Origin of the sequence: Lysinibacillus sphaericus, assembly GCF_001629735.1 — a bacterium.
GTDB classification, from domain to species: domain Bacteria; phylum Bacillota; class Bacilli; order Bacillales_A; family Planococcaceae; genus Lysinibacillus; species Lysinibacillus pinottii.
Genome location: NZ_CP015224.1, coordinates 922743 through 1153428, shown reverse-complemented (window position 1 = coordinate 1153428; position 230686 = coordinate 922743). Strand labels below are relative to the sequence as shown.

Sequence of the window (230686 nt, the reverse complement as noted above, 5' to 3'; positions counted from 1 at the left end):
TGCTTTGGTACCGATGCATAATACTTCTCTTTACTACAAGTGTTGCCATTTACACACTCCTCAGCCTAAAAATGATCGTACCCTATTTATATACCGAACAGGCTTGTAGTTATTCAATTTTGTGTAAAATTACTGGAATATACGTGGATTCACTTATGATGATTGAAGATTGTATGACGGTTTATGCTAGGGAATGGCACATCAGCACGCTTCCATACCTGAAATGAAATCGAAAAAACCAACAAAGAATGGGCATCCTTGTTGGTTCTTATTACTTTCCATTATTTTCTTCTTTTCACAAAAACAAAGGCGAAGATAGCTGCCAGCACTACTAGGATGGCAATGACCCACACAGTGCTTGAGTTAGAGGATGTTGTCTCATCAGTTTGCTGCTTTTCTCTTGGTGTGGCATTGGATGTTTGTACTTCTTTTGTATCATCTTCAGCTACCTGAGCAGAGCTGATTTGCACATATTGAAGTGTGGCTACATTCGAAGTTTGGGCATCATGACTATCTCCATGACCTTCTTCATGATTACCCTGTCCTTCTTGATCGCCGCCATGTCCATGATGGTGATCGCCAGCTGTTGTAAAAATAGAACGTTCTAGCTGTTGACCTACCCAGCTTTTAGCATCAGTTGATTCCGCAAAAATGCGAGGGTGGCCTGACAGCATATACGTTTTACCATTGATAATAATGCCCGTTTCATCTCTTGTCACGACATCTTCAATGGTACCAGTTGGACCTTCAGCATAACCGCCCATTTGAAGAAGCGTGTGGCCGCCCATATCATAGTCCAGATGTTCCATTAAGAAGGCAATATACTCCTCCTTCGTCATCGTTGCATCGGGGTTCTCTAATTCTAGTTTATGATGAAAAAGTGCTGTATTTATTTCCTTGTATGTAAGGTCGCCCTCCAAGGAAGAAATGTATTCTTCTTTTTGTGCTGCTTGTGCTAATTCATCCACTGTTGCTCCTTCAAGTCCAAAGAAGCCACCTACCCAGCTTGCAAAATCTTTGCGTGATAAGTTGTCAGTTGGGTTTAAGGCCATATCTTTGCCATTATACCCAAGGAGCCCAATACTATGTAACACCATAATGTCCTGAATAGTTGAGGTTGTTTCAGGGACATCCGTAAATAGTGTACTTTTATCCATCGTATGGGCGTAGGCAGCAGGTGCCATGAATAAAGTACTCATTAGTAATAAAAGTAAATATTTTCTCAAAATGATTCCACCTTCCAATACATTAGTATACAGCGTAAATGTGATGGAAGTTTGAAATTAAGGGACATATCGTTACAGTTTAAATCGTCGTATTAGACTATTTAATTGCTCGGCCATCTCTGCTAAATACTCGGAACTATGTTTAATTTCCTCCATAGAGCTAGCGGCCTGTTCGATGGTGGCTGATGTTTCCTGTATGCCTGCCGCTGACTGTTCAGAAATAGCAGCCATTTCGTCTACGGATTTATTAATCGTGTCAGTATTGTGAACGACATCATCTAGCTCGGAGGACGTTTGTTCAATATTTGTAGCAATGGCCTCTATTGCGTCAGCAATATGATGAAACGTTGCATTAGTAGTCGTAATTTGCCTTGTCCCTTTCTCTACTTCGCCATAGCCTTGTTCAAGAGAAGCGGTCACTCTATTGGAATCATCCTGAATGTTTCGCACAATATTCGTTATATCTCCTACAGAAAATGACACTTGCTCAGCCAACTTTCGTACCTCATCGGCAACTACAGCAAACCCTTTTCCTTGTTCTCCCGCTCGGGCTGCTTCAATCGCTGCATTCAATGCTAGTAAATTCGTTTGTGAGGCAATGGATTGAATGACAGTGACAAGCTTAGAAATTTCTTGTGTTTGCTTGCTTAATCCATCAACCTGGTCTACCGCATCCTTCACAATACGTTGAATTGCTCCCATCTGCTTCGTAGAGGAGGACATTAAGTCACGTCCTTCTTTTGCTAAAGCTTTGACATCCTGAGAATAGTGCTGGACGTCTTTATTGCTTTGATGAACGGCAGTTACTTTTCCAGCAAAATCGTTCATGGAGGTAGCAATAGCTGTCGTATGACTGGCCAGCTCTTCCGTTCCACCTGCAATTTCTGTCATCGTATTGACGATTTGCTCGGTGCCTGTCTTTACTTCAGTTGTAGATTGCAATAGCTCCTCACTCTGGGTAGCTACATCATTTGATACCGTTTGAATATGCTGTAATAAGCGATTTAATATATCCGCCATCGTATTGGTTGCCGCCATGAGTTGGCCCACTTCATCTTTTGATTGAATCTTTAATGGGGGACCGCTTAAATCGCCATTCGTCATTTGTTGCAGCCGCTCCGTCAATGTAATAATGGGTCTTGATATACCACGAGCACTCAGTAACTCAACAATAATTGCAATGACAAAGATGAGTATACCTACGACGATGCCAATTAGCTGCTTATTTTGGCCGGCAACCATCACGTCGGCTCCTACCTCATTAATAGCTTGCTTGCGTTGTTTGGCTAGATCTTCATAGCCTTCACGAATGGTCGTTGCTGTTACATCCATTTTCGTCATGTTTTGGATAGCGAGCTTTGCGTTGCCCTGGTCATAAATAGCAAATACTTGTTGTTCAATATAGCGATTCCATTCCTTCGCCATTTCTGCAAGTTTGCTGAAATCTTCAGAGCTTGTTAAGGCTAATCGCTGTTTTTCATTACTCGCCGCGCGCGCTACATTATCTTGAAAAATAGTTTTATACTTTTCATTGCCAGACAATATATAGCCTCTAGCCGCAGCTATTCTTAAATCAATGGTTTGCGCTTGCTCGTAATCTATAGTCAATAATTGTAATTCTTGCGAAACCATTTGTTCTGTCGCATTGTTACTTTGCTGAATGGCAAAATAATTGTACACGATATATAACGCCATTATTGTAATGACAATGCTAAAGGAAAAAACAATTCTTCTACTAATTGTTTTGAATGACATGTGCAAAAACTCCTTATTTTCCGAATCTATTCCATAAAAAGTAATCTACCATTTTAACAGAAAGATTGGTGACTTTAGGAATTTTTGCTATATTTCCAGAAATAACTTAGTCTTTTTTGTGTATTTGATAGCATCTTTCGACATGAGTAATTTGTCCTAATCAATCCCAAGCATGAAACATTACATCTCCAATAGTTTGACTTTTGAAGTAGGCAATGTTCTTCCATTCCATAGGAGATAAACTATGCAAGGCTCGGTCCTTTTCCAGTAAAGTATTCAGCGTTACCGCTTCCAAACATTTTCGCATAGGAAAATATTTGTGAAGCTGAGGCCTCGATAAAAAGGTAAAGCTAAGTTCTTTATCCGAATTTGCAAAAGCAATATATGGCATCCACCGATGGTGAAGAATGGTCAGCGTCTTTCCATCTAATTCCACTACTGCTTGCATATAGACAAAATGCGGTTGATCGATAAAATGTCGTACTTTCGCTCGCTGTTCACTTGTTGCTAAATGATATACCATCGATTGAAACATGCGCATATCCTGTTCGATTAAATGGTCGGCATCAAAGCCGGTAATTCCTTTCGTTAATCGCATCCAATCACTCCTTCATGTTTGTCACTCTATAGACCTTCTATTTCGAATAGTCATACTCCTCCCAGCATACTTACTTTGTTTCGTGAGAAGAAAAGAGTATTTTTAGCAGTCCTACTATTAATTAGTAAAATAATTATCGAAAACTAAATTGGTTTCTTGTTTTTGTATTACTCATCATTTAGCGTAACAGGAAATTATTGCATTTATTGTGTATAATTGAAATAAAAGTGAGGTGAGGATTTGTCAAATCTTCAATTTTTAATGCTGATGTTTATTTTATTAATGGGGATTGTTAGTTTAATTAAGGTTTATCAGATTAAGCAAGAGTCCATCATCAAGCTAAAGGAGCTCGAAGTGGAACTTGAAAAAATTAAGTTGGAAAGAGAAAAATAAAAACGCACCCCTAAGTTTTGGGGTGCGACGATTTGATTTAGCCTACTAGTTCTTGATATTCTGGATGCTTTTCGAACTCTGCTTTTGCGAACGGACATAATGGGATAACTTGTAGTTTTTCTTTTTTCGCATATTCAACAGCTGCTTTGACCAATTGCTGTCCAACATTTTGGCCCCTTAGATGTTCGGCTACATGTGTATGGTCGAGAATGATTCGACTATCTCCTACACGTACAAAATGCACCTCTGCTTCACTATTATCCTCGTTTCCGATATAAAATGATTGGTGACCTTGTTTAATTTCCATGGTATGATGCTCCTTTTATCTTTTATATTTTAATGCGCCACTTGGACATCGATTGATAACTTCTACTACATTTTTGACAGCTGCTTGATCCGGTGCGATCCAAGGCTTTGCTTTAACATTAAACACCTCTGGCAAGCCCTTTACACATTCAGCTGCATGCTGACACATGTCTTTATCGAAAAAAACTGTTATCTCTTCTCCTCTATACTCACGGTAACCCATACCTAACACACCCCTCATTTTTCTTTTTTCATTACCCCAAATGATGGTCTAATAATCCATCAAATAGTATATTTTTCTTTAGCGATATATACAGCTAGACCTACATCTAAAATGTTTATTATTCAATTGGTGTTAATCTTTCTTCAATTTTTAAATTAGGGCTTGTCAAATCGCGAAAACATTCTTGTGTTTGTCTTGAGATATGTTACGAATTTATATATCTCGAATTAATTTATCTCTAATTCGAGATAATGATAACATAATTTACTATTGGTCGTCAATCTCCCTACCAGTAAGCTCTTCACTATAAAAAACTCATGATTTCCTGAAGGATTTTATCCTGCTCACGACCTAAAGTCATTAAATGCTTGGAGTTTTCAAAGCCCCTTTTGTGTTTCCTAGCAGAATGAACACGCTGATAGATTGTGTCAGCACTATACGCGTATAAGTCCTCGTCTCTTTTGCCGTAGAAAATAGCAATTGGAATCGTGATTTTCTCAAGCTGCTGCATCGTTTCTATAATAAAATGCTGAAATGCAATCATCGCGTCCAATGGCATATCACTAAACGGCTTCATCTCATCTGTAACTTGAGACGCTGATTTACCCTCGATATGTTTATAATTATAAGCATAGTCAATGATTCTTTGTTTTAGTTGTGCTGGCTCCTTATTAATCGGTACCGATAAGACAATGATTTGCTGTAGCTTTTTTAATTGTGCAAGTTTCAATGTAAATACACCACCGATGGATAAGCCGATAACGGAAATTGTTTGATAGCCTTCATCCAGCAAAAATTGGTGCGCTTTCAACACATCCTGCCACCAGTCCTCAACTTCGTACTGTACTAACAGTTCTGGCTTCTGGCCGTGTCCTCTGTATAGAGGTACATAACATGTATAGCCCTTTTCGTGTAGCTTCGTCGCCACTTTCTTCATATCTCTTGTATGGCTTGTGAAGGAATGTAAAAGTAATACCGCGTGTTCATTTCCTTTCAAGTATATTTCTTTAGCCGGTAAAATAGTAAGCACAACATCAGAACCTTTCTTCACGTTCATCATAATAGAAGGTAGCCTCTTTAAGGCTACCTTCTTGTTGTATTTATAGCATAATGGAATGACATATGCCACTAATCTTGGCGTGCCCTATTTTATCATGCCGAATAAGCATAATGTTAGGCTCCCACAAATAATACAGCCTGTCCAATGGCAATAAAAAAGGCTTCATGCTGAATAGGACTGTTATCTTCAATTTGAAGTGTAATGTCAAAATGGGTTTCGCAGAAAGTCGCTTGCCAACGTGCGATCGGCTCCTCATTCCATGTAAAGATCGACCAGTCTTCCATTTCTTTACTGAGCTTAATTTGCTGCTCTCCATCTGTAATAACTAAATCAGGAATCATTATTTGCCAACCGTCATAGGCAATCATATAGTCCTTCCCCGTCACAAAATCCTTGCCTCGGAAATGTACACGACCACGTCGAGATACCTTTTTACAACTAAATAGTGGCTGACCAGTATGATCTTGGACGTCAAAACGTACAAAATAACGGAAGTCCATCGTCTTATCAAATGCTTTTTTTAGAGCATTAGAATAAACACGTTGAACCGTTGATGATGTCTCTCCTGATTCATTTAAAATCGATACCACCTCTGTAGAATCAATTTCCATTGGCTGTTTATATGTATAGGTTTTCAATCGACTCGCTCCTTCAAAACAATTGCTTCCTTAAAACTAACATAAAACAAGCACCCAATTCAAAGAATGTAAGCGTCAGATTGTGCAGTATCATACATTTACCTTTCTCAAGTTCAAATGCTTCCTGTTCAATGCTTAGCATCATCTTATAACATACAAAAGTAGACTACCGCTTTACTAGTAGTCTACTGCATTTTCTTTATTTATCTAATTTAAACGTAATATCTCCTAAGCCTATTTCTGATTTGATTTCCAGTACAACATCCGCCTTATCATATGCTTCATTGACATAGACACCTTTGCCCTTCGAAATGAGACCCTCAATATTGGATGAACCTATGCCCTTTTCTGTTGTTAATTTGACACCAACCTTTGAAGGGACAATGACTGTCGTTTGACCTACCCCAGTTTCAATACTTGCATTAAAGCTTTTTTTCCAATCGCCACCTAAATTGACAGTGAGATCACCGACACCCGCTTCAATATCTAGTTTTTCTAGCTGCAGTCCCTGTAAATCAAGATTGGCTAAGGAAGCCCCAGTTTCTACCGTCAAATCCATCGGGATATCGTCATTTAATTGGATGTCCCAAGTATTTTTAATATTGGAGATGCCTAGCTTCGTCGAGCCTTTATGTTTTATTTCTACTTCCCCTGTATCGCCACTTACATCATAATTAACTTGAGGGGCTAGCTTCTTAATATTATAGTCCGCTTTGCCCTCAACCCACTCCTTGGCGCCACCAGTTAGATTCATTTCGCCGACACCTAAATCAATAGCTACCTCTAATGTCTTGGCTTTATCCTTTTCTACTAAAATGGTTTCTTCTTGCATTTTGCTCGGCAAAAACGAAAAGCACCCTGATAAGACGAAAACTGATGTGCCCAATACGACACCTAACCCAACTAATTTCTTCAATTTAATTTCCTCCCGCTATATATTCTACCAATAATTTCATTATATAGGAGTGGAACATATAAAATACGACCTTGCGCTTGAAATTCATCTAAGACCTGAGACGTAGTCGTTACGATAAGTGCGGAAAATCACCACCCTCTAGCAATGCTTTTAGATTAGCAAGAGGCGCATCATAGCCCTGCATATTGAAGCTAACTGTTGTGCCATTGTCCTTTACTGCTAACGATATCGCGATGACCGTTTCTGGAACTTCCAAGTAAAATGAAAAAATCTCCTGTTTTTTGACCTGCTGAATCGTTAACTGCATTGGCAATGGATCGGCTAGCTGATTATGGTCATTAGGCATTAAAGTAAAGATCATCTTTTCTCCTGCAGCTAGTTTAGGGATGTTCCAAGTAGAGCCTGGCGCATACCATTGAGAGAGGTATTGCTCCTCGGTTACTGCTTGCCATACATTTTCTACTGCTGCATGAATCCAAATTGAGCTACCCATCCGCAACACATCCATTTCCTATTTTTCCATTATTTTACCGAACCTTGTGATGAGAGGCTACTATTGGTTGTTCTCGATAAATAAAACGCTCCCACAATAACCATCATAGCTACTATATCCAATGCCATCTGATGACTTGAAAATATGGAAACGAGTAAACCGTAGATAGACGGAGCCAAAACAATAAAGAATTGATTGATCGTTAAAGCGGCACTCACAGTAAGCCCCACAGATTGAGGATCGGACTGCTCCGTTACACTCGCTATATATAAGGAATACCAGCCAAGGGCGAAAAAGCCCATTACACAGCAAAATAAAATCATTAAGCTCTTAGCATGTAAAACAACAGGCATACAAGCGACCATTACAAATGTGGAAAGCATAACGATGATTAGTAAGTGCTCGCGCTTCTGAGCAAAGTATCGGTCACTCAGCCATGCAAGAGCAATTCTTCCTACCATCCCTCCAAGCAAGACCAAACTCAAATACTTCCCTGCTGCTGTTAATGAATAGCCACCCTCCTGATGTAAATAACTCATCAAATGGGCGATGAGGATCATCTGTAAGGACATCATCACAATGCCCACAAAAAAAATGGGATAGAGTGCTCGATTGTCTTTGATAGCCTTCATCTTTTCTTTAAACGGTATCGGTGTTGCTACAGAAGATTTATGCTGTTTTGGCTCCTGATACATCAATAAAAATAATAAACCGCCACCGATTGCTACGAAACCTTGTGCCCCATGCACAGCTGTCAGATGGATGTGATGATATAAATAGGTAAGTATGAAGGAAGCGAGAGCCCCTCCGATGGGAATTCCCGTTTGGCGAATTCCAATCGCTAAACCTCGATGCTCGTTAGGAAACCATTTTACGATGGCTGTACTACCTCCTGTTTGGGCACTACCGTACCAAAAACCAACAACTATTAATACGACTAGCAATGTCGTATAATGATTCACAGGAATTAAGAGGAACGTACAGAGGCCCAGTAAAATAGAGCCCCATCCAATCAGCCGTTTTTCTCCTTTTTTATCCATGAGATAGCCAAAGAAAAGCATCGAGAAAATCGGTCCAATATTCACGGCAGAAACAATTAATCCTGTTTGGAATGACCATGTAAATCCTCCATAGCTATATACCGCTTTATTTGTGCAGTATCATTTAGATATCTTGAGTTTACGTTGACAGCTAGCATTCGTAAAATGGAGGAAAATGATAGCGGCTATCAAAAAATTTAATAGGTGTGTGACAAATAACATGAACATTGACGACATTGCCATCAAAATTGAGCTATTAGAAAGGCAAAATTTAAGTAAATCTGCCGAAATCACCAACTATACACAATCGGCTCTAACCTCGAAGGTAAAGAAGATGGAAAGTGAAATTGGACAGGAAATCTTTAAACGAACACCTCAAGGCTTAAAGCTAACAGACGTCGGTGACCACTATTTACACTTTTTAAAGCAGGTGGCCCAACAATATGATGAATTTTTACAAACGGTTGGATTTACGCAAGCACATATTCAATTTGGAACCTCCCATACGACGATTAAATTATATGGTGCGTCCATCATGAATGCGCTACAAACCGGTCATAGTCCTATCGACGTGGATTTCACGGTCGAATCGAGTACATCCTTAAATCACAAAGTACATCAGGCGGAGCTAGACTGTGCATTAACGAGTAATCCATTGAAGCATTATGCTGATTTACACTATGATTTAATGACAACAGAAACCTTCGAAGTCATTTCGAGTCCTTCACATGTCATCGATTTTGACCAGCAAACGCCTGTGACACTCCTAGTCTTAAGTAAAGGCTGTATGTATTCGAAGGCATTAGCTGAATGGCTTACTCACAAAGAAGTCCCTTTTACGATGAAGGAAATTAAATCCGTAAGTAGTATTCTTGATTTTCTAGAAATCGAGCATACATTGGCCGTGTTAAATACGAGGTTACTAGCACTCTATCCATGTCCGGACCTGCACTTTTATGAAATGGAGACACTTAACAAGGTCATTGAGACTGTCTTCATTTATAAAAAGGAAAACCATAAGCATTCTTCTATACTGCAATTAAAGCAGGTCGTAGAATCCTTGCTTGAAAAGAAGTAACTAAGTAATCGATAGCTCAAATTGCTGTTTATGCGAATATTTTAAAAAGCCTATATTATTCAAGCAGACTGCACTATAATAGGTTTGATATTATTAATCTTGTAAATACATAGGAGTACATCATGTTTTATTACATCTCATTATTTTTAGCAGTATTTGCTTTATCTACATCAGCTATTTTTGTGAAGCTTGCTGATGCCCCGCCGGCTATTACGGCTTTTTATCGACTATTTTTTGCGATGCTTGTACTCCTTCCCTTTTTAGTAGCTCAAAAGGGGCTACGACAAGAACTAGTTAACCTGTCTAAAAAACAGTGGGGACTGGGCATTCTATCAGGTCTATTTTTGTCCTGTCATTATGTTTTATGGTTCGAATCCTTAAACTACACATCAGTGGCCAGTTCCACAGTTATTGTCACGTTACAGCCATTATTCTCTTTAATAGGTAGCTATTTTTTATTTAAAGAGCGTTTTTCAAAAGGCGCTATTGTTGGCTGTTTGGTAGCGATCATTGGCTGTTTCATTATCGGCTGGCAGGATTTTCAAATTAGTGGACAAGCTCTTTATGGCGATATTCTAGCTTTTATTGCGGCTGGCATTATTACAGCCTACTTTTTCATCGGGCAATCTGTACGGAAGGATTTATCACTTATCACCTATTCGATTATCGGATATGGCAGTAGCTCAATCTTTTTAGCCATTTATGCGCTCTTTATGCAGGAACCGTTTTTCGACTACCCCGCATCCACATGGTGGTCCCTATTAGGACTGGCTGTAATTGCAACGATTTTTGGGCAAACGGTATTTAATTGGCTATTGAAATGGCTAAGTACAACAGTCATCTCTATGAGTATTTTAGGAGAAACAATTGGCACATGTATTTTAGCTTATTTTATTTTAGATGAAATGATTTCCGTGCAACAAGGGATTGGCATATTCGTCATTTTACTAGGACTTGCCCTCTTTTTACTCCAACAACGAAAGTCGGCATAATAGAAAAACAACGGCACATGATGTCCGTTGTTTTTTTATGACGGAGTAAAGCGAAAGGTCGTACCCTCCTCGGTGGATTGTAAAGAGACTACAATGTTCAAGGTTCTAGCAATATCTTGGATAATTTTCAGTCCAAGTCCGCTCTGTTCGACGTCAGAATGGAAGCCGATGCCATCATCAGACATCCATACTTCGCCTCCTTTAATCGTCACCACAAGTTTGGTTGCTTGGGCATGCTTTAACGTATTTTGGAAGACATTATCAAATAAACGTTGTAACCATAGTTCATTACTTGTCCAGATTGCCTCTGCATCCTTTGGATAAAAATGAAGAGCAATATTTTGCATGCTGTATAAATAACTCCATTTCCTAATCATAATCTCCAATAGTAAAGCTGGCCGAACTTCTTCCTGAACGACAAAGGAATTTTCGCTCGTATCAAAAGACTGGTATGGCAATTCATTCGTTAAATTCGCGATATACTGAATTTGTTCATTTAACGATTCCACCAGTTTTGGCTGCTCTTGTAGTTGATCTTCTAAATAAAACAATTGCAAACGAATCGCTGTCAAAGGGGTATGGATGTCATGTCTCAATTTTTGGAGTAGCTCTTTTTGGAGCTCCTGCTGTTGTGCTAACTCTAATTCCCGATAAGTCGTGCGCTCAATTAAAAGATTGACAGAATGAATTAACTGCCCTAATTCATCCTCACTGCTTACCGTTAACGTATCGGGTATCCGTTCATTACTCGCGAGTTCCCGGATTGTTTGATTGAGCATGGTAATTCTAGCTAATAATGAATGAATGGATGTGGAAAATAGTAAGGCAAGAATCCCTAAAGACAGTACAAATGCAAGAAGCATAACAGGATATGCAAAGGATTCATGGAATGGGATGCCATTATTTTTCGTTTTAAAAGCCTTGTTATAAAGTATGGACATAAACACACTAATAACTAATAAAACGACGGGCACACTCCCAATTGCTACAAATAAAAGGGTTCTATATTTAGTTTTTAACGTCATTTCTTAAATGGGTATTTAGACGATACCCTTCTCCATATATATTTTGTACAATCATGCCTGTTGAATCATCCAACTTTGTCCGAATCTTTTTTATGTAGACATTAAGAATATTATGATTACGATCATCCAACGGCCATAAATAATCAAAAAAGTGTTCCTTTGTTAAAACTCTGTCACGGTTATCAAATAAATAAAAGAAAATTTTTCGTTCTATTGCCGTTAATGAAATTTCGTTTTGAAGATGTTGATGAAATACTTTTCGATGCTCTCCGTCAATGAGTAAATGCTGTATTTGTGTAAACGTTCCATATTGTTGCACTAGCATTTTTTGGATTCTCAATAATAGCTCCCTTGGATCAAACGGCTTTGTCAAATAATCTTCACCAACGGTTAAACCTTCTAGTTTGCTTTCAATATCACTACGTGCCGATAGAAAAATGATAGGAATATTTAAGCCTAGTTGTTTAATATTTCTGCTTAATTGGTAGCCATCCTCTCCTGGTAGCATAATGTCCATAATGACTAAATCTACATCATGAATGAGCCTCATTACATCTCTGCCATCTGTTTTCCACACGGCCTCATAGCCTTCACGTTGCATTATTTTTTGAAGTAAATCACCAATCATGTGATCATCTTCTACAATTAAAATTCGAAATCCTTTCATGTTAACGACCTCTCTCATCAGCATTCGTTTTCATAAAATCCATCGCTAGTTGATAGATTGCATCTGGTTGATACAGGTATATACTATGGGTGCCACTTACCTCTTTCACTACGGCATGAGTGAATTGCTTCGCAAAGTCTGCGTAATCCTGCCGGTTTTGCTCTGTATATTTTGAATGTACATTTTCCTTGGAAATAGCATCCACGATTAACATTGGGGTTTCTTGCGGCAATGGAAGCTGTTCTGATTGTAAACTATTTTCATAGACGTGTAACAGCTCATTTTTCATATCTTCATTAAAAAATTGCTTAAAGGACAACGCCTGATAGATTTCCTTTTCCTCAGTCGTTAAAAAGGACATGTTCAGAACTTGTGGATTATATACCTGTGATGGCACTAGGCGGTGTAAACCAACGCTAGTAGCTAGACTTACCCCCTTCACCATCCATCTATCGAAGGTGCTCATTTTATGCTTTACATATTGACTAGGTAAGCCAATATCCAGAGCGATAATCCCCTTCACTTCTTCTGGGTATTTTTGTGCCCAGTAAATCGCTTCAAGTCCTGAAATAGAGTGAGGAACAAGAATATAGGGCGGCTGGAGCCCGCTTGCCAGAAGAGCCTCCCTTGTTTGCATAAGAATGGTATCAATAGCTCTTTCATCATGGGCAATTTCACTAAAGCCATAGCCTGCTCGGTCCACTACAGCAATTTGATGGTGCTGCGAAAACTTACTATAAAGCCCCTTTAACTCATAAACAGGGGCTGCAATGCCTGACCCTGCCATAAAAACATACGTATCCTCCCCAGCCCCCTCCCGATAGACATTCATGCTCTGACCATCAATATTTACCATCATGCCTTTATTACGTAAAATGGCCTCCTCCTTTTGGGTCAAACTATAGTGGTACATACTGACGGCTACGATACCGATCGATACGATGAACACCAAATAAATAAACATTTTCTTTATGATATTTTTCATACGCCTCTCCTCTCCGTTGATACTTGTAAGGATACATGCGAAAAATAAATATCTCATTAAATTTTATTAACCTATTTGCTAGGTAAGTTGAAATTCTTGTCTATGAACACAAAAAAGCTGCCTACATCATGTGGCAGCTTTCTTTGAGTCATTCATTTGGATAGGTTTTCTGTAAAAAGGCGATAGACTGTTGAATAAGAGCCTTTAAAATAGTTTCTTCAACATCAGCGAGTTTATTAATATAAACGCAAGCTTTCCCTGTTGTGTGTTTACCAAACTGCTGTAATAGCTGCTCTCGCTCACGATCACCTGGTGCAAAGTATAAACTAATTTTTGCCTTGCGAGGGGAGAATCCGACAAGTGGTGCATCGCCTTCATGGCCTGTTTGGTATTTGTAATGATAATGACCAAACCCAATAATACTTGGTCCCCACATTTTAGCCTCGTAGCCAGAGACCTCCGTAAAAATATCCAGTAGTCGATAGGCATCTTCCCGTTTTTTTGGATGATCGACACTTTCAATAAATTCAATGACACTTGCATCGGTTTCTTTCGTCTTTAATTCATACATGTGTATCCCTCGCCTTCACAAAATTGCATTGTTCATCCCTATTATTCCCTATTCTGCCTGCTCTAACAATAGCTTTTGTTGGAGTTGACGATACATCCCTTGTTGTTCCATCAACGCTTGATGATTGCCTTGTTCAATAATTACGCCCTGCTGTATAACGAGAATTTTATCCGCATTCTCAATGGTTTTCAAACGATGGGCGATGACAAAGCTGGTGCGACCCTGCATTAAATGCTGTAAGCCCTTTTGAATATCGACTTCCGTTTGCGTATCCACACTGGATGTCGCTTCATCTAAAATTAAAATATCCGCGTTCTCCAAAATAGCACGGGCAATAGCAATGAGCTGGCGTTGTCCCTGACTTAAATTAGCGCCACCCGCTTGAACAGGCGTATCGTATTGTATAGGTAAATATTTTATAAAATGATGGGCATTCGCAATTTTTGCTGCTTCCACAACCTCAGCATCCGTCGCATCCAACTTTCCAAAGCGAATGTTATCACGAATTGTGCCAGAGAACAAATAGGTATCCTGTAAAACCACACCTACCCTTTGGCGAATCGTAGACATTTTATAGTGTTCAATATTGTGCCCATCAATTAAAATTTCACCCTGATCCACGTCATAAAAACGTGTTAGTAAATTAATAATGGTTGTTTTCCCTGAGCCAGTAGGCCCAACAAGAGCTATCGTTTCTCCTGCCCTTACGTGGGAGTTAATGTTTTGGAGAATGGGCTTCCCTTGCTCATAGCTAAACGATACTTGCTTGAAATCGACATCTCCTTTTAAGGACGGAGCCTCAATAGCCTCAGGTCGATCAGCTACCTCTGATGGTTCATCTACTATTTCAAATACACGCTCTGCTCCAGCAATAGCCGACTGAAAGGTGTTTAAAAGGTTTGATAATTGATTGAGCGGGCGAAAAAATTGCCTTGTATAGGTGACAAATGCAGCGATAATACCAACTGTTACATACCCTTTCACCGCTAAAAGAGCTCCTGTCCCGATCACTATCGCAAGGCCAAGGTTATTCATAAAGTTATTAATAGGTCCTAATAAGCCTGATGTAATCTCTGCGCGTAGTGCGGATTTTCGCAAGTTTTCATTTTGCTGATGGAACGTGTCAATGGATTGCTGTTCCTTGCCAAATAGCGTGAGTACCTCTGCACCTGTCATCATTTCCTCAATATAACCATTCAGCTTACCAAGATCTCGTTGACGCGCCGCATAATTTTTACTGCTGCGCTTGATAATTTGCTTAGTAGTGAAAACGATAAGCGGAATAATGATTAAGGTAACAATCGCTAATGGCCAGCTTAATGTGAACATGGCAATACTAACACCCACGACCGTTAAGATGGATGATACAATTTGCGTCACACTCTGAGCAAGCGCTGTATTTAAATTATCGATATCATTTGTGACACGACTCATTAAATCACCGAGCGCACGCTGGTCAAAAAATCTTAATGTGAGCGTTTGTAGCTTTTGAAACAGCTCTAGACGCAATGTCCGAATCGTTTTCATCGCCACATGAATCATGACATAGGTTTGCAGCCATGTCAGAATCGATGCTACCGTAAAAATCACAGCTAATACGATTCCTAGTCCGATGGTCCCGTCTATATCTTTTTTCATAATGTAATCATCAATGATATGGCCTATCAAATAGGGTCCCGCCAAGCTTAAAAAAGTGGAAGCGATCACCAAGAAGATCGAAAAATACAGTCCTATTTTTTGCTGTTTGACATAGTGCCAAACTCTTGTCAGTGTTGCCTTTTGATTTTTCGCTCTTTCAGCTGGCCCACCTATACGAGGCCCTCGCCCAAAATTCATTTGCTTTGCTTGATGTTGACTCATTCTTCTTCACCAGCCTTTTGCTGTGACGCGTAAATTGCTTGGTAATGTACATTGTTTTGAAGTAGCTGTTGATGCGTCCCTTGCCCAACCATCTCGCCATCCTCTAAGACAACTATGATATCTGCCTGCTGTATCGAGGCAATTTTTGATGCTACAATCAATGTCGTCGTGTCTTGAAAATGCGCAGCAATGGCCTGCTGCACATGTTTTTCTGAAGCACTATCAAGGGCTGAGGTTGTATCATCCAGCACGAGAATAGCTGGCTTTCGAACGAATGCTCGGCTTAAAGCTAAGCGTTGCTTTTGCCCACCTGAGAGATTCGTTGCTCCCTGTGACAACTCATGTGCTAAGCCCTTATCAAGGCGCTCCACAAATTCGCTGGCACAGGCAGCATCTAATGCCTGTTGTATTTCCTCTGCCGTTGCCCGTTCGTTACCAAGGCGTATATTTTTTTCAATCGTCCCAGAAAACAATAAGGCCTTTTGTGAGGTAAATCCTATATGGTCCCGTAACGTGGATAAAGAATATGCTAAAAGGGGTTTACCATCTATGTAAATAGCTCCTCCTGTTGGATCGAATAAGCGCGGTAAAAGCTTTACAAGTGTTGATTTACCGCTACCTGTTTTCCCAATAATACCAACTGTTTGCCCTGGTTTCACAGAAAACGAAATGTTTTTAAGAACATCCTCTGCTGTATCATAGTAACGATAACTCACATGGTCAAATTCAATGGCCCCTTTTATCGAATCTGTCCTTGCAAGTTCTGCCTCTTTCACGGCAATATCCATATTTAAGACATCCACAATTCGTTCTCCTGAAGGCAATGCACGCGCAATTTGCATCAGCACCATACTGGAAGACATTAAGCCATTTAAGATAATGGTTAAGTAGTTGATAAATGCGAGAATAACCCCAACCTTTAATGTACCTGCCTCAACCTTAACGGCACCAAGCCAAAGTGCCGCGACAATCCCAATGTTAACGACGAACATGGTAAATGGCACAAGCACCCCTACAATTTGTTCTGCAGTGATGAAACGTTTTGTCAGCCCATCATTTAGCTCACTAAATTGGGATACCTGTTGGGTTTCCCGACGAAAGGCTTTAACGACACGGATACCCGCTAAATTTTCCTGTAGCTTCGTATTCACCGCATCAATAGCCTCTTGTACGCGACGATACAGCAGACCCGAATACTTCGTGAAAAAATACATAGCCACAATCAAAATCGGCACAATAATAAGAAGTATGGAAAAAAGTTCCCGTGCTGTTACAAACACGATAATGACTGCCCCGATAAAGAGTAGCGGCCCACGCACAAAAATACGCAGCGTCATCATAAACGCGCGTTGAAGGCTTTCAACATCGCTCGTTAAAATGGTAATTAGCTTGCCAGTCGTAAAGGCATCCCGTTCTTTAGCTGAATACGTCATCATTTTCTGATAGAGAGCTTGCCGAACATCCGAAGCAAAATGAATCGCCGCCTTCGAGCTATAATACGAGCAACCAACCCCACCAACAAGCCCAAGTACTGCACTTGCTAGCATCCACACAAACATACTCAGCACATAAGCATGATCACCATTGACAATCCCTGTATCAATCATATGCTGCATAATGGTCGGCTGAATTAAATCCATTGTCACCTCCAGCACCATTAAAAGAGGAGCTATAAAGGTGAAAAATTTATAGGGCTCCAAATACTGCCCTAGCTGTTTTATTGCCTGCATACATTCGTCTCCGTTCTATTTAAATCCCACTCGTTCCTCATTATAACTGAAAACCATTCCCATTTGACAATATTTTTTCGAGACTCGTAATATTCGAGATTTAACTAAATGAGGAGATATCGTCGAGCATATGGCTGATATCCATCCAAATAAAAAGCCCCCATGCCTATACAAAGGGCACTGAAAAAGTCCATATCTTTTTTTCATTTGGCACTGTGACTCTACTGTTGTTTTCCGAAGCATTCCGCTCGCTTTCCGCGGGCGAGCGCCGAGTCTCCTCCTACGCTTCGCTTCGTGCGGGGTCTCGTCTGTCTCGCTTTCCCGCAGGAGTCGAGCGATGCTTCTGCAAACAACGCAATGTATCATACTATTATTTTAGTCACACTTTCCTTTATAATAAAAGAATGAATATGTAGGTGGAGCCCCAATGATTTCAAATTAGGAAACCCTTAATTTAAGTCCATACATGGCAATCTATGATATTGTTGTGCCAAAAGATAACATGCTTCGCCAGGTCAATGAACTTGTTGAATTTTCATTTTTTTTAGAAGAGCTAAAAACAAAATATTGTTTAGATAATGGACGTAATACCATTCCTCCAATTCGCATGTTTAAGTACTTATTATTAAAAGCGATTAATGATGTATCAGACGTCGACCTAGTAGAGCGCTCAAAGTATGATATGTCATTTGGATATGGCAACAGAAGATCCAGTGAGACAGAAATAAGGCACTTCCTGTTCAAAATTGAACAAGAAGTGCCTTATTTTTATCTGAAAAAGGTTCGCTTTTATGAAAACATAAATTTTTCAGTGCCCTCGTCTATTCATGAAGGTCGCTTTAAATAATTCTTGTACCGCTCGTTGGATTATTTTCAAAGCAGTCGTTTTACTCAGCACTTATCCGCAGTTTCTCAAAATTTCTTTGGAAAAATTGATGTGCCAACTGCTCTTTTTCTGGATCCATACCAAGTAAAATCACTGTACTTGGTCCTGCTGATTTGGTCATATCATGTGAACATTCAACTAATTGCTGGCCAAAAAGACGCGCACACTCACCCTGAAGTCCCTTAGATCCGACAGGCCACACTTGCTGAACGATTTCTGCCAGCCATGCCTGATAAATAGGTTGCAACTGCGCCACATCATCAGGCTGTGCTAATAGTTCCTCGCCAACAAGTGGTAAGCCGTATGTGTACCAACTAAGCTGTTCAAGGTCCCATGCTTTTCGCTGTTGTATTTCCCCAAGCATAGTAATTGCTAGACCAGACTGTAAAGTTGGCATATTGGATTCCGAACTGCCTGCAATGACTGGACAGGGAAGGCCTGTTTCCTCGAACACTTGCTGAATGCCTCTTTCATAGCGTGACCATGCAGCATCCCCTGAAAAATTAGCGAGTAAAATTTGAATAGGAAGTGCCTGTGCAGCCAGCTGCTCTAAAAATGTCACACGGGCTGTCATATAGGCTGTCAATTGATCGGAAGCTGGCACAATATCTTGTGGCTTCTCCCCAATGGCCGCCGCATTATCCATTGTCGCAATAAACGCGCCCACTTTCATAGCATTTCTCACTAAACGCGACCTGCCTTACGCACAAAAACCTTCGAAAGAATGGGCATGACCACAGCTACAATGATTAAATTTATAGCCGTTGCGATGAAAATACTCCCTAGAGCACCCCAGAAAAAGGCAGGACTAATAATAAAATAAAATGGAAGTGGTGCCACGATGCCGTTCAATACAAGGGCAACTGGCCATTTCCAAAAATGCATACCTTTTTTATGCATGATTCCAAAAATCCAAACAACAATAAACATCTCTACTGCAATAATTACATGGAGTGGACCAAGTGGGAAGCCAGCCGTTAATGCGCTAATAAAATGACCAATGAATCCACCTATCCCAGCTAATAATGGCGATAAAAAGACAACACCTAAAAAGGCAGGTGCCGAATCCAGTGCTGCAGTCGAAATAAATGCGGGTACTTTAATGGCGGCTCCTACTGCACAAATGGCTGCTACCATAGCCGTTAGTATCCATGTCATTAATGTTTGTCGATCCATTGCATTTCCTCTTTTCCGTTAGTATGTTGATCTCATTTGAGTTGCTCGCCAATCCCGTACCAAATACGTACGACTTGCTCTGCTTCAGCAAATAATGCCTGGTATAAGCGACCACACGTATCACGTAATAAACGAGCTTGTTTTTCCATCGGTACAACACCGCGGCCCATATCTGTCACAATAAGTACCAGCGAACAATGTTGGGCAAGGGCTGTTAATTTAGTGAGGACGGATTGTACCACGACCTCATCTTCCTCAAGGTTTTGTGTCATAAGCCATTTTTCCACATGTTTAATGACAAGGATTTCACAGGCTGGTGCAACATCCGGTAGATCGCCTTCGACAAGTACCACATCGTGCTGTTCATATAAACGCATCACATAATCGGTTTTTCCGTTATAGGCGCCTCCGATAAAAACATGCATCTAGCTCCCTCCTCCCAAGCCTTTCTAGTAAAAGTTAAATGAAATTGGTGATCATGTGGCACTTGGTATGACCAAAAAGGCTGCTCTGTTGGCGCATAAGCAACGAGTAAGGCACGAATCACTCCGCCATGAACGACTAAGAAATAATGATCCTCCATCTTCGGCAAATCATTGAAGCCTTCCACAACTCGTGCTACAAAATCATCAAAAGCCTCTCCCTGTGGCGGTGGGAAGTGAATAGGATCATCCAACCATGCACAGTAACGAGCATCCTTTTTTAAATCCTCATAGGTTTTCCCTTCAAATTCACCAAAATTTGATTCTCGTAAGCGAGCATCTGCATAATAGCTAGCATTTGGGAAATAATGGGCAGCCGTGGTGCGACAGCGTTGTAAATCACTGCCATATACCGTTTCGATAGATGCATCCACGACAGAGAGCTTGGAGGTATCAGCTAATGGTGCATCCGTCCATCCCAGATAACGCTTTTCTAAATTGGCCTTTGTCGGCGCATGCCGCATTAAGCACACAGTAACAATGTCACCCATAATACAACCTCCATCCCTTCAATAGATGCACCTAGTAAATCTCCCGAGACACCACCAAAATTACGCAATGTAAATTGGCGAAAAATAACAAGCGCAAGCGCTAAAACGAGGACTAATATAATTGGGAGCATCGAGAACTTTGTGATGATCAGCACAACCGGCATGGCCAATAAAAGGAACAGCAGCATCATTATTTTTAATAGTTTCGCGTGTAGATGAGACTGAAAGAAAAAGGCAAGCCCTTTTTCCTTTGAACAGTTAAGTGACATAAAATAAAAGCTCATGCCAACCCTTGTTAAAAAAGGAATGAATACGACCATCCATAATGCAAATTTATGTTGCACAAAAAGCTCATGTAGAACAACAAATTTTCCAAATAACAAAAATAGTATGGATAGCACTCCGAAAGCACCTACCCGAGGATCATCTAAAATCTCAAGTCGTTTGTCCCGATCTCGATAAGAAAAATACGCATCCCCCATGTCAATAAAGCCATCCAAATGTAAACCGCCTGTCCATAAAGCAAACAGCCCGATGACGATAAAGGCGAGCATGACCTCGCTACTGGCTGTCCATTGTGTAAGACTGTAAAGGACTCCAGCTACAGTTGTCCCCATCAAGGCACCTATCCATGGCAAGCAAGCAAACATACCTGTAATCGTTGACCTTTTTAGAGGTAATTCCTTATGTACTGGCAAAACCGTAAAAAATTGAAATGCCAACAGTAGGCTATACCAAACATTTTTCATTGTCTTGCCTTCCTTTTCCCTTATTTCCATCTCTTTAAGATACCATAATTCATTTCAAACGCTTCTTGAGCCATCACAACAAACCATTGATGAAATTGTCCTAAAGTTCTTCGATACAGCTCCACCTCTTCACTTTGATAAGGAGGTTCATCAAACAGCTCATTTGACACCACTAATAATGTCACGTTCTTCGTTAGCAGAGAAAGGATGGCCTGTTTAACAGTGTGTAGCTTGGATGCTAAACAGCCAGGCTTCGTTAAACATGGCGCTCCACTTTCATAGCCTTCATAAAACGCATTAGTGAGCCAAGTAGTGACGCAATCCCATAGCACCACATCCCCATCCTTGAGTGTCTCAAATACGGGCGCGATGTTATAAGGGGCCTCTACTGTTATCCATTGCATGGGCTGAGCTAGTCGATCAGCTTGATGGCGATCAATTCGCTTCTTCATTTCATCATCTAAAGCAATACCAGAGGCAATATACATTAACCGTTTTTCTGTACTAGGCTGCGTTTGGTAATACTGTATGGCGGCTTGTTCTGCAAAATGAGATTTGCCACTACGCACACCACCTGTAATAAAAACGAGGGGCATTTGTAAAACCTCCTATTGTAAATGATGTAGCGTACCAATCTCTTGGATTACCCATTGCTGTCCCTGACCTTCAATCACAGTGACGCTTGTCCCATGAATATATGGAGCTGACCAAAGCTCACCAATATTGCGCTGTAAAATGGCATTAATCATACATTTAATCGTCACTGCATGGGAAACGATCAAAATATGCTCATCTCGGTGCTGCTCCGCTATCTTTTTCAATGTATACATTGCTCTTTCTGTGACAGCACCAAAGCTTTCCGTATGGGTTGCCATAAATTGAGCTGGGTACTTCGTATAGAGCTCATAATCTAGCCCATCTGTCAGCAAAATATCCTCAATTTTCTTACCTTGCCAATTCCCTAAACAGATTTCCCGCAAATTATCCTCATAGTAAACTGGTAATTGGCGTTGAGCCGTCAAAATATCCATCGTTTCCTTCGCACGACCACTTGAACTACTGTAAGCTGCCGCAAATGGGATTGACTGTAGTTGCTGCTGTAATCTCGCAGCCGCTTCTCTGCCATTGTCGGTTAGCGGAGAGTCCAACCACCCTTGTAGTCTCTGCTCCTGATTCCATTGTGTTTCCCCATGTCTTACTAGATAAAAAGTTGTCACTTTTCTCTCCCCTTATTTGCGTTAAACCACGCCTGCAGACAATTATGTAAATATGTCATGGCCGCAATATCTTTAATCCCAATACGGAACCATTCGCCCTGTAATCCTTTAAAGTTTTTCGTATGACGCAGGACAACTCCCTGTGCTAAACAATACGTAAAAAAGGCGTCCGCCTGCTGCTCCTTTGGCAATGAAAAACACACATAATTTGTCACACTATTAGTGACACGACAGCCGTTTTCTTGTAAAAAACGATGCAACTGCTCCCTTTGCGTTGTCGCATAGGCAATTGCCTGCTGACTATAATGCTGCTCATCCAAACAGCCTGCACCAATAACGAGTGCAAAGGCATTTAAATTCCAATGTGGGAGCATGTCCTTTAGCTCGTTTACGATGGAGGTATGAGCAACTAAATAGCCTAGGCGCAAGCCAGGTATTGCATACATTTTAGTCATCGAACGCACCACAAGGACATGTGAATTTTCCACACTTTCGTGAATGAGGGAATTCGCCTCATCAACCCAATCCATAAAAGCTTCATCGATGACAAGCTCACATTTGACAGCTCGACCATGCTCCAATAAGTCTAGTATAGCTTCCTTCTTTGGCAATACACCTGTTGGATTATTCGGTGTACAAATATAGAGTGCGTCTGCCTCCACCATTTCTTGTTTAAGCCGTTCCATTGGCAACGTATATTGGATAAAGTCCGTCACCAAAATCGGAATAATAATAGCCCCTGCAGCTCGCAATGTTCGCTCATATTCTGAAAAAGTAGGATGTACAACGATGACGCGCTTTTGAGCATAACGCCTCGCAATAATACTAAAGAGCTCTGACGCCCCGTTGCCTAGTAAAACCATGTCCTTCTTCACTTGATGAAAAGCAGCGACCTTTGTTAGAAAAGGCTCTCCATCCGGATCTGGATAGCGTTGAATGAGCGGGTAAAATGTACGCCAACGTGCTTCGACAAAGGATGGTGGTCCTGCCGCATTGACATTTTCACTAAAATCATATACCTCTTCAGGCATCGTTAAACCTAATTGCTGATAAACATTTTGCGGATTTGCTCCGTGATTAGGTAATAGCATAAATGAACACCTCCACTGCTAACATGACAAGCGTAAAGAGCACCATGGCAATACGCATTTGAATAATAGATGCCATTATATGTTCCTTTGTTAGAGGAACTAATTTTTCTCCCATAATCGCACGTTGAGAAACAACGCCTTGATAGGTATTTTTTCCGCCTAGTTGTACGCCAAGCTGTACTGCCGTTGCGGCCTCTAAATAACCACTATTAGGACTTGGATGCTTTTTAGCGTCTTGCGCCCACCGCTTTAATCGTTGTCCAAATGAGTAACTCGTTTCATTTTTTGTACCTAGCACCATAAGAAAGCCAGTGATACGACTTGGAATAAAATTCAGGACATCATCAAGTTTGGCCGAAAACATGCCAAAATCTTTGAATGTTTCGTTTTTATAGCCGACCATGGAATCTAACGTATTGACAGCCTTATAGCCCCATAAACCGATAGCCCCAAATAAAAAGGCATAAAATAGTGGGGCGGTCACCCCATCACTTGTATTTTCCGAAACGGTCTCTACAACACCACGTACAATTTCATCTTCTCCCAGCTTTTCGGTATCACGCCCAACAATCCAAGATAATTTGACCCGTGCTTCCGCAAAATCACCTTTTACAAGGGGCTCATAAACTGCCAGTGCTGCCTCCTTCAAGCTACGCTGCGCCAGCCCAATGCCAATTAAAAGTCCTTCCACCAAAATGCCAAAAATTAAGCTTACCTGATAGCTGAGTAGTAAAATAAGTGTGACCACAAACATCGTTGTCCCTACAACTGCCAGTGCCATCACCATACCACGCAGTTTCCGCCACTTGCCTCGATTCCACAAAGCTGTTTGTGATTGAATCAGCTTGCCAATCCATCGCACGGGATGCGGAAGCTTCGGAGGGTCTCCTACTAAAACATCGAAAATTATCCCTATGATACAGGCAATCACTATGGCAATCATAACGCCTTCTCCTCTTTATCTTTTTTGTATTTCCGAATAGCCGCACGCATCGTTTCATAGACACCATAGCCAATAACCTTACCTAGCATTGTGATAGGTCCAGCATATTGATGGTAGTCTCCTTCTTCAGTAGAAGCAATGAGTAAGCTATCAGTGGATGTACCCGTTGCTTGCGTGCCAGTGGTAGGATCAGTTATGCCTTCATCCGTTAACGCTTTCACCTTCGCCTCCGTTGTAGAAATCATAGCCTGAAATAACGCTTCATCAGATAATTTTCCGTTAATAAGCACCCATGTATTAATTGTTCCTGCATGGTACTGCTCCTCACGATGGAAAGCACGTGTAATATCCACGGCATTGCCCAGACCAGCAGTAATCATAATGACTAGATGAATGCCTTCATATGTAAAATCACGAATGGTCGCAAATTTAGCTTGGACAGCCGTCATCATCGCCACCGTGTTATCGATTGGAAAACCATGTGCTTGCAAAAAATGTTGTAAATCACGATGGGGCTGTCGATCATCATAAGTAATGGGCACAGTTCGATTCATCAGATGAGTAAAATAACCAAAGCCTGGATTATGCATGGCCGAGGATACAACCTTCATAGGTGAAACAGCTTGAAGTGCTACATATTGGTCTAAAATTTGAATATGATCCTTTGAAAGTATGGGCATTCCCTTGCCTCCTGACGATAAATAAATGACGAACATAAAAAAACAAATTCTTACAAAGAAGAATTTGTACTGTCGATTCTTTATTAAAATTTGAACCTTCTGAACGTTTGTACAGACTAACAACTTCATAATACTCAAATTATTTATTTTCTTTGAAATTGTATCATAAGTTTGCCTATTGCTACAATTCCATTTTGACGTGTTGTTACTGCTTTTGCTTGAGATTTTTAAAGCGAATCACAGAACCAATAATAATAAAGACCCAACCAATCGCTATGTAAACCACTTTCATTGTTTTTGTCGATGACGGTAAAATATCCATAATCGTTAAACAGACAAAAAGTATCCCAACAATCGAAAAAAGCATACCAATCGTTAAATTCTTCACGAAAAACCCTCCCAACTATGTACGCCCTCGATTTTACCGTATTCTTAGCAAAAAGAAAACACTAATCCAAGTAAGAATCCTTGGATTAGTGATAATTGTGTCATTAAGCTTTCGCATGGGCAAAAAATTCTTCGTATAACGCCTGTAAAATGCGGTTTTCATATTCCTGAAGTACACCAAAAACGAGACTTACTTCAGAAGAGCCTTGATTGATCATTTCAATGTTTGCACCAGTTCTTGAAATCGCAGTAGCTGCACGGGCAGCTAACCCTGTATTATGGCGCATGCCTTCGCCAACAATCACAATCATCGAAAAACCATGACGCATTTCTACATACTCAGCATGTAGCTCTTCTTTCACTCGACTAATAATACGCTCTTCATTATCCGGTGATATCTGATTCGAACGCATAATGACTGAAATATCGTCTAAGCCAGAAGGTGTGTGTTCATAAGAAATATTCTCATCTTCTAAAATTTGTAGTAGCTTTCGTCCAAAGCCTACTTCACGATTCATCAAATATTTAGAAACATATAAAGTTGAAAAACCACTGTCTGCCGAGATACCTGTAACGGGACGACCTGTTGCAGGACGACTTGGTACGATACGAGTACCTGGGGCTGATGGATTATTTGTATTTTTTATGTTAACGGGCACCCCAATCTTGTAGACAGGCATTAATGCTTCATCATGGAACACTGAAAAGCCTGCATATGATAATTCGCGCATTTCGCGATACGTAATTTCTTTAATTTCCACTGGATCATTGACAACCTTCGGATTCGCAGAGAACACACAATCCACATCCGTAAAGTTTTCATATAACTCCGCTTCAACAGCTGCTGCTAAAATGGAGCCAGTAATATCAGAGCCTCCGCGGTCAAATGTTCGCAATACGCCCGCTTTAGTGTAACCGAAGAACCCTGGGAACACAATAATTTCTTTTGTGTCTTTTAAAGGCGCTAAATTAGCATACGCTTCGGGTAAAGCAAATGTTCTTTCTGGCAAATCATTGACCACTAAACCATCCTTAGGACTTACATAGCGTGCGGGCATTCCAATGGCATTAAAATAAGCGGCAATAAGCTTAGCGTTATTATCTTCACCAGCTGCTTTAATGCTATCGATGAATAATTCCACGTTCGTTTTGTCACCTTGTACACGTTCACGTAAATCTTCCGCAATCACGTCACAAATGGCATCATCTAGCCCTAAGCCATCTGCAATTGCTCGAAAACGATCGACTACAATTTGCAATTTGTCTTCGGTATCTTCATGTTGTAACGCGGCAGTTGCTAATTGTATTAATAGATCGGTTACTTTTATATCGTCACCAGATCGTTTGCCTGGTGCTGAAACGGCAACGATTTTACGTGCCGAATTAGATTTCACAATGTTTGCCACTTTTTGAATTTGTTCTGCGTTTGCTACAGATGTTCCACCAAATTTACACACGATCATATCTATCAAATCCTAACTTTTTCAAATTAATTGTATTCCTCCAAAAAACAATTGACTGTACACAGTGTACAAATTATCAATTCCTACGTCAATACAATTTAAAAAATTCGCGCAATTTACTGAGAAATATGGACAATTTTCGTACTGTTTGATTTATTATACGGATTTCGTATGAAATAGTTAAGGTTTTTATGAATTTTTTTTCGTGACGTTCACAGATTCGTGAAATTTACCGTTTTGACTTTCTTCTATATAATGAGGAAAACGCTTACTCCCCACTATGATATGCACAAGTATCCTCGTTGTTTGTGCTAATTTGCAGGCGAAAGGAGGGTTTTGAGTAGGAGGTTATAAGTGGTTTATCATCTTCCTATTGACCTAGAAGATGGCTTGTTCACTTTTTTGCGGATATGTAAAATTCCTTCATGACCAAGCTTGAACAAGGGAATATCTTTTATATCTCCCCCATCCATACAAAAAAACTAGGATCACATATTTTTAGTGAAACCTAGTTTTTCCTAGCTATTCATTTAAATCGCAGTCCAGCCACCATCAATGACTAGTTCTGCACCTGTCATAAAGCGCGATTCGTCAGAGGCAAGGAAGACCACACCGTAGGCTACATCCTCAGGTGCACCAAAGTATGGCAGTTGTGTATAGGTTTTATAGAAAGGCAATGCGCCACCTTCCTCCATCGTTGGCGCTGTCATAGGCGTAACGATAATGCCAGGATGAACAGAATTTACACGAATATGATCTTTCCCATACTCGACTGCAGCTGATTTAGATAACACTCGAAGTGCTCCTTTTGCTGCAGTATAAGGGCTTGTCCCTGCCATTCCGACGATTCCACCAATGGAAGAAATATTGACGATAGAACCGCCACCAGCCTTTTGCATTTCTGGAATCACATATTTCATACCAATGACACAGCCATTCAAATTAATGTCCATCACTTTATTCCATTCGTCCATTTCCATGTTGGCGATCGTTTTTGGTGATGAAATTCCTCCATTGTTGACTAGTACATCGACTTTACCATATACCTTCACCGCCTCTGCAATAACAGCCTTCCATTCGTCCTCAGAAGTTACATTATGTGAAAGAGCAATAATATCTCCACCATTTTCTTTAATTTCTTTGACCAAGTTATTCAACGGCTCGATTTGCACATCTGTCGCAATAACCTTTGCTCCTTCTTGTGCAAATAGTTTTGCTTCAGAAGCTCCCATACCCATCGCTGCTCCTGTAATAATAGCTACTTTCCCATTTAAACGTCCCATCTATAAAACTTCCTTTCCTTTATCAATCCATTCCCACTGTGAAAATGCCCCAAGATTTTTCCAATCCTTGACATAAGCAAGAAGTCTTCATTTCGATTCAGCAGGTGTTTGGACACCCTTAAAAAAGTGCAACAAGCATATCTTTTCCGTGCGTTTGCTACTAAATGGCTGAATCAGATAAATGTATAATTCATGAACATGTTAACAACTAGTTGTATTATCGACACGGTGTCGTTAATATAATTATAACTGTCTGTTCAAAAAGGGCAAACTACACAAGAGCGATAATTGATGCATTAACAACATGGAAGTCTTTCGTGTTGTATAAACGATAAATTTAATACAAGGAGCTTGAAAATGTCGAAAAAAATGGACCCTCGCGTGATTAGAACACGCCAGCTATTAAGAGATGCGCTAGTGGAATTAATTGATGAACAAGGCTATGAGAAGATTACTGTGCAAGATATTACCCAACGGGCCACCTTGAACCGGGCCACCTTTTATTTACATTATCGTGACAAATTAGACTTACTGTATCAAAGCTCTGAGGAAATCCTACATGAATTAGTAGGTAGTATTCACCCAACGGTTGAAGAGAAGAAAGATTTCGATTTATTGCCTCATTATGATCAGCCGCATGAGACCTTTATGCATTTGTTTGAACAAATTGCGCTGAATAGTAAGCTTTACAAAGTCTACCTCACAGAAAAAGATATCCCTTATTTTTCGGCAGGCTTAAAAAAGATAATTATCGATTTTGTATCAAGTGGCATTCAATTGATGGAGCCTGATGATCAAAAATTAACCGTACCGCGTGAGATGGCTATCCGTTTTTATGCTGCCGCCTTCCTTGAAGTAATCGTCTGGTGGTTAGAAAATGATATGCCCTATACGCCAAAATTTATGGCCACTCAGTTAATGCGTATTACCATTAAGGGACCCTACTTGGATAACCCCTTTCAGCAACCTTAAAAGCTGGCATTTATGATATGCCAGCTTTTAAGGTTAATTGATATGTACAATAACTGACCAATTATACTGGATGGTCACGGTTGCACCACAGCCGTAGTAACAGCCATCCCTTAACTTTCCCACCCGATCATTCCCTCCACTTTTTTAGAAAATAGATGTAAAAGTTCTGACAAAACTGCTATTCCTTTCGATGTAGTTTGTATACAAATATTCATTGAAACAGGAATGATAGCAACCCCTTTAGTTCTATTTCTAAAGGGGGTATTTTAGCTGTACCTCAGCGTATAGGATTGTCAAAATTCCAGTTCGTATAAATGACAGCCGCGTTTACTGGGTCTGTCGTCGTATCTTCCGTGAAACCGCCTATTAGATTCCCTACTCTAAATGTTGGCTCAAAAAATTGTTCTTCCTTTGGGGGTGCGGTGGGACCATCTATCCCCAATTTCGTCTCATCTGTGACCACAACTTCCATGCCGTTATCCAACGTAAAGCTCAGTCCATCCTTTCCGACTTCTGTGATTTTTCCTTCAATATTGACGACTGCTTTTGCCGCAGGAGCTGCATGATCCACTACAATTCTTTCCGTTAAATCAAGTGCAGTATCATTGTTTACATTTACTAAAGGAGCAGCTACAGCAATTACTGCACAGGCAACTAAACTTCCCACACTAATTCGTACTTTTTTCATAAATGCCCTCTTTTCTTTTTGCTCAAATTCCATCATCTCGTTTTGCATCTTTATCTTAAATTCATCGGAAGCATGAATTTGCTTCAGCACATTTTTATAAGCATTCATCAGACCTTAGTCCCTTCTTCTAGTATTGTTTTCAATTTCATTCGTGCCCTTCGTAGCTTGGAGCCAATCGTGTTGCCATTCATTCCTAATAGATTAGCGATTTCTACAGTTGTATAGCCTTCATAATAATGTAAATAAACAATGACTCTCTCTTCTGGACTAAGCTCAAAAATCTCCGTAAGAACCATCTGCTCCTCTTTGGCGATAAAGGACATTTCTTCAGTAATCGGCACTGTCTTCGTCACACGGGAAGACTTAAAGTAATCCTTACATTTATTAAAAGTTACTTTGATGAGCCAAGCTTTTAAATGATCTTCATGATCAAAGGGCTTTCTCTGTTTCATAAGAGTCATAAAAACGTCTTGAACAATGTCCTCTGCCTCAGACATATTTTTTGTCTGATGCACAGCAATTCGGATTAAGGTGTCACTATATGTTTGAACAATCTCTTGAACACATAAGCCCGCAAACTTTTTCATATTTCCTATCGAGCCCCCTTCTTTTCATAATACGATTCATCTTTTAAAATTCGTGCAGTGGATTATACTTTTATTATCATGGATGATTGGAGGCTGTCCTAAATGAAAAAGAAGAGTAAACTAATTCCCTCCTTAAGATCACATGTATTTTTTATGAAGTTGTAACCACTGACTTCATAAGAATTGTATGATAACTATCAAAAAGACCGACAAAATGCTTGTTCTAACAGTTATACTGAATATTAATTTATAATGATATGACAAGAGTTGGAATGATTATTAACAGGAGAATGATAGATGAAAATAGTAATTGCAGAAAAACCAGACCAAGCTGCCAAGTTAGCTGCTCCCTTTTCTTTTACTAAAAAGACAGGATATTTTGAAGTCAAAGCCAACTCATATTTCCCAAATGGAGCAATTATCACATGGGCAATTGGGCATCTATGTGAATTAAAAACACCCGAAGAATATGATTCTACATGGAAAAAGTGGAAGTTGGAAACATTACCCATTATCCCCGATCGATTTGAATATAAAGTCTCTAAATCTAAGTATAAACAATTTACTATCATCAAAAATCTAGTTAAAAGAGCAGACATTCAGGAAATTATTATCGGTGGAGATGCGGGTCGTGAAGGGGAATTAATTATTCGTACCATTTTAAGGGTATGCGGTGTAAACAAACCGATGAAGCGATTATGGATATCATCCTTAACCGAAAACTCGGTAAAAAATGGCTTCTCTAATTTACTACCTGAAGCACAAACGAAGGATATTTATTACGAAGCTTTAAGTCGTTCCTGTGCAGATTGGCTAATTGGTATTAATACGTCGAGATTATATACGGTTCTACTTAAGAAAAACGGTGTCAAAGATGTCTTTTCCATTGGCAGAGTACAAACCCCAACCCTTGCATTAATTGTTCATAGAGAACATGAAATCGCGAATTTTAAATCAGAGCCTTTTTGGGAAGTCGAAGCAGTCTTTCATTTTGCAGGTAAGATGCTAAAAGCAAAATGGCACAAAAATAATATGTCAAGAGTATTGGAAGAAAAACAAGCGATAGCCATCGCTAATTTCTGTCTACATAAAAATGTAGACATCACAAAAATAATTAAAGAGACAAAGGAATACGCACCGCCTCTTTTATTTAATTTGTCAGGGTTACAGGCTACAGCAAATAAGGCTTATAAGTTTTCACCACAAAAAACTCTTGATATTTTACAAAAGCTTTATGTAAAAGGTTTAGTTTCATACCCAAGATCTGATTCACAGTTTTTAACAAGCGAAGAAGCCAAAACACTACCAACTATATTAAACAATTTGAGCAAAATGGATAAATATAAAAACCTTCTGCCTCCCCCAATAAACTCCATTATGCATAACAAAAGATATGTAAATGAGAAAAAGGTTACGGACCACCATGCAATCATTGTGACAGAACAGATGCCTAATCTTAGTAAGCTAAGCATGGAAGAAGAGAAGATTTACGATTTAGTAGCTAGACAAGTCATTGCAGCACATTATAACCATGCCATTTTTGCTTACACCACCATTCATTCGCTTGTCGATAAACGAGCAGAGTTCATATCGAAGGGGAAGGAGCAAATCGAGGAGGGCTGGCGTAAAGTCATTTATCCAACTAAAGATAGTTCATCTCAAGAAGAGGAAGAAATGCTTCCCCTGCTTCATGAAAATGAGCTAGGAACTGTGGCTCAAGCTAGCGTTAAACAAGGGGCAACACAGCCACCTAATAGATATTCAGAAGGTCATTTAATTACATTGATGAAAACAGCTGGTAAACATCTTGATGATGCGGAATTAGAAAAGGTTTTGTCTAAAACAGAAGGTTTAGGGACTGAAGCAACACGAGCGGGTATTATTGGTACACTCAAAGATCGACAGTACATTGAAATAAAGAAAAATCAAGTATTTGCTACGTCTAAAGGTATGCTATTAATTGAAGCGCTCGGTGAAAACAGCCTATTAACATCACCCTCCATGACGGCAAAATGGGAGCAGCGACTAGCTGAAATTGGTGAAGGACATGCTTCTCCTCAAGCATTTATGGAGCAAGTAAAAAAGCTTACCTACAAATTGATTACCGATGCACATGAACGCGAAAAAGCATGGACATTCGATCAAAAGGAAGTCGAAAAAATCAGTGCCAATAACCCTTATCAAAAGAAATATAAAAAAGAAAAAACCGTTGTCGGAAAATGTATTCTTTGTAATGGCTCTATTATAGATCATGGAACTTTTTACGGTTGTTCAAACTATAAAGCTGCAAACTGTAAATTTTCTGTGTCCAAGAAAATTCTTAGTAAAACCATTTCACAGACGAATGTAAGAAAGCTACTAGCCACTGGTGAAACAGACATGATAAAAGGGTTTAAGAAGGGACAAAAAACCTTCAATGCGCATCTTATTTGGGATAAACAAGAACATAGGGTACATTTTAAATTCCCTCAATAATAGAGCATTTAGGCGGGAAGGCACTTCAAAGGGCGATACATATATATCGCCCTTTCTTTCCCACTACCTCATAAGAAATATGTTAAAGCATTGCTTCCAGAGGTTATTAATGCTAATAAACCTGCAAGCATCATCCATAGCGCATATCGGTTTTCTTCCTGTTTTCTCTTGCCTATCCAAAATAAAATGAAGCTGATGATTAATAAAACACCCCCTATTATTGCACCTGTAATAATCCCAATCATCATGCCCATTTCCTATTGCCTCCTTATCTTCTCATCAAACTATTTGTTTTAATCTAGGTTCATTGTATCTATCAGTCATCACTTTTTTCTTACTCATTCCTTACATATTCATTAAGTTATAAACACTTCTATCCGCCACCAAACTAAAAACACCTTAATAGTTACACTATCAAGGTGTGGTTCGTCAATTGACTAGCTAATGTAAATACCTGATCCATGCGCTCATCCTCTTCTACCCTTCAAAAAAAGAACATACATATCGATATGTATGTCCCTTTCCCTCTTATTTCAAATACGTATTTAATACTTGGACCATATGTGCATTGAGCTTATTAAGATCAACTGCTGATACTGGCTGATTCACAAGCTGATATTTTTCTTTCAGCTGAATGATTCTACGGACACTGTCATTAATTTGCTGCTCTGTGATTTCCCCGTTCTTTACGGCTGCCTTCAATGCATCTATGGCCGCTGTGACATTGGCGAATTCATGGGCAATTAAAATAATATCATTACCCGCCTTCACAGAATCTACAGCAGCTTGCCCAATATTAAAATGATTCGTAATGGCCTTCATCGTCATATCGTCCGTCATTACAACCCCATCAAAGCCAAGCTGATTTCTTAAAATCCCAGTAATAATTTCCTTTGACATCGATGAAGGGTATTGTTGATCGATTTTAGGTAATAAAATATGACCGACCATAACCACATCAACGCCTTTATCAATCGCCGCTTTAAATGGAATAAGCTCTAGCTTAGTTAAATCGTCTAGACTTTTCGACACTTTGGGTAGCTCTAAGTGAGAATCTACTGATGTATCACCATGACCAGGGAAATGCTTAATGACTGGAATTACCTGCTGACTTTCTAACCCCTGCATAGTCTGAATTCCTAATTGACTAACGATATCAGGCTTATTAGAGAACGAACGATCACCAATAATCGGGTTGTTCGGATTGCTGTTCACATCCATTACAGGGGCGAAGTCTAGATTGAAGCCAAATGCCTTTAATTGTTCCCCTAATAATTGACCAATCTCATAGGAGAATTGTGCTTGATTGATTTGCCCAATCTTTTGGTTCGTTGGGAAATTTTTTAACGGCCCTGGTAATCTGACTACTTTGCCCCCTTCTTGGTCAGTTCCCAAAAATAATGGTAGTCGATTAGTCCCGTTCGCTGCCATTAGATCATTCATCAGTGAGACTGTTTGCTGTGGCGTTTCAAGATTATTGGCATAAAGAATCAATCCTCCAACCTTGTAATCACGAATTAAACTCGTTGTCTCTTGCTGAAGTGATGTGCCCGAAACACCGGCAAACATCATTTGACCCAGCTTTTCATCCAATGTCATCTGGTTGATTGTCTCTGCTATATCATCCGTTATTGCTGTATAGACAGAGATGTGATGAACAGCAGGATTGGCATCACCGTCAGTCGGCTTTGGCAAAATCCACTTTAGTTGATAGTGGTCGTTAACCTGATACACTAAAATAATTTGATTGGTCTTTGTGTCCTGATAATAGCGGACCTCATCAGGCTCGCCCAATTTATTTTTAATATCTGCTAAATGAATATTCCTTATATCTGCTTTAAATGAACGGATATCGAAAGCTTTTGTACTTTGAAAGCCAATCGTTATCTCTTGTTGAAGAAAATCCTCGTATTGTCCATTAGCGGACTCCGTTACTTGCTGAGGGTCCCCCCATTGCTGATGAACCGTACGGCTATCTGACTCCCCTGCGACAAATGGCACATCAGGTACTTTTCCTTCTCCTGCTAGGTTGACAATATCCTGAATGACTACGTCAAGATTTCCGGTATCGCCGCCCTCAGTTGCATGATCGCTATGCTCCTGGACTGGGGGTGACTCCGAATTTCTAGTCGTTTGTGTGGCTGGTCGCATCTTCATACCGATAAAAAAGAGCAAACCCATTAAAATCAGCACAAGAAATAGGAGCAAGCCACGTCTTCTTTTATGCATGAAAAAACCTCCTCAATCCAACCCTAAGAATCATAAATCATTCTACCAGCTAACGTTATCATATCTAATGAATGAATACAAAGCATGTGAAATCAACAGAAACGATTCACTCTTTAGAAAATATTATCGTAAGCTAGCAAAAATACGAAGGAAAATGTTAAAATATTCTCATAAAGGGGGAGGCAAGGTATGGGGAAATTGAGTAAAAGGAATATATTGTGGATTGTACCAATCGGCATTTTAGGGGTATTTTGGTACTTCTATGGTCCACAAAAGGATATTACTGACAATGAATATATTACATATGTAAAAAACTATACTTATGAAAATAGTACAAAAACTTTAGAAAATGGCTTTGCTGCTGCCTGCGAAAATCCCTATTGGGTTTATTTTGAAACACAAAAAAGACAGGATGTAGTCGAGTTCAAAGGAGATTGCTCCGTTAATAATAAGGTTGCAAAGGTCAATGTGCAATTCCTTGTGGACAATGATAGGACAAATGTTCAATCAGGTGCAATGTTAGTGGATAGTAAAATGCAGGATGAATCGGATCGCGATCAGTTTTTGCTAGCATTAGTTAAATAATTAACATCCCCCCTCATCATTAAAAAAACAGTGAGGGGGATTTCTGTTATTTCCTCATCTTGATTTTTAATTGCCAACATTGAATTATTCTGAATGATTACGAAAGATAAATAGATCATCAGGATTCCAAACATGCAAGTCGTCAGCAAGATATCCACGTAGCCAAAGTCCTCCATCTATTTTTCTAATGTAAAATCCTTTAGGAAAATCCTCCTCATCACTTACGATTTCTGAGGCAATTGTGATGGACCCAGAAGGCGCTCGATTTTGTTGTTGAGGATTCCCTGATTTACTTTCAGGTTGGTCTAAATATGCAAGTCTTACGTAAGGTCCGACCTCAAGAGGACATAAATCCAAGCCAAGTTTGTTTGCTTGTTCAATAAGCTGAGGCATCGTGGCTCCATCAGGAAAACCAAGATTTCTAACAGCAAGTTCAACAATTTTTAGGCTATACTTTCTTTCAGAAGTAATAAATTTATCATCAGATAATAATTTCTCTCCGTAATGATTCATCGAGATAGAATGCTCTTGTAACTTTTGAATTAGCTGCCATTTCGTTAGTCCACCAACCTCTATTGACTTAGCAATAACAGGGCAATCAGGATAAATTTTCAATTGTATCACTCCTTATTAATAAGCACCACATTATACATTTAATGAAAATAACGACATTCAAATCTTTTTCCTCTGCCGTTCGCTTACGTACATTTGTTCACGGTATCTTTCATATATAGTCTAAGAATACGGCTCTTGTCATGATTAAAAGCACAATTCTTGTTGCAGAATTGCGCCTAATTGTTAATAATTGTTATTCAATTTATGGAAACAAATCAATCTACCTAGTGGCTACTTCTTTTTTTAATAAAGAATAGATAAACGTATCATATGCTTTTTCATTTTGCACCATATAGTCTCTTAGAATTCCCTCTTGCTGAAAACCTAGCTTCAGCAGTAACTGATTGGATGCTTCATTTTCTAAATACACAACAGCCCCAATCCGCTGTAAATTCATGTGTTCAAAGCCATAGGCGATTACTTGCTGAATGGCTTCTTTTATATATCCCTGTCGCCAGTAATCTGGATGGATTTCATAGCCGATTTCCGCTCGTTTGTGTGGAGCAGACCATAAATGATAACCAATCGTACCCATGACTTCGCCAGTTTCTTTACGCTCAATACCCCACCGTATGCCTCTCTTTTCCTCATAGTTTTTGTCAAAAAGCTTGATTAACTGTTCAGCCTGCTGTTTTTCAATAAAAGGTTCCTGCCCATAATAGCGTGTTACCTCCACATTGGAAAGGCAATGAAAAATGGCAGGTACATCAGCCTGCGTCAGTTTTCTTAATTTTAGTCGATCTGTTTCTAACTTTGGAAACATCCTTCTTCCCCCTTCCCACTTCTATATCCTTAAATCTCAAGCATAAAGGCGACTTCTCATACACCATGATCGATACATACTATCACCTATTACAAAAAAATATATTTATTCCATCTTATGAAATTCCCATTTTTTGCACAAGTCATTTCTCTTAAATTTTAATAGAAATAACAAATATTACTATATAAAATTTATAAAATAGCTTATAATAGAAAGCTGACTATGCACTCCTACATTAAGCATATAAAGGTGATTTCAACATGCTATCTTATGAACGTATTCTAATAATGGTCCCGCCGGTTCCCTAGCTACGCTTTCTACTTGTCACTAACAGAGTAGAATTTGCTTGTAGGAGGGCAATATGTTGAAAAAACAGGCTGTACCATCTTTATTGTTAATGATTGTTCTTGTGGCGTTCCCACAAATTAGTGAAACCATTTATACACCATCTCTACCGGACATTGCAGATGCACTTGGTGTATCCAATAGTTCTGTCCAATTAACCTTAAGCATCTATTTTATTGGATTTGCATTCGGTGTTTTTAGCTGGGGATGGATTTCTGATTTTATTGGCCGAAGACCTGCCATGTTAGGCGGTTTAGTTTTTTATGGAATCGGGAGCGCATTATGTTTTTTTGCGGACACAATCTCCTTTCTCATTGTAAGTCGTTTTATTCAAGCATTCGGTGCTGCTACTGGCTCTATTATTACGCAAACCATTTTGCGAGAAAGTGTAGCCGGTCATAAACGACATGCAATGTTTGCACAAATTTCCGCAGTCATTGCGTTTACTCCTGCGGTAGGACCATTGATTGGGGGCTGGGTGGATCAAGCACTTGGCTTCCGGGCAGTATTTTTTGTCCTAGTGGTCATGAGTATATGGTTGTTCATCTATGCCTTTGTTAGGTTACCTGAAACGACGCAACCAACTGCTAGGCAAAGAATAGCGATTTGGCCTGTCGTCAAACGCATTTTCGCTTCCCCGACCGTTCTTGTCTACGGTTTGGTCATTGGGGGCATTAACGGTGTGCTATTTAGCTATTATGCGGAGGCACCTTTTATTTTCATTGATTACTTTCAGATGACGCCGGGTCTCTATGGTTTTCTTGGCATCATCGTAGCATTTGCCTCGATTATAGGGGCTATGATTTCTAAGCGACTTATCACCACACGTTTACCTCAACAAATTATTCATATAGGTTGTTCGGTGATGTTGATAGGGGCTTTCCTCTTAATAATTGTCTGTACTTTGCCATTGCCTACAAGTATGCTAGCCATAGGCATTATGGGTACAGTTTTTATCTTGCTGTTAGGCTCGGGCATTGCTCTTCCTAACTGTTTAAGTCTAGCATTAGTAAACTTTCAGGACGTCATTGGAACAGCAGGCGCCATCTTTAGTCTCGGCTATTACTTGCTTGTCAGTGTGATCACATATGGTATGAGTTTGCTTCACAATGAATCCTTGCTGACGATGCCACTTTATTTCTTGGGATTAACGACCATGATGTGGTTAAGTGCAAAAAAATATATTCGATAATGGATGTTAGCGGGCATCTTATCTACTAAAACAAAAATGCCACCCTGTTTTACAGGGTGGCTTCTTTTTTATTGAAAATAGTGATCCACAACTTCTTGTGCGGATTGAAACACCTTATTGCTTTGAGTCTTATAAAGGAATTTTGGATTCATACAGGCTTTCTCAAGACTTTTGGCTTGCTTTAACTTATCCGTCATTTGCTCAATAATATCCGTATAGCCGTCAAGCTGATTCGAGATTTTAGGTAGCATAATAGGTGAGATATCTAACACAATTGATACCTGATCCTCTGCGTAGCTATTTAAATTAATAAAAAAGCATTGTTCCAGATGCTTTGAATGTTTATCGATATTAATGACCGCCTTTTGAAAATGGGCGATGAGGCCTGTAGAAGTTTTCGTAATGTTAAAGCCTTGCTCTGTTAAATGTTGTTCAACGAGCTGTAAAAACTGATCAACCTCAGCATCTAGTTTTGGCGTGACCGTTGATTGGATTAAATCATCACAATTTTGATAAATTGTATCAATCTCAGTCTGTTTTTCAACAAGTATTTTAAAATTGGACATTGAATACACGCTTCATCTCCCCTTTTTATTAAGGTAGACATTCATGGAACGTTTTAGTCATAGACATAAAAAATTAACCAAGCTAGGGAGGTTCCTATGATAAGAAATTCTGTCAAAGCCATCATCCTCGTTGATGGTGAAATCTTGCTGATCAAAAATAAAATTTCGGAGGAACATTTTTATCTTTGTCCTGGAGGTGGACAAGAGCATGGTGAAACATTTCATGCGACTCTCCAACGAGAATGCCTTGAAGAAATAGGCGCATCTGTGCATATTGGAGAGCTTCTTTTTATCCGCGAATATATAGGGAAAAATCATGAGCATGCTGCCTTTGACGCGGATGTTCATCAAGTAGAATATTATTTTCTATGTCAGCTCCATGAGCAATTGCCCCAACCCACTAATCCAGATAGTCACCAAATTGGGACAGAATGGGTCTCAGTGGCAAGGCTCCACGAGTTCCCACTATATCCCAAATTATTAATTCCACAGCTTCAGCGATATGAGCAAGGGCTACAAACCACTATTTATTTAGGTGACATCAATTAGAAAAGGCTGCCTATTTTTAGAGACAGCCTTCTTTAGCATTAAATGTTTTGACCATTGTATAGTAGCTACTGCCAGGCGGATAATCTTTTATTTCCCCCACTACTTGATAGCCTCTTTCCTCATAAAACGTACGAGCTTGGAACGAATAGGTTGTAAGCAAAGCCTTCTTAGCACCCATTTCCTGTGCGGCTATTTCTACCTGTGCTAGCAGCTTACTGCCCAAGCCTTTTCCCCGATACGCTTCTTGAAACCAACATTTATGTATTTCCAGCCATCCCCAATAAACTTCAGCGGTCAAACCACCGACCCATTGCTGTTGTTGATCCGTTACGATCAAATGGAGAGGACGAACCGCTCCCTTCTGTCTACTTTCCCGATGATATGGAGAATGCTCATTATTAAAGCTACGAATTTTATCATGTGAAAAATTCGTAAAATCATCGTACGGTTCTTATAAAATAGAAATATGCGTATCGATATGAAGTTTCTCCTAATCCTGATAACGTTTCAATAGTTTATCCTGATGCGCGACAAAAATTTCCTCAAGTGGTATATCATATTGATTGGCAATGACAATAATATTCCCTATTACATCGCCTAGCTCCTCAATGAGCTCTTGCTTATTTTCCTCATAGGTTGGTGTAATTTCATCTGGTCGATCTCGGCCAATTTCTAATGCTCGTATTGCTCTAGCTACCTCACCAGTTTCTTCAGCTAAAAAGCCAATTCGTGTAAATATGTTAAGCTCTGACCACCCGCGGCTTTCATAGTAGTCCTTTACCCAATGTTGAAACTCATTTAACTCCATTTTCGTTCCCCCTCCATTTCTTTCCTATTCAAATTAAATTATACTATAAAAGAATCTCATCAGATATGGAGGAGTCAACAATGAAAAGTATCGCAGTATTTTGCGGATCTAGTATCGGCGCTTTAGACGCCTATCGTGAAGGTGCAATTCAGCTAGGGAAAGAGTTAGCCAAACGTCAAATTACCCTTATTTATGGTGGGGCAAGCGTCGGCATTATGGCAACAGTGGCCAATACCGTGCTACAGGAAGGTGGAAAGGTTATTGGTGTGATTCCTACCTTGTTAGAGGAGCGTGAAATTGCTCATCAGCAGTTAACAGAGCTGATTGTTGTCAACACCATGCATGAACGCAAAAGTAAAATGATGGAACTAGCAGATGGCTTTATCGCCCTGCCTGGTGGTCCTGGTACACTAGAGGAATTTTTTGAAGTGTTTACTTGGAATCAAATCGGCCTCATTCAAAAACCTTGCGCCATTTTCAATATTGAACAGTATTTCGATTTATTAATCTCATTTTTTGATCATATGCAACAGGAACAATTTTTAAAGGCCCAATATCGGGAAGCCTTAATTGTTGAGGCAGAAGCTACAGCGCTTTTAGATCAATGTCAAAATTTTGTTCCTCCCGCTATAAAAACCTACGAGCTAAGCAAATAATCAGGTGGTAAGGGTAGTCATCCTTTTATTCGACTATGCTTACCACCCTTTTTTTATCTCGTCGCATCTCGCTTTTTCACCACGAATACAGCTACCAATACCATAATGAGCTTCACCACCATGATGATTACATATACACTAAATGATAGTATGGTCGGTAATAAAACAAGCCACCATGACCAAGTAATAATATCCGTTACCTTTAATAGGACAAAAACAATGGTCAATACTTCTGCAATGCCCATCTGTTCACCACCTTTGTATGTATGTTCACTATGTAGTAACTATATTCCTCAGTATAGGGGGATGATAAAGATATTTCATGTAACAGGAGGAAGTACCATGTATCCTTTAGTTTGTACTTTTAAAAAAAGTTGTGTAGGCTCAATCAGAATTTGCATTTCCAGCCAAGCATAATCTGAAAGATAATGAATTTTTAACAGACAAACCATTAGCAACCATGATGAAGAGAAGATTTCTCATCATCATAGTTTGTCACTTTCACAGTCATGATCCACGTTCAAAAAAATAATATGAATAATGCGCTACATGTAATGGCACATTACTTATAGGAGGTGGACAAATTATGTCTAGAATCATTGGTGTTGAAGAGTCTTTATCCAATATTGAAGATGCTTTAAAAGCGAAAGGCTATGAAGTCATCCAGCTTCGAAATGAAGAGGATGCTAAAAAATGTGATGCCTGCATCATTACTGGTCAGGACCGAGACGTCATGGGGATTAGTGATCCAATTATAAAGGGTCCTGTCATTGATGCGAATGGGCTTTCAGCTAACGATGTCGTTCAGCGTGTCGAAAAATATTTCCATTAATGATGAAGTGCTGTCGCGTAAACATTGCGAGCAGCACTTTCTTATTTGGTTTTTTCCTTACATACTTATAATCTCTACTTATAATACACCTATTTGTTGTACAAAATAAATAATAGGAACTTTAAAAAGTAGGGAGACATATGAGCCAAAAAAATATATTGCTTGTTATTTTAATGCTTACGACCACACTACTCATGTCAGGCTGTTGGGATGTAACAGAACCCCAACGGATGTATTATGTGCAAGGTGTTGGTGTTGATTATAAGGATAATGAATATATAGCGTACATCCAACTTATGAACTTCGCCAACGTAGCAAAAACTGAACAATCGAACCCACAAGCGGCACCAACTGAAGTTGGTAAGGCTACAGGAAAAACTATCGAAGAAGCCATTTATAAATTGTATCGTTCAATGGACCAAGAAGTTTTTTGGGGACATATGACCTTTCTCCTTTTCTCGGAAAAAGCAATGGAAAGTGAACATGCCATTCCCATTATCGACACTTTTTTACGCTTTCGAGAAACAAGATATCATATTTGGGTCTATTGTACACAAGACCCTATCGAGGAAGTATTATTAGCAGCTCCTATTCTTGAAAAATCGCCCACTGCTACTAAATTGAGTAATCCCAAAAATAGTTCGAAACAAGAATCGTTTATTGAGCCTGTTAACTTGAGACAGCTAGTTATTGGCTTGAATGAGCCGAATCATGAAATGAAAGTCCCATTCATTTCTATCAATCAAAACTGGGAAACGGCAAAGGAATCCCGAACTGAAACCGCTTTTGCCGGTGTCGGCATTCTTTCAAAGAACGGTTTCAAAGGCTTTATTAAAGGCAATACAGCTCGAGGAATTGAATGGATGAATAATGCAACGAAGCAAGGGGAAATTACGATAAAATTAGACAATAGCGAGGAGCGGGACTACTTAACTGTTGATATTAAAAAATTAGATGTCAGTGTCAAACCGATTGTGCGAAACAATCAAGTGAAATTTGAAGTGTATTTAAAATTTAATACTATTTTGAATGGCTTTAAAGGGAAAGTGACACCGAGTCAGGTCAGGAAAAAGGTGGAGAAAGAAGTCAAAAAGGAAATTATAGCTACTTTTGAGGAAGGCTTAAAATTGGATACAGACGTCTTTCGTTTGTCAGAATATCTCTATCGTGACAATGTGAAGGTATGGAAAAAAATACAGAAGGATGGCAAAATCCCTTTAACCAAGGAATCCATCAGTAAAATCGATATTCATATCAACAAAGTAAGCCCTGGGCGAAAATCGTTTGAAGAAACTCTTACCGAATAACAATAAGAGACCACCCAATAATTGGAGTGGTCTCTTGTTTATGATAGCACTTGATGAAGCTGATCAAGGACCGCTCCTCTACTTATGCCCCCGTGATAGCAAACAACCGTCTCAATTTCGAGGTCTAGGTATTTTTTTAAAGACTCCTGAGCTTCCGCCAAATCTAATACGGATGGCTCATGGATACCCACAATATTGCCATCAACACTGTATAGCGAGTCACCGGCAATTAACGTTTTGCTTTGTGTCAAATAAAGGCTAATATGTCCCGGCGTATGCCCAGGTGTATGGATGATTTGAATACCTCCACAAAACGGCAGTTCCTCACCATCACTTAAAGTCTTATCCACTCGCCCCTTAGGAGGATTCTCTAAATGTGCATCTTTTAATAAGGGTAGTTTCCCTTGAATATAAGGTTGCTCTAGTGCATGCGCGTATATTCGTATTTCCTGTGCACATGTATCTATTAAATCCGGCAGGCAACCAATATGATCCACATCCTGATGCGTGAGAATGACCGCCCTTAGCTGGTTCAATGAAACACCAACCTGTGCCATAGCCTCTCGCAATTCTTCCATTTGTCCAGGAAAACCTGCGTCTATTAAAACAGCCATATCTTGATCCCACAAAAGCGTAGGATGAATCATGAATCCTTGATAATTCAGTTCCAGTACCTTTACGCCTTTCGATATTTCTATAGCATTCGCCCCCTTTGCCAAACATGAAGAGATAATGTGATCCTCTATTTAGTTTCTGCTTTCAGACTAAAATTTCCTGCCAACCCCGTCATGGACTTTAAAATTTTGTAGTCTGTATGTGATTATTTTTTCTCGTTCTCTTAGCATCTATATAAACGAACAGAGCAACAAGTAGAAAGCTTAGACTAACAAGACGGAAAATCATCTCTACACTCATCCATTCAGCTAAAAGCCCTAATAGAAAGGCACTAATGCCAACTCCACTATCAAAACTAGAAAGAAATGTTGCATTAGCCGCACCACTTTTTGCCTCACTGACTTTTTGAACAGTCCATGTTTGTAAACAAGGCATAACTGTTCCATAGCCTGCTCCGAACAGGATGGCTGCGATAATAAGCAACCAACTATTAGTCGCGTAAGACAACACCATCAATGATAAAAACCCTACTACTGCTGACACAATGATAATAGACCATGGCCCCGTTTTATCAAACCATTTTCCTGTAAAGGGACGTAGTAAGGTGGAAACAATTGCATTGATAAGGAAAAATAAAAAAATATGATCTAATCCTCTTTGTTCGCCGTATAGCACTAGGAAGGTAATAATTGCACCAAAGCCAAGCGTCGTCATAACAGTCAATAATGCTTGAAACCATACTTCTTTCTCAAAAATTGCTTCCATAAATTGAAATGGCTGTTTCTCATGCTTAACCGGTTCAGCCGAATAAACAAATTGAAGTGCTATCACTGCCAAAAGGCAAAGCATGCAAGAAGAATAGATTAATATACTGAAAGAAAAAGAATGATAGATTAGAATGCCTAAGCTAGGGGCAATAATAGCTCCTACGGTTGTCGAAATAGAAAAATAGCCTATCCCTTCACCTAATCTAGTTTTAGGAATTAAATCCACCGCCATTGTACTATTTGCAGTAGTCGACACTCCCCATGTGGCTCCATGGAAAAACCGTAACAGTAGAATGAGCCAAATCGTGTTCATAAAGGGATAAATGATTGTAATAATCATTAGCGTTATGCCTGCCCCCATAGCTAAACCTTTTCTATTGTTATCGACTAAATAATAGCCTACAAAAGGTCGAATGATAATAGCGCCTATTGTAAATACTGTAGTCACTAACCCTACCTGAAAGGGAGAAGCATGTAAGCTCATCAAATAGGCAGGTAGAATAGGTAGTAACATTTCAAATCCTATAAAAGTTAAAAAGTTACTCATAAATAATAAAAGAAATGCTGAAGTAAAAATAGTTTGTTTTTTCATTTTAAAATTCCTCGCTTCTAATTAATCTTTTAAATTAGAAGCGCTTGGCACACTGAAACATTCCTAAATTGCCTTAACTTTTTCAGCAATAGTCTCACCCTTTCAAAAATTTTTTGGTCAATTATTTTTTTAAAAAACGCAAAAAGACGCCAGAAAACCGGCGTCAGGAAATGCATAGAGTATTTTAAAAAAACTTTATCTATTAAATACAAGGGCAAAAAGCTTCCGGTTGCTGAATTCTATATGAAGTTTCGCTAAAAAAAGACAGACTGGTCCCGTTGAATTGACATCAGCTAATTGTAAAAATGTCTTTACTTCCATTGCAGCCATTCTAAAAATAGTATCCATCACTTTTTGCCTCCTTTCGAAATATCAATACATTATAATCTAATACAAAATAATTAAAAATGCAAATTCAGTTTTCCACCATCACAATCATTTAGCGCCACTTCGTACAACCTAGGAACTTATCTGTGCACAATATACCCCACCTTACGTGGAGCCACTACGTTTTGCTTTTCAACACTTTTCATACGATCATCTGGATTTTTTTTCATAGGAGTTATCAAAAGTTCAAACATGGTTAGTTGTTGAGCCATATTCATCCCCCCTTATGATTTTAAAAAATGTACATACTATTGCCTACTTTTCTTATATATGATTAATAACTCGTTTTTATACTAGCCATTTCCTTTCAAAAGAGAGTCATACTCAAAAAAATATAGACAACTTTATCCCTAGTTCTTTCATTTAAATAAAAAAGGGCAGCCTGATTTACACAAGTTACTAATCAATCTACTAGGAAGTAAAAGGTATCCTACTAGTAAAAGGACTGGCATCAAGGAAACAATTAAAGCCACTATTTTCAACTTCCCTTTTTGGCTAAAAAGAGCGGCTAGAAATGACGCTAATATTAAGGAGATGACCACAATGTCCCCAATTTCAGAGGTTCCATTCACTACAATGGGGGTAATAAAAGCAAAAAGAATGAACAAAGAAAATAATAACAATGAAAACATACTCAAATATTTTCTAAACACCATTACCTCACCCCCTTATGGTTTTTTCTTCCATTATTTTAACATAAATCATTTCATTTCTTATTCAACTAAACCGCTCAGAAGTTAAATAAAAAAGAGCTGCACATGCAACTCCTAAGCTACTACCTACACTTCAACTGTTTTAACAACACTTTTTTATAAAATTCGTGCAGTCTTCCCGTCGATAATTTTAACATGTATATACGACGAACCTCCACCTTGAATAAAATGGTTTGGCACTTCAGATACATCAAGGAATTCCTTTATATGAATGGACTTTTTACGGTTAGGCTCAATCGTCATAAAGTAAGGACCAGCTACATTCATGAGCGACTCCATACGCTGTCCTTTTTCCGTTAAATGATCATCTAAAAACTCTAGCTCAAATGACACCGCTTCATTACTTCGATTTTGTAATTCAAGATAACATTCCCCCTGTAATATATGTTGGCTAACTACATCAAATTGGCATTCGCCATTCTCAGTATAGGAAATCGCCATGATGCCGCTAGCGAAAGTCTCTTGATAGATGGTTATCAGAAGTAAAGGGAAAAAGGTAAAGGTGATTAGCACTACACCAATCGAAAGCAGATGGAATTTTTTTATACCTTTGACCAATAAAATCACAGCAAGGATAAAGAGAACTGAACCAAGTATACCAAGCAACACATAGCCATCATCTTTGAGGATAGGGAACGACATAAAAGAAATTCGAGCATTCAGCATTTGATAATTAGGAAATGGGAAAAATAAACACATACAAATTCCTAAAAGGATAATGGAAGTAACAAGCGCCTTTTTATTTCTTATCATTTTCCCCCTCCTCTTGTACAAATGAACATAGGCGATGCTCCATTTCTACTTTTGCGCACATAATTCTCTAAAATTGCATCCACGACAATGCCATTTTTCTTGTGTTTGTTCAAAATCCACAAGGTCTACAGGCTCGTTGGAAAAAATATCGGCTTGATACTTTTTCATTTCTAACACACTATACTGAAATGTATGTAAAATATTTTCCATATCAATATCGGTGAAGCTATATTTTTTCCGTTTTCCCGTTAGTAAATATTCATTATAGACCTCGATTTGCTCAAGCGGCACCCGATATTTTTGCTGCACATAATAGGCATAGAGGGCTAATTGCTGACGATCATCATCTGACTCTCCCCCCGTCTTCCAGTCCACGATAACCCATTTATCTGTTAGTTCATTAAAGTAATGAAAATCCATTACCACAAACACTTGGATATCGTTGATTTTCATCGAGCGAAATTGTTCTGGTTCTCCAATTCGTAAGGAGCCTCTTTGTGATGTAATTTGTTGAAATGTTTCACTTATCAAAAAATGCTCAAAGACAAGCTGGATTCGTTCTTTATAATCCTGTACTAGGTCAGAAGAAAGTTTGCCAGAATAGTATATTTCCTGCATCATATAATATTTATTTGGCTTGTGCCTCCAAGATTCAAGATGGCGAGTAGAATCTATAAATGCCGCATTCAGCTGTCCTCTAGCCCCATGAATCAGCTCCTCTAATGTGGGGGGCTGTCCGGTTTGTAAATAATCATTAATAGCCTGCTCAATAAAACGGTGAACAATTTGCCCAAATAAAATAGGCATGGGCTGCAGCTTTTTCAAACGATAAACAAGTTGATGATAAGGCTCCACATTGTAGCTCAGCCACCCGTTATGAGAAAAATAATATTCATAGCCATATTTACGGGCACAGCTTGTTAGCGTTTTATGGCGTGACAGTGACCACGAAAAGGTAGGATATGGTGTAATTTCAAACAGGACAATCACCTCCTATAACTGCTGGATAAAATCATAAACAAGCTGTACGATCAACACAATGGTTACAATACGAAGTAGGAGTTTTACTTGATTTGCTTTCACCTTTCTTGCTAAAACAATGCCAATTTGCGCACCAATCGTAGAGCCTACCATTAAAATCAATGTAAGTGGCCATTCAATTTTTCCCGTAGCAATATAAGTAATTGCTGCTCCTGAGCACATGGCGAATACACCTACCCTTGAGAGTCCAACTGCTTTAATATAAGAAATTTTCTCATGAGCATATGTATAAAGGGCTAGTGTACTACTGCCAGGCCCAAACATGCCATCATAAAAACCAACTCCAAGAAGGATTGGACCATTCTTTCGATTCATCATAAAGAGTTCTTTATGGCCAAAATCAGCCCCACCCATAAAGGACATCATTAACGCAAAGCCTAGTAAAAAGATGGCAATAAATGTCAATGTTTGGCTACTCATAAACGAAGCAAAAAGTCCACCCAATGTTCCACCGATTAACGATACTAATAAGACTGGCTGCATTTCTGACCATGCTAATTCTTTTCGTTTATAGATCGTATAAAAGCTCGAAAAAGCACTTACCATATTGGACACTTTATTGGCGCCAATGGCAGAATGAACTGGCACCCCCATTAACATCATCGTTGGTAAGGTGATTAAACCACCGCCACCCACTAATGTACCAATGACATTCCCAATGATTCCAATGAATAAAAATAACAAGTATTCCATCATATCCTTCTTTCTCTCTCACAAAAGCAATCATTCTATGATACAGTATAACAGATTGTAATTTTGAATGAGGATGGAAATGAGGGCAAGGATGCAAACACAACAAAAAACACCAACACCACGCTTTTGTCACCAGCTAACGGTCGTCGTGGCCATCATTTTTTTAGCTGGCTTCACAGCTACACTGATTCAATATCAAAAGCTTCCTGCAACGATTCCAGTTTTACAAAGCTTTACGAGTGACCACGCACAATTCGGACCAAAAATCGCCATATTTTATTTACCTTTTATTGCACTTATGCTATTTTTACTTTTGCACTATTTAGAGATGAAAGCAGCCTATCCTGTGATGCGTAAAAATAAACCGCCGCTGTCCCATAGTCAGCGTCAAAATGGCATCATGACATTTTGTCTCATAAAAAATAGTATTTTATTGTACTTTACGTACTCCCTTTTCAATGACCTTACGATCGCACTTGGGCACGATCGTATTTTACAGCAATGGCATGCGTATCTCTTTCTTTTCTTGCTCTGTGGTATTTTCAGTATGGGAATCGTACGAGGCATTTTATTGAATAAAAAGCATTAAAAAAGACGTATTAAAGAGTTGCTCTTTAATACGTCTTCCAAACATGAAACTACTCTATGGATTGCATAAATAAAATAAGCTGATCCTCTTGTATGCAATCGATGGCAACTTTATTACGTGACAGGTGACCACATTTTTTACATTGATGTACAATTTGATAACCTTTTTTAGATGAATAATCAATAGTAATCGGCTGCATTAACCCTTTACATGGATTGGCTCTATCACCAGGTATAATATCTAGGTGCTTAGAATATAAACAATGTGGGCAATGATTGCGGAAACTACCATTGTTTAATGGGATCACGTCCAGACCACACTGCTCACAATGAAATGCTGTATTTTCAGTTTTTCTACTCAATTGTTCTTCCTCCAAGACGATTTTTTCATCTTTGGAGAAAGGGTTCCGTTTTGTTTTTCTAAATTAATAGTATTAGGCTTTGATCATGATTTAACCCATTCACCATTTCGCTCTACAAAACGATTACTTCTAGTTCCACCTTCAAAAGAACATTTTTCATCTCTTTATCCGAACCACGATTGACTTTAGACTATTGTATCAACCACTGTAAGACGGACCTCTCCACCTTCCACTAGTCGGTGCTCATTGATCATCACTAACTTAGGCATTCGTCCCCTTATGAACAATTGTAGGAAATCTATTTACCTTCAAATGATCGACTCCTCATACGTTTCATGTTTTATTTAGTATACCAAATAGTTATTCACCATCCAATTCTCTTTCCATTTGTCTAAAATTATGTATTAAACCATACTTTTGTACACCACGCGCTTGTTCGATGCTAGCATCAGCCCATTGGCGGAACAATTCTTTATTGTTTTGGCTATGGGCGTAAACTGCCTCTACAGCAGGTTGCATCCAAGGCTGTGTCAGCTTGTCACTTCTCATAGCTGCCGTTCGACCTTCCATGGCTGCAATATAGCATAGGGCGTAGCTTGACAATGGCTCCTTGTTAATTTGCTGGGCAGCAGCCTTTGCCGCTCCAAGATTTTTTTCCATAATCGCTTTCGTAAATAGATAATTGTTTTTGATGGCTGGCTGCTTATAATGGTGGATGATGACATCCATAGCACGAATCTGTTCGTCTACCGTTTCATAAGCGGATGCATAGAGAGCCGCAAATATTGGTTCTTTCTGACGGCGCTTCACCCATTTATCTACAAGCTCCATATTGTTTGTTCGATATAAAATATGTACATGACGATAAATAATAGCTACCACGAACAAAGCAATTATACCGAGGGAAAAGGATAGCCGCACCCCTGATAAAGATAGCCCCATTGCCAGCAAAATAATGGCTAAATAAATGACTGTTAATTGAACAATTTTCATAATGCCTCCTACTGCAGCTTCCTGCGCATCTTACGTGAAAAGATGAAACCCGCTCCTATAAAGAAGACAAGTGCCATTACTTTCATGATAGGAATGATAAAAAGCTTACTGATGAGGAAAACAACGACTATATAATAGACCACCATTGCCAGTAAAAATAATGTTAGCTTATTCACGCGGCTCCCTACTTTCCTCTAATGCCGCCTCAATCGCGGCAAGCGCTTTTGGACCCATTCCATGTAAATGAGCTAAAGTGGAAAGATCAACGTTTTCCAGCTGTTTCAATTGTGTATAGCCTGCTGCTTGTAATGCACGAATTGCAGGCTTGGCTACTCCCTTTGGCCATTCTGTCATGTTTGCACTTCCCTTCACGAAAAATCTTCTCTGCCCTATTATGCAAGTGACGTCAAAGAAATGCAAATAAGTCAAAAAGATAGAATTTGAAACAATGATAGGCAAGCAGTCATTAAATTAGTCAAACTATGAATACTCCAGCTTGTCACAATGGAACCTCCGCCAACTCGCTCATTCATCCATCCCATTACATAGCCTGCTAGCCCTGTAGATAGTACAACTAACAAGATGATTGGAAATGGTAATACCGTCCACAACAGAGCCCCATGAATACACCCAAAAACGAGGCTTTGTAGCAAATTTCCGACTTGGAAACCAAAGGATTTTGCCAGCCTTTTCAATAAAAAACCACGGAACAATAGCTCCTCTGATAAGCCGGTTTGAATCATAGCATATAGAAGAGCGGGTATGAGCCCCGCTAAGCCAAGGCCAGCAAATTGATTGGACGCTAATATGGAACCATCCATATAAAAAAAGACGAGAGCGAAATTAGGCATCACTACTATTACAATAGAAAGTATATAAAATATGGCATATTTCCCCTTATCGACAATAATAGGCCTATGCAACCCTAACCATTCAAGAAAGGGTTGTTCCTTTTTTGCTGAAAAACTCCACCAAACAAACGGTATGACTGAAAATAACAACACTTGCACAATAGCATTAATCATATTTTCTCCCCCTATTCATTACGTTAAGTGTAGAAGAAAGAGCTATTAAATTCAATAATAATTTAATGATAATCATTAAATTATTAATCTTAAATATTAATTATTCATCGTTTCACTTTAATTATAATCGGGTGAGATTTCTTTGTTGTGCTTTGGTAAAATTTCATATATACTCAATTACAGACTATTAAGGTCTTTAATGTATGTAATAGTATTGGAGGTAATAACTATGAATATACATCTATTAGAGAAGGCTCGCATCTATGAACAAAGTACTCGTATCTCTGTACCAGCTTATGACACTTTATTCGCCATGACACAAGCCTATTTCCGAGCTCATTTAGGTGAGCAAGACTCATCCCTGCTAGTTGTAGGAGCTGGGGGCGGTAATGAGCTATCCGCATGGGGACCCTCTAATCCAAACTGGACTTTTACAGGTATTGACCCGTCTGAAGAGATGCTACAAATTGCTCAGTATAAGGCACAGCAATTATCTATAGAAAGCCGAGTTCAGCTTCTTCAAGGAACCATCGATACCTTGCCCCCCTCTCCATTAACCTATGATGCTGCTAGCTGCATCCTTGTGCTGCATTTTATCGAAAATCGACAGCAAAAACTTAACTTATTACACAACATTCATGCGCAATTAAAGCCCGGGAAACCTTTTATCCTCGCATGTGCCTATGGAGATCGAAATAGTGACGAACTGCAAGATCGCATTAAAATCTGGCAAAGCTTCTTTTTAGACGCAGGATACAAAAAAGCTAAGGTCGAAGATATGGGGAAAGTCATTATGAATATCTCTTTCCTATCCGATCAAGACATGCAGGAATTACTGAAAGAGGCTGGATTTAAGCAGGTTACTCGCTTTTTCACTTCTGGTCTTTTTGCAGGCTGGATGAGTCATGCCTAACCGAAAGCCCCCGCCATTTAGCTCAATTGGCGGGGGCTTTCACCAGGTGATTAGTAGATTTCATACAAACAATGACTTTTAAAAACTATAGCGCCGCTTTTCACCAATACATACTGTAGTAATACACATGATCATCTGTGGTCATCCCTACTTTTTCATAGAGCTTTTGGGCATTAACATTGTCCTTTGCTGTTTCGAGCATCATGTAACGAGCGTTCTCCTGCTGGCAATAGATGTAGCATTGTTCGATTAATGCTTTGGCCACCCCTTTTTTTCTAGCATGCACTGCCACAAATAAATCATTTAAAATAAATGCCCTTTTCATAGCTACGGATGAAAAGGTAGGAAATAGCTGCGCAAAACCTACTGGTTCCCCATTCAAGTATGCGAGAAAAATAGTGGATTGCTCCTTTTCCACACGTTCTTGGATAAACTGTTCGGCTTGCTTTAAATCAGTCGGTTGTCCATAAAACTCACGATAAGCATTAAATAACGGGACCACATCCCTAATTGTTGTCTGTGATACAGTACAAATATTCATATTCTACTCCCCATTTCAATTTATTGGTCATTCTAGTATGATGGTAGTAGATTATCTGACATTTAAAAAGAGACAGTTTCAAACATTTCAACATGTCGATGAGGTGCATTATGGACGATTTCATCTTTTTATTAACGGACAAAGAAGCCAAATATAAACAAATCTATCAGCAACTGAAAACCCTCATTATGGAAGGCACATTGGAAAAGAATGATACCCTGCCTTCTATTCGGAAGCTAGCAGAAACTTTGCAGGTGAGTCGCAATACGACATTAACGGCCTACGATCAGCTTGTAGCTGAGGGGTATATTCGAGGTGAAGGTCGGAAAGGGTACTTTGTGAATGCGTTGGAGCAAGTTTTCTTACAAGAGCAACCACAGCCTATTCAATCGAAGCCAATAAAGGATACTTCGGCATTACTTGTGAATTTCCTAGCTGGGGCTGTCGATCAACAACACTTTCCCATCAAGGCCTGGCGTCAAATCGCCAATCAGGTTTTACAGGAGCCAGCCTGTTATCAATATGGGGCACTGTTTGGAGAGCCTATACTAAAAGAACAGCTTGTCCAGTATTTACTACAGGCAAGAGGGCTCTATACCAATCATGAAAATATCATTATTGGAAGTAGTACACAGCAGATGCTTTTGTATCTTGCATTTTTACTGAAGGAAAATTTCCCTAGCATACTGCTGGAGGACCCAGGCTATGATGGGGCTCGGGAGGCATTTCAATTACATAACTTTGACATTGAGACCTTACCTGTGTTCGAAGCAGGTGCACAGCTTGATGTCTTAACAAATTGTCTTTCACGTCTCTTGTATGTCACACCTTCACACCATTTCCCCTATGGTGTCTCGATGAACATTCAACAACGGCAAGCACTGATACAATGGGCACAAAAAGTGAATGGCTATATTCTTGAGGATGATTATGATGGAGAATTTCGCTATACACAACAGCCATTCCCTGCCCTTGCCTCCATCGACCCATCTCGGGTAATTTATTTGGGTACATTCTCGAAATCCTTTTTACCAGGCATACGAATAAGCTATATGGTGTTACCTAATGCCCTCGTGCAGCCTTACAAAAGGAAATTTGCTCATTTTGAACAAAACGCATCCACCCTTCATCAACGCACCATGGCCCAATTTATGGCGCAAGGCGAATGGACACGCCATATTAAAAGAATGCGTCTAACCTATAAACAAAAAATGCATTGCCTTGTGCAGGAGCTACAACAACAATTCGGAGAGCAAATCACTATTTTAGGCGAACAATCGGGCCTCTATGTATTAGTGAAAATAAAGACTTCACTTTCTGAACAACAGCTCATCCAACAAGCAGAGTCCCACGGTGTAAGAGTTTATCCAACCAGTCCGTTTTTTCTCCAGCAAGCAAGTATAGAACCGATGCTACAACTAGGCTTCAGTAAGTTATCAATGGAAGAAATTAAATTAGGCGTTCAACTACTAAAAAAAGCATGGTCACCCCTTCAAAATAACACCTTTTTCGTACAATGAGTTTCATAAAAAGGACCATCAAAAATATGATGGTCCAACTTCTTCTTTCATTTTATTGTTTTAAAACATTTCTAACAAACAGTTGCTTATTTTTCTGAGCGATTACACTGACTATCGCAAGTAATAGCCCCGAAATGACAAAAACCAGTCTAATTCCTACTAAATCTGCTATTACCCCCATAACAAGAGAGCCAATGCCGAAAATCCCAGTCCCGATAGCACCTAATGAAGTATAAACCGTTGATAACTGTTCTTTTGACACACTGGTTTGTATCACTGTTTGTTGAGGAATTTGTTTAATTTGTCCAAAAAGCCCTACACAAAGTGATAAAAGTAAGGAAATCATTGGAATGCTGTTTATGCTAAATAACATTGTAAATATGAAGCTTGCAAAGGAACCAACAAAAATATAGGCTCCTATTTTCTCTTCCACCACAGAAGAAAATTTAATACAATAGGCACTTCCTAAAATCAACCCTAAAAAGTTGGCTCCATTGATAAATCCCCACCATTTTTCATCAACGTTCAAAGCATCGCTGACAAACACATATAAAATAGCAGCTATCCAAACTGTTGCTGCAATTGTTTCTAAAAATTCTATCCAAGCAATCCTTTTTAAAACTGGCGTATTAGATAAAGTTTGCCAACCCTCTTTAATCTTTTCAAGTTTCCCCTTTATTTCGGTTGATGGATGATTGTTTACACTTTCTAGCAGACAAAGTAATACGCTTGCCGTGACAAATAAACATCCAACTAACCAAATCAGTTGTTGAGCGCTCATAATAATTAACAAGGAACTTCCTACGAACCACATACCTGCTTGGATGACCTGCGTAATCGTTTCCGAAATTCCATTAGCTTGAAGTAGCTTTTCAGGTTTAACATAGTATGGAGTCAATGTCTGCCTGATTGGGTTAGCACATCCATCAAAAAAAGCAATCATTCCTATTATGAAAAAGATAAAATAATAATTAGCTGCTGATAAACCCATTACCATAAACCCTAGAATAAAGAGTAAAATCGTTTTTGCAATTTGTGACCCAGCTAGTAACCATTTAAGATTTAGTTTCTCAACCAACAGAGGTGTCAGCAGACTAGATATAAACATAGAAGAGGCAATTGTAAATGGCACAAACGATGCTGCAATGGCAGAGCCTGTTAACAAAAAAATTGTACTTATAACACTGACTATATATAATACATCGCCTATATTAGCGAGTGACTGACCTAAAAGTAATAAAGAAAAATTTCTATTCAATTTCATTTTATATCCCCCGATATTTCAATCTGATTTTGGCTAAATAGGGGAATATTAGATTGGACTATTCATTGAAATTTGACTCCTATCATCTAGCGGATAAATCTGGGGGATATCGATTTATCACAAGTTTTTTGATCTTCCATACATATTTAAATGAATTATAGCATTGTTTCTTTAACTATTACACATTCATAGTAAATTATTACCACATTTTAAGTTCATTCAATAACCAATCCTTCTTCAACTCAATTGCTCCATTTGTACAATAAATAAAAAAGAGCTGTCTACAGTCTTTTTTATTTTACATGAGACAAAGTAAAGTCGTTGATTTCTACTACGGGCAGACGATATCCGCGGTCGGGGTCTAGATGCTTCCCTTGAGGAGTATAGTGAAATCAGCAATAATTTACCAATATTAGAAATGAAAGAGAAAGAAAAATGACAAAATCCATGGAGAGTGAGCTACTCGATGGATTTTGTCTACAGTCTGGGAGCTGTCTAAACAGCTCATTGAGAAGCTATGTTATTTGTTGTTGTTTCCGCCTTAATTTGTTTTATATCCTCATCAGCTATTGTTTCAATTAATTTTTGTAATGCTTGATTAGCAATTCCTTTTGCAGTATGTTCTTGCCCCACCCTATAACCGAGATGACCGATTTTATGAAATCTATCAATATCCACTAAATTTATTCTTCCTAGAATAGAACTATCTTCATTTTTAATTAAATAGAAATATGACCCTCCCTGAGCTTGTTCTTCAAGTAAAGCTTCGTGTCTTTTTTTAAAAATCTCAGGGTTATAGTATTCTTCTCCACGAGTAGGTACCATTTCTTCGAAAAATTTTCTGTTTTCAAGTTCAAATTTATACAAACTTTCGGCATCTGCCACTTGTAATCGTTCAATATATAGATCCATATAATAAAAACTCCATTCCAATAGGACTCTACCCTTTACTTGAAGTAAAATCCCCCTATTGGCAAATGCCTTTATTTTTTATCTCTTATTTCTTCCAGTATTTCGATGACACGATTGTTTTGTTTTTCAATGGACTTCAACCTTTTTTCAATTAGGCTAGAAGAGAAAAACACAATGAGTACAATAGCTATTCCGACAATTAAATCCATTTCTATCCCCCTCACTAAATCCATGAATGTCTATGTATTTAAAGGTACAACCTTGTTCAACTATGCAGTAACATTATGACAAATAAAAGCTGAACTATTGTGAGAAGTAGTTCAGCTCAATATGCTTGTATATCCCTAGAAATAATCAATGAAGGTCGGTATGCCTACGGGTAATATGTCCTCCAGTAAGGCAATTTCCTCTTTACGTCCCTGTAACCGTTCGATTTTTTCTAAATAGCTTGGTCGTTTATAGCCTAGCAGCATCGTGGCCAAGGTTTGCACCGTTAAATGGACAGCATTTTCATTTAATGTCTCACTCACCTTTTGGACAGACAGCTTACCATCCACCATTTTGATGATGAAGGTACCATTATTCCAAGCTACAATCCGATCTGTTACGGCTAGCTGAAGTTCAAAGTCTTGACTGACAAATGGATAGCGTAATAAAAACTCTTTAACATCCACAATTCTCGCCATAAAATAAGGAGAGACCTTTTGAATAATCTCACTATCCTCTAATAGAAATGCTACTGCTTCATTACCTGTCGTTTTCCCATAGACATTATAAATCATGGAGCTATGGGCAGAGACAAAATTCCATAACCCTTTACGTGCTTCTTCCTGTAAATAGACGATTTCATCAATATAATAATTTTCCTCCATAATACGATAGAACATATAGCCCTGCGCCACATCTCCTTCATCGTAGTAGACGGCAGCCTGCAGGTTAACATCACTGTCAATGAATTTCTCTTCCCAGAAATCCTCCTGAAACTTCTCATTCCACGCAATGCTATTTCGCACCATTACCCCATGTGTTTTTTCGGCATATCGGGCGTAGATATCCACTACATCCTGATGCTTTGGATCGACACGTCGAATTTTCCCATTGAGTCCGGCATAATGCGGGAGCTGTGTATCCTTCACTTGGAACTCTACAATGTCACTCATAATTTCCCATCCCTTTTTTCGGTAATAGGGAATTGAATATGGAAATAAATAGGATATACATTGTCCCTCGTTGCGCATACTTTGTAGGCTTTCAATAATCAAGCTCTCCATCAAGCCATGGCCCGAATACTCTGGGTAGGTGCCAACTGCTGTAATCCCCCCCATTTCATAAATCTTCCCATGGACATTGACTTCAAAAGGCAAACTTAAAATTTGCGATACTAAATGCGAGCCATCAAACCATCCGATGGCATGTCCCTCATTAAATTGTCTACTTTTCGCATTCACAAAACGACGGTCCTTATGAATAGACATGGACATTTGAAAGACATAATTTAATAAGTCAATAGATTGTGCCATTTCATCCAATCGAATTTCTCGCATGATTAAGCCTTTTCGTTGATTCATGATTCCCTCTCCTCATCAAATAACTCACTAAAAATAGTTTGCGGTGCATCTAAAAACCGTTTGGTGACAATGTAATGAATGGAATCCTCATAACGGATTGTTTCAATTTCATCATTGTCAAAGCTATAAATCGTTGCATTAGGATAGCCCAGTAAAATCGGTGAATGTGTGGCAATAATAAATTGTGCCTCATGCTCTAGATCCTTCATAATTTTCAACAAACTTAATTGCCTTGTTGGAGACAATGCTGCCTCGGGCTCATCCAATAAATAAATCGCTTTACCCTTAAAACGATTCATAAATAATGCCAGAAAGGATTCACCATGGGATTGGTGATGTAGAGATTTTCCACCAAAAGCGTTATATCTCCTTGGATCTTCTATCAAATCAATATGACTGGCAAATTGATAAAATGTTTCGGATCGAAGAAAAAAGCCATTTGAAATTTTCGGCATCCACGACAAACGGATATACTCACCCAGTGAAGATTCTGCCTTATGTACTTCATACAGATTTTGGCGGCCACCACCTGCCGTATTAAAATCGCAACGATCTGCAATGGCTTCCAGTAAGGTTGATTTACCCGAGCCATTTTCCCCAACAAAGAAGGTCACATTAGTTGGAAACTCCAACTCCTGTAAATCCTGCAAGCTCGGGATATTAAAAGGATACATTTGTTTATTAGGAATCGTGTCCTGTAGCACTTTACATGATTTTAAATACATTTTATTTCCTCCTTCCTCTTATTATAACGAACAATGTCTCTACTGAAACGTTATCGCACTACCTCTTTGATAAAAAAGAATTAAGAATAGTCAATCACATCATAAAGTCATTATTTTTTCAATGAAAGTTCACAGCAGGAATAGTGCAAAATTGAGCGCTCGTAGTCCCACTCAACACCGCCATTATGTAAGAGATATTTCCCGAGAAATAAATAAGAAATATGTCGAAAGTTGCAATTTCATTCCGTGAAATTATGTCATATTTTTGATTTTTATAAAATTAAGTGGCAGCGTGATTCTCGGTATGAATGAAATTTTTCAATTGCGAAGAGTGTAATTTCCCAGCAATATTCAACGGAGTTCTATGATTATACCCAAGATCATCAGCATTTTTGCAGGCCATGGTCCTTTATATGCTGTTTGAGTAACAAATTTTCTCCGTGCACCTATTCCATCTATAAAAGTTCTAGAAACTAGGCTCCCCTCATAAATTGAGTAACAATCAAATGTTAGAAGGAGAAGAACAATGTTTGTCACTCATTATTATGAAAATAAAACGTCCGTATTAAGCCAATTGCTCGTCAAACTCCCTGCCATCGAAGAGGATATTCGTATTAAAGGACGAAAGGCAAAGGTAACTGAGGTGCTTCAAATTGACGACCACCATTATCATGTGAAAATTATTTTTGAGAAAGTTCCTAAAAAGCAGCCACTTAAAGATTTAGGTAAGAAAAAGAGATAATCTATAACGTTTATTTCCTCTAAATTCGGGAATAACCATAGTACTATTGCGAATTATTCTCACCCTATTATTTCTCCAAACAAATTTGTTGACATTTTAATTGATAACAATTATCATTATCAATAGATTATTTCTTTTCTCCAAATTGCTTATTTCAGAATCCCCCTCTTTTTTGAATAAGCATGTATCAAACGGATATTCTTACATCAGACTAAGAGTATCCGTTTTTATCTGTATATTGGAGGAATTTTACATAATAAAGGAGCTGTTTTGACATGGATTATCGTATTGAAAAAGACACTATGGGAGAAATCAAAGTACCTGCTGATAAAATTTGGGGTGCGCAAACACAGCGCAGTAAAGAAAATTTCCAAATTGGCACGGAACAAATGCCTATTGAGCTTGTGCAGGCGATGGCTATTTTAAAGAAAAGTGCTGCAATCGCGAACAATAAACTAGGCAAGCTTTCAGATCTTAAAGCGAATGTAATCGTTCAGGCAGCAGATGAAGTTTTAAATGGACAATGGGATGATCAATTCCCACTAGTTGTTTGGCAAACTGGCAGTGGTACACAATCAAACATGAACGTTAATGAGGTGATTGCACACCGCGCGAACCAACTTTTACAGGATGCTGGTGAGGCAGATCGCATTCATCCGAACGATGATGTCAATAAATCACAAAGCTCGAATGATACATTTCCAACTGCATTGCATATTGCGGCAGTTTTAAAAGTGGAAGATTATTTATTACCACGACTACGATTATTAAAATCAACTTTGGAAGACAAAGCCACTCAATTTAAAGATATTATTAAAATTGGTCGTACACATTTACAGGATGCCACACCTCTTACATTGGGTCAGGAAATTAGCGGCTGGGCAGCTATGCTAGAGAAATCCGAGCATATGATTATTCAAAATATAGACTATATGAAAGAGCTTGCGATTGGTGGAACAGCGGTTGGTACTGGGATCAATGCACATCCAGAATTTGGTGATCGTGTTGCGGCGGAAATCAGTGAGCTAACAGGCAAAACATTCGCCTCTGCTGCAAATAAATTCCATGCATTAACAAGCCATGATGAAGCCGTTGTTGCACATGGCGCTCTCAAAGCTTTAGCAACTGATTTAATGAAAATTGCCAATGACGTTCGTTGGCTTGCAAGTGGGCCACGCTCAGGGATTGGTGAAATTACGATCCCAGAAAACGAACCAGGCTCTTCCATTATGCCTGGTAAAGTAAATCCTACACAAAGTGAAGCGATGACAATGGTAGTCACACAAGTAGTAGGAAATGACGCGACGATTGCTTTCGCAGCATCTCAAGGGAATTTTGAACTAAACGTCTTTAAGCCAGTCATCATTTATAACTTCTTACAATCAACTCGCCTATTAGCAGATACAATGAAATCTTTTAATGACCATTGTGCAATTGGCATTGAGCCGAATAAAGAAGTACTCGATCATAACTTACAAAACTCATTAATGCTTGTAACAGCATTAAATCCATATATCGGCTATGAAAGCGCAGCAAAAATTGCGAAAAAAGCTCACAAAGAAGGCACTACGTTAAAAGCAGCAGCTATTGCAAGTGGTCTGCTAACAGAAGAGCAGTTCGATGAATATGTTGACCCCGCTACAATGATTTACCCGAACGTAAAATAATGTAAGAATAAGTATTCACCTACCATTTGGCGAAAAACGGTAAAAGGATTGGGGTCATTTCCCCAATCCTTTTATTTTTCACGATTCTAGACTATGATTTTTCATATTGATTAGAGAATAAACATACGTATCATATGGCACATTATTTTGATGCATATATTTCTTTAATAAGCCTTCTTTTTCAAAGCCTACTTTTGTTAATAGCTTGTTGGAAGCATCATTTTCTGTGAAAACAATGGCTCCTATACGTAATAACTCCATCTCTTGAAAGCCAAATGAAATGACTTTGTTCAGCGCCTCTTGTGCATAGCCTTTTCCCCAACTGTCAGGGAAAAGGGCATAGCTTATCTCAGCTCTCTTATGCTCTGTTGACCATTCTTGAAATCCAATAGTACCTATTAGGCCTTCTCGCCCCTTCAGTTCTATCCCCCATTTAATGCCTTGTTGTTCCTCATAGTTTTTTGAAAAACGATTAATGATTTGTTTAACTTGCTCTAAACTAGTTAATGGATTTTGACCGTAATGACGTAATACGTCAGGGTTAGAAAAGCAATTTAAAATAGCTTGCGCGTCCTTTTCTGTAATTTCTCGTAACACTAATCGATCCGTATTTAAAGTAGGGAACATGTGGCCACCTCTTTCAAGTATGTTATATCTTCCATATTTTATATGAAAAGAGCGAAGATTGCTTTATTTATTTTTTAGTAAACACGATTGTTATTTAAGTTTAATTTTTTGAATGTCAGCAACAACTATAGATTCTGCCTCTATTTTCATATATTGATATGTAGATTTCTTCAAATAGCCTTCTTTGTTTAAATACTCTTTTAGGTCTGATTTTTTCTCAAATATTTTTTCGTTCACCCATTGCTCGTAATCCTGCTCATCATTCCCTTTCGTCATGGTCATCACATAGACTTTCGTCATACGCATCTCCCTCTCCCTTGGTTCATGCCACACTGATGCACCTCATAAAAAATACCCTGTCAGTGGACAGGGCGTCAGCAACGAAGCTGTTGATATCGTAAAAAAATAAGTACTGGTGGACGAACGTCTAAACTATTTATCGACATGACCATTTTGTCAATCCTTTTCCCTTGGAATGGCTGCATGATCATCGGCTTTAAACGACGGGTTGTCCGTTTCTTTTTGTTAGGCTTGCTACCGTAGTATGTTAATGGTAATAGCAGTCGCTTTGATTGTTTGATGTTGCGGTGGTGTTTTGGGTTCCATATACAATGTTGAGTAATACGCATCCGCAATGACAATCACATAAATAATCAAAAGTAATCGTTTTGTTCAATAGCTCAAAAATTTCAATTCTCCCTTTTCAAATCAAATCTGTCTCTACTAATTCATACGAACAGAGATGAAAAAGGTTTCAACTATTTGTAGGGAGACAAATTTGCCTCCCTTTCCCCCCTAAACTACTGCCACCATCATTTTCCCAACGATCGATATCCCAATGATCCTGATCTTTTTCTGTGCTTCTCGGAACGAATGCCAACTCCCTCACCCTTTTCAAACGTTCTTATCTAGTTTATGAAAGGATAAGGGTTTTCGTTCATCGTAAAATAGGCTTAATTTTAAAACCTAAGGCAATCGCCGCTCCGATACAACTGGATAGACAGCCCACGATCAAATAGATGCTTACTGTAGATTCACCAATCAGGACAGAGGCAATGCCGCCTATGACAGGAAATAAGGCGACCATATAGCCACTCTTCGCTCCTCCAATCCTTTCAACTAGCTTTAAATAAAATAGCCAGGCGAGAAACGAGGCGATTACCGTTAAATACAGCAATGCTGATAAATAGGTTATGGATGTTGGAATCATTATTTTTTGTCCTGCCATCCAGACAATTCCACACATGACCAAACTCCCAACGGCAAAGCCAATCGCATTGGCATAAACCGGGTCAATGTGGCGCTTCGCATTTCTGGCAGAGCTAGCATCACCGATTGCTGTCAGTAGTGTCCCTAAAAAAGCAATAAAAATCCCTTTGAAATCAGCTAACCCTGAAAAACTATGTAAAGTTGGGTAGATTAATACACCCACTCCTATGATGCCTAAAATACCACCAAGAAGTACACGGCGATGCAAAGGTTCTTTCAAAAAAATTCGTAAAGCAATGGGCGTTAATATCACTTTTAATGAAAAAATTAACGTGACAATGGCTGCTGAACTGAGCATCGTTGCGTAATACAAACATAAATAACTGAATGCAAAATTACAAACACCAAAAACAATGATAAAGGGGACATCCTGCTTCTGTGGTTTGCCTTGTGGTTTCATCAACCAAGCAAGTATTAAAAATAATAGAGCTGTTATGACTAAACGATAGGTTAATGATAATTCTAAACTAACGGGGGTCCCCTGTATTTTTACGGCAATAAAATTTAGACCCCATACGATTAAACAAAATAGATACATAAAATTTGTCATACTGTAAATTCCTTCAACTTCCCTATGCCTTCCATCTGCCCATCAGGATAGTGTGATAGTATTGTCCATCAGAAAGGCGCTTATCATTTTTTAGCATACCTTCCACTTCAAAGCCACATTTTTGATAGAGCTGAACGGCCTTGTCATTAGATTCTAACACTTCTAGTGCCATTTTCTGAATACCATTTGCATCTGCCCAGTCGATAGATACTTGCAGCAGGGCTTTTCCAATGCCGTACCCCCAAAAATCCTTCCTAACGCCTACGCCAAAAATAACCTTATGGGCAAGCCTTATGAATGTAGAACCCTCACATCTTGAGTACCCTACAAGTTGATCATCAACGACCGCTACTAAACATAGATTTTTGGGGCTTGCTAGGTCATTAGAGATGAGTTGCTCGAATCCTGCTCGGTCAATGAATCCCTCCCCTTGTGCTCGGTCAAAGTATTCCGTTTCACCATCTAATTGTAAACGTAGGTCTGACAAGGCTTGTGCATCATCCCATTCGGCACAGCGAACCGTGTAGGACCATTCTTTACAGGGATAGTCTCTCTTGTTAATCCACATGCTGGAACCCCGCAACTGGTTGAATTCGCACAAATCGATTGTGCCAGATACATTCATGATGCTGAATAATTTGAGGTGCTTCAAGAATATCATTAGCTAATGTACTGTGGGCTTCCTTCACTAAAATATTGTGATGATAGCCATGACTGAAAGCACTACGAATGGTTGTATCAAGGCAAAACTCAGTTTGTGCACCAGCAAAAATTAATTGCTCAATATGCTGCTCCTGCAAGTATTCGGCAAGCTCAGTTCGATAAAAGGCATCCCATGTTGGTTTTTGAATTACCTTATCCTCCGCTTGTCGATGAAGACCGTGGTATAGCTCCCACCCAGGCTGACCATAAGCGAAATCCACATCCTCGGCGTCTGTATGCTGAATAAAAATAACAGGTGCCTCATTGTGGCGTGCCCATGCGATTAACGAATTAATATGCTTGATGATCGTTTCGTCATTCCATAGATTTTGTTCGTTGTCTAAAAAGAAGGCTTCTTGTATATCGATAATGATAAGAGCTTGTTTCATAGGTTTCTCCTTTATTGGCGACTTTTTCTTAATTATTGTACTGAATTTTTCATGGGAAGAAAATACAAAAAAGAAGTACCTAGCGATTTGCTAGATACTTCATCCTCTTTATTTCATTAATTCTTTGACGAACTCTACAGATACATATGTTTTACCATTTTCTAATAAAGCAGGTGCTACGTCAAATTGGCGAAGCGCTTTATTGTAGCCATATTCTTTTTGGCCACGAGTAATTGTGTAGGAAACAGCACCTTTAGAAATGATGGCACCTTTAGGCGTTACTTCTACGTCAAAGCCAAGCTTTTCTACAATTAATCGTAAAGGAACCATTTTCGTCCCTTCTACCTCATAAAAATCTTTTTGCATAATCTCTTCAATGGCAGCGTGATCTGGTGTTGGTTCAGGCGTTGGCACTGGGTCCACCTCAACTGGCTCTTCCTTCTCAATAGTATCCAACACGATAACCTTTGAAGGTGGTGTTTGAGCAGGAATACTCATTGTTGCGATTGTGTAGAACACAACTAAGTGCTGTTCTTCTAAATCACTAGCTTTTAGTTTTTTTCCAGAAGCACTTTCAATTTTTGTGTCTTCTCCAACGTTTAATTTCAAGTAATTGTCCGTATCGATTAAGTTTTTATCGAAGTAATCGACTTCCACACTGCCCATATTATCTTTTTCTACAATAATAACCTCTGGGTTATATTGTGGTGGATAAATAGCAAGCATAGGCTTTTTCGCATAAGAGTAAGCTGACACCTTATCCCCTTTTTGAAGCTTCACTTCTTTTCCCAAGTTGTCGAACACGAATGAATCTTTATCGACAACCACTATATTCGTCTGTTCACCTTCTACTACTGTATAGTAGGTTGCGTTCTCACGGACCTCTACATTTTCAACTTTCCCAGTTACTTTAATAAAAACTGGCTGAGCTTGTTGTTCAATAGTTTCTGAAACAGGTACTACAGTCTCAGCCTCGCTCGCTGATGCAGTTGGAACGCCCATCGCGCTCCCTACTAATAGTGCTGTCATAGCAAATGGTACGACTTTCGTCATTTTCATATAAAAAGCATCTCCTTTATTTCACGAATTCATAGAAGTAGTCGTGTTCATATGAAAAAGGTTACAATATGGCCAGATTTTTTTAAAAGCCGTTGGGCAGGTATCGCATTCCATACTTAAAATATAAATTTCAATCGGTTAAGGATCCGTTGTAAGAAATATTGATGTTCGCTTTGCTTTGTCCTTAAATCGCGGGCAACATCAGGATGATCGGTAATGACGCCGCTCACATTTTTCTCGATAAAGGTTTGTAAGGAACGGTCATCATTCAGCGTCCAAACAAATAAATCCATCGGGTTTTGCTTCAGCTCTTCAATAAGCTGCTCAGTTACCCATGACTCCTCTAAGGCAATGAAATCCACACTTTCTTCCATTGGGCCGATATTAAGTGCATAGACAATACCCACTCTTAAATTCGGCACTATTTTTTTTAATTGAGTCATTTTCTGCCCATCTACAGATTGCACATAATACGAATCCAGTACTTTGTATTTTCGTAGCTTTTCTACTAATTTGGGCAACACATCTTCCGTTTCCTTGCCATGTACCTTTAACTCAATTAGTAACGCGACGTCTAAAGCTTTAGCAATTTCGATACAGTCCTCTAAAGAAGCAATTTTATCTCTATAGCCATTTTGATGAATCGTTAATGTTTTTAATTCACGTAAGGTCATATTAGCAATGACTCCATTTTTCCCTGCCAATCGCCTCAAAGTACGATCATGGAATACAACAAATTCGCCATCCACTGTTTGCTGAATATCAATTTCAATGAGGTCTGCTCCGGCATTTGCTGCGCTCACTAGCCCGCTAATCGTATTTTCCACATTGCCCGCCACATAGCCTCGATGGGCAATAATTTTAGTATCGGGTGCATAGACGCTTTTCTCTAACGAATTAATATTCATCATACTTAAGACAACAAAAACAACAAGGCTAATGAGCAGTAAAGGTTTATAGCGTCGTTTTCTTTGTTTAGCAGACCTGTTGATTTTCCCTAGGATAGGTGTATTGTAGGTGATGGCAACCATGACTTGTGAAAACATGGCCTGTAATAAACTAAAGAGCACCACAAACACCATTTCTAGAAAGGCGAGCGTTACCCCTGCTGTTATCAATGCGGCACTTGGTAATAAGCGCTCCATAAAATAAAGTGGAAGTGTGCTAATTACTGTTATACTGAGCATGACGAATAGATGACCTGTTAAAAGCATAACCAATAGGGCTAAAAGCTCCAATAAACCTTTTTTGGAAAATCGCCAGCTTTGCTTGAAAGAACGTAAAATAGAAATCTTTGGCTGGATTGTAAAGATAGGTAACGTTAAAATACTCCGAATACCGATCATTACTAAAATACTTGCCACTGCTGCATATGCTAATCTACCAGTTCGACTACTCATGATTTCTTCTGTTAAAAAATGTGGAAGTGAGATGGATTGGGTTAAGGTGAGTGGTAGCATAAAAGAAGCAAGTGGCATTAATAGAGCAAGATAGACGATTAAAAATAGGACTTGGACACTAAAAAAATAAACAACCTTCCGATTTAGCTGCTGCCATAAAGAAAAAAATCGATAGCGCATTCCTCTTTGTTGATGAAAGGCCATTAAAAATAGAAAGCCCATTTCATAATAAACAAATAATAAGAACAACAAGATTAATAGACAAATCATCATTATGACAAAAGGATGTGCCATAAAGCTTTGCCAATTTTGCTCGGTTATATGTGTATATCCTGTTACTCGTAGCATGAGCTTTAACAGCATAGTACTTACAGGGATCATTAATAAAAACTGAAAGACTCTAATTAATGCGAAAACCTGTACATAGTCTAATCGATAAATATAAATATTATTAACAGCCTGTCGCATTACTTGTCCTGCCTTGTGCACATAATCACCCCTGTTACAGTTAAAATCGCTCTCTTCTAACGTATGTTTTGACCGCCATGACACAGTACTCAAAGCAATAAAATAGCAATTTGTTCAAGTATCCTATGCAACTTGTAGAAAAAATATTTGTGTATTTATCGTGACGTTCTCCATTTTCTTGAAACTTTTCTCGAAGCCATCCTGTATATAACTAGATACCCTGTAGAGAAAGGAGCGCAAACATGAAATTCGACATTGGCGATATGATTAGTACAACGGTTCTTTTAGGCCTGTTTTTAGCAATCTTTTTCGGGATGATTCGTATGATCAAAAAAATGAAAGCAACGATTCCTGTGCCTCCTCCACCAACCATGCAACAGCAAGTAGAGGACTTAACAAAACGTGTGACAACCTTAGAACAACAAATACATCATATTGTAAATAGAAAATAGCTTCAAAAAAATCGCTGCAAGGTTACCCTTCGCAGCGATTTTCATATACAATCTTCCCATCTACCACGGTACAAAATACGTCAATTTGAGGTAGTTGCTCTATATCCACAGTGAAAATATCCTCTTTTAAAATCGTAAAATCAGCTGAATAGCCTGCTGCGATTTTACCACGAGTGTGCTGCTGACCAATTATTTCAGCCGCTCCTCCTGTATACAAATGGACTGCTTCAAAACGAGAAATTTTCTCCTTAGGATTGTAGCCATCATGTTTTTCTCCCACATTGCACCTTGTGACAGCCGCATAGATTCCCATTAATGGATTCGGTACTTCAATCGGTGCGTCACTACCACCAGCAACGACAAGCCCATGGTCAAGAAGTGACTTTAAAGGGTGTAAACCTTGAACGCGCTCCTCACCAAGCTTCGATAGCTCAGCGTCATATTCTCCCTGAACAAATTGCGGCTGCATATCGATAGCAACAGGCAATTTAGCTAATTTAGTTAAAATGTCATCATCGACCAAGCTACAATGGATCACACGATCAAGCTGACCGGCCTGTGGTGGATATGCCGCAAAAATATCTACAATCAGTTCGATGGCTAAATCACCAATTGCATGGACAGCGACAGTTTGTCCAGATTGACGAGCCAACTGAACATACTTCGTTAATTGCTCTGTCGTATGTATAAGCATTCCTGTATTATGTGGGTCATCGCTGTATGGTTGACGTAGCGCTGCGGTTCTTCCTCCAAAGGCTCCATCAATAAAGATTTTCATAGCACCAAACTCCAAAAAAGGTGAGGATGTAGTATCTAATTTTTCCATCTCCTCAAAAACCGTATGATGCTGCAATAAATGAACCTTGAATGAATGCTGTGATTCCACTATTTTACGGTAAGCTTGAATGGGTTGGTTTGGCGGCCCGTAATAGCTTAAATCCTCCGAATGACCACCCACTAAACCATATGCTTGTAATGAGGCCACAGCTTTTACCAAGGCATCCTCAATATACGCAGGTGTAATATGGGGCATATGATTAACCACTAAATATAACGCCGCATCCTTTAATACGCCCGTGAGCTGACCATCTATTTTTTCAATGATTCCCCCCTCTGGTGAAGGCGTAGCATTGGTAATCCCTGCAAATGCAAGTGCCTTAGAATTAGCTAAAATTAAATGGTGACAGCTACGTTTTATGATTAAATAAGCTTCACCAAGCGCATCCAGCTCCGCTAAAGTAGGAAAAATGGGCTCTTCAAATTGGTTTTCATTTAATCCAATCGCTATGACCCATTCATTGGACGATGCCTTGGACATACGCTCTTGAAGCTTTGCTAGTAACGCCTCTTTACTCGTTATCGCCGATACATCAATATGCTTCAGTTTTTCCCCGTAACCAATAATATGTAAATGACTATCCACAAAACCTGGATACATCACATTGCCTTGTAAATGTCGAGTAGAAGTAGCTAGTGGCGACAAGCTCTCTACAGAGCCTGTCGCCACAATTTTCCCATCTTCTTCAAGGACTGCTTCTACTGTTTCATCAACCTGAGCCATCGTGTAAATCTTTCCACCTGTCCATAATGTTGCCAAAACAATTCCCCCTATGTCCTACGCTATTGCTTCAATTAAATGTGCTCTTTCTAAGCGGCGACGGACAATGACACCTATCCATGCTGCAAGCACCGCTTTAACGATTCCTACTACGATAAATGGTGCCACACCGCCCATAAAGGCAGCTGTCCACGTATAGTCTGCTATAATTTTTAACCAAACTGTACCAAATGATAATGTAATAATCATCCCTATGATATTTGCAATAATCGCTTGGGTAAATGAAATACCAAATTTATCTAAGTATAAGCCCATAATAATCGCTGTGGCAAGGAATCCTACAATATATCCCCCTGTCGGCCCAACCAAAATTCCTAGACCCCCAGACATCCCACTAAACACAGGTAAACCAGCTGCCCCTAACAACATATATAAAAGAACAGATAATGTCCCTAATCTTGTCCCTAAAATAGTGACGACGATGCCAACTGCTAAAGTTTGTCCTGTAATTGGAATTAGAGGTAGTGGAATAGTCACCTGTGCCAAAACAGCAATAATCGCTGCCCCAAATGCCGCCAACACATATTGATATGTACTTCCTTTTTTCAATGTAAAAAGCCTCCCTTTGCTATACGTTAACTAATAATAAAAATAAGTTAACACAAAGATAATGCAAATGAAAACGGTTGTCAATGTATTTTAGTATAAAAAAGAAATTGCTAGATGAACTTCGCAATTTCCCCTTCGATATGATGATTACCATAAAGGTTCATTCATAGAATCCTTGTCTTGTAGCTTAAATACATATGGTACGATTTGATAAAGAAAAATAATCACCCCTACTAGGAAGAAAATAAAACCGATGTAGTAATTATGGAACACATGTTGCAACAAAATGATTAGTGGTATTGGCATAGAAAGCACCCCCCCTAATTGCATAGATTTTTTCGTGCGATACTGTTTTTGGCCACAATGAGGACACACAATTTCTCCATTTTTGCGATACAATTTTCGCGCGCCTTTTGCAGACCAGCTCTCCCCGCATTCAATACAAATAGGAAGACCGTATCCTTTTTTTATTAATACACGCTTGACAATAAAAGCGGCACCGATAAAAAAGCCCAACAACAACATTCCTCGCACATAATCCGAATTGAATAGTGACCACCAACTCCAGGCATCCGACTGAATAGTTGCTGCTTGGTGACCTGTGGAATGCTGTTCCTTTTGCTCTGTTAAAAGATAACTAAAACCAATGACCAATACCGTAAAGGTTGCCAGTACGATACGATACGTCCATTGATGACCTACTTGATGTTTTTCCTTTCGTCGAGCCTTTTCTGCGATTAGTTGTTTACGTTTCTGAGAGAATTTCACATCTTGTAGTTCCTTTAATAGCCCTTCTTTAAATTGATTCATGACGTAGCACCTCCCAATCAAAGTCTCCCATTGCTGTTGCCAGCTGTTTACGCGCTCGTTGTAACCTTGTACGAATTGTCGCTTCCGGACATCGTACAAGCTGTGCAATTTCCACAGTTGTCATCTCCTCAAAATAATACAAAACTAAAACCTCGCGATAGGCTACTGATAACGTAAATAACGCCTCTGTCAGCTCTTTTTTAACAGACTTCTCGAGCATTTCTACCTCCGGCGTTATTGCCGTTGTACGACCCATAATCTTTTCAAATAATGTCAGTCGTTTACTTTTCCAGCTCCGTAAATAATCATGGCTCCGGTTTACTGTCATTTTTACTAAATATGTACGCAATGATGCTTGCTGCCGGAACTGTCCCTGCTTCTGGTAAAAGGCTATGAACACATCCTGCACAATATCTTCCGCTGTTGCCTTATTCTTCACGTATAAATAGGCTACTTTTAGTAAGTAATCTCCATGCTCCTCGATTACTTGTTCAATATCCATCATTGCTCTCACCTACTTTCTATACTACTGACGGACGCCATTGCTAAAGCGATTCATTTTTTCTAAAAAAAATAAAAAAATCCGCAATAGCTACTCCAAGTCATTGCGGATTTTTTGAATTCATCTATTAAATACCCATTTCTCGCATCATGGTTGCAACTTTTGCCATTCTATCATCCAAATCAATACCCTTGAATCGTGGTAAACGCAATTCACTGATAATAGAACCATCACTCATAAAGAGAATACGCTCGGTTCGTGCAGCAATTTTCGGATCATGTGTCACAAGCATAACCGTTGTACCTTCTTGATTGATGGAGGCTAGAATATCCATAATTTCCTGGGCAGTCGTTGAATTTAATGCGCCTGTTGGTTCATCACCAAAAATCATCGATGGACTACTAATTAAAGCACGACAAATGCCTGCCCGCTGAAGCTGGCCACCTGAAACCTGCGTAATATCACGCGTTGCTAAGTCCTCAATCCCTACTTTTTTCATGATGCTCTGTGCTTTTTCCGTTAAAGCTACGATATTCTTTCGCTGATCACGTACTGCTGGTAACAATATATTATCAAGGATATTTAAACTTTTAAGAAAGGTTGGCTGCTGAAACACAAAACCCATCCTCGTTCGACGAAGCTCAGCTAGCTCCTTGTCATGGAGTGTTGTTACATCGACTCCATCAAAAGAAACCAGTCCTTGATCAATGCTGTCCATCCCACTAAGAGCGTATAGTAAGGTTGATTTACCGCAACCAGAAGGGCCCATAATTGAAACGAACTCGCCTTCATATACATCAATAGATATAGACTTTAAAACCTCATGTCGTTCAGTTCCGACCTGAAATGACTTGGCTATTTGTTCACCACTCAAAAGCTTTTTCATATTCTACTCCTTTATATGATCCATTATTTTTAACTGTCCCGCCTTAAAAGTACCAATAAGTGTTGCTAGGAGTACGACACTTAGGAGAGCTAACGGGCAAAAAACATAGGCAGATAGTGGATTAATGATAAAATTAAATGAAGCTGCACCGAATGATGCAATGATCGTGGATGTCAGGAATTCTCCTAATGTGTTAGCGAGAACTGTCCCCACAGTAATGGCCAGCATCAAGACAACAACTGAACGTGCCGCATATTGTATGGAAATATCTACGCTTGTAAAGCCCATCGATTTCAAGATAGCAATGGGAGATCGATCCTTTGCGATAAGCATTTTCATAAACAACACTGTCATCAGCACACACATAAGGAGAGCTCCTACAAGTGCTACACTTGAAACTTTCTTAATAGCACTGATGGTCGTTCCGAATGTTTGATAAATATATTCCTCGATGCCTGAAACCTTGGCAAAATGAAATCTATCTGCATACTCCGTAACCTTTTTTTCGACTTCCGATTGATTAGACAACGTTCCATAAAATACGTTCCACATACTATCTGTAGAATCATCTAAGAATGCTGCCTTCGCTGTTTTCCCACCATTGGTAATATCTGAATAAATGCCACTCACTGTTAAACTTTTCATTTCACCTTGGACGATAAGGATAATAGTATCACCCACTTTTTTGTGAAGCTCCTCCGCATTAAGAACAGAAAGGGCCATTTCATCCTGGGCTACCGGCGCCCTACCTTGCGCATATTCTACTGGGAAAACGGTATGGTCGCCCAACTCTATTTTTAGACTCTCTTCCACTCCGTCATCTGTCATTGTTGTAAATTTTTTTGTCGTCAGAACCGTATAATTCGTAATATCTTTATCACGCTCTAGCGTTTCGAGCACAGCTGTTACATGCTGAATATGTTGGTCCCCTTGTGGGATATCTATGCGGATGTCACTATTGCCAATCCCCATATACGTGATAAATTTTTTGGAGGAAATGGTATTGTATAAATTTTGAGGTACAATAATGATAAATGTTGCTAATAGTAAGACAGTAAGCATCGTGGCATATAATCTTTTACGGGATAGTACATCCTTCACGCCCAAAAAGAAATTGATAGGAAGCCTTTTATTGGTGCTAATTTTTAGCCATCTCGCATGTCTTGCTTTACTTTGCACCGCTCCAAATCGGATAGCCTGAACAGCCGAAAGCTTACGAAACTGTTTCAAAACAAATTGTACATAAATCAGAATGGAAGCAAATACTAGCACAAGACCTATAATGGTGAACAGCCAGATAAGTGCCGTATTGGCTGTATCCCCCATATAAAGACGGATATTTGCTAAAAGAATATCCCTTACCATAAATGAAAAGGTAAAGCCAAGCACACAGCCCAAGGCCGCTATCACACCGTATTTTGCAAGATACATTTTCTGTATATCGGCAACCCGTAAACCAATTGCCTTCATTACACCAATTTCACGATAATCCTCTTCCATTTTAGTTAGCAATGTAAAACGGATACACATCAATGCAATGACCACCACTAGCACGCTGATTAATAAAATAACAGCGATCATCAAACCATCTGATAGGGCATTCAGCATTTTAAAGAGCGGCCACGTAATCGTAGGTCCGTTCGCTTCTAAATCTGCACGTTGATAGGCCTCTTCAAAGCTTCTCAAATCAGCCAAATCTTTCAAACGAAACTCTATTAAATATTCAATAGTGCCAACTGCCTTAATGGCTGCATAGTCCTCTTCACTAACGAGAAATCGTTTAGACGACGCTAGCATAGAATTCATTTGTGAATCCCTTAAAAAACCTGCAACTGTAAATGGCTTATTATGGATCATTACTGTATCACCAAGCTTGGCTGTGCCGTCCCTCATATAGCCTACAGGTACGTAAATATCTCCTTTTTCCACTTCAATCACACGGCCATCAAGGTCTAGTAAAAAATCAAACTTCTCACTTTGGGTGGTAAACCCATTGTCCTGTACATTTTGTGCAAGTGTGTTGCCTGCAATGTTTATCTTGGCACCATCTACATTGAGAAATTCATTTATCTGAAATTCATCCACCTGCTCATTGCGCTCCGCAAAATGAATGAGACGCTCTTGATCGATCGTACCCGAATGCATTTGAAGAAAATGAGATGTTTCCGCTTGCTTTAATAATGTATCAATGGAAGTGGATAAATGAACAATAAGAACGGCCGAAAGCGTAACAAGCATAGCCGCACCTGCCACAAATAATGTTGTCAAACATGTAATCACCTTACTATTCGCTATATCATTCCGTACAATTTTGAAATACATAGGTCACCCCTTTGTCAGTATTAAGACCCTCATCCATTTATTTCGTCTCGCCTTGCCCTGCATGACTAAACATTTTCATCATGTACAACAAACTACCGGTTTCCACGCCAAGCATTCGCTCCACATTGAAGATAAATGCTGGGATACGAGCGGCCCGCTCTTCATCTGACAACAATATCAAGTCATCATCGAAGACGGTATTTGTATAAGCGACAATCATCTCCATACATTCGTATGGGTACGGTGTATGATAAATCCCTTGCTCAATACCCTCACGGATGATGTCCGTCAATAATGGCGGCACTTGATTCATGACTACCTGCTGTATTTTTCGATGCATTAATGCATTTTGCGGCTTATGAATGTGGTCCATAATTTCCTGACCATTTTCATTTTCATTCTGCATATTTAATGCCATTACAACCCTTAATATGCGCTCATTCACCGCAATACTGTTGTCCACTGCAACTGCCCTTGCTTTCGTTAACATGGTTTCGGTATATCGTTCGATGAGGGCATCCATAATATCTTCCTTGGATTTAAAATGGTAATATAGCGTACCGCGGGCAATCCCAACTTTTTCAAGAATATTATTGGTGCTAGTGCCATCGAACCCCTTCTGCGTAAACAGCTCATCTGCTGCATCTAAAATTTCATTTCTCCGTTCCTCTGCTTTTTTCATTTCCCTCATCCAAACACTCCTCTCAATAGACCGACTGACTGTCGATTTATCTTAGCTTTATCGTAGCATAACTATATTCTATTGGCAATATTTACTACATTTTTTTATTCTAAGTAAATACGGATGACCCGTGTAAAAAAATGACAAAAGCCATCGAGAGTTATTCTCTCGACGGCTTTGAACTACAGTCTTTATCCTTCGTTCCGTTTATATTCTAAAATATCCCCAGGCTGACATTCTAACGCCTCACAAATCGCCTCTAATGTTGAAAAGCGAATTGCTTTCGCTTTGCCATTTTTCAAAATAGAAAGATTCGCCATCGTGATGCCAACCTTCTCTGAAAGTTCAGTTACACTCATTTTCCGTTTCGCCAACATGACATCAATATTGATAATCATCGCCATAGTATTCACCTCAAACCGTTAAATCATTTTCTGATTTGATATCGATGGCATTTTCTAGTAGCTTTTGAAGAACAGCAGCAAAAACTGCAACCACAAAAGAAGCACAAATAATAACCATTCCAATAAGTATAAGACCAGGGGCATCGTCTACTTCTGCAGCATAGTATATCAGTGGCATGCCCACCACGTAAACACTACTAATGATAATTGCACAATATTTAATATTAATTAAAGCTTTCACTGACAGCTCTGAAAAAGCAATGTTTTGATCAATATAGCTTAGCAGCTTGATTGTTGTATATAGAGCAACAAAATAAGCAATTGCCGTTGCATAGACGCCAAGTAATGCAACAATGGTTAAGATTGGAGAATGCTGAGCTGTATCTAAAGCAACACGTGGCACCACCCATATACATAAAGCAAAAACCGGCAATCCCATTAGAAAAACAGCGATCTTTAAAAAGAGCGTTTCTCGTTTCATATTACGCACCTCTTTTATTTATTATCTTGTTCAATTTACCATAACATTTATCGTTTTTCAATAAATTTTTATCCAATTTCAAGAAATCATTAATTTCCATTATGTAGTTTATTCCTTCTATTTAATTGTGTTATAATCTGTTTTACCATTTTTGAAGGGGGTAATTCAATGTTTTACCAAGCAACAGACAAAACAATCGAAACAGAGCGTCTCATGCTCCGACTTTTTACAGAGGCTGATGCACCTGAAGTAAGTTTGTTATGTAACAATTTTGCCCTTTACAAGAGCACGTTAAATTTGCCCTATCCTTATACGTTAGACTGTGCTTTGTCATGGATTTCCAACCATCTACAAAATTTTGAACAAGAGAAACTATATGAATTTGCTATAACGGACAAACAAAGCGGACATTTATATGGGGCTATCGGGCTATCCAATCGACAACAGCATCGAAATGGAGAAATGGCTTATTGGATTGGGGAACCGTATTGGGGGAATGGCTATGGAACAGAAGCTGCTCGTGCCATCATTGAATTTGCCTTTAAAGAAAAACAGTATCATCGTGTCTTCGCGCAGTATTTTCTATCTAATCCCGCCTCTGGCAAAATCATGGAGAAGTGTGGCATGTGCTATGAGGGAACGTTAAAATCTCATGTTTTTAAAAATGGTACTTTTGAAGATATCGTATTTTACGGCATTATTAATCCTGACAGCAGCTTGTAAACGTATTTAAAAGAGGCACCTACTATAAAGTCATGCCTCTTTCTCTTTAAATACCATTTCCCACATCACAATAATGGTTATAGTGTGTAATTTGGTTACGTCCATTACGCTTTGACTTGTAAAGTGCTTCATCCGCATGCTGAATCAGCTCTTCCACTTTCTTGATTTTGCCAAAATGATTCGTACTAACTCCGATACTAAATTCCAATTGAACCGTTTCGCCATTTACCGTGAGTGACAAAGCCGTTAAGGTTTGATAGAGGTTGTCGGCCAATGTTTGCACCGTTTCCCCCTCTTTTACTTGACTGAGAATAATAAACTCGTCTCCCCCAAAGCGAGCAACGATAGCTTCAAAGGGTTGAAAATAATCTTGTAATGTTTTAGCAGTATTCGTTAGCGCATCGTCTCCAAATAAATGGCCATTCATATCATTGATTTCTTTAAAATGGTCTAAATCCACCATCATCAACGCTAGTTGCTGATTGCTTTCAGCTGCTTTTTCGAGCATCCTTTTGGCATTTTCATCAAAATAACGTCGATTGTAAATATTCGTTAGCGGATCAAAATAAGCATTTTTTTCAAATTGCTTTTTATGATCATTGTACTCCATTTCAAATAATACATGAGAGTAATTTTCACGTTGGATTTCTAACAAAATATTAATATATTCCTTCTGAACAGCACATAAAACAATTTTATTCCCTTGATCCTCAATTAGCTTCACTAATGAATTATAGATGATTTGGAGCAAGGACAGGTCATTGTTTTGCAAAGCATAATGTTTAGTCTTTTGATATAAATCAATAGCCTCACTTACGCGTCCTTGTCGTTCACAAAGAACAGCATATGCATTGAAGACCTCTAATTGTACTTTTGAATAGGGTGGGTTATGAATTGTTGCTAATAATTCTTGTAATAGTACATTAGCCTCATCAAACTCTTCCAGCCATATAAGTGCTACTGCTAGGTTTGTTTTTGGATACATAATTCCTGTATAAGGTTCTTTATGCTGCACTTCAAACGCATTTGAGTAATAAAGACTTTTTAAGGCGAATTCCTTGGCTGTGCGATAATTGCCCATTGATATTTCCAAATCGCTTAGATTATTATAAATTTTCCCCAGGCTCTCCACATGTTGAATAGATTCAGCAATTTTTAATCCCTTTAACATCAGCTCTTCAGATTTCTTTAAGTGACCAAAAGTCCCCCAATAAATGGCAGCTATATTATAATATTGAATAAGATCAATATCATTACCATGTTGAAAAGTCAGCTCTCGATATTGTTCAAGTACACTAATCGATAGCTGTAAATCACCAGTTTGAAAATAACTGGCACAGCTATAACGTAATAGAAGGATGGCCTTATCATACATTCCAAGCTTAATGGCACTTTCGACTGCGGCACTACTTATTTCTATATATTCTAAAAAACGATCCGCGTTATATAATTCATTGAGCGTAATCCATAATTCTTCAAATTCTTGTACGTTCATACCGCTCCCCCTTATTTTCACCCTTACATCTTTAATACTACCTGCACGAATAAAATATTACAATTCTTTGGACTCATTTGTTTTTACAAAATTAAGCAATTAATACTAGACAAATGAGTGATTGTGTATATTTTCCTATGTTACTATTTTTATATTTTACTGGTAAATTTAACATGGTACTTTCACTATAATTTTCTCGCAACCAAAAAACAAGCCTCTTTCACAGAGACTTGTTAAGATTCTTCAATACCCAATAATTCTTTTAATTTCTTGGCCTTTGCAGAGGTAAATTTAACTTCTCCACTTCCTCTCTTTTGGAGATAAAGTAAACCTCCAATAGCCCTTCTATATTTTAATACGCCCCCCTCCCCCTAACCGTATCAAATTTTTTCTTAAAGTGTATTGACCTTGGAGCTTACTCCAATGTTAGGATGATTGTAGGAGGTGCTTTTATGAAAATTAAACAATTTGCTGAGAAGTTTGGATTATCCACCGATACAGTCCGCTATTACGAAAAAGAGGGACTTTTACATCCGCAGAAGTTAAACAATGGCTACCGTGTGTATGATGGCACATGTGAACAGACCATGAAATTTATTCTCGTCCTACGCCAGCTTGGCTTTAGCTTACAAGAAATTAATTTTTTACTGACACTCGAACAGAAACCTATATCCACGGAATGTAATGAAGCAACCGTACAGCTATTTTCTGCAAAGATTGCCCATATTGAACAGCTCATGTACTTTTATCAGCACGCACTACGTTCCTTACAGCTAACCAAAGCATTAATGGCTGACGGACAATTTCAGAACAACCAAGAAAAAATTAACTTACTAATGGAAGATATGTACCAAAACTTACAGGAAGGTCGTGGTCAATATGAAACTACGTAAAATTCTCTCTCTAGAATATGTCATCGCCTTTATCATGACTATCTTTTTTTATGGGCACTTAGATTTTTCATGGCTATCATTTATAATATTTTTACTTTTACCTGATATCACGATGCTCGGATATATGATCAATTCAAAAATCGGGGCCCTTTTCTATAATATTGGACATAGCTTTGTCATACCGGCCGTACTTCTCGTAATCGGCTTTACGCTATCTACGCCAATACTTCTGATGGCTGCCTTGATTTGGCTAGCACATATTTTCTTAGATCGAGCACTCGGTTACGGTTTAAAATATGAGGAAGCCTTTACGAAAACACATTTACAGCAGATTGCTTAATGAATAAGAGGAAGCCTGAATAAAGGAATATCAATGGTTGAGCAAAACCATAAAAAAGGTGGTCAACGATAAAACAATAGCGTACTCCTACTATAAAAAGCAGGATCCTCATCTGAGATCCTGCCTTTAAACTTTTTATATTAATCGTTTTAAAAGTGATTCATATAGCCCTACCATCAATAATCCAATCAATATCGGAATAAGTGAAGTAAAGCTGAAATAAAAGCCTACTTCATCGTATCGACCCGTAAAATGAAATTGTAGCCAAGACACTTGATAGGTATCCCCTACCCCGTATAAAAAAATAGTTGTAAATAAAAACAATGCAAGACATTTCATCCCATGTGCTCTTTTCATAGCATCACCTCATTGTACAATTTCCATTTGTTGTGCATAGCTTATAAGATCCTCAATCGTTAACTCTGGATTTTCGCCAACGATACTATATTGATAGCCGTTTTCTTGCCAAGCAATCGAACGGAAATTTTTATCATCCATAACCGTTCCTTTTTGTCCTCGAATATCCATCTCTTTTTCATTTAAGATGGGACCAATTTCACTCATACTCTCATCCGCTTTAAAAATAGTGATGAAAAACGCTGGCTGCCCATCTAATCCAAAGTCAAAGGAATATTCTGGTCGATCCTCTAATCCTTTAACCATTGAAATTTTATCTATAGAAAGGGCATTTTCTTGCGGAACCATTAAAAACTTTCTTAGTTGTTGCTTTGCTTCGTCCCATGAAATTAATGCTGAAGTATCTTCACCGCTAATTTCTTGGATCGTTACATCCTCTGGTAGATCAAGTATAAATTGTTGATCATCTATTTTTTCATCAACATTTATTTTTGAGTATTCTGTGATTATTTGATTACCTGCATTATCTGACTTCATTTTTAACATCAGCCATGTTTTTTTGTCAATCCATGCTTCTATATCCCCAAATAGTGATTCGGTTTTTGTAGTTTTTGCTACAATTTTATATGTGTCTCTTCCAGCGACCTTCTCTTCGCCTGCTATCTTAATCTCATGTGTATCTTTAACCAAATTAAAAACAAGCTGTACCTCTTCCCTAGGCGATCGTAGCCCGTCAAGTTCGCCTTGTGGATACGCCATTTTAAAGGCTGTATGTTCCGTGACATCATAGCTTATCAGCTCAGAGTCAGTTTTGACCGTGATGACATGTTCACCATTGTCACCTTTCATTTCTATACGTCTATACTTATCCTTGACCCATTCTTTTACCTGAGCTTTGCCACCTAGCTCTCCCATATCTAACGTATATTCGCCATAATAGGTAAGCGGTTGCTTCGATTCTTGGAGCGTCTGCTCAATAATTTCCTGGGGTGAATACGATGCCTCGGTATTACAGCCTACTAAACTAAATGTCATGACAGCGAGTAAGCCTGCTGCTCGGCATGAATTTTTCCAATTCATAGTTCGTCTACTCCTTTATTAGGTGGAAGCCAGCAGACAACAGCTGTTCCAATGTTCTCACTAGAAAGCAGCTCTACCGTACCACCATGTTTTTCAATAATTTGTTTCGTAATATTTAAGCCAAGTCCCGTGCCTCGTTCTCCAGCCTTTGATCTGGCATGGTCCGCTTGATACATGGGCTCGAATAATTTTACAATGTCCTTTTGTGGCAAGCCCTGTCCGCTATTTTGCACAATCATATACATACCCTCTTGCTTCGTCAAAGCCGGCTTAAGGAAATCAAACCCCCATTCCGGAACACTTCCAGCTTTAACCGCTGCTAAACCAATAGATGTGCCGATCTCACCATAGCGCCAAGCATTGCTCAATAAATTATCAATTACACGTTGAAGTTGTTTAGGATGCACAGCATATAGCCCATCTACATCACAGAACACTTCTAATGTAAACCCCTGTTCCTCACATAACGGTTCATAGTCTGACAAAGCCATCTCAAAAAATTCTTCCCCATCTACGTCTACCAGCTCTAATTCATAGCTCGTAGATTGGAGTAATGTAAACATTAATAAATCTTCTAGCATATGCTTCATTCGATCAGCCTTCGTGATGATAACCCGCTGATAGTCTGCTTGCTGCTGTTGTGATAAGCCATTGTTTAGTAAGGATTCCGCATAGGCTTGAATAGCCGTAAGAGGCGTTTTTAAATCGTGGGAGATACTTGCAATCATCATTTCCTTTTGCTGTTGTTCTACTTTTAAGGAAGCTCGGGTCTTTTCAATTTCATGTTGCATCGCCACAAATGTTTGAGCGAGTGAACCAATCTCATCTTTCCTTGTACTTAAATTAGATTCTATATGCTCACCTTTGGCAAAATTCCGCATTTGATGCATCAATTCTCGTAATGGTCGATTAAGTTTTCGATTAAGTAACAAAATGACCCCTATATAAATCACTAGAAACAGCAAGATAGAGCCTGTAATGACAAGCCATGAACGCTTCTCCACGCCTTTCACCCAATCAGTTCTTATTAATTGAATTTCATAGATGCCTAACAAGTCCCCATTGCGATATACTGGTTCCTTGTAGGTAAAGGCGTTGTATGATTGTTGTAACTCATATAAACCTTTAAACATGCGCTCCTTCCATACATAGCCCGATTTTAACGGGTTAGAGGAATATAAGACAAAACCAGATTTCGTGTAAAGTGTAATCGCCAACTGCTCATTGGTCAGCTCTTCTATCTCTTCTAAATTTGCCTGTTTTTGATATAGTGCTGGATTGTCAACGATTGCTTTTACCTGATTTAGTTCTGTCCACTTGTCAAAGTATTCCGCAACATTTTTATCCTGATAATAAGCATTTATCCACACATACAGACTATAAGCACCAGATATGGGCAACACCATAACAATAAAAAAAGTGATAAGTAACCAAGATTTTATTTTCATAGCGGTTCACCAATAAAACGATAACCCTTGCCCCATACAGTTTGAATAAAATATGGATGTTTCACTGAATCTTTTAGCTTTTCTCTTAGTGCCTTAATATGTACTGTAACAGTATGAGTGTCCTCTAACGTTGCCTGCTGCCAAATATACTGATACAGTTCCTTCTTCGTAAAGGTTTGACTCGGATTTTTTGCTAGTAGCTTGACAAGAGCAAATTCTTTTTGGGTTAATGCGATTTCTTGCTCATTAATGCTCACTATTTCCCGTTTCCAATCAATGATTAATCCATTTGCATAGGCAGTTTGCTCTTCTACTTCGTCTTGCTTGTTATAGCGTCTCCAGCGTCTAAGATGCGATGCCACACGAGCCTTTAATTCCTCCAAACTAAACGGTTTCGCGATATAATCATCCGCTCCTTGCAAGCCCTCCACTTTATCCGCTTCTTCCTTACGAGCACTCATCATGAGGATGGGGACATCACTTTCCCAGCGTATATTTTGACAAACCGTAAGACCATCCATTTCTGGTAGCATCCAGTCAACTAACACTAAATCAAATGGTTGCTTCTGAAAATCTTCCAGCCCTTCAAGACCCGTAGTTGCCCACGTCACTTGATAGCCCTCTTGCTCCAGCGTATCTTTGACAATGCGACCAATTGCAGCATCATCCTCAATCAGTAATAACTTTACCTTCATCAGTTCTCCTCCTGCTTAAACCTTACTACGGAAAAAGTGATTTTCCCTGAACTTTACACTTTCTTTATAATTAACTTAGAACGAATTCTTATTTTGCACAAATGATTAGGATTGTCCATTTCTACTATGCGGAGCTATCCTTCTTCCCAAAACAAAAAAAGAATGCACAGTCGTTGTGCATTCTCCTCGTCAAACTAGAAAAATAAACTTAAAATATAGTAAATTAATGCTGCCATTACTGCAGAGATTGGCATAGTGATGACCCAAGTTGTTACGATTTTACGGGCCATTCCCCATTTAACGCCTTTGACACGATGTGCTGTTCCTACACCCATGATAGATGAAGAAATAACATGTGTTGTGGATACCGGTAAGTGAATTAATGTCGCACCAAAGATAATGGAAGCCGATGCTAAGTCGGCTGCGACGCCATTCACTGGGCGAATCTTCATAATTTTACCGCCCACCGTTTTGATGATTTTATATCCACCTACTGAGGTACCAAGACCCATTGCTGTAGCTGCTGCAAAGCGCACCCAGAAAGGGATATCGTCACCTGTGTGTAATCCTCCTGCGATTAAAGCAAGTGTTATAATCCCCATTGCTTTTTGCGCATCGTTCGTTCCATGTGTAAATGATTGTAGGGCAGCTGTCCCGATTTGCATGGTACGGAAGCCTTTATTTGTACGGTATAAATTCATATCTTTAAAGATGACCTTCAATAGGGTCATCATTAGGAAACCAGCGGCAAATGCTAATAATGGTGAGAAAATCAGTGCTTGTAAAATTTTAATAAACCCTGCATAGTTCAAAATATTGAATCCTGCTGCTGCAATAGCGGCACCTGCTACTGACCCAATTAATGTATGGGAAGAACTTGACGGAATTCCAAAATACCATGTAAGTAAATTCCATGTGATAGCAGATAATAGAGCTGCTAAAATAACGACAGAACCCGTGATATCGCCATCAAAAGCATTTAAGCTAAACGGGTCCACAATGTCTTTTGTTAAGGCTTTTGCTACTCCAACAAATGTAATGGCTCCGACGAAGTTCATAACTGCAGCCATGTAAACCGCTGTACGTGGTTTTAACGCACGGGTTGATACAGATGTTGCAATAGCATTCGCTGTATCATGGAAGCCATTTATAAAGTCGAATACTAATGCAAATATAACGACTAATATGGTAATGAGTAATATTGTATCCATTTGTTACACTCCATCTTATGCGTTACGCATAATTATTGTTTCAATTGTGTTTGCCACTGTTTGGCAGCTATCAGCAATATCCTCGAATTGCTCATAAATATCCTTGAAAACAATGAGGCGCATTGGATCTTTTTCTTGAATAAATAACTGCTTCATTGAGGAACGGAAGATTTCATCACATTCACGTTCGTTATCTTTAATTTGAATAGCATGTTTACGCATCTCAACAAGCTTTTTATTATTTAATAGCTCCATGGCTTGTACCATTTCATCTGTACTCTTCGAAATATATGTTAGGAATTGACGCATTGGCTCCGTTACTTCCGTTAAATTGTACATATTGAAGTGGGCAATACAGCCTTCCATTCCATCAATCACATCATCCAATTTATTCGCTAAAGCTAAAATATCTTCTCGCTCAATTGGTGTCATAAATGATTTATTAAGCATAACGATGAGCTCATGAATTAATTTATCGCCGCTTGTTTCATATTCTTTCATTGTATCGGCAATTTCTTTTAACGCATCTATATCTTGAATATGGGCATTATGAGCATAATAAATTCCCTCATTCACATTTTTAGCGATTTTTAATAAGGACTGAAAAAAAGGATCTTGCTTGTTTGAGTTGAACATCTTGTTCCTCCTGTAAAATAAAAATTATCAATATCTGAACCATCATAACAAAACATTTACACAATTCTACAAAATTTTAAACACTTACGTGTTGATTTTACAAAACTGTAATATAAAATTTGCCACATTTATTTTCAGGGCAGTTTCCAAGTTGAAAACGTTGGAAATCAAATAATAAAAATCACTATTTTTCTTTAAATATGAGCATTTTTTCTGTTATTTTTATAAAAATACTTGAAATTTACTTTTTCCCTTCTATTTGTTTACCACTTGAAATGTTAAGGAATTGTAAACAAGATTTACATTCTAAATAAATATTCCTCTGTTATTTTTTACCTAAAGAATGTCGAAACATGTAACCTTTCCTATTTGTTATGCTCGTCCTCGTTGTTGCTTATACATAAAATAAAAAACAACAATTTTGTATAACTTAAAGGAATTCTTCAATTTTCTGTCAATTGACAAAAAATATTAGCGTGCTATAATACTTTTGGGCTTCACCGCATTGAAGCGAAGAAGTATTTAGTAGGAGGTTACATATGTTTCGAATTGAAGCTAAAAGCAACCCTCGATTTATTGAGGCAAGCTTCGTTATACTTTTAATTATTGCCACAATGGCTTTTAGTATTGGGTATTTAAAAGCAACACCCCATATCCCAATATTTCTGGTTATTTCACTTTTACTAGCCTATGGATTGTTAAAAAGAGTTTCCTTTCGCGATTTAGAAGGTGGGATGATTGCTGGTGCTAGTGCTGGATTGGGCGCTGTTTTCATTTTCTTCTTTATTGGTATTTTAATTTCGAGCTGGATTATGGGTGGAACAATCCCAACGCTCATCTACTATGGTTTTTTGACCGTTTCACCAAACTTTTTCTTTGCCATCGTTTTTTTAATTTGTAGCATTGTAGGTATTTCTGTTGGTAGTTCGTTAACAACCGTGGCAACTGTCGGTGTGGCATTTATGGGTATCGCAGGTGCCATGGACATTTCGTTAACAATAACTGCTGGTGCAATTGTTTCTGGCGCCTTTTTTGGTGATAAAATGTCACCCTTATCCGATACAACCAATCTTGCTTCAGGAACAGTCGGTGTAGATCTATTTGAACATATTAAAAATATGGGCTGGACAACAATCCCTGCTTTCCTGATTTCATTCGTACTATACGCCATTTTATCACCAACAGGTGAAGCAACATCTTTTGATACGGTTGAGCAATTTAAAGAAGGATTGCTGTCTACAGGACTTATTCATTGGTATACATTATTGCCAATAGTTGTCCTTGTTATTATGACATTCTATAAAGCTCCTGCCGTTATTACATTAGCGGTTGTCTCAATTCTTGGAGTGGGTCTATCTTATACACTGGACCCCCTACCTGCTTCAGACGTCTTCAAAATTTTATTTGATGGCTATGTCTCTCACTCTGGTAATAAGGATGTAGATGCCTTACTGACACGCGGTGGCATGAATAGCATGCTATTTACAATTGCACTTGTACTACTGGCCTTAACAATGGGTGGCCTCTTATTCACACTTGGTATCATACAAAGTATTTTAGCCAAGGTTGAAAGCTTATTAAAAAGTGCTGGCTCAGTTATTACAGGCGCGGCGATTACTGGCATTGGCATCAATACATTAATCGGTGAGCAGTATTTATCTATCCTGTTAACTGGTGAAGCATTTAAAGCTCAATTTGCGAAGGTTGGCCTAGCTCCTAAAAACCTATCTCGTGTCATGGAGGATGCTGGAACGGTTGTCAATCCACTTGTCCCTTGGAGTGTCTGTGGTATTTTCATCACAAGTGTCCTCGGAATTTCCACACTGGATTATCTACCTTTCACCTTCTTCTGTTTACTCGGCCCGATTCTAACCGTTATTTTTGGCTGGAGTGGCAAAACATTAACAAAGCTTGAGCAATAACAAAAGGTAGCTGATTAAAAATCAGCTACCTTTTTATCCACCAAAAATTTCTATTCTACCTTTACTTGTCCCATCATACCATTATCTTCATGCTCCAATAAATGACAATGGAACATATAGATGCCCTTATCTTGAAACTTCACTGCTAATTTAACTGACTCACCTGGTTCAATGGACACCGTATCCTTCCAGCCCTGTTCATTGGGCGGTGGCGCCTGACCATTAATGGATACAATTTTAAATTGCGTGCCGTGTATATGAAACGGATGGGTCATGCCTCCCATCATATCAGGTTTATTGTAAATTTCCCAAATTTCTGTCACTCCCTGCTGTTGAACAAAATCAATTCTATTCTTATCAAATTGCTTGCCATTAATCGTTACCATCGTCCCCATACCAAATAGCTCTATACGTTTAGATACAGGTAATTGTTGTTCTTCACTAGTTGTAGAGAATTGATTAAATACATCCTGCATCTTCTGTGGAGTAGTGCGTTCATTTGTGATCGTAAACGGTAACAGGACTACACCTTCTTCATTTATCAATGATAAATCATTGGAAGAACGTAGCTTGGAAAAATCGATGATAATTTCAGCACGTTCACCTGGTGTTAAGGTCAGTTTATTTAGTGGAACAGGGCTATTTAAAAATCCTCCATCTGTGGCGATTTGTTGAAAATTCTCATTTGTACTAAGCTTAAAAGTGAAATTCCGAGCATTGGAGCCGTTCACTAATCGAAGTCGAACAGGCTCTTGGCGGACATGAAGCTTCGGATTGAGCGTACCATTGATGAGTAATGTATCACCAATTGTCCCATCATTATTTTTGAATTGCTGGTAGTTCAATTGCTGTTGATCATCAAACTGGCGGTCCTGAAAGATTAACGGAATATCATTCACGCCATATTCATGAGGTAATCCTAAACGCTGTGAATTTTCATCCTCCACATAAATGAGCCCAGCTAGTCCTTTATATACCTGCTCAGCCGTCTGTCCTTCTGGGTGAGGATGAAACCACAAAGTAGCTGCTTGCTGGCGGATATTAAAAGTCAGCTGCTTCGATTGACCAGGTTCTATTCGTTCATGAGGGCCACCATCCCCCTCACCTGGTATTTCTAAACCATGCCAATGAAATGTTGTCTCTTTGCTCATTTCATTTGTTGTTGAAAATTGCACAGTTTGTCCCGATTGAATCCGTATCACCGGCCCTAAAAAGGACCCGTTATAGCCATAGGTTTCTGTTTGAACCCCTTGATAAAACTCTGTTGTCCCTTCTTGTGCGACAATTGAATAGTGAGCTGGATTATCTCCATCTGGTTCTAGTAAAGGTGGGATGACCAACTCATTTTCTCCTGTAGAAGGTGCAAGCTGTAAGGGATTTGTATGACTCATATGACCATTTGTCCTATCCATTCCCTCATGAGCCTTGTTCATTGGTTTAGTAGATAATTCGTCAGCTGTTTTACTAGTACTACACCCGCCTATTAGTAAAATCAATAGCGTCAGTAATGAAAACCATACTTTAGATTTCATCTATTTTCCTCCTTTTGTTACAACAAAACGAATGTAACAAAGAAGTATGGAGAAATGATGAAGGTCGTTAAAATCCTGAAAAACCATCGAACAAGGGGCTTAGCCAAATGATGATTCTTGTTAAACCATCGAAAAATAGAATAATGCCTAGCACAATCATAAAATAGCCACCCACTTTTGTGATCATGTGACTATACTTTCGTATCCATGCGAATTTCGTGACAAATTGTGATAGAAGGAAAAATGGGATGGCGAACCCTAACACATAGGCGATCATGTAAAACATACCCATCCCTGGATGCTGGGAAGCCATCATAAAAACTGCCCCCGTAATTGGGCCTGTACAGGGCGTCCAGCCCGCTGCAAAGGCAAGACCAATAAAAAAAGAGCCCAAATAGCCTGTGGGACGATTTTTAAAGGAAAGACGTTTTTCTTGCATTAAAAATTTCGGGGATAAAGCACCTATAATAATTAAACCAAACAGCACAATTAATATAGCCCCAACCTGTCGCAAAACATCTTGGTACTGGAAGAAAAACCACCCCACAACAGATGAGCCATAGCCTAAGAAAATAAAAATCACAGAAAATCCAATTAAAAAGAATAGTGTATGCAACATACCAATCGTTCTTAATTTTTTATTGTCTCCCTGAAGCTCATCCAATGACATTCCTGTAATATAAGAAATAAAAGCTGGATAGAGCGGTAAGGTGCAAGGCGAAATAAAGTTTAAAAACCCTGCGCCAAAGGCTAAAAAAAGATTCATATCTGGATTCATTTTGTTCGCTCCTTACATCTTACAAGTTAAGTTATCCCCAATATGTAATGGTGTCCATTATACCTAGTAATAGTAACAATATGCCTGCCATTAATTGAATAACTCTCCCCATCTTCATGCTTCTTCGTAAAATGAGACGCTTAGCATCGAAAAGATAAATGAAGAGAAGCATGATAAGTAGTGGTACAGAAGTGGCAACCCCAAAAATACTCGGTAAGATAAACCCATAGGAAGTGCCTGTCACAATGGGCATTAGCCATACAAAAAACAGCACAAACATGGTTGGACAAAAGGCAATAGAGAAACTAGCCCCCATTAAAAAGGAACCTAATTTGCCCCCTTTCATAACAGGAGGAATAAGATTCGATAGGCGATTTAAAAATTTTAGCTTTAATAAACCTAATAAAACGAGCCCTGTCAGTATCATAATTGGTCCAATGGCCTGACGAAAAATGGGGAAATACAATGTCATTTTAGTTTCAAACGATTGTCCAAATAACCATGCTAAAAAACCAAGTCCGCTAAAAACAACTACTTTTCCAAAAATAAAAAACAGAATATCCTGCCAATTATTTTTCATTTGAAGCGTCCTATTTCCATAAAATGTAATCGCACTCATATTACCGGTTATTTGGCAGGGAGCTAGTGCCCCTATGAGACCTAAAAGAAGCGCCATAGCCCAAGCTGAATGCTCATAGGCATTTAAAAATTGGTTGATTGGCTCACTCATAAATTGACTAATCGCTGACAAAAAACTATACAATTGAAACACCCTCTATCTGTTCATCATTTCAGCTTTAAAACTAGCCAAAACTAGTATAAAGGTTAAATATGAATAAACGGTGCAGAAATCGAACACACCGTTTTGAGAAAACTATGATGTGATCAAAGTATGTCTTTTTGTTGGTAGACGCTATCATACGAATCCACACCGGGAGAGCGATACTAGATATGGTTTCATTGCTCGTGCTATCGCCATCCCTCTTTCGATTTCCAATGAGTATGGCGAAAAATTTATGAGTCTTGAAACCTTTTTTCAAACTGTGCGTATGTATATCTAACAATGTCAGTAGGAGGAATGTAAGAATGTCTTTTTTTCATAAAGCACTAGCAAGTTTTGGAATAGGTTCAGCAACAGTTGATACAAGGTTGGAAAAGGATACTTATCGAGCTGGAGAAGTCATGCGAGGTGAAATCATCGTGCGTGGTGGTCAAGTTGAACAACAAGTGGATTCTATCTATTTATCTATAAATACGACATATATACGAGAGTCCAATGATCATAAACATACAGAGGTGGCCACTCTACAAAAAGTCAAAGTGACAGAGCCTTTTACACTAGCAGCTAGTGAAGAGAAGGTCATTCCCATTTCATTGACACTGCCCTTTGAAACACCCATTAGTGCGGGCAAAACGCAAGTTTGGATTCAAACTGGACTTGATATTAAAAATGCCGTAGACCCAAGTGATAAAGATTATATTCGTGTAGAGCCAACAAGCCTCGCATCACATATACTTGACGCTATAGGGCAATTAGGTTTTCGTTTACGAGAAGCAGAATGTGAACAAGCCCCAGCACGCTTCCGTGGATATTATCCATTTGTACAGGAGTTTGAATTTGTACCAACAGGTTCCTTTAGAGGACATCTAGATGAACTTGAAATAGTTTTCCTCTCGCAGTCCAATCACTCTGCAGAAATTCTATTACAAATTGACCGCAAAGTAAGAGGGATTGGAAGCTTCTTCGCAGAGGCTCTAGAGATGGATGAAAGCTACGTTCGAACAACGATTACGATGCATGATCTACCGACGCTTCCAGAAAAGCTTCAACAACTTATTTCAAAGCATATATAAATTCAATAAAAAGTAGTTGAAGAGCACTTCAACTACTTTTTTATCTCCAAGCACACGTATGGAGGAGATGATTTTATGTCATGGCAAAAAAATCGGGTTTTGCTGTGAAAAAGAAAAAAGACTGTAGACAACTCAACATTTTTTTGAGCTCATCTACAGCCTGAACCATTTACCACGTGTAGCTAATAGAAAAGTTATTTCACCGCTTGCTTTACTTTTTCCATAACCTCTTCAGCTGTTGCTACTTGTAACGCCTCAGTCGCTAAAGCTTGCATGTCCTTAACAGACAGGCGCTTCAATAAAGAGCGTGTTTTCAAAATGGATGTTGCGCTCATTGAAAATTCATCTAAGCCTAAGCCAAGCAATAAAGGAACTGCTAGCTCGTCGCCTGCCATCTCTCCGCACATCCCTACCCATTTCTGTTCTTGATGGGCGGCATGAATGACCATTTGAATCAAGCGTAAAATAGCTGGATTATAAGGCTGATATAAATAAGATACTTTTTCATTCATACGATCTGCAGCCATTGTATATTGAATTAAATCATTCGTTCCAATGGAGAAAAAGTCCACTTCCTTCGCAAAAACATCAGCCATCACTGCTGTAGCAGGAATTTCAACCATCATACCAATTTCAATGTCAGCACTTACTTCCTCCCCCGCTGCTTTTAGCTTTTCTTGCTCTTCTAACAAAATCGCTTTGGCATCACGGAACTCTTGAATAGTCGCTATCATCGGGAACATAATTTTGAGGTTTCCATATACAGATGCTCGCAGTAGAGCGCGCAATTGCGTACGGAATAATTCCTGTTGCTCTAAGCATAGACGAATGGCACGATGACCAAGGAATGGATTCATTTCCTCCTGTAGCGGTAGATAGGGCAAATGTTTGTCTCCACCAATATCTAGTGTGCGAATGACTACTGGCTTCCCCTGCATTCCCTCAAGAACCGTTTGATAAGCCGTAAATTGCTCATCCTCAGATGGCAGGTTTTCTCTGCCCATATATAAAAACTCTGTACGATATAGGCCAATTCCTTCAGCCCCATGGCGCAATACGCCCTCCAAATCGCCTGGAGAGCCAATATTAGCGGCTAGCTCTACATGTACACCGTCTTTGGACACCGTTTGTTCGTTTACTAAGGTCGACCATTCCGCTTGTTGAGTATGATAGCTTTGGGCTTTTTCTTGATAGCTAACGATCACATCAGCCGTTGGATTGACAAACACTTGACCGGATAAACCATCCACGATTAATATATCTCCATCTTGAATCGTAGTCGTTGCTACACCAGTTCCAACTACTGCTGGAATCTCTAATGAACGTGCCATAATGGCTGAATGAGAGGTGCGCCCCCCAATATCCGTAATAAAGCCTAGGACAAAGTTACGATCCAATTGAGCTGTCTCTGAAGGAGTCAAATCATTAGCTACAATAATCACCTGTTCACTAATACTACTTGGGTTAGGAATATGTACACCGAGTAAATGTGCTAAAATGCGGTTGGTCACATCTTTAATATCTGAAGCACGTGCACTCATGTATTCATCATCCATACTTTCAAATAACGCCACAAACATTGATGAAACTTCATGTAAGGCAAATTCTGCATTGACTCCTTCATCAGCTATTTTTTGATTGATAGGCCCAATTAATTCTGGGTCCTTCACCACTAATAAATGCGCTTCAAAGATGGCTGCTTCCTCGGCACTGAATTTTTTTAATGTTTGCTGTTTGATGGCCTCTAGCTCTTGCTCCGTTTTGGCAAGGGCAGCGGCTAAACGTTGCTGCTCCGCCTGAACATCTTGAACCGTTGTTTGGCTAAATGTTAAATTCGGCTGTACAAACCGATACGCTTTAGCAATGGCAATGCCGTCTGAAGCGGCAATACCAGCGAGATGTGTCATTGTGCAAGCCCCATTTCTGTCAGTAATGTTGCTAATGCCTCAAATGCTTGATCTTCGTCTTCCCCCTCTACATATAGTGTAAATTGAGAACCTTGCTTTAAAGCTAATCCCATTACGCCAAGAATAGATTTTAAATTCGCTGCTTTTTCTTCAGTACGCACTTCAATTGCGGAAGCGAATGGTGTAGCTTTTGCCACAAGCTGGCTTGCTGGACGTGCATGAATTCCTAACGGATCGATTACTGTAAATTGTTGTGTTTTCATGATTTATTCTCCTCTACTTGTAAATCTGTTAAAATGATGACATTTGGATGTTTGGTTAAAGCACTTGCTGGAATTTCCTCTGTATAATCAGAGGCCAGCACACGCTCTAATACTTCACGCTTAGTTTCTCCCACTGCAATTAACAAAATGCATTTTGCACGCATAATAGATTGAATCCCCATAGTGAACGCTTGCGTGGGCACTTCATTAATCGATGAAAAGAAGCGAGCATTGGCTTGACGAGTCGATTCTTCCAATGTTACAAGATGTGTCAAGGACTCAAATGATGTACCTGGTTCATTGAAGCCAATATGGCCATTTTGTCCGATACCAAGCAATTGAAAGTCTAAGGAATGTTGTTGTAATAGCGCTTCATAGCGAGCTGCTTCCTCTAAAGGATTCGTCGCTAAGCCATTTGGTAAATAAGAAGCTTGGAATGGTTTTTCGTGAAATAAATGCTGATGCATGTAATAGGCATAGCTTTGCTCATGGTTAGCTTCAAGCCCTACATATTCATCCAAATTAAAGCTGATGCAATTCGAAAAATCAATATCTGTTTTACAGATTTTAGCATACAACGGTTCCATCGTTCCACCAGTAGCTAGCCCGAACGTTGTGGACCCATTATTTTTAGCAGCCGCAATGATGGCAACGGCTCGTGCATATAAATCTTCTTTTGAATTCAATCTTTCTATGTTCACCACATATCCTCCTTTTCCTAAGGTCTTAAAAATGAATACGCTGACCATATTGATCAATGAGCTCATCATTATTGGTGTTCCCTAAGTTACTGCTAGCAAATACGGGTAAGCTTGCCCCTTGTTCATGCAGAATTTCAATGATCTGAGCGCATAGAGCATTTAGTAGCGCTGCCCCTAATACGGTAGATACAGGTCCATATTGGAACTCATCAACTGTTAAAACCCCATCCCCTAGTGGTACATGCGTATTTAAAACATCATCCACGATATCCTCTAAACGTTGACCTGAGGGATGGCGTGATGGCTGCTGTTGATAGGCCAATGATTGTAGTGATATCGTATGCGCACCTGCTTCTTTTGCGTAAATCGCCATATCAATTGGTACTGGATTGTTGGCAGAGGTTGAAATGATGATACAAACATCTTTGTCATCAAACTGTAGCTCATCCTTATAAGGAGCTAAAAATGCTTGCTTCTTTTCATTTTGTGAAGATTGCCGGGCTCCCTGATGTAGCATTAAGGATTCAATGTGTATCGGTTTGACTGGAACTAAGCCACCAGCCCTGAAATAACATTCTTGTGCTAATAACATGGAATGACCTGAACCAAATAACTGGATAATGCCTCCCTGTACTAGACGTTTAACGATTAACTGAGCTACACGGTTAATTTGTTCACTTTCTTGTTGTGCCACCATTGTTAAATAGCGATTGACTTGTTGAAAATAGGTATTCATCATCTATCACCTTTTCATTTCAAACATTTCTTCCTAATTGTTTGTCTGCACCCTGATCCGGCCAGCTTTAATCGTTTGATGGAGCAGCAAGTGTTCATCTACAATCACTGCATCCGCATCATACCCTTCTGTAAGCTGCCCTTTGTTCGTTAATTTTAATTGCTGGGCAGCATTATAGCTGGACATTTTCACAAGCTCCTCCAATGTACAGTTGGTAATCTGACGCATATTTCGTACTGCTTGATCCATTGTTAAAATACTGCCTGCCAGTGAACCGTTCGATAAATGTGCGCCTGATTCTGTCACATGCACCAATTGACCACCTAAATCATATTCACCGTAGGGCATACCCTTCGCTCGCATCGCATCCGTTATTAAAATAATGCCGTCTGCCCCCTTCAAGCGATAAGCCATTTCCACAGCTCCTTCATGCATATGAATAAAATCAACAATTAGTTCAGCCTTTATGGCATCTACTAGCAAAACACCACCAACCACACCTGGATCACGATGATGGAATGGACGCATTTGATTGTATAAATGAGTCCCCTGTGATGCACCTAATTGAACAGCTTCCTGCATTTGCTCAAATGTAGCGTCGGAATGACCAATTGATACAATAACGCCACTTTCAGAAAGGCTTTGGACAGCTGCCATTCCATTAGGTTCCTCCGGTGCCAGCGTAATTTGTTTAATTTTTTGACCACTTAATGCTTGCCATTTTTTAATGACTTCCATATCTGGCTGGACAATATAATCAAGTGGCTGAGCTCCTGCACGCTGCTTCGATACGAAAGGTCCCTCAATATGCAGACCAAGTACTTCCGCTTCATCTGACTTTGGCTGAAATTGTGCCACATTGACGATGGCCCGTTCGATTTTGTCAAAGCTTTGCGTCATCGTAGTGGCTAAAAAGCTGGTTGTACCCTCTTTTAATAGTGATTGGGCCATGATATGTAACCCTTCATCAGATGCATCCATCGTATCCATTTGGGCAGACCCGTGAATATGCATGTCAATAAATCCTGGCAATAAAAACTTTCCTGAACCCTCTAATTGATCAACGCCCTGCGCGTGAATATGCTGGGCAATCTGAGCAATTTTGCCGTCCTTCATCCACACATCCATCTGTTCATCTCGACCACTCGCATTGACCACTGTGATGTTCCGAATTATTAAACTCAAGAAAAACATCTCCTCTTCTTGAACAAGGGCTGTTGAAAAGGTATCCATTTGCAATATGATTGCCTATGTTCCCTCTGCACACAGCCCCATGACTTGTTACTTTTTCAATGAAATAATATTGGTAGCGCCTGCTCTTTGGAAACTTGATTTTTCTAACGTAATCTCTTGCCCCATTAGGCTAGTGAAAACGACAGGGGTAATAATGGAAGGCACTTGTTCCTTTATTTTTGTGATGTCTGCTTTTAATAATGCCTCTCCACGTTTAATTGTTTGACCATCTGATACAAGCATGTCAAAGCCCTCACCATTCAGTGTTACAGTATCTAAACCGACATGAATTAATAATTCTACACCAGTTTCAGATTTTAAACCGATCGCATGCTTCGTTGGGAAAATCATCACCACTTGACCGTCAAACGGTGCATAAACAGTTCCATCTGTTGGACGAATCCCAAAACCAGGACCCATCAGGCCAGCAGAGAATGCTTCATCCGGTACTTCTGATAACGGTAATAAATCCCCTGTCATTGGCATTTCAAAATCATGGAAAGTTGTTGTTGCGTCACTTTTTACTTCTGCTGTCGCTACAGGCTGTTCCGTCAGCAACTGGACATTAGCAGGTGCTGGGTTGCCTTTTTGCAGACGTTCTTTCATAGCCTCCGCTAAAAACTCAACAGATGTTCCAATAATTACTTGTACATTGGTTTTACTAATACGCATAACACCTCGCGCACCTGTTTGCTTCAATGTTTTCTCATCCACGACACTGGCATCCTGTACGGACATACGTAAACGAGTCGTGCAGTAATCCACTTGCTGAATATTCTCTTTACCACCTAATGCTTCAATTGTGTAGTAGGCACGTACATCAATATCATCGGAAATAGCTGAATTTGATTCCCCATCCTCTTCCTCATCATCTTCACGTCCTGGTGTCTTTAAGTCCAGTTTTTTAATCAAGAAATAAAAGACGACAAAATATATGGCCCCAAAGCCTAAACCTAATGGTAGAAGCATTAATGGTTTATCGGCCAAACCTAAGTTTAGCAAGTAGTCAATTAACCCTGCTGAGAATCCAAAGCCATCACGGAACCCAACCATATAGGCAACTGCAAGGGAAATACCTGTTAATACTGCATGGATACCATAAAGAACAGGTGATAAGAACATGAATGAAAATTCAATCGGCTCCGTCACACCTGTTAAAAAGGCTGTTAAAGCGATAGATACGAACATTCCACCCACAATCGGTCGTTTTTCTTTTTTCGCTGTGAAATACATCGCAAGACAAGCTGCTGGTAAACCGAACATCATTATTGGGAAGAAACCAGCTTGGAAATGTCCAGCTGTTGGATCGCCTGCTAAGAAACGATGGATATCCCCTTTCACAATTTCACCCGCGGCATTCGTAAATTCACCGAAATCAAACCAAATAACCGTATTGATTACATGGTGAAGACCAACTGGTATTAATAGACGGTTGAAGAAACCATACATCCCAACGCCAAGTGATCCTGCACCGATCATCCAATTGCCGACAGCATCAATACCGCCCTGAATTGGTCCCCAAGCAATGGCTAAAATGCTCCCTAAAATCGCCATAGTGATGGACGTGATAATTGGTACAAACCGCCGTCCACCAAAGAATGATAACCATTCTGGAAATTTCACATTATAATATTTGTTATACAGTAAGCCTGCCGTAATACCGGCAATAATACCACCAAACACACCCATATTTAATTCTTCATTAACCGTCCCTAAAACGGCTACTAATACGAGGTGAGCAATCGCACCTGCAAGAGCTGCTCCCCCACTGCTATCATGTGCTAACCCCATCGCAATACCAATCGCAAAAATAATAGGTAAATTGCCTAGTATAGCATTCCCAGAAGCGGCCATAATACTAGCAATGTACTGAATGGCTTCATTCGGCACTGCTCCAAGCATATCCCCAGAACCTAAACGCAAAAGCAAGGCTGCTGCCGGTAATGTCGCGATTGGAAACATAAGTGACTTACCGATTTTTTGTAAGAAAGCAAACATTCTTTATCCCCCTTTGGTATAGTTGTCTAGACCACTTTTATGAAAAAAAAGCGTTTTCATTAAGTTGCTATTATTATAGGCGCAATTTGAAAAAAAATAAATACTTTTTTAATAATTCTTGATGTAAAAAAACCGTACCCTAATAAAGCATTAGGGCACAGTTCTTCTTTAAATTATGCAGTAACGTCTCGTTTCATAAAGGATGTATAACTAATCACTAGGAAAATTACAGCATAAATAGCTAATACAGTTAGCGAGAAAGGCATTGTCATATCTGGAACCATTAACATATCTTTTTCATACTGAGTTAAATCTGCATGTGTTAGCCAAATGTATTTGACAATGTCGTATCTACTTAAGAACATAATGATCATGCCACCTGTAAATGACAGGAACATCGTTAAGCCGATTGCTAATGAGCTCGAACGGAATACTGAACCAACTAAAAAGGCAAATAATGTAGACATAACAAAATCACCGCCAGATAATAGATAATGGTAGGCTAAATCATTCCATACTGCCTTTTCAGCCACCTGACCATTAACAATCTCTAATTCCACACCTGAGCCTACACCAAATAATACTAAACCTACAATTGCACTCACAACTACATTTACAGCAACTAAAAACAAACCGAATAAGAAGGTTGTCAATAATTTAGACGTTAACACCTTCGCACGGGACATAGGACGAGTCAACAGCATTTTAATAGTACCTGTTGAAAATTCGCTGGAGACAATACTTGCGGCAGTAATCACCGTAAATAAAGTGACAAGTGTTAGCATATTGCTTGTAAAGGACATAAAGCTTGCAAGGCTGCTATCTTCTTGACTCGGCGCATCATGGGCTAATCGGTACTCCGAAATAGCAATTCGCTCTTCAAAAAATGCTTTGTCTTCCTCGGATATGTCCTCCTCTGCCAGCATTGCCTTATTATTTTGGATAGACTGCTGCTCTATCTCCTGCCATGATCCCTCATCTGATGATTTACCCTCATAATACTTCATGATGCCGCCAGGAACTAGAATGACAAGGACAAGCATAGCGACCATTGCCCACGTCCCTTTTTTATGCCATAATTTCATCCATTCATTTTGAATTAGCTTCAGCAATTTGTCCGCCTCCAGTCATTTCTAAGAATTGATCCTCTAATGTTTTCTGATGTGGCTGTACGGCAAATAGTTGCATACCTGCTTGCACAAGCCCTAATGTCAATGCAGGAACATCCTCTTTCTTCAATTCAATTACATAGCCTTGTTTCATTACCTCAAACTTGTAATCATGTTGTGCCAGATGGGCAGAAACCTGCTCTTGTGGCTGTGCTTCCACATAGTAAAACGACGTGCTTTCATTATGAATTTCACGAATGTCGATTAGCTTCCCATTTTGAATGACGGCCACTCGATCACACATTAGCTCAATTTCAGATAATAAGTGACTGGATACAAAAACCGACACGTTATCTTCTGCCGCAATTTTGCGAAGGTACATACGGAATTCGCGAATACCAGCTGGGTCTAAACCATTCGTTGGTTCATCTAATATTAGAAATTTTGGTCGATGTAATAGCGCCTGAGCAAGCCCTAGTCGTTGACGCATACCAAGAGAATACGTTGCAACCTTTTCATGGATACGATTTTCTAGACCAACCTGTTTAACGACCTCCATGATTCGTTCCTTTGAAACATTTTTATGCATACGTGCAAAATGCAATAAATTTTTATAGCCCGACATAAATTTATACATTTCTGGATTTTCGACAATCACACCAACCTTGCTAATCGCTTCCTCATAATGCTCCTGTAGCGATAGTCCATCAATGATGACCTTGCCCTCTGTTGGATGCATAAGGCCCGTCATCATACGAATCGTTGTTGTTTTCCCTGCCCCATTGGGTCCTAAAAAACCTGTAATTTGTCCTGGATATAAATCAATGTTTAATTGTTGTATTAATTGCTTTCCACGAATGGTTTTCGATAGATTTTGCAATTGAACAATTGGTTCTGTCATATTTATTCACCCTTTCTTTTTAGTTACGCCTGAGCCTTTATCGTTAAAAGTGTTGGCGATCGTTATCATTGGAAGAATGACCATAAAAACCTTTCATCCATTGAACCGCATCTTTATTGGTCACATCACGCAATGTCTCTACGTCTTCATAAGCTGTGATAGAGCCAGCTTTTAATAAAATAATTTGATCTAAAATAGGTTCAACCTCATATAATTCATGCGTAGACAGCAAAATCGTTTGATTTTCAATGTCCGTAAATTGAATTAAACCTTTAATGAGCTGCTCTCGCACAATGGGGTCTAGCCCAGCAAATGGTTCATCCATTAAATAATAAGGAACTTCTCGGCCCAGTGTAGCAGCCATTTTCATACGTCCACGATTCCCTTTTGATAATTGACGTAGCTTCTTATTTTTATCCACCTGTAAAAATTCAGCTACTATACATGCCTTATCATAGGAAAAGTCTTCAAATTGAGAAGCGTAGTGCTGAAAGAGCTGTTCCCCCGTATAATAATCAAAAAACAAATCAGTATCTGGTAAATAAGCAATTTGATCCGCACTTCGTCGAGTAATTGGTTGACCATTCAATACCACTTCACCAGTTGAGGAGCGTAATAAGCCAGCTAAAACTTTGAGAAGTGTAGATTTACCACTACCATTTTCCCCAACGAGCCCAATGATCTGTCCAATAGGAAAGGAAAAGGATAAATCCTGTAAAATGGGCTTATTCTTATACTGAAAAGACACATTTAATAGCTGTAACATTCCTTCACCTCATGCTTTATTTTTTAATACAACGAGCATTTCTTCTTTGGAAAATCCCAACGCCTCGATAGATGTTAAAAAACTTTCGGCTAACTTATTTTTCATATCATCTCGTAATCCTTCGATGCGTTCCTCATTAGTCGTAATAAAAGTACCCTGTCCTCGTTTGGTTTCCGTTATATTCATTGCCTCTAACTCCTTATAGACTCGTTGCACCGTATTAACATTGACACCCGTTTCGACTGCATATTCCCTTACAGAGGGCAGTCGATCTCCAAGCAATATCTGCCCCTTTAAAATGTCCCCGCATATCCGATCGACAAGCTGACTATAAATTGGTTTATCACGTGAAAAATCCATCGTCATCGTAATACCACCTTTTCAAGCCACTTGGATGCCGTTAAAAAAAGCAGTACGATGAGTAAAATAGAAGCTACTTCTTCAACAACATAAATAGAGCCCAGCCTCCATTCCATCGTTGTCGTTGCTTTTACTTTGGGTAAAAACGGTTCTAATTTGCTTAACGAAATGGCGCCACGGTGGAAAACCGTGTCATAAAACTGACTCTCCGTTATTCGTACCCAAGCCGATGTGGTAAGTCCAAAAGCAACCATCGTCAATACAATGGAAAAACGCCCAATCACATGCTTCAATTGCAAGTAAAAAGCTAAAAAGAACAACAGCAAAACAAATAACATAAATTGGAAAATAGTTAACGCAATCACAATTCCTATTAAAACGAATACGATTTGTCCAATATTTGCGATAAACTCTTCTTTTATATTAAAGATGGCAATACCCACAAAGAGCGTATTAAAAAGCGCATAGCCTATGAGCGAACAGACCATCTTGGCTCCTACTAGCTTTGTGATGGAACTAGTGGAATGGAGCCAGCTTTCCTTAGCTTTAATATCCAAACGCATACTCGCTAAAAATTGTAAAACAGAATAAAATCCACCTACAAAAAGGACAAGAAGCGTAAAGGCAAATGCTAGCTGATTTTCTTTAGGGAAGAGATCAACAAATTGATGTAATCCATAGGGAACGATCCAAGAAAACATAATTCCCGCAAATATCCCCATTAAAAACCATGAGCGGTAAAGTACCCATTCTTTTTTTAAAAGTCCTACAAAACTTTTCATGCTCAACACCTCGTGTCATAGTGTACTAGTCAGATATTACACTATGACTTCTTTATTTTCAAGTACCAAATACAAGAAAAAGGAAATGAGAGCCTCGTTTGATTAAAATGAAACATTTAACTTGTATAGCATGAGCTCTCTTCAGGTATCAATAAAGTCTAAAACAGAATACATTGCGAGGACACAAAGACAACAAAAGGCGGAACCAAAATGGAAAAAATGGTGCTATTTTACTACTATATTGAGTTTACAAATAGAGGGGGCATTCAAGGGCAAAAATTCCGACTCGGTATTGAAGGAGATGACATATCCGAAGTTAGCCCAATATATTGTAGAGGATATGAGATTGCTAATGGTTGGTAGAGTAAGCATTCTTAACAAGAAAATGATGAATGAAAAACTTAAAAGACAAACCAAAAAGGAGAAATTAGGACGTACAGATTAGTCCGAAGAGTGCTATTAATTCCACTATCATGAAGTAAAAAAAAGAAGAGCCCTTTTTAGGACTCTTCTCAGACTGTAGACAAACTCAAAAAATTTGAGAGATTGCCTACAGTCTTTTTTCTTTTACAATGAAATAAAGTAAAGTCGTTGATTTTCACTACGGGCGGACGCTTTCCGCGGGCGGGGTCGAGCTGCTTCCCTCGCCTCGCTCAGTCCAGGATCTCGACTTTCCCGCTTATCCCGCAGGAGTCGCCGCCCATCGTTCCCATCAACTTCTACATAAAGTACTTACTTTATCTACATAGAGTGTTGAAAAGTAAATTTTTGAGGTGATAAACGATGATGACGAAGAATCCATCCAATGAACGAGAACAATTAGAAATGTTAACGATTGATCCATTAGTTCCCAACAATCATTTAGTGCGAAAACTAGAGGCTGCTATTGATTTTTCATTTATCTATCCTTTAGTCGAACAGCTCTATTTACCTAATGGGCGTCCTAGTACTGATCCTGTTGTTCTCTTTAAAATGACGTTTATTCAGTACGTTTTTGGTATTCAATCCATGCAGGCGATGCTTACTTTTGCTGCCATGAATTTAAAGAAACTAGCTAATTGGACGTGGCAGACAGCTTAAGAGAGCATTTATGCTCGAAGAGTATGTTGGATACAGCAATGATTTACCAAATATTGAAAATGAAAGAGAAAGAAAAATGACAAAAGCCATCGTGAATACATTTCTCCATGACTTTTGTCTACAGTCTGAGAAGAGCCCTTTTTACGACTCTTCTTTTCATCGCTACACCATTTTGCCTACTACTTTTACTTTTAATCTTGTTGCGTTTTCTGGATGATACGCTAATGGTGTTTCTTCCACTTCAACCAATTCGATTGTTTCCGCAAGGGCACCTGCTAATACAGCTTGTTTTACTGCTTTATTTTGTGCATCCTCTAAAGATTCCTCCCGAGGTTCTTTAGAATAAATATAAATTTGCTCGTATTGCCCACTAATTTGTGCAATGGATGCTCCAATCGCATTTGCCACACCGCCAAACTCTGATTTAACAATAGTAGAAACACCTTGAATTTTTTCTGGCACAATAATACTACCACCGCCCACTAAAACAAGCGATACATCCTCTGATGATGTTTTCATTTTATCAATGGCTTGTTCTAGTAATGAAGAAATTTCTTCTTGAACGGCTTTAGCGAATGCTTCATCAATATGTGCCACTAAATTTCGATCTCCTACTTCTGCAAGACCTAAACGGACGGCAATATCTGTGGTTGTCATAGTTGACCCACCAAATACTAATGCCTCTTCACTAATTTTATAACCGACACTATCGGGGCCAACGGTAATTTTATTTTCCTTCACTCGAACGATACTACCACCACCTAGCCCGACTGAAATAATGTCAGGCATTCTAAAGTTGGTGCGGATGTCCCCTACCTCCACTGCGACTGAAGATTCTCGGGGGAATCCATCTTGTAACACGCCAATATCCGAAGTCGTACCACCTACATCTAATACCATTGTATTTTGAATTTGTGATAAATACGAAGCCCCTCTTATACTATTAGTAGGCCCACAAGCAATCGTCAAGATTGGGAATTGCTTTGCATAGTCGATGGACATTAATGTTCCGTCATTCTGACATAGGTACACGTCTACATTGAAAATACCCTCCGCTTGAAGTGCCTGAATAAAGCCCTGTGTTGTCGTCTCAATGACCTTGCATAAAGCGGCATTTAAAATCGTTGCATTTTCACGTTCAATTAAGCCTACAGAGCCAATTAACGATGAGCAAGAAACCGGGAAATCTTCCCCATAGATCGCTCGAATCCAGTCACGAACCTGCAATTCTTGATCATTTTTAATAGATGAAAAGACACCTACAATGGCAATTGATTCTACTTGGTCACGCCACTCTTCTAAGAGCTTTGTAATCTCTGCGTGATTAAGCGCACTCAATAGCTGGCCATCGTATTCATAGCCTCCATGTGCGATTGCATAATTCCCTGATAATTTATCAATCATATCGGAAGGCCAAGCTGTATAAGGTAGCACCGAGGCTGTAGCTGGATAACCCAGTCGAATAACACCAACCCTTGCTAGCTTTTTACGCTCAACAATGGCATTGGTACATTGTGTTGTCCCTAGCATGGCATGTGTAATTTTCGTTTTATCAATGTTTGCACCTTGTAATAATTGCTGCAATGATTGTTCAGTACCTGATTTAATATCTAAACTTGTCGGTGACTTCACACTATAAATTAGCTGACTATTATAATCTAAAAGAATAGCATCTGTATTGGTTCCACCTACGTCAATTCCAATTTTATACATGTTCAGCTACCCCCTTTTTCACCAATTCTTCAATTGGCACGAAATCATAATTATAGCCAAAGTATTTTGGTCCTGCAGTTTCTATCCCTTTTGCTGTGCGCCATTTTTCATGTGATGGTAAACCAATTACGCGCACACGTTTGCCATATTTTAAACTTTCTGTCGTCACAGGCAACAAGGTTTCAAAATCGACTAAACAAATCAGATCTGGTGTCATCGCAACAACTTGATCGTTCTTTTCTGCCAGTAAATTTTCATTTTGGAAATGAACCTTCATCTGACCCTCTTTATAGCCATCAATTCCTTCTAGAAGCATTTTCCCTAAGTTAAAGCCACCCTTCGTTTCGCGAATTACATCGACAATTTTCCCTTGAAATAGCTCGTACCCTGCAATGAGCTTTAAAAGGCTTGCAAGCTTATCGTTCACCTCTTGATCTTTAGAGGCAATAATTTCACCGATTTTTTCAGAAAGTGTCACAATATGATGCACACCACTTTTCTTTAGTTGAGCACCAGTTGTTGGATACAGGCTCACCAAAGAGCTAGCGCCCATTTCAACAGTAGCGGCGCGGGCGATACGCTCTGTCCATTTATTATCAATCGTTTCAAAAATACCGATATTGCCTTTTTCATCTGTGATGGCCATAGGCGTTGCGGAAATACCATCTAAGTTAAACGTCACCATTTGCAGCTCTGGGAATGCCCGCCCCATACCATCGCAATCAATCAAAGGTAAACCTAGCTGTGCAGCCACCACAATTGGAATCATTGAATTGACCCCACCCGCTTCCATCGGGTATGTACCGGCAATTTTATCTTTCCCTAAATACTGCGCAAGCTTTTGGAAAACTTTTACAAACTCATCACCACGAGGAAATTTCTCGACTAAAACTGATGGTGCTCCCATCATAGCTGCGGGAATGAAAAAATCCTCATCTTCAATTTCCTCCACGGAATACAGCCTAACAGGACCATTTTTTTCAATGGCAGAAAGCGCCATTAATTTCCCAATATACGGATCTCCGCCACCACCTGTTCCTAAAAATGCTGCACCTATAGCTATATGTTCAATAGCCGCTTGATCTAAATATCTCATCTATGTTCCTCCAATATGGCAGTTTTTTGTACGGATACACGATACCCAATATAATAAATAAGAAATGAAATAATAATGCCGATCATCGGTTGATTAGGTAATGTCGGCAATCCAGGAACGAAAGAGAATACAACGGGCATACAGGCAATCACTGCCCCTACTAGCCAAGAAAACACCCCTAAGCGATTAACGCCTTCTACCTCAGCCCAGCTATCTTTATGTCCTTTATGGATAACCCAATAAGAAGCAATCATGACACCTGCAACAGGTGGAATCATCGCGGATAGAATGGACATAATCGGTGTGAAGTAATTTAAAATCCCTACGACTGCTAAAATCGTACCGATTGTCCCAGCAACAAAAATCGCCATTCTCTCTTTGTTTTTTGCTACGTCAAATACATTAATTAAGGCAATACCGCCTGAAATTGCATTGACCAAATTGGTTTTCCAAGTGGCTAAAATTAAGCCAACCCCGCCGATAAATGGTGTAGCAATATGCAAAAAGACTGCGGTAATGTCACTTGTTTGATAAGCAATTGTTAAAATAGCTCCTACGCCAATCATTAACACTCCAGCAGGAATAATTCCTAACGTAGCGGCCTTGAAAACATCCGAACGTTTTTTGGAATATTGCGAATAATCACCCGCTATGACTGCCCCTAATGCGAATGAACCAATGGTCACTGCTAAACCATCCATAAAACTCATATTTCCTTGTGGCTCATAAGCACGAATGAACTCAAGCTGCTCCCCTGTTAATGTTTGGACTAAACCATATACACAAATAATGACTAATAATGGGACAGCAATATAGCTTAATATACGTAATACCTTCATGCCATATATAGCAGAGACCACCATGACCATACCACTTATGAACGATGCTAGAGGAACCGGTATATTCAAGTGATAGATGGCTAGCAAATTCGCTAAGGCAACCCCACAAACATTAGCCTGAATACCAAACCACCCTAAGCAAGCGATTGCTAGGATAATAGATAAAATCGTACGAGAGCCTTTTTTACCAAACACTTGCCCAGCGACATGGACAGTCGGCCTACCTAAATCACTACTTTGCATTCCTTGTAATACCATAATGAAGACGACGATTGCGTAGCCTACAAATGCTACAGCCAGTGCCTTCGATAAGCTCATACTTGTAATGAGTGTATTTCCTACCAATAAACTAGGAATACATATCATGGCACCACCCCAAATAATCCCTAAGCTATACCATGATTGAACATTGTTGTCATTTCTCAAGCGACTCCCTCCTTATACTTAGTTGATGGATGAATGTTTTTAATTATAAAGAAAGCATAGAAGGGAGTCTTTTGCCTAAATAAAAAAAATAATCTGAAATTTTGTTCAAAATAACAAAATTTCAGATTATTTTAATCATTAATTAATCGATAGAGCATGCAAGCCATATACACATCATAAAATTCGGCGTAAATAGTTACATCTGTGCCAATCAGCTCGCTAATTTTTTTGATACGATATTTCACCGTATTTTTATGAATATAAAGTAGTTCCGCACAGCGCTCCATACTTGCATTTGCATCTAATAAAAAGGTAATCAATGTCTGTAATGTATCATGATCATGTAAGATGGGTTCAATGACCGATAAATATTCCTCAATCATTTCTTCCCCTTGCTTACTTACAGCAATAGCTCGTTTCATGGAACGAACCTCAGCTGCCGTAAATAATTTTCGCATGGGGTATATCGTGTGGGCTTTATCCCCTACCTGATTGACTAACTGATACATCTGACGAACGGCCTTCGTGTTTTTCATTTTGGGTGCATAGACGATTTCTGCGATTTGTCCAGCATAATTGGTAGTTTCATTAAATTCGACAGTAATTTCAAACTCATGGTGCTTGTACAAGCAATTTCCGAGTAGCACAATCATACAGTGGTCAATACATTGAATGACTCTTGTTTGATAATATTTAGACAACTGCTCTTCTAGCTCATCTCGAACCTTTTTTTCATCCGCTAAATCATGCATATATACTAACCACATCATTTGAATAGCAGAAACATCAATATGCAGGAGATTGGCTAATCTTCTCATTTTTTCACTTTCATCATTGATGATTGCTTTGACCAGGGCATATTCGCTGACCTCATCATGCTTGTCTCCCCATAAATTAATGGCGACTTGGACAACCTCACTCACCTTTTCAATTGTCTTGGCAGGTAAATCGGTATTTTCCTTTATAAGGAATAAAAAGAGAGGCTCCCCATTTTTTTGATGCACTCTTTTATAGTCAATCACACATGAGATGTCACTTTGTTTTAACTCAAATTTACCTGTTTCACGAAAAACTTGTGATTGTGAGCATTCATGGATAGCGTAGACCACATCTAATGATGAATTTCTTGGCCACATGACTTGATTGATAATATCCAAATGACTATTGGTTAGCAGAATATTGGCTTTCAAGCGATCTGATAGCATTTTCAATGTAATTTCCACACTTCTTAAATGCTCAGGCAATAAGGATACCTTCTCTAAGGTTTCTTTAACGAAATGGTCATTAACACCCTGATTACTAACAATCGCTTCCATAACTTCATAAATAACTTCATTATAACGGAGAGAATAATCATTTTTGGGCATACAGATAATTATAAACCCTTGAGATTCGGCTAAGGCAAGCACTTCCTCTGGTATATGTGGCAACACAATACCCACATAATATAAGATAAGGCCCAGCTCTCCTAAATCGTGTAAATGCTGAATTGTCTCACATTGCTGTTCCACACTATCTCGAATGGAATAAAAGGAGCTAATCACCAGCTCTTCTGCATACCATTCCTCTTGCACACGATTAATAATTTTCGAATAAAAATCAACATTCGATACTTCTAAAACAGATAAAGAAGAGACCGTGCGATGCAGATTATCTCGACCTGTTAAAACCTCTGCCCCGCGAAAGGAAGGCAATTGCAATAAATCTTTCACCGTTACCCCATGTTCAACCACCACTACTTTTCTAAATTTTCTATACAACGTCTTGTGAAGAAGAATAACATAATCACACCTGTCTTTCAAAATATGGTTATCTGCATATTTCATAACCTAATATGCCCGTGCTAAAATAATAGCAAAGTTCATGAGGGAAGAGAGGGAAAAAAAGGATGTCTAATCGAACAATTAGAGACACATCGTTTGGCATGACAATTCGAGAAAGCTTACAGGCAGATTGCCCAAGCTGCTTTGGATTATGTTGTACAGCATTAAATATAGTCGCTTCCAGTGATTTTGCCATGCATAAACCAGCAGGCAAGCCATGCTCCAATTTAACAGAGGACTATAGCTGTCAAATTCATAGCAAGCTAAGGATGAGCGGCTATAAAGGCTGTACTGTATTTGATTGCTTAGGTGCCGGTCAGCACGTTTCCCAAGTGACATTTAAAGGGCAAGATTGGCGCCAATCACGAGAACTTGCTGACAAAATGTTTCAAGTGTTTCCAATTATGGAGCAGCTATATGAAATGATTGCTTATGTAGCGGAAGCTCTATCCTATCAAATTGACAGTATGCTCCATGAACAGCTCCTCGTTCAATTAGAACAGCTACAGCAGGCAGCGGAACTTGACGCTAATGGTTTATTGGCACTGGACATGATGGCTATTCGTATGCCAGTAAATGCTCTTCTTTTAAAAACTAGCGAACAAATGCGACAACATCTTGTAAAGGGGAAAGCTTCTCTCAAATTGAATCAGCGCGGCGTTGATTGGATAGGTAAAAATTTTCAGGGTAAAGATTTGCGAGCTACTGATTTAAGAGGTGGCTATTTAATTGCTGCCAATTTACAAGGAGCCAATTTACAAGGGGTAGATTTCATTGGGGCCGATCTGCGTGATACCAATTTACGTGGTGCTGATCTATCGACAAGTTTATTTTTAACACAAATGCAAATCAACGCCGCACAGGGTGATAACACTACCAAACTACCTTCTTATATTAAACGTCCAGCACACTGGCAGTAAAAAAGGATGCCTCCATCGAGACATCCCTTAAGGCCATAAGCGTTTGTGAAAGACGTTCAGGCTTGCTTCTTTTTATAAATGATGGTTGCCACGATTAAAATTAATAATATGGCTTGGCCAATCATTGTTTCCACGGTTGGATAGAAACCTATCATGCTTATGACAGGTAAGCCATCGACAATTGTTGTAGAAATCTTATTAGTCAGCTGTAATGTATGCAGACTGACACCGATAATCTTAAAGGCTAATACATAAATGAGCCATGTTGCTACGGCAAAGAATTTATGAATAGGAATTTTCCCACTTGCCTTAAACAACACAATGGCAAGCAAGGCAAGGATAATGAGTGCAACTACAATCCCAAGGATAAACTGAGAAGTCGCCATTTTCGGTGCAATACCCGCGTAAAAAACAAGCGTTTCTGCCCCTTCTCGGAAAACAGATAAGAAGCTAATCGCTGCCATGGCAAAAATAGAGCCACTGGAAATAGCATTGCCCATTTGCTTCGAAATATAGCGATTCCAACTGACCACACTTGATTTACTATGCAGCCATATACCTACACCAATCATCATCGCAGCGGCCAGTAAGCCTACATAGCCTTCCATTAATTCACGATTCGTATCAATTGTAGCCGAGTTTAAAATTGTTGACATAAGAACTGCGGCAACGGCTGATAACAAAACACCCACAAATGCTCCAATATAAATCCATTTCCGCATTTTCTTTTGCCCTGACTTATTAAGAAACGATACAAGAGCTAATATAATGAGTAAAGCCTCTAGCCCTTCTCGTAATAAAATTAACGCTGCATCCCAAAGCGTATAATCCGAATCTCCTTGAATCAATTCGATTTCTGTACGGAATGTATTTAATTTTTTTGTAATTGCTTCTTGATCGACAGAGGATTTTAATAAATCACTTGCGATAATAGGCATATCACTTTCAATTTTAGTATAAAGACTACCATTACGAGTTGAGATTTCTATTTCAACACGTGGCCAAATCATGATAAATTCTCGAACCTTATTAGAGGCTGCCTTATAATCACCGTCATCTACAAAGTCCATCGCCTCATCAATATAAGCAATTAATGTAGCTAATGAATAGTCACCTTCTACCGCTTCTGCTGTTTCTTTACCCGCTACAAAATCTGTAATCGTTTGTTGTAAATCTGCAAATTGAGTTTTCATTAACGCGATATCAGGCTCTTCAGCAGAAATAGAGATTCGTAAAAATGCCATCTGTGTTTCGATTTGTCCATACATGGCAATACTTTGCTCACGTACGGGGCGCTCACTTTTGTTCCACTTGAGATTAAAATCCTTATAAGCTTCGTCAATTGCCTGAGCATCCTCACTAGCTAAAGCTTTTTCAAAGTCTGCCAAAATCGGCTTCATCTTTTGCCCAAACTCCGCTCGCTGTGCAGCCTCATCTACTGGATTTTCCAGTTTTTCTAGGGCTCGTAAAGCATTCGACAGGGCAGACAGCGCCTCTAATCGGTCATCCTTTGATGTGGCCTCTGTTGCTTGGGCAAGGATGTCATCAACCTTAGCTTTCGCCTCTTTTTGTTCTGAAGAAACCTTAGCCCAATCTGTGGCAAACTGTTCAAGAGCCTGTTTAGCCTCTGTCTCTTTATCCTGCTTTGTATTCATTAATGCATCACTAATTGCAATATATAAATGACTATAGGATTGCGCAGCTTGCACAGGTAAAGCTAAAGTCAGAAATAAAGCAATAACGATACTACAGCGCGTTAAAAAGTGCTTCACCTAAATAACTCCCCTTTTGTACACCAGGGAAGCAAGCAAACACTGCACTGCCTCGATGGGTAATATACTCATTCATTTTATCCATACGTCCCAAGCTATTTTGAATCGTTGTAAATTGGGCAGGGTCCTTTTGAAATGAAATAAAGATAAGCCCTGCATCATGAGTGCCTGTATTCGACATCACACCAGATGCATAGGAATACGATCTCCGCAAAATATGAGCTCCTGCTTTACGAGCCAAATGAACATGTGATGTATCAGGCATAATATAATTCCCTTTATCATCCTTCGCCTCTACATCAAAATCATCAAATTCCTTAGTTTTACCCATCGGTGCCCCACTATCACGGTAACGACCAAATGTAGCTTCTTGATCTTTTAAAGATGTACGATCCCATGTTTCAAGATGCATTTGAACTTTACGTGCAACTAAATAAGAGCCGCCTTTTAGCCAACCTTTATCCACCCAAACAACTTTTTTTAAATCCTTTTCATCTGTAATGGATGGATTCACTGTGCCGTCCTTGAATGCAAAAAGATTTCGGGGGGTCCCACCACCTGCTGGGAACGAGTTAAAGCCTGACTGTGACCATTTAATCTCCACTTTCCCAGATGCTGCACGCACTAAATTACGGACCGCATGGAATGCCACCTGTGGATCATCTGCACAGGCCTGAATACACAAATCACCACCTGTATATTCTTTCTGTAGCTGATCTTTTGGGAAATGTGGTAAATCCTTTAACTCCGCTGGCTTTAAATGCTGCATACCAAGCTTATCGAATAAGGAAGCACCCACACCAATAGTAATTGATAAATTGGCAGCATCTAAGCCCTCTGCCTCACCGGTATCACCAGTCGGTACTCTCGTATTCGATGAAATATCAGCCATTAATTCACCATTCATTAAACGCACAACAAGAGGTGTCCATTGCTGGAATAACTCTTGCAGTTCCTTCTTCGATGTCACTAACACATTTAAAGAAGCAAAATAAATATTCGTTTGTACAGGTGTTACAATACCTGACTGATGGGTGCCGTAGAAATTGACCTTATTGCTTGCCGTAGTACTGTCAGCCACAGGCTCAAAAACATCATAGCCCATTGCTTTCATTACACCACCTAAACCAGAGGCACCAATGGCAACACCTGCCACCCCAATGCCTGTCAGTTTCAACATATCACGTCTAGAGATTTTTTTATTCATCCATTTTTCTTCATTTGATGCTGTCATTTATGTTCACTCCAAAATGATTCCCATTTGACTTAATGGTTCTCCAAGCTGATTCACCGCTGCCGCAAGCGCTTTTGTGTTGTCCTCTGTTAATTCCTCGTAGGAAATATAACCACCATCGGCAGTGGCATGCTGTGCTAATAAATCGTCCACCGCTTTGAATTTTTCATCAAGCGCTGTGACTAATTTTGAATCTTTCGCTTCTAATTTTGAACGTAAAATTTCAAAGATTTTTTCAGCACCTTCAATGTTCGCTTTAAAATCATACAGGTCTGTATGGGAGTAAATTTCTTCCTCACCTGTAATTTTAGATGTTGACACTTCATTTAATAAATCAACTGCACCCGTTATCATTAAATCAGGAGTCACTTCAACTGTTTGTACGAGGGCATGTAATTCCTTCGCATCTGCCAGAAGCTGATCAGCCACTACCTCATAGCCCTTTGTTGTATTTTCTTCCCAAAGCGCATACTCAAGCTTATGATAGCCTGACCATTCTTCTTCACCTTTTCCTTCTTCCTGTATATCAGCTAAACGACCATCAATACGTGGATCTAGGTCGCCAAAGCTTTCTGCAATGGGTTCAGAACGCTCAAAATACATACGTGCTGGTGCATACGCAGCTTTTGCTCCTTCAATATCTCCAGCCTTAACAAGATTGACAAATTTCTCTGTTTCTAGTAAAAATTGATCCATTTGCTCTAATGCAAATTGTTGATAGGCTGCTAGTTCAGAAGATAAATCAACCTCTTGTGCAGCTTTATCTGATTGCTCTGTTTCTGGCTTATCTTCTTTTTTTGTATCTTCTGTATTACCACAGCCTGCCATTAGAATGCCTCCTGCTACTAATACAGACAATAATGATTTGTTTTTCATACTTCGTACCTACTCCCGATTTTGTTTTATATTGTGATGATAATGATTATCATCCTCTAATGCAAGATAATTTTTTTTAAAAAGAAAAAAACGTCATTTTTAAGTTGTTTTTTATAAACAACTAGAAAAAAGACGTTTTTTCCACAATATAATGATTCTAATCTACAAAATTTTTACTTGTTTCATTTTTTCATATTTACCATGTAAGAAATAATAAAGCACAATGGATAATAAAATGACAAAGACCATCGCAAAGAATATGGCACTGTAGCCCGCTGAAGGCACAAATAATCCTAAGAAATAAGGCCCGACACCCAATCCTAAATCATAAAAAATAAAGTAAGTAGATGTCGCAAGTCCTAAACGTTCATTCGGCGTTACCTTAATAGCAACAGCCTGTGCAACAGAGTTGAAGTTACCATAGCCAATACCTATACATGCTGCAGCAATTAAAAAAGCAATGGTTGTTGACGCTGAACTAAATGCATACATACCAATAGCAAAAATCACCAAACATGGATAAATAATAATATTAGCACCTCGTGTATCTAGTAATTTCCCAGTAAATGGGCGTGTAGCTAAAATGACAATAGCATAGATGATGAAAAAGTAACTGCCTGCTGATACTAAATCAAGCTCCTTCGCATAAAACGTCATAAAGGACATAACACCCGAATACGCAAAACCAATTACCAGTGCAACAAAGGCAATCGGTACAGCACGCAATTCAATGAAATTCGTCATCTTAAAGCCAGCCTTCACAGCTGCATCCACTGTCTTCTTCGGCGCATCTGGGACTGTTACGATAAAATACATGAAAAAGCAGATAATAGCTAAAACGGAATCAACAGCAAAAATCATGCGATAATCCTCAAATAGCTGTGTTAATAAAATACCGACAAAAGGTCCAATAGCTGTAGCCAAAATCGCACTTAAGCTATAATAACCAATCCCTTCCCCGCGTCGCTCAGGTGGTAAAATCTGTGCAATAATCGTCCCCGTCGCTGTACTCGCTACTCCAAGGGCAATCCCCTGTATTAAACGATTCAGCATAAGTAACGGTAAATTTCCTGCTATAAAATAGGACATCGTTGACAACATAAATAAAAGTAATCCGCAGAATAATGTTTTCTTGCTTCCCCAATCCCCAATAATACGGCCCGTTCCAAGACGCCCTAATAATGTTCCAATAATAAAAATACTCGATACAAGACCGGCTGTACTTGTAGACGCATTAAAATGTTCCACTGCATAAGCAGCAATCGTAACCATTAATAAATAAAAGATTAACGTAATGGTAAAATTTATGAGAGAGACAATTAAAAAGTCCTTTGTCCATAGTTTCTTTCTTGCTGTTACTTCCACGTTACTCGCTCTCCTATTGATTAATATTCATACAAATTCTTTCAAAAACCTGTGTCGCAATTTCGATATCTTGCTGAGGTACACCTGCCAGTGCATGCTCAAAAAATGGCTTCAAGTGAGCTTTAATCTCCTGCACAAGCTCCTCCCCATACGCCGATAAATACACAAGCTTTTCTCGCTTATCCTTGCCCACCATCGTTTCCACATAGCCTAGCTCCACAAGCTTATGTACAAGCTTCGTCACACTCGGCTTCTCAATAGACATAAAATTCGCGATATCAACAAAGGAATGCGGACCCTTATCCTTTAATAAACGAAGAACTGCCCACTGTGAGCTATATAACTGATACGGTTCAAGTTGCACATTTAGCTTATTAATAAAAGGCCTATACATTAAACGATACTGATTAAAAAACTCCTGCTCAATTGTCACAAGATCACTTCTTCCTTTTATATTAGTTAGCCTAGCTAACTATAAACCTAAAATCTCTATTTGTCTAGTCGGGATATCACATCTATAAAATAAGGGTAATTTGGGTGCATTTGTTATTTTTATATAGCACTTGATTAAGTGGTGAATTTCTTTGGAAGGAGAAGGAGAAATAATGAAAAAGGGTATAATTTCAGGCATGGTATTTATGTCAATTTTATTAGTCGGCTGTAATGGAGAAGAGAAAGGTGGACAAGGAGTAGAAAGCGAGCAGGAGTATCCGTCACTTTCCTCACTCTATCCGTCACTCTTTGCGATTCCCTCATTTTCGCCTCTCCACCCGCGCCTTCTTCATGCGTATCCATCACTTTTCACTCTCTATCCGTCACTTTTTCCGTTCTATCCGTCACTTTCCTCACTCTATCCGTTACTCTTTGCGATTCCCTCATTTTCGCCTCCCCACCCGCGCCTTCTTCATGCGTATCCATCACTTTTCACTCTCTATCCGTCACTTTTTCCGTTCTATCCGTCACTTTCCTCTCTCTATCCGTCACTCTTTGCGATTCCCTCATTTTCGCCTCCCCACCCGCGCCTTCTTCATGCGTATCCATCACTTTTCACTCTCTATCCGTCACTTTTTCCGTTTTATCCGTCACTTTCCTCACTCTATCCGTCACTCTTTGCGATTCCCTCATTTTCGCCTCCCCACCCGCGCCTTCTTCATGCGTATCCATCACTTTTCACTCTCTATCCGTCACTTTTTCCATTCTATCCGTCACTTTCCTCTCTCTATCCGTCACTCTTTGCGATTCCCTCATTTTCGCCTCCCCACCCGCGCCTTCTTCATGCGTATCCATCACTTTTCACTCTCTATCCGTCAGTTTTTCCGTTTTATCCGTCACTTTCCTCTCTCTATCCGTCACTCTTTGCGATTCCCTCATTTTCGCCTCTCCACCCGAGCCTTCTTCATGCGTATCCATCACTTTTCACTCTCTATCCGTCACTTTTCCTTTTCTATCCGTCACTTTCCTCCCTCTATCCGTCACTTCTTTCCCTCTATCCGTCACTCTTTGCGATTCTCTCACTCTATCCGTCACTCTTGATGTTCCGCTCACTTTGCCTCACTATCTCCCCACAAAAAAACTACAACTCAGTCTGGCTGAATTGTAGTTCGTTTCTATTCCATAATCCAATACTGTCTATGTTTCTTTATTCCGTCTGCTTTTAATGGGAGCTGCTGTAGTAGCTTGTAGGCGACGTTTGGGGAATCGATGGCAAAGAATTCGCGGAAGCTTTTATTGGTGAGCTTTGGACCTACTAATAATCGATAATCTTCGAGGGCTTTTTTCAATGCATCCTGGTCGACCCATTTACAGCGAGGGCAATGCCATTTTTTATAATGGTAGTTCATTGGCTGACCATTCGCACAATGGGGACATAGAACCCCCTTTACCATCTCCTCAAGAGGTACCTTCACCTCTCTTTTTATTGTGCTATGCAGGGACATGAGGTGCATAGCAAATCGAAAGAGGTTTTCATTCTCTACTGGTTGATGCAGGTCGAACCATTTTTGTAAATGTGTACGTAATCCGGTTACATGAAATATTGGCTGTCCATGAAAACCTTCTGATAAAATTCCATTTTTTGTTGCAAGCACGACTGCATGCAAAACAGGCAATTGAAATTTTTCTTGATGTAACAGTTTTTTCATCCATCCTACATGTCGTTCAAGTTGAAGAAATGGATCAGTCATTCCCTCTACCTTGCCTTCTGAGGTCATCCGTGTCAATTGTGCAAAGGAGGTATCATATGAGAGAACGCCTGTTATATTTTTGATTTCTACAATCAGTAAAAAGTGTGGACATAGAAAAATGGTGTCCATTTGGTGAGTAGAGCCGAAGTTATTCATCGTTTGAAAATCATGGAGAAAATAATAGGGGGTAGGAAGGTCTATCTCAAGCCACTCTGCATCTACACGCTGTTCGCCTGCGTGTCCAGCCTTTAAACGTCTTAAGTTTTCATCATAATTCGAGTACTCCTGGTGAGAGTTTGAGAGTCTTCGAACAATGGCTTCTAGTGTCTTCTGTGTTTCCGATATTCGACGTGCTAATAGAATCATTTATTCACCTCCTGTCTTGATTATATAAAAAAAGAACCTCAACAAATGAGGTTCCTAAAAACTTGCCATATACATTTAGTAAAATAAATCTTTCTTTCATTTCAGTAGTTCAAAAGCCTTTGCTTTCGAGCATCCATTTACTCGTGCTATCACTTTTCTATACACTTTTCCGTAATAAATATAAAAAGTAAGGTGCGCCAATAAAGGCCACAATAATTCCCGCTGGCACTGTTGCAGTAGCAATGGCAACGCGGCCAATCGTATCGGACAGCATTAATAAACTTGCGCCAATGCATAAAGTCAATGGTAAAAAGAATTGGTAGCGTGGTCCGACAAGCTGTTTGGCAATATGAGGTGCCATCAACCCTATAAAGGCAATACCACCTGTTACAGAAACTGCTGCTGCTGCTAGTGCCACAGCGACGATTAATAAGCGTAACCGCTCGCGCCCGATATTCATCCCAAGACCTACGGCTGTTTGCTCCGTCATCGCCAAGACATTTAAGACATTGGATTTATAGAGAATGTACGGAATCCCAAGCACAAGCCAGGGCACTAAAGCCCAGAAAAATGGCCAATCCGTACCCCAAACGCTACCTGCAAGCCATTGGGCAATGAATTGCACATCACTACGCTCTGCTGAGGAGATTAATACCATCATAACCCCAGATAAAGCAGAGGCTACCCCTACCCCAATTAAAATCAATTGAACAGGTTGCACCCCTTTATGGCGTTGATAAGAGAAAAAGTAAATGCAAAGGGCAGTAAAAAGAGCACTACAAAACCCTACAACTGGCAATATATAAGCAAAATGTGGGAGATCGCCATTTACAAGTAAGTAAAAGACTGTAATCCCGACACCTGCTCCCGCATTAATACCAATAATCCCTGGATCTGCTAAATCATTGCGTGTAACCCCTTGTAGGACCGCACCTGCTAAAGCTAACGCCATCCCTGCCGCTGCTAATACCAACATTCTTGGTAAGCGAACTGAGAATAATACGAAGGATTCTTTAAAGCTACCGTTGCCTAACAAGGTTGGTAGAATGCGATCAAACGAAACTGAGGCTGGTCCTAAAGAAATGCCTAGAACAAAAATGAATAACGTGACGACAAGCCAAGTAAAAAGCCATTTTCGTTGTTTTTTGCGACCTTCTTTAAACAAATTGGCGTCCTCCCTTCCTTACTAATAGTAGGAAGAATGGTAGACCAAGAATCGAAACAATCGCTACAACTGGCGTTTCAAATGGTGCATTAATCATGCGACCTGCAAAATCAGCCGTCACCATAAACCAGCCGCCAATAATTGCGCTCATCGGTAAGACAAAACGATAATCCGTTCCTACAAATGCGCGAACAATATGAGGTACCATTAAGCCAACAAATGCTAGATTCCCAACAAGAGCTACGGCAGAGCCTGCTAAAATAACGACAGCAAACATCATAATACCTTTAATTAATGTTGTGTTTTGTCCAACTCCTACCGCAACTTCTTCATTTAAACTTAAAATCGTTAATTGTCGACTAAAAGCAAATGACAATAGGAGACCTATGACAATGACAGGAACAATCAATAACGCCTGCCATGTCGTGCCAATGAATCCGCCACTCGTCCACATCGAAACATCCTTGGAAATTTGAAATAAAATGCCTGTGCCTTCAGCAATCGCCTGTAATAATGCAGTAACTGCTGCACCAGCTAAAACAAGTCTCAATGGTGAGAAACCTTTCTTAGTAGAAGCACCGATCCCATAAACGATTATCATACCAATTCCAGCTCCAATAAAGCAGGCTATAATTAACGTATAATAAGAGAATTTCGGGATAAATGCCATCGTTAAAGCAAGGGCCGCATTTGCCCCTGCTGTTAAACCAAGTAGCCCTGGATCCGCTAATGGATTGCGTGTAACCCCCTGCATAATCGCTCCCGCAACTGCGAGTGCACTGCCAACAAAAATAGCAGCAATGATACGAGGAAATCGAATTTCACGTAAAATCGTGTAATGCTTACCACCACTTTGTCCGACAATTGCTTGATAGACATCTTGAATGCTCGTATTCGCTGCGCCTAAGCACAGCGAGATACAAGCCGTGCCGATTAATACGAGCAATGCAAGCAATACCTGAAGCCAAAATGGTAACTGTCGAAACTTTGTCATTTGCCTTCGCTACTCTCTACTAATTATTGTAAAAATTTCTCTTCAAAGAACTTCAGTTGATGTTCTAATGTAATCGGGTCATTGAAATAAAAGGCATTTGCATTCACTTCAAATAAATGACCATTTTTCACTGCTTCTAAGTCTTTAAACCATGCTGCGTCTGTAAATGAATTATCTTGGTCTTGGAACATACTGAAGATCACATAGTCCCCTGCATAATCCCCTAAAACTTCTTGAGAAATAGCATAGTAGCCTGGCTCTAAAGCTGTTTCTTTAACTTTCTCAGGCATTTTTAAGCCCATTTCTTGATATAAAATCTCTGTTCCGCGTCCCCAGTTATCGCCATAAATATAAAATTGTTTATTAAAGTTTTCTGCGACTGTTACAGTTGCATCTTCCCCGATTTTTTCTTTAATTTTTTTACCAGATTCCGCTGCACGTACTTTAAAATCTTCTACCCATGCCGTTGCTTCTTTTTCTTTATTGACCACTTTACCGATTTCAATAAATTGCTGTAAATAGTCTACTTTCCCATACGTAAATAATACAGTTGGAGCGATTTCTGATAATTTATCAGCATTTTCAATACCATTTAAACCAATGATTAAGTCTGGCTCTAGCTCAAGAATTTTTTCGATATCTGTATTTTCTACAACTACTGCATCTTTAATAGCATCTTCAAAGTTCGGATTTTTCGCTGCCCATGCATCTACACCGACAACATCAACATCAAGCTGTAATAAATCCCCTACAAATGAAGATAACACGACTACACGTTTAGGGTTTGCTGGTACTTCAATAGGTCCTGCTTCAGATTGATAAGTAATTGTTTCTGCAGAAGTCGCTTCTTTCGAGCCTTCATCAGCCTTTTCTATTTTCTCTTCTTTATTGCCGCACGCTGCAAGTACTAGTACGAGCATCATAAACATTGGTAATAACCACTTCTTCATTGTCTTTCATTCTCCTTTAAACGGTTTGTAATAAGTTATATGTAATGCACATTGGTTTGTTCGTTCGTGGATCTTTGCCAATTACAGCATCAATATTAAACACTTTTTTTAATACTTCTGGAACCATGACTTCCTCAGCAGTTCCAAATTTAACAAGCTCTCCTTGTGACAGCGCCACAATATAATCAGAAAAACGTGCCGCTTGATTTAAATCATGGAGTACCATAACAATCGTGCGCCCTTGTTCTTCATTTAGCTTGTAAAGTAACTCTAAAACCTCTAATTGATGTGCCATGTCTAAATAGGTTGTTGGCTCATCTAAAAATATAATGTCGGTTTCTTGAGCTAAAGACATGGCAATCCACACTCGTTGACGCTGTCCACCTGATAAAGCGTCTACAGATTGCAAGCGGAATTCTTCTGTTTTTGTCACTTGTAAAGCCCAGTCAATGACCTCTTTATCTTTCTGTGATAAATTGCCAAAGCCCTTTTGATAGGGAAATCGACCGTAGGATACAAGCTCTTCCACTGTTAAACCATGTGCACTTTCTGGGCTTTGCGGTAAAATCGCAAGTTCTTTCGCCAATTCCTTCGTGTTCATCTTGGAAATATTTTGACCATCCAGAATGACCTGTCCACTCTCATGCTTTAAAATTCGTGTAATGGCCTTTAATAAGGTAGACTTTCCGCAGCCATTTGAACCAATGATGGTTGTGATTTTGCCATCTGGAATTTGTAGCGATAAGTCATGCACAATCGTTTTATTCTCATAACCAACACGAATCGATTCAACTTCTAAACGCAATTCGGACCCTCTCTTTCATTTTACTTCATTCCATGCTATGATAGGCACTGTTAAAAATGATAATCATTATCACTAAAATTAGTCTAGTTTTATGATAAGATTTTGTCAATTACTTTTTTACTATCAATTAAGGATGTGGCAATAAAAATGCAACATGTGTATGATGTGACAATTATTGGCGGAGGCCCTGCTGGCTTATATAGCGCCTTTTATAGTGGTTTACGAGGATTAAAAACAAAATTAATAGAGAGCCAATCTCAACTTGGTGGAAAAGTATTACTTTATCCTGAAAAGCTTATTTGGGATATAGGAGGCCAGCCCCCTATTTTAGGCGAGAAATTTGTTAAACAATTGATCCAGCAAGCTAAAACATTTGACCCTACTATTCTAACAAACACAAAAGTAGATTTTATTGAACGACAAGAACATCTATTTATTGTACATACGGCAACTGGAGAAAGGCATTATTCAAAAACTGTTCTATTAGCGGTTGGTGGCGGTATTATAAACCCTCAGAAACTAACACTGGAAGGTGCTGAGAAATATGAAATGTCCAATTTACACTATACCGTTCAATCCTATAAACGTTTTGTGAATAGGGATATCCTTATTTCTGGTGGTGGCAATGCGGCCATTGATTGGGCTGTAGAACTGAGCCCCCTTGCTAAAAGTGTGACAGTGGTTTACCGTAAAGATACATTATCAGCGCATGAAGCAACTGTAAAAGAAGCCATTGATGCAGGGGTCCTAATTGAATGTAATACGACGATTACAAAGCTTTTAGCGAATGATGATAAAACCGCTATTCAATTAGTGAGATGTGAAAATTCGAAAACGAAGGAAAGTTACACTCGTCAAATTGACGAGGTTATCATTAGTCATGGCTATAATTGTGAAGCGTCCCTCACGTTTGATGAAGCCATTTCTATTCCTAAAAAGGATGATTATTATTTTGAAGGCAAAGCAACTGGTGAAACAGCACAGCCTGGTATTTTTGCGGCAGGAGATATTTTATCATTTGAAGGAAAAATCAATTTGCTGCTTGGGACATTCCAAGATGCAGCCAACGCGGTCAACTCTATTAAAACTTATTTAGAGCCAACTGCTTATCGCCATGGAATGGTGTCCTCTCATAATGAACTATTTAAAGAGAAAAATCGCTCCATTATCGAAAAAGAACTTGTCCCATCCCATTAGTTCGCAATAGAAACCCTCTTAAAGAAAGCATTCTTAAGAGGGCTTCTTTCTTTTATTTGAATAAACTTAATAGTGCCCCCATCTGTCTTAACATATTTACGCCATTCGTAATCGTTCCAGCATGCCCCATGATTGCATGTAAATGATCTGGCAATCTTCCTAAACCAGGACCTTGAAATTGCCGATTGGGTGGATAGTTAGGTTGCATCGCTCTACCTCGAAATGGAGGACCAAAAGTTCCCATATTGTTTGAAGGATAGACTCCTCTTCTATAATTCGGCTGAAAATGTGGCATTTATACACCTCCTATCTAAAAGCTCTCCCCTAGTATATGTGCATCATCTATGAAGGAATTAGACGTATGAAGAAGTATCAAAAATTATCTATTTAAAAATAGGATTTCTAGCTTTTCATCATATGTAAGGGAACCATGCTAGTTTTCTTTTCATACTATATGAAAAAGAAGGTGGTTTTCATTCAAGACTCTAATTATCTTCAATTCCTAGCAAAATTTGGTGTTGGTGGTGCCCATCCTGGTGGCATCAATCTATCAAAGGAAATCCTAAAGAATGAGAGTATTCTGCCAACCTCTCATATTTTAGATGTTGGCTGTGGTACAGGGCAAACAGCTGCCTTTTTGGCTTCTTACTATACAACAAATGTAACGGGTATCGATATTAATCCCATTATGATAGAAAAGGCACGTCACCGCATGAAAAAAGCACGTTTACCAGTCAATATCATTCAAGGCTCGATTGAGGAAACATCACTCCCCAATGGAGCATTTGACTTTGTGCTTGCTGAATCTGTTCTTTCCTTTGTTCATAAACAACGTGCATTGCAAGAGATTTTTCGTTTATTAAAACAAGGTGGGCGCTTGATTGCTATTGAATTTACAATCCCTACGCTTCTTTCCTCACAGCTGGCAGACGATATTCAACAATTTTACGGGTTTGATGCTCTCTTTACGAAAAAGGATTGGGTTGCATTATTTCAAGAGATAGGGTTTCAAGATATTCGCATACAAAAAAATAAGGATATTTCCTCTAAGCCAGAATTCCACATTTCCAAGGAGATTGAATCCACATTGTATGATGTCTTGGATCAGCATATTATGATGAATGAAAAATACGATAATATTTTAGATTATCGCATCTATATCTGTACAAAATAACCATCTAGCCAGCATCCAAAGCGTTGCTGGTTTTTTTGTTATGACACCTGTCATAACGATTCTTTGACTCGTGTGAATAGGTTTTATCCTCCTGTTTTCTTATCATGAATATAAGAAAAACAAAGAAAGAGTGATGGAACTATGCAAACACAACAAAGGCTTCCCTTTATCGATATGCTAAGAGGATTCGCTGTCTTAGGGACCCTCGGAACGAATATTTGGATTTTTGCTTATCTGGGTGATTTATCGTATATTACAACGAGTAATTATACTGGTTGGTGGTCATTCAATGATTTTTTACGAATGTTAGTACTATTTTTTGTAAACGGCAAGTTACTAGGATTATTAACGATTATGTTTGGGGTAGGTTTACAGTTAAAATACCAGCAGGCACTTCGTAGAGGAAATACTTGGCCTGGCGTGTATCTTTGGACCATTGTCTTCTTAGGGGTGGAAGGACTACTTCATTACACACTGGTCATGGAATATGATATTTTAATGAGCTACGCCGTTACGGCATTTATCGTGGCTATTCTCATTAGATTAGGCGACAAAGTCATGACATGGGCTTTCTATCTTTTGGGTAGTTTTCATGTCTTCCTCATTCTTTTTATTTTTGTCGTTACATTGCTTGGGGCTAGCGTTTCCCTAAATGGGATGGAAACTGTCACAGCCATCTATGAAAATGGTACATGGCTGGCGCAAGTACAGCATCGCCTGACAAACTTTTTATTTTATCGAACGGAAGCTATATTTATTATCCCGATGAATGTTTTTTTATTTATCCTTGGGGTCAAATTCATGCGCAACGAGGTTTTTTCACCAACAAGTAAAGGTTATCAAGCTCGACAAAAGCTTTTTACAATCGGTGTATTCATTGGTATTCCATTGAATCTGCTAATTTTTATACCTGGGGGACTTTTTGATTTACCTGTTCGCTATTTATGTGCACCTATTCTATCCATTGGCTATATTGGAATTTTAGGTAAACTGGTAGAATATAAGAAGCTAGATTGGCTTTGGCAACGGTTTGCCAATGTCGGCAAAATGTCATTGAGCTGTTATGTCCTGCAAAACGTGCTGGCGTCTATTATTTTTTACGGCTGGGGGCTTGGCTTAGGCGGGCATGTAAATAGCCTTTTTATTATAAGTATGTGGGTTGCCCTATCTTGTCTACAGCTAGTACTAGCAACATTTTGGCAGCACCAGTTCCGTATTGGCCCGATGGAATGGGTTCGTAAAAAAACGATTCAAGCTCTGACAAAGAATAAGCCACAGAGGATGGTGTAAGCCATAAAAATATATCCCAGAGAACAAGTTAAACACTATTTAATCATCGATGTTGTATCCATAATTGTTTTAATTGCCATGGTATTATGGTCGCATTCTGTACTCCCTTTCACAGCTAAAATCGTTATTTTAGCCTTGTACTTAGTCGCCTTCTATATGGCTTTATGGAATCGAGATTGGAAGCTACTAATTGCCTCACTTGTAGGCTTCCTTCTCATTACCATCCTTGCTATTTACGAGGATATCTTCATGCTTATCTTCGGATTTACCTTTGCCGATTTATTAGGGAGGGCAAAATCAAAATGGCATATTGCTAGCGGAATTCTTGGTATAGCTGCTATGTTTTTAATCATTTTGTGGGCGACCGCAAATTCCCTAGCACTTGTTGACACACAAGTACTAATACCCTTAATGATCATTCAATTAGTATTCCCTGTTCTCATTTATTTTGTAGAAAAGTCGAAAAACCTACAAATTGAATTGGCAGATGTCAATACCCAGCTTGTTCAACAAGAGGAAAGACAGCGCATTGCTAGAGATCTTCATGACACGATTGGTCACACCCTGACGATGATTAAAATCAAAACGGAATTGACCACTAAACTTATCGACCGAGATCCTTCCAGTGTCAAACAAGAATTAAATGACATATTAGCTACAACACGTATAGCCTTAAAGCAAGTACGAGAGCTCGTTTCGGATATGAATTTTGTGTCTCTACAAACAGAGCTACTACACTGCCAGCAGCTCTTACAAAGTGCGAATATTACGACCACTATTAACAATCATTGTCCAAAAATTGTTCTTTCAAGTGTTGAGGAAACCATGTTAGCTTTATGTGTACGTGAGGCTACAACTAATATGCTGAAGCATAGTCAGGCTCAAAACTGCAACATAGAGATTGAATGTCGAAATAGACAATTTACCATTGCCATTCAAGATGATGGGATTGGTTTGGAACAGAAGGGGCTGGGTAATGGCATGAACTCGATGAAAGAAAGAATGCGTGTTCTGCAAGGTTATGCCCTTTTTGAAGGGGGTACAAGGACAGGCACTCTCGTAATATTCAGCATACCAATTCAAGATGGAAAGGAGCCCTCAACATGATACGAGTTTTACTAGCAGAGGACCAACAAATGTTACGTGGTGCCTTAACATCCCTTTTGTCCTTCGAACCAGATATTGAAGTGATAGCTGAAGTTTCAGATGGTCAAAAAGCATGGAACTACATTCAGCAGGAATTACCCGATGTTTGCCTGGTAGATATTGAAATGCCCCATCTGTCAGGATTAGAGCTTGCAGAAAAAATTAAAGAGGCCAACTTGCCCTGTAAAGTGATGATTGTCACTACATTTGCACGCCCAGGCTATTTACAAAAGGCCATGGATTGTGAGGTACATGGCTACTTACTGAAAGATGAACCGATTGATTATTTAATTGCTACTATTCGCAAAATCATGCAAGGTGAAAAGGTGGTCAGTAAAGATTTAGCTGCTACCTTATTTATGAAAGAGCAAAATCCTTTAAATGAGCGAGAAGTTGCCGTGCTACAACTGGTGAAAGAAGGCTTAACCACTCACGAAATCAGTAAACAATTATTTTTAACAAAAGGCACCATTCGTAATTATTTATCAACCTCTATTCAAAAGCTACAAGTAGAATCAAGACAGCAGGCCGCTCAAATTGCTAGTGATAAAGGCTGGCTATAAATCAGAAAAATCTCGCCACCTCTGTGACGAGATTTTTTGATAGGAGAACGTATACTACATAGTTCAATTACAAATTCACCTGTTTATTTACCTTGGAGAACTACATTTGTCGCTATCGCCCAATTATTTAATGGTGTCACCGTATAATTTACATCTGCTTTTAATGTGCCACCATTACCACGAAGTTCCACACTTCTGCCAGCTAATAAATCCGTTTGAGGATTATTAGTTAATTACAATTCCAATGAATTACTATTAATAGCCTTAGCAGATTGCAGTGTAAATGGTGCTATTTTTTTGCAACAAAGCTCTTTACATCAATTTCTGCCCAATGTGAGTACACTTGGTATGTAACACCTTGTTTGAAGGGAAGGTTTGACCTGCAGGTAATCTAAATTGAGGAGCTTATTTTCCATCAGCTGCTTGTGGAAAGGCACATAATTAGCTACAAACTCTTCCCCTTCACTTGTTATCACAGTCACATAGCGATCACGCAATGAAGAAATAATATCAAAGCGTTTGCCACTTGCATCACGATTTTGACGAGATAAAAGCCATCAAGAGTGAAGCTTCTCGATGGCTAAAGTCTAGTCGTTTATTTTGCTCCTGCTGCAACAAGGATTTCTTCAATCTCCTTAAATCCTTTCTGTTTTGCGTGCTGTAAAGGTGACATATTATTTTTATCTGGAATATTGACATCAGCTCCATGATCAATCAACATTTGAATGGCCGTTTGCTGTGTAGGGTTGCCGTTATTTAATACAATCGCTTCCATTAATGCTGTCCATCCCAGATTATTGACATGATTCACATCGATGTTTGTGGTAGTTAATAATTCCTCAATGACATGAATGTAGCCGTGCTCAGATGCTGGAATTAATGCCGTTCCACCATAACGATTTACAATCGTAGGATTGGCACCTGCTTGAATCGTTAGCTTTAATATATCCAAATAGCCTTCCGCACCCGCATATAAGAAAGGCGTGTTTTTCATATCATCCTGGATGTTCACATCCGCACCTGCATCGATGAGTAATTTCACTGCTTCCACATCCTGATTGTAGGTAGCCATCATCAAAGCCGTTCGATTGCTTGCGTCTTGTGCATTGATATTCACTTTTTCATGTATAACTTTTTTTAGCGATTCTACATCGCTTTTTTCTACCGCTTGAAACAATTGACTCGTCAAATCTGTTGCCATTTCCTCATTTCCTCCTTTATCACGCCTTATGGTCTCCGTATCATTTGAGGCACATCCCTGCAATAAAAATGATAAAGCGATCATAGCTGCTTGCATTTTTTTCATTGGCTATTCACCGCCCTCACTATTTAATTTTAGCAGTCTATGTATAGTTTATAATTCATTGCTAAATTGCCTATTAACCATTTCTTAAAAAAGTCTAAAATTTTCAATTAAAAAAACCTCGTCAAGACGACGAGGCGGTGTCTTACACATTTAAGCGGTAACCTGCACCCCATACGGTTTCTAAAAACTTTGGCTGTGCTGGATCACGTTCAATTTTTTCACGAAGCTTTCGTATATGCACGGTAACTGTGGAAACATCCGCAGCGGATTCATAGCCCCAGTTCCGCTCATATAATTGTTCTTTACTTAATACTTGATTTGGATGTTTAACAAAAAACACAAGCAAATCAAATTCCTTGGTCGTAAAGGCCACTTCTTCACCATTCACAAAAACCTTTCGAGCTGATGTATCGATCGTAAGGCCATGTATAGACATCATATTGTTCGTTGGTTGGTTTGAGGCTAAACGCTCATATCTAGATATATGCGCCTTGACCCTTGCCACAAGCTCACTAGGACTAAAAGGCTTAGTAATATAATCATCTGCCCCTAACCCGAGACCTCGAATTTTATCAATATCCTCTTTTTTAGCCGACACAAATAAGATGGGGATATTGTTCACTGCTCGAATTTGTTTACAAATTTCAAAGCCATTCATTCCAGGAAGCATAATATCTAAAATAATTAAATCATAATCGCCATGAAGCGCCTGCTTCAGCCCCTCATCGCCATGATGCTGAATATCTACCACATAATCATTAATTTCTAAATAATCTCGTTGGAGCTCTGCTATGCTCACTTCATCTTCAATTAATAATATTTTTTTCATGATTTCCCCCCATTTCCTCATCCTTTTTCAATGAAATGAAAATGCTCGTTCCCTTTGTTAATTCGCTCTTTGCCCAAATATCGCCACCCATTTCAAGGACGATTTGTTTGGCAATTGCTAACCCAAGACCACTTCCACCTGTTTGAGAATTTCGAGAAGGTTCCGCACGATAAAAACGATCAAATATATGTGGTAATGCAGTAGGGTCAATTCCCGCACCATTATCTGTAACTTGAATGATGGCATCATCTACTCGCTCATGTAGGGAAATAATAATTTGCTTATAAGGTTTATCCATATATTTTTCACTGTTGCTCAATAAGTTGGATAAGACACGTCTTAGCTTATCCCTGTCCACCATAGCAAAAAGCGAAGAGCCTGCTGATATATATTGTAAATGAATATCTCTGGCAATAAAGTCAAAGCTAGCATCCTCCACATAATCATGCATATATTGTTGAAGATTGACACTTTCCATTTGGAACGGAACCTTTTTCAAATCTAATTTCGAGAATAAGAATAATTCATCAATTAACACGTCCATATCCTTGGCTTTCGTATAGATAGTTGTTAAATATTTATCCATTTTCTGTTCAGTATTCGCTACACCATCTTTAATGCCCTCCACATAGCCAATAATAGAGGTCATTGGCGTTTTTAAATCGTGGGAGATATTCGATAACAGTTCTTTCCGATTTTCTTCATATTGAAGCTGAATTAGTACAGATTCCTTCAGTTTAACTCTCATTTCCTCAAACGATCGATTAAGCTGACCAATTTCATCATTAGAACGGGATGTAATTTCAAAATCTAAATCACCCGATTTAATCCGTTCTGCCCCTTCCTTTAAGGCTGTGATTGGGTTAATGATACTTCTAGACACTAAATAATTGAGTAAACCGATAATCATCATAAATAAGACAAATAAGATACCTAACAGAATGGGTAACAGTTCTCGCGTTACCTCCGCATGTGAACTAACCTCTCTTAATACAAAGATACTCCCTTCTGTTTTGTCTGGGAAATAAAAATCGAACTTCACATACGTATAAAAGGCTTGATTAATCATAATTGTGTCACGTGAATTAATATTGGTCGCTTCAAAACCTGGTAAACTTTGAAGCAATAGTTGTTGATGCTCTTGTTGTGTTGCATAAACAATTTGATGGTCTTTCCGCACAACAATCTCAATGGAAGGAGCATTTATGGTTTGTAGCTGTTCAATATCTAAAAGCTGCTGGGGATTTTTTTTTGCCAATAATTTCAAATCTAAAAAAGCATTTTCCTCTACCGTTGTTAAAGGCTTTTGGACATAAGACTTTTTGTAAAAATGCTCAATTGCTTTAACATCACCTGTAATGGCAAAGGAAAAAAGAAAAACCGCTGCAAGTAAAAGCGTGATGGCAATCATAATAACGCCTACATAAGATAGCAAAAACCTCGTTTTAATCGACATCTAAATTCCCCCAATAAGCTGAAACTAATAGCAATGTACCATACAAATCTTAAAACTTTATAAAATCGCGCTGAAAAATCTATAAATAATTTTCTGCATCAACATAGTATTCGGCTTACTCCAAATGAAATAAACAACAAAAAAAGATACGACACATTTGGGTTGTGCCGTATCCATTATCTTTATTTAGTTTCTTCTGCTCTTAGTTTCTTTTTGGTTTGCCATCCTAAAATGAAATATTCAATCAACACTACCGCAATCAATGAGGCACCAAACAATGGCATAATAATTCCTAAAATAATAAGGAAAATTACGAAAGGAAGTGAGATTTTATGTGAAATTTGTGGTGGTGCAGATAGCTCACCTTTTTTCCTACGTAAAATCCAAGTGCGAATCCCCCATACAATTACTGCTAAAAAGGCTAAACATACCAGTAAGTTTAACAGCTTATTTGGCCAGCCAAACAAATGGCCTTCATGTAAAGGAATGCCCCATGTAAAGAATTTCGCCAGCATACCATAATCCTCATAGTTAACCTGATCAATAAACTTGCCGCTATATTGATCAAAATACATCGTTGCCTCGTCTGTAGGCTTGACATCAAGTCCTGTTACACCTGAATTACTGGCCTTTGCCACTGTAAATACGCCTTCTTCGTTTGATGGATAAATAATCGAATAAGGTTTGGCAATATTCATGGCAGTTATTTCTTTTTCAAGATTAGCAATGGTCATTTGGTTGTCGTTTGTATAACGGACAGCCCCCCCACCGTGATGCTGTGCATGTTCTCCCTCAGATGATGGCGCCTCTAATTGACGCGTTGCCCATGGAATTTCAGACACATCGGATGTTGGTGGCTTTTGCTGTAATAATGGGTAGCCGAAAGTTGGACTTTCTGACGCTATATTTGCCAATATGGAACCTTGAAAAGCAGACCATAAAAGCCCTGTAGCAATGAACATCACCATGGGAATAGTAATGATTGTCCCAACAAGCGCATGGTATCTCTTACTTTTTTGTCGTTTATTTTCCGATTTGCGCTTTTTCAATAAATCCCCTTTAAACGTCATATAAAGTCCGGATAGCAGTAAAAAGATTGTCCAGCATGCCGCTAGTTCTACTAAATAATTGACAAATGTACCACCAATAAATAATGAGCTATGGGTATTTCTCATAATATTAGAGAATGTATAATTGGCATCCTGACTACCAACCATTTGATAATGATCATCTAAAAATACATACTTCTGTTCATTCCCATTTGATAAAGTTAAACGCGTATTATAAGGCTCTTCCAACATAATCACTTTTGTAGTGGTGTAACCTGCAAATGCTGCCTCTGCTTTTTCCACTGCTTCATCAATTGTTAAGACCTCTTCTTTATGGCTATCGCCAAAAAAATAATCATCATATAAACGATTTTCTACATCTGTAAAAAACAAATAACCAATCCCACTTAATGTGAGAGATAGCAGTAATGGCGTAATACAAAGGGCTGCGAAAAAATGCAAACGCCAAAACCTTGAATAAAGCAGATTTTTCATTTTTAATCTCCAATCTATTTGATCAAATACGCCTCACCGTAATGGCCGCTGACGTTAGGCTACGGCCAGATTTTGAAGAGGAGCTTGGCTGGAAAGTTCCTCTTCAAAATCTGTGATATCCGATTGAGGCATTATCTTGATTCAGTAGGCGTTTGAACACTTAATAAGCATTCATCACTCCCTTTGAAGGAGGAACCATCTGTATTTGATACTACTTTCAGTACAAACAGTTGCTGAATGAAGATAAATATCAAATTTATTATATAAAGTAAAAGTGAAATATGAATGAAGTCCTAAAGGCGGTTTTATGACAAACAAATGTATTCCTAGTGGTATTATGCTATTTAAAGATGAAACAATCATAGCCAAACAAATGTGGACACAAGTTTAGCTACGATTTAGGAAAGATTTATAAACTCAAATTCACAAGAATTTTACACGGACTTCGATTTTTCATTAATGCTTTAAAGCCTTTCTACGATATCTTCTAAAGCAATTTTGCTTGTCATAACTGCCTGCCCATCGATTACCCCACGTGCCAGTATTCGAATGACCTCTGGGAAAATATTCACGTAAGCGAATTCACTTGCTCTCGCTGCTTTCATAGCTTGCAAAATTAATAAGCCATTGAATTTTACGCCTTCCACAAAAATGTTGTCAACAAATGCACAATCAAAAAGGCTACCCCATCAAGAAGTAGCCCTCAAACGTTGATTATCCAATTAATTCCTTCATCACATTCGCGTACGCTGCTAAAATAGATTGCTCATGTGCTGTATCATGCCCAACATATTGTTCAACAAGCTCCTTTAAAGGCTTTGGCTCTTGCATAATTTCTAATTTAAATAAACTTTCATAATACTCAACAACTTGTGGATTCATGTGGACCACTCCTTTAATAATTTACATAAAAAAGACATCTTTCCCTCATTAGAAAGATGTCTTTTATGACAAATACACGACATAATACGATGTTTGCCATATGGAAATAAGCTTTCTATTCTTCATAGAAGCTATCTTTTTAGCAATCATCGTACTATGAGCATGCAGGAGAATTTCTCTAGTCACACTCAACACCCCCTATCCGCGTAGGTTTCTTGGCTGTACTAGATAAAGGCAGGTCTCCTGGCTTATGTTCTTCACACCTTTCACCTTCCCATTACAAGGCGTAACAGTGGTCTCTTGAAATGTGCTCCCATTTACAGTTGCGGGACAGCGTCGGATTTCCACCGATCTTCCCTTTTAAACAAACCCAATTTGGTTTGTACCTCTATCCTATTATTCCGTTTTTATTATTATACCATAAGGTTTGTACGATCTTAATAGATTCAAAAAACTATAGTTTATTCACTCATTCAGCTATTTCTATAGAATTCTTCATGGTTTCACTTGCAATAAGTAAGACTTTATGTAGAAGTTGATGGGAACGAAGGGCGGCGACTCCTGCGGGAAAAGCGGGAAAGTCGAGATCCTGGACTGAGCGAAGCGAGGGAAGCAGCTCGACCCCGCCCGCAGAAAGCGTCCGCCCGTAGTGGAAATCAACGGCTTTACTTTATTTCATTGTAAAAGAAAAAAGACTGTTGGCAAACTCTCAAATTTTTTGCGTTTGTCTACAGTCTGAGAGTAGACACGACCTTTCATTTCAACTATTTTGAAATTAATCTATAATTAGCTATAAGTATTTGAAACAGGAGGTCTAACTATGATTATTGCTTTACATCATGTGCAAATTACTATTCCAAAAGGGTCAGAGAATCAAGGGAAAGATTTTTATTGCGGTGTCTTAGGTCTGAAAGAAATAGAAAAACCCGATTCTCTTAAAGGCAGAGGCGGGTTTTGGTTACAGCTTGGTCACCAAGAGATACATGTAGGAACAGAGGATGGCTTTGATCGATTGTCGACCAAGGCTCATATTGCGTATCAAGTTGAAGATATTGATTACTGGAAGAAGAAACTAGCCGAGCATCAAATCGAAATAGAAGACTCTGTACCTATCCCCGATTATGAGCGTTTTGAATTCCGAGATCCCTTTGGTAATCGAGTAGAAATCATACAGGCAATTGCCTAAACTGCCCTATTTGGGGCAGTTTTTTTAGATGAAATCCTCCCATATTACAGTTTACTGAAACATTTGTAATATAACTGTAAATTCCTTCGATAAAGCCATTTATAGCAGGCGTTGAGGCACTCCCCCACATCTCCCTGGCAACATTTACCGCCAAGAAGCCCTATATTTTCATGCTACGATTATTTCCAAGGCAAGACGATACAGGAGAAATCCTACTAAACGCTTCAGGAGGTTATTTACAACATGAATAAACGATTTTTATCTACAACACTTGCATTAACCATTGGATTTAGCTCATTCGGATTAGTCCAAACAGCGACGCAGCCAATTCAAGTAGAGGCAGCTACAACAAATGCACAAAACAACGCTCAGGCAGTTGCCGCTAAAGCCAATCAATTGATTCAAACTGGTAAAAGCTTAATGGGTCAAGCGACATATAGCAATACGGTTTACAAGCCTACATATCCTTATAAATTTTCTTGTGCTTCATTTTTAATGTATATCTTCGAGAAAAATGGTGTAGATCTTGGGACGTATAATGAAAACTATATGATTCAACAAGGTACGTATGTAGCACGTAACCAATTACAAAAGGGAGATTTACTATTCTTTAAGAGTAAAAAAACAGGAACTGACCCCGACCATGTAGGTATGTATATAGGTGACAATAAAATGATTCACATGGCTGATTCCAAGCAAAATATTGTGATCTCAGATTTAAATAGTAAACCTTATTATACTGAAAGCTATGTATCAGCACGACGCGTTTTACCTACCCTTCTATCTGCCAACCCTGCAACAAAAGGCGATAAAATTGTAGAGAATGCGCTAACGTATAAAAATAAAGCAACGATTAGTTCTTCAACAAATGAATCGAGCCTACGCTTTACAGCCCCAGCATTTGTCGATTTCGTCTATCGTAAAAGCGGTGTGACACTTGGTGCAAAAACGTTAACTGATTTAATGAACCAAGGATCAACGGTAGCTCGTGCAAACTTGAAAAAGGGTGATTTAGTATTCTTTAATAGTGTAGCAGGCTCAAAAAATCCTTCTATTGTTGGGATTTATGCCGGTGATCACCGTATTATCATCCCAAATTCCGATGGTGTGATGACGAGAGTTTTATTAGTTGATTACTATAAAGAACACTATATTACAGCTAAGCGGGTTTTCTCTAACACCCCCTCTGTAAGTGCACCTTCAGCGAATACGTCTGCCGATAAGATTATTGCTACAGCTTCAGGTTTAACTAGCAAAGCAAAATTTGGTTATACGTATAATGAGAGTGCACTAACTTTCACAAGTGCGGGATTTACGTACTATGTATATAACAAGAATGGCATTGATTTAAAGGATAAACTAGCGAGTAAACAAGCTTTAGTCGGTACAAAAGTGCTCAAATCTCAGCTTCAAAAAGGTGATTTATTGTTCTTCTCAACGAATGATGGAGGAGCAACTATCACGCAAACAGGCATCTATTTAGGAAATAATCAATTTATTAGTATGACTACTAACAATGTTGTTAAACAAAATTTAAGCTCCACTTGGGCGCAAAAGAACTATGTTACAGCTCGACGTGTGTTAAAATAACAAAGCTTTAAATGGTAGGGTGTCTCAACTATTAGAGACACCCTTTTTATTTAAGATAAATTTTTAAGATTGTTGGCAAATTCAATCATAGATTTACTTGACATCGGTCCTTTTATGAGAACAATGGTGTCCGCGTCAAGCTTTGGTTTCAATATTTCTAAAACACCTATTACATCTTTAAACGTATGAACCTCTGCTTTAGTTCCATCTTTTTTCGCTTGGTCGGCAATTGCCTCTGCCCTTTTGCCAATCGTAATTAATGTATCTATCTGTCTTTCAGCTACTTTGGAGCCAATTTCCCGATGATATTTTTCTTCAAAATTTCCTAATCGCTTTATATCCCCTAGCACAAGAATAACTTTTTTCTCTTTTCCTACTGTATCTAACACTTTCAGGGCTGCCTCGACAGAAGTTGGATTATTGGTCCACGTATCATCAATAATGGTACTGTCACCTAGACCTGTCGTAAATTCTAAATGTCTCGCCATTTGTTTAAAGGATCTTAAACCTGCAATAGCTTGGCGTATAGAAAGTCCCATTTCGCTACAGGCAGCAATGGCGGCTAACGCATTATATACTTGATGCTCACCGTAACCCGGCACAAATACATTGTATTTAGTGTCTGCTACTTCCAGCACAAATTTCATGCCTGTATGAGCAAATTGGATAGCAGAAGCTTTGTAATCAGCCGAATCCTGTAAACCAAATTTAATAATTTTCCCTTTAAATTTTTGGTAAGATATTTTTTCGATGTTAGCATCATCTGCATTAATGATTAGTGTACCATCTGCTCGAATACCCTCTACAATCTCTGCTTTCGCTTTAATATAACCTTCAAGATTGAGACAGCCATCTAGATGGTGAACACCAATATTCGTAATAATGCCGATCGTCGGCTGATAAATCATGCATTGGTGTTTTATGTTCCCTGTATTCCCCAAGCCTAGTTCAAAAATGGCTGCCTGTGTTTTATCATCCACGCCCGTCAAATAGGGTAATGATTGCCTTGGCTCATTTTTACTACTTACAGATGCTTGCACTTGCCAATGCTTACTAGCGATATGTTTTAGCATCTCTTTTGTTGTCGTTTTACCACAGGTTCCAGTCAATGCCACAACCGGAATATGAAAAAGACCACGATAATATTCGATAAATGTCCAATAGGCCTGCGCCACGCTTTTGACGTGTAAAACCGTTGTATTATCTAACGCATTTTTTAACTCAGTAGCTGGTTTATCAGATATGACAAGGGATGGTCCCTTCCTATCAATCTCTTGCCAGTTGATTTTATCACTTCGACTCACAAACATAAGTGTATGACTTTGAGTTAAATCATGTCGATTATAGTAAATTGCATGCTTTACAGACCATTGATCTGATCCATGGATAATTTTCCCCTGCAAGACGCCTCTAATTTTTTGCACACTAATGGATTGCAAGTGTACTACGCCTCCTTTCTTTATCAATCTTGTACATACCTATTCATTCTCTTGATCACGAGTGCTACTTTTCTGATCAATTACTATACCTTATTAGAGTGGTATTCTATGTGACACAGTTAATATCCTAACCATGAAGAAGTGAGCTAAACTGTGGGAGGCGGAGGTTTATATTTAAGCTCAGTTGCTAATTTCGAAACCTGTTCACTATACATATCACCCTTTATGAGGACAATCGTATTTTCATCTATAATCTTCTGCAACAATGGATAAACAAGCGTGCTATTTTTATAGGTATAAACTGGAGCGTTAAAGCCTAATTTCACCGCATGATCAGCCATAATCCGTGCATGCTCGCCAATAGTAATTAGCACATCCACACCAATACGTTGGATTAATTCACCCGCTTGCTCATGTATAATATAGCCCCATGAGCCCAAATCGGTAATCGTGCCAATAACAGCAATTTTTTTCTTTCCATCTCCTAGCTCATTCAACACTTTTAAAGCCGCCTCTAAGGAAGTTGTCGTAATACTCCAGGTATCATCTAAAAGCATAGAATGATTAATGCCTTCAAAGAGCTGTAGTTGTTTTTTCAATTGACGGAAAGATTGGAGTTGATTGGCTGCAACTGGAATAGGTACCCCTATTTCATAGGCCGCTGCAATGGCAGCAAGGGCGTTGTACACTTGATGTTGACCAAATCCCGGTACAAAAATATCATAAGTTTTTCTATTATGGTGCAGCTTAAAGTTCATACCCTTTTGATAATATTGGATATGACTTGCACGAAAATGACAAGAATCATGGATACCCACCTTCACTAAGCGCCCATTAAACTTAGATATATCTAGTTTTTTAGTATTCATATCTTCGGCGTTTATGATGAGGGTTCCTTTAGGTTGAATGATATCTAGCATTTCTCCCTTTGCCTGAATATAGCCTTCAAGCGTCTTACAATAATTCAAATGATGGGCACCGATATTCGTAATAATCCCAATGGTCGGCTTGAAATACTTCCCTGCATTCGTGACATCTCCAGGTGAGCCAACAGCTGTTTCAAATACAGCCGCCTCTGTGTCATCTTCAATATTCAGTAAATATTGCAATGATGCCGTTCTTGAATTACTACTTAATGTCGTTGCTGTCACTTGTCGATCAGCAGAAAGAATATGTTTAATCATCTCTTTCGTCGTTGTTTTGCCTGAAGTACCAGTAATAGCAACAATGGGGATATGAAATTGATTGCGATAAAAGTGAACAAACTTCCAATAGGCCTCATCTACATTCGCAACCTGTATGATAATAATCTTGGTTGGAATCTCTGTGGGCCGATATGCTCTGTCGGTCACTATTACAAGAGGAGAAAGTGGCTCAAGACTTTTCCAATTAACAATACGTTTACTTGTAAAAAGGGCCGTATTGGGCTTTTTCACTTGTTTTAATCGATAAGCACCATGCTGTATCAGTATGTCCTCAGACCCTTGCACTATATAGCCCGCCGTAATCACTGCTAAATTTTTCACCGAAAGAGGCTTCATATTTTTTCTCCCTCCTTTCTTTTCTAGTATATGTAACCTCTTAAAAGTTGCTTGGATGTAGACAAGATACACAACTAGAAGAAAACTATTTCTTTGCATATATATAAAGGTGATTAAGTATCTAAGTACCAATAGAAGGAGTGATATACCTGAAAGCGATTGTATTTATCGGTACAAACAAATCCGGGTCTAGTCGTGAAGCAACAAGAGCAGCAGAAAGATTAGGCTATTTCACAATACTTTTCACCAATAATGAAAAACAACTTCAGCAGCGCCGATCTTACCCCGATATTCATAGAATGATTCTCATTGATACTTTGAATATCGAAAGAATGAAAGAGGAAATTGATAAACTAGGGAAAACCGGATTAGAGATAAAAAGTATCGTTAGTTTTGTTGATCCATTTGTTCATATTGCTTCCATGTTATGTGATGAATTTTGTCATAACTACACATCCTCTTCCGCAATTGAAATCATGGAGGATAAAGAAAAGACTAGAAATCATTTGAAAGACCAACCATACTCACCAAAATTTTCGCTCATGAAACCTAATGAGCCTATTGCAAAAAATTTAACATTTCCATTAATCGTGAAATCACCAAAGTCAACAGGTTCCAAAGATGTACTATTAGCAACGGATGTCGACCAGCTTCAAAACCACCTCAAAGCATTGCGTAGTAAAAATCCCTATGAAACGATTATGATTGAAGAATATTTGGAAGGCCCTCAATATTTAGTAGAGGCGGTCGTATATCAACGGCAATCACATATAATTGGCATTATTGAACAGGAAATTACCCAAGGGAAACGGTTTATCATAACAGGCTATGGCGTATTAGTGAAAGCCCCTTTAGATATTCAGGCAGGCATTGAGGAAGTTCTTCAGTCCATTGTCAAAGCATTTGATATAGAAAATGGCGCTCTCCATTTGGAACTCCGATTGACAAAAAACGGCTGGAAACTCATTGAGATTAACCCAAGGATTTCTGGAGGTGCCATGAACAACATGCTTCAAGCGGCACTCGGATTTAGTTTAGTAGAAGAAACATTGAAGCTTCTGCTTGGCGAAGAGCCTAACTTTCAGCCTAGACATAAAAAATTTGTTTACACAAAATATGTCATTGTAGAAAGCAAAGGAATTTTAGAAAAAGTAATTGGTAGAACAAGAGCGACAAATTCAACGGGAGTGGTCGAGGTTTATGTTAAACCAAGGAAAGGTACATTCTTAACCCCTCCTTTATCAATGGGTCACCGCTATGCCTATGTCATAGCACAAGGGTCAACCTTATCGGAAGCTCGGAATCATGCAACAAATGCCGCCAAAGAAATCAAATTTATTTTAAGAGTATGAAAAAAAACCCCGAATAATTGCCGCTTGCCAGTGGACAGTTACTCGGGTTTTTATATGCATTCCGTTATCGTGACGTAATGATTATTCTTCTTTCAATGTTTGGTCCAAATATTTCACCGTCTCAAACATATTCGTTTTACTAGCTCCCTTTACGAGAATCGTATCATGAGGTTGTATGAGTTTATCTAGCAGTGCATGCAAGGCATCTTTATTAATAAAGTGGTGGACCTTGGATGGGTCCATCCCCATCTCAATTGCGGCATTACTCATTTCATCAGTCCTAAATCCATAAGTGATGAATTCATCAATACCTACCTTATAAATATACTCGCCAACCTTCCGATATTCTTCTTCCCTCAACACCCCAAGCTCCCGCATTTGTCCAATAATCGCTACTTTTCTTTTTTTGGCAATATTGGTCAATACATCAATGGCAGCTCGGACTCCTTGTGGATGGGAGTGAACCGTATCATCTATGACCGTTATATCATCACGCAAGTTATAAATCGTTAATCGTCTTGGTGGCTTTTTAAAGTTGAGCCCTGCCTGGATATCCAATGGACTAAACCCTAAATAATCAGCTACAGCTACAGCATTAAGGGCATTATAAACATGATGCTCCCCTAAAATAGGAATATACAATTCTATTTCTTGACCATGTAGCTTCATTTTAAAGGACATGCCGATATCCTTATACTGAAGGTCATATGCTCGGTAATCTGCATCACTTTTTATGCCCACCGTTAACATTTTCCCTTTAAATTGCTGTGTCTCTAAATATCTTGAATTATCATCATCCTTATTCAATATAAGTAGCCCTTGTTGGTCCATCCCATGAATCAGTTCCGACTTTGCCTTCGCAACCCCTCTTACATCCCCATCAAAGTTACCTACATGGGCCAAACCAATATTCGTCACAATACTAATATTCGGCTGTATAATGCTACAGTGATTCGTAATAATACCTGGGTACGCCATGCCGTATTCTAATACGACAGCCTGATGAGAGTCATTGATTTCTTCCTTATGCTTTTTTGTATGCTCTGTCGTATTCCAATAATCCTTCGATTCAAACACATTCCATTTTTTTGATAAAATCGAACCGACAAATGCCTTGGTTGTTGTTTTTCCTGCGCTTCCTGTAATGGCAATAATAGGTAAGCCCTTTTTAGCCTCCACTTGATTGCTTTTTGGTTGAACAATATCTTTTTTGACGTCCATTTGATTGTTTTTCTGTTGAACCATTTTCTTTTTTACAGGTTTATGGTTTTTTGCGAGATACATCGCATAGCGGATAGAATTAATGACGACGTCTAATTCTAAATAAAAAGCAGGAGGACAGCCTGGGCGCCAATTTACCTCATACATCCAAATTTTTTGTTGTTGATCTAAACCGACGTCAATGCCTATTTCATCAATGACTTCCCCGAACTTTTCCATTTGTATGTCATCTAGATGATGCGCCAGTGCTAAAGAGAAATGCTCAAGCATTCGTCGAATATTGTAAGCTTCTTCCTTGAACTCTTGCTCTAAAAATGGGTCTAAATAATTGGTGAATCCACCATTATTTATATTTGGGATGATAGAGCCATTTGGAGCAATCCGAGGGTAGACAGTCGTCACCACCCATTTACCTTCACCATTTTTTTGTACATGCAGACGGAAATCATATACCTGGCCTGCCTTTGTAATGGATTGAATATAAGGCTGCATAATAAAAGTACCAGACGCAAGTTGCTCTTTTAATAAGGCATCTAATTGTGGCTTCGAATAGATTGTATTCGTACTATCTTTTCTCACCTCAAAATTCTTGGGTCCGGCCTTCGTAATAAAATAAATACCCTTTCCTTTACGTCCATCAATTGGCTTAAACACAACTCTTTTATAATAATGGATGAAGTTATGAAATACATCAGCATTCTTGACAATTTCAGAAGGAATCAAATACTGTTCAAATTCCTTGGCTTCTTTTAATCGTTTCATAACATTCCATTTATTCCCTATCGAATAGGTCGTAAAGGGAATTTCTTCTTTTAAGCGCTCAATAATCTCTTTAGACACAGATAACTTCTCTGGACTTCCCGCATTATAAATAACATCTGGAAAGGGCATTGTTTTTTCCTGCCATTGCCCATTCTCATATACCTTAGCGCGAATGGTACGTTTTTCAAAATCAACACTTTTAGGTGTAAAGTAAAAAAACTGTGCCCCTTCTGCCTTTGCAACTGCCGCATATGCATATGACTTGAGAACTGTCGTCGGATCAAGTCGATGATGCAGCATACCAATAATCGTCATAGCTAAACTTCCTTTCATTAGATTCTATCTCTATTACATTCACTCTTAATCCTTTTCATATAGACAGATGCTCTAGCTCTAGTCGTTTAATAGGATGCTACCATTTAGGTTCAATGATAAATTTCCCTTTTAGCATATCTGGCTTTAATAGCTGAATCGCAGAAATACTACTAAGCTCAATGGATTTTTCTGTACTTGTCTTTTCTAGCCTCACTACATCCGCAAGGGAATTGGTATCGTTCCCCTCATAATCAAAGGCACGTAGCAAAGACACCGTGCCACGATATCGATCTTTATCGACGTCCTCTATTCGGAAAAACTCCGTTTCAAAGTCCTTTACCGTATCCATTAGTCTTAAATGTGCGCCACTATTGGTAATTAAAAAAAACGGAATCGTATCACTCCCAACTATTTTTACAAGCAGCTGACCGAAATATTTAGAATGAAAATCCATCATAATATCCTGAAGATCCTTCAAATCGCACAAAGCTTCGCATAAAAAATGATTTCTTCTTTTCTCACTATTCAAATTGTAGCCCCCTCCCTAGTCTGAATAAGTATCCTAGTCTCCGTAAGTTGCCCTCTCGTTATAATATGTAGCGATACATAATATGACGACTTTTTCACAAAGAAACTAAAAAAACCTCTACCAAACGAAATGAGTGGTTAGAGGTTCGAAGCAAATCATTATTTGACAAGGCTTGCCAGTAGCTGTTCTAAATCATATTGTTCCAAATCATCTATTGTATGATGACCTGTAGAAAACGGTAATTGCTTGGTGATGGTATTGGGAACCACTACCGTGTGAAGACCCGCTGCCAAAGCTGCACGTGCTCCATTCGGTGAATCCTCCATAGCTATCGCTTCATTAGCACTTACACCTAATTGTTCAAGTGCCTGCACATACAGCTCAGGATCAGGCTTAACATTTGTCACCGTATCAGCCGTACAATAACAATCAAAAAACTCTCGTATACCCAATGCATCTACAAATCGATCAATCCATGAACGGCTTGAACTACTTGCAAGACCAATTTTTAAACCCGCTTCCTTTGCTTGCTGCAAAAGATTTAAAATACCAGGCCTTATCACTTCCAACTCCATCAGTTCCGCATGCCTTCCTTGAATGGATGTTCGAAATGCCTCCTCATCTAAATCCATTTGATGATGTGTAACTAGATAGGTATAAGGATTAAAATCCTGAAGATTTGTACCAAGGCATTTTGCATACGTCTCTAACGATAATGCCACACCATAAGATGCATAAGCATCCTTAAAAACTGTATACCAAGCTGTTTCTGTATCAATAATCGTCCCATCAAAATCAAAAATAATCGCCTTCACTAGCCCATCCTCCTCCCCTAAACGGTCATTTGCAATTCCTGCATTGCTATCCGCCATTTTTCTGACTCTATCCGTCTATTTCCACATGCTATCCGTCACTTTCCTACTGCTATCCGTCACTTCCACTTTGCTATCCGTCTATTCTGGCATGCTATCCGTCACTTCCACATGCTATCCGTCTATTCTGGCATGCTATCCGTCACTTCCACTTTGCTATCCGCCCCTCTATCATTTCGATTTCCTTCATTTAGCAAAATAACTCCGCCTATTATGAGTGCAATCCCAAGCGCAGAGTAGAGGTTAAACATATCGTCCCAAATGACAATACCTACAATAACCGTCAAGGCGGTGCCGACACCTGACCAAATGGCATAGGCCAGGCTTAGTGGCAAAGTTTTCAAGCATAGGGATAGGCTGTAGAATGATATTCCATAGCCAAGTGCCACCGCCACAGATGGGCCTAGAACTGTAAATCCATCTGAAAGCTTCAGCATAGTTGTTGCAAAAACCTCACTGATAATCGAGAGTGTTAAAAATAAATAGCCTTTCATCTCGTTAGCCTCCTAATGACTACCCGCAAGATTAAGTACCACGACACCTAAAATAATACAAAGAATCCCTAGTACCTTCTTACGATTAAATAATTCCTTATACAGTACAACACCCACGATGGCTGTTAGTGCTGTGCCTAATCCTGCCCATATTGCATAGGCTGTGCCAATGGGTATTGTTTTTAGGGTTAAGGCTAAACAATAAAAGGCCGTGCCATAGCCGACCACTACTCCGAGAGATGGCCAAATACGAGAGAAGCCTTCCGTACGCTTGAGCATAGAGCTTGCAAAAACTTCTGCTACAATGGCGATAAATAAAAAACTGAAAACCATCATTTTTATGAAAATCCTTTCTTGCTGCTATGTTTAAATGCTACAATGATTAATCTTCATCCTCGACATATTCTAATATATCTCCCGGCTGACAGCCCAGAGCCTTACAGATAGCATTTAAAGTAGAGAAACGAACAGCTCTTACCTTACCTGTTTTTAAATTAGAAAGATTGACAATTGACACATCAACCCTTTCTGCAAGCTCACTCAGTTGCATTTTACGATCCGCTAGCATCCGATCTAAACGAATAATTATAGTCATATTTTCACTTCCTAAGCTGTTGCATCATATTCATCTTGGAGAAATGTACCATAACGGAAAATACGCGCAATGGTCCAAATCACCAAACCACATAGTAATAATGTCCAATTAATGCCTGTGTAATGATAGCTGATCCCTGTAATAAAATCTGTCTTTTCCAATAAGGATTCAAGCTTAAACGGTTGCATCATTAGATAGACGATATATGTACGGAATGCACTTACAGTCAAGCTCAAGATTATCACACAATACGCAATTCTTTCTATTTTTATACTATTATCTAGCGAAAATATAATCCCTTTTGCTATATTACTTAAAATATTTCTTACTTGAACAACGATTAAAAACAGAATAGTTATGTATATGGTAGCAGTTACTAATAATTTCACGATATCCATTTTCCTGTAGTACATATCTTGAACTGTCTGCTTGGACAACAGCATTTCCAATCCCTCAAAATGAATGGAAGCTGTCACACTTGTCTTGACTAACCAATGATTCACAGCATCCTCTGACACAATCATTGCTACTATAAAAATAACTGCCATGCACGCCATGCCTAAAATCATGAGAGCCATGATGACCGTAAAGATGATCCGAAGCCCCTTTGTCAACAATTGAAATTCTTTGCTTTGAATTGTTTTCTCCATTTTTAGCATCCCCTTTCTTCTATTTTATTATACTGTTCCTTTTATCTCTATCAATAATAAATTAATGTTTATCATTAAATTATTATTGATATTAATAAAACCCTCTAGCACATTTCTACTAGAGGGTCATGATGGTTTATTTCAGTAAGCCGGCATTGACTAGATACTGATTAGCTACTTCTGCCGCTAGTTTTCCTTCTACATTCACTTGATAATTCATTTCCCGCATATCATCGTCTGTAATTTGATCAGCGAGTTTATCTAAGGATTGTTCAATCTCTGGATATTGGTTCAGCGTCTCTTTTCGTAATAATGGGGCTCCTTGATAAGGCGGAAACAGCGCTTGGTCATCCTCTAATACACGGAGCTTGTATTGACGAATTTCACTATCCGTTGAATAAGCATCGAGTAGGTTGATATCTCCCGATTCAATCGCTTGGTAGCGAAGCTTAGGCTCCATTGTTGCAAGGGAGGGAAACGCAATATCATAGCGTTTTTGAATCCCGACATATCCATCCTCACGATCATTAAATTCCAATGTAAACCCTGCTTTAACAGCTTGTTCTATCGATTTAAGGTCCGAAATAGTTTGTAGCTGATATCTTTCTGCCAAGTCCTCCGATACTGCTAACGCATACGTATTGTTATAGTTCATTGGGCTAAGCATCACCATATCAAATTGCTTTAGCATTCCATCTTTCGCCTGCCGATAGACATCTGCCTCATTATTATTGATGGCTTCTTGTTTTAAAAATTCTGAGATGGCTGTGCCTGTAAATTCTGGGTATATATCAATGCTGCCAGATTTCAACGCATTAAATACAAATGAGGTTTTACCCAGTCCTGGTTTTAATTGCACTGTTAAGTCTGTATCCTGCTCTATTAATAACTTATACATATTAATGAGAATTTCAGGCTCCGCTCCTAGCTTTCCAGCGATGACAATTTCATCTTGGTCTTTACCATTTAGAAGCGGCATGAAGACCATCATCCATGCAACCATACTCACAAGACTGACAGCTATTACTGTTTTTCTAAATGACAGCGACTCAAGCCTTTTCAGTAAAATATCGAAGATTAATGCTAATATTGCTGCAGGCACAGCCCCTAAAATAATGAGTGCGGTATTATTACGATCAATGCCTAGTAAAATAATATCCCCTAAACCACCGGCTCCAATTAAAGCAGCTAATGTGGCTGTGCCAACAATTAACACCATAGCGGTTCGAATACCAGCCATGATGACAGGCAGAGCAAGAGGCAATTCGACCTTCAATAAACGTTTAGGTGTGTTCATCCCCATTGCCAATGCGGCCTCCTTCAATGAAGGATCCACTTCCTTGATGCCTGTATAAGTATTCCGTAGAATCGGTAAAAGTGCATAGACCACTAAGGCAATGATGGCTGGAACTTTGCCAATTCCGAACAGAGGAATTAATAACCCAAGTAACGCTAAAGATGGAATCGTTTGTAGCACGGCACTAATACCAATTATAGTTTCTGCTATTTTCTTTTTATTGGTTAAATAGATACCTAGCGGAATGGCAATAATGATGGCAAAAAATAGGGCTATAAAGGAGATTTGTATATGCTCGAGTAATGCTGCCAGAAGCTGTTCCTTTCGTTCCTCAAACATCGCCACGAAATTAGTCATGTGCTCGACCTCTTTCCTTGAAATCATTTGCGACATATTGCAGTATAGCTGTTCGAGTCACCATACCCATCATCTCCCCATTTTCTTCCACGCCAAGAACGTTATGCTCTGTCAGTTTTTCAAGAATCGTTGTGATCGGCTCATTGATAGTAATCGTATCCCCTAGCTCACTAACACTTACGATTGGTTGCATAACCGTCCGAATATCAAACCTATTGTGAACTGAATTTACCCCTATAAATTGTTGGACAAAATCATTCACTGGATTTTCTACCATTTCCTGAGGAGATCCAATTTGAACAATTTCTCCATCTTTCATGACACATAGTCGATCCCCTAGCTTCAGCGCCTCCTGCATATCATGCGAGACAAAGACGATGGTTTTTTGAATTTTACGCTGCATGTCCAGTAGATCATCCTGTAACTTTGTACGACTGATGGGATCTAAAGCACTGAAAGGTTCGTCCATCAAAATAATTTCTGGATCAGCTGCTAATGCACGAATTACGCCCACTCTTTGCTGTTCCCCTCCAGATAACTCCTTTGGCTTGCGCTGACGATATTTTTCAGGCTCAAGGCCTACCAATTCCAATAGTTCATCCACACGCTTTTGAATTTTAGTTTTACTCCATTTTTTTAATTCTGGGACAATCGCAATATTTTCTTCAATGGTCATATGCGGAAAAAGAGCAATTTGTTGTAACACATAGCCGATACTCCAGCGTAACTCGTGAATATTATAATCACTTACTCTTTTTCCATTGATCCAAATAGTTCCTTCAGTCAATGGAATTAATCGGTTGATCATCTTCAATAAAGTAGTTTTACCACATCCACTTGGACCGATAATAACGAAGAATTCACCTTTTTTAATCTCCACGTTGAGGGCTTTGACAGCCACATGGTCGTTACTATACATTTTTGAAACATTATCAAATATTATCATTTGCCAGCTCCTTATATTTCGCGAATAAAATAGTAAATTTGTATTTCGTCTATATATTTCACAAATAATAGCCCTTCCAAACATTTGTACGAAGGCTAGTTGATTTACTACACTCCCAACTCCTCAATGGTAGTAAAACCTCTTTACTATTTATCATAGCATTTTATCCCTAATTACACATAAATCTACTAAATTGACTGTTAATTCCGTCTTATGAGAAGATAAAAAAAACGGCAATTGGGAGGTAGTGAACTATGAAGAATGTCTTTCAATTTATACCTATTAACAAACTGGCTGATAAGTTTCCCGAAAACTCTTGGTGGGCAAGCCATTACACGGATTTTAGTGAGAACGACCTTGTTGCGTACTATGAGGGAGATTTGAAGCTTCCTTTTCTTGATTTGGATTGGGACATTCCTTTCCCACAGCAAGACAATGTGATCATTATTGTTATTGATGGTCATTTGACGGTAGATCATTTATACAATGCAGAAACGGATGGTGCAATAGGACTGATGGTAATGGGCAATTTGACAGCTAAAAATATAGCTGTAGGTGGTCAGGAAATCTATGTTCACGGACATCTGACAGTAGAGGATATTTTGTGTGGCTCCTATAATCATGGGGAAACGATTGTCAATGGTCATCTTCAGGCAAACGTATTAGTTCAAGACGATGAGTATCGCTTTAACGTTCATGGACAGAAGTCACTGCAATGTATCGTCAACATTTGGCACGGAGATGGCGTTTTTCAGGAACTCCCTATCCGTATACAAGATGTGTTAATTGACGAGGTTTTTTATGATATGGATGACGATGAAGAAGAGATTGAATTTTCATTCGTCACATTGGTGAGTATCCTTAAAGAAGGACGCTCCGCACTGACGAAATCCCCCACATCAAGAAGGCAACTCATGTATATTTTACGGACCATCACATCGATGTGGAAAATATACTAAAGCTAACAAAGTGTATTTTGATGACTGGAGACAAGCCTTATTTTGACCTTGAGGAACATGGTGTGCATTTCACTGTTCAGCGAGCGCATATCGATGATGACGGAGACAAGACGAATGATAGCATTTATATGAAAACCTCCCAGTATCATTATTTTATTTGGCTCAATGAAGATCAAACCGTCTCCCTATTGAGAAAATCATTCGATGAAGGAGATGAATGGTGGGACATTACGGATTTACCTCAGGACAATTTAGTGGATATTCAGGATCACTGGATTATGTTATTAACTTGTGTAAATGTCGCTACCCTTTATGTGCCTAAAATCGAGGTACAATATGTAGAACGAATTTTACAACATCCAGAAATTCAAGGGCTTGACGAGGATGACGATGGTTTCTGGGACGGTTCTAAATATTATAGTTTTCGTCAGGCCTATACGGATGAAGATGGTGATTTTATTCATGCTCGTATTGAAATTAAGACGCCTGATGAAGCGTATTATTTTTATTCATTAGAAAATCCATCCTATGTTTCTCGACACTACCAACCACCTAACCATTTTGGTCGCCACGAGATAGCTTTTTTAAATACTAGACGCTGGGAGGCTTCCGAACAATATTTTGAGAGATTTAAACAATATATGTCTCAAACTTTTAAGATAGACAATTCAGCGGAATGACATGGAACTATTTAACGTTCGCAACGTTCTATTAATGATATAAGCTATTTATTTACACACTTCTTTATTTCTCTTTCACTCTTTGTCATAATAAGAGATAGCTAAACTTTTAATAGAAGGGAGGGAGATGTGGTCACTACCAACATCAAGCCTATCATGAAATACGTAGTTAATTTTTTTAAAGGACTTCTGATTGCTGTCGTGGTTATTTGTATTTCATTTTTTATGGTGACCCAATTGTTTCATACGACAGAAAGAGAAGAGCCTGTCGTCATTGATGATCGCCCAAGTGCAGAAGAATTTATCGGCAAAATCGCTGAAACTGCACGAAATCTCGGTGCCAATAATGACTTATATGCCTCTGTGATGATTGCACAAGCCATTCTCGAAAGCGAGAGCGGACAAAGTGGTCTTGGCTCTGCCCCCAATTATAATCTGTTTGGCATGAAAGGCAGCTATCAAAATAATTCCGTGAAACTCGAAACGTCTGAGGATGATGGATCAGGTAATCTGTCTACCATTATGGCTGATTTCCGTAAATACCCTTCCTATGAGGCTTCTATGCAGGACTATGTAAAGCTAATGCGAAATGGAGTTTCGTGGAACAAGGAATATTATGCAGGTGTTTTCAAAAGTAACACCAAATCCTATACTGATGCGACGAAGTTTTTAACAGGCTCCTATGCCACTGATTCAAAATATAATGAAAAATTGAATTCACTTATCGCTCAATATGACCTACAGCAATATGACAGCCCGGTAAAGGATAAAAAAACGATCACAGTCACGGATGGTGACTCTATAGTAGATATCGCAGAGGTCTATAATGTCAACGTGACCTCTATTAAGCAATGGAATCAGCTAAGGTCAGATCGACTCGAAGCTGGTATGCAATTAAATATTTATCACTATTAGACGATAATCTCCATGCTCAGAAAATGGGCATGGAGTTTTTTTGCGAAACCAATCTTTTTCTCAAACGTCCTTATGTAAAAATGCGGCAAGGAAAGGATAGGACTATAGTGACTCGTACACAACTACTCAGCCTCATCATCATCAACCTAGTACTTTTGCCAATCATTCAACTTAGCTACAACTTATTATTTATGACTCAAATAGCTGAAAGCTTTTTTCAAATAGTCCTGTTCCCAATGTTGATAATTGTATTGAATCTGTTCCTTTGTTGCTGGCGACTAAAAATATCATTTTATATCCATTGGATCTTTATTTATGTGGGACAAGGTACTGCACTAGCCTGTTATTTCGTGTGGCATTATAGTCAATTAACACCCTTCCCACATATGCCTGTCGGTGAAGCGGCCTTTGATCTATACATGGTCACTTTTTTAATTGGTTTATGGCAGCTAGTCGCATTATTTGTCATCAATATTTTGGCGTTTGTCCTTTATTTATTTTGGCAAACCCTCCGAAATAATGACCATCAAAAAAAGCTTTATAGGCTTTGACCTAATAAAGCAAGACATTCTATATTGATTTGTCGGTGAATAACGGATTCTATTATGTAACGCCCCTATGATGCTTTAGCTATTGAGTATCCTTCTGAAGTGTATAAACCCCTCTCTTTAAGTTATGGACTTCATTCGTTAACCCATGGACATCTGTCTTTATTTCTTGAACCCTCCTCCTTAACATACAGATTTCTTACTTTCGCTCTTGGAACCCGTCCTTCTACATGGACATCCATCTTCCTTTTAAACTCATATCTGTCCAATTATATCTAGCGATGATTGACGACGTGTAAACCTTAATCCAACTACTCCCCTTCTACCCTTCAATTTTTTTCTAATATAGCATACTGGCCATTGGCTAGCTGCTTAATGGCAGTTAAAAAGAGAAGCCTATAGCTTGGGCTTCTCCGGAAATAAAGTACCTACTTCTGTTAGGGTTGTCGCTAAATCGTGACGATAGAGTGCATGCTGTTTATCTAGGCTATTGATGGTCACTTCGTTCCCACCAAGGGAAGAATGAACATACAAATTATCGCCCATGTATAAAGCTATATGACCTGGAAAATAGAGCAAATCACCTTTTTGTCTACTTTCTTTCTCTATTTTCACAATAGGAAAGCCCTCCACCATTTTAGCATCCCTAAAAATAGTAACCCCATTTAACATATAAGCCATTGAACATAAGCCGGAGCAATCGATTCCTAATGGTGATTTGCCACCCCAGCGATAAGGTGTAGCTAGATAGCCTAACGCTGTTTCGATCACGTTTTCTCGAAAAGAATGCTCGGTTATTTGCGTTTGAGATCGCTTTGCCTGTAGCCACTTAGTGCGAACATAGCCTATTTTTCCCGACACTAATTGTACAGCAGACCATTCTTCTGGTACGTCCTCTTGCGTAACAACGCCTATACTAGAACCTTTCACAAGAGTCATCAGCTTTGTGCTTTGGATACGAGGCTGCTGTAAAACATCTGCAAAACTTTGAATAATGATATGCTGTGCTTCTCTATGCCATAACGATACCTTATCTTCATCCAGCAGCAAATCAGCCTTCTGACAATATCCTTTATAACGATAGGCAGTTTGGACATATACCCAATCCTCATGACAGTCTGTCAGAATATCTACTGTCATGCCATAAAAAACTTCATCTATTAATTCAGAAGTTTCATCAGGCTTGACATGCAAATTGGCAATCATAGCTTTAATGATAGACTTCATTGCTGTTCCTCCCTCTGCTCCATCATATGGTCATAAACCACTTTTGAAAAACGACCAATAAGTTGGCGAGCCAACTCATTTTCCGTTACGTTTGTTATGAAAACACCAATCAGATAATCAATTGAGTTACTGTAGACAATACCTACATCATGATCGACTGTGTCAAGCCCTCCTGTTTTATGGGCTAGCTTTACATCATCTACGAGGTAGCGCTTTAAGCCTTCATGTGCGCGTTGTCTATTTAAAATATCGATGACAAGCCTATTGTAAGGTGGTGCTAGTAAATCCTGTTGATAAATACGTGTAAAAAGGTGAGCCATGTCCCATGCAGACGTAAAGTTGTCTAAACCCATTGCAAGGCGCTCGACATCCATCATTTTTCGCTGTAGCAACGTTTCCTGTAAGCCTATTTGACGGAAATAATCATTTAAAAATTCCATTCCTACTACATCAATTAGGACGTTTGTTGCTGTATTGTCACTTGTTATAATCATCCATACTAGTAGCTCATAAACGGTGCTTTGCGTCAGACGTTGCTCGCTTATTACACTAAAATCTACCCAATCAGCAGGAGATATGGGTAAGGACGAATGAAGGGATATGCTGTATTTCTCAAAATACGCTAAAGCAGCTAGAAGAATCGGCACTTTAATAATACTAGCACTCGAAAATGCCTCCCCTATTTGATGGCTAAATAGGAATTGCTCATTCTTTGGATTTTTTACAAAGAGGTGCACTTTGTAGGGAGTTTCATGGAGGAGGTCTTGGATTATTTTCTCCATATGACACCTACCTAACAACACGAATCTGATGATTGTCTGCATCCATCGTAATAGTTCTTCCTAAAGGCAGTGACAGCGTTGGTAAACAGTGTCCACACGCTATTCCTGAAATAATGGGTTTGTTAAAAGGCAATAGAATTTCCTCAAAAATCGTTTGTAGCGATAAACTTTGTTCTGGCTTTTGTGGATTTTCAGGTCCGCAATTGGTCCATGCTCCTAATAAGATACCTGCTACGTCATCTAATTTCCCCGCTAGCTTTAATTGCGTTAACATTCGGTCAACTCGTTGTTCACTTTCATCAATATCTTCTAAAAATAGAATTTTCCCTTTTGTATCAATTTCATAGGGTGTCCCAAGTGATGCTGTCACTAATGTTAAATTGCCCCCAATAAGTGTTCCTGTAGCACTTCCAGCTACGAGTTTAGACATTGGTTGATCTACAGGATTTTTTAAGTCATACTCCTCCATCTCTTCTGCCATTATGTGCTGACAAAAGGATTGCCAAGTATAATCGTCCATTTCCTGCCTAATAAACTCAGTCGAAGGCATGGGTGTATGGTACGTAACAAAGCCACTTAGCTGGTTGAAGGCTATATGTAAAGCCGTCACATCACTATAGCCTGCAAAGACTTTAGGATTCGCCCTCATTACCTCAAAATCTAAAAGTGGTAAAATTTTCGTTGCCCCATAGCCACCACGAACACAAAATATGCCGTCAATCGTTGGATCCTGAAACATTCGATGAACATCCGCCGCCCGCTGATGATCAGTGCCCGCTAAATAACCATGTCGCACGTGACACGTCTCTCCAACGACCACCTTCAACCCAAGCTTTTCAATACTCGCTATAGCCGGCTGTAATCTTTCCGGTGGAGTAGCACCTGAAGCACTTAGTAGACCAATTGTGTCACCTTTTTTCAAAGCCTTTGGACGAATCATTCATTTACCTCCCGTTTCAATAAAGTACGATAAACTGTTAATTCTTCTTCATTAGCTAAAATAAAATGTCCATCCTCAATTTCCACAAATGAAGGAGGACTGTCATCATAACGATGTTGTGTTGGATCATAAATCTCTACCACTTTCTCTCGTTCCCTATAAGGGTTTGGCTCCGGTACAGCTGATAGTAAAGCTCTCGTATACGGATGAAGTGGATGGATGAAAAGCCGCTCAGTTTCGGCTAGCTCGACAATTTTTCCTTTATAAATGACGGCCGTACGATCCGTGATAAAACGGACAACGGATAGATCATGAGCAATAAATAAAAAGGTTAAATGATTTTGCCGTTGAAGATTTGCTAATAAATTCAATACCTGTGCCCGAATAGATACGTCTAAGGCAGATATTGGCTCATCAGCGATAATAAATTCTGGTTCCATCACTAATGCACGAGCAATGCCAATACGTTGGCGTTGACCACCAGAAAATTCGTGAGGAAATCGATTCGAAAATTCTGGAAGTAGACCTACGTTTAATAGTGCCTTGCGTACCTTTTCCTGACGTTCTGCCTCATCTTTATATTTTTTGAAAGGATATAATCCTTCCGACACGATATAATCAACTTTTGCACGTTCATTGAGCGACGCCATCGGGTCCTGAAAAATCATTTGGATTTTCTGGGTAATTTCCAAATCCCAATCTTTTGGAATTTTCCCATGAATAGTTTTGCCATGATATAAAATTTGTCCCTCTGTAACCTCGTTGATGCGCATAATAGACCGCCCAATCGTTGTTTTCCCTGAACCTGATTCACCTACTAAACCAAATGTTTCGCCTTTAAAAATATGAAAACTAACATCATCAATGACCGTAAATGTATCTTTCCCCTTGCCAAAATTGACGGTTAAATTTTTCACTTCTAGTAACACTTCTTTATCACTCACTAGCATACTGCCTCCCCTCTGCAAAAAAGGCTTGTAAGGCAGCAGGAGGTTCTACCTTTGGGGCAAGTGGATCTAATAACCATGTTCGTGCATAATGCGTGTCACTAACCTGAAAAAAAGGTGGGCGCTCGATAAAATCAATTTTCAGCGCATATTCGTTGCGCGGCGCAAAGGCATCACCCTTTATTTCCTGAAAAAGATTGGGCGGCGTCCCTTTGATCGAATACAACGCTTCTCCCTTGGAGCCGAGCTGCGGTAAGGAGGAAATAAGGGCCCATGTATAAGGGTGCTTACTATTAAAGAAAATTTCATGAGTTTCCCCCACCTCAATCACATCACCCGCATACATCACCGCGATACGGTCTGCCACCTTGGCGACGACGCCTAAATCGTGCGTAATATAGACAATCGTTAAGCCATACTTCTGTTGGAGATTTTTTAATAGCTGCAAAATTTGTGCTTGAATGGTTACATCTAAAGCGGTTGTTGGTTCATCACATAGTAAAATATTTGGCTTACAGGCGATCGCAATCGCAATGACAATACGTTGACGCATCCCACCAGAAAATTCATGTGGGTATTGCTTATAGCGTTTTTTCACATCATGGATTCCAACATCTGTGAGTAATTTTAATGTTTCTTCATAAGCCTCCTTCCCCTTCAAGCCTTGATGTAACAATACACATTCCTCAATTTGCTTCCCGATCGTTTTTAACGGATTTAAAGATGTCATCGGGTCCTGCGTCACCATCGCTATTTCCTTTCCTCGTATCCGAAGCCATTCTTGCTCTGTCGTAAATTGGCCTAGATCCTGTGCTCGATAAATGATTCTGCCCTTTTTAATGCTGCCGTTTTTGTCGAGCAAGCCCATAATGGACTTCATGAGCACGGATTTGCCAGAACCAGATTCACCAACAATAGCTAAGCTTTCCCCTTTATAAATATCCAGAGAAATATCTCGAATTGCTGTTAATACACGACCACGTAATGTGAATTGAATGACTAAATTTTGGATAACTAATAGGCGTGATTTTTTAGATGTCACTAATTTCATCTCCTTATACATGGTTTTTCGGATCTGCTGCATCTGCAAAGGAATTACCAATAATATAAAACGCAATAGTAATGACACTTAATACAATACTCGGAAAAATTAGCTGATATCGTAAGTCTGGCGACATCATGAGCACACGCCCTTCATTGATTAAATTACCTAAGGACGGTTCACTAATTGGCAGCCCTAAGCCAATATACGTTAAAAATACCTCTGCCCCTATGGCAAAGGGAATAGCTAGACTCAACCGTAACATAATGACAGAAATTAAATAGGGTAGTAGATTTTTAAAAATGATACGGTAATCCGGTGTCCCTAAGCATTTAGAGGCTAAGTTGTATTCACGGTCGCGTAAAATAACAATTTGATTGCGAATAAATCTAGCCATTTCCACCCACCCCGTTATACACATGGCGATAATAATCGTTGATATACTTGGTCGTAAAATATAAGACATTAAAATCAGGACAATGGTTGTTGGGATATTATCAACAACGTTATACAGTTGTGTAATAGGCACCTCTAGCTTTCGCGAAAAGCCCCATAGTGTTCCAACTGTAATCCCAACCACGGCTTCTACTAAAGCGACTACACAGCCGATAAATAAGGATGTCCTTGTCCCCGCCCAAATTCGTGACCATAAATCCTGCCCAATTGAGTTTGTACCAAACCAAAACTCAGCATTAGGGGAAATATTACGTGCCTGCATCCCAGTTTGCTCATCTAGGTAAATTTCCGTTGGTGATTTTTGTGCTGGTAAATACGGCTGTAGGATCGTAAACCCAACAATTATAAGCACGCCAACTAATAAAAACACAGCTAGTCGATTTTTCAAAAAGGATTGCCATGTGGAACGCCAATATGAGTAATTAGAATGACCTGTTTCTTCTGCTTGTCGCGCATCGACTTCCACAAATTCAAACAATGTTTCCCGTGATTTATTAGAAATATTATGAATTTCATTCGTATACATGCCCATTAGCGTACTCCGCCTCCCTTGCCTAGTTTAATCCGAGGATCAACAAGCGCCATGGCAATATCCCCTAAAATAAGTCCGATGATACCAAGGGAGGAGAACACCAGCACTAAGCCTTGGACAATCGTATTATCCTGTCGTTGAATCGCATCAACGAGTAAGCCCCCCATCCCTGGGATGGAATACAAAGATTCTATATAAATAGAGCCCGTAATGGTGAACAAAATAGTGGCAGGTAAATATTGCGCCATTGGGATAAAGGCATTTCGTAAAACATGCTTGAACATTAATGTTCGTTCCTTTACTCCCTTAGCTCTCGCAAGTTTAATATAGTCCTTGTTCAATTCATCCACCATATAACGTCTCATCCACATCGCATAGGAGGCTGTAGGAGCCAACGCCATGGAGGTTAATGGAAGAATCCATGTAATCGGTCTATATTCATCAAAGAGCATCGGCAATTGAAAAAGATCTGTAATATACATTTGTATCACTAAATAATAAACAGCTGCAGGTACAGCTACGACAAAAACAATATAGCCTGTCCCAAGTCGATCGAGCCAACGCCCCTTACGATAAGCCATCATAATACCTAGCGGCACACCAATTAAGAGTGAAAGGGCAACAGCTCCTAAACCAAAAAGTAGTGAATATATAATTTTGTCCCCAATAATCGTTGTAACAGGTACATCCGTTCGATAGGTCACCGATTTCCCGAGATCCCCTTGTAATAATTTCGTGTAAAAGTTTCCTAGCTGGATAAGCAATGGATCCCGTAATCCTAGATTCGTTAAATAGATTTCTTGCTGAGCAGGAGACATTTTATCGGCTGCCGCACCTAAATATCCTTCCTCTGGCATTAATCGTAATAACGAAAAAACAATAGTAATAATAATAAAAAGGGTGAACACGGATTGTAAGAGTCGTTTTCCTATATAGTGCAACATCGCGCCATCCTCCTATGTCAAAAAGACTAAAGGAGATGCCGACTGTTCCTTTCGGTATCTCCTTTTTCATCTACGATCCCCTACTACTTTTTAGCATTAGCCAAAGCGTCAGCACGCTCTTGTTCCCACTGAGCAAGCGCTTTCTTAAAGTCTTCATTACTCATTGGTTTTTCCAAAACTTGCTGGCCTTTAAATTTCTCAGCAGTCACACCAAATGGTGAATACTGTGCCTCAAAAGGATTTAATTTAGATGCAACATAGCCACTACCACCAACGGAATAGGGTATTACAAAAGCTTCTTCAATTAAAAAGGCCTCTGCCTTTGCAAATAGCTCATAACGTTTTGCCACATCAATCGTTACTTTTGCTTCATCCACAAGGTTTTGATACGTCGTTTTTCCATTGGCTTCTGTATACCCCTCAGCTAATTCAGGTTTATTATAAGTACCATCCACTGTAAATGGATCCGTATACGTGGATGGATCCGCATAATCTGGACCCCAGTTCGCTTCTAAAAGCGCAAATTTGCCAGGACGACGCACCTCAGATAAAAAGCCTGTCGCTGGACCTGCCTCAACAATAATGTCGACATAATCTGTCCCGAGTAATTTTTCAATTTGCTGCTCCACTACTTGGGAACGATTAGCCCAGTCTGGACTACCAGCATTATATGGCAATAACACTTTTACAGGGAATGTAGCTTTTCCCGCTAATGCCGCTTTGGCTTTTTCTTTGAACTCAAGTGCTAGTTCTTTATGAAAGGAATCTTCATTGGAAATAGCTGCAAGCGGCGTTAATTGTGTGTAATCTACCCCTTCAACATCTACAAAGTTTTTTGGGGTAATCGTGTTGCTCAGCAAATCGGCTGGATTATAAGGCTCCATCGTTAGCATGGCGGAAACACGGTCCAGGGCATGAAATATTGATTTTCGGAAATTTTTGTTGTTGACGGCGACCTTCCAGTTATCTGGTTCATATTCTGCGTCAAATTGTGGGTTAAAGTTGAGAGCGTAGAAGTAGGTATAGAAGTTATTTTGTGTTTGACGAACTTGAGATTTTTTCTTATCATCCTTAAACCATTCATCAATAATGGAAGTAGGAATACTTGCGGAATCAATTTCTCCACGTAAAAACAGTTCAGGTGCTACCGTTGCTGCTTCTTTATTATATTTGTAGCGGATACGGTCAATCAGTACTTTGTCTTTATCCCAATACGTATTATTTTTTACTAGAACACGCTCATTTTGTGGCTCAAATTTATCTAAAATATAAGCGCCATTATAAAGGAAATTTTCCCGTGTTGTGCCAAAGTCCACCCCTTTTTCTGCAATGAACTTACCATTCACTGGGAAGAAACAAACGTAGTTTAACATAGAAAGAAAATAAGGTGTTGATGCTTCTAAAGTATATTCTACTGTATGTTCATCCAACGCCTTTATGCCTACCTGCTTGAAATCCGTTATGTCACCGTTATAGAATGCCTCTCCATTTTTTACAACTGTCGCAATCCAGGCTGTCGAGGATTCATTTTTGGCATCAAGAACATATTGTAAACCGTCCACAAAATCCTGTGCAAGTACATTCGCATATTCTTTCCCTTCATGTGTCACCCATTTGGCGTCATCACGCAATTTAAAGGTCCATACAGTGGCATCTTCATTTGCCGACCATTCCTTCGCTAATCCTGGCTGGACTACCCCGTACTTATCATATTCAATGAGACCATCCACCATATTCGCCGCCACCGCAAATTCATTCGTTTCAGACGTTTTTAAATAATTTAATGTTTTAATTTCCCCTGAATACACCACGCGATATTCTGATGCTTTTTCACTCGATGATTCATCATTACAGGCTACACAAAACAATACGACCAGACATACGAAAAGCCACCCATATTTTCTCACATGCATCCCCCTAGTCCTCTTTTTATAATGAAAATCCTATTGAAGGACCGATGACATGACCCTCAATAGGATTTTTCAAACATTCGCTAGGTCAGTCTCTATTGACTATCTCTCTATAGATGCCAACCAAAACTACTTATTCAACATGACAACAGCGTGTCCTATTGGCCCACACGTTCCTAAGTTAAAGCCCATCCTCACAGTCAAGTTAAAAATTGCAAAATACGTAGTACTTCATAAAAATCATCCGTGTTGAATTCTACAGAATTATGTGGTTTAAATGTGGCATTTGGATAAAAGGAATTACGATAAGCCCGTGTATGATCTCGATATATGATTTCTATCATAAAGCGCTCTGGCAATGGTACCTGAATATGCTCACGTGGCACCTTCATCGAGGACTCTACCAGTCTTTTGGTTTCCATAAGCGTTAGCTTCGGGCTGACACTAATAGTTGCATTCCCGATTCCTTCTTTTGTCGCGAAGGTCACAATGTTTTCATTGACGGTCTGAATTTCTTCAGTCAAGCCAACATCCCCACTGACAAACGAAACAGGAACACCATGTAGTGCCGCTGCATACGTATTAATTAAAAATTCACTCGCATACTCACCATTTATTTTGACATCTGCATACGTGCAAAGTGTATGGGCAAGCGGATTACGCGCACTTCCCCCTTTACTGTGATAGCCAATAAAAATCGCACGGTCAAAGCTTTGATCGAGACCCGCAACCATACACATCGGATCGTAAGTCCAGCCACGGATTACCTTACAGTTGATAGGTAAATTAGAAATATCGAGATTGCGTGCTGAATCGTGTGCATCCTTCAATAGTATTTCTGTTGCTCCCCCCGCTATCGCCCCTTCAATGGCAGCCTCTACTTCTTGTGTCATTTGTTTTTGAAAAAATTGATAGTCAGGTGCATTTAACTCTGTTTCACTCCAGGTAGTTGTACCCGTAATGCCTTCTATATCGGCGCTAATATAAACCTTCATTGATATCGAATCTCCTTTATTTCATGATTTTGAATCGTTACCTGAATGGCTCCGTAACAGGCCGTTTTAGCTTGAACTCGTCTTGCCCACGCCACGTTATGAAAATCGTAATGCCACCATTCCTCTGCATAATTACTAAAGCCTACTTGTATCATACAGTTGTATAATAAACGTCGATGTTGACAAGCCTCTGGATTTTCATTTGAGTTATGTTCAAAATAGCGTGTAGCTGATTTTTCATTCATTTCATCAAAGGCTGTACCGAGATTCAAAGCTTTCCCTTGTCTATCAGCAAGCGTTATATCAATAGCACCTCCTGTTAAATGGGGTGCTAAATGAGCAGCCTCTGCGCTTGGTAAGGCGACATACTTTTTAGTTGTCTGCAGTAATTCTTGTTCTGTAGCATGTGGCAGAATGTGGGCCAATTGGTTTAAAAAATAACTAAATAAATACTGTTGAACTTGGAATGGGCGATAGCCATCATAGATTAGCAGGCTAAAATCCTCCGGTAATAGGGTCAAAGCATGCTGCAAGCGTTCAAACAAACCTTCACGTACATAAATGCCTCGTAAACTATTAGGAATCTTTTGCTGATAGTAAATAGGTTCAACAAAAATTCTTCTATGAAAACCTGTAATCTCGATAAGAGGCTCTTGGCTTTCGATAACAGATGGCCTCTCAGGTGAATTTTCATTTGAAGTCGTTCCAATTGGTTGAAAGAGGTTTACAATACTAGAACACCTCCTTAATTATTAGATTATTCAGTTTTTTAAAATGAATGTTATCATATCTCTCTAGCATTGACTAGATAAAAATACAATTATTACAAATTAGTGGGTATTCTCTTAAAAAGATTCCTAATCCAGCAAAATGTCGTCGAAAAATATCTTTTATCCTCTATTTAAGGATTTTATTCATCTCATGGCCCTCACATGCTAAAAAAATGTTGAATCTAGTGTACTTACGCAAAAAAAGGTTATTGAAACACTGTCTATGTCTCAATAACCTTTTCGCTATGCTTTTTGAAATGAGTAGGCTTCTACTTGATGTCCGTTGCGACCAATTGTGGTTTGTGCCTGAGCTAGTGAATTGAGAATGGCTTCCTCAGTTACCTCTGCCGCAGCCGCAAATAACTGATTCATCACGGGATGATCCTCACGGAGTTGAGTTCTTGTTTCTACAAGCTGTTCAGAAATATGTGGGATGTTGTGTGCAGTTGTAAAGCCTATCACAATGTCTCCACTGCCATGTGAGTAATGACTGCCTGTTCGACCTAAACCTATCCCACAGCGTTTAATGACTCTCTTCAACTGACGACTACTTAGTGGAGCATCGGTGGCAAGGACTATAATAATCGAACCATCTGTTGGCGCTAGGGTCGATGCACATTGGATGGAGGAAGCAGCATAACGTTCAGCTAAAAATTCTGAGCTGTGCCCAAAATTACTGAGCACCATGCAGCCCACCGTATAGCTAATTTCTTCTTTATCAACTTTGACAATTCGAGAAGAGGAGCCAATTCCCCCTTTATAGCCAAAACACATCATTCCTTTTCCAGCGCCAATTGCCCCTTCCTGTGCTGTATTCGGAGAGGCATTACGAATGGCTTCTACGGCATGCTCAGGTGTTACGGGACATGCTCGGATGGAATTTAAATAGCTATCATTGCATTCACCTACAACAATATTGATGGTGCCAGTCGTTTGACCTATATCCTCATTCATGTCGAGCATATAACGTAGTGCTCCCTGCATAACGGCTGGTACACCAAAAGTATTTGTGAGCATAATTGGTGATTCAATCACACCTAGCTCATTCACCTGCACAAGCCCAGTTGTTTTGCCGAAACCATTTAACACATGGCTAGCTGCTGTAACTTTGTGCTGAAATAAATTCCCCCCGTGCGGTAAAATAGCTGTGACACCTGTACAGGCGTAAGCTCCTTCATGATCTATCGACTCATCCAATGTGACATGTCCTACTCGTACCCCTTCAACATCAGTAATACAGTTTTTCTGCCCAGCTGGTAACACACCCACTTCAATGCCGAATTGCCTTACCTTTCCCTGCATATTACGTTTCCTCCTGAATCGCCATTGACACCGCCGCCTGGGCATGAATCATCGTTGTATCAAAGACTGGAACACGGATATCCTGCTGCTGAATGAGCAGGCCAATTTCGGTACAGCCAAGAATTACTCCTTGCGCTCCTGCCTCCACAAGCTCATTAATTACTTGAATGTAATAGGACTTGGAATTTGGGATGATACTCCCCAAACATAATTCCTCATAAATGATCCGGTTAACTTCCATACGTGAATGACGTTCTGGCACAATAACCGCTATTCCATAGCCCTCTACTCTCGACCTATAAAATTCCTGTTCCATTGTGTACATAGTGCCGAGGAGAGCTACTTTTTGTAGTCCAGCCTTTTTTATTTGTTGAGCCGTGGCATCAGCAATATGTAATATGGGGATAGTGATGGCCTCCTCCATAACCTCTACGACCTTATGCATCGTATTGGTACATATAACGATAAAATCTGCACCTGCTCGTTCAAGTGACAGTGCGGCTTGCGCAAGCACAATGCCAGCTTTGTCCCATTGTCCCCTCGCTTGAAAATGCTCAATTTGCTGGAAATCAACACTATACAAAATACATGTAGCAGAATGAAGGCCCCCTAGCTGTAGTTTGACCTGTTCATTTACTAACCTATAATATTCAGCAGAGGATTCCCAGCTCATACCGCCAATCAAGCCGATTGTTTTCATCATCAAAACTCCCTCCTTTTATTCTATTTATTATACATATTAGCCGAATAAAAATGAGAGAATTTTCGGAATTTACCACTCTTATAGGAAAACTCAAAACTTTATTATAATTTATTATATTAGAAAGGTTGATTTTTCATAAAAAAACAGTGTAGACTAAAGCGTACTGTGAAAGGAGGAATAACTTATGGAATGGATTTCAAATATTGTTGATAGTGGAAATAATATTTTATGGACATATATCCTGATTATCTTATTATTAGCTGCTGGACTATATTTTTCATTTGGTACAAAATTTGTACAAATTCGTCTTTTTCCTGAAATGTTTCGTCTGATTGTCGAAAAAAGGGAGGGAGATTCAGGGGTTTCGCCATTCCAAGCCTTTACGATTAGTGCCGCTTCACGTGTAGGCACTGGGAACATTACAGGTGTTGCCTTAGCCATTGGTGTCGGTGGACCAGGTGCAGTATTTTGGATGTGGATTATTGCTATTTTAGGAATGGCAACAGCCTTCATTGAAAGTACTTTAGCACAGGTCTATAAAGTAAAGGATGGCGATACTTTCCGAGGTGGACCTGCCTATTACATGGAAAAAGCGTTAGGTCAAAGAAAACTAGGTATCATTTTTAGTATTCTATTAACACTAAGTTTTGGATTTATATTTAATGCAGTGCAGTCTAACACAATTGCTACTTCGGTTGGGGAAGCATTTGATATAAGTCCAAAGCTCATTGGAGGCTTACTTGTAGCACTAACAGCATTAATTATTTTTGGTGGTGTACAAAGAATTGTAAAGGTAACGCAAGTCCTTGTACCTGTTATGGCCGTCTTCTATTTACTTGTAGCGCTTTTTGTTGTGGTGACAAATTTATCAGAAATACCGAATGTCTTTAAATTAATTTTCACACATGCATTTGGTCTACAAGAAGCTGCTGGTGGAGCAATTGGAGTCGCTATTATGCAAGGGGTACGTCGTGGTTTATTTTCAAATGAAGCTGGGATGGGTAGTGTGCCAAATGCTGCGGCGACTGCTAATACCTCACATCCTGCTAAGCAAGGACTTGTACAAAGCTTAGGTGTCTTTTTCGATACGATTATGATTTGTACAGCAACAGCCTTTATCATTATTTTAGCTGGCTTATATGATAAAGGTGAAAGTAATGGTATTATTTTGACGCAAAATTCCCTAGCTGTACACGTTGGGGATTGGGCTCCTTATTTTATTGCCATTTCCATTATCTTCTTTGCTTTCAGTTCGATTATCGGTAACTATTACTATGGTGAATCTAATATCGAATTTATAAATGCCCATAAGGGTTGGATGGTTATGTATCGCGTTCTAGTACTAGTCATGGTTATGTTCGGCTCTGTAGCACAAGTTCAACTTGTATGGAATTTAGCAGATTTATTTATGGGGCTCATGGCTTTCATCAATATTGCTATCATCATGATTCTTGGTAAAATTGCCTTCCTTGTATTAGATGATTTTACAGGCCAACGCAAAGCAGGTAAAAACCCTGTCTTTTATGCCAAATCAATTCCGACATTAAAAAATACTGATTGTTGGGAAGAAGATCGATAAAATAGGAATGCCCCTCCATTGCAATGAATGGAGGGGCGTTTTTTTAATATTTGAACTGACTAATCAGTTGTTTTAATTCATCGGCCATATGCGCAAGTGCTTGTGCCGAGGCATTGATTTCTTCCATTGATGCTAACTGTTCCTCAGTTGAGGCTGCAACATCTTCAGAAGCGGCTGCATTCCCTTTGGCTGAGAAGGCTAAATCTTCCGTCACTGCTGCTACCTCTTGCACACCAGCAGACATTTGCTCTGAGGCAGAAGAAACCTCTTCCATTTTTGGCGTAATTTCATTCATACTTGTCATAATGACTTGGAATTTCGTAATGGCTTCATCAGAAATATGTAAACCACTTTGAACATCCTCCGTTACCTTAGCCATAATACTTACAGATTGCTCTGTTTCTTGTTGAATTCCGCGAATCAATTCAAAAATTTGTTTAGCCGAATCCTGTGATTGCTCGGCAAGCTTACGGACTTCATCTGCTACAACTGCAAATCCTTTTCCATGCTCGCCTGCTCTTGCTGCTTCAATAGCGGCATTTAAAGCCAGTAAATTAGTTTGATCCGCAATGCTTGTAATGACGTCTAAAATGGATGTAATTTGCTGTGAACGTTCATGTAAGGTTTGAATTTTAGCATTAGAATCAGCAACAGATAAATGAATAGACTGCATTTGATCCTTTGTATTTTGAACAGCTTGTCCGCCCTCATCTGCCTGTAATGTCGCATGCTGTGAAAGGTCCGTCACAGCAGATGAAATTTCAGCAATATGAAGAATAGCTGTTGAAAGCTCATGTAATGATTCTGCATTTTTATTGGCACTAACAGTTTGACCATCTGCACTTGATGCAACATCTTGAATCGAAATTGCGACTTTTTCGGTTGCTATACTTGTTTGATTCGCATTAGCTGTTAGCTCTTCAGCAGACGATGCCACTTCCTCTGCATTTTGTTCAATTTTTTGAATAAGCGTCCGTAAACTTTCCTGCATATCATTAAAGGCCATTCCTAATTGCCCAATTTCATCATTCGAAGTTATCGTAACAGTTTCTGTCAGATCACCTTTACTAATCGTAACGGCGCTATCTTTTAATGCTTTAATTGGTTTAATGACAGCCTTCATCACGAAGTAGAAGATTATAGAACTAATAACGACAGCTGCAAGTAGCACTATAATGGTGTGAGTTAAAATCGATGAAGCCGATTCATCAATTTCCTTGGAAAAGATGGTACCTGTGATTTTCCAATTGGTTACTTCATTCGTCGTATAGAATAAAATACGATCATCGCCGTTAAAGACGTATTCATAGGTGCCAGAGGGACTTTCGTACATTTTATCGAGGAAACTTTCTTTTATCTTGCCACCCGCTTCGAGGGTAGGATGGGAAATGACCAGATTGTCTTCCCCAAAAATAGAGGGATAACCATTTTTCCCAATTCGAATGGAATCTGCAATTTTTTGAAGGTTTGTTAATTTAATATCAATAGCGACAACCCCTGACTGGTCCTTAATCTGTTTAGCCACCGTGACAACCATATCACCTGTTCCCGCATCCTTATACGGGTTAGTAATTAAAGTTTCACCTTTTAAAGCCGTCGCTTGTTTATACCAATCTCGATCTAATGGATTATAATCCGCATCATTCAATCTGGGTACTTGAGAAAACGAACCATCATTTGTTCCAACATAAATACTTAAAACGTCTGGATTAAGCTGTCCATATTGTTTAAACTTTGATTCAATAGACGTTTGAGATTGCTTAAATTGCTGTGCATCTATTTCACTACTAAACACTTGAATGTCATTCATCTTATCAGTAATCGTTTGATCAATTAGCTTATTTAGAATTCCTACACTTTCATTGGCGCTAAATAAGATTTCCTCTTCAATGGAATCCTTAGCTGATAAATAAGATAAACTACCTACAGATATAACAGGAATTAGTAATACTAGCGCAAATAGCGTATAAAGCTTGCCCTTAAAACTGCTAAATATTTTCTTCATATATTATTCTCCTTTTGTTTCTTGAAGTGAAAAATATCACTTGTCAGCCTGATATTTGCTACAACCGTTCCCACTCTGTATCTGTTTTACATCTCTCCCATAGCTTTTATCGGATGAAATATTATTTTTCAAACATAATTATGATTTTTTTATTATTCAGTCTTTACAGATACTCTAAATCCCTGTAATTGTCAGGAATAACTTCCTATTAGCCCACAACTTACTAATCAATAGCTACACGCTGAAATGGCTTCTATTGGTCTAGACTTTATAGAAATTGGAACTGCTGAACTGATAAAAAGGTAATAAAAAGAGGTTGTCCAATGATTTATTTAACCAGTAGACCCCTCTTTTATCCTGAGCTTAATATTTAAATGTTTGTATCGATTCCTGTAAATCTATCGCCATTTTCGCTAAATGTGTGGAAGCCGCCGCTACTTCCTCCATTGCCGCATTTTGCTCTTGGGAAGAAGCGGCAACGCTTTGCACATGACGGCTTGATTTCATAGATACCTCACCTATGTAGTCAATTTCTTGGACAAGCTGTTCAATATCTTGATGGATGGTACGAATAGCTGCGGTAACTAACTCCGTCTGTGCTTGAACATCATTAATAGCATCATCAATTTGTATAAAATTATCTCTTGCCACATTAACCTTATCCCGACCTACATGCACCGAATCATTGCTATTGACCATATCTTCTTCAATTATTCTTGTACTGTCAGTAATTTGAGCTACTACTTTTTCAATTTCCACTGCTGCAAGATTAGACTCATCTGCCAGCTTGCGTACTTCCTCAGCGACAACGGCAAACCCTTTCCCATGTTCACCGCTTCGTGCCGCTTCAATAGAGGCATTGATAGCAAGTAAATTGGTCTGCGTCGCAATACTTTTAATGACATTTACAGCTGCTACAATAGCTGCTGAATTATCATCTAAATCCTGGACACGCGTATTTAATTCACTCGTATTGGCTGAAATTTCATCCATTTGTACCGTTGCATCGTGGACAGAAGAACGACCTAAACTCGCCATATTTTTCGTTTCGACGGTTGCATCATTAACATTTTGAATGCTAGTGGAAATATCATTCATTTTCTTCAAAATATGGGCCGATAAATTCCGTACATCACCTGTTAAAGTATCCTGCTCTTCAATTCCATGTGCAATATCTTGAATCGACTCTGTGACAACCTCCGTTGCCTGTGTGACCTCCATACTACTTGCCGTTAGCTGCTCAGAGGTCGCTGCCACTTGTTCAGAGGAATTTCCTACTTGCTTCATCATCTGACGAAGCTTTTCTGACATTGTATTGAATGACTCGGCTAGGTGAGCAAATTCATCCTTTGTTTTGAATTGAAGATGGGTGTTTAAATTCCCCTCTGAGAATGTATCCATTTCACTGACCGTTTGTTGGATATTTTTAGCAATCCTTCTACCAAATACAGTGGCAATAATGATGCTAATGAGGAGAGAAATTGCCGCCAATATCAATATTTCAATACCACTTCTTTCCCCTTTTTGCTTGGTCGCCTCTATATGTGCTAGCATGTCTTCCTGCTGTGCAGTGGCCATCGTCTTTCCAAAGACTACAAGTTTCAAAGAGCCCTCTCCTAAAATCGGCAAGGCTACTTGCTGAGCCTGTTCTATTTCGCCACGTTTATAAAGCGGAATAATCTGTCCATCTATCGCCTTTTCCCAATCATCAAGCTGTTGTAAAAATTGTTCAAAATCTTGATTGCGAGCGCCTATTTCTTGAAGGCGATTAATGGATGTATGTAAGGTATTCCGAATTTCATGATGATTGTTTAACATTTCTTCCTTACCATATAATATATATCCTCGAATAGCTGCGTTTGCACGCACAGTTTGGAACGAGATATCTTGATATAGATGGATTAATTCCGTATTGTCTTCGATTTCAGCTAGTGTCCTATTATTATTAGTTAAGAAATACATCGCAATGGCTGTAATCATTAATAAGAAGGCTAGCACGATACCAAAAGCAATTTGTAGTTTACGTTCCACAGTTAATCTCATATGATTCCCTCAATTCTACTGTAATCACCATTGAGTATATCCTACCTAAATCTATTATCCTATAAAATATGTACCTTTTCTCACAAAATATCGCTAAAATTTAACAATAATGAAAACTCCACCTGAAAACTATTGACAATAATATCCACTATTACGCTAGTTTAAATAGGAATTAATCCATTGAAAGCCATGTAGATATAACCAAAAAAGTGGGAGAAGTAATACCATTTTCACGAAAAGCCCCCTTTTTTCCACATATTCACGAATACCTGAAGTAAGCATCAGGACACTTAGTAATAATAAGCTATGCTGAGCCCCATATATTTGCATCGTAAATGTGATCGTTAATGGCAGGAGGACAGGAAGAATAAAATCAGAAGCGAGTCTCTTCTCCTTTTCTTTCATCAAGTTTTTCTGATCAGTTTTCGATGTACCTCCTATTAATTGCTTTGCCAGCATATATGCTAGACTAAAAAATAAAATTGTATACATAATAAATAATAACCATGGCGTTCGGCTTTCTTCATTCAATAAAAGAAAATAATCTACCACTTCTTTAGTTTGTAGTTTATAATACTGCATCGTTTTCTGATCCATGAAGAATAATTGTTCGTCGTCCACCATCACCTTAACAGCCATTTCCTTTCCATTATCGAAACGAATATATAAATCACTCGTTGGGGTAGGTTCGGTTGGTCGACTGGTCGGGACTTTTTTGGTCTGTAAAGCTTGTTGCAGGTGTTCTGTATCTTTCACCTCATAACGGTTAAGGTAGAACACTTGCTTTAATGGATATAAATATTGCTCCTTGCCATCATTTCCAGACATATACCATGCCTGCTCAATCGTTTGAAAATGACTATGCGGAAGGGTTACTAGTTCGTCTCTTTGCCTTTCATTGTTCAAAAACAGCAGGAGGGTGATGAGGCTAAGCGTAATGCCAAGAATTAGTGTAAGTAAATGTCCAACCCGATTCATTGCTTATACTCCTTTACTCTTTACATATATAGTAATTATTGTAATATACGGTTTACCCATCCAATAAGTTTCATCTATACTAAAGGATGGAGGTGGAACGGGAAATGAGCAAGCCAGAATTATATGTTAATTTAGTAGTAGGACCTGATTGTGATTTCGAATCAATGGCCATCCGAGCCGCACTTGAATCCTTTGGTGCAAGGGTAACGCTTCATTTGATTGGTAGACCAAATGATTTGATTGATGTCTTATCGGGCATCGATCTTCATGGCAAAATGGATTATCTCATTTTGAATTTTCACGGAGATGAAGGACGCTTTTGTCTGCCTGAGTTAGGGGAGGATGTGTATGAAGACGATGAACCAAAGAGTTTGTACTTTGGTCCATTGGATATACAAACTTATAGCCGCCTACAGGGTGTAAAGGTTATTGCCGCAGGCTGTACATTAGGGTGGAAACAGCTCGCAACAGCATTTTTAGAAAGTGGCTGTCACTCCTATTTAGCACCAGATGATTATATCGATGGTAACGCAAATCTTCTGTTTCTTATTCGCTTTTTCTATGAGATCATCTCTCATCATAAAAATCAGCAGGAAGCATATGAACTAGCTCAAGCCATTGATTCGGAGACGGCAATGTACAAGCTTTATGTATCATAAAAAAAGATCGTAGCAACTAAAAGATTGCTACGATCTCTCTTATTTTTCGTGGATGTTTTCAAGCATAGCCTTGTTAAACGTTTGCGACTGTCCTCTCGCTATACTTAACGTTTGCCAGTCAGATCCCTTTACTTGCTTCGCGATATATATAATTTGACCAATATGCTGTGAATAATGAGCCATTTGTCTTTCTATCGCATCGATTACCGCTAGCTTTTCCCCTCTGATTGTGACATGTCCCTGCAAATCGGATTCTGTAATACTTGCCAAAGCATCTAAAAATACTTGCCAGCCCTCTTCCCAGACCGCGAGAATTGCTTCTTTTGTATAAAGACTATTGATAAACTCATCATCCCGATTTCGTGTAGTTTTCTCACCATCTGTCGTTAAAAAATCAGTCCAGCGCGAAATCATATTACCACTAACATGTTTAACAATGACCGCGATACTATTGGATTCTTCATTATACGCCCAGTGCAGTTCTGCCCCCTCCAATTGATCCAGTGCCTTATCGCCTAACTCTTTCACACTTTTAAATCTCTTTTGAACAACCTGTAAATACGTTTCCGCAATCGTCATAGTCGATCCCCATCCCCTCTTTTTTATTATTATAAATGGAATATCTTATCATTCACCAGCTAATTTCCGATTCGTCGTCATAAAAGAAAAAAACCATCTCAAAAATTTGAGACGGTTTTCTATTTATAAATTTTCATCAATATATGTTTCAATATCAGAAGCTATTGTATCAATTGGTACATCTTCAATATTTTCAGCGAAGCCATTATACATTTTAACGATTGTTCCCTCTTTATCAACTAGGAAAAATTGATTACCATGGATAACTTGATCACTATTAGGATCATTTTTCACTAAAATTTTCGTATTTTTAACCGCAAACTGTTCAATATACTTTTGTGAATACCCTGTAAGAAGATTCCACTTAGAATCATCTGGCACATTATATTTACTAATATAGTTGGCTAATACTTCTGGCGTATCAACATCTGGATCTACAGAAAAGGCGACGATATTATAATCCTCTACCCCTTTTTTCTGAAGCTTTTCTTGGACTTGTGCCATATTCAAGGACATTGGTGGGCAAATCGATACACAATTCGTGAAAATATACATACCGATCCATGGCTTGCCTTTTAAACTTTCAAGTGAAACTGTCTCTCCACGCTGATTGACATGTTCAAAATCAGGTATCTCTAAACTATAATCTGCTTTAAATTTAGAATTCCCGCAGGCACCTAGCACAGTCACACAGGCTAAAAGCAATACTAGCCCCATTCGTTTATGTTTCATGTTAACACTCTCCCTAACCTACACTATCCTCATCCTAACTTAGGCTGTAAGCGTTGACAAGAACCTCTAGGTGACAGCTTTCGTACATATTTGTGAAATTAATTTCATTTTAAGGAAACAAGTGCCTCATGAATCGCATCTAGCTTTACCTCGACACGGTGTAATAAATAAAAGGACACTAAAATCGGAAAACCAATATCCGATATCATGTTTAACCACTGTTCCATTGCTATGCCCCCTCTCACTAGGTAAAAATGGCCTTTGCAGTTCTCTTAGCAAAGACCATTTTTTCATTATTCTGTTGCTACATCGAATTCTATTACCTTTCGTTCTACAATGCGTGCACCTTTGATAGCTGTCAATGCTCCAGCTTGTCCAGAAAATACATTTTTAGCCATAATAGTTTTCATGACCTGTTGAATGTCAGCTGCTGTTACTGTTGGCTTTGGAGCATCAATCGTAAGCATGGATGTTTTACCATCCGCTGTAACAAATTGTAACTCTAAAACTTGTGTCATTTTGTCATCCCCCCTTAAGATAATTCGCTTGTCTCTTGCTTTTCAATACCGGCTAATGCTTGTGATGAGAGACTGGCCATCGCTTGGGCGACAGCTACTAAATCTTCTACGCTATGTGTCTTAGCGATATTACGATACGATTTAGTAGTGTATGTTGGCTCGTTTTGCTCATTGTAGCCTTCCACATATTTCAGACGCAGTGTAGCTTGTAAAAAATTCACGTTCGCCATCCATCGTCACCTCCCTTCATACACTATATAAAGACGAATTGCTAAAAAAGGGACATTATAGGATGAATTTTTTTTCAGAAGCTTTTATAATAGAGTCAGAGAAGGCAAAGAGGTGAACGATTTGTTACAAGGTTGGTTTTTATGGTTTATTTTATTTTGGGTGGTTGTCCTCATTTCATTGATGGCGATTGGCGGCTTTTTCATGTTCCGCAAGTTTTTAAAAGCACTCCCAAAGCAGGATGGAAAGTCTGATTTAGATTGGCAGGAATTTTATTTAGATAAAACAATCCATTTATGGGGACAAGCTGAAAAAGAGTTACTCTATGAGCTTGTAAGCCCTGTCCCTGAGCTCTTTAGACAAGTAGCAAAGGAGAAGATTGCAGGGAAAATTGGCGAGCTTGCTTTAGAGGAAAAAGCACCTGCCATTAACAATGACCTCATTATTCGTGGCTACATCCAAGCAACACCTAAACGCGATCACAAATTTTTACGCAAAAAATTAGAGCAAATGCAAATTGACATCGCCCCCTACGAACATTTATTTGAATAAAGAAAACTACGCAGCACACAAGCTTGTGCTGCGTTTTTTAGGGGTACTGCTTTGAGCGGACCATCCTCATTTGGCGTTCTATCCGTCTATTCGAGCGTTCTATCCGTCACTTTGGGCGTTCTATCCACCTCTTCTGCAACCTATCCGTCAATTCGAGCGTTCTATCCACCACTTCTGCAGTTCTATCCGTCACTTTGGGCGTTCTATCCGCCACTTTTGCAATCCTAGCCGTCAATTCGAGCGTTCTATACACCTCTTTTGCAGTTCTATCCGTCACTTTGAGCGTTCTATCCGCCACTTTTGCAACCTATCCGTCAATTCGAGCGTTCTATCCACCACTTCTGCAGTTCTATCCACCTCTTTTGCAATCCTATCCATCAATTCGAGCAGCGTTCTATCCACCACTTTTGCAGTTCTATCCGTCACTTTGGGCGTTCTATCCACCTCTTTTGCAGTTCTATCCGTCACTTTGGGCGTTCTATCCGCCACTTTTGCAACCTATCCGTCAATTCGAGCGTTCTATCCGCCACTTTTGCAATCCTATCCGTCAATTCGAGCGTTTCACCCTCCACGATGCATAACAAATTCGCCCCACCTCCCGAATCTAAAGCATAAAAAAACTACACTAGTTTGAGCACTAGTGTAGCTGGGGAATCGTTTTTTTGATTTTTTTAAACTGGATTAACATGGCAATTCGCCAAGGTACTAACATGGCGAAGGCTAGGATCCAGAACATGCCTGCTAATTCACCAACATCGATGGAGCTGCTTAGAACCATTTTAGCCACTACTCGGAATATTAATAAACCAAATAATATAAAAACGAATGCTTTTGAACGTTTTAAATAAATATCTCGACCTTTCACTTCAAATTTGGAAGTGGCAATTAAAATTGTCGAGAACACCATTCCTACAGCGGCTGCTTCTAATATTTGCATCGGTGGTACTCGGAATTGTTCAAATAAAAACATGAGTGCACCAGAAGACATCGCGATGGGCGGAATAATAATTTTCTTCTCATTTGTTGGCATTTTGGAAGCTCTCATACGTATAACCATGACAAAGCTACCCATTAGAATGGCCATAATGGTCGACCCAATAACATAATAGTGAGAAGGGATATTGCTCAACATAAAAGATCCTCCTCTAATGTCAAATTAGCAATTTTGACCAAGTAATTGGTCAGCGACGGCTCTTAATCTTTCTGGCTCAAAGGGCTTGGTAATAAAATCTTTCGCCCCACTTTCAATCGCTTCTACAATTAACTTTTGTTGGCCTAATGCTGTTACCATAATTATTTTTGCATTTGGAAATTCTGGGATAATTTTTTTTACCGCCGCAATACCAGTCATAACGGGCATCGTTACATCCATTGTTACTAAATCTGGTTGTAACTCTCGATACATAGCCACAGCTTCTTTACCATTTGCTGCATTACCTACTACGTCATAACCCCATTCTGAAAACATATTACTGATTGCAACACGCATAAATAGCGTATCATCCACTACTAAAACTGTAGGCACATGTTCATCTCCCTCCACGTTAAAGTACGGTATGCCTCTTTAGTTTAACAAATTAAAAGCCTGTAAATCCACCGAAAATAGGCTGTAATATACGAGTAATATACGTTAATCCATCAAAGAATAACAAGATACCCACGGCAATCATGATATAACCACCGATTTTCACGATTTTTTGGCTATGTGTGCGAATCCAAGTCATTCGTGAAATAAAGAACGATAACACAAAGAATGGGATTGCGAACCCTAAATAATAGGCGAACATATAGCTAAAGCCCGCGCCTGGGTTTGTACTAGCCAACATTATAATAGAAGCTAAAATTGGTCCTGTACATGGTGTCCATCCTGCCGCAAAGGCAATACCAATTAAAACAGATCCCAAATAGCCAGATGGTCGATTTTTAAATTGAAACTTCCGATCCTTCATGAGGAAATCAATTTGTAGCAATCCAACAATCATTAAACCAAATACTACGATTAAAATGGCACCAACCTGACGTAGTAAAGTTTGATAATTCAGGAAAAACTCTGCCGCATAGGAGGCACTTAGTCCGATAATAATAAAAATAATTGAAAATCCTAGTAAAAAGAATAGTGTGTGGAAAATGGCACGCTTTTGTAGCATCCCTTTTTCTGATTTTAGCTCATCTAATGTCATACCAGTTATGTACGATAAAAATGCTGGATACAATGGGAGGGTACATGGTGAAATAAAACTTAGAAACCCTGCACCAAAAGCTAAAAATACGTTAATATCTGTTCCCATATTTTTCGATCGCTCCTTACAGTTACTGCAACCATCGTACCAAAAAAACTGATAAATTGCGCCCTTCCTGATTGTGAACGTTTCATGGCAAAATGATGAGATTTCTGAAAAGTCCTCCCAAACATATAAAAAGCTTAATAAGCTACTTCTGCATTATGCGCCGCTGTTGATTTTCTGTCAACAAAATTCGCCATTATTCTACATTTTTAAATAAGCTTACCTATCTCATTTTTTTAGCCAATGCACCGTTTTTTATACACTATTCAGGAGTAATTATCTGATCTTCATGTATAATATTCATAACAAACGCGCATTTGATTGAAAAAAGAGGTGTAGCTCCTTGGAATTAAAAAAAATAAAACCTAAAAAAATCTATGAAGAAGTGTCCGAAGTTTTGCATGAAAAAATAAGAGGTGGTGTTTTAAAGCCGGGTGATCGACTGGACTCGGTTGAACAGCTTGCTGAACAATTGCAAGTTAGCCGTTCCGCTGTGCGAGAGGCGCTTTCTGCCTTAAAGGCAATGGGATTGATTGAAATCAAACAAGGCTCAGGGACTTTTGTAAAGAGTGTGCCTCCAAACAGACTCGATTTTCCATTATCTACAGCCATGTTATCGAATAAACTTGATATTGCCCGTTTATTAGAAGTTCGCAAAATCATTGAGGTAGGCGCAGCTGCGAGTGCCGCAAACAACCGTACAGAACAGGATATTCAAGTAATGGTTCAAATCTTAGATAATATGAAGCAAGCCCATGGGGATGGTGAACTTGGTGAAAAAGTGGATTATCAATTTCATGTGGCAATTGCAACTGCCTCCCAAAACCCCCTACTTGCTACCATTCTAGATCAAATTTCTGGGCTGATGATTGATACAATGAAAGAAACACGCCGCATTTGGTTGTACTCTAAAAAAACAACAAGCGAGCAACTATATGAGGAACATATGAAAATCTTCCTTGCTATTCAACAGCAAAATGAAGAATTGGCCAAACAGGCGATGACCTCTCATTTAAGCAATGTTGAAAAGGTTCTATTACAATATTTTGAAACAACGGAATCCAACCTGCTTTAAAACAGCCTAGCTCTCGACTAGGTTGTTTTATTTTTTCTGAAAATTCCATCAAAACATCTTCTTTCTTTGAAAAGTTTGTAGTATGATACATATAACCAAAAGTCATCTGATGACCTGTTGTTTATAAAAAGGAGCGATGCATATGAAAGTAACTCTCTTTGCTACTTGCCTAGTGGATATGTTTCAGGGAGATATAGGGAAATCTGTTGTGGAAGTGTTAGAAAGACTTGGCTGTGAAATTGATTTTCCTGAGCAACAAATTTGCTGTGGACAGCCCGCCTATAATAGTGGCTATGTGAAAGAATCCAAAAATGCGATGAAAAGAATGATTACTGCCTTCGAGCATGCTGATTACGTCGTCTCCCCCTCTGGTTCTTGTGTTTATATGTTTAAGGAATATCCAGAGATTTTTAAGGGAGACCCTCTATGGGCATCAAAAGCAAAGGCATTGGCAGCCAAAACGTATGAGTTTACTGAATTTATTGTCCATGTATTAAAGATAGAGGATGTTGGAGCCCATTTAGAGGGCAAAGCTACATACCATACTTCCTGCCATATGACTCGCCTCCTTGGAGTGAATGAGGCTCCTATAAAGTTATTACAAAATGTCGATGGTTTGCAGTATGTGGAGCTCCCAGGAAAAGATAGGTGCTGTGGGTTTGGTGGCACATTCTCTGTCAAAATGGGCAATATATCTGGCGAAATGGTTCAAGAAAAGGTCCACCATGTAGAAGAGACAGGGGCGGATTATTTAATCGGAGCAGATGCTGGCTGTTTAATCAATATGGGTGGTCGTATTCATCGCCAAGGAAAGCCAATTAAAGTAATGCACATTGCAGAGGTTTTAAATTGCCGATAGAAGGAGGAACATTCATGGCCATGAAAACTAGTAATAATCGCTTTCAGGACCGTGTCACAAAAGAGCTTGAAAATCAATTTATGCGTAGCGCTGTTTCCAGAGCTCAGGACCGCTTTCAAACACGTCGTCTACAACAAACTCAGGAACTTGGAGATTGGGAGGAATGGCGTTCACATGGAGAGGAAATACGGAAACATGTTTTAGAAAATCTCGATTATTATCTATACCAATTAAGTGACAATGTTGCCAAAAGAGGCGGACATGTTTTCTTTGCTCAAACTGCACAAGAAGCAACAGCCTATATTCAAGATATTGCGAAAAAGAAAAATGCTGCTAAAATTGTGAAGTCAAAATCGATGGTAACCGAGGAAATAAACCTTAATGCTGCATTAGAGGAACTAGGCTGTGAAGTGATCGAAACGGACTTAGGTGAATACATTTTGCAAGTTGCCGATCACGAGCCCCCATCCCATATTGTAGCTCCTGCTCTGCATAAAAATAAGGAGCAAATTCGAGATGTGTTTAAAGCAAAACAGGGCTACACTCAATCGGAAAAGCCCGAGGAGCTTGCTCTTTATGTGCGTGAAAAACTACGCGATGAATATTTAACTGCCGATATCGGTATAACAGGCTGTAATTTTGCCATTGCTGAAAGTGGATCGATTACGCTAGTCACCAATGAAGGCAATGCTGATTTAGTTACGGCTCTGCCAAAAACTCAAGTCACTGTAATGGGAATGGAAAGAATTGTTCCTACCTTTGAAGAAATGGAGGTTCTCGTAAGCTTATTAACACGTAGTGCTGTAGGGCAAAAGCTGACAAGCTATATTACTACGCTTACAGGAATTAAAGACGAGGGTGATACAGATGGGCCTGAGGAATTCCATTTAGTCATAGTGGATAATGGTCGCTCAGCCATTCTTGGTGGCGAATTTCAGCCTATCTTACAATGCATTCGCTGTGCCGCCTGTGTCAATGCTTGCCCTGTTTATCGTCATGTCGGTGGGCATACGTATGGCTCTATCTACTCGGGTCCGCTTGGTGTAGTACTCTCTCCGTTATTAGGAGGCTATGATGATTTTAAAGAGCTCCCCTATGCCTCAACGCTATGTGGTGCCTGTACGGATGCTTGCCCTGTAAAAATACCTTTACATCAGCTTATTCATAGACATCGTCAGGTCATTGTTGAAAATGAAGGCAAAGCACCCGTTTCCGAAAAGCTACTAATGAAGGCATTTGGCTTAGGAGCATCCTCCCCTACCTTGTATAAGATGGCTACAAAAATGGCCGCTCCTGCAATGGCTCCCTTCACGAATGACCATACGATTACTAAAGGTCCAGGTCCTTTAAAAGCATGGACTGAAGCACGGGATTTCCCTGCTCCGAATAAAAACAGTTTCCGAAATTGGATGAAGCACCGCACAAAAGGAGATGAGGAATCATGACTGGTACCATTCAGCATCGAGAGAATTTTTTAGCAAACATTGCACAGCAGTTAGGGCGTTCACCTATTACAACGCTTCCACGCCCCACGTGGCAGTATCAACCACAAAATCGTACATTAAAAGATGCCACGAGAGACGAATTACTAGAGATTTTCATGAAACAATGCGCCAATATTCATACGAATATTGTGATTTCCAATTGTGCCAAGCTTTCTCAAGATTTGCAATCTGTTGTGGACCAATATGGCGGACAATCCATCATTAGTTCTAGGGACGAGCGATTTCAAGAATTCGGACTATCTGAATTAATGACAGAAAAATGGCCACAGTCTAATATTCAGTACTATGAATGGAATTCACAGCAACCACAGGAAAATATCCTACATGCAGAAAAAGCCAATATAGGCATTACTATTAGCGAGATGACACTTGCTGAATCTGGGACGGCTGTACTTTTTAGCAGTAGAGATCAAGGAAGAAGTATTAGCTTCTTACCAGAAAAATCGATCATTTTAATCCCAAAAAGTACAATGGTGCCTCGTATGACACAAGCAGCACGGTGGATTCGTGAAAAAATCAACAACGGAGAGAAAATTCCTTCCTGTATTAATTTCATTACAGGTCCTAGTAACTCAGCAGATATCGAAATGATTTTAATCGTTGGTGTACATGGCCCGATTCAAGCTACCTATATCGTCATTGAGGATCGTTAAGCCCATTAATAAAGTAAAGCCTTTGATCTCTACTATGGCAGGTACTTAATAATACTCCTATAGTAAAAAATGACAAAAGGTATCGAGCATTTACGTCACGATACCTTTTGTCTATAGTCAGACATGCATTTATGTTGTTGAATGAGGGACACTTTTTGTTATGCCTTCTTTTTCATAATACTCTGGATGTGCTTCTTTTAAAATGGAAGTGCGTAGCATCACAAGTGAAATGGTCATGATAATGACACTCGTAACAGGTAAAATGATTGTGGCCGGTATTGCATCATATAATACGCCATAAACAACCATACCAATTGGCATCATAGACATTGCCATTGTTTCCATTAGACCGAAAACGCGTCCGCGGAATTCTTCTGAGATGATTTTTTGCATATACACCCCTATTGGCATATTTATCCCCATTTCAAAAATGGCAAAAATAAAGTAAATGATTAGGTAGAAAATTACAATCGCGATATAGGAAAAATTCGTGACTAACGGAATGATTGCTAAGGCGAGACTACCTGCTAACAGTAATAAGCTTATTTTTGAGAAACGTAATGGCGCTTTGACTTCTGGTCTTGTTGCAAAATAAAGAGAGGCTATCAGCATACCTGCTGCTCCTGATGCCTCTATAAAACCAAAATGCGTTGATTTTACTTTCAGCAATTCAATAATAATATATGTTCCTCCAACGGCAATCGCAGAAAAAAATAGATTAATCCATAATGCCACCCACATGATTGTTTTTATAACTTTTCGTTGTTTAATATAATGGAAGCCACCTTTAAGCCCTTCCCACACCTTCTCCTTCTTCACATCTTCCCCTCTAGTACTATAGAGTTTAAAATCCATTGTTGCCTCTAAGCAAAACGCCATGATATACGCTACAATATTTACCATTAAAAATATATCAATATTGAAAAATCCATACATCATGCCGCCAATGACTGGTCCCCCAATGGCAGCCACCGACATTGATAATTGATTAAATGACATCGCGCGCTGTAAACGTTCTGGATTTACAAGTGTAGCAATTGCAGATGAAAACGTGACCCCAGAAAATGCGGAACATATTGTATTAAAGACTGTAGCTATGTAAATAGCATAAACCGACATCCCTACCGTTTCTGTATAAATCAGTAATCCCCCTACGGTCAAAATGGTTCCTGCCTGTGCTAATAAAATCGTTCGTTTTTTTGAAAAATTATCCGCTACATAACCTGCCAAGGGTGCTACAAGAGCACGAGGTAACACAGAACAAATCATATTGGTCGCAAAGCTCATGGCTGACCCTGTCATGGCTAATATATACAGGCTAAAACCAAACGCCATGACATTTGCCCCTAACATGGCAATCATTTTACTCGCTGTAAAAGTCCATAAATGATAGGTCGCCTTTCTTAATTTCTCCGTTTCATTCATCTTAAAAACCCCTCCATTTTTTAGTTGAATTAAAAAGTTTAATTTTATTAAACAAAATATACCATAGCTTCCTCTTTTCACGCAAGAAAAAGTTTAATATAATTAAACAAAAGGAGGCGAGGCAGTGAACTCTCTAGGCGCACGAATTCGCAAATTAAGGAAAGAAAAAAAATTAACATTAGAGGCGCTTGCCGGTGATCGTCTAACAAAAGGAATGCTAAGTCAAATAGAAAATGAAAAGGCCAAGCCCTCTATGGAAAGCCTGGACTATATTGCTGAACGGTTAGGTGTCAAGGCTAGTGAATTACTCGAAGAAGTAGCACCCTCATCCATTCGTTCACTTTTAGAGCAGGTGGAAATTTTATTTGCAGAGGTAAAATGGGGAGACATAGTTCGCTATCAAGAAATTGTTGATTTAATCAAGCCATCAGTCGAGGGACTTCCTCATAGTTATGAAGCAGGCCGTTTATTGTATATATACGCTGTCACACAGTATGAAGCAGGATTAACTTCATGGGAAACATCCCTCCTACAAGCGCGCACTATCTTTAAAGAAATTAATTTACTTAGCCATTGGTTCAAAACATTCATCCTGCAAATGTCCATATTAGCGGGAAAACGTCAATATGACCTGGCCTATGCCTGTATTTTACAGGCACAAGAAATTATCAAACAAGAGGATTATCAGCTTGATTCTCGTGACGCTTTATTAATGGCGTATTATACAAGCATTTTACAGCTTGCCATCGGAGAACATGAAGAAGGGAAAAAATTAATAAACGAGACGATTACGAATGCTCATAAAAATCAGCTGTTTTATAAAATTGATGATATGTATCGTATAGGAGCGTATTGCGCGATGATTGACCATGACTTTGAACAAGCAGAGCATATGTTTATGAAGCTGGAGCAATATCGGGCTTTTGCTGAGCGCGCACTAGTAGATGCTTTCATCTTTATTTTACGAGCACATTATAATAATAATTACATGTTTAATTATGAGCAGGCATTAATCGAAATTGAGAGCTTTAATAAGTTGAAGCATGAGGATTTAGATATTTTGGATTCAAACTATTATTATGCGGAAAAAGGAAAGTCCCTATATTTACTCGGTCGTTATGAGGAGGCTAGAGATGTATTTGAGCATTTTCAAAAAGCACCTAATTTTGTCAGCCATCCATATGATATTTTAGGCTTAAATGAATGCTTTTCCTATAAGGCCCTTTGCTATGCACATTTCGGGGAACTTACAACCGCCTATGACATTGCGAAAATGGCTTACACTGATTCACTGGATTTAGTTGATTTACCTTATAAACGCAAAATTGAAGAAGTCTATATGACAATTAGGGCACAAATTGATTCTAATTCCTACTAGTAAAGGGATTGCACTACTTCGTGCAATCCCTTGTTCTTACTGCTGATGATCTTCTTTTATTTGCTTATGAATTTTGCGCAATGCTTTTTTGGAACCACGCTCTATATCATGCTGAAGCTTACGTTCTTGATAGTCGACAAATAAAGTCTCAAGATCATATCCTTCAGGGTATAGTTCGGTTGCCGGTAGCTCTAATGCAAGTCGTTTCACATGAACCTCTAGCATCTCACCCTTATAGTACACAGTGACATTATAGAACTGATTCATTTCTTGATAAACAAGCCCGACATCATCATGATCCAATAATTTCACTCGGTCCCCCTTGGCAAATTCAATGATGGCTGCCCTGCCAGCTTTCTCTACTTTCGGCTTTCGAATTTTACTATCCTGCACACGAGTCAGCTGATAATCCTTATGATTCATATAATCTTGCGCTCGTTGTAAAACCTCTGCACGGACATTCATTTTTTTAGAAATCCAAAGTGCATTACTCTCTCCAGACGTACCAATCATTAACTGATACAAAGGCTCTAATGTTTCACTATTAAATCGCATAGCCGCATTCATAAAGTCTGGGTGCATCTCTGAAAATCGTTTAATTTCTCCGTAATGTGTTGTCGCTATTGTGATACAGCCCATTTGATAGAACTCTTCTAAAATCGCAATAGCCAGTGCTGCACCCTCATTCGGCTCAGTACCACTGCCGATCTCATCCAATATTAATAGTGTATGATTATTGGATGCTCTCATAATATCGGAGAGATTTTTCATATGGGATGAAAACGTACTTAACGCATTTTCCATACTTTGATTGTCACCTATATCAACAAAGATATGATCGAATATAGCCAATTCAGTGCCCTCATCTGCCACAATATGAAAGCCTGACATTGTCGCCAATGTTAATAAGCCAATTGTTTTCAACACGACCGTCTTGCCACCAGCATTTGGTCCAGTAATAATTAAGCTCCTGTAATCTTTCCCTATCGTAAATTGAAGTGGTACAGCGTTTCCTGGTAATAAAGGATGTCTGCCATTGATTACTTGAATGTAGCCATAATCATTTAAGCGTGGCTCCATGCCACCAATTTGTTTACTAAATTTTGCTTTAGCAAAGACCATATCATATTGGCTAATCAACTCCATATTTATATGGAGGGCGTGAAGATGATTCATTAAAAGCCCTGATAAAGATGCTAATATCTGATACTCCTCCACCGCTTCTTCAGCCTTTAAAGTAGCTAATTCTCCATTTAATTTAGCCACAATACTTGGCTCCATAAAAACGGTTGCCCCTTTTGAGGAGATTTCCACTATCGTCCCCTGTACATGATTTTTATAGGAAGCCTTAATTGGAATCGTATAGCGATCATCCTTTTGACTAATAAAGAACTCCTGTATATACGTTTTGTTGGCACTGTTGTTGAGGAATTTTGTTAAGCGTTCTTTTATTTTTTCCTCTGTCGTTTCGATATGATGACGAATCCGCTTTAATTCTCGACTAGCAGCTGAATCGACACGATTAGCTTTTATAGCAAAGTTTATTTCTTCCTCCACATTTTTAAATTCGGCCATTGAATTCGCGTAAGATGAAAGAACTGGCGCAAAAAATTCTTTATCTAACATGAATTTTTTAATGTTACGACAGCCTCTTAAAAAGTCCGACATGCTGATGAGCTCACTGGGGTCCAAGATCATCCCTTTTGCCAGTTTGGTCATGATATGCTCAATATTGGATACACCTAAAAATGGTACATGACCCTCCGCATCTACGATTACACGGGCCTCAGTTGTTTCATTCAAGCGAGTTTTTACAATTGCTAAGTTTGAGCTGGGCATTAATTTATCTAATAACTGTTTCCCCAACCCACTTACACAATAGGATTTAACGATATCTTTTAATTCTTGGTATTGTAACTTCTCAAGAGTAGTAAAATTCATTTATTTATGCTCCTCATTCTGATTTTTATCATTCATGAAGATACCTACCCAATATTAGATAGCAATGAAGTGTTAAACAAAATAAAAAAAGCTGTGAGGAATCCCCACAGCTCTATCTTCAAAAGGCGAGTGTTCATAGCACTACAAATAAAACCTCATTTTCTGAAGTTTCATCCATATATGCACCGCTTGATAAAGTATTGTAGGTATCTACATAGGTTTTGAAATAAATCCATGACCAAATAAGGGGTCTGTTCATGACATATATCCCCTGTCGCCATATCATTTATTTCATTTAATTTTTACCTAGTTAGAACCTACCGCACTCACAAAAAGCACCTCTCATTTTATATCATTGTTATCTAATTATTGACATCATCTTACTATATGCTGACTAAATTGTAAAGGTGCGGCTCAATATTGTGCAAATAAGAAAAAAGACTTGTAGAAAATTCTACAAGTCTACTGATTTATGATGGGCTTTTCTCGTTTCTATAATCTTGGAACCTGAGAATAGTAATAATGCTGCCCAAATGATGCTAAATGCTAAAAGCTCTGTCTGACTAAATGGCTCTTTGTACAGTACAATACCCAAAATCAAAACAATGGTTGGTGAAACGTATTGGATAAAGCCCAATAAATATAATGGAATATTTTGTGCACCTTTTGCAAATAGGATGAGTGGTACAGCTGTTACTAAACCACTGAAAATCATCAAAATATCTGTTTTTACGTCAACATGTAAAAACGAAGCTTGATGGGTTGAAAATAGATAAACATAATAGCCTAAGGCAAATGGTAGGATCAATAATGTTTCAATAGCTAATCCTCTTGTAGCATCTAGTGTAATTTTCTTCTTCAATACGCCGTATATAGCAAAAGATAGCGCAATTAACAGTGCTACCCATGGCACAGAGCCATAATTAATCGTTAAAATAATAACGGCCAGAAAGGCAATTCCTGTCGCTACCCATTGTGCGCGACTTAGCGATTCTTTAAAGAAAATCACTCCAAAAATAACAGACAAGAGCGGATTTATATAATAGCCTAAGCTTGTTTCAATTAAATGGTTATGGGTAACTGCCCAAATATACAAGTACCAGTTCATTGAAATGACGAAGGAAGCACCCGCAAGCTGCCAGAAATGCTTTTGATGTGACCATAAATATTTTAAGTCCGCTATAAGGTCTTTACGCATTCGAAATACGATGACAGCCAGTACAGTAAAGACAAACGACCAAATCACTCGGGATAATAAAATCTCCATACTTGGTACATGTTCAAGTAGTTTCCAATAGAGAGGAAAGGCACCCCAAAAGGCATAGGCAAAAAATGCCGCCAAAACCCCTTTTTTCTCATTTGACATTGCCACTAACGCTCCTACTCTTAGTGAAATCAATAGCGACCTCACATAATGTTAAACTAGTTAAAGAATAGACTCATTATAGGGCTTTGAGTGGCAACTGTAAATGCCAAATTTCTTAACTACTTCTATCACCGTCCATCCTTCTGCTCTGATTCTAGCTCGGAGATATATTTGCGCACTGTACTATAGCTAATATCTGGATTGATTTGGCGTTTGATGCGTATATGAATTTCCTTTATGCCAACCCCCTGCTCTCGCATATTTTTTATCATTGACTTAAGTGGTCCTGTTAGTGACTCCCTCGACAAAGACGTATATTTACTTAATTCAATTAGTAGCTCCGTATTTTGTTGTCGTAGCACCTGCATTTCCTCTACCACGCAATTATATTCCGTTACTTTTTTTTGAAGGACGATGTTTTGCTGCTTTGATTTTTGCAAGTCCTCTGTAAGTGCTGCATTTTGTTTTTTTAATATTTTGCATTCTTGTTCTATTCCATTTTGCTTTTTATCTAAATCGGTATGTCTAGCACTGTACACTTTTTCTTTTTGCAATAACTCTAAATAACGGCTTTGTGGAATAAGCATTAAAGTTTCAGCTGCGCTAAGAGCAAGCGTTCCATCTTCAAAAGGCTCATACGACAATGTAGAGGAACTTATTTTATTGGTCATCATTTCACTCCTCCACGAATTATTTCATGTAATCGTAAAGCTTTGTATAACATCTGTTCGCTTCCTTTTTTATTTGATAATCATTCTCATTTAATTTTATCATAATCAGTATTTTACTTTTTGTCAAAGAACATATAACACATACAAATAAAAAAGCTTCTTGCAACGTTTTCTACAAGAAGCTTCGATTATTACATTTTTTTCAATTTTTCATATTCTAATTGCAAACGTTCAATACGTTTACGACCCTCTTCACGACTTCTGGCTGTTTCAGCTTGAATTTGCTTTGTTTCTTGAATACCAGTCATAATCGTTTGCCATGTTGTTTCAATTGTTTCAATTTTTATGCTTGGGCTGCCTGCAGCACGTGCAATATTCACGCTGTTTTTACTAATGTTTTCAGCATTACGCACGAGCATTTCATTCGTACGACGATCTAGCTCACTCATAGAATCGGAAATAAGCTTTTGACGCTTTAAAGTAACTGCATGAATTAAACCTTGTTTGAAAATAGGGATTGTCGTCACAAAGGCTGAGTTAATTTTCGCAATTAAATGGTTATTACCTTGTTGCATTAAACGTATTTGAGGTGCGGATTGGAATGATACTTGCTGCGCCATTTCTAAATCATAGCGACGTTGCTCTAATAATTCCACTGCACGTAGCATTGTTTCATATTCCATTGCTGCTAATTGATCGCCAGTTTGAGCCTTTTGCTCAAGGGCTGGTAATGTTGAACGAACATCTTCTATCTTTACTTCAATTGCAGCAACAAATTTACTTAAAGATTGGAAGTAATTTAAATTTTGATCATATAGATTTTCAAGATCAATTGTATTACGCTTCATTTCACCTTCATATTTTTGAATTTCACGGTAAATCACATCTACTTCCTTATTCATGCTGTCATATTTAGATAGGAATCTTTCCAATTGCTCTTTTCCTTTATTAAAGAGCTTGGAGATGAAGCCACCCTTTTTCTCCTCTGAAAAATCTTGAGGATCAAATTTATCCATAATTTTATTCAAATTATTTAATAGGACACTCGATTCTTCTAGTTTGCTGGACTTCATAGTAGCCAGCATTTTATCTGAAAAAGTAGAAATGCCACTTGCTGTTTCCTTACCAAGCTCTAGCATGGCGATTTGATCTTTAACATCAATGCGTTGAGCAAGTGCATGAACCTCTGGATCTTTCTTTAGCATAAGCTGGTTTTGCGCAATTTGTGATAGCTCTTGCTCAGAAACAAGTACCGGCTTTTGTTCAGGCTCTTGTTGCATAAGTGGATTAGGCTGTAATAAAGGATTTTCAGAAGCGAATGGGTCCTTGGATTTTAAAAGATCATTGTTGAATTCAGACATACGTTTTACCCCCTGCAATTTATCTCTACAATTTACTTACGATTACCTTGGAAAAAGGTTTCATTACGATAGAAAGACAAAACCAATTTCATGCTCTTTTTTAAATTATAGCTTCTTTCTAAACAAAATTCGACTGATTACGCAAATTCCTTTACATTGTTTTCTATCATTGGTATGGAACGACCAAAAGCAGCTACATCATCGTGTAGCTGCTTAACACTTAAGTTGTTACCTTTAATACTGTTTTTATTTTTTGAATGACACCGCCTGAGCTATATGTCAGTACACTGCGTTTATAGAACGATAAACTAAATAGGTACACGACTATAATCGTTGCGATTAAAATACCTAGAGATAGCAATGGCACTATACCCCCGATATCAGTAGCACCTATCCTCATTGGCATAATCATTCCTGATGTTAACGGGATATAAGAGAATATTTTAATGATGATTGTATCTGGATTACCCATCCCTGTTAGCATGACATAGAAGCCGATAATCGTAATAATCATGGCCGGCATTAATACTTGACCTGCTTCTTCAACTTTCGATACTAATGAGCCGAATAATGCGCCAATGATAAGATATAGGATAACCGTTAGCAATAAGAATACAATGGCATAGATAACGTAACCAACTGACAGCTCTTTGACAATGTCAGCCGCCATATCCCAAACAATTCCGCCTTTTACGAGTTTAGCATAGATGAGGAATACTGCTGCAAGAATACCCATCTGTGTTAAAGCGAGTAATAATACACCTGCAATTTTTGCTTTAAAATGAGTAGTTGGCTTGACACTTACTAAAAGCATTTCCATTGCTCGTGAGCCTTTTTCAGAGGCAATTTCAGTCGTAATCATAGATAGGAATGTAGAAATAAAGAAATAAATTAAAATCCCAACTGCATAGGAAACAACTAAGCCTGATTGCTTTTCTTCTTCACTTTTCCCACCCGTTGATTCCTCATTTAAGTTTTTAGTGGAAATCGTCGTTTGAGCGGCCATAATTTGTGCTGCCTGTTCAGGTGATAGTGATAATTGCTGAACCGCATAGTGCTGACCAGCATATTGCAATAAGGATGACAATGTCGATTGATCGTTTAATTTCAATGGTGTAAACGTAGCAATTTCTGCTTGTAGCTGACCGCCTTGATCCTTAATTGTCACAATGGCATCTAGCTTGCCGTCCTTTACCTTTTTTTCAAGTGCCGGTATATCCTTTTCATCTTGGATAAAAGCCATGTCCCCATTGGAAACAAAGATACCACTTAAATCAGCGGACGTATCATTGATTATGGCAATTTGCTGTGCTTCATCATCACCTGTAAAAAGCTCTTTAATTTCAGACCAGAAAACAGCTACAGACATTACAAGTACATATAAACATGTCATTAAAATAAAGGATTTTGATTTTATTTTTGATTTATATAATTGTTTCATTAATAAATTAAACTTCGACAACATTGCCACCTACCTTATCTTTAAAGATTTCATCTAATGATAAATAATCCAAGCTGAATTTTTCGATATACTTCCCATTGGAAAGCTGCTCAAAAATACTTTGGGCATAGCTTTCATCCACTAATGTAAGAACGGTTTGTTCCTTCTCTACACGTACTTCCTTGACGCCTTCTAACGCCAATAGCTGTGTGGTTGACCAATCTGTTCTTACGGCCAGTTTTGTTTTGCCATATTGCTTCTTTAAATCTAGTAGACTACCAGAGAATAACGAAACACCTCTTTTTAATAGGCATAAGTGATCACAAAGTTCCTCAACATTATCCATTTGGTGACTAGAGAACAAAATGGTTGTACCCTGTTCCTTTAAAAGGAGAATGGCATCCTTTAATAAGTCTTTATTAACCGGGTCCAATCCACTAAACGGTTCATCTAAAATTAAAAATTCAGGTTTATGGATAAAACTGGCAATAAGCTGTACTTTTTGCTGGTTTCCCTTTGATAGCGTTTCAGCCTTATCTTTACGTTTTTCCTCCAGCTCAAAACGTTGAATCCAAAAATCAATTTCCTTTTTCAGCTCCGCCTTTTTCATCCCACGTAATTCACCAAAAAAGTATAACTGCTCCTCGACTTTCATCGTTGGGAAAATACCTCTTTCCTCTGGTAAATATCCTAGGACATCTCGGTTAATCGCATTAACTGGCTGACCATTCCATGTAATTGTACCTGCTGTTGTCTCCTGTAAATCTAAGATCATACGGAAAGTGGTTGTTTTCCCCGCACCATTTTGGCCAATTAGACCAAAGATTTCACCTTTTTCAATCGTAAAATCCAATCCATCTACAGCCGTAAAATCCTTATACTTCTTCGTGACATGCTGTAACTGTAAAGTCATGTTGTCATCCTCCTTACCCTTCGAATATATGTAAATTTTCCTTCAATCTTTTTTTACGGTTTGCATTTTTTAAAATAGAGATACACACCATTATGGATACGATAAAATTTAAACACCCTACACTGGTGCTGACTACTTTTAAAGATGGCCCCCACGTTCCTAACGAAAGATTATAAAGACCAGCCACTATATTGACTAGCAACAGTACGATAAAAATACGATTCATCGATTTTATATAGCTAATTTTAGAGGTAGTATCTGAGAATAATTCAAACGGCCCCTCTGCCTTTGGTTTTCGGTAATATGCCCAACCACCGAATTTGTACACACATTCTATATTCATCATCTCTAGAAACTCAAAATAATCCTTCGATTTCCTATTCACAAATTCATTTCGATAAATATATTGTTGTGGTGTTCCTTTTTCAAAAACAAAAAAACCTACAATTGCTTTTTTAAGATTCCACCCCCGATCTGCCATTTCATTGACCCACCGTTCTTCCTTTTCATAATCTACAAAAAAACGGTAAATTCTTTTTTCCATCCTCTCACCCCTTATAGGAAGTTCTTTCACTATTTTCTGATTTCCCAGAAAATAATGGACGTCCACTAATCTGAAAATATATTTAGCTCTTTCTTCAATCGATTGCGTACACGTATAAGCCTATATAATGGGAATGAGAATAATAGGACAAATGCATATGGATTAATCATTAATCGATATGTATGCATATTATTCATCTCCTCTCGTTATACGGATACCATTGTCAAAAAGTTCCCTTAATCTTAAAATTTCGTATTCAACTACCTTTTCTCCAGTTTCTGTAATTACATATTCTTTCTTTCGACCGTCATCGTCGAGCGCCTCAATCCAGCCTCGTTCTAGCAAAGTTTTAATGGCCCCATAAATGGTACCAGCGCCTAAGCGTACTCGCCCACTGCTCATTTCCTCTACTAATTGCATAATGCCATAACCATGTCTAGGCTCATATAAAGCTAATAAAATATAATATACGCCTTCAGTTAACGGCGGATGCTCCTGTGTCATACAATCCCCCTTTATATCGTCCACCAATATATCGTCAGCCGATACAAATAAAATATATCAGTCGTCGATATAGTTGTCAATATTCTTGTTGACGATTATTTCATTGAAATGGATTATTATGTTGCAGAGAAGCATGCACTGTGTTAGCATGTAAGTGATTACTTGCATGAAAGGAAGTTTATGTTTGACAACAAAGGGAACCGCAGAACGAATCATCGAAGCTGCTCTACAATTGATTAGCGAAAAGGGCTATACTGCCGCAACAACGAAAACGATTGCTGAATTAGCAGGCGTCAATGAAGTTACACTTTTCCGCCATTTTGGCAATAAGCGTGGCCTCTTGAAAGCCATAGTTGAACAATTTTCGTATTATCCTCTTTTACAACAGGAGATCCATCAAAATGTTACGTGGGAATTAGAAAAGGATTTATTAAACTTTTCTTTAAAGCATTTTGAATTCTTAATGTCGATTAAAGATTTGGTAATGATTGGCTTTAAGGAGTCCATTCAGTTTCCTGAAATCAGTGAGGAAATTGCAAATATCCCTCTTTTGATCAAAAAGGAACTCTGCCAGTACTTTCAAGAAATGCAACAGCGAGGGAAGATAAGAGAGGTTGATTTTGAAGCTGCCGCATTATCGCTTATTGCGCTTAACTTTGGCCATTTTATGTCACGTGCACGTCTTGGTACTATGGTGTCTGACATACCAACCGAAGAACTATTACAGACAAGTGTTGCTATTTTTTCTAGGGGACTCGTTTCCTAGAAAAAATTTTTCCTTCCAATGCAAGTAAGTACTTACTTTATAAAGGGGTAGTTTAACAATGAAAGGTTTACAAACTTTATTGAGCGTTCGTGAAACATATATTGGCATTGTTGCTGCGATTGCCTTCCAATTAATTTTCTTTACAATTTGGATGACAGCCTATGACGGTGTCAATGAGCGAGCTGATGAATTATCGATAGGCTTCGTTGTGGAAGATACGGGGATGGGACAACAAATTGTAAAGGATATGGAGGACAACATTCCATTTACGGTAAAAAAATATTCCTCGTTGAAGCAAGCAGAGCATGCCCTAAATGAACGCCAAATTAATATGATTATGCAAATTCCCGCAAATTTTACGAATCAACTTCAGACTGGAGAAAAAGCAGAAATCATCTATTCGATTAATCAGGCCAATGCTAGTATGGCCAAAAACATGATGGATAGTGTCGCTAAGCAATTAACAGAAGAAATGAACCGAATGCTCTACCCATTACAACAAAATCAGGCAATCGAGGTTTTTTCCCAACAATTTGCACAGCTTCCTTTTGAGCAAAAAACCTCCCAGCAAATAAACGCGTCTGTCCATACAACCATGATGTCAATTAAAGATCACGCCGTCGATGCTACTATTCTTAAAACGAATGATGTGAAGGGGTTTGCAGCAAACTTTATCCCACTTATGGTCATTATATCCTCCTTTGTAGGGGCAATGGTGATGATTATGCAACATCAGCAAGCCGCACAAAAGGTACAAAGTATTCTCTCAAAATGGCAATTGTTCTTTGCACGACAGCTGCTCAATGTTGGAGTAGCTCTTACTTTACCATTCCTTACAATCGGTTTAATGCATCTATTTACTATTTCGAGCAATGAAAGCTTTCTATCCATCTATCTCTTCCAATCTGTGATGTTCCTAGCTTTCCTTTGCCTAGCCCAGGTTTTCGTCATTCTTTTTGGAAATATCGGCATGGTCTTCAATATTTGTGCCCTATCCCTCCAACTAGTAACCTCTGGAGTGCTCGTTCCGAAAACCATGCTATCTGAAGGTTACAAGCAAATAGCTGCTATGCTACCCGCTTCTTACGGTGCCGATGGCTATTACACCATTATTTTCGGAGGAAGTGCCGATAATTTGCTACAAAATAGTAGCTCCTTAGGTATCATCATACTTGTCACTCTGACAATCGCTACAGTGACCGTAGCAATAAAACCCGCACTTGCTAAGAGTTCTAGTTAGTTGTATTTTATAGCCCCTAGGCTCTGTTCCTTCGTTGATGGACAGAGTGGGGGGCTATCCCTTTTGAGCATTTTATCCACCTCTTTTCATGCTTGATCCATCACTTTCTGCGTTTTATTCACCTCTTTCTGCTCTACCCACCATTTCGAACATTTTTCAGTATGGCAGCTAGCTGCTGATTTAAGACGGTCACGCTGTCGCTAAAGTCGCCACGGTACCATTGGATAATGAGTCCGATAATCGCGTTTGCTTGGTAGGCGCTATAATAATCAATTGAAATCGATGCTGTCATTTGATGTTCGTGATGCAGGGTGATATCTCTCTTTAGCAATGAGTAAATTCCATCAAACAGCATGTAATAATACGTTAATGGAACGTTTTTGGAAAACACAATTCGATAAAACATTTTAAAGCGTTCAATATGGTGAAAAATACGAATTGTGTCTGGATCTAGTTGGTGTGTATCCAATGTTGTCACGGCACGGTAAGGTTCTTCGTAGGACTGGTATAAATCCTCCATAATCTCTTGAAAGTATTCTTCAAAGAGTCCTTCTTTTTGCTCGTAATGCAAATAGAATGTCCCCCTATTCACCTTGGCCTCTCTACATATTTCCGCAATAGAAATCTGCTCCAATGGCTTTTGACTAAGCAGTGTCAATAAAGCTGAGTGTAAGGCTTGCTTTGTTTTAATAACTCGTAAATCTGTTGTAGACATTTTTTTCAGCTCCTAAGTAAACAGTTTTTCCAAAAGTGTTGATTACTCAACACATCCAGATATTTTGCATATTGAAATCGCTTTCATATTTATTATATGATTTTAATGAACAGATGTTCAATATCTAAAAAAATAGTATGAGGAGGTCTTTGAGATGAGATTAGAAGGTAAAGTAGCCATAGTCACAGGTGCAGCTTCAGGTATGGGGAAAGCTATAGCAGAGGTTTATGCAAAAGAGGGTGCTAAGGTTGTCGTTTCAGATTTAAATATAGAAGGTGCCCAAGCTGTGGTGGAAGGCATTCAAGCGGCTGGGGGTACAGCTTTTGCCATTCAAACAAATGTCGCATCAACAGAAGACTTACAACGTTTATTTGATGAAACAAAAAGGTACTTTGGTCAATTAGATATTTTAGTCAATAACGCCGGTATCATGGATGGTATGGAGCCAGTCGGGGAAATTTCTGATGAACGTTGGGATAAAGTATTTGCGGTTAATACAACAGCCGTGATGCGCTCCATGCGTATGGCAACAGACATTTTCCTCGCCCAAGGACATGGTGTCTTTGTCAATAATATTTCCGCTGGTGGCTTATATGGTGCACGAGCAGGAGCTGCTTACACTGCGTCTAAACATGCCGTTGTTGGATTAACTAAAAATACAGCCTTTATGTATGCGGATAAAAATATTCGCTGTAATGGTATTGCACCAGGGGCAGTTATGACGAATATCGCCTCTTCCATGACAAATATGAGTCAAACAGGTGCAGCACGCCAATCACTTGGTTTATCGATTAATCCTCGTGCTGGTCAACCTGAGGAAATTGCCCAATTAGCTATTTTCCTTGGCTCTGATGAAGCAAGCTTTGTGAACGGGCAAGTTATTGCGGTAGATGGTGGCTGGACAGCTTACTAATATAGTAAAACAGCACGCACAGCTATCATTTTCTGTGCGTGCTTCTTTATTATTATATTACTTTTTTAGAAGGAATTAGAGCTCCAAGTATTGCTCCAATGATTGCTGGCAATATCCACCCTAACCCAATATCATAAAATGGTAAGATTGATGAATAAGCCTTCTCTACAGCATCCAATACACGTAATTGTGCTTCAGGTATACTTGCCACTAAAGCTTTATAGCCGTCAATTACGCTAATGAAAAATGTGAAAATCATGGCGATGGCATACACCGCTTGCTTATTGTGAAAGTACGATGAGCTAAGAGCCAGTAAAATTAAAACAATCGCAAGTGGATATAGGAACATCAGCACTGGGATGGCGAATTGTATAATATTGTTTAATCCGAAGTTGGCAATGACAAAGGATACGAGACACAATAAAAAGACAAACCATTTATAGCTTACTTTCGGAAACACTTCATGGAAGAATTCACTACATGAAGTGATTAAGCCGATACTTGTCTTTAAACAAGCGAGCACAATGATAACGGCTAATAAAATAGCACCGAACGAACCGAAATAATGATCTGCCACTGCGGAAAAAATTAATCCCCCATTATCAAAGGTACCTACCGCAGAAATACTGGAAGCGCCCATATACGTAATCAGGCCATAAATAAGCATCATTAAGGCCATTGCAAATATACCTGACGTCCATGTCGCCTTCGCTATTTCCTTTCGATCGGAAATGCCTGCACTTTTAATTGCATTAATGACCACAATCCCGAAAGCAAGGGAAGCTAAAGCATCCATCGTATTATAGCCCTCTTTAAAGCCTGTCATAAAGGCAGCATCTATATAATCGCCCATTGGTTGTTGGAAATCCCCCATTGGCTTTACGATACTCGTAATAATTAAAATGAATAATACAATTAAAAAGGCTGGTGTTAAATATTTACCAATGTAATCCATAATTTTCGCTGGATTTAACGAAAAATAATAAACGATGGCGAAAAAAATGAAGCTAAACACGGCCAGCAATAATGTAACATGCTGTGCTTGAATATAAGGCTCAAAGCCCACTACAAATGGTACAGTCGCAGTACGTGGAATGGCAAAAAACGGGCCAATTGTTAAGTAAAGGGCTAGTGAAAAGACAATACCGAAGATGGGGTGAACACGGCTCGCTAGATCGCGCAAACCGTTACTACCTGATAAGCCAATCGCTAAAATTCCTAAAAATGGTAGACCGATAGCCGTGACTAAAAATCCGATTAACCCAAGCCAAAAATTGGTCCCTGCTAGTTGACCTAATTGGATTGGAAAGATAAGGTTCCCTGCTCCAAAATACAGACCGAATAACATAGTGCCGATGACTGCATAGGTTGAGAAAGGTATTTTTTGTTGCATAATTGATGTGCTCCTTAGAAGTTTTTAACTATAGCAAATTATTTTAATCGAATGATTTTTCATTACAATTCAATTATGTTATCAAGCATTTATTATAATTACAATAGTTTTTTTGAATATAGTAAACTTAGTACAAAAAAAAGAGCTGTCCTCTGACAGCCCCTCCTTAATTTGCAACTGACCACTCAATATGATCTAAAAATTTATAAACATCTTCATATACTTTATCACGTTCTTTATCCAACGTAATTATATGACCTGAATTTTCATACCAAATGATTTCTTTGTCATCAGTTTCTACAGTATTTAAAATGAAAGGTGCACTTTCCTGATAAAGCTCATCATCCAATGACCCTTGTAGTACTAATGTTGGAGCTTTAATCGTTGATAAATCATCTCGTGTTTCAGTCGTTAAACGTGTTACACCATCTAATGAATCTTTTGGAGAAATACGTAATTCATGTAATTCTGAAATAATTTGATCTTTTGATTTATTTTCGAAATGTTTATATAAACGAGCATAGTGGTACAAACGTGTAAATAAGCCTTTTGAGTTATCTCGTGTAATCGGTGCACACATCGCTACACATGCTTTTACTGGAAATGTCTCTGCAACCTTCAGTGAGAAAACACCACCAAGTGAAATGCCAACAACTGCGATCTCTTCATAGCCTTTACTTTGAAGGAAGTTATATCCTTCTACAACATCGTTCCACCAGTCTTCTGGTTTCGTTTCTAATAGTGCTTCTGGTTCTACTCCGTGCCCACTATAAATCGGTGCATGAACGGTATAACCTCGTTGAGATAAAAATTCTCCTAGCTTTTTCACATCTTTTGTGCTACCTGTGAATCCATGCAATAATAGTACGGCTTTTTTGCCTCCCTCAATTGTTAGAGGTTGTGGCTTTGTTAACTTCATTTTAGGATATCCCCTTCACGGAAATTATTAATTGTGTATTTTATGTGTCTATCTTAACACCCTTTATTCATAATGTACAATTTATAGTTTTTATCAAATCAATGTCTACCATGCATGAATGATGTCAACTTAACACCTGTACTATCACACTTTCTGCTACTTAACTTTTCCATTCTTCTAATTAAAAGCGACGTCTGTTTAAAAAGTTTTTGCCACCTATACTTCCTCTTTGTTTCCCGTTATAATGCAGTTAACTTAAAAATTACGAGAATAGAGGTGAAAAAATGGAGTGGCAACAATTAGAATATTTTGTAACCGTTGCAAAGTTAGAACATATGACACGTGCTGCCGAGGCATTGGCAATTTCACAGCCAGCGTTAAGCCGTTCAATTTCAAAGCTGGAGGAAGAACTAGGTGTCCCGCTTTTTGATAGGCAGGGGCGTTCCATAATGCTCAATCGCTATGGTGAACTTTTCTTATATCGTGTACAACGAATGCGTAAAGAATACGAGAAAGCAGTATTAGAATTACAAGAGCTTAATAATCCGGAGCTTGGGGATGTGTCACTCGGTTTTTTACACACTCTTGGGACTAGTATTGTACCAGACTTAATTCGTGCTTTTCGTCAGAAGCACCCCCATATCCGTTTTCATTTCACACAAAATTACTCACATTCTCAGTTAAAGCAATTGCTTGCTGGCGAATTAGACCTATGCTTACTAGCAGCGATTGATACAGAGCCTCCCGTTAGCTGGAAGGAGCTATGGCGAGATGAGTTATTTATTATGGTTCCGATTGATCATCCTCTTGCCCATCGCAAAAGCATAAAAATGAAAGAATTGGAACATGAGAACTTTGTGCTTATGAAAAAGGGGTATGCCCTCCGCCGCTCAGCTGATCGCTTGTTACATGCTGCGGGCATTAAGCCAAAAATCTCTTATGAAGGTGATGAGGTTTCTACCATTGCAGGTTTTGTGGGTGCAGGACTCGGGGTATCATTGCTTCCTGATGATGAGGATTTGAATCCGAAAAAAATCGTCAAAATCCATGTAGAGGATATGGTTTGTGAACGTATTATTGGCATGGCCTGGATTGACAATCGTTATTTGTCCCCATCTGCACGCCAATTCCAACAATTTGTCTTTGATTTTTATGAAAAGAAAATGGCTCCTCCCTCTCAGGAAAGCTAAAGCGGTAGGTTGCCCAATGCAGCCTACCGCTTTTTATTATACGTCTATATACTTCACCCTACAGGAATGAAAATCCGTTAAATCTCCTTCTATCTGCAAGTAGCCTTGCTCAATCATAGTCATTATTCGTTTCATCATGAATTCATCACTAATATAATCATCCAAGGCAACACTAATAGTACTGATTATAGGCATAAGTAAAAGCCATTCTTCATTATATTGTACATGCAAATCCTTCACACTGGCAATGATGAGCGTATCCAGTGCATCTTCCTCGACATGTACAATACCCTCTTTCCACAATCGGAGTGGACTTGAATGCTCTTTAAGGTCTTCCCATTCCTTGGCAAGCTGTTGACATTCCTGAACTGAAAATCGTTTTGCGTAAGGACGAAGCTTCATCAGCATTTCTGAGGAAAGCTCTCCTGTATGACGAATATCGAGATGAGGTTGAATTTGCTTCAGTCCATCTGTTACGTCAATCCCATAAACCATGCTACATTTATGAATAAACTCACTCATAACATAGCGTAGACCAATCTGTTCATGTGTATTTTGACTATACCAAACCCAAACATCCACATCACATGGCAGTTCGGCCATTTTTTTCTTCCAGCTTTCATACATATCTACGTATAATTGCTGTTCTTCATTATCCTTCAAAATATGAGTGTTTAACCATACTATGCGCTCTTCTAAGCTGTGAAGAGGTCCAAAAGAGAAATCATCATGAACACTTAAAACTGATTCATTACGTTGCAAAAGATGTTGGCGTATAGCAAGCTTCATGGAACCCTGGGTTGCTAAGCTAAAAGTTATATGTAAAATAGCCATGTGAATTCCTCCTACTGTTATGCTAATGGCAATCTGTATCCCGATAAATGTAAAGAGGATACCTTGAACCATATTAATTGCTTAGCCATCACAGGCGTTCCAATCATGACGGATCTAACTTTCCCTGCAATCATACTAAACAATAAAAATATTAATAATGCTTGTACCTAAAAATACTATACCCAAAATCAGCGTTTAAAACCCAATATGTTCAAATGATGAATTGAAGACTGTGGTAACAATGCAAAGAAAAAACTATCCCTTTTCTATATCATATAAAATAAGATTACGAGGTAAATGGGTCTCCTTTATCGAAATGACTCATTGCATCATGGAAATCTCCAATAATGCCCTTCCTTCACTGCTTTCAGCAAACTATTTTCATTATACTACATGCCGTACTTGCCTTTAGCTGTAAGTTTATGACTTTATTAATTTTTTTTCGTGAACATACGTTTCACCATTAATGCTCGCTTAAACAACACTTTTCTTCTTTATTCCATTATAATAGAAGAAACTCATGATACAATAGATGAATTCAATAAGAGGTGATTATTAGTGGCAGTTAGTGATATTGTTTCACTGTATGAAGATGAGCACGGTGAGGTGTACTATAAAATGAAGTCCCATGACATTGAGGTGAAAGCTACACAGAATACAGGCTTAGCTCCTGTAATCACTTATTGGATGAATGACATAGATATTACGGACTCTATTAGAGATTTACGCTTTAGTCCACGTCCACCATCTAGCTATATTCAAGATTACGAGGAATTTCAAGCAATGCTTTATGCGAAAGAACAACGTGCCATTAACAAGCTTTATGAACAAATGAGCATAAAGCCAAAAAACATGTCCTCGGGAAAACAAGTACTATGGAGTTTCTTTGTAATGTTGCTAGCAATGCTCCCTCTTTTCATCGCCATTTGGTGGTTTAAATAAAAAATTCATGCCCTTTCTATCTTTTTTTCTCAATTTATCAAAACTTTCAAGTAATTTCCCTCATCATCTTGACAGGCTTTTGGAAGTAGTGCATTCTTTACTCAATAGTTGAAAAACTTTATGATGAGAAAACGAACGAAGATCAGTAATTAGTATCTGCTTGAACAGAGAACGATGTCCATCGGCTGCAAGACATTGTGCAAGAAAAGACTAATGAACCTACTTCGTCTATCGTCCTAGCTAAACTAGGCGCAGTCTCTAGCGTTATGAGGAAAGTGGAATGTCGCACGATATTCAATGTAGGTGGTACCGCGGAAAGCAACTCTTTTCGTCCTAATTTTTTAGGATGAAAAGGGTTTTTTATTTTTGACAATTGGAGGTAGTGTGGTGGAAAAAAAGAGAATTGTCGTCAAGATTGGGAGTAGCTCTTTAACAAATGCAAAAGGCGAAATCGATAAAGTTCGTTTAATGGATCATGTTCAGGCAATCGCGGAGTTGAAAAAACAAGGACATGATGTATTACTTGTGTCATCAGGTGCAGTAGCAGCAGGTTTTAAACAGCTTGGCTACCCGGCTCGTCCTGTTACGGTAAAGGGCAAACAGGCAGCAGCAGCTGTAGGGCAAAGCTTACTTATTCAATCGTATAGTGCATTATTTAGTATTTATGATATATTGCCTGCTCAGATTTTACTGACGCGCACTGATTTTTCTAAAAAAGAATGCTATAAAAATGCCTATGCTACTTTCGAGGAATTGCTTGAGCGCTCGATGCTACCTATCATTAATGAAAATGATACCGTTTCTATAAGTGAGCTAACCTTTGGCGACAATGATATGCTGTCTGCCCTTGTTAGTGGACTTGTTCATGCAGATCAACTCATCATATTAACAGATATTAATGGCTTATATAACGCCAACCCTAGCAAAAACCCTCAGGCAGAGCGAATTGATTATTTAACGTCCATCACGGACGACTTGTTAGACTTTGCAGACAGCACAGGGTCAAAGGTTGGAACAGGCGGCATGGCATCGAAGCTACTGGCTGCCCGTACAGCTTTACAGGCTGGAGTTAAAGTTTTTATCGGAACAGGTTATGGCGCTCAAAAGCTTGTTGATATTTTAGCAGGGCGTGGTGATGGAACTTATGTCGGACATGATGACCTAGCCGTGTTAAAGAATCATAAACAGTGGATTGCACTCGCGGAAATATCTGGTAAAATTTTTATAGATAGAGGTGCTGAACAAGCACTAATGGTCAATGGCAAAAGCTTGTTACCTGCTGGTGTTTTTCAGGTTGAAGGTGATTTTAACAATGGTGATGTAGTTGAAGTGTATTGTGAACAAGGTTTACTAGGACGTGGTGAGGTGCTGTATTCATCACAAGAACTTTTGTCCGCTATGGGCAAACGGACAAATACATTATCGAAATGCCCGATTGAGGTCATTCACAGGGATAAATGGCTGAAAATTCAAACTAAATAAGGAGGTCTGAACATGGTAAGTGAAATTCAAGAAAAGGGAAAATGTGCCAAAGCCGCTAGCTATATGTTAAATATTAAAACTACATGTGAGAAAAATGAAGCGCTGACTAAAATTGCTGAACAGCTATTGATGGACCAACAAGACATCTTAGAAGAAAATGCAAAAGACCTTATCAATGGAGAGCAACAGGGGATGCCCTCTTCTACATTAGATCGCATCATGCTCAATGAAGAACGCATAGTAGCGATGGCTGATGCCATTCATTTACTTGTCTCTCTCAAGGACCCAGTTGGCACAGTTATCGAACGTATAGATAAAGGTAATGGCCTACACATCGAAAAGCGCATGGTCCCACTTGGTGTCATTGGAATGATCTATGAGGCAAGACCAAATGTTACGGTTGATGCCGCGACACTTGCCCTAAAAACAGGAAATGCCGTCATTTTACGAGGGAGCTCATCTGCTAAGTTTTCAAATAATGCTCTCGTAGCAAGTATTCATCGTGCATTGGCGAAGACGTCTCTACCAACAGAAGCTGTCCAATTAATCGAGGATACGAGCCGTGAGACCGCTAAAGAATTATTTCATTTAAACGAGTACTTGGATGTATTAATACCTCGAGGCGGCAAGGCTCTTATTGACTTGGTCGTCCGAGAGGCTTCTGTCCCTGTATTAGAAACAGGTGCAGGCAATTGTCATATATATGTGGACCAAATGGCGGATTACATAAAAGCAGAAAAAATTTGTTTAAATGCCAAAACACAGCGTCCTTCTGTTTGTAATGCTGCGGAAAGCTTACTAATTCACCCTGTATGGTTTAAAACATATGGCACGGAACTTTTATCATCGCTCCATAAAGCAGGTGTTACTATTATTGGTGATGAGCGAGTATGCGAGGCATTTTCTGGAGCGCTCCCAGCTACTGAGGAAGACTATGCGACTGAGTTCCTTGATTTAAAAATAAGCGTTAAATTAGTTGAAAATGTTTACGAGGCCATTGAGCATATTCATCATTATGGGACAAATCATTCTGAAGCTATTATAACGGAAGATCTATTGGTGGCGGAAACGTTTTTAACTAATGTTGATGCGGCTGCAGTTTATCATAACGCCTCGACCCGCTTCACGGATGGTTTTGAATTTGGCTATGGCGCAGAAATTGGTATTAGTACACAAAAGCTACATGCGCGGGGCCCCATGGGATTACCTGCTCTCACCTCTACAAAATATTTTATATATGGCAATGGGCAAATTCGCGAATAATGTCATGCTATAGCAAAAAGTATGCTGATAGGGATTATCCCCTTTCCTTTTCGCATTTACTAAAAAACAGAAAGAAGGTTTTGTATGAACATTTCAGCCATCATTAAACTAACCGTATCAATGGCACTTTTTGGCTCCATCGGCTTTTTTACTGTTCATACTGGAGTTCCTGCAACAGAGCTCGTCTTTGTTAGATGTATTTGTGCAACCCTCTTTCTAGGAGGATTGTGGCTCGTCACTGGTGGACATAAAACAGAAAAATGGGAGAAGAAAGAAGTAATTCAAACTATTATTTGTGGCGTTTTCTTAGTACTAAATTGGGTATTTTTATTTAAAGCCTTTGAGGAAATGTCTATTTCGATTGCCATTTCTATTTATAATTTAGCCCCTATCTTTGTCTTAATTTTAGGCGCTATCTTTTTAAAAGAAAAAATGACCATCCAAGCACTTGTGGCAACTATTACTTGTTTTATCGGTAGTATTTTTATCATGGGTCTTCAAAACTTTGTATCTTTCTCTGAATTTATGCAATCAGGATTTGTTTGGGCTTTATTGTCAGCGGTGTTTTATGCTCTTACCATGCTGACAAGCAAGACCATTACAAAGCTTAGCTCCTATGCCTTAACGTATATTCAAACAACAGTTGGCATTTTGATTCTACTGCCCTTCATCGATTTCTCACTCTTTGAAGGTTTAACTACAACCAATTGGTTCTATATACTAGGCACAGGATTTATTCATACTGGATTTGTATATTATTTATTTTTCGATAGTATTCGCAGTCTTACTACTATTCTAGTTTCCGTTTTAGTATTCGTCGACCCTGTAGTGGCCATTTTACTCGATATGCTGCTGCTTGATTTTATGCCGAACTTTATGCAAACATTGGGCATTTTATTCATCTTCGGCGGGATTTTCTACACGATCTATACCCCGAAGAAAAAACGGCTACCACAGGAGGTATCCTAATGGGCAAACTCTTTACAATTGGTGAATTGCTAATAGATTTTACACCAACACAGCAGCATGGTGACCTAGTACAAATCGAGCATTTCACGAAACATGCTGGTGGAGCCCCTGCAAATGTCGCAGCAGTATGTGCCAAGCTTGGTCAACAGGCAGCCCTCCTAACACAAATAGGTCAGGATGCGTTTGGTGATTTTCTGAAGAAGACTTTGCAGCAGGCAGGTGTGGACACACAATATATTCGACAAACTACTGAGGGAGAAACTAGCCTTGCTTTTGTAGCACTCTCTGAAACGGGCGAGCGAGATTTTCAATTTTATCGACGCCATGCTGCAGATTTATTGTACAAACAAGAGTATCTCCCATCACAACTATTAACTAACAAAGATATCATTCATTTTTGTTCAGTTAATCTTGTTGACAGTCCAATGAAATCAGCCCATTTAGCTTTTATCGAGCAGGCACATCAAGCAGGCAGCATCGTTTCCTTTGATCCGAATGTTCGATTGCCTTTATGGCAGGATGAGACGGCTTGTCGAGAAACGATTCTAGCTTTTTTACCAAAAGCCCATATTGTAAAGCTTTCGAATGAAGAACTGTTATTTTTAACAGCCATCGAGGAAGAATTTTCGGCTGTGCACACATTATTTCAGGGGCATCTGGAGACCATTATCATTACTCATGGAGCAGAAGGCGCAACATTATATACAAAGAAATGTCAACGTAAGGTCCATGCTGAGAATGTACAAGCAGTTGATACGACTGGTGCTGGGGACGCTTTTATTGGGGCGATATTAAGTCAATTCCTTCAACATCAATTATCTGCCGATCATTTGGTAGCCTATTGTGAACAGTATGCGATATCCCTGCTTTCTTTTGCCAATCGCTATGCAGGAATCACGACAATGAAGCACGGGGCGATTCCCTCCTATCCTGAACTACCGTTAGAATGAATCTAAAATAATTTGAAACCTTTTATTCTTATTTTCCGTATGTACTGGTGAGAAATCAATGGGAGGAGGACCTGCATGGAATCGATTACAAAAAAACGAGCTGCTGCTTTTTTAATGGATACTGCTATTTCAACGGCTGTCACATTGGGCGTGGAGTATTTTCTACGGAAGAAAGTGAAAAATGAGGTGGTTCATGCACTCGTTACACCGACAGTCATGTTATGGGCATTAGAGTACGCACAGCTTCGTAAAGGTGGACAAACCATTGGCTATAAAGCTACGGGACTAGTACTGGAAAATGCAGATGGTCATGAATTATCAGACTGTCAAATTTTAAAACGTATGGCTTATCGGGATACAATCAGTTCATTTGACTATTTAAAAAATCGCCAGGCATTTGAGCAACAGCATGGACAATGCCTTCCTCATGATAGCTTTGCCGGTACGGTTGTGAAAGAGAAATAAACGAATTGCTAAAATTAGTTGTAGATTTGCAACCCCATGACGTACGGAGCTTTATGGATCATTGAAACCCATATCCAAAATTCATAACACTAATATACCTCCTCCCAAGGTCAACAGGAGGAGGTATTATTGTATGACAAAGTATTGATGCATCTGAATCCGTTATCGTTATTTGATTGAACATCATACTCACTTCAATAAAGTGTAGGTGGAAATTCTATCTGTTTTTCAATCCCTAGCACATCTACCAGTATTTCTTCATTAAAATATGGGGAATGCCACAATCCATAAACTCTTCCCCTTCACGCTTATAGCCTAATTTTTCATAAAAACCCTCTGCATATGATTGTGCATTTAATTTAGCTTTTGTGAGGCCATTGTCTCGGGCAATTTGCTCTAAGCCAATAATAATTTCTTTGCCAAGTCCAAATTTACGGAACTCTTCTACTATACAAATGCGCTCCAGTTTACCATAGCCCTCGACTACACGCAGTCTACCCGTTCCCACTGGCTGCTCCTTATAGTACACAAGAATATGATCACATGGTGCTTGCAGTGAATCAAATTCATCAAACTCTTCTACCTCTGGTACTTGTTGCTCTTCAATAAAAACTTTTCGTCTAAAATCAAATGCTAATTGTAAGTCTGCATCAGTTGTTACTTTTTTTATGCTCATGAATACTCCTCCTCGTTTCACTACCATCATCCTCTTCTCCAGGTGCAATTTTCACCCAAAGATGATACTATTAGTATAGAACGATTTTTATTGCAAATACAATAAAAATCTCAGGAGGATCGAAAATGAAAGAAATCTTACGTGAAATAGGTGCTATCGCACGGGCTTTAGACTCGATTAGTAATATAGAATTTAAGGAATTGGATTTAACGAAGGGTCAATATTTATATGTTATCCGAATTTGCGAAAATCCTGGCATTATTCAAGAAAAGGTGGCAGAGCTATTGAAGGTGGATCGCACAACTGCTTCTAGGGCCATCCAAAAATTAGAAACAAAAGGCTTTATTGAAAAACGTAGTGATCAAGGAAATAAAAAAAACAAATTACTTTTTCCAACCAATAGAAGCTTAGACATCTATCCATTTTTAAAGCGGGAAGGCGAGTATTCTAATAAACGAGCACTTGATGGTTTTTCTAGCGATGAAGTCGACAGCATCCACCATTTACTCAAGCGAGTTCTACAAAACATTGAAATTGATTGGGAATCTGTAAAAAAAGGGCAGAAGCGACACTATTAAAGGCGATTCCTGAATTCCCCTGCTCTGGAATCGCCTCGTATTAGACATGGGCGGCAAATACTCTTTTTAAAACAGCTACCATAAATTCAAGATCTTCATCGGTACAGCAAAGCGGTGGACTTAACGTAATGATAGTATTGGAGCCCTCCACTGTACCGCCATTTTTCCCAACAATTAAGCCATTCGCTTTACACTCAGCAATGATGCTTGCCACCCTTTCTTCCTTTGCAGGTCTTTGTGAGGCTTTATCTTCAACAAGCTCTATACCAACGAGCAACCCTAGCCCTTGAATATCTCCAACAAAGGGTAACTCTAATAAGTCTTGTAGGTCATGGAGTAGTTGAATTCCTAAATCTTTTGCACGCTGTACAAGTCCCTCTTCTTCAATGATCTTAATATTTTCTAATGCCACAGCACAGGCTGCCGGGTTACCACCGAACATATTCATATGTCGACAATGACTATAGCCGTCGATCTCTTTAAATTTATCATAAATATCTTTTCTTACTGCTGTAATTGATAGTGGTAAATAGGCGCTAGTAAGTCCTTTAGCCATTGTAATAACATCTGGACGAATACCGAAATGTTGATGGCCAAACAGCTTACCCGTTCGCCCGAAACCACAAATAACTTCATCGATAATAAGTAACACCCCGTACTTTCTACAAATGCGCTCTACTTCTTGAACATATGTTTGTTGTGGAATGAAGACACCCCCACCTGTTATGAATGGCTCCATAATAACAGCGGCAATCGTTTCATTTTGCTCCTCAATAATTTTTTCTTCGATGTCACGCGCTCTTGCTAAATTATATACTTCCATTGATTGACCTTTAGGACGACGATAAGGATCGGGTGGGGCAACGTGTAGGAAGCCTGGTGTTAATGGTTCATATTTATATTTACGTAATGCCTGGCCTGTAGCGGCTAATGCTCCAAGCGAGCTAGCATGATAGGCTCGATAACTAGCAATCATTTTATAGCGTGTCCCTTCCCCGTTTTGTTGATGGAATTGTCGTATTAACTTGAGCGCTATTTCATTTGCATCACAACCACTATTCGAATAAAACATCATATAGTCGTCCTCTAGTAAGCTGTTGATTTTTTCAGCTAATCTAATAGCAGGCTCATGGCTCTGTGTTAAAGGGGCATAGCATAGTTTTTTTAATTGCTCGTAAGCGACCTTAGCAAGTCGCTCACGTCCATAACCCACATTGACTGCCCATAAGCCTGACATGCCATCTAAAAATCGATTGCCTAAACTGTCTTTTATCCATGCTCCTTCCCCTTGTTCAATAATGACTGGAGTATGCTCGTTATAAATGGACATATGGTGCCAAATGTTTTCACGATCTTTGTGCTGTAAGGTATGGGTGAACTGATCACTTCGTTCCTTTTCCATCTCATGACCTCCAATCGTGTATCCTAGATGTATTTTTTGCCTTTCGTCAATTTTTACTATATACACTCATTCGTGTTGAAATTTTCTGACTTCTCAAACATAATAAAAATTAGACATTGTACATTCGAAGGGCAGGTGCTAAATTATGTCCAAACATCCTCTACTCGTACGTGATGTCCTTAAGCGCAAACATTTTGAATCAGCGAAGCTTATAGCAGGACACCATGGCCTTGAACGACAAGTTCTGTGGACACATATTTTAGAAATTAAAGATTTTGATACGTTAATTAATGGTGGTGAACTCATTTTAACTACTGGGGTCGGTTTACAGTTAGAGCGTGAAACGCAAATTGCTTACTTACAAAACCTTATTCGGAACGAAGCTGCAGGGCTTTGTATTGAAATTGGAGACTATTTTGATCATGTCCCTGTGGAGCTGATTGCCATGGCGAATGCGCATCATTTTCCAATCATTGTCTTTGAAGAAATAGTTCGCTTTATCGATATTACACAAGATTTACATACGTACATAATTAACCAACACCAACAGGCACTTACACAGCTCGATACCCTTTCTAAAACATTTATGGAATTATCGTTAATGCCCAATGGGATTTTAAAAATCTTACAAGTCCTTCATCAAGATACCGAGGCATTATTTTTATTTGTCTCCGAAGATACAAAAAGCTTTTATTATCCAGTCGAAGCTAAAAAACACTTACGTATGATGGAAGAACATTGTCAGCAGTTAGAACTACAAGAGCCCTTACATCTTTTATCAATTGACAAGGACCATTTTGTCATTATCCCAGTAAATGGTCTTGGACAAGTTTGGGGCTATCTATGTATGCATTCTGAACTGCCGAAACCGAGTGATTACACCTTATTAAACTTAGAACGTGCTACGATGTCCATTGCCCAAATTTTAATGAGAAATCGCATGCTTCAGGAACGTCAGCAAAGCCGTGAGGATGAGTTCATTCTTGCATTAATTCAAGGCCAGCCTGTGGATGTCCCATACTACCAAAGCTATTTACCGATTGAAAGTCGGAATTTATTTTACCGTGTCGTCGTGTTCAATCTACATGACGAAACCAAAGCAGTGCCAGAGGAAGAGTGGCAGGAAATACAATTACAAAATGCCATGTATGTTCGCTCCATCTTAAAGAAGCTAGGATTCTTCCCTACCGTTTCAGTACGACAGCATGAGATTATTATTTTATCCTTCTATATAGCTGCAGATTATATGAAGGATAATCGAGATTCCTTCAATCAAGCCATATCACAAATTGTTGCTAGAAAGGCATCTCAATTTTTTGAACAGCTTAGCCTTACCTGTGGGATAAGCAATGTTTATCAAACAATAGAAAGTGTTCATCTTGGCTATAAGGAGGCTAAATCGTCTATCCAAATGCAGCATCATCAATTGACTAGCTCCATTTATTATAAGGATTTAGGCGTTTTCCGGTTATTATTACAGCAAGAGCAAACCACCCTATTACAATTTGTGAAAGATTACTTGCTAGAATTATTATTACTGGATCAAAAAAACGGCCATGATTTGTTCCAAACATTAGCTGTTTATTTAGCTTGCAATGGAGCTAAAAATGATACGGCAGAGCAATTATTTATCGTCCGTCAAACGCTCTATAAACGCATTGAACGACTAGAAAGTATATTCGGTGCTGATTTTTTACAAGCGCCACATCGACTAAACATTGAAATTGCCGTCAAGGCCTATGAACTTTTGCAGAAAACAGCACCTGATTTATTACGATTTTGAACGTGGGTCCATAAAATCACGTAAAGCGTTACTAAGCATATATAAGCCAAGAACAAGAATCGTGATGGCTCCTCCAGGCGCATACGTATACCAAGGGGCACCGATTAAATAAGCCTGTGAATCTTTTAACATTCTGCCCCAGCTAGGGTTTGGTGGCTGAACACCAAGCCCTAAATAGCTTAGTGCTGCCTCTGCTAACATTGCAGTAGCAAATGTGACAGTCGCAGCGACAATAATTTGCGACGATATATTAGGTAAAATATGACGAAACATAATGCTATGAGGCTTGACACCAATTAATTTGGCTGCCAATACATACTCTGAATCACGTTGTTGGACAAATCCGCTCCGTGCAATTCTAGCAATAGCAGGGATGGCGATAATGCCTAAGGCTACGGCCGTATTGACAATCCCAGGGCCAAATACCGCTACTAGCATCAATGCTAATATAATGCCAGGAAACGCCATTAAAGCGTCCATTGTTCGCATAAATAGTTCATCAACCCAGCCACCAACATAGCCTGCAATTCCTCCTATGGTAATACCAAACAATGTCCCAATTCCTACAGTTAGTAGCCCAACGGCGAAAGCTGTTTGTGTCCCCTTCATAATCCGGCTAAAAATATCACGCCCGAATTCATCTGTCCCAAAAAGATAAGCACCACCTGGTCCACGCAATTTCTCAGGTATGTTCATGGCGTTGACATCATGTGGTGTATAAAAAAAGCTGACCAGCATGACGAGCAAAAAGCCGACAATGACGAGGAGACCAATGGATAAATTCAGTTTTTTAGTATAACGTTGTAGCGGTTTCATTGTATCCACCTCTTAATGTAATCGGATTCTAGGATCTAATACAGAATATAAAATATCGACAATAAAATTTATCATGACCACAGCGACCGTAATATACATAACGATCCCCTGTACAAGTGGAAAATCACGGTTACTAATAGCCGTTATGAGAAGCTGTCCAATACCAGGCAAAGAAAATACTTGCTCCACAATAATCGTCCCCGCTACAACTTCCGCCATAATTAGGCCAAATACGGTTAAAATCGGAATCATTGAATTTTTCAATACATGCTTATACATGACATTTTGTTCAGACATTCCCTTACTACGAATTGTCCGTACATAGTCGAGCTGAACCTGCTCTAAAATAGCGGTACGCACATAGCGGAAGTTCACAGCAATTTGTGGTATCGCAATGGTTAAGGCTGGGAGAAGGAGCGTACTAAGCGCCCCAGCAACACTTTGTGTCCATGGTATATAACCACTAATTTTAAAGAAGCTAAACTGTAAGCCAACGTAAAGAATAAGCATCATTCCTAGCCAAAAGGATGGTACAGCCATCCCAATTTGTGTCACAGTAGATAACGACACATCACTTATTTTATTTTGTCTTCTTGCCGCAAACATCCCTAAAGGTAAGGAAATGACTAAAACAATGAGTAGGGTAATCCCTGCCAACGACATAGTGACAGGAAGTCGATCAAATAATAAATCTTTTACAGGCATTGAAAAACGAATGGAATCACCTAGCTGACCTGTCAATAAGCCCTTCATCCAATCCACATATTGTTCATAAAGAGGACGATCTAAGCCGAGTTCAGATCGTAAATTTTCAATTTGTGTGGGATCCGCTTCTGTCCCCAGCATTGTTCGAACCGGATCTCCAGGTAATATTTGAAAAACACCAAATGTAATAATGGATACAAGCAGGATGGTTGTTATTAACAGGATGATTCGACGTAGAATATACATCATGGGCACTCATCCTCTCCTAGTTTGAAAATTGAACCTCTGACATATCATGGAACCAGAATGGATAGCTCTTCAGCCCCGTCACTTGTTTGTCAGAACCCCAAACAATTTGGTAATCAGCAATATAAACCGCAGTAGCCTGCTCAGCTAAAATTTCCTGTGCTCGATGGTAGTACTCAATTTGTTTGGTTTGATCTGTTTCCTTTAGCACATCAGTCATAATTTTGTCATACTCGTCATTTTTAAATAGGAAGAAGTTTTCACTATCATTTGTAGAAATATAATCATTTAAAACCTCGTAGGCTGATGCACGACCTGTTAAATCAATCGTTGTCATTTGATAGTCACGACCAAAATAAACACGGTCTAGCCAAATTCCCCACTCCACCACCTCAATTTCCACATCAACACCAATTTCTTGTAAATTCGCAACTGCAATTTGAGCTATATTCGAATACATATCATTGTGTGAAGATACCGTAATTTTTGTTTTGAAGCCATCCGGATAACCAGCCTCTGCCAATAACGCCTTTGCTTTTTCTATATCGCGTTCATACATGCTTTCTAAGCCCTTTTTTTGGAAATCGCCCATCGCTGGACTCATATTTGAACCAAGTGGGACAGCATAGCCCGCAAATACCGAATCAATAATATCGGATTTACTAATCGCGTAGTTCATAGCCTGTCTCACTTTTACGTTATCGAATGGAGCCTTTGTTTCATTAAATGTAATGATTAAGGATGAGTTATTATTTTGATGCGTTAAATGGTAGCTCCCTTCAACCTCACTCACACGATGCCATGGCACACTTGTTAAATCAACCTCATTTGCCATCAAGCTCATAATCGCTGCTTGATCATCCGATTGGAAGGTAAACGTAACTTTATTCAAATAAGGTAAGCCTTCCTGCCAGTAGTTCTCATTTTTCTTAAGTTCTAAATTTGTCCCTGGCGCGTATTTCACAAAGGCAAAAGGACCTGTTCCGATTGGATTCTCATTATGCTTCCCATCATTACTTTTAGGAATAATTGCTGATTGTCTTGCCGTTAATGAATACAGGAAGTTAGAATTAGGATTCTTTAACTTAATCACAAATGTGCTGGCATCTGGTGCCTCAGTTGATGCCACGTTATCAAAGTTATTGGACATTTTTTCACCACCGTTTTTCCCCATTAAACGGTCAAATGAATATTGAATATCTTCTATCGTTAAATCATCACCATTATGGAATTTCACTCCTTGGCGAATCTTAAATGTATATGTTAAACCGTCCTCTGAAACCTCATAGCTCTCTGCAAGTCCTTCTTTTAAAGAACCATTTGTTTCTGGTGCCATTAATCCTTCAAATAAATTCATAATCATTTGATACGAAATGGATGCGGTTGCCTTATGTGGATCTAAAAAATCCGGATCATCATTTACACGTACTACAATTTCCTGCGGTACATCTGCTGTAGTTTGGCCATCAGAACTATTAGAGCTCGTCGATACTTTCGCTCCATCACTTGAACATGCACTTATAATGAATGCCATCACGAACATGAAGAGTATTACCCCACTATTTTTCAAATTCATTGCCGTTCCCCCTTCTCCTAAGTGCTTATCTTTTGAATGCTTGTATAGCTTTCCACCCCTGCCAATTTATCTGCCGCTTGAATACCAGCAAGAATAGCTTCCTCCATCACCTTAGTCGCTAAATGTCCCAAATAATCTAGCGCAAATGTCTGCTCTCCTGTACCTAGCACAAAAATAGTGTCGCCATCAAGCATCGTATGGACAGGATAAATCGTTCGGGCGAGTGCATTTTGTGTAAGCTGGGCAATCTTTTTTGCTTCTGCCTTTGTTAATTTTGCATTCAACGCTATTACGCCAATGGTTGTATTTGTGCCAGCAAGTGCCTCTGATTGTGCATGCTGTTCGAGATAGGCACAGCAATCCAGCCACTGTCCTGTTTGAGGATTTCTCGCACCCGCTAAAATTTGCCGTGTATGAGGATGTTTGACATCTCCCACTGCATTAACAGCCACAATAGCCCCAGCAATAAGCCCATCCTTACCCGCAAATGATGCACTGCCAAGTCCACCCTTCATGGCAAAGTCTGGTCCTGCTAATTTACCTACCGTTGCCCCATAGCCCGCGCCAATATTGCCATTTTGAAATGAACCTACTTGCGCAGCTTGAGCCGCTTCATAGCCCATTTGTGCTGTAGGTCGAGCTTGAGGATCACCGATAAATAAATCAAAGAGGACGGCACTTGGTACAATTGGAATTTTGGCAACACCTGCATCAACCCCAATTCCTTGCTCCTCTAAAAATCGCATGACTCCTGTGGCAGCATCTAACCCAAAGGCACTGCCCCCTGACAGACAAATACCATGCACACGATCAATTTCATTAATAGGATCTAAAGCATCCGTTTCACGAGTACCTGGTGCAGACCCTCTAACATCTACCCCACACACTGCCCCGCCTTCCATTAATAGTGCCGTACAGCCTGTAATCCCCTCTTCGTTTTCACGATGCCCTACCTTGATCCCTGGAACATCGGTAATATTACCAAACATACCAACACCTCAATTCTAAATAATTTAAATATTCAGATTATTAATCATATAAAAAGCAAGCGACGCGCTGATTTGCATTGTTCTCCTGAAGCTTAGGCCTCTCGTGCTGGCATCTTTCCATAACATATGGACAACGTGTATGAAACACACAGCCAACAGGTGGATTGATTGGACTAGGTAGTTCACCTTGTAAAAGTATTTCTTGTTTTGGCTCATCAAAATGGACGACTGGAATGGCAGATAGCAATGCTTGTGTATAAGGATGCAATGGATGAGCGTATAGCTCCTTCTTCGTCCCAATTTCCACAACCCGCCCTAAGTACAACACCGCCACACGGTCACTTATATGCTTCACAACACTTAAATCGTGGGAAATAAATAAATAAGTTAACTGAAATTCATCCTGTAAATCCATCATTAAGTTTAGGACTTGTGATTGCACAGACACATCTAATGCCGATACTGGCTCATCCGCAATAATGAATTCAGGGCGAATCGCAAGAGCCCTTGCAATCCCAATCCTCTGCCGCTGACCTCCTGAAAATTCATGTGGAAATTTATGCATCGCATCTTCAGGAAGTCCAACCTTTTGTAACAATTCTTTCACGCGCTCTTTGCGCTGTTCCTTCGTCAACGTTAATTGTAATTTCATTGGTTCCTCAATAATTGCTCCAATTCGCATTCTAGGATTTAGAGAGGCAAAGGGATCTTGAAAAATCATTTGCATTTGATTGCGATAAGATTGAAGCTTATTCCCTTTTAAATGCTGGATTGGTTGTCCCTTATACAATACTTCCCCAGCTGTTGGTTCAACGAGCTTTAAAATCGTTCGTCCAAATGTAGATTTTCCTGATCCAGATTCGCCTACAATACCTAGCGTCTCTCCTCGGTAGATTTCAATGGAAATATCATCGACCGCTTTGACCATTTTTTTCTCTTCTTTCATAGACTTGCGCTTCACAGGAAAGTAAGCTTTTAAATGATTAATTTCCAGTAAAACTTCTTTCTCCGTCATGTGCCAGCTCCTCCTTCTCTGTGAATAAATGACAGCGCACTTTATGTGTCTCTTGAATATGGTGTATGGTCGGACTATCCTGATGGCATTGCGCCATGGCATGCGAGCAGCGCGGTGCAAACCGACAACCTTCTGGTAAGGCATATGCTGGGGGCACAGTGCCCGGGATCGATGGCAGCCTTGTGACCTCCGTTTCAAGACTCGGCATTGTTTTTAACAGTGCTATCGTATAAGGGTGCTGGGGATTTAAAAAAAGCTCTCTTACGGGAGCTTCCTCCACTATTTGCCCTGCATACATGACCATGACACGGTCCGCTGTTTCTGCAACAACACTCATATCATGAGTAATAAATAAAATGGCTGATTGATGCTCCTCCTTCATTTTCATCATCAGCTTTAAAATTTGTGCCTGTACGGTTACATCCAATGCTGTAGTCGGTTCATCCGCAATTAATAGCTGAGGATTATTAGACATCGCAATGGCGATCATGACGCGTTGCCGCATCCCCCCCGATAATTGGTGTGGATATTCAGCGATTACCTTCTCCGCATTAGCAATCCCCACTTCCTGTAATAATTGTAGTGCTTTTTGCCAAGCATCTTTTTTTGAAACCTTTTGATGTCTTCGAATGCCCTCTACCATTTGATTACCGATAGTAAATACTGGGTCTAGGGAGGTCATGGGCTCTTGAAAAATCATACTAATTTCATTGCCACGAATATGGCTCATCTCTTTATTTTTATAGGCTAATAAATTTTTGCTGTTTAAGTGGATGCTTCCTGCTGTAATTTCCCCAGGAGGGATTGGCAGTAAACGCATAATGGCTAACGATGTAATACTTTTGCCACTGCCTGATTCTCCCACCAATGCAACCGTTTCTCCTTTATGAATGGTAAAGTTCACATCATCTACCACCTTGGCCTCTTTGCCATTCTTCAAATGGAATCGAATGGATAATTGATTGACCTCTAAGAGCACTTCTTTAACTTTTGCATGTTCCATAGGCGTCCCTCCCTGTTAGCGTTGAATAGGTGGTGCATAGCGTATGGCAATATTTTTCATTTGCGTATAGTTCCGCAGAGCAACAAAGCCCTTCTCTCGACCAATGCCACTTTTTTTATAGCCTCCGAACGGCATTTGTATACCACCAGCTGCCCCATAATTATTGATAAATACTTGTCCTGCCTGCACACGACTTGCCACATAATGAGCTGTATCAATATTCTGTGACCACACACCCGCAACTAAGCCATATTCTGTGCTATTGGCTAGAGTAATGGCTTCCTCCACGCTAGCAAATGTTAAAACCGTCAACACAGGCCCAAAAATTTCTTCCTGTGCTAAAGGATCATTCGGCTGTACTCCATCTAGTATAGTTGGCTGCACATAGAAGCCATTTTCATACCCTTTAATCGTCAATGGCTCCCCGCCAGTGATGACATAGCCGTCTTTTTTAGCTTGCTGTAATAATGTAGTGATTTTTGTATACTGACGTTCATTTAATAATGGCCCCATATCCATGTCCGCCTCACCAGGCCCCACCTGTATCGCTTGAAATTTTTGCACTAATTGTGGGAGAAATGTATCTTTTATACTTTCTTCAATGAGTAGTCGAGCCCCAGCAGAGCATGTTTGCCCTGCATTTTGAATAATAGCCCTTACAACGCCCTCTAATGCTTGCTCCATATTGGCATCCGCAAACACAATATTGGGTGATTTTCCGCCAAGCTCTAATGTTACAGGGACCACATTTTCTGCTGCCGCTCTCATCACTGCAATTCCAGTAGGAACAGAGCCCGTAAAGGTTATATGATTAATATCAGGATGTGAGGTTAAATATGGACCCACATCACGTCCCAGGCCCGTAATATGTTGAAAGATTCCTGTAGGCAGTTTCTCTGCAAGCCATTCCGTAATGGCATGTGTAGTAAGTGGTGTATCTTCTGCACTTTTCACGATAACTGCATTGCCTGTAGCAATCGCCGCAGCGACACTTCGTGCTGTAATTTGAACCGGATAGTTCCATGGCACGATATGTACCGTAATACCAACGGGTTCCAGTACTACTGCATTCAATAGTCCATCCTCAATTGGAATCGTATCCCCCATCACTTTATCAGCCGCTCCACCGTAAAATTCAAAATAACGAGCCGCCGCTTCAATATCTGCCCTTGCTTGTGTTAAAGGTTTTCCTACGTCCCGGCATTCTAGTAAACTCCATTCTTCGGCATGCTGACGAATATAATGAGCGAAGTCAATTAATAACTGACCTCGTTCAAAAGCCTTCCATTGTCGCCATTCATCACTTTCAAAGGCTCTACGTGCTGATCGCACCGCTTCTTCTACATGCGCTTGACTTGCATTACTAATTTGCGCAATGATTTCTCCGGTTGAAGGATTCTCAACATCTAGCAATACTTCTGCATCCCCATAAATCCATTCCCCATTAATCAACATAGGAATATTTTTCATCGTACCCCTCCTATAATCCACGACCACCATCTACATGTAAGGTCGTCCCAGTGACCATGCTAGCTGCATCAGACAATAAATAACTGACAGCTCCTGCTATATCAGAAGGCTTCACCAATCGCCCTACTGGGACAGATTGCACAAACACACTTTGCTTGGTTTGCTCGACATCTGCCCCTTGTGCAGCAAATTGCCCAAGCATTTGTGTATCAGCAGGTCCAGGATGAATCGTATTAACACGAATTTGGTCTGGTGCTAGCTCAATCGCTAGCCCTCTCGTAAAGCTTTCCGCTGCACCTTTTGACGCAATATAGGCCTGTAAGCCAGGTCTTGGACGTACTGCTGAAATTGAAGCAATCGTCACAATAGAACCCTTTTGCTGTTTTTTCATAAAGGGGACAACTGCTTTTGTTGTTATAAATAAGCTTTTTACATTGACATCCATTAAGCGATTCCAATCATCCATTGTTACTTGCTCAATGGGCGTAGCAGCTTGTGCAATCCCTAGTGCATTGACAAGTCCATCCATTCTCCCATACTTATTAAAAATTTCCTGGAAGATGGCATTCACTCGCTCCTCCTGCAATACATTAACTTCAAAGCATTGCAGGGAGTCATGGGTTAAATTTGACAGCGCCGTTATGGATAAATCAAGTCCTATGACCAGATTACCCTGCTTAAGCTGCTCTTCAATAATGGCTCGTCCCATTCCGCCACCTGCTCCTGTCACAACAATCACCTTTGGCTTAGTTGCCATAGTATACACCTCCCGCTGTTACAGACATATGACTGATTTCCTGACAAATCGCATCGCCCATTTGTGCCGTCGTTGCTTGTCCACCAATATCAGCCGTTTTCACGACGCCTTCTTCCAGTACTTTACTAATAGCTTGGACAATCAAATGTTCTAAATCCTTTCTTCCCTGATGTCCAAGAAGTAAGGCAAGCGACCATATTTGAGCTATTGGATTGGCAATACCCTTGCCGGCTATATCTGGCGCGGAACCATGCACAGGCTCAAACATAGACGGAAATTTCTTCTCTGGATTTAAGTTTGCAGACGGCGACAGCCCAAGCCCCCCAACAATGGCAGAGCCTAAATCAGATAAAATATCGCCAAATAAATTGGAAGCCACAACAACTTCAAATTCCTGTGGTCGTTCGACAAAATAAGCGACTAATGCATCGATATAAATGGATTCAAGCTGTAATTCTGGTGCAATTTGTGTCACTGTTTTTCTTGTATGCTCATCCCAAAATTTCATGGAATGTATGATTGCATTAGATTTTGTCGCACTTGTCAGCTTGGTTTTCCCTTGCTGCTGAGCATATTCACAGGCTGCACGAACAATTTTTTCAATTCCAATACGCGTCATAATTGTATTTTGAATCGTCATTTCTTGTGGCTGCTGTAGATACAGTCGACCACCACTATCCGAATATTCGCCCTCAGCATTTTCGCGGAAAATGACAAAGTCAATCTCGTTCTCGCCAGCTAGAGGTGAGGATATCCCAGGCAAAGATTTAATGGGACGGAAATTCACATACTGTTGGAAATTTTTACGAATCGGCATAATGAGCTCCCATACCGTGACATCATCTGGTACGCGAGCATCACCAATTGCTCCAAATAATATCGCATCATATTTTTGTAGTGCATCAAGTGCATCCTCTGGCATCATACAGCCGTGCGCTAAATAGTATTCAGAGCTCCACGGAAAAACCGTCGTTGTCATTTGTAAGGATGAATCCCGTTCTTGCACACATTTTATAACCTTTAATGCTTCCTGCATGACTTCCTTTCCAATGCCATCGCCTGGTATAACTGCAATTTTTATCGTTGTCATTGGACATCACCAGCCAAAAATTTTAATGCCGCTAAACGATAAATGGCAGTTGTTTCTGCCAATTCTTCAATATCTACATATTCATTGATTTGATGAGGAATTTCACGATCTCCTGCACCAACCGTCACTATTGGAATCCCATGGACATGAAGAAACGTACCATCTGTAGCACCAGGAACACCATTATATTTTGGCTCCTTCTCTGTCACCTCTGCTACTGCCTCGTAAATGGCCTGTACAACAGCATCTTCCTTAGCAGTTGCTGTAGCAGGTCGATTATCAAGAATCGTTAGTTCCACGTTAAAATCCGGATCATCTGCCTGTAATCGTTTAATAATGGATTCGATTCTTCCTAGTAGTTCATCATGGTCTTGGGCAGGAACCGTACGAATATCAAGTGTCGTCATGCAGTGATCAGGAATGACATTGATTTGTGCATCTCCTTTAACAGGCGCACGTAAAATCGTTGGTGTTATAGATGGCCAATTCAGCATTGGGTCACGTCCTAACCGAGCCTGCTCCTCTTTTTCTAGTTTCTCCAGCTCTACAATCAATCGTGCCATACGCCAGTTCGGATTAATGCCACTCCACGAGATTGCTCCATGTGCCATCTTACCGAAAATATCAACCTGTAAACGAATCGCCCCACGCTGTGCAATGCATACATTGTTTTCCTGTGGCTCACAAATAATAGCCCCATCTACTCCGTCTGCCCAGCCGTTTTTAATAAAATGTTTAATGCCCAGCATGAGCCCCTCTTCATCACAAGGAATACATAAAATAATCTTGCCTGTAAACTCTTCCTGATCTAGTAGTAGTGATTGACAGGCAGTAATCATACATGCGAGATTCCCCTTCGTATCATTTGTTCCTCTGCCGTACATACGCCCCTCAACAATCTCTGCTCCAAACGGATCATATGCCCATGCATCTCGATTTCCTTCCGTTACAACATCTGTATGACCCTCGAAAAGTAATGTTTTCCCAGGCTTGCCCGAATCAATAATACCAATAACATTCGGCCGGCCAGGCACAACCTCCTCTACATGCGTCTCAATGCCAATATCCCTTAAATATGCCGCAACTACGTGTGCCACCTCCTCTTCATTACCCTTTGGATCATTCTCGCGGTAAACGCTTTCAATTCGTACTAGCTTTTGTGTTAACGCGATGACCGCCTGCCGATCTCGCACATACGATTTGGTTGTTTTTAAACTAGTTACTGTCATGCAAAGGACCTCCTATTTTATAGAATATTCTGAATTTACATTATTTTAACATTGACCCTTCTCTATGAAACTAGACAATATGTTAATAATTCATAGCATGACCTTAACTTTTTGTTTAGCCATAAATCGCTAAAAAACAACATTTTTTTCTACTTAATGTTATTTTTTATAATTTAAAAAGTAAACACCTTTGAAAATCAAGGATATTGAGCAACTTCATTTCTTTGGCATAAAGCTCTCACACCAAAATAAAAAAACCAGCAATTGCTGGTTTTTTTCTTCCATAATTATTGCTGGCGGGATTCGGTCATTTGCTTCCAAACCGAGCCTTTTGCTTCTTCACCTTGCTCGATACGGGCAATGGCCATTTTCACTTGTAGCTTTACTTCGAATTCTTTATCATCTTCAGCCGCTTTTAATACGGGTAATGATTGTTCTGTACCCACCTCATATAAATACATCGCTGCACGCCAACGTACCAATTTGTTCTTATCTTGTAGGGCTTGCTGCATAGCTCCTTCAAATTCTACAAAGCCAAGATCGCTCATACAGTCACCTGCTGTACGTCGCACGGCGGCACTTTTATCTTGAAGGGCTCTCTCTAAATATGGAACTACCGTAACATCTTCGACCATCCCTAAATATACAGTTGCTAGACGACGAATAGACATTTGCTCATCCTGTAAAGCTAAATCTAACAATGGTAAATCATCCAGCTCCGGATCAGCCATTTGGTCTAACAACTGGAAGCGTTTCTCCCATTCTGGTTGTTGGAACTGTTCCACTGTTATTTTCAGCTTATTGGATGGAACGATTGCTTTTTCATCATCATTATTAATCGCAGCTACAATTTCTGCTAATCGTTCTGCAGAATATGTGACATCAATTTCCCTTTTGACCGCTTCTGCGATTTCTTCTAGTTCACCATACCGCACACCATAATCAATCCATTTACGCTGGAAAATATAGTTTTCATCTACTGCTGATTCAATAATTTGGTTAAAAGCCTCGACAAAACGATCACCACAGCTCATACGATGTTCACGTTGGTTATCAAACACTTTTACTTGTAGGGGTACTTGCTTATAGAACTGTACATGGACATAAACTTCCCCGTAAAACTCGTTAGCTACCATTGGTTCATCTTGCGTTTCAACGTCTTCACCTAATACTTGACGGATACTTGCTAAAATACCCTCCCAAGCATATTTTGCATTACGCTCCACCGCAAAGAAATCAGCTACATGATAAACGCCCTTTATCCCCTCAATAGCTAAAATAGCTGCTGCTTCGCCAGTCGCTTCATCTTTATTATCCTTTGTAAAATTATAGCTTTTCCCGAACGGTAGCTCTGTATCAACAACAATCTTCATAGAATTTGGACTTGGTGTCGGTTCAATTGTAATAATCTTCATGTCTATCGCTCCTTATCCGTTAGCAATTTCATCTAAATATGACCATCTTTCAATCAGATGCTCATACTGTGCATTTAGCTCATCAAGCTTAGCTGTTAATTCCTGTAGTTTTGTAAAATCTGAACCAGCATTAGCGATTCCCTCTTCGGTCTCCATAATAGCTGCTTCTGCTTTCTCAATATCATCTGCAATCGTTTCCCATTCTTTTTGCTCTTTAAATGATAGCTTTTTCTTGTCTGATTTTGGTTTTTCAGACTTCGGCTTTTCAGCTTTCGGTGCATCAACTTTAGCAGTTGCAGTATGCTCACGCTTCTCCAAATACTCACTATAAAGATCCAGTGTTTCCTCAACCTGCCCTTTTCCATCTAAGATCCATAGCTTTTTCGCAATACGGTCTAGGAAAAAACGGTCATGGGAAATCGTGATGACTACGCCAGGGAAATGCTCAATGAAATCCTCAAGCACACCTAATGTTTCAATATCTAAATCATTGGTTGGCTCGTCCAATAATAAAACATTAGGCTGCTCCATTAATAAACGTAATAAATGAAGGCGCTTGCGCTCACCACCTGATAATTTACCAATTGGTGTACCGTGTGCATGTAGTGGGAATAAAAATCGCTCTAGCATTTGAGCCGCGGAATAGCGTACACCCTCTGCATCTGTAATATCATTCGAAGCCTCACGTATATATTCAATCATACGCTCATTTTCATTCATTTTCGGTAAAGTTTGCTTGAAATGGGCGAGCTTCACTGTTGATCCAACAAGAATTTCACCTTGGTCTGGTGTAAGCTCTCCTGCTAGCATCTTTAATAAGGTAGATTTCCCTACGCCATTCGCACCAATTATGCCAATACGGTCACCTTGCTGGAGTAAAAATGAAAAGTTATCCAGAATCTTTTGCTGTCCAAATGCTTTCGAAATATTTTCAGCCTCGAGTACTTTGCGCCCAAGACGGGTTGTAGCAAGTCCCATTTCCAATGAAACATCCTCTGATTTACGCTCTAAATTCTCCTCCAACTTTTCAAAGCGTTGGATACGCGCTTTTTGTTTAGTAGAGCGCGCCTTTGCACCGCGACGAATCCATTTCAACTCTGAACGATAACGGTTGCGATCCTTCTGAGCAGATGCCGCCTTCATTTCCTCACGGATGGCACGGGCCTCTAAAAAATCACCATAATTTCCGGTGTGTCTATACAGAGTTTGATCGGCTAGCTCGTAAATATGTGTTGATAATTCATCTAAGAAATAACGATCATGGGTAATAAAAATAACTGCACCCTTTAAGCGTAGCACCATCTCTTGAAGCCACTCCGTTGCCTCCACATCTAAATGGTTGGTCGGCTCATCTAATAAGTAGAGATCTGCTGGTTCAATTAATACTTTAGCCAATGCCACTCGTTTTTGCTGTCCGCCAGAAAGCGTTAGCACTTCTTTATCAAATGTTTCAATGCCTAGCTTTGTTAAGGCTGTTTTCGCAAGCGCATTGACATCCCATGCCTGCTCTTCATCCATACGCTGTTGCAAACCAAATAAAGTCTTTTGTAAACTTTCAGATGTTGGATTTACTGCCAGTGCAGCCACCGTTTCCTCATACTGACGATTCAGTTGTAAAACCGGTGAATCGCCAGCAAAGACTGCTTGCAAAACTGTTTCTCCTGATTGAAATGACGGTTCCTGTGGTAAATAGGCGATACGGTATTTGTTGGGGCGATCCATAGTGAGAGTATCCGCTTCGATATCCTCTGCTAAAATCGACAGCAGGGTCGATTTACCTGTACCATTAATACCGATTAAGCCAGCTCGCTCACCCTCATAAATGGTAAATTCAATATTTTCAAAAAGCGTTTTATCGCCCACAGTTTTTGTTAAATTTTGTACGATTAAATGACTCATTTCACTATTCCATCTCTTTCATGTTAGGTATTGTTCATGCCCACACTACTTTTATGTAGACGATTATTGATATCCAATATTCATCATAACATCAATTGACAGGTAAACAAAGAACAACAAACTATCAACAATTTGTCCTAATGACGTTCCCATTCTCCTGTAAATACACGGAAATTTGATGATCTTTTGTTCTAGTTCTGCTCGTTCAGCAGCTTTCCCCTTTTGATGAATTTGTTGTACAAAATCGGTAGTATATTAGTATAAATTACCATTTCAGAAGTTTAAAACAGTAGTGTAACATACTATTCCAAGTTAATATAAAGGAGTAACATGATGAAAATTTCCAAGTTTATTGTTATGATTCCTAATTATAGAAGAGAGTTCGGACGATTCATTACGATTTACTGACTATGAAATCGCCCAATATGCAAGTATTGCAGATTTCATCGAAAAAAACTTTCCATCACAATAAAATGGTTATGTCTACCACCCCACTATCATCAACTAAATGGAATTTGCTGTCGTAATTAATTTATTTCTATATATCGAAAATTTGTATTCATTAAAGAAAAAAATATGAACAAACGCAGTGGATTGAAGGGGAAACTATTTTTTAATTTTTATAGGGCTGAACAATCTCTTCCTATTTTTAATACTACGAAAGAAATACCCGAACATCACATAAAAGCACCTCCCTTCCATTGAGGGCGGTGCTTTATGCTATTGACCTATTTCATGTTGCAATTGCTGTAAAAAGCTTTCCATAAATTGATGACGTTCAAGTGCCATTTGCTTGCCCTTTTCCGTTACCATTAAATCCTTTAGCAGCAATAGCTTTTCGTAAAAGTGAGTGACAGATGACGTATTTTTTTGACGATATTCGGATTCTGACATATGTGTGCGTGCTTCTTCATCCTTATCATAAAGCTTGCGGCCTTTCGCACCACCATAGGCAAATGTTCGTGCGATGCCAATTGCTCCAATCGCATCTAAACGGTCTGCATCGCGAACGATTTTTGCTTCCAAAGATGTAGCCACTAGCTCATTTCCACCATTAAACGATACTTGTGCAATACAATCTCGAATATGTTGCTTTTTTTCTTCGCTAACAGGGAGCTCTGCAATGAGCTGTTCCTCCTGTTCCTTACTATCGGTATACTTTTTGTCGCTCACATCATGTAACAGCACCGCAATTTTAACAACCTCGGCATCGGCTGCTGGTTCTGTATGTAAGATCGCTAGCGCATTTTGATAGACACGCTCAATATGCTGAAAATCATGGCTGGCGTCAAACTGTTCATAAATTTCTCGTACTTTACTCATTAAATGATCCATAGTTCAAACTCATTCCCTTCCTACACGATTATACTGTATTTATAGCACTCACGAAAAATAAAAAATCAATAGCTTTTTAATTGACTAATTTTTCAGAATATTATAAGATAAACGTGCAGAACAAACAATTTGTTCTGTACCTCATATTTTTCGGCTTTGTACAAACAGCTATGTGTTTGACAGTATGAATATCAACTTCAGCGGGCTTACAATTGAATAGTATGTTTGCAAGATGACATAAGTAAAGAAAACCAATCATCAAACAAATAAAAGTGAACACTTTCCCTTAGAAATTCTTTGTTTAACCCGCATAGCACTATGTACAGCAGAAAATTGTGAACAACAAGTTAGTTGTTTTTACGACCAAAAGGTTATCATTAAATGGACGCCATGTGTAATTGTTTTTCGTTATTGGTTGTTACCTTCTTCTAGTTGTATGAACGTAGCTCCTCCCTTTAATGAAAATCGTACACGATGATGACTGCCAGTTTATGAAACCACATACATGAGTCGTACAAACACAATGAAGATTCTGTAAACCCAAATTGTAAGAAGCTATAAAGGAAGTAGGAACGATTGTGATAACATGTAATACCTTCCCGCTGAAGGACAAATAAAAGCTGCCCATCTTACAGTCATGTAGATGATGGCAGCTTTTATTATTTATTTTACTATTTAAAAGTAACTCTTACATCACACCCTTGATGACCTCATCAATTTCTTTTAACAGCTCTTGATTTTCCATCGTTGAACTTAATTTTAAATGAGATTGATCCACATGGATGACCGCTACTTGCATTCCTTCTTTTATACTCGCACTTGGAACTGGCAACATCTTTTCCGTATCGAATGTCATCATAAGATCTGGAAATTTTGATTGTAACTGCCCTTCTTTCGATAACGTCATATATTCATTCCAGAAAGTCAAATGGTAATCCCCAACGGATAATTTCCCTACATCAAAGCCATTTTCCTTCGTTAATACATAATTTTTTACCTCGCCCGAAACAATATGCTCCCCATTCAACAGTTGTAAAATATTGGACATTTTTTCATCAAAGGTTTGTCCCCTGAGGAAATGATAGCCAAGCTCAATAGCCATTGTAATAGCATTCGGTGCACCATGTTTCTGTAAATACTCTATGGTCACGGGATTCCTCGTTACGCCTACTAATCCTCCAGCTAAAATAGACGCTTGTCGGGCTGTTTTAGCCGTATTTTGTAGATGCCCCTCCACAAACCCTTTAACCGCAAAATCATCTTTGCCACCTGCGTAAAATTGTACAGATTGATAGTCTTGTTGTTCATGGAGATTTAGAGATCCCATAATACCTGTTGGATGTGCCCGCCCATTACATGGAGCATCCACGACGGGCACATGTAATAACACAGACTGCAACCAACCATTAATCGTTGTGATGGCACCATTTTCATTTGTGATGATGCCTTTTAGACGATGATTGGTATGTGCATTCATCTGGCGATAACTCCAGCAAAGCTGTTCGTTCGAAATATATTGTTCGGCTGCTGAAGGTGCGCCTACCATTGCCACACACGCTACTAAATCCTCATCATCTAATTCTGTTATATCGATTATTTGAGGTTCTCCGGCTGCAAAGATTTCCTTCACCAGTTTAAGTCCTTCCTCTAAGAGGCCACCTCCGCCTCCGCCAAGGATTGCTCCTCCATACACAGCAGCAATCCCATCCTCATACGTTAATACTTTTGTCATCGAGCATGACCCTTTCTATTTCCCTATTTTTAGAATAGAAGAGAAGAAGCTATATAAAGCATCCCCAGCAATAACACCTGCTGCAAAGACAGTCATTTCAGATTCTCTCTTACCTTTCGTTACATACGTGAAAATTACACGAAGTAAGATACCTGCTAATACTGCCCATCCAGCAATCGGATTGATCAGTAATAAACCTGTAGCAAAAAGAATACCCATTTGTCGTTTCGAGCCACCAATCAATTGGATCAATGCCCCTGGAATTGCCCAAATCATTAGTTGTTTCGCCACATCCCCTGTAACCCCAGATTGAATAGTTGCCGCATAAACATGGTTAACAGGAGCTACTAAATCTTGTGCAAAATATGATTTGTAGGATAGTAAAACAACAATAGCAGAAATGGAGAACGCCAACATACCAGCGATCATTTGCTGTTTGCGCCCTTCTTTTTCTAGTGCCGGATCACTACCATTTCCACGCAGAATAAAACCAGTTTTTAAATCATAGCCCATATCCGCAAATGCAACCCCTGTAGCTGCACTATAACCTGCTAACAAAGCAAGAGCTGGTGCAGGGAAGCCTATTAAAATACCAACAATCAATGTAATAAATGCCACTGCAAACGCTGGGAACCAACCCGCATGCATGGCCGCAATACCAACGATAAGCTCATGGACAAATGCTGCGATTGTGGCAAAGAGGATGAATCCTATTAGCATCCCAAATGACATATGTGTGATAATACCGCCTAAAACAGCGATTAATAAGGCAATGGCTAAATAAGCAATAAACCCAATACCAAAGGCTTGGCGAATTTCTTTTGCACCCTTTGAATAGATTAACTCTTCTGACTTTTTAATCGATTTTTTATTTAGTAAAGCAAAGGCTACTTGGAAAAGTGCCACAATCCCAGCACCAATCATAACCCCATGCGGAATATAATAAGCATTTAAGTCGACATTAAATAATTGAACAGAATAGCCTCTTAGTAGAAGCCCAACCCCAAACATTGTTAGTGCCCAAATATTGCCAATAAACGCTACCCCAAAAGCTGACATTGGAATTTTAAGAACAGACCCCACAATACCAATTAACACACCACCGATTAATACTTTGGCATTTTTACCACCTTTATCGCCCGCTTTAATAGCTTCAGCAGTTGCAATCCCTGGTGGCCAAGTACCTGTTGCTGGGAAAATCTTTGTATCAAAAAATTTATATAATAATAAAGCATCCACAAACATCGCTAAAATAACACCGATAAACAAAGGTAATACTAAATTTTCATAGCCCAAAACATAGGGAATACCAATTGGCAGCATTAAGCTACTCGCTGCACTAAATGTTGCGGCTGAAATGGCCGTTTGGATTATATTTTGTCTATGCACAGATTTAAATGCAATGAGCTTGCCAATTGGGATTCTTCCTAGAATCATCGCAAATATTGCCCCTACGATAGACGTATTAGCAGAAATCCCTAAAGTTGTAATCAGCTGTATCCCGATAATAGCCCCAACTACAGATGTAAAGACAATCATGAGTAGAGTCATAGGCTCCAAAGCCCGTGGGTGTAATACTTTATTATTCATACTGTCAGCTCCCCTATTGCTGTTATAGTTTTGAAATATGCGATTGTATCTGTTGAACTACTTTTACTAACTGGTCAAGCATATATTTCTCCCTTTGATCATCTATATCATATACTAATCCAGAAATTGTAAGAGATGCGATAATTTCTTTTTTATAGTTGAATAACGGTACACTGATGCCAAAAGCGTGTTCATTGTATTCACCAACGGTTATACACCATTTTTGTTGGCGTATACTTTGTAGCTCTTCCCTTAATGTCTCAAAAAATTCCATATGCTCCTCTTTCGATTGCTTGTTTTGAAAAAAAGCTATTAATTCAAGCTGTCTATCCTCTTCTAAAAAGGCGAACATGACTTTACAGGAAGCACCGATGTAAAGGGGTGTCTTAGTTCCTAAAGACACCGCATACTTTACATTTTTATTACTTTCGGCAATTTTTGTTGTGACACCATATTCATTGTCCATGTAAGTGAGAAATACCGATTCGTTTATTTCACTTGCAAGATTTTGCATTAATTCATAAATAGTCGAGTGTGGGTCCATTGTATGTGAGAGCACATCATAAAAAAGGAACATTTTGTAGCCTAATTTATACTTTTTTGTACCTTCATCCTGTAATAAATAACCCGTTTCTGTAAATGTATTAATGGCTCTTTGTACGACACTTGTCGGCATTTTCATCATGCGCGAAATTTCACGAACACCTAATGCATTTTCTGTCGTCGCAAAACACTCTAGTATATCTAATGAGTTTTTTAATGTCTTGACAGTCATATATTTCTCCCTTTAAGCGTTTTGATAACCGTAATGCTTTTTCGCTACTTCTACCGAAATATATTCATTTAACACATCACGCTCAATAGCCTCTTTACTTCTTTCAAGTGGATTTCCATAGCCACCACCTGTTG

Annotated in this window: 239 protein-coding genes, 4 pseudogenes and 1 riboswitch (2 of these 244 only partly in view); of the genes and pseudogenes, 59 read left to right on the top strand and 184 right to left on the bottom strand. The window is 39.1% G+C overall.

The window, feature by feature from the left end; all coding sequences use genetic code 11:
• From A2J09_RS05530 to A2J09_RS05515, 4 genes are all read right to left on the bottom strand, one after another.
• Positions 1–49, bottom strand: partial view of a right-handed parallel beta-helix repeat-containing protein gene (locus tag A2J09_RS05530; RefSeq protein WP_012294116.1) — the start only. Its footprint begins 1511 nt before the window's first position; the window shows 49 of its 1560 coding nt (coding positions 1–49); the start codon lies at positions 47–49; the stop codon falls past the left edge of the window.
• A 232-nt stretch (positions 50–281) separates the two neighbouring features.
• A complete protein-coding gene (locus A2J09_RS05525) occupies positions 282–1226 on the bottom strand; it encodes a hypothetical protein (protein WP_036161407.1) in 945 nt (314 codons plus the stop codon).
• A 72-nt stretch (positions 1227–1298) separates the two neighbouring features.
• Positions 1299–2981 carry a methyl-accepting chemotaxis protein gene (locus tag A2J09_RS05520; protein ID WP_012294112.1) on the bottom strand — a complete coding sequence of 561 codons (1683 nt, stop codon included), beginning with the start codon at positions 2979–2981 and terminating at the stop codon, positions 1299–1301.
• Between the two features lie 160 nt (positions 2982–3141).
• Positions 3142–3579, bottom strand: a complete 438-nt coding sequence (locus tag A2J09_RS05515; protein WP_012294111.1) for a hypothetical protein — start codon at positions 3577–3579, stop codon at positions 3142–3144.
• Positions 3580–3819: 240 nt separating this feature from the next.
• Between A2J09_RS05515 and A2J09_RS23635 the strand changes: the two genes are divergently transcribed.
• Positions 3820–3972 (top strand): hypothetical protein, encoded by a 153-nt coding sequence (locus A2J09_RS23635; RefSeq protein WP_155273022.1) that lies wholly within the window; start codon positions 3820–3822, stop codon positions 3970–3972.
• Between the two features lie 37 nt (positions 3973–4009).
• Here A2J09_RS23635 and A2J09_RS05510 read toward each other — a convergent pair whose 3' ends face one another.
• From A2J09_RS05510 to A2J09_RS05480, 7 genes and pseudogenes are all read right to left on the bottom strand, one after another.
• Positions 4010–4279: a GNAT family N-acetyltransferase gene (locus tag A2J09_RS05510; protein ID WP_012294109.1), complete on the bottom strand. Its 270-nt coding sequence runs from the start codon at positions 4277–4279 to the stop codon at positions 4010–4012.
• Between the two features lie 15 nt (positions 4280–4294).
• Complete coding sequence (locus A2J09_RS05505; RefSeq protein ID WP_343225176.1) at positions 4295–4501, bottom strand: (4Fe-4S)-binding protein; 207 nt, start codon at positions 4499–4501, stop codon at positions 4295–4297.
• Positions 4502–4805: 304 nt separating this feature from the next.
• Complete coding sequence (locus A2J09_RS05500; protein ID WP_139015327.1) at positions 4806–5561, bottom strand: alpha/beta hydrolase; 756 nt, start codon at positions 5559–5561, stop codon at positions 4806–4808.
• Between the two features lie 113 nt (positions 5562–5674).
• Complete coding sequence (locus A2J09_RS05495; RefSeq protein WP_036161405.1) at positions 5675–6199, bottom strand: tubby C-terminal domain-like protein; 525 nt, start codon at positions 6197–6199, stop codon at positions 5675–5677.
• A gap of 199 nt (positions 6200–6398) precedes the next feature.
• Complete coding sequence (locus A2J09_RS05490) at positions 6399–7115, bottom strand: toast rack family protein (RefSeq protein ID WP_036161404.1); 717 nt, start codon at positions 7113–7115, stop codon at positions 6399–6401.
• A gap of 109 nt (positions 7116–7224) precedes the next feature.
• Positions 7225–7608 carry an SRPBCC domain-containing protein gene (locus tag A2J09_RS05485; protein ID WP_012294103.1) on the bottom strand — a complete coding sequence of 128 codons (384 nt, stop codon included), beginning with the start codon at positions 7606–7608 and terminating at the stop codon, positions 7225–7227.
• 29 nt (positions 7609–7637) lie between these two features.
• Positions 7638–8711: pseudogene (locus A2J09_RS05480) on the bottom strand (MFS transporter); the annotation flags it as partial.
• A 157-nt stretch (positions 8712–8868) separates the two neighbouring features.
• On the opposite strand from A2J09_RS05480, the gene A2J09_RS05475 reads away from it, so the two are divergent.
• Both A2J09_RS05475 and A2J09_RS05470 read left to right on the top strand, forming a co-directional pair.
• Positions 8869–9726: a LysR family transcriptional regulator gene (locus A2J09_RS05475; protein ID WP_012294101.1), complete on the top strand. Its 858-nt coding sequence runs from the start codon at positions 8869–8871 to the stop codon at positions 9724–9726.
• Positions 9727–9848: 122 nt separating this feature from the next.
• A complete protein-coding gene (locus A2J09_RS05470; protein ID WP_012294100.1) occupies positions 9849–10718 on the top strand; it encodes a DMT family transporter in 870 nt (289 codons plus the stop codon).
• A 35-nt stretch (positions 10719–10753) separates the two neighbouring features.
• Here the strand turns inward: A2J09_RS05470 and A2J09_RS05465 are convergent, their stop codons facing one another.
• The 6 genes from A2J09_RS05465 to A2J09_RS05440 all read right to left on the bottom strand — a co-directional run bounded on the left by A2J09_RS05465 (position 10754) and on the right by A2J09_RS05440 (position 17556).
• Complete coding sequence (locus A2J09_RS05465) at positions 10754–11743, bottom strand: sensor histidine kinase (RefSeq protein ID WP_012294099.1); 990 nt, start codon at positions 11741–11743, stop codon at positions 10754–10756.
• Positions 11727–12410, bottom strand: a complete 684-nt coding sequence (locus A2J09_RS05460; protein WP_012294098.1) for a response regulator transcription factor — start codon at positions 12408–12410, stop codon at positions 11727–11729. Before A2J09_RS05460 ends, A2J09_RS05465 begins: the two co-directional genes overlap by 17 nt.
• A gap of 1 nt (position 12411) precedes the next feature.
• Positions 12412–13395: an alpha/beta fold hydrolase gene (locus A2J09_RS05455; RefSeq protein ID WP_031419882.1), complete on the bottom strand. Its 984-nt coding sequence runs from the start codon at positions 13393–13395 to the stop codon at positions 12412–12414.
• Positions 13396–13543: 148 nt separating this feature from the next.
• Complete coding sequence (locus tag A2J09_RS05450; protein ID WP_031419881.1) at positions 13544–13966, bottom strand: DUF1801 domain-containing protein; 423 nt, start codon at positions 13964–13966, stop codon at positions 13544–13546.
• A gap of 48 nt (positions 13967–14014) precedes the next feature.
• Positions 14015–15826, bottom strand: a complete 1812-nt coding sequence (locus A2J09_RS05445; protein WP_012294094.1) for an ABC transporter ATP-binding protein — start codon at positions 15824–15826, stop codon at positions 14015–14017.
• On the bottom strand, positions 15823–17556 hold the full coding sequence (locus tag A2J09_RS05440) for an ABC transporter ATP-binding protein (RefSeq protein ID WP_031419879.1): 1734 nt from the start codon (positions 17554–17556) through the stop codon (positions 15823–15825). Before A2J09_RS05440 ends, A2J09_RS05445 begins: the two co-directional genes overlap by 4 nt.
• Positions 17557–18022: 466 nt before the next feature.
• On the opposite strand from A2J09_RS05440, the pseudogene A2J09_RS05435 reads away from it, so the two are divergent.
• Positions 18023–18253, top strand: a pseudogene (locus A2J09_RS05435) (transposase); the annotation flags it as partial.
• A 190-nt stretch (positions 18254–18443) separates the two neighbouring features.
• On the opposite strand, the gene A2J09_RS05430 reads toward A2J09_RS05435, so the two are convergent.
• The 13 genes from A2J09_RS05430 to A2J09_RS05370 form a co-directional block, all read right to left on the bottom strand.
• Complete coding sequence (locus tag A2J09_RS05430) at positions 18444–19127, bottom strand: hypothetical protein (protein WP_036161398.1); 684 nt, start codon at positions 19125–19127, stop codon at positions 18444–18446.
• Positions 19127–19618: an ECF transporter S component gene (locus tag A2J09_RS05425; protein ID WP_012294090.1), complete on the bottom strand. Its 492-nt coding sequence runs from the start codon at positions 19616–19618 to the stop codon at positions 19127–19129. Before A2J09_RS05425 ends, A2J09_RS05430 begins: the two co-directional genes overlap by 1 nt.
• Positions 19619–19650: 32 nt before the next feature.
• A complete protein-coding gene (locus A2J09_RS05420) occupies positions 19651–20043 on the bottom strand; it encodes a bifunctional adenosylcobinamide kinase/adenosylcobinamide-phosphate guanylyltransferase (protein ID WP_031419843.1) in 393 nt (130 codons plus the stop codon).
• Positions 19995–20591, bottom strand: a complete 597-nt coding sequence (locus A2J09_RS05415) for a histidine phosphatase family protein (RefSeq protein ID WP_012294088.1) — start codon at positions 20589–20591, stop codon at positions 19995–19997. Before A2J09_RS05415 ends, A2J09_RS05420 begins: the two co-directional genes overlap by 49 nt.
• Entirely contained in the window at positions 20564–21340 is a 777-nt protein-coding gene (cobS, locus tag A2J09_RS05410; RefSeq protein ID WP_031419841.1) for an adenosylcobinamide-GDP ribazoletransferase, read from the bottom strand. Before cobS ends, A2J09_RS05415 begins: the two co-directional genes overlap by 28 nt.
• A 20-nt stretch (positions 21341–21360) precedes the next feature.
• Positions 21361–21936: a bifunctional adenosylcobinamide kinase/adenosylcobinamide-phosphate guanylyltransferase gene (locus tag A2J09_RS05405; protein ID WP_012294085.1), complete on the bottom strand. Its 576-nt coding sequence runs from the start codon at positions 21934–21936 to the stop codon at positions 21361–21363.
• Between the two features lie 12 nt (positions 21937–21948).
• Positions 21949–22557, bottom strand: coding sequence for a histidine phosphatase family protein (locus A2J09_RS05400; protein ID WP_012294084.1), 609 nt, complete (start codon positions 22555–22557; stop codon positions 21949–21951).
• Positions 22554–23648: a pyridoxal phosphate-dependent aminotransferase gene (locus tag A2J09_RS05395; RefSeq protein ID WP_012294083.1), complete on the bottom strand. Its 1095-nt coding sequence runs from the start codon at positions 23646–23648 to the stop codon at positions 22554–22556. Before A2J09_RS05395 ends, A2J09_RS05400 begins: the two co-directional genes overlap by 4 nt.
• A complete protein-coding gene (gene cbiB / locus A2J09_RS05390) occupies positions 23635–24591 on the bottom strand; it encodes an adenosylcobinamide-phosphate synthase CbiB (protein WP_036161395.1) in 957 nt (318 codons plus the stop codon). The genes A2J09_RS05395 and cbiB overlap by 14 nt, the downstream gene beginning before the upstream one ends.
• Positions 24588–25271, bottom strand: a complete 684-nt coding sequence (locus A2J09_RS05385; protein WP_031419839.1) for an adenosylcobinamide amidohydrolase — start codon at positions 25269–25271, stop codon at positions 24588–24590. The genes cbiB and A2J09_RS05385 overlap by 4 nt, the downstream gene beginning before the upstream one ends.
• A gap of 205 nt (positions 25272–25476) precedes the next feature.
• Complete coding sequence (locus A2J09_RS05380) at positions 25477–25659, bottom strand: hypothetical protein (protein WP_031419837.1); 183 nt, start codon at positions 25657–25659, stop codon at positions 25477–25479.
• Positions 25660–25762: 103 nt separating this feature from the next.
• Positions 25763–27121, bottom strand: a complete 1359-nt coding sequence (locus A2J09_RS05375) for an aspartate kinase (protein WP_012294079.1) — start codon at positions 27119–27121, stop codon at positions 25763–25765.
• Between the two features lie 530 nt (positions 27122–27651).
• Positions 27652–28404, bottom strand: coding sequence for an SDR family NAD(P)-dependent oxidoreductase (locus A2J09_RS05370; RefSeq protein WP_036161392.1), 753 nt, complete (start codon positions 28402–28404; stop codon positions 27652–27654).
• A gap of 357 nt (positions 28405–28761) precedes the next feature.
• Here A2J09_RS05370 and A2J09_RS05365 point away from each other — a divergent pair, with 357 nt between their 5' ends.
• Complete coding sequence (locus A2J09_RS05365; RefSeq protein ID WP_012294077.1) at positions 28762–29376, top strand: TetR/AcrR family transcriptional regulator; 615 nt, start codon at positions 28762–28764, stop codon at positions 29374–29376.
• Between the two features lie 277 nt (positions 29377–29653).
• Here the strand turns inward: A2J09_RS05365 and A2J09_RS05360 are convergent, their stop codons facing one another.
• Both A2J09_RS05360 and A2J09_RS05355 read right to left on the bottom strand, forming a co-directional pair.
• A complete protein-coding gene (locus A2J09_RS05360) occupies positions 29654–30172 on the bottom strand; it encodes a hypothetical protein (protein ID WP_012294076.1) in 519 nt (172 codons plus the stop codon).
• Entirely contained in the window at positions 30172–30651 is a 480-nt protein-coding gene (locus tag A2J09_RS05355; protein ID WP_012294075.1) for an RNA polymerase sigma factor, read from the bottom strand. The genes A2J09_RS05360 and A2J09_RS05355 overlap by 1 nt, the downstream gene beginning before the upstream one ends.
• Positions 30652–30948: 297 nt before the next feature.
• Between A2J09_RS05355 and A2J09_RS05350 the strand changes: the two genes are divergently transcribed.
• A complete protein-coding gene (locus tag A2J09_RS05350) occupies positions 30949–33126 on the top strand; it encodes a DNA topoisomerase III (protein ID WP_036161385.1) in 2178 nt (725 codons plus the stop codon).
• Positions 33127–33194: 68 nt separating this feature from the next.
• Here A2J09_RS05350 and A2J09_RS05345 read toward each other — a convergent pair whose 3' ends face one another.
• Positions 33195–33380, bottom strand: a complete 186-nt coding sequence (locus tag A2J09_RS05345; RefSeq protein WP_031419829.1) for a hypothetical protein — start codon at positions 33378–33380, stop codon at positions 33195–33197.
• Positions 33381–33654: 274 nt separating this feature from the next.
• The gene (gene nagZ / locus A2J09_RS05340; protein WP_012294072.1) at positions 33655–35355 is read right to left on the bottom strand and encodes a beta-N-acetylhexosaminidase; all 1701 of its coding nucleotides are present in this window, start codon (positions 35353–35355) and stop codon (positions 33655–33657) included.
• Between the two features lie 189 nt (positions 35356–35544).
• Between nagZ and A2J09_RS05330 the strand changes: the two genes are divergently transcribed.
• Positions 35545–35940, top strand: a complete 396-nt coding sequence (locus A2J09_RS05330; protein WP_012294071.1) for a hypothetical protein — start codon at positions 35545–35547, stop codon at positions 35938–35940.
• A gap of 84 nt (positions 35941–36024) precedes the next feature.
• Here the strand turns inward: A2J09_RS05330 and A2J09_RS05325 are convergent, their stop codons facing one another.
• On the bottom strand, positions 36025–36555 hold the full coding sequence (locus A2J09_RS05325; protein WP_036161380.1) for a hypothetical protein: 531 nt from the start codon (positions 36553–36555) through the stop codon (positions 36025–36027).
• A gap of 220 nt (positions 36556–36775) precedes the next feature.
• Positions 36776–37318, bottom strand: a complete 543-nt coding sequence (locus A2J09_RS05320) for a GNAT family N-acetyltransferase (protein ID WP_012294069.1) — start codon at positions 37316–37318, stop codon at positions 36776–36778.
• Positions 37319–37682: 364 nt separating this feature from the next.
• On the opposite strand from A2J09_RS05320, the gene A2J09_RS05315 reads away from it, so the two are divergent.
• Positions 37683–38855: a multidrug effflux MFS transporter gene (locus A2J09_RS05315; protein ID WP_036162695.1), complete on the top strand. Its 1173-nt coding sequence runs from the start codon at positions 37683–37685 to the stop codon at positions 38853–38855.
• Between the two features lie 68 nt (positions 38856–38923).
• On the opposite strand, the gene A2J09_RS05310 is transcribed toward A2J09_RS05315, so the two are convergent.
• Positions 38924–39421: a hypothetical protein gene (locus A2J09_RS05310; RefSeq protein WP_012294067.1), complete on the bottom strand. Its 498-nt coding sequence runs from the start codon at positions 39419–39421 to the stop codon at positions 38924–38926.
• 96 nt (positions 39422–39517) lie between these two features.
• On the opposite strand from A2J09_RS05310, the gene A2J09_RS05305 reads away from it, so the two are divergent.
• The gene (locus A2J09_RS05305) at positions 39518–39970 is read left to right on the top strand and encodes an NUDIX domain-containing protein (protein ID WP_012294066.1); all 453 of its coding nucleotides are present in this window, start codon (positions 39518–39520) and stop codon (positions 39968–39970) included.
• A gap of 16 nt (positions 39971–39986) precedes the next feature.
• Here the strand turns inward: A2J09_RS05305 and A2J09_RS05300 are convergent.
• Together A2J09_RS05300 and A2J09_RS05295 are read right to left on the bottom strand one after the other, a co-directional pair.
• Positions 39987–40385: pseudogene (locus A2J09_RS05300) on the bottom strand (GNAT family N-acetyltransferase); the annotation flags it as partial.
• Positions 40386–40460: 75 nt separating this feature from the next.
• Complete coding sequence (locus A2J09_RS05295) at positions 40461–40778, bottom strand: MazG nucleotide pyrophosphohydrolase domain-containing protein (protein ID WP_012294064.1); 318 nt, start codon at positions 40776–40778, stop codon at positions 40461–40463.
• Positions 40779–40858: 80 nt separating this feature from the next.
• Between A2J09_RS05295 and A2J09_RS05290 the strand changes: the two genes are divergently transcribed.
• Positions 40859–41434: an LOG family protein gene (locus A2J09_RS05290; protein WP_031419819.1), complete on the top strand. Its 576-nt coding sequence runs from the start codon at positions 40859–40861 to the stop codon at positions 41432–41434.
• A 53-nt stretch (positions 41435–41487) separates the two neighbouring features.
• Here the strand turns inward: A2J09_RS05290 and A2J09_RS05285 are convergent, their stop codons facing one another.
• Positions 41488–41679 carry a hypothetical protein gene (locus tag A2J09_RS05285; protein ID WP_012294062.1) on the bottom strand — a complete coding sequence of 64 codons (192 nt, stop codon included), beginning with the start codon at positions 41677–41679 and terminating at the stop codon, positions 41488–41490.
• A gap of 341 nt (positions 41680–42020) precedes the next feature.
• Here A2J09_RS05285 and A2J09_RS05280 point away from each other — a divergent pair, with 341 nt between their 5' ends.
• Both A2J09_RS05280 and A2J09_RS05275 read left to right on the top strand, forming a co-directional pair.
• Positions 42021–42266: a YkuS family protein gene (locus A2J09_RS05280; RefSeq protein ID WP_012294061.1), complete on the top strand. Its 246-nt coding sequence runs from the start codon at positions 42021–42023 to the stop codon at positions 42264–42266.
• Between the two features lie 140 nt (positions 42267–42406).
• On the top strand, positions 42407–43573 hold the full coding sequence (locus A2J09_RS05275) for a Ger(x)C family spore germination protein (RefSeq protein ID WP_012294060.1): 1167 nt from the start codon (positions 42407–42409) through the stop codon (positions 43571–43573).
• A 38-nt stretch (positions 43574–43611) separates the two neighbouring features.
• Here A2J09_RS05275 and A2J09_RS05270 read toward each other — a convergent pair whose 3' ends face one another.
• The 7 genes from A2J09_RS05270 to A2J09_RS05245 form a co-directional block, all read right to left on the bottom strand.
• On the bottom strand, positions 43612–44271 hold the full coding sequence (locus A2J09_RS05270; protein WP_036162693.1) for an MBL fold metallo-hydrolase: 660 nt from the start codon (positions 44269–44271) through the stop codon (positions 43612–43614).
• A 97-nt stretch (positions 44272–44368) separates the two neighbouring features.
• A complete protein-coding gene (locus A2J09_RS05265) occupies positions 44369–45547 on the bottom strand; it encodes an MFS transporter (RefSeq protein WP_012294058.1) in 1179 nt (392 codons plus the stop codon).
• 195 nt (positions 45548–45742) lie between these two features.
• On the bottom strand, positions 45743–45895 hold the full coding sequence (locus A2J09_RS23875; protein ID WP_012294057.1) for a hypothetical protein: 153 nt from the start codon (positions 45893–45895) through the stop codon (positions 45743–45745).
• A gap of 119 nt (positions 45896–46014) precedes the next feature.
• Positions 46015–46146, bottom strand: coding sequence for a hypothetical protein (locus tag A2J09_RS24405; RefSeq protein ID WP_258858651.1), 132 nt, complete (start codon positions 46144–46146; stop codon positions 46015–46017).
• Positions 46147–46743: 597 nt separating this feature from the next.
• A complete protein-coding gene (locus A2J09_RS05255; protein WP_012294055.1) occupies positions 46744–47400 on the bottom strand; it encodes a hypothetical protein in 657 nt (218 codons plus the stop codon).
• A 45-nt stretch (positions 47401–47445) separates the two neighbouring features.
• A complete protein-coding gene (locus A2J09_RS05250; RefSeq protein WP_012294054.1) occupies positions 47446–48390 on the bottom strand; it encodes a PD-(D/E)XK nuclease family protein in 945 nt (314 codons plus the stop codon).
• A 3-nt stretch (positions 48391–48393) separates the two neighbouring features.
• Positions 48394–49134, bottom strand: coding sequence for a sulfite exporter TauE/SafE family protein (locus A2J09_RS05245; RefSeq protein WP_036161368.1), 741 nt, complete (start codon positions 49132–49134; stop codon positions 48394–48396).
• A 91-nt stretch (positions 49135–49225) separates the two neighbouring features.
• Between A2J09_RS05245 and A2J09_RS05240 the strand changes: the two genes are divergently transcribed.
• Positions 49226–49723: a hypothetical protein gene (locus tag A2J09_RS05240; protein ID WP_031419779.1), complete on the top strand. Its 498-nt coding sequence runs from the start codon at positions 49226–49228 to the stop codon at positions 49721–49723.
• 49 nt (positions 49724–49772) lie between these two features.
• Here A2J09_RS05240 and A2J09_RS05235 read toward each other — a convergent pair whose 3' ends face one another.
• The 5 genes from A2J09_RS05235 to A2J09_RS05220 form a co-directional block, all read right to left on the bottom strand.
• The gene (locus A2J09_RS05235) at positions 49773–50084 is read right to left on the bottom strand and encodes an RNHCP domain-containing protein (protein ID WP_031419777.1); all 312 of its coding nucleotides are present in this window, start codon (positions 50082–50084) and stop codon (positions 49773–49775) included.
• 360 nt (positions 50085–50444) lie between these two features.
• A complete protein-coding gene (locus A2J09_RS05230) occupies positions 50445–51077 on the bottom strand; it encodes a hypothetical protein (protein WP_012294050.1) in 633 nt (210 codons plus the stop codon).
• 8 nt (positions 51078–51085) lie between these two features.
• Entirely contained in the window at positions 51086–51253 is a 168-nt protein-coding gene (locus A2J09_RS23870; protein WP_008175876.1) for a hypothetical protein, read from the bottom strand.
• Entirely contained in the window at positions 51246–51431 is a 186-nt protein-coding gene (locus A2J09_RS05225; protein WP_012294049.1) for a hypothetical protein, read from the bottom strand. Before A2J09_RS05225 ends, A2J09_RS23870 begins: the two co-directional genes overlap by 8 nt.
• Positions 51432–51502: 71 nt before the next feature.
• Positions 51503–52102 carry a CPBP family intramembrane glutamic endopeptidase gene (locus A2J09_RS05220; RefSeq protein WP_012294048.1) on the bottom strand — a complete coding sequence of 200 codons (600 nt, stop codon included), beginning with the start codon at positions 52100–52102 and terminating at the stop codon, positions 51503–51505.
• Between the two features lie 229 nt (positions 52103–52331).
• Here A2J09_RS05220 and A2J09_RS05215 point away from each other — a divergent pair, with 229 nt between their 5' ends.
• Entirely contained in the window at positions 52332–53015 is a 684-nt protein-coding gene (locus A2J09_RS05215; protein ID WP_012294047.1) for a class I SAM-dependent methyltransferase, read from the top strand.
• A gap of 100 nt (positions 53016–53115) precedes the next feature.
• Here the strand turns inward: A2J09_RS05215 and A2J09_RS05210 are convergent, their stop codons facing one another.
• Positions 53116–53556: a GNAT family N-acetyltransferase gene (locus tag A2J09_RS05210; RefSeq protein WP_036161364.1), complete on the bottom strand. Its 441-nt coding sequence runs from the start codon at positions 53554–53556 to the stop codon at positions 53116–53118.
• Positions 53557–53666: 110 nt separating this feature from the next.
• Here A2J09_RS05210 and A2J09_RS05205 point away from each other — a divergent pair, with 110 nt between their 5' ends.
• The gene (locus A2J09_RS05205; protein WP_012294045.1) at positions 53667–55076 is read left to right on the top strand and encodes a MocR-like pyridoxine biosynthesis transcription factor PdxR; all 1410 of its coding nucleotides are present in this window, start codon (positions 53667–53669) and stop codon (positions 55074–55076) included.
• Positions 55077–55128: 52 nt separating this feature from the next.
• Here A2J09_RS05205 and A2J09_RS05200 read toward each other — a convergent pair whose 3' ends face one another.
• The 5 genes from A2J09_RS05200 to A2J09_RS05185 all read right to left on the bottom strand — a co-directional run bounded on the left by A2J09_RS05200 (position 55129) and on the right by A2J09_RS05185 (position 59545).
• The gene (locus A2J09_RS05200) at positions 55129–56340 is read right to left on the bottom strand and encodes an MFS transporter (protein ID WP_012294044.1); all 1212 of its coding nucleotides are present in this window, start codon (positions 56338–56340) and stop codon (positions 55129–55131) included.
• 504 nt (positions 56341–56844) lie between these two features.
• Positions 56845–57252: a GNAT family N-acetyltransferase gene (locus A2J09_RS05195; RefSeq protein WP_012294043.1), complete on the bottom strand. Its 408-nt coding sequence runs from the start codon at positions 57250–57252 to the stop codon at positions 56845–56847.
• A gap of 71 nt (positions 57253–57323) precedes the next feature.
• Positions 57324–57461 carry a hypothetical protein gene (locus tag A2J09_RS23865; protein ID WP_171821085.1) on the bottom strand — a complete coding sequence of 46 codons (138 nt, stop codon included), beginning with the start codon at positions 57459–57461 and terminating at the stop codon, positions 57324–57326.
• A gap of 135 nt (positions 57462–57596) precedes the next feature.
• On the bottom strand, positions 57597–58820 hold the full coding sequence (locus tag A2J09_RS05190) for a GNAT family N-acetyltransferase (protein ID WP_012294041.1): 1224 nt from the start codon (positions 58818–58820) through the stop codon (positions 57597–57599).
• Positions 58817–59545 (bottom strand): AAA family ATPase, encoded by a 729-nt coding sequence (locus A2J09_RS05185; RefSeq protein ID WP_012294040.1) that lies wholly within the window; start codon positions 59543–59545, stop codon positions 58817–58819. Before A2J09_RS05185 ends, A2J09_RS05190 begins: the two co-directional genes overlap by 4 nt.
• Before the next feature lie 526 nt (positions 59546–60071).
• Between A2J09_RS05185 and A2J09_RS05180 the strand changes: the two genes are divergently transcribed.
• Both A2J09_RS05180 and fumC read left to right on the top strand, forming a co-directional pair.
• Positions 60072–60287, top strand: a complete 216-nt coding sequence (locus A2J09_RS05180; RefSeq protein ID WP_012294039.1) for a hypothetical protein — start codon at positions 60072–60074, stop codon at positions 60285–60287.
• A 275-nt stretch (positions 60288–60562) separates the two neighbouring features.
• Positions 60563–61954 carry a class II fumarate hydratase gene (gene fumC / locus A2J09_RS05175; RefSeq protein ID WP_012294038.1) on the top strand — a complete coding sequence of 464 codons (1392 nt, stop codon included), beginning with the start codon at positions 60563–60565 and terminating at the stop codon, positions 61952–61954.
• 78 nt (positions 61955–62032) lie between these two features.
• Here fumC and A2J09_RS05170 read toward each other — a convergent pair whose 3' ends face one another.
• The 7 genes from A2J09_RS05170 to A2J09_RS05140 form a co-directional block, all read right to left on the bottom strand.
• On the bottom strand, positions 62033–62581 hold the full coding sequence (locus A2J09_RS05170; RefSeq protein ID WP_012294037.1) for a GNAT family N-acetyltransferase: 549 nt from the start codon (positions 62579–62581) through the stop codon (positions 62033–62035).
• A gap of 90 nt (positions 62582–62671) precedes the next feature.
• Positions 62672–62881, bottom strand: coding sequence for a hypothetical protein (locus A2J09_RS05165; RefSeq protein ID WP_031419762.1), 210 nt, complete (start codon positions 62879–62881; stop codon positions 62672–62674).
• Between the two features lie 637 nt (positions 62882–63518).
• Positions 63519–64400 carry a DMT family transporter gene (locus tag A2J09_RS05160; RefSeq protein WP_036161361.1) on the bottom strand — a complete coding sequence of 294 codons (882 nt, stop codon included), beginning with the start codon at positions 64398–64400 and terminating at the stop codon, positions 63519–63521.
• Between the two features lie 22 nt (positions 64401–64422).
• Complete coding sequence (locus tag A2J09_RS05155; protein WP_012294030.1) at positions 64423–64968, bottom strand: GNAT family N-acetyltransferase; 546 nt, start codon at positions 64966–64968, stop codon at positions 64423–64425.
• Entirely contained in the window at positions 64958–65491 is a 534-nt protein-coding gene (locus tag A2J09_RS05150) for a cysteine hydrolase family protein (RefSeq protein ID WP_012294029.1), read from the bottom strand. Before A2J09_RS05150 ends, A2J09_RS05155 begins: the two co-directional genes overlap by 11 nt.
• A gap of 108 nt (positions 65492–65599) precedes the next feature.
• A complete protein-coding gene (locus tag A2J09_RS05145; RefSeq protein WP_012294028.1) occupies positions 65600–66550 on the bottom strand; it encodes a stalk domain-containing protein in 951 nt (316 codons plus the stop codon).
• Positions 66551–66666: 116 nt separating this feature from the next.
• Positions 66667–68439 carry a glycerophosphoryl diester phosphodiesterase membrane domain-containing protein gene (locus A2J09_RS05140; RefSeq protein ID WP_012294027.1) on the bottom strand — a complete coding sequence of 591 codons (1773 nt, stop codon included), beginning with the start codon at positions 68437–68439 and terminating at the stop codon, positions 66667–66669.
• A 221-nt stretch (positions 68440–68660) separates the two neighbouring features.
• Between A2J09_RS05140 and A2J09_RS05135 the strand changes: the two genes are divergently transcribed.
• Positions 68661–68870, top strand: a complete 210-nt coding sequence (locus A2J09_RS05135) for a hypothetical protein (RefSeq protein WP_012294026.1) — start codon at positions 68661–68663, stop codon at positions 68868–68870.
• Between the two features lie 22 nt (positions 68871–68892).
• Here A2J09_RS05135 and A2J09_RS05130 read toward each other — a convergent pair whose 3' ends face one another.
• From A2J09_RS05130 to A2J09_RS05090, 9 genes are all read right to left on the bottom strand, one after another.
• Positions 68893–70467: an amidohydrolase gene (locus tag A2J09_RS05130; RefSeq protein WP_012294025.1), complete on the bottom strand. Its 1575-nt coding sequence runs from the start codon at positions 70465–70467 to the stop codon at positions 68893–68895.
• Positions 70468–70485: 18 nt separating this feature from the next.
• Positions 70486–71037, bottom strand: coding sequence for a biotin transporter BioY (locus A2J09_RS05125; RefSeq protein WP_012294024.1), 552 nt, complete (start codon positions 71035–71037; stop codon positions 70486–70488).
• Positions 71038–71184: 147 nt separating this feature from the next.
• Positions 71185–71847, bottom strand: coding sequence for a TIGR04104 family putative zinc finger protein (locus A2J09_RS05120; protein WP_036161359.1), 663 nt, complete (start codon positions 71845–71847; stop codon positions 71185–71187).
• The gene (locus A2J09_RS05115) at positions 71834–72352 is read right to left on the bottom strand and encodes a sigma-70 family RNA polymerase sigma factor (protein WP_012294021.1); all 519 of its coding nucleotides are present in this window, start codon (positions 72350–72352) and stop codon (positions 71834–71836) included. Before A2J09_RS05115 ends, A2J09_RS05120 begins: the two co-directional genes overlap by 14 nt.
• A 124-nt stretch (positions 72353–72476) precedes the next feature.
• Positions 72477–73235, bottom strand: coding sequence for an ABC transporter ATP-binding protein (locus A2J09_RS05110; protein ID WP_036161355.1), 759 nt, complete (start codon positions 73233–73235; stop codon positions 72477–72479).
• 3 nt (positions 73236–73238) lie between these two features.
• Complete coding sequence (locus A2J09_RS05105) at positions 73239–75557, bottom strand: ABC transporter permease (RefSeq protein ID WP_012294019.1); 2319 nt, start codon at positions 75555–75557, stop codon at positions 73239–73241.
• A gap of 37 nt (positions 75558–75594) precedes the next feature.
• Entirely contained in the window at positions 75595–76248 is a 654-nt protein-coding gene (locus tag A2J09_RS05100) for a TetR/AcrR family transcriptional regulator (RefSeq protein ID WP_036161353.1), read from the bottom strand.
• A 182-nt stretch (positions 76249–76430) separates the two neighbouring features.
• Positions 76431–76643, bottom strand: coding sequence for a helix-turn-helix domain-containing protein (locus A2J09_RS05095; RefSeq protein ID WP_031419746.1), 213 nt, complete (start codon positions 76641–76643; stop codon positions 76431–76433).
• A gap of 10 nt (positions 76644–76653) precedes the next feature.
• On the bottom strand, positions 76654–77124 hold the full coding sequence (locus A2J09_RS05090; protein WP_031419745.1) for a DUF2975 domain-containing protein: 471 nt from the start codon (positions 77122–77124) through the stop codon (positions 76654–76656).
• A gap of 168 nt (positions 77125–77292) precedes the next feature.
• On the opposite strand from A2J09_RS05090, the gene A2J09_RS05085 reads away from it, so the two are divergent.
• Complete coding sequence (locus A2J09_RS05085) at positions 77293–77847, top strand: GNAT family N-acetyltransferase (protein WP_012294016.1); 555 nt, start codon at positions 77293–77295, stop codon at positions 77845–77847.
• A gap of 46 nt (positions 77848–77893) precedes the next feature.
• On the opposite strand, the gene A2J09_RS05080 is transcribed toward A2J09_RS05085, so the two are convergent.
• Positions 77894–79342 carry a tetratricopeptide repeat-containing diguanylate cyclase gene (locus A2J09_RS05080; protein WP_036161350.1) on the bottom strand — a complete coding sequence of 483 codons (1449 nt, stop codon included), beginning with the start codon at positions 79340–79342 and terminating at the stop codon, positions 77894–77896.
• Between the two features lie 452 nt (positions 79343–79794).
• Here A2J09_RS05080 and A2J09_RS05075 point away from each other — a divergent pair, with 452 nt between their 5' ends.
• Both A2J09_RS05075 and A2J09_RS05070 read left to right on the top strand, forming a co-directional pair.
• Positions 79795–80235: a MerR family transcriptional regulator gene (locus tag A2J09_RS05075; protein ID WP_036161346.1), complete on the top strand. Its 441-nt coding sequence runs from the start codon at positions 79795–79797 to the stop codon at positions 80233–80235.
• Positions 80222–80575, top strand: a complete 354-nt coding sequence (locus tag A2J09_RS05070) for a DUF4260 domain-containing protein (protein WP_036161343.1) — start codon at positions 80222–80224, stop codon at positions 80573–80575. Before A2J09_RS05075 ends, A2J09_RS05070 begins: the two co-directional genes overlap by 14 nt.
• A 135-nt stretch (positions 80576–80710) precedes the next feature.
• On the opposite strand, the gene A2J09_RS05065 is transcribed toward A2J09_RS05070, so the two are convergent.
• The 6 genes from A2J09_RS05065 to A2J09_RS05040 form a co-directional block, all read right to left on the bottom strand.
• On the bottom strand, positions 80711–80932 hold the full coding sequence (locus tag A2J09_RS05065) for a hypothetical protein (protein WP_012294012.1): 222 nt from the start codon (positions 80930–80932) through the stop codon (positions 80711–80713).
• A gap of 9 nt (positions 80933–80941) precedes the next feature.
• Positions 80942–82012 (bottom strand): LolA family protein, encoded by a 1071-nt coding sequence (locus A2J09_RS05060; protein WP_036161340.1) that lies wholly within the window; start codon positions 82010–82012, stop codon positions 80942–80944.
• Positions 82009–83460 carry a HAMP domain-containing sensor histidine kinase gene (locus tag A2J09_RS05055; protein WP_036161338.1) on the bottom strand — a complete coding sequence of 484 codons (1452 nt, stop codon included), beginning with the start codon at positions 83458–83460 and terminating at the stop codon, positions 82009–82011. Before A2J09_RS05055 ends, A2J09_RS05060 begins: the two co-directional genes overlap by 4 nt.
• Positions 83457–84155: a response regulator transcription factor gene (locus A2J09_RS05050; RefSeq protein ID WP_031419736.1), complete on the bottom strand. Its 699-nt coding sequence runs from the start codon at positions 84153–84155 to the stop codon at positions 83457–83459. The genes A2J09_RS05055 and A2J09_RS05050 overlap by 4 nt, the downstream gene beginning before the upstream one ends.
• A gap of 194 nt (positions 84156–84349) precedes the next feature.
• Positions 84350–85366 (bottom strand): inorganic phosphate transporter, encoded by a 1017-nt coding sequence (locus A2J09_RS05045; RefSeq protein ID WP_012294007.1) that lies wholly within the window; start codon positions 85364–85366, stop codon positions 84350–84352.
• Between the two features lie 15 nt (positions 85367–85381).
• Positions 85382–86002: a DUF47 domain-containing protein gene (locus A2J09_RS05040; RefSeq protein ID WP_031419734.1), complete on the bottom strand. Its 621-nt coding sequence runs from the start codon at positions 86000–86002 to the stop codon at positions 85382–85384.
• A gap of 539 nt (positions 86003–86541) precedes the next feature.
• Between A2J09_RS05040 and nhaC the strand changes: the two genes are divergently transcribed.
• A complete protein-coding gene (gene nhaC / locus A2J09_RS05035) occupies positions 86542–87924 on the top strand; it encodes a Na+/H+ antiporter NhaC (RefSeq protein ID WP_031419733.1) in 1383 nt (460 codons plus the stop codon).
• Positions 87925–87974: 50 nt separating this feature from the next.
• Here nhaC and A2J09_RS05030 read toward each other — a convergent pair whose 3' ends face one another.
• From A2J09_RS05030 to A2J09_RS05020, 3 genes are all read right to left on the bottom strand, one after another.
• A complete protein-coding gene (locus A2J09_RS05030; RefSeq protein ID WP_012294004.1) occupies positions 87975–89456 on the bottom strand; it encodes a multicopper oxidase family protein in 1482 nt (493 codons plus the stop codon).
• A gap of 67 nt (positions 89457–89523) precedes the next feature.
• Positions 89524–90234 carry a cytochrome c biogenesis CcdA family protein gene (locus A2J09_RS05025; RefSeq protein ID WP_031419731.1) on the bottom strand — a complete coding sequence of 237 codons (711 nt, stop codon included), beginning with the start codon at positions 90232–90234 and terminating at the stop codon, positions 89524–89526.
• Between the two features lie 31 nt (positions 90235–90265).
• Positions 90266–90997: a cytochrome c biogenesis CcdA family protein gene (locus A2J09_RS05020; protein ID WP_036161335.1), complete on the bottom strand. Its 732-nt coding sequence runs from the start codon at positions 90995–90997 to the stop codon at positions 90266–90268.
• Positions 90998–91320: 323 nt separating this feature from the next.
• Between A2J09_RS05020 and A2J09_RS05015 the strand changes: the two genes are divergently transcribed.
• The gene (locus A2J09_RS05015) at positions 91321–92088 is read left to right on the top strand and encodes a sporulation protein (RefSeq protein WP_012294001.1); all 768 of its coding nucleotides are present in this window, start codon (positions 91321–91323) and stop codon (positions 92086–92088) included.
• A 194-nt stretch (positions 92089–92282) separates the two neighbouring features.
• Here the strand turns inward: A2J09_RS05015 and ptsP are convergent, their stop codons facing one another.
• The 11 genes from ptsP to A2J09_RS04960 all read right to left on the bottom strand — a co-directional run bounded on the left by ptsP (position 92283) and on the right by A2J09_RS04960 (position 102844).
• Positions 92283–93995 carry a phosphoenolpyruvate--protein phosphotransferase gene (gene ptsP / locus A2J09_RS05010; RefSeq protein ID WP_031419728.1) on the bottom strand — a complete coding sequence of 571 codons (1713 nt, stop codon included), beginning with the start codon at positions 93993–93995 and terminating at the stop codon, positions 92283–92285.
• Complete coding sequence (locus A2J09_RS05005) at positions 93992–94258, bottom strand: HPr family phosphocarrier protein (RefSeq protein WP_012293998.1); 267 nt, start codon at positions 94256–94258, stop codon at positions 93992–93994. Before A2J09_RS05005 ends, ptsP begins: the two co-directional genes overlap by 4 nt.
• Positions 94255–95007, bottom strand: coding sequence for a glucosamine-6-phosphate deaminase (locus A2J09_RS05000; RefSeq protein WP_171821118.1), 753 nt, complete (start codon positions 95005–95007; stop codon positions 94255–94257). Before A2J09_RS05000 ends, A2J09_RS05005 begins: the two co-directional genes overlap by 4 nt.
• On the bottom strand, positions 94985–95695 hold the full coding sequence (locus A2J09_RS04995) for a sugar isomerase domain-containing protein (RefSeq protein WP_031419726.1): 711 nt from the start codon (positions 95693–95695) through the stop codon (positions 94985–94987). Before A2J09_RS04995 ends, A2J09_RS05000 begins: the two co-directional genes overlap by 23 nt.
• Positions 95696–95728: 33 nt before the next feature.
• A complete protein-coding gene (gene nagA, locus A2J09_RS04990) occupies positions 95729–96880 on the bottom strand; it encodes an N-acetylglucosamine-6-phosphate deacetylase (RefSeq protein ID WP_036161330.1) in 1152 nt (383 codons plus the stop codon).
• Between the two features lie 96 nt (positions 96881–96976).
• On the bottom strand, positions 96977–98926 hold the full coding sequence (gene nagE, locus A2J09_RS04985) for an N-acetylglucosamine-specific PTS transporter subunit IIBC (protein ID WP_012293994.1): 1950 nt from the start codon (positions 98924–98926) through the stop codon (positions 96977–96979).
• A 173-nt stretch (positions 98927–99099) separates the two neighbouring features.
• Positions 99100–100038: an ABC transporter permease gene (locus A2J09_RS04980; RefSeq protein WP_036161327.1), complete on the bottom strand. Its 939-nt coding sequence runs from the start codon at positions 100036–100038 to the stop codon at positions 99100–99102.
• Positions 100016–100936, bottom strand: a complete 921-nt coding sequence (locus tag A2J09_RS04975) for an ABC transporter ATP-binding protein (RefSeq protein ID WP_012293992.1) — start codon at positions 100934–100936, stop codon at positions 100016–100018. The genes A2J09_RS04980 and A2J09_RS04975 overlap by 23 nt, the downstream gene beginning before the upstream one ends.
• Positions 100937–100979: 43 nt before the next feature.
• The gene (locus A2J09_RS04970) at positions 100980–101702 is read right to left on the bottom strand and encodes an ABC transporter ATP-binding protein (RefSeq protein ID WP_012293991.1); all 723 of its coding nucleotides are present in this window, start codon (positions 101700–101702) and stop codon (positions 100980–100982) included.
• A gap of 9 nt (positions 101703–101711) precedes the next feature.
• Positions 101712–102068: a GntR family transcriptional regulator gene (locus A2J09_RS04965; protein ID WP_012293990.1), complete on the bottom strand. Its 357-nt coding sequence runs from the start codon at positions 102066–102068 to the stop codon at positions 101712–101714.
• A complete protein-coding gene (locus A2J09_RS04960; RefSeq protein WP_012293989.1) occupies positions 102065–102844 on the bottom strand; it encodes a hypothetical protein in 780 nt (259 codons plus the stop codon). Before A2J09_RS04960 ends, A2J09_RS04965 begins: the two co-directional genes overlap by 4 nt.
• Positions 102845–103054: 210 nt before the next feature.
• Here A2J09_RS04960 and A2J09_RS04955 point away from each other — a divergent pair, with 210 nt between their 5' ends.
• The gene (locus tag A2J09_RS04955) at positions 103055–103207 is read left to right on the top strand and encodes a hypothetical protein (RefSeq protein WP_227256802.1); all 153 of its coding nucleotides are present in this window, start codon (positions 103055–103057) and stop codon (positions 103205–103207) included.
• Positions 103208–103627: 420 nt separating this feature from the next.
• Positions 103628–103888: pseudogene (locus A2J09_RS04950) on the top strand (transposase); the annotation flags it as partial.
• A gap of 198 nt (positions 103889–104086) precedes the next feature.
• On the opposite strand, the gene A2J09_RS04945 reads toward A2J09_RS04950, so the two are convergent.
• The 4 genes from A2J09_RS04945 to A2J09_RS04930 all read right to left on the bottom strand — a co-directional run bounded on the left by A2J09_RS04945 (position 104087) and on the right by A2J09_RS04930 (position 109710).
• Positions 104087–105637, bottom strand: a complete 1551-nt coding sequence (locus tag A2J09_RS04945; protein WP_012293986.1) for a hydantoinase/oxoprolinase N-terminal domain-containing protein — start codon at positions 105635–105637, stop codon at positions 104087–104089.
• Entirely contained in the window at positions 105630–106733 is a 1104-nt protein-coding gene (locus A2J09_RS04940; RefSeq protein ID WP_012293985.1) for an S-methyl thiohydantoin desulfurase family protein, read from the bottom strand. Before A2J09_RS04940 ends, A2J09_RS04945 begins: the two co-directional genes overlap by 8 nt.
• Entirely contained in the window at positions 106730–107998 is a 1269-nt protein-coding gene (locus tag A2J09_RS04935; RefSeq protein ID WP_012293984.1) for a cytosine permease, read from the bottom strand. The genes A2J09_RS04940 and A2J09_RS04935 overlap by 4 nt, the downstream gene beginning before the upstream one ends.
• A 131-nt stretch (positions 107999–108129) precedes the next feature.
• Complete coding sequence (locus A2J09_RS04930; RefSeq protein WP_231112955.1) at positions 108130–109710, bottom strand: PucR family transcriptional regulator; 1581 nt, start codon at positions 109708–109710, stop codon at positions 108130–108132.
• Positions 109711–109886: 176 nt separating this feature from the next.
• Between A2J09_RS04930 and A2J09_RS04925 the strand changes: the two genes are divergently transcribed.
• Positions 109887–110741 carry a pentapeptide repeat-containing protein gene (locus A2J09_RS04925; protein ID WP_031419663.1) on the top strand — a complete coding sequence of 285 codons (855 nt, stop codon included), beginning with the start codon at positions 109887–109889 and terminating at the stop codon, positions 110739–110741.
• A 56-nt stretch (positions 110742–110797) separates the two neighbouring features.
• Here A2J09_RS04925 and A2J09_RS04920 read toward each other — a convergent pair whose 3' ends face one another.
• From A2J09_RS04920 to A2J09_RS04900, 5 genes are all read right to left on the bottom strand, one after another.
• Complete coding sequence (locus A2J09_RS04920; protein ID WP_012293981.1) at positions 110798–112513, bottom strand: FTR1 family iron permease; 1716 nt, start codon at positions 112511–112513, stop codon at positions 110798–110800.
• Positions 112488–113747 carry an iron uptake transporter deferrochelatase/peroxidase subunit gene (gene efeB / locus A2J09_RS04915; protein ID WP_012293980.1) on the bottom strand — a complete coding sequence of 420 codons (1260 nt, stop codon included), beginning with the start codon at positions 113745–113747 and terminating at the stop codon, positions 112488–112490. The genes A2J09_RS04920 and efeB overlap by 26 nt, the downstream gene beginning before the upstream one ends.
• Positions 113748–113753: 6 nt before the next feature.
• The gene (gene efeO, locus A2J09_RS04910) at positions 113754–114623 is read right to left on the bottom strand and encodes an iron uptake system protein EfeO (RefSeq protein WP_012293979.1); all 870 of its coding nucleotides are present in this window, start codon (positions 114621–114623) and stop codon (positions 113754–113756) included.
• A 162-nt stretch (positions 114624–114785) separates the two neighbouring features.
• Positions 114786–115988 (bottom strand): MFS transporter, encoded by a 1203-nt coding sequence (locus A2J09_RS04905; protein WP_012293978.1) that lies wholly within the window; start codon positions 115986–115988, stop codon positions 114786–114788.
• 13 nt (positions 115989–116001) lie between these two features.
• A complete protein-coding gene (locus A2J09_RS04900) occupies positions 116002–116421 on the bottom strand; it encodes a MarR family winged helix-turn-helix transcriptional regulator (RefSeq protein WP_012293977.1) in 420 nt (139 codons plus the stop codon).
• A 172-nt stretch (positions 116422–116593) separates the two neighbouring features.
• On the opposite strand from A2J09_RS04900, the gene A2J09_RS23325 reads away from it, so the two are divergent.
• The gene (locus A2J09_RS23325; protein WP_145912396.1) at positions 116594–117646 is read left to right on the top strand and encodes a hypothetical protein; all 1053 of its coding nucleotides are present in this window, start codon (positions 116594–116596) and stop codon (positions 117644–117646) included.
• On the opposite strand, the gene A2J09_RS04895 is transcribed toward A2J09_RS23325, so the two are convergent.
• The 5 genes from A2J09_RS04895 to A2J09_RS04875 all read right to left on the bottom strand — a co-directional run bounded on the left by A2J09_RS04895 (position 117596) and on the right by A2J09_RS04875 (position 122451).
• Positions 117596–118537, bottom strand: coding sequence for a nuclease-related domain-containing protein (locus A2J09_RS04895; RefSeq protein ID WP_012293976.1), 942 nt, complete (start codon positions 118535–118537; stop codon positions 117596–117598). The genes A2J09_RS23325 and A2J09_RS04895 overlap by 51 nt on opposite strands.
• A 157-nt stretch (positions 118538–118694) precedes the next feature.
• The gene (locus A2J09_RS04890) at positions 118695–119702 is read right to left on the bottom strand and encodes a FecCD family ABC transporter permease (protein WP_036161324.1); all 1008 of its coding nucleotides are present in this window, start codon (positions 119700–119702) and stop codon (positions 118695–118697) included.
• Positions 119695–120696 (bottom strand): FecCD family ABC transporter permease, encoded by a 1002-nt coding sequence (locus A2J09_RS04885; protein ID WP_012293973.1) that lies wholly within the window; start codon positions 120694–120696, stop codon positions 119695–119697. Before A2J09_RS04885 ends, A2J09_RS04890 begins: the two co-directional genes overlap by 8 nt.
• Positions 120697–120719: 23 nt before the next feature.
• Positions 120720–121646 carry an iron-hydroxamate ABC transporter substrate-binding protein gene (locus tag A2J09_RS04880; RefSeq protein ID WP_031419655.1) on the bottom strand — a complete coding sequence of 309 codons (927 nt, stop codon included), beginning with the start codon at positions 121644–121646 and terminating at the stop codon, positions 120720–120722.
• 16 nt (positions 121647–121662) lie between these two features.
• Positions 121663–122451: an ABC transporter ATP-binding protein gene (locus A2J09_RS04875; protein ID WP_012293972.1), complete on the bottom strand. Its 789-nt coding sequence runs from the start codon at positions 122449–122451 to the stop codon at positions 121663–121665.
• A 147-nt stretch (positions 122452–122598) separates the two neighbouring features.
• Between A2J09_RS04875 and A2J09_RS04870 the strand changes: the two genes are divergently transcribed.
• A complete protein-coding gene (locus tag A2J09_RS04870) occupies positions 122599–123648 on the top strand; it encodes an NAD(P)/FAD-dependent oxidoreductase (RefSeq protein ID WP_012293971.1) in 1050 nt (349 codons plus the stop codon).
• Positions 123649–123700: 52 nt separating this feature from the next.
• Here the strand turns inward: A2J09_RS04870 and A2J09_RS04865 are convergent, their stop codons facing one another.
• Positions 123701–123943: a hypothetical protein gene (locus A2J09_RS04865; RefSeq protein ID WP_031419654.1), complete on the bottom strand. Its 243-nt coding sequence runs from the start codon at positions 123941–123943 to the stop codon at positions 123701–123703.
• A gap of 171 nt (positions 123944–124114) precedes the next feature.
• Here A2J09_RS04865 and A2J09_RS04860 point away from each other — a divergent pair, with 171 nt between their 5' ends.
• The 4 genes from A2J09_RS04860 (at position 124115) to A2J09_RS04845 (ending at position 127821) form a co-directional block, all read left to right on the top strand.
• Positions 124115–124822 (top strand): class I SAM-dependent methyltransferase, encoded by a 708-nt coding sequence (locus tag A2J09_RS04860; protein WP_230584373.1) that lies wholly within the window; start codon positions 124115–124117, stop codon positions 124820–124822.
• A gap of 141 nt (positions 124823–124963) precedes the next feature.
• Entirely contained in the window at positions 124964–126112 is a 1149-nt protein-coding gene (locus tag A2J09_RS04855) for a DUF418 domain-containing protein (RefSeq protein ID WP_012293968.1), read from the top strand.
• Positions 126113–126682: 570 nt separating this feature from the next.
• On the top strand, positions 126683–127219 hold the full coding sequence (locus tag A2J09_RS24600) for a sensor histidine kinase (protein ID WP_375142628.1): 537 nt from the start codon (positions 126683–126685) through the stop codon (positions 127217–127219).
• Complete coding sequence (locus A2J09_RS04845; RefSeq protein ID WP_036161318.1) at positions 127216–127821, top strand: response regulator transcription factor; 606 nt, start codon at positions 127216–127218, stop codon at positions 127819–127821. The genes A2J09_RS24600 and A2J09_RS04845 overlap by 4 nt, the downstream gene beginning before the upstream one ends.
• 595 nt (positions 127822–128416) lie before the next feature.
• Here A2J09_RS04845 and A2J09_RS04840 read toward each other — a convergent pair.
• The 7 genes from A2J09_RS04840 to A2J09_RS24400 all read right to left on the bottom strand — a co-directional run bounded on the left by A2J09_RS04840 (position 128417) and on the right by A2J09_RS24400 (position 134024).
• Positions 128417–129127 carry an ankyrin repeat domain-containing protein gene (locus A2J09_RS04840; protein ID WP_012293964.1) on the bottom strand — a complete coding sequence of 237 codons (711 nt, stop codon included), beginning with the start codon at positions 129125–129127 and terminating at the stop codon, positions 128417–128419.
• A 142-nt stretch (positions 129128–129269) separates the two neighbouring features.
• Positions 129270–129956, bottom strand: a complete 687-nt coding sequence (locus A2J09_RS04835) for a response regulator transcription factor (RefSeq protein ID WP_012293963.1) — start codon at positions 129954–129956, stop codon at positions 129270–129272.
• Positions 129934–131412, bottom strand: a complete 1479-nt coding sequence (locus A2J09_RS04830) for a sensor histidine kinase (protein WP_036161316.1) — start codon at positions 131410–131412, stop codon at positions 129934–129936. The genes A2J09_RS04835 and A2J09_RS04830 overlap by 23 nt, the downstream gene beginning before the upstream one ends.
• A gap of 182 nt (positions 131413–131594) precedes the next feature.
• Positions 131595–132956 (bottom strand): PepSY-associated TM helix domain-containing protein, encoded by a 1362-nt coding sequence (locus tag A2J09_RS04825; protein ID WP_012293962.1) that lies wholly within the window; start codon positions 132954–132956, stop codon positions 131595–131597.
• A 464-nt stretch (positions 132957–133420) separates the two neighbouring features.
• Positions 133421–133603: a hypothetical protein gene (locus tag A2J09_RS23320; RefSeq protein WP_012293961.1), complete on the bottom strand. Its 183-nt coding sequence runs from the start codon at positions 133601–133603 to the stop codon at positions 133421–133423.
• Positions 133604–133670: 67 nt separating this feature from the next.
• A complete protein-coding gene (locus A2J09_RS23860) occupies positions 133671–133838 on the bottom strand; it encodes a hypothetical protein (RefSeq protein ID WP_012293960.1) in 168 nt (55 codons plus the stop codon).
• 63 nt (positions 133839–133901) lie between these two features.
• Positions 133902–134024: a hypothetical protein gene (locus tag A2J09_RS24400; protein ID WP_258858684.1), complete on the bottom strand. Its 123-nt coding sequence runs from the start codon at positions 134022–134024 to the stop codon at positions 133902–133904.
• Between the two features lie 29 nt (positions 134025–134053).
• A riboswitch (cobalamin riboswitch) is annotated at positions 134054–134243 on the bottom strand.
• A 415-nt stretch (positions 134244–134658) separates the two neighbouring features.
• On the opposite strand from A2J09_RS24400, the gene A2J09_RS04815 reads away from it, so the two are divergent.
• Entirely contained in the window at positions 134659–135024 is a 366-nt protein-coding gene (locus A2J09_RS04815) for a VOC family protein (protein ID WP_012293959.1), read from the top strand.
• 243 nt (positions 135025–135267) lie between these two features.
• Positions 135268–136614: a C40 family peptidase gene (locus A2J09_RS04810; RefSeq protein ID WP_012293958.1), complete on the top strand. Its 1347-nt coding sequence runs from the start codon at positions 135268–135270 to the stop codon at positions 136612–136614.
• Positions 136615–136664: 50 nt separating this feature from the next.
• On the opposite strand, the gene A2J09_RS04805 is transcribed toward A2J09_RS04810, so the two are convergent.
• Positions 136665–138053: a UDP-N-acetylmuramoyl-tripeptide--D-alanyl-D-alanine ligase gene (locus tag A2J09_RS04805; RefSeq protein ID WP_031419640.1), complete on the bottom strand. Its 1389-nt coding sequence runs from the start codon at positions 138051–138053 to the stop codon at positions 136665–136667.
• Positions 138054–138199: 146 nt separating this feature from the next.
• Positions 138200–139594: a Mur ligase family protein gene (locus tag A2J09_RS04800; RefSeq protein ID WP_012293956.1), complete on the bottom strand. Its 1395-nt coding sequence runs from the start codon at positions 139592–139594 to the stop codon at positions 138200–138202.
• A 140-nt stretch (positions 139595–139734) separates the two neighbouring features.
• Between A2J09_RS04800 and A2J09_RS04795 the strand changes: the two genes are divergently transcribed.
• Positions 139735–140946 carry an ATP-grasp domain-containing protein gene (locus tag A2J09_RS04795; RefSeq protein WP_031419637.1) on the top strand — a complete coding sequence of 404 codons (1212 nt, stop codon included), beginning with the start codon at positions 139735–139737 and terminating at the stop codon, positions 140944–140946.
• An 81-nt stretch (positions 140947–141027) separates the two neighbouring features.
• On the opposite strand, the gene A2J09_RS04790 is transcribed toward A2J09_RS04795, so the two are convergent.
• From A2J09_RS04790 to A2J09_RS04750, 9 genes are all read right to left on the bottom strand, one after another.
• Positions 141028–143244: a YheC/YheD family protein gene (locus A2J09_RS04790; protein ID WP_063389783.1), complete on the bottom strand. Its 2217-nt coding sequence runs from the start codon at positions 143242–143244 to the stop codon at positions 141028–141030.
• A 97-nt stretch (positions 143245–143341) separates the two neighbouring features.
• Positions 143342–143773 carry a hypothetical protein gene (locus A2J09_RS04785; protein ID WP_031419634.1) on the bottom strand — a complete coding sequence of 144 codons (432 nt, stop codon included), beginning with the start codon at positions 143771–143773 and terminating at the stop codon, positions 143342–143344.
• Positions 143774–143931: 158 nt separating this feature from the next.
• A complete protein-coding gene (locus tag A2J09_RS04780; RefSeq protein ID WP_012293951.1) occupies positions 143932–144645 on the bottom strand; it encodes an HAD family hydrolase in 714 nt (237 codons plus the stop codon).
• A 122-nt stretch (positions 144646–144767) separates the two neighbouring features.
• Positions 144768–145139, bottom strand: a complete 372-nt coding sequence (locus A2J09_RS04775; RefSeq protein ID WP_012293950.1) for a DMT family transporter — start codon at positions 145137–145139, stop codon at positions 144768–144770.
• Between the two features lie 12 nt (positions 145140–145151).
• Positions 145152–145475 (bottom strand): DMT family transporter, encoded by a 324-nt coding sequence (locus A2J09_RS04770; RefSeq protein WP_012293949.1) that lies wholly within the window; start codon positions 145473–145475, stop codon positions 145152–145154.
• 46 nt (positions 145476–145521) lie between these two features.
• Positions 145522–145734: a helix-turn-helix domain-containing protein gene (locus A2J09_RS04765; RefSeq protein WP_031419630.1), complete on the bottom strand. Its 213-nt coding sequence runs from the start codon at positions 145732–145734 to the stop codon at positions 145522–145524.
• Positions 145735–145745: 11 nt separating this feature from the next.
• Positions 145746–146384 carry a DUF2975 domain-containing protein gene (locus tag A2J09_RS04760; protein ID WP_036161312.1) on the bottom strand — a complete coding sequence of 213 codons (639 nt, stop codon included), beginning with the start codon at positions 146382–146384 and terminating at the stop codon, positions 145746–145748.
• Positions 146385–146520: 136 nt separating this feature from the next.
• On the bottom strand, positions 146521–148038 hold the full coding sequence (locus A2J09_RS04755) for an ABC transporter permease/substrate-binding protein (RefSeq protein WP_036161309.1): 1518 nt from the start codon (positions 148036–148038) through the stop codon (positions 146521–146523).
• A complete protein-coding gene (locus A2J09_RS04750) occupies positions 148031–148984 on the bottom strand; it encodes an ABC transporter ATP-binding protein (RefSeq protein ID WP_012293945.1) in 954 nt (317 codons plus the stop codon). Before A2J09_RS04750 ends, A2J09_RS04755 begins: the two co-directional genes overlap by 8 nt.
• Positions 148985–149238: 254 nt before the next feature.
• Between A2J09_RS04750 and A2J09_RS24055 the strand changes: the two genes are divergently transcribed.
• From A2J09_RS24055 to A2J09_RS04735, 4 genes are all read left to right on the top strand, one after another.
• A complete protein-coding gene (locus tag A2J09_RS24055) occupies positions 149239–149943 on the top strand; it encodes a hypothetical protein (protein WP_012293944.1) in 705 nt (234 codons plus the stop codon).
• Between the two features lie 20 nt (positions 149944–149963).
• A complete protein-coding gene (locus A2J09_RS24050) occupies positions 149964–150623 on the top strand; it encodes a hypothetical protein (RefSeq protein ID WP_012293943.1) in 660 nt (219 codons plus the stop codon).
• 129 nt (positions 150624–150752) lie between these two features.
• Positions 150753–151538, top strand: a complete 786-nt coding sequence (locus A2J09_RS04740; RefSeq protein ID WP_230584372.1) for a glucosaminidase domain-containing protein — start codon at positions 150753–150755, stop codon at positions 151536–151538.
• Positions 151539–151645: 107 nt separating this feature from the next.
• Positions 151646–152089, top strand: a complete 444-nt coding sequence (locus tag A2J09_RS04735; protein ID WP_230591380.1) for a hypothetical protein — start codon at positions 151646–151648, stop codon at positions 152087–152089.
• 393 nt (positions 152090–152482) lie between these two features.
• Here A2J09_RS04735 and A2J09_RS04730 read toward each other — a convergent pair whose 3' ends face one another.
• The 12 genes from A2J09_RS04730 to A2J09_RS04675 all read right to left on the bottom strand — a co-directional run bounded on the left by A2J09_RS04730 (position 152483) and on the right by A2J09_RS04675 (position 164633).
• Positions 152483–153313: a C40 family peptidase gene (locus A2J09_RS04730; protein WP_012293940.1), complete on the bottom strand. Its 831-nt coding sequence runs from the start codon at positions 153311–153313 to the stop codon at positions 152483–152485.
• Complete coding sequence (locus A2J09_RS04725; RefSeq protein WP_031419620.1) at positions 153310–154095, bottom strand: serine hydrolase; 786 nt, start codon at positions 154093–154095, stop codon at positions 153310–153312. Before A2J09_RS04725 ends, A2J09_RS04730 begins: the two co-directional genes overlap by 4 nt.
• Positions 154096–154102: 7 nt before the next feature.
• Positions 154103–155035, bottom strand: a complete 933-nt coding sequence (locus tag A2J09_RS04720; protein WP_012293938.1) for a S66 peptidase family protein — start codon at positions 155033–155035, stop codon at positions 154103–154105.
• Positions 155032–155985 carry an ATP-binding cassette domain-containing protein gene (locus A2J09_RS04715; protein WP_012293937.1) on the bottom strand — a complete coding sequence of 318 codons (954 nt, stop codon included), beginning with the start codon at positions 155983–155985 and terminating at the stop codon, positions 155032–155034. Before A2J09_RS04715 ends, A2J09_RS04720 begins: the two co-directional genes overlap by 4 nt.
• The gene (locus A2J09_RS04710) at positions 155972–157045 is read right to left on the bottom strand and encodes an ABC transporter ATP-binding protein (protein WP_012293936.1); all 1074 of its coding nucleotides are present in this window, start codon (positions 157043–157045) and stop codon (positions 155972–155974) included. Before A2J09_RS04710 ends, A2J09_RS04715 begins: the two co-directional genes overlap by 14 nt.
• On the bottom strand, positions 157038–158012 hold the full coding sequence (locus tag A2J09_RS04705; protein ID WP_012293935.1) for an ABC transporter permease: 975 nt from the start codon (positions 158010–158012) through the stop codon (positions 157038–157040). Before A2J09_RS04705 ends, A2J09_RS04710 begins: the two co-directional genes overlap by 8 nt.
• The gene (locus tag A2J09_RS04700; RefSeq protein WP_036161306.1) at positions 158012–158956 is read right to left on the bottom strand and encodes an ABC transporter permease; all 945 of its coding nucleotides are present in this window, start codon (positions 158954–158956) and stop codon (positions 158012–158014) included. The genes A2J09_RS04705 and A2J09_RS04700 overlap by 1 nt, the downstream gene beginning before the upstream one ends.
• A gap of 83 nt (positions 158957–159039) precedes the next feature.
• The gene (locus tag A2J09_RS04695) at positions 159040–160869 is read right to left on the bottom strand and encodes a peptide ABC transporter substrate-binding protein (RefSeq protein ID WP_036161304.1); all 1830 of its coding nucleotides are present in this window, start codon (positions 160867–160869) and stop codon (positions 159040–159042) included.
• 197 nt (positions 160870–161066) lie between these two features.
• Positions 161067–161861, bottom strand: coding sequence for a M55 family metallopeptidase (locus tag A2J09_RS04690; RefSeq protein WP_012293932.1), 795 nt, complete (start codon positions 161859–161861; stop codon positions 161067–161069).
• Entirely contained in the window at positions 161858–162406 is a 549-nt protein-coding gene (locus A2J09_RS04685; protein ID WP_012293931.1) for a M15 family metallopeptidase, read from the bottom strand. Before A2J09_RS04685 ends, A2J09_RS04690 begins: the two co-directional genes overlap by 4 nt.
• Positions 162407–162874: 468 nt before the next feature.
• Entirely contained in the window at positions 162875–163933 is a 1059-nt protein-coding gene (locus A2J09_RS04680) for a DmpA family aminopeptidase (RefSeq protein ID WP_012293930.1), read from the bottom strand.
• A 1-nt stretch (position 163934) separates the two neighbouring features.
• Positions 163935–164633 (bottom strand): aspartate/glutamate racemase family protein, encoded by a 699-nt coding sequence (locus A2J09_RS04675; protein WP_036162679.1) that lies wholly within the window; start codon positions 164631–164633, stop codon positions 163935–163937.
• A 187-nt stretch (positions 164634–164820) separates the two neighbouring features.
• Between A2J09_RS04675 and A2J09_RS04670 the strand changes: the two genes are divergently transcribed.
• On the top strand, positions 164821–166215 hold the full coding sequence (locus tag A2J09_RS04670) for an alanine/glycine:cation symporter family protein (protein ID WP_012293928.1): 1395 nt from the start codon (positions 164821–164823) through the stop codon (positions 166213–166215).
• A gap of 43 nt (positions 166216–166258) precedes the next feature.
• Here the strand turns inward: A2J09_RS04670 and A2J09_RS04665 are convergent, their stop codons facing one another.
• The 3 genes from A2J09_RS04665 to A2J09_RS04655 form a co-directional block, all read right to left on the bottom strand.
• Complete coding sequence (locus A2J09_RS04665; protein ID WP_012293927.1) at positions 166259–168220, bottom strand: methyl-accepting chemotaxis protein; 1962 nt, start codon at positions 168218–168220, stop codon at positions 166259–166261.
• A 363-nt stretch (positions 168221–168583) separates the two neighbouring features.
• Entirely contained in the window at positions 168584–170263 is a 1680-nt protein-coding gene (locus tag A2J09_RS04660; protein ID WP_012293926.1) for a methyl-accepting chemotaxis protein, read from the bottom strand.
• Positions 170264–170419: 156 nt separating this feature from the next.
• The gene (locus tag A2J09_RS04655; protein WP_036161299.1) at positions 170420–171241 is read right to left on the bottom strand and encodes a hypothetical protein; all 822 of its coding nucleotides are present in this window, start codon (positions 171239–171241) and stop codon (positions 170420–170422) included.
• 104 nt (positions 171242–171345) lie between these two features.
• Here A2J09_RS04655 and A2J09_RS04650 point away from each other — a divergent pair, with 104 nt between their 5' ends.
• Positions 171346–171900, top strand: a complete 555-nt coding sequence (locus tag A2J09_RS04650) for a hypothetical protein (protein ID WP_036161297.1) — start codon at positions 171346–171348, stop codon at positions 171898–171900.
• Positions 171901–171939: 39 nt separating this feature from the next.
• Here the strand turns inward: A2J09_RS04650 and A2J09_RS04645 are convergent, their stop codons facing one another.
• The 5 genes from A2J09_RS04645 to A2J09_RS04630 all read right to left on the bottom strand — a co-directional run bounded on the left by A2J09_RS04645 (position 171940) and on the right by A2J09_RS04630 (position 173959).
• Positions 171940–172479, bottom strand: coding sequence for a DUF1572 family protein (locus tag A2J09_RS04645; protein ID WP_012293922.1), 540 nt, complete (start codon positions 172477–172479; stop codon positions 171940–171942).
• Positions 172480–172602: 123 nt separating this feature from the next.
• Positions 172603–173211: an SCO family protein gene (locus A2J09_RS04640; protein ID WP_012293921.1), complete on the bottom strand. Its 609-nt coding sequence runs from the start codon at positions 173209–173211 to the stop codon at positions 172603–172605.
• Positions 173212–173315: 104 nt separating this feature from the next.
• Positions 173316–173438 carry a YvrJ family protein gene (locus A2J09_RS22760; protein ID WP_012293920.1) on the bottom strand — a complete coding sequence of 41 codons (123 nt, stop codon included), beginning with the start codon at positions 173436–173438 and terminating at the stop codon, positions 173316–173318.
• A gap of 66 nt (positions 173439–173504) precedes the next feature.
• Entirely contained in the window at positions 173505–173729 is a 225-nt protein-coding gene (locus A2J09_RS04635) for a DUF2922 domain-containing protein (RefSeq protein ID WP_012293919.1), read from the bottom strand.
• 14 nt (positions 173730–173743) lie between these two features.
• Positions 173744–173959: a DUF1659 domain-containing protein gene (locus tag A2J09_RS04630; RefSeq protein ID WP_031419598.1), complete on the bottom strand. Its 216-nt coding sequence runs from the start codon at positions 173957–173959 to the stop codon at positions 173744–173746.
• Positions 173960–174080: 121 nt separating this feature from the next.
• On the opposite strand from A2J09_RS04630, the gene A2J09_RS04625 reads away from it, so the two are divergent.
• Positions 174081–174509 carry a DUF2621 domain-containing protein gene (locus A2J09_RS04625; protein ID WP_008175629.1) on the top strand — a complete coding sequence of 143 codons (429 nt, stop codon included), beginning with the start codon at positions 174081–174083 and terminating at the stop codon, positions 174507–174509.
• Between the two features lie 637 nt (positions 174510–175146).
• Here A2J09_RS04625 and A2J09_RS04615 read toward each other — a convergent pair.
• Genes A2J09_RS04615 through A2J09_RS04605 form a run of 3 tightly spaced genes read right to left on the bottom strand, consistent with a single transcriptional unit; the run spans position 175147 to position 176797 of the window.
• On the bottom strand, positions 175147–175641 hold the full coding sequence (locus A2J09_RS04615) for a CcdC family protein (RefSeq protein WP_031419595.1): 495 nt from the start codon (positions 175639–175641) through the stop codon (positions 175147–175149).
• Between the two features lie 24 nt (positions 175642–175665).
• Positions 175666–176052, bottom strand: a complete 387-nt coding sequence (locus A2J09_RS04610) for a response regulator (RefSeq protein WP_012293914.1) — start codon at positions 176050–176052, stop codon at positions 175666–175668.
• Between the two features lie 34 nt (positions 176053–176086).
• Entirely contained in the window at positions 176087–176797 is a 711-nt protein-coding gene (locus tag A2J09_RS04605; protein ID WP_031419593.1) for a cytochrome c biogenesis CcdA family protein, read from the bottom strand.
• A 340-nt stretch (positions 176798–177137) separates the two neighbouring features.
• Here A2J09_RS04605 and A2J09_RS04600 point away from each other — a divergent pair, with 340 nt between their 5' ends.
• The 4 genes from A2J09_RS04600 to A2J09_RS04585 all read left to right on the top strand — a co-directional run bounded on the left by A2J09_RS04600 (position 177138) and on the right by A2J09_RS04585 (position 180886).
• Positions 177138–177869 carry a FadR/GntR family transcriptional regulator gene (locus tag A2J09_RS04600; RefSeq protein WP_036161291.1) on the top strand — a complete coding sequence of 244 codons (732 nt, stop codon included), beginning with the start codon at positions 177138–177140 and terminating at the stop codon, positions 177867–177869.
• Positions 177870–178011: 142 nt separating this feature from the next.
• Positions 178012–178728, top strand: a complete 717-nt coding sequence (locus A2J09_RS04595) for a (Fe-S)-binding protein (RefSeq protein WP_036161289.1) — start codon at positions 178012–178014, stop codon at positions 178726–178728.
• 14 nt (positions 178729–178742) lie between these two features.
• Positions 178743–180173, top strand: coding sequence for a LutB/LldF family L-lactate oxidation iron-sulfur protein (locus tag A2J09_RS04590; RefSeq protein WP_012293911.1), 1431 nt, complete (start codon positions 178743–178745; stop codon positions 180171–180173).
• Positions 180170–180886, top strand: a complete 717-nt coding sequence (locus A2J09_RS04585; RefSeq protein ID WP_031419589.1) for a LutC/YkgG family protein — start codon at positions 180170–180172, stop codon at positions 180884–180886. Before A2J09_RS04590 ends, A2J09_RS04585 begins: the two co-directional genes overlap by 4 nt.
• Before the next feature lie 129 nt (positions 180887–181015).
• Here the strand turns inward: A2J09_RS04585 and A2J09_RS04580 are convergent, their stop codons facing one another.
• Positions 181016–182311, bottom strand: coding sequence for an MFS transporter (locus A2J09_RS04580; RefSeq protein ID WP_036161287.1), 1296 nt, complete (start codon positions 182309–182311; stop codon positions 181016–181018).
• A gap of 124 nt (positions 182312–182435) precedes the next feature.
• Here A2J09_RS04580 and A2J09_RS04575 point away from each other — a divergent pair, with 124 nt between their 5' ends.
• Positions 182436–183689 (top strand): helix-turn-helix domain-containing protein, encoded by a 1254-nt coding sequence (locus A2J09_RS04575; RefSeq protein ID WP_062794079.1) that lies wholly within the window; start codon positions 182436–182438, stop codon positions 183687–183689.
• Between the two features lie 36 nt (positions 183690–183725).
• Here the strand turns inward: A2J09_RS04575 and A2J09_RS04570 are convergent, their stop codons facing one another.
• From A2J09_RS04570 to A2J09_RS04535, 9 genes are all read right to left on the bottom strand, one after another.
• Complete coding sequence (locus tag A2J09_RS04570; RefSeq protein WP_012293906.1) at positions 183726–185630, bottom strand: endonuclease MutS2; 1905 nt, start codon at positions 185628–185630, stop codon at positions 183726–183728.
• 454 nt (positions 185631–186084) lie between these two features.
• Complete coding sequence (rarD, locus tag A2J09_RS04565; protein ID WP_036161285.1) at positions 186085–186996, bottom strand: EamA family transporter RarD; 912 nt, start codon at positions 186994–186996, stop codon at positions 186085–186087.
• A gap of 128 nt (positions 186997–187124) precedes the next feature.
• The gene (locus A2J09_RS04560) at positions 187125–187670 is read right to left on the bottom strand and encodes a hypothetical protein (RefSeq protein WP_012293903.1); all 546 of its coding nucleotides are present in this window, start codon (positions 187668–187670) and stop codon (positions 187125–187127) included.
• A 188-nt stretch (positions 187671–187858) separates the two neighbouring features.
• Complete coding sequence (locus tag A2J09_RS04555; protein WP_036161284.1) at positions 187859–189028, bottom strand: toxic anion resistance protein; 1170 nt, start codon at positions 189026–189028, stop codon at positions 187859–187861.
• Positions 189029–189248: 220 nt separating this feature from the next.
• A complete protein-coding gene (locus A2J09_RS04550; protein WP_031419581.1) occupies positions 189249–190493 on the bottom strand; it encodes an ABC transporter permease in 1245 nt (414 codons plus the stop codon).
• Positions 190477–191382 carry an ABC transporter ATP-binding protein gene (locus tag A2J09_RS04545; protein WP_036161280.1) on the bottom strand — a complete coding sequence of 302 codons (906 nt, stop codon included), beginning with the start codon at positions 191380–191382 and terminating at the stop codon, positions 190477–190479. Before A2J09_RS04545 ends, A2J09_RS04550 begins: the two co-directional genes overlap by 17 nt.
• 13 nt (positions 191383–191395) lie before the next feature.
• Positions 191396–191926, bottom strand: a complete 531-nt coding sequence (locus tag A2J09_RS04540) for a DUF2812 domain-containing protein (protein ID WP_012293898.1) — start codon at positions 191924–191926, stop codon at positions 191396–191398.
• A gap of 65 nt (positions 191927–191991) precedes the next feature.
• Complete coding sequence (locus A2J09_RS24395) at positions 191992–192114, bottom strand: hypothetical protein (RefSeq protein WP_012293897.1); 123 nt, start codon at positions 192112–192114, stop codon at positions 191992–191994.
• 1 nt (position 192115) lies between these two features.
• Positions 192116–192430, bottom strand: a complete 315-nt coding sequence (locus tag A2J09_RS04535; RefSeq protein ID WP_012293896.1) for a PadR family transcriptional regulator — start codon at positions 192428–192430, stop codon at positions 192116–192118.
• A gap of 166 nt (positions 192431–192596) precedes the next feature.
• Here A2J09_RS04535 and A2J09_RS04530 point away from each other — a divergent pair, with 166 nt between their 5' ends.
• Positions 192597–193196 carry a TetR/AcrR family transcriptional regulator gene (locus A2J09_RS04530; protein WP_012293895.1) on the top strand — a complete coding sequence of 200 codons (600 nt, stop codon included), beginning with the start codon at positions 192597–192599 and terminating at the stop codon, positions 193194–193196.
• 58 nt (positions 193197–193254) lie between these two features.
• Entirely contained in the window at positions 193255–194436 is a 1182-nt protein-coding gene (locus A2J09_RS04525) for a YhgE/Pip domain-containing protein (RefSeq protein WP_012293894.1), read from the top strand.
• A 133-nt stretch (positions 194437–194569) separates the two neighbouring features.
• Here the strand turns inward: A2J09_RS04525 and A2J09_RS04520 are convergent, their stop codons facing one another.
• Positions 194570–195151 carry a TetR/AcrR family transcriptional regulator gene (locus tag A2J09_RS04520; RefSeq protein ID WP_012293893.1) on the bottom strand — a complete coding sequence of 194 codons (582 nt, stop codon included), beginning with the start codon at positions 195149–195151 and terminating at the stop codon, positions 194570–194572.
• Between the two features lie 154 nt (positions 195152–195305).
• Between A2J09_RS04520 and A2J09_RS04515 the strand changes: the two genes are divergently transcribed.
• Entirely contained in the window at positions 195306–196064 is a 759-nt protein-coding gene (locus A2J09_RS04515) for an SDR family oxidoreductase (RefSeq protein WP_012293892.1), read from the top strand.
• A gap of 52 nt (positions 196065–196116) precedes the next feature.
• On the opposite strand, the gene brnQ is transcribed toward A2J09_RS04515, so the two are convergent.
• Positions 196117–197457, bottom strand: a complete 1341-nt coding sequence (brnQ, locus tag A2J09_RS04510; RefSeq protein WP_036161279.1) for a branched-chain amino acid transport system II carrier protein — start codon at positions 197455–197457, stop codon at positions 196117–196119.
• 166 nt (positions 197458–197623) lie between these two features.
• Positions 197624–198376: an alpha/beta hydrolase gene (locus A2J09_RS04505; protein ID WP_031419567.1), complete on the bottom strand. Its 753-nt coding sequence runs from the start codon at positions 198374–198376 to the stop codon at positions 197624–197626.
• A gap of 284 nt (positions 198377–198660) precedes the next feature.
• Here A2J09_RS04505 and A2J09_RS04500 point away from each other — a divergent pair, with 284 nt between their 5' ends.
• Positions 198661–199566 carry a LysR family transcriptional regulator gene (locus tag A2J09_RS04500; RefSeq protein WP_031419566.1) on the top strand — a complete coding sequence of 302 codons (906 nt, stop codon included), beginning with the start codon at positions 198661–198663 and terminating at the stop codon, positions 199564–199566.
• 36 nt (positions 199567–199602) lie between these two features.
• Here the strand turns inward: A2J09_RS04500 and A2J09_RS04495 are convergent, their stop codons facing one another.
• Positions 199603–200400, bottom strand: a complete 798-nt coding sequence (locus A2J09_RS04495; protein WP_036161277.1) for a DUF1835 domain-containing protein — start codon at positions 200398–200400, stop codon at positions 199603–199605.
• A gap of 558 nt (positions 200401–200958) precedes the next feature.
• On the opposite strand from A2J09_RS04495, the gene A2J09_RS04490 reads away from it, so the two are divergent.
• The 6 genes from A2J09_RS04490 to A2J09_RS04465 all read left to right on the top strand — a co-directional run bounded on the left by A2J09_RS04490 (position 200959) and on the right by A2J09_RS04465 (position 206471).
• Positions 200959–201342: a hypothetical protein gene (locus A2J09_RS04490; protein WP_012293886.1), complete on the top strand. Its 384-nt coding sequence runs from the start codon at positions 200959–200961 to the stop codon at positions 201340–201342.
• Positions 201343–201729: 387 nt separating this feature from the next.
• The gene (proB, locus tag A2J09_RS04485) at positions 201730–202824 is read left to right on the top strand and encodes a glutamate 5-kinase (RefSeq protein WP_031419564.1); all 1095 of its coding nucleotides are present in this window, start codon (positions 201730–201732) and stop codon (positions 202822–202824) included.
• 12 nt (positions 202825–202836) lie between these two features.
• A complete protein-coding gene (locus tag A2J09_RS04480; protein ID WP_012293884.1) occupies positions 202837–204087 on the top strand; it encodes a glutamate-5-semialdehyde dehydrogenase in 1251 nt (416 codons plus the stop codon).
• Positions 204088–204171: 84 nt separating this feature from the next.
• Positions 204172–205056 carry a DMT family transporter gene (locus A2J09_RS04475; RefSeq protein WP_012293883.1) on the top strand — a complete coding sequence of 295 codons (885 nt, stop codon included), beginning with the start codon at positions 204172–204174 and terminating at the stop codon, positions 205054–205056.
• Positions 205056–206006, top strand: coding sequence for a carbohydrate kinase family protein (locus tag A2J09_RS04470; protein WP_012293882.1), 951 nt, complete (start codon positions 205056–205058; stop codon positions 206004–206006). Before A2J09_RS04475 ends, A2J09_RS04470 begins: the two co-directional genes overlap by 1 nt.
• A gap of 75 nt (positions 206007–206081) precedes the next feature.
• On the top strand, positions 206082–206471 hold the full coding sequence (locus A2J09_RS04465; protein WP_012293881.1) for an RDD family protein: 390 nt from the start codon (positions 206082–206084) through the stop codon (positions 206469–206471).
• Between the two features lie 244 nt (positions 206472–206715).
• On the opposite strand, the gene A2J09_RS04460 is transcribed toward A2J09_RS04465, so the two are convergent.
• Positions 206716–207147 carry a GNAT family N-acetyltransferase gene (locus A2J09_RS04460; RefSeq protein WP_031419559.1) on the bottom strand — a complete coding sequence of 144 codons (432 nt, stop codon included), beginning with the start codon at positions 207145–207147 and terminating at the stop codon, positions 206716–206718.
• 125 nt (positions 207148–207272) lie between these two features.
• On the opposite strand from A2J09_RS04460, the gene A2J09_RS04455 reads away from it, so the two are divergent.
• On the top strand, positions 207273–207725 hold the full coding sequence (locus A2J09_RS04455; protein WP_012293879.1) for a MarR family winged helix-turn-helix transcriptional regulator: 453 nt from the start codon (positions 207273–207275) through the stop codon (positions 207723–207725).
• Between the two features lie 40 nt (positions 207726–207765).
• On the opposite strand, the gene A2J09_RS04450 is transcribed toward A2J09_RS04455, so the two are convergent.
• Complete coding sequence (locus A2J09_RS04450; RefSeq protein ID WP_012293878.1) at positions 207766–209127, bottom strand: aspartate aminotransferase family protein; 1362 nt, start codon at positions 209125–209127, stop codon at positions 207766–207768.
• 145 nt (positions 209128–209272) lie between these two features.
• Here A2J09_RS04450 and A2J09_RS04445 point away from each other — a divergent pair, with 145 nt between their 5' ends.
• Positions 209273–210910 carry a PucR family transcriptional regulator gene (locus A2J09_RS04445; protein ID WP_012293877.1) on the top strand — a complete coding sequence of 546 codons (1638 nt, stop codon included), beginning with the start codon at positions 209273–209275 and terminating at the stop codon, positions 210908–210910.
• Here the strand turns inward: A2J09_RS04445 and A2J09_RS04440 are convergent.
• From A2J09_RS04440 to A2J09_RS04360, 17 genes are all read right to left on the bottom strand, one after another.
• On the bottom strand, positions 210899–211726 hold the full coding sequence (locus A2J09_RS04440; protein ID WP_036161274.1) for an ABC transporter permease: 828 nt from the start codon (positions 211724–211726) through the stop codon (positions 210899–210901). The two genes, A2J09_RS04445 and A2J09_RS04440, sit on opposite strands and share 12 nt — an antisense overlap.
• 12 nt (positions 211727–211738) lie before the next feature.
• The gene (locus tag A2J09_RS04435; RefSeq protein ID WP_012293875.1) at positions 211739–212680 is read right to left on the bottom strand and encodes an ABC transporter permease; all 942 of its coding nucleotides are present in this window, start codon (positions 212678–212680) and stop codon (positions 211739–211741) included.
• A 16-nt stretch (positions 212681–212696) separates the two neighbouring features.
• On the bottom strand, positions 212697–214253 hold the full coding sequence (locus tag A2J09_RS04430; RefSeq protein WP_036161273.1) for an ABC transporter substrate-binding protein: 1557 nt from the start codon (positions 214251–214253) through the stop codon (positions 212697–212699).
• 17 nt (positions 214254–214270) lie between these two features.
• A complete protein-coding gene (locus tag A2J09_RS04425) occupies positions 214271–215242 on the bottom strand; it encodes a P1 family peptidase (RefSeq protein WP_012293873.1) in 972 nt (323 codons plus the stop codon).
• A gap of 40 nt (positions 215243–215282) precedes the next feature.
• The gene (locus tag A2J09_RS04420; RefSeq protein WP_012293872.1) at positions 215283–216257 is read right to left on the bottom strand and encodes an ABC transporter ATP-binding protein; all 975 of its coding nucleotides are present in this window, start codon (positions 216255–216257) and stop codon (positions 215283–215285) included.
• Complete coding sequence (locus A2J09_RS04415) at positions 216226–217260, bottom strand: ABC transporter ATP-binding protein (protein ID WP_012293871.1); 1035 nt, start codon at positions 217258–217260, stop codon at positions 216226–216228. The genes A2J09_RS04420 and A2J09_RS04415 overlap by 32 nt, the downstream gene beginning before the upstream one ends.
• Positions 217261–217275: 15 nt before the next feature.
• Positions 217276–218730 (bottom strand): aldehyde dehydrogenase family protein, encoded by a 1455-nt coding sequence (locus tag A2J09_RS04410; RefSeq protein WP_012293870.1) that lies wholly within the window; start codon positions 218728–218730, stop codon positions 217276–217278.
• A gap of 10 nt (positions 218731–218740) precedes the next feature.
• On the bottom strand, positions 218741–219487 hold the full coding sequence (locus A2J09_RS04405; RefSeq protein ID WP_012293869.1) for an SDR family NAD(P)-dependent oxidoreductase: 747 nt from the start codon (positions 219485–219487) through the stop codon (positions 218741–218743).
• Positions 219477–220577, bottom strand: a complete 1101-nt coding sequence (locus A2J09_RS04400; RefSeq protein ID WP_012293868.1) for a tartrate dehydrogenase — start codon at positions 220575–220577, stop codon at positions 219477–219479. Before A2J09_RS04400 ends, A2J09_RS04405 begins: the two co-directional genes overlap by 11 nt.
• A complete protein-coding gene (locus tag A2J09_RS04395) occupies positions 220574–221806 on the bottom strand; it encodes a M20 family metallopeptidase (protein WP_012293867.1) in 1233 nt (410 codons plus the stop codon). The genes A2J09_RS04400 and A2J09_RS04395 overlap by 4 nt, the downstream gene beginning before the upstream one ends.
• A gap of 287 nt (positions 221807–222093) precedes the next feature.
• Complete coding sequence (locus A2J09_RS04390; protein ID WP_012293866.1) at positions 222094–223221, bottom strand: conserved virulence factor C family protein; 1128 nt, start codon at positions 223219–223221, stop codon at positions 222094–222096.
• A 12-nt stretch (positions 223222–223233) separates the two neighbouring features.
• Positions 223234–225120: an ABC-F family ATP-binding cassette domain-containing protein gene (locus tag A2J09_RS04385; protein ID WP_012293865.1), complete on the bottom strand. Its 1887-nt coding sequence runs from the start codon at positions 225118–225120 to the stop codon at positions 223234–223236.
• A gap of 720 nt (positions 225121–225840) precedes the next feature.
• Entirely contained in the window at positions 225841–226455 is a 615-nt protein-coding gene (locus A2J09_RS04380; protein WP_012293864.1) for an HD domain-containing protein, read from the bottom strand.
• Positions 226456–227143: 688 nt separating this feature from the next.
• A complete protein-coding gene (locus A2J09_RS04375; RefSeq protein WP_036161271.1) occupies positions 227144–228187 on the bottom strand; it encodes an S-methyl thiohydantoin desulfurase domain-containing protein in 1044 nt (347 codons plus the stop codon).
• A gap of 15 nt (positions 228188–228202) precedes the next feature.
• Entirely contained in the window at positions 228203–229777 is a 1575-nt protein-coding gene (locus A2J09_RS04370) for an OPT/YSL family transporter (protein WP_036161268.1), read from the bottom strand.
• A gap of 22 nt (positions 229778–229799) precedes the next feature.
• Positions 229800–230552: an IclR family transcriptional regulator gene (locus A2J09_RS04365; protein ID WP_012293861.1), complete on the bottom strand. Its 753-nt coding sequence runs from the start codon at positions 230550–230552 to the stop codon at positions 229800–229802.
• Between the two features lie 12 nt (positions 230553–230564).
• A protein-coding gene (locus A2J09_RS04360) for a hydantoinase B/oxoprolinase family protein (RefSeq protein ID WP_012293860.1) crosses the window boundary here: on the bottom strand, positions 230565–230686 show its end. 1558 nt of this gene lie beyond the right edge of the window; only the last 122 of its 1680 coding nucleotides appear in the window; the start codon falls outside the window, past its right edge — the gene reads right to left on this strand; the stop codon is at positions 230565–230567.

Coding starts and splice junctions, on each gene's coding strand:
- A2J09_RS05520 (WP_012294112.1), bottom strand. CDS start 2,981: ATGTCATTCAAAACAATTAGTAGAAGAATTGTTTTTTCCTTTAGCATT.
- A2J09_RS05515 (WP_012294111.1), bottom strand. CDS start 3,579: ATGCGATTAACGAAAGGAATTACCGGCTTTGATGCCGACCATTTAATC.
- A2J09_RS05510 (WP_012294109.1), bottom strand. CDS start 4,279: ATGGAAATTAAACAAGGTCACCAATCATTTTATATCGGAAACGAGGAT.
- A2J09_RS05505 (WP_343225176.1), bottom strand. CDS start 4,501: ATGGGTTACCGTGAGTATAGAGGAGAAGAGATAACAGTTTTTTTCGAT.
- A2J09_RS05500 (WP_139015327.1), bottom strand. CDS start 5,561: ATGATGAACGTGAAGAAAGGTTCTGATGTTGTGCTTACTATTTTACCG.
- A2J09_RS05485 (WP_012294103.1), bottom strand. CDS start 7,608: ATGGGTAGCTCAATTTGGATTCATGCAGCAGTAGAAAATGTATGGCAA.
- A2J09_RS05475 (WP_012294101.1), top strand. CDS start 8,869: ATGAACATTGACGACATTGCCATCAAAATTGAGCTATTAGAAAGGCAA.
- A2J09_RS05470 (WP_012294100.1), top strand. CDS start 9,849: ATGTTTTATTACATCTCATTATTTTTAGCAGTATTTGCTTTATCTACA.
- A2J09_RS05465 (WP_012294099.1), bottom strand. CDS start 11,743: ATGACGTTAAAAACTAAATATAGAACCCTTTTATTTGTAGCAATTGGG.
- A2J09_RS05460 (WP_012294098.1), bottom strand. CDS start 12,410: ATGAAAGGATTTCGAATTTTAATTGTAGAAGATGATCACATGATTGGT.
- A2J09_RS05455 (WP_031419882.1), bottom strand. CDS start 13,395: ATGAAAAATATCATAAAGAAAATGTTTATTTATTTGGTGTTCATCGTA.
- A2J09_RS05450 (WP_031419881.1), bottom strand. CDS start 13,966: ATGTATGAATTAAAGACGAAAGAAACCGATGCAAGTGTCATTGAATTT.
- A2J09_RS05445 (WP_012294094.1), bottom strand. CDS start 15,826: ATGAGTCAACATCAAGCAAAGCAAATGAATTTTGGGCGAGGGCCTCGT.
- A2J09_RS05440 (WP_031419879.1), bottom strand. CDS start 17,556: ATGCAGGCAATAAAACAGCTAGGGCAGTATTTGGAGCCCTATAAATTT.
- A2J09_RS05425 (WP_012294090.1), bottom strand. CDS start 19,618: ATGGATCGACAAACATTAATGACATGGATACTAACGGCTATGGTAGCA.
- A2J09_RS05420 (WP_031419843.1), bottom strand. CDS start 20,043: ATGCATGTTTTTATCGGAGGCGCCTATAACGGAAAAACCGATTATGTG.
- A2J09_RS05415 (WP_012294088.1), bottom strand. CDS start 20,591: ATGGGTGACATTGTTACTGTGTGCTTAATGCGGCATGCGCCGACAAAG.
- cobS (WP_031419841.1), bottom strand. CDS start 21,340: ATGAAAAATGTTTGGTATAGCCTACTGTTGGCATTTCAATTTTTTACG.
- A2J09_RS05405 (WP_012294085.1), bottom strand. CDS start 21,936: ATGCCCCTCGTTTTTATTACAGGTGGTGTGCGTAGTGGCAAATCTCAT.
- A2J09_RS05395 (WP_012294083.1), bottom strand. CDS start 23,648: ATGCTATTACCTAATCACGGAGCAAATCCGCAAAATGTTTATCAGCAA.
- cbiB (WP_036161395.1), bottom strand. CDS start 24,591: ATGATTGCCATAGTGATTGCCTGTATCATAGGGATAATTTTCGATGTT.
- A2J09_RS05385 (WP_031419839.1), bottom strand. CDS start 25,271: ATGCCCATACTTTCAAAGGATCATATTCAAATTTTAGACCAATATGTA.
- A2J09_RS05375 (WP_012294079.1), bottom strand. CDS start 27,121: ATGATCGTGTGTAAATTTGGTGGAACATCTGTAGCAAACGCAGAACAA.
- A2J09_RS05370 (WP_036161392.1), bottom strand. CDS start 28,404: ATGGGACGTTTAAATGGGAAAGTAGCTATTATTACAGGAGCAGCGATG.
- A2J09_RS05365 (WP_012294077.1), top strand. CDS start 28,762: ATGTCGAAAAAAATGGACCCTCGCGTGATTAGAACACGCCAGCTATTA.
- A2J09_RS05360 (WP_012294076.1), bottom strand. CDS start 30,172: ATGAATGCTTATAAAAATGTGCTGAAGCAAATTCATGCTTCCGATGAA.
- A2J09_RS05355 (WP_012294075.1), bottom strand. CDS start 30,651: ATGAAAAAGTTTGCGGGCTTATGTGTTCAAGAGATTGTTCAAACATAT.
- A2J09_RS05350 (WP_036161385.1), top strand. CDS start 30,949: ATGAAAATAGTAATTGCAGAAAAACCAGACCAAGCTGCCAAGTTAGCT.
- A2J09_RS05345 (WP_031419829.1), bottom strand. CDS start 33,380: ATGGGCATGATGATTGGGATTATTACAGGTGCAATAATAGGGGGTGTT.
- nagZ (WP_012294072.1), bottom strand. CDS start 35,355: ATGCATAAAAGAAGACGTGGCTTGCTCCTATTTCTTGTGCTGATTTTA.
- A2J09_RS05330 (WP_012294071.1), top strand. CDS start 35,545: ATGGGGAAATTGAGTAAAAGGAATATATTGTGGATTGTACCAATCGGC.
- A2J09_RS05320 (WP_012294069.1), bottom strand. CDS start 37,318: ATGTTTCCAAAGTTAGAAACAGATCGACTAAAATTAAGAAAACTGACG.
- A2J09_RS05310 (WP_012294067.1), bottom strand. CDS start 39,421: ATGTCCAATTTTAAAATACTTGTTGAAAAACAGACTGAGATTGATACA.
- A2J09_RS05305 (WP_012294066.1), top strand. CDS start 39,518: ATGATAAGAAATTCTGTCAAAGCCATCATCCTCGTTGATGGTGAAATC.
- A2J09_RS05295 (WP_012294064.1), bottom strand. CDS start 40,778: ATGGAGTTAAATGAGTTTCAACATTGGGTAAAGGACTACTATGAAAGC.
- A2J09_RS05290 (WP_031419819.1), top strand. CDS start 40,859: ATGAAAAGTATCGCAGTATTTTGCGGATCTAGTATCGGCGCTTTAGAC.
- A2J09_RS05285 (WP_012294062.1), bottom strand. CDS start 41,679: ATGGGCATTGCAGAAGTATTGACCATTGTTTTTGTCCTATTAAAGGTA.
- A2J09_RS05280 (WP_012294061.1), top strand. CDS start 42,021: ATGTCTAGAATCATTGGTGTTGAAGAGTCTTTATCCAATATTGAAGAT.
- A2J09_RS05275 (WP_012294060.1), top strand. CDS start 42,407: ATGAGCCAAAAAAATATATTGCTTGTTATTTTAATGCTTACGACCACA.
- A2J09_RS05265 (WP_012294058.1), bottom strand. CDS start 45,547: ATGAAAAAACAAACTATTTTTACTTCAGCATTTCTTTTATTATTTATG.
- A2J09_RS23875 (WP_012294057.1), bottom strand. CDS start 45,895: ATGGATACTATTTTTAGAATGGCTGCAATGGAAGTAAAGACATTTTTA.
- A2J09_RS24405 (WP_258858651.1), bottom strand. CDS start 46,146: ATGGCTCAACAACTAACCATGTTTGAACTTTTGATAACTCCTATGAAA.
- A2J09_RS05255 (WP_012294055.1), bottom strand. CDS start 47,400: ATGATAAGAAATAAAAAGGCGCTTGTTACTTCCATTATCCTTTTAGGA.
- A2J09_RS05245 (WP_036161368.1), bottom strand. CDS start 49,134: ATGGAATACTTGTTATTTTTATTCATTGGAATCATTGGGAATGTCATT.
- A2J09_RS05240 (WP_031419779.1), top strand. CDS start 49,226: ATGCAAACACAACAAAAAACACCAACACCACGCTTTTGTCACCAGCTA.
- A2J09_RS05230 (WP_012294050.1), bottom strand. CDS start 51,077: ATGAAAATTGTTCAATTAACAGTCATTTATTTAGCCATTATTTTGCTG.
- A2J09_RS05225 (WP_012294049.1), bottom strand. CDS start 51,431: ATGACAGAATGGCCAAAGGGAGTAGCCAAGCCTGCAATTCGTGCATTA.
- A2J09_RS05220 (WP_012294048.1), bottom strand. CDS start 52,102: ATGATTAATGCTATTGTGCAAGTGTTGTTATTTTCAGTCATACCGTTT.
- A2J09_RS05215 (WP_012294047.1), top strand. CDS start 52,332: ATGAATATACATCTATTAGAGAAGGCTCGCATCTATGAACAAAGTACT.
- A2J09_RS05210 (WP_036161364.1), bottom strand. CDS start 53,556: ATGAATATTTGTACTGTATCACAGACAACAATTAGGGATGTGGTCCCG.
- A2J09_RS05205 (WP_012294045.1), top strand. CDS start 53,667: ATGGACGATTTCATCTTTTTATTAACGGACAAAGAAGCCAAATATAAA.
- A2J09_RS05200 (WP_012294044.1), bottom strand. CDS start 56,340: ATGAAATTGAATAGAAATTTTTCTTTATTACTTTTAGGTCAGTCACTC.
- A2J09_RS05195 (WP_012294043.1), bottom strand. CDS start 57,252: ATGGATCTATATATTGAACGATTACAAGTGGCAGATGCCGAAAGTTTG.
- A2J09_RS23865 (WP_171821085.1), bottom strand. CDS start 57,461: ATGGATTTAATTGTCGGAATAGCTATTGTACTCATTGTGTTTTTCTCT.
- A2J09_RS05190 (WP_012294041.1), bottom strand. CDS start 58,820: ATGAATCAACGAAAAGGCTTAATCATGCGAGAAATTCGATTGGATGAA.
- A2J09_RS05185 (WP_012294040.1), bottom strand. CDS start 59,545: ATGTATTTAAAATCATGTAAAGTGCTACAGGACACGATTCCTAATAAA.
- A2J09_RS05180 (WP_012294039.1), top strand. CDS start 60,072: ATGTTTGTCACTCATTATTATGAAAATAAAACGTCCGTATTAAGCCAA.
- fumC (WP_012294038.1), top strand. CDS start 60,563: ATGGATTATCGTATTGAAAAAGACACTATGGGAGAAATCAAAGTACCT.
- A2J09_RS05170 (WP_012294037.1), bottom strand. CDS start 62,581: ATGTTCCCTACTTTAAATACGGATCGATTAGTGTTACGAGAAATTACA.
- A2J09_RS05165 (WP_031419762.1), bottom strand. CDS start 62,881: ATGACGAAAGTCTATGTGATGACCATGACGAAAGGGAATGATGAGCAG.
- A2J09_RS05160 (WP_036161361.1), bottom strand. CDS start 64,400: ATGACAAATTTTATGTATCTATTTTGTTTAATCGTATGGGGTCTAAAT.
- A2J09_RS05155 (WP_012294030.1), bottom strand. CDS start 64,968: ATGTGGATTAACAAGAGAGACTATCCCTGTAAAGAATGGTCCTACACG.
- A2J09_RS05150 (WP_012294029.1), bottom strand. CDS start 65,491: ATGAAACAAGCTCTTATCATTATCGATATACAAGAAGCCTTCTTTTTA.
- A2J09_RS05145 (WP_012294028.1), bottom strand. CDS start 66,550: ATGAAAATGACGAAAGTCGTACCATTTGCTATGACAGCACTATTAGTA.
- A2J09_RS05135 (WP_012294026.1), top strand. CDS start 68,661: ATGAAATTCGACATTGGCGATATGATTAGTACAACGGTTCTTTTAGGC.
- A2J09_RS05120 (WP_036161359.1), bottom strand. CDS start 71,847: ATGAATCAATTTAAAGAAGGGCTATTAAAGGAACTACAAGATGTGAAA.
- A2J09_RS05115 (WP_012294021.1), bottom strand. CDS start 72,352: ATGATGGATATTGAACAAGTAATCGAGGAGCATGGAGATTACTTACTA.
- A2J09_RS05110 (WP_036161355.1), bottom strand. CDS start 73,235: ATGAAAAAGCTTTTGAGTGGTGAACAAATAGCCAAGTCATTTCAGGTC.
- A2J09_RS05105 (WP_012294019.1), bottom strand. CDS start 75,557: ATGTATTTCAAAATTGTACGGAATGATATAGCGAATAGTAAGGTGATT.
- A2J09_RS05100 (WP_036161353.1), bottom strand. CDS start 76,248: ATGAGGGAAATGAAAAAAGCAGAGGAACGGAGAAATGAAATTTTAGAT.
- A2J09_RS05095 (WP_031419746.1), bottom strand. CDS start 76,643: ATGGCGATGATTATCAATATTGATGTCATGTTGGCGAAACGGAAAATG.
- A2J09_RS05090 (WP_031419745.1), bottom strand. CDS start 77,124: ATGAAACGAGAAACGCTCTTTTTAAAGATCGCTGTTTTTCTAATGGGA.
- A2J09_RS05085 (WP_012294016.1), top strand. CDS start 77,293: ATGTTTTACCAAGCAACAGACAAAACAATCGAAACAGAGCGTCTCATG.
- A2J09_RS05080 (WP_036161350.1), bottom strand. CDS start 79,342: ATGAACGTACAAGAATTTGAAGAATTATGGATTACGCTCAATGAATTA.
- A2J09_RS05075 (WP_036161346.1), top strand. CDS start 79,795: ATGAAAATTAAACAATTTGCTGAGAAGTTTGGATTATCCACCGATACA.
- A2J09_RS05070 (WP_036161343.1), top strand. CDS start 80,222: ATGAAACTACGTAAAATTCTCTCTCTAGAATATGTCATCGCCTTTATC.
- A2J09_RS05065 (WP_012294012.1), bottom strand. CDS start 80,932: ATGAAAAGAGCACATGGGATGAAATGTCTTGCATTGTTTTTATTTACA.
- A2J09_RS05060 (WP_036161340.1), bottom strand. CDS start 82,012: ATGAATTGGAAAAATTCATGCCGAGCAGCAGGCTTACTCGCTGTCATG.
- A2J09_RS05055 (WP_036161338.1), bottom strand. CDS start 83,460: ATGAAAATAAAATCTTGGTTACTTATCACTTTTTTTATTGTTATGGTG.
- A2J09_RS05050 (WP_031419736.1), bottom strand. CDS start 84,155: ATGAAGGTAAAGTTATTACTGATTGAGGATGATGCTGCAATTGGTCGC.
- A2J09_RS05045 (WP_012294007.1), bottom strand. CDS start 85,366: ATGGATACAATATTACTCATTACCATATTAGTCGTTATATTTGCATTA.
- A2J09_RS05040 (WP_031419734.1), bottom strand. CDS start 86,002: ATGTTCAACTCAAACAAGCAAGATCCTTTTTTTCAGTCCTTATTAAAA.
- nhaC (WP_031419733.1), top strand. CDS start 86,542: ATGTTTCGAATTGAAGCTAAAAGCAACCCTCGATTTATTGAGGCAAGC.
- A2J09_RS05030 (WP_012294004.1), bottom strand. CDS start 89,456: ATGAAATCTAAAGTATGGTTTTCATTACTGACGCTATTGATTTTACTA.
- A2J09_RS05025 (WP_031419731.1), bottom strand. CDS start 90,234: ATGAATCCAGATATGAATCTTTTTTTAGCCTTTGGCGCAGGGTTTTTA.
- A2J09_RS05015 (WP_012294001.1), top strand. CDS start 91,321: ATGTCTTTTTTTCATAAAGCACTAGCAAGTTTTGGAATAGGTTCAGCA.
- ptsP (WP_031419728.1), bottom strand. CDS start 93,995: ATGACACATCTCGCTGGTATTGCCGCTTCAGACGGCATTGCCATTGCT.
- A2J09_RS05005 (WP_012293998.1), bottom strand. CDS start 94,258: ATGAAAACACAACAATTTACAGTAATCGATCCGTTAGGAATTCATGCA.
- A2J09_RS05000 (WP_171821118.1), bottom strand. CDS start 95,007: ATGGTCAGCGTATTCATTTTTAAGACCTTAGGAAAAGGAGGATATGTG.
- A2J09_RS04995 (WP_031419726.1), bottom strand. CDS start 95,695: ATGAATACCTATTTTCAACAAGTCAATCGCTATTTAACAATGGTGGCA.
- nagE (WP_012293994.1), bottom strand. CDS start 98,926: ATGTTTGCTTTCTTACAAAAAATCGGTAAGTCACTTATGTTTCCAATC.
- A2J09_RS04975 (WP_012293992.1), bottom strand. CDS start 100,936: ATGACAGAACCAATTGTTCAATTGCAAAATCTATCGAAAACCATTCGT.
- A2J09_RS04970 (WP_012293991.1), bottom strand. CDS start 101,702: ATGTTACAGCTATTAAATGTGTCTTTTCAGTATAAGAATAAGCCCATT.
- A2J09_RS04965 (WP_012293990.1), bottom strand. CDS start 102,068: ATGACGATGGATTTTTCACGTGATAAACCAATTTATAGTCAGCTTGTC.
- A2J09_RS04960 (WP_012293989.1), bottom strand. CDS start 102,844: ATGAAAAGTTTTGTAGGACTTTTAAAAAAAGAATGGGTACTTTACCGC.
- A2J09_RS04955 (WP_227256802.1), top strand. CDS start 103,055: ATGGAAAAAATGGTGCTATTTTACTACTATATTGAGTTTACAAATAGA.
- A2J09_RS04945 (WP_012293986.1), bottom strand. CDS start 105,637: ATGTATAAAATTGGAATTGACGTAGGTGGAACCAATACAGATGCTATT.
- A2J09_RS04940 (WP_012293985.1), bottom strand. CDS start 106,733: ATGAGATATTTAGATCAAGCGGCTATTGAACATATAGCTATAGGTGCA.
- A2J09_RS04925 (WP_031419663.1), top strand. CDS start 109,887: ATGTCTAATCGAACAATTAGAGACACATCGTTTGGCATGACAATTCGA.
- efeB (WP_012293980.1), bottom strand. CDS start 113,747: ATGACAGCATCAAATGAAGAAAAATGGATGAATAAAAAAATCTCTAGA.
- efeO (WP_012293979.1), bottom strand. CDS start 114,623: ATGAAAAACAAATCATTATTGTCTGTATTAGTAGCAGGAGGCATTCTA.
- A2J09_RS23325 (WP_145912396.1), top strand. CDS start 116,594: ATGAAAAAGGGTATAATTTCAGGCATGGTATTTATGTCAATTTTATTA.
- A2J09_RS04895 (WP_012293976.1), bottom strand. CDS start 118,537: ATGATTCTATTAGCACGTCGAATATCGGAAACACAGAAGACACTAGAA.
- A2J09_RS04885 (WP_012293973.1), bottom strand. CDS start 120,696: ATGACAAAGTTTCGACAGTTACCATTTTGGCTTCAGGTATTGCTTGCA.
- A2J09_RS04880 (WP_031419655.1), bottom strand. CDS start 121,646: ATGAAGAAGTGGTTATTACCAATGTTTATGATGCTCGTACTAGTACTT.
- A2J09_RS04870 (WP_012293971.1), top strand. CDS start 122,599: ATGCAACATGTGTATGATGTGACAATTATTGGCGGAGGCCCTGCTGGC.
- A2J09_RS04865 (WP_031419654.1), bottom strand. CDS start 123,943: ATGCCACATTTTCAGCCGAATTATAGAAGAGGAGTCTATCCTTCAAAC.
- A2J09_RS04855 (WP_012293968.1), top strand. CDS start 124,964: ATGCAAACACAACAAAGGCTTCCCTTTATCGATATGCTAAGAGGATTC.
- A2J09_RS24600 (WP_375142628.1), top strand. CDS start 126,683: ATGATTAAAATCAAAACGGAATTGACCACTAAACTTATCGACCGAGAT.
- A2J09_RS04845 (WP_036161318.1), top strand. CDS start 127,216: ATGATACGAGTTTTACTAGCAGAGGACCAACAAATGTTACGTGGTGCC.
- A2J09_RS04840 (WP_012293964.1), bottom strand. CDS start 129,127: ATGAAAAAAATGCAAGCAGCTATGATCGCTTTATCATTTTTATTGCAG.
- A2J09_RS04835 (WP_012293963.1), bottom strand. CDS start 129,956: ATGAAAAAAATATTATTAATTGAAGATGAAGTGAGCATAGCAGAGCTC.
- A2J09_RS04830 (WP_036161316.1), bottom strand. CDS start 131,412: ATGTCGATTAAAACGAGGTTTTTGCTATCTTATGTAGGCGTTATTATG.
- A2J09_RS04825 (WP_012293962.1), bottom strand. CDS start 132,956: ATGAAAAATCTGCTTTATTCAAGGTTTTGGCGTTTGCATTTTTTCGCA.
- A2J09_RS23860 (WP_012293960.1), bottom strand. CDS start 133,838: ATGAATCCACAAGTTGTTGAGTATTATGAAAGTTTATTTAAATTAGAA.
- A2J09_RS04815 (WP_012293959.1), top strand. CDS start 134,659: ATGATTATTGCTTTACATCATGTGCAAATTACTATTCCAAAAGGGTCA.
- A2J09_RS04810 (WP_012293958.1), top strand. CDS start 135,268: ATGAATAAACGATTTTTATCTACAACACTTGCATTAACCATTGGATTT.
- A2J09_RS04800 (WP_012293956.1), bottom strand. CDS start 139,594: ATGAAGCCTCTTTCGGTGAAAAATTTAGCAGTGATTACGGCGGGCTAT.
- A2J09_RS04790 (WP_063389783.1), bottom strand. CDS start 143,244: ATGACGATTATTGGTATGCTGCATCATCGACTTGATCCGACGACAGTT.
- A2J09_RS04780 (WP_012293951.1), bottom strand. CDS start 144,645: ATGGCGGATAGCAATGCAGGAATTGCAAATGACCGTTTAGGGGAGGAG.
- A2J09_RS04775 (WP_012293950.1), bottom strand. CDS start 145,139: ATGAAAGGCTATTTATTTTTAACACTCTCGATTATCAGTGAGGTTTTT.
- A2J09_RS04770 (WP_012293949.1), bottom strand. CDS start 145,475: ATGATGGTTTTCAGTTTTTTATTTATCGCCATTGTAGCAGAAGTTTTT.
- A2J09_RS04765 (WP_031419630.1), bottom strand. CDS start 145,734: ATGACTATAATTATTCGTTTAGATCGGATGCTAGCGGATCGTAAAATG.
- A2J09_RS04760 (WP_036161312.1), bottom strand. CDS start 146,384: ATGGAGAAAACAATTCAAAGCAAAGAATTTCAATTGTTGACAAAGGGG.
- A2J09_RS04755 (WP_036161309.1), bottom strand. CDS start 148,038: ATGACTAATTTCGTGGCGATGTTTGAGGAACGAAAGGAACAGCTTCTG.
- A2J09_RS04750 (WP_012293945.1), bottom strand. CDS start 148,984: ATGATAATATTTGATAATGTTTCAAAAATGTATAGTAACGACCATGTG.
- A2J09_RS24055 (WP_012293944.1), top strand. CDS start 149,239: ATGAAGAATGTCTTTCAATTTATACCTATTAACAAACTGGCTGATAAG.
- A2J09_RS24050 (WP_012293943.1), top strand. CDS start 149,964: ATGACTGGAGACAAGCCTTATTTTGACCTTGAGGAACATGGTGTGCAT.
- A2J09_RS04730 (WP_012293940.1), bottom strand. CDS start 153,313: ATGAAGTCTATCATTAAAGCTATGATTGCCAATTTGCATGTCAAGCCT.
- A2J09_RS04725 (WP_031419620.1), bottom strand. CDS start 154,095: ATGGAGAAAATAATCCAAGACCTCCTCCATGAAACTCCCTACAAAGTG.
- A2J09_RS04720 (WP_012293938.1), bottom strand. CDS start 155,035: ATGATTCGTCCAAAGGCTTTGAAAAAAGGTGACACAATTGGTCTACTA.
- A2J09_RS04715 (WP_012293937.1), bottom strand. CDS start 155,985: ATGCTAGTGAGTGATAAAGAAGTGTTACTAGAAGTGAAAAATTTAACC.
- A2J09_RS04710 (WP_012293936.1), bottom strand. CDS start 157,045: ATGTATAAGGAGATGAAATTAGTGACATCTAAAAAATCACGCCTATTA.
- A2J09_RS04705 (WP_012293935.1), bottom strand. CDS start 158,012: ATGGGCATGTATACGAATGAAATTCATAATATTTCTAATAAATCACGG.
- A2J09_RS04700 (WP_036161306.1), bottom strand. CDS start 158,956: ATGTTGCACTATATAGGAAAACGACTCTTACAATCCGTGTTCACCCTT.
- A2J09_RS04695 (WP_036161304.1), bottom strand. CDS start 160,869: ATGCATGTGAGAAAATATGGGTGGCTTTTCGTATGTCTGGTCGTATTG.
- A2J09_RS04690 (WP_012293932.1), bottom strand. CDS start 161,861: ATGAAGGTTTATATTAGCGCCGATATAGAAGGCATTACGGGTACAACT.
- A2J09_RS04680 (WP_012293930.1), bottom strand. CDS start 163,933: ATGCAGGGAAAGGTAAGGCAATTCGGCATTGAAGTGGGTGTGTTACCA.
- A2J09_RS04675 (WP_036162679.1), bottom strand. CDS start 164,633: ATGAAAACAATCGGCTTGATTGGCGGTATGAGCTGGGAATCCTCTGCT.
- A2J09_RS04670 (WP_012293928.1), top strand. CDS start 164,821: ATGGAATGGATTTCAAATATTGTTGATAGTGGAAATAATATTTTATGG.
- A2J09_RS04665 (WP_012293927.1), bottom strand. CDS start 168,220: ATGAAGAAAATATTTAGCAGTTTTAAGGGCAAGCTTTATACGCTATTT.
- A2J09_RS04660 (WP_012293926.1), bottom strand. CDS start 170,263: ATGAGATTAACTGTGGAACGTAAACTACAAATTGCTTTTGGTATCGTG.
- A2J09_RS04655 (WP_036161299.1), bottom strand. CDS start 171,241: ATGAATCGGGTTGGACATTTACTTACACTAATTCTTGGCATTACGCTT.
- A2J09_RS04650 (WP_036161297.1), top strand. CDS start 171,346: ATGAGCAAGCCAGAATTATATGTTAATTTAGTAGTAGGACCTGATTGT.
- A2J09_RS04645 (WP_012293922.1), bottom strand. CDS start 172,479: ATGACGATTGCGGAAACGTATTTACAGGTTGTTCAAAAGAGATTTAAA.
- A2J09_RS04640 (WP_012293921.1), bottom strand. CDS start 173,211: ATGAAACATAAACGAATGGGGCTAGTATTGCTTTTAGCCTGTGTGACT.
- A2J09_RS22760 (WP_012293920.1), bottom strand. CDS start 173,438: ATGGAACAGTGGTTAAACATGATATCGGATATTGGTTTTCCGATTTTA.
- A2J09_RS04635 (WP_012293919.1), bottom strand. CDS start 173,729: ATGACACAAGTTTTAGAGTTACAATTTGTTACAGCGGATGGTAAAACA.
- A2J09_RS04630 (WP_031419598.1), bottom strand. CDS start 173,959: ATGGCGAACGTGAATTTTTTACAAGCTACACTGCGTCTGAAATATGTG.
- A2J09_RS04615 (WP_031419595.1), bottom strand. CDS start 175,641: ATGTTGAGCAATATCCCTTCTCACTATTATGTTATTGGGTCGACCATT.
- A2J09_RS04605 (WP_031419593.1), bottom strand. CDS start 176,797: ATGGGAACAGATATTAACGTATTTTTAGCTTTTGGTGCAGGGTTTCTA.
- A2J09_RS04595 (WP_036161289.1), top strand. CDS start 178,012: ATGAAAGTAACTCTCTTTGCTACTTGCCTAGTGGATATGTTTCAGGGA.
- A2J09_RS04590 (WP_012293911.1), top strand. CDS start 178,743: ATGGCCATGAAAACTAGTAATAATCGCTTTCAGGACCGTGTCACAAAA.
- A2J09_RS04585 (WP_031419589.1), top strand. CDS start 180,170: ATGACTGGTACCATTCAGCATCGAGAGAATTTTTTAGCAAACATTGCA.
- A2J09_RS04580 (WP_036161287.1), bottom strand. CDS start 182,311: ATGAATGAAACGGAGAAATTAAGAAAGGCGACCTATCATTTATGGACT.
- A2J09_RS04570 (WP_012293906.1), bottom strand. CDS start 185,630: ATGAATTTTACTACTCTTGAGAAGTTACAATACCAAGAATTAAAAGAT.
- rarD (WP_036161285.1), bottom strand. CDS start 186,996: ATGTCAAATGAGAAAAAAGGGGTTTTGGCGGCATTTTTTGCCTATGCC.
- A2J09_RS04560 (WP_012293903.1), bottom strand. CDS start 187,670: ATGATGACCAATAAAATAAGTTCCTCTACATTGTCGTATGAGCCTTTT.
- A2J09_RS04555 (WP_036161284.1), bottom strand. CDS start 189,028: ATGTCTGAATTCAACAATGATCTTTTAAAATCCAAGGACCCATTCGCT.
- A2J09_RS04550 (WP_031419581.1), bottom strand. CDS start 190,493: ATGTTGTCGAAGTTTAATTTATTAATGAAACAATTATATAAATCAAAA.
- A2J09_RS04545 (WP_036161280.1), bottom strand. CDS start 191,382: ATGACTTTACAGTTACAGCATGTCACGAAGAAGTATAAGGATTTTACG.
- A2J09_RS04540 (WP_012293898.1), bottom strand. CDS start 191,926: ATGGAAAAAAGAATTTACCGTTTTTTTGTAGATTATGAAAAGGAAGAA.
- A2J09_RS24395 (WP_012293897.1), bottom strand. CDS start 192,114: ATGCATACATATCGATTAATGATTAATCCATATGCATTTGTCCTATTA.
- A2J09_RS04535 (WP_012293896.1), bottom strand. CDS start 192,430: ATGACACAGGAGCATCCGCCGTTAACTGAAGGCGTATATTATATTTTA.
- A2J09_RS04530 (WP_012293895.1), top strand. CDS start 192,597: ATGAAAGGAAGTTTATGTTTGACAACAAAGGGAACCGCAGAACGAATC.
- A2J09_RS04525 (WP_012293894.1), top strand. CDS start 193,255: ATGAAAGGTTTACAAACTTTATTGAGCGTTCGTGAAACATATATTGGC.
- A2J09_RS04520 (WP_012293893.1), bottom strand. CDS start 195,151: ATGTCTACAACAGATTTACGAGTTATTAAAACAAAGCAAGCCTTACAC.
- A2J09_RS04515 (WP_012293892.1), top strand. CDS start 195,306: ATGAGATTAGAAGGTAAAGTAGCCATAGTCACAGGTGCAGCTTCAGGT.
- brnQ (WP_036161279.1), bottom strand. CDS start 197,457: ATGCAACAAAAAATACCTTTCTCAACCTATGCAGTCATCGGCACTATG.
- A2J09_RS04505 (WP_031419567.1), bottom strand. CDS start 198,376: ATGAAGTTAACAAAGCCACAACCTCTAACAATTGAGGGAGGCAAAAAA.
- A2J09_RS04500 (WP_031419566.1), top strand. CDS start 198,661: ATGGAGTGGCAACAATTAGAATATTTTGTAACCGTTGCAAAGTTAGAA.
- A2J09_RS04495 (WP_036161277.1), bottom strand. CDS start 200,400: ATGGCTATTTTACATATAACTTTTAGCTTAGCAACCCAGGGTTCCATG.
- A2J09_RS04480 (WP_012293884.1), top strand. CDS start 202,837: ATGGTAAGTGAAATTCAAGAAAAGGGAAAATGTGCCAAAGCCGCTAGC.
- A2J09_RS04475 (WP_012293883.1), top strand. CDS start 204,172: ATGAACATTTCAGCCATCATTAAACTAACCGTATCAATGGCACTTTTT.
- A2J09_RS04470 (WP_012293882.1), top strand. CDS start 205,056: ATGGGCAAACTCTTTACAATTGGTGAATTGCTAATAGATTTTACACCA.
- A2J09_RS04465 (WP_012293881.1), top strand. CDS start 206,082: ATGGAATCGATTACAAAAAAACGAGCTGCTGCTTTTTTAATGGATACT.
- A2J09_RS04460 (WP_031419559.1), bottom strand. CDS start 207,147: ATGAGCATAAAAAAAGTAACAACTGATGCAGACTTACAATTAGCATTT.
- A2J09_RS04455 (WP_012293879.1), top strand. CDS start 207,273: ATGAAAGAAATCTTACGTGAAATAGGTGCTATCGCACGGGCTTTAGAC.
- A2J09_RS04450 (WP_012293878.1), bottom strand. CDS start 209,127: ATGGAAAAGGAACGAAGTGATCAGTTCACCCATACCTTACAGCACAAA.
- A2J09_RS04445 (WP_012293877.1), top strand. CDS start 209,273: ATGTCCAAACATCCTCTACTCGTACGTGATGTCCTTAAGCGCAAACAT.
- A2J09_RS04440 (WP_036161274.1), bottom strand. CDS start 211,726: ATGAAACCGCTACAACGTTATACTAAAAAACTGAATTTATCCATTGGT.
- A2J09_RS04435 (WP_012293875.1), bottom strand. CDS start 212,680: ATGATGTATATTCTACGTCGAATCATCCTGTTAATAACAACCATCCTG.
- A2J09_RS04430 (WP_036161273.1), bottom strand. CDS start 214,253: ATGAATTTGAAAAATAGTGGGGTAATACTCTTCATGTTCGTGATGGCA.
- A2J09_RS04425 (WP_012293873.1), bottom strand. CDS start 215,242: ATGTTTGGTAATATTACCGATGTTCCAGGGATCAAGGTAGGGCATCGT.
- A2J09_RS04420 (WP_012293872.1), bottom strand. CDS start 216,257: ATGACGGAGAAAGAAGTTTTACTGGAAATTAATCATTTAAAAGCTTAC.
- A2J09_RS04415 (WP_012293871.1), bottom strand. CDS start 217,260: ATGGAACATGCAAAAGTTAAAGAAGTGCTCTTAGAGGTCAATCAATTA.
- A2J09_RS04410 (WP_012293870.1), bottom strand. CDS start 218,730: ATGAAAAATATTCCTATGTTGATTAATGGGGAATGGATTTATGGGGAT.
- A2J09_RS04405 (WP_012293869.1), bottom strand. CDS start 219,487: ATGGCAACTAAGCCAAAGGTGATTGTTGTGACAGGAGCAGGTGGCGGA.
- A2J09_RS04400 (WP_012293868.1), bottom strand. CDS start 220,577: ATGACAACGATAAAAATTGCAGTTATACCAGGCGATGGCATTGGAAAG.
- A2J09_RS04395 (WP_012293867.1), bottom strand. CDS start 221,806: ATGACAGTAACTAGTTTAAAAACAACCAAATCGTATGTGCGAGATCGG.
- A2J09_RS04390 (WP_012293866.1), bottom strand. CDS start 223,221: ATGAAGATTATTACAATTGAACCGACACCAAGTCCAAATTCTATGAAG.
- A2J09_RS04385 (WP_012293865.1), bottom strand. CDS start 225,120: ATGAGTCATTTAATCGTACAAAATTTAACAAAAACTGTGGGCGATAAA.
- A2J09_RS04380 (WP_012293864.1), bottom strand. CDS start 226,455: ATGGATCATTTAATGAGTAAAGTACGAGAAATTTATGAACAGTTTGAC.
- A2J09_RS04375 (WP_036161271.1), bottom strand. CDS start 228,187: ATGACAAAAGTATTAACGTATGAGGATGGGATTGCTGCTGTGTATGGA.
- A2J09_RS04370 (WP_036161268.1), bottom strand. CDS start 229,777: ATGAATAATAAAGTATTACACCCACGGGCTTTGGAGCCTATGACTCTA.
- A2J09_RS04365 (WP_012293861.1), bottom strand. CDS start 230,552: ATGACTGTCAAGACATTAAAAAACTCATTAGATATACTAGAGTGTTTT.